General features: G+C 63.3%; 176 protein-coding genes, 4 tRNA genes and 1 riboswitch (1 of these 181 only partly in view). Of the genes, 92 read left to right on the top strand and 88 right to left on the bottom strand.

Features of this window, described 5'->3' with window-relative positions; translation table 11 throughout:
* Together ACTIFP_RS06015 and ACTIFP_RS06010 are read left to right on the top strand one after the other, a co-directional pair.
* The coding region (locus tag ACTIFP_RS06015) for an ATP-binding cassette domain-containing protein (RefSeq protein ID WP_439567797.1) at window positions 1-816 on the top strand (816 nt) is incomplete at its 5' end.
* Window positions 817-821: 5 nt separating this feature from the next.
* Complete coding sequence (locus tag ACTIFP_RS06010) at window positions 822-1,268, top strand: PaaI family thioesterase (RefSeq protein WP_439567796.1); 447 nt, start codon at window positions 822-824, stop codon at window positions 1,266-1,268.
* Here ACTIFP_RS06010 and ACTIFP_RS06005 read toward each other — a convergent pair.
* On the bottom strand, window positions 1,265-1,969 hold the full coding sequence (locus tag ACTIFP_RS06005) for a DUF899 family protein (protein ID WP_439567795.1): 705 nt from the start codon (window positions 1,967-1,969) through the stop codon (window positions 1,265-1,267). The two genes, ACTIFP_RS06010 and ACTIFP_RS06005, sit on opposite strands and share 4 nt — an antisense overlap.
* A 199-nt stretch (window positions 1,970-2,168) precedes the next feature.
* Between ACTIFP_RS06005 and ACTIFP_RS06000 the strand changes: the two genes are divergently transcribed.
* Window positions 2,169-2,753 carry a DUF1579 domain-containing protein gene (locus tag ACTIFP_RS06000; protein ID WP_439567794.1) on the top strand — a complete coding sequence of 195 codons (585 nt, stop codon included), beginning with the start codon at window positions 2,169-2,171 and terminating at the stop codon, window positions 2,751-2,753.
* A 9-nt stretch (window positions 2,754-2,762) separates the two neighbouring features.
* On the opposite strand, the gene ACTIFP_RS05995 is transcribed toward ACTIFP_RS06000, so the two are convergent.
* Complete coding sequence (locus tag ACTIFP_RS05995) at window positions 2,763-3,341, bottom strand: hypothetical protein (RefSeq protein ID WP_439567793.1); 579 nt, start codon at window positions 3,339-3,341, stop codon at window positions 2,763-2,765.
* A gap of 14 nt (window positions 3,342-3,355) precedes the next feature.
* Complete coding sequence (locus ACTIFP_RS05990; RefSeq protein ID WP_439567792.1) at window positions 3,356-3,997, bottom strand: carbonic anhydrase; 642 nt, start codon at window positions 3,995-3,997, stop codon at window positions 3,356-3,358.
* Between the two features lie 62 nt (window positions 3,998-4,059).
* On the opposite strand from ACTIFP_RS05990, the gene lipA reads away from it, so the two are divergent.
* Together lipA and ACTIFP_RS05980 are read left to right on the top strand one after the other, a co-directional pair.
* Window positions 4,060-4,992, top strand: a complete 933-nt coding sequence (gene lipA, locus ACTIFP_RS05985) for a lipoyl synthase (RefSeq protein WP_439567791.1) — start codon at window positions 4,060-4,062, stop codon at window positions 4,990-4,992.
* A 7-nt stretch (window positions 4,993-4,999) separates the two neighbouring features.
* Window positions 5,000-5,479, top strand: a complete 480-nt coding sequence (locus ACTIFP_RS05980) for a type II toxin-antitoxin system RatA family toxin (protein ID WP_439567790.1) — start codon at window positions 5,000-5,002, stop codon at window positions 5,477-5,479.
* Here ACTIFP_RS05980 and ACTIFP_RS05975 read toward each other — a convergent pair.
* Together ACTIFP_RS05975 and ACTIFP_RS05970 are read right to left on the bottom strand one after the other, a co-directional pair.
* Window positions 5,422-5,949, bottom strand: coding sequence for a CinA family protein (locus ACTIFP_RS05975; protein WP_439567789.1), 528 nt, complete (start codon window positions 5,947-5,949; stop codon window positions 5,422-5,424). The two genes, ACTIFP_RS05980 and ACTIFP_RS05975, sit on opposite strands and share 58 nt — an antisense overlap.
* A 34-nt stretch (window positions 5,950-5,983) precedes the next feature.
* On the bottom strand, window positions 5,984-7,162 hold the full coding sequence (locus tag ACTIFP_RS05970; protein WP_439567788.1) for a bifunctional 2-C-methyl-D-erythritol 4-phosphate cytidylyltransferase/2-C-methyl-D-erythritol 2,4-cyclodiphosphate synthase: 1,179 nt from the start codon (window positions 7,160-7,162) through the stop codon (window positions 5,984-5,986).
* A 95-nt stretch (window positions 7,163-7,257) separates the two neighbouring features.
* Here ACTIFP_RS05970 and dusB point away from each other — a divergent pair, with 95 nt between their 5' ends.
* From dusB to hflX, 7 genes are all read left to right on the top strand, one after another.
* Window positions 7,258-8,256, top strand: a complete 999-nt coding sequence (gene dusB / locus ACTIFP_RS05965) for a tRNA dihydrouridine synthase DusB (protein WP_439567787.1) — start codon at window positions 7,258-7,260, stop codon at window positions 8,254-8,256.
* Window positions 8,253-9,344 (top strand): two-component system sensor histidine kinase NtrB, encoded by a 1,092-nt coding sequence (locus ACTIFP_RS05960; RefSeq protein WP_439567786.1) that lies wholly within the window; start codon window positions 8,253-8,255, stop codon window positions 9,342-9,344. Before dusB ends, ACTIFP_RS05960 begins: the two co-directional genes overlap by 4 nt.
* On the top strand, window positions 9,341-10,750 hold the full coding sequence (locus ACTIFP_RS05955; protein WP_439567785.1) for a sigma 54-interacting transcriptional regulator: 1,410 nt from the start codon (window positions 9,341-9,343) through the stop codon (window positions 10,748-10,750). Before ACTIFP_RS05960 ends, ACTIFP_RS05955 begins: the two co-directional genes overlap by 4 nt.
* A 92-nt stretch (window positions 10,751-10,842) precedes the next feature.
* Complete coding sequence (locus ACTIFP_RS05950) at window positions 10,843-13,134, top strand: sensor histidine kinase (protein WP_439567784.1); 2,292 nt, start codon at window positions 10,843-10,845, stop codon at window positions 13,132-13,134.
* Window positions 13,124-14,503 (top strand): nitrogen assimilation response regulator NtrX, encoded by a 1,380-nt coding sequence (gene ntrX / locus ACTIFP_RS05945; protein ID WP_439567783.1) that lies wholly within the window; start codon window positions 13,124-13,126, stop codon window positions 14,501-14,503. Before ACTIFP_RS05950 ends, ntrX begins: the two co-directional genes overlap by 11 nt.
* Window positions 14,504-14,621: 118 nt before the next feature.
* Window positions 14,622-15,125 carry an RNA chaperone Hfq gene (gene hfq, locus ACTIFP_RS05940; protein WP_439567782.1) on the top strand — a complete coding sequence of 168 codons (504 nt, stop codon included), beginning with the start codon at window positions 14,622-14,624 and terminating at the stop codon, window positions 15,123-15,125.
* A 50-nt stretch (window positions 15,126-15,175) separates the two neighbouring features.
* Window positions 15,176-16,474, top strand: coding sequence for a GTPase HflX (gene hflX / locus ACTIFP_RS05935; RefSeq protein WP_439567816.1), 1,299 nt, complete (start codon window positions 15,176-15,178; stop codon window positions 16,472-16,474).
* Here the strand turns inward: hflX and mazG are convergent.
* The 10 genes from mazG to ACTIFP_RS05885 form a co-directional block, all read right to left on the bottom strand.
* On the bottom strand, window positions 16,449-17,225 hold the full coding sequence (mazG, locus tag ACTIFP_RS05930) for a nucleoside triphosphate pyrophosphohydrolase (protein WP_439567781.1): 777 nt from the start codon (window positions 17,223-17,225) through the stop codon (window positions 16,449-16,451). The genes hflX and mazG overlap by 26 nt on opposite strands.
* A gap of 115 nt (window positions 17,226-17,340) precedes the next feature.
* On the bottom strand, window positions 17,341-17,517 hold the full coding sequence (locus tag ACTIFP_RS05925; protein WP_439567780.1) for a hypothetical protein: 177 nt from the start codon (window positions 17,515-17,517) through the stop codon (window positions 17,341-17,343).
* A complete protein-coding gene (locus ACTIFP_RS05920) occupies window positions 17,514-18,278 on the bottom strand; it encodes an MBL fold metallo-hydrolase (RefSeq protein WP_439567779.1) in 765 nt (254 codons plus the stop codon). Before ACTIFP_RS05920 ends, ACTIFP_RS05925 begins: the two co-directional genes overlap by 4 nt.
* Window positions 18,279-18,291: 13 nt before the next feature.
* Complete coding sequence (locus tag ACTIFP_RS05915) at window positions 18,292-19,068, bottom strand: TatD family hydrolase (RefSeq protein ID WP_439567778.1); 777 nt, start codon at window positions 19,066-19,068, stop codon at window positions 18,292-18,294.
* Complete coding sequence (metG, locus tag ACTIFP_RS05910; RefSeq protein ID WP_439567777.1) at window positions 19,068-20,645, bottom strand: methionine--tRNA ligase; 1,578 nt, start codon at window positions 20,643-20,645, stop codon at window positions 19,068-19,070. The genes ACTIFP_RS05915 and metG overlap by 1 nt, the downstream gene beginning before the upstream one ends.
* A gap of 38 nt (window positions 20,646-20,683) precedes the next feature.
* Window positions 20,684-21,670 carry a DNA polymerase III subunit delta' gene (locus ACTIFP_RS05905; RefSeq protein WP_439567776.1) on the bottom strand — a complete coding sequence of 329 codons (987 nt, stop codon included), beginning with the start codon at window positions 21,668-21,670 and terminating at the stop codon, window positions 20,684-20,686.
* Window positions 21,661-22,281 carry a dTMP kinase gene (gene tmk / locus ACTIFP_RS05900; protein ID WP_439567775.1) on the bottom strand — a complete coding sequence of 207 codons (621 nt, stop codon included), beginning with the start codon at window positions 22,279-22,281 and terminating at the stop codon, window positions 21,661-21,663. The genes ACTIFP_RS05905 and tmk overlap by 10 nt, the downstream gene beginning before the upstream one ends.
* A 78-nt stretch (window positions 22,282-22,359) precedes the next feature.
* Window positions 22,360-23,325, bottom strand: a complete 966-nt coding sequence (locus ACTIFP_RS05895; protein ID WP_439567774.1) for a D-alanyl-D-alanine carboxypeptidase family protein — start codon at window positions 23,323-23,325, stop codon at window positions 22,360-22,362.
* Between the two features lie 11 nt (window positions 23,326-23,336).
* A complete protein-coding gene (locus tag ACTIFP_RS05890; RefSeq protein WP_439567773.1) occupies window positions 23,337-24,278 on the bottom strand; it encodes a septal ring lytic transglycosylase RlpA family protein in 942 nt (313 codons plus the stop codon).
* Window positions 24,279-24,291: 13 nt separating this feature from the next.
* Complete coding sequence (locus tag ACTIFP_RS05885; protein WP_439567772.1) at window positions 24,292-25,353, bottom strand: lytic murein transglycosylase; 1,062 nt, start codon at window positions 25,351-25,353, stop codon at window positions 24,292-24,294.
* Window positions 25,354-25,501: 148 nt separating this feature from the next.
* Here ACTIFP_RS05885 and ACTIFP_RS05880 point away from each other — a divergent pair.
* The 5 genes from ACTIFP_RS05880 (at window position 25,502) to ACTIFP_RS05860 (ending at window position 33,263) form a co-directional block, all read left to right on the top strand.
* A tRNA-Ser gene (locus tag ACTIFP_RS05880) sits at window positions 25,502-25,591 on the top strand.
* Window positions 25,592-25,885: 294 nt separating this feature from the next.
* Window positions 25,886-29,098: an autotransporter outer membrane beta-barrel domain-containing protein gene (locus ACTIFP_RS05875; RefSeq protein WP_439567771.1), complete on the top strand. Its 3,213-nt coding sequence runs from the start codon at window positions 25,886-25,888 to the stop codon at window positions 29,096-29,098.
* 235 nt (window positions 29,099-29,333) lie between these two features.
* On the top strand, window positions 29,334-29,855 hold the full coding sequence (locus ACTIFP_RS05870; RefSeq protein WP_439567770.1) for an RNA polymerase sigma factor: 522 nt from the start codon (window positions 29,334-29,336) through the stop codon (window positions 29,853-29,855).
* Window positions 29,845-30,777: a FecR family protein gene (locus ACTIFP_RS05865; RefSeq protein ID WP_439567769.1), complete on the top strand. Its 933-nt coding sequence runs from the start codon at window positions 29,845-29,847 to the stop codon at window positions 30,775-30,777. Before ACTIFP_RS05870 ends, ACTIFP_RS05865 begins: the two co-directional genes overlap by 11 nt.
* Before the next feature lie 2 nt (window positions 30,778-30,779).
* Window positions 30,780-33,263: a TonB-dependent receptor domain-containing protein gene (locus ACTIFP_RS05860; protein ID WP_439567768.1), complete on the top strand. Its 2,484-nt coding sequence runs from the start codon at window positions 30,780-30,782 to the stop codon at window positions 33,261-33,263.
* Window positions 33,264-33,303: 40 nt separating this feature from the next.
* Here the strand turns inward: ACTIFP_RS05860 and ACTIFP_RS05855 are convergent, their stop codons facing one another.
* From ACTIFP_RS05855 to ACTIFP_RS05825, 7 genes are all read right to left on the bottom strand, one after another.
* Window positions 33,304-34,443 carry an acyl-CoA dehydrogenase family protein gene (locus tag ACTIFP_RS05855; RefSeq protein ID WP_439567767.1) on the bottom strand — a complete coding sequence of 380 codons (1,140 nt, stop codon included), beginning with the start codon at window positions 34,441-34,443 and terminating at the stop codon, window positions 33,304-33,306.
* A gap of 112 nt (window positions 34,444-34,555) precedes the next feature.
* On the bottom strand, window positions 34,556-35,749 hold the full coding sequence (locus ACTIFP_RS05850) for an acyl-CoA dehydrogenase family protein (RefSeq protein ID WP_439567766.1): 1,194 nt from the start codon (window positions 35,747-35,749) through the stop codon (window positions 34,556-34,558).
* Window positions 35,750-35,893: 144 nt separating this feature from the next.
* Window positions 35,894-36,790 (bottom strand): PAS domain-containing protein, encoded by an 897-nt coding sequence (locus ACTIFP_RS05845; RefSeq protein ID WP_439567765.1) that lies wholly within the window; start codon window positions 36,788-36,790, stop codon window positions 35,894-35,896.
* 98 nt (window positions 36,791-36,888) lie between these two features.
* Window positions 36,889-38,517, bottom strand: a complete 1,629-nt coding sequence (locus tag ACTIFP_RS05840) for a TadG family pilus assembly protein (protein ID WP_439567764.1) — start codon at window positions 38,515-38,517, stop codon at window positions 36,889-36,891.
* Between the two features lie 2 nt (window positions 38,518-38,519).
* Complete coding sequence (locus tag ACTIFP_RS05835; RefSeq protein WP_439567763.1) at window positions 38,520-38,963, bottom strand: TadE/TadG family type IV pilus assembly protein; 444 nt, start codon at window positions 38,961-38,963, stop codon at window positions 38,520-38,522.
* 179 nt (window positions 38,964-39,142) lie between these two features.
* Window positions 39,143-40,018: a glutathione-dependent disulfide-bond oxidoreductase gene (yghU, locus tag ACTIFP_RS05830; RefSeq protein WP_439567762.1), complete on the bottom strand. Its 876-nt coding sequence runs from the start codon at window positions 40,016-40,018 to the stop codon at window positions 39,143-39,145.
* A 90-nt stretch (window positions 40,019-40,108) separates the two neighbouring features.
* Window positions 40,109-41,287, bottom strand: coding sequence for a CaiB/BaiF CoA transferase family protein (locus ACTIFP_RS05825; RefSeq protein WP_439567761.1), 1,179 nt, complete (start codon window positions 41,285-41,287; stop codon window positions 40,109-40,111).
* Between the two features lie 140 nt (window positions 41,288-41,427).
* Between ACTIFP_RS05825 and ACTIFP_RS05820 the strand changes: the two genes are divergently transcribed.
* The 5 genes from ACTIFP_RS05820 to ACTIFP_RS05800 all read left to right on the top strand — a co-directional run bounded on the left by ACTIFP_RS05820 (window position 41,428) and on the right by ACTIFP_RS05800 (window position 47,362).
* Complete coding sequence (locus tag ACTIFP_RS05820) at window positions 41,428-44,667, top strand: amidohydrolase family protein (RefSeq protein ID WP_439567760.1); 3,240 nt, start codon at window positions 41,428-41,430, stop codon at window positions 44,665-44,667.
* A gap of 81 nt (window positions 44,668-44,748) precedes the next feature.
* Window positions 44,749-44,838, top strand: a tRNA-Ser gene (locus ACTIFP_RS05815).
* A 145-nt stretch (window positions 44,839-44,983) separates the two neighbouring features.
* On the top strand, window positions 44,984-46,135 hold the full coding sequence (locus ACTIFP_RS05810) for a tyrosine-type recombinase/integrase (protein ID WP_439567759.1): 1,152 nt from the start codon (window positions 44,984-44,986) through the stop codon (window positions 46,133-46,135).
* Window positions 46,132-46,380: a sigma factor-like helix-turn-helix DNA-binding protein gene (locus tag ACTIFP_RS05805; RefSeq protein ID WP_439567758.1), complete on the top strand. Its 249-nt coding sequence runs from the start codon at window positions 46,132-46,134 to the stop codon at window positions 46,378-46,380. Before ACTIFP_RS05810 ends, ACTIFP_RS05805 begins: the two co-directional genes overlap by 4 nt.
* Window positions 46,381-46,432: 52 nt before the next feature.
* The gene (locus ACTIFP_RS05800; RefSeq protein ID WP_439567757.1) at window positions 46,433-47,362 is read left to right on the top strand and encodes a HEPN domain-containing protein; all 930 of its coding nucleotides are present in this window, start codon (window positions 46,433-46,435) and stop codon (window positions 47,360-47,362) included.
* A gap of 512 nt (window positions 47,363-47,874) precedes the next feature.
* On the opposite strand, the gene ACTIFP_RS05795 is transcribed toward ACTIFP_RS05800, so the two are convergent.
* Entirely contained in the window at window positions 47,875-48,963 is a 1,089-nt protein-coding gene (locus ACTIFP_RS05795; protein WP_439567756.1) for an IS110 family transposase, read from the bottom strand.
* 502 nt (window positions 48,964-49,465) lie between these two features.
* On the opposite strand from ACTIFP_RS05795, the gene ACTIFP_RS05790 reads away from it, so the two are divergent.
* Both ACTIFP_RS05790 and ACTIFP_RS05785 read left to right on the top strand, forming a co-directional pair.
* On the top strand, window positions 49,466-51,838 hold the full coding sequence (locus ACTIFP_RS05790; protein ID WP_439567755.1) for a hypothetical protein: 2,373 nt from the start codon (window positions 49,466-49,468) through the stop codon (window positions 51,836-51,838).
* 271 nt (window positions 51,839-52,109) lie between these two features.
* Window positions 52,110-52,421: a helix-turn-helix domain-containing protein gene (locus ACTIFP_RS05785; RefSeq protein WP_439567754.1), complete on the top strand. Its 312-nt coding sequence runs from the start codon at window positions 52,110-52,112 to the stop codon at window positions 52,419-52,421.
* 14 nt (window positions 52,422-52,435) lie between these two features.
* Here the strand turns inward: ACTIFP_RS05785 and tcmP are convergent, their stop codons facing one another.
* From tcmP to ACTIFP_RS05760, 5 genes are all read right to left on the bottom strand, one after another.
* Entirely contained in the window at window positions 52,436-53,938 is a 1,503-nt protein-coding gene (gene tcmP / locus ACTIFP_RS05780) for a three-Cys-motif partner protein TcmP (RefSeq protein WP_439567753.1), read from the bottom strand.
* On the bottom strand, window positions 53,905-54,726 hold the full coding sequence (locus ACTIFP_RS05775; protein WP_439567752.1) for a DUF5131 family protein: 822 nt from the start codon (window positions 54,724-54,726) through the stop codon (window positions 53,905-53,907). Before ACTIFP_RS05775 ends, tcmP begins: the two co-directional genes overlap by 34 nt.
* 529 nt (window positions 54,727-55,255) lie before the next feature.
* Window positions 55,256-55,714 carry a hypothetical protein gene (locus tag ACTIFP_RS05770; RefSeq protein WP_439567751.1) on the bottom strand — a complete coding sequence of 153 codons (459 nt, stop codon included), beginning with the start codon at window positions 55,712-55,714 and terminating at the stop codon, window positions 55,256-55,258.
* 295 nt (window positions 55,715-56,009) lie between these two features.
* The gene (locus ACTIFP_RS05765; protein WP_439567750.1) at window positions 56,010-56,450 is read right to left on the bottom strand and encodes a hypothetical protein; all 441 of its coding nucleotides are present in this window, start codon (window positions 56,448-56,450) and stop codon (window positions 56,010-56,012) included.
* 214 nt (window positions 56,451-56,664) lie between these two features.
* A complete protein-coding gene (locus ACTIFP_RS05760) occupies window positions 56,665-57,420 on the bottom strand; it encodes a hypothetical protein (RefSeq protein WP_439567749.1) in 756 nt (251 codons plus the stop codon).
* Window positions 57,421-57,606: 186 nt separating this feature from the next.
* On the opposite strand from ACTIFP_RS05760, the gene ACTIFP_RS05755 reads away from it, so the two are divergent.
* Window positions 57,607-57,804, top strand: a complete 198-nt coding sequence (locus tag ACTIFP_RS05755; RefSeq protein ID WP_439567748.1) for a hypothetical protein — start codon at window positions 57,607-57,609, stop codon at window positions 57,802-57,804.
* 84 nt (window positions 57,805-57,888) lie between these two features.
* On the opposite strand, the gene ACTIFP_RS05750 is transcribed toward ACTIFP_RS05755, so the two are convergent.
* Window positions 57,889-60,162, bottom strand: coding sequence for a bifunctional DNA primase/polymerase (locus ACTIFP_RS05750; protein ID WP_439567747.1), 2,274 nt, complete (start codon window positions 60,160-60,162; stop codon window positions 57,889-57,891).
* Here ACTIFP_RS05750 and ACTIFP_RS05745 point away from each other — a divergent pair.
* Window positions 60,155-60,304 carry a hypothetical protein gene (locus tag ACTIFP_RS05745; protein ID WP_439567746.1) on the top strand — a complete coding sequence of 50 codons (150 nt, stop codon included), beginning with the start codon at window positions 60,155-60,157 and terminating at the stop codon, window positions 60,302-60,304. The genes ACTIFP_RS05750 and ACTIFP_RS05745 overlap by 8 nt on opposite strands.
* Here ACTIFP_RS05745 and ACTIFP_RS05740 read toward each other — a convergent pair.
* Window positions 60,301-60,501, bottom strand: coding sequence for a helix-turn-helix transcriptional regulator (locus ACTIFP_RS05740; RefSeq protein WP_439567745.1), 201 nt, complete (start codon window positions 60,499-60,501; stop codon window positions 60,301-60,303). The genes ACTIFP_RS05745 and ACTIFP_RS05740 overlap by 4 nt on opposite strands.
* 411 nt (window positions 60,502-60,912) lie before the next feature.
* Between ACTIFP_RS05740 and ACTIFP_RS05735 the strand changes: the two genes are divergently transcribed.
* Window positions 60,913-61,287 carry a hypothetical protein gene (locus ACTIFP_RS05735; protein ID WP_439567744.1) on the top strand — a complete coding sequence of 125 codons (375 nt, stop codon included), beginning with the start codon at window positions 60,913-60,915 and terminating at the stop codon, window positions 61,285-61,287.
* 93 nt (window positions 61,288-61,380) lie between these two features.
* Here the strand turns inward: ACTIFP_RS05735 and ACTIFP_RS05730 are convergent, their stop codons facing one another.
* Window positions 61,381-62,199 carry a hypothetical protein gene (locus ACTIFP_RS05730; protein ID WP_439567743.1) on the bottom strand — a complete coding sequence of 273 codons (819 nt, stop codon included), beginning with the start codon at window positions 62,197-62,199 and terminating at the stop codon, window positions 61,381-61,383.
* Window positions 62,200-62,289: 90 nt separating this feature from the next.
* A complete protein-coding gene (locus ACTIFP_RS05725) occupies window positions 62,290-62,889 on the bottom strand; it encodes a hypothetical protein (RefSeq protein ID WP_439567742.1) in 600 nt (199 codons plus the stop codon).
* A gap of 108 nt (window positions 62,890-62,997) precedes the next feature.
* Between ACTIFP_RS05725 and ACTIFP_RS05720 the strand changes: the two genes are divergently transcribed.
* Window positions 62,998-63,297 carry a hypothetical protein gene (locus ACTIFP_RS05720; protein ID WP_439567741.1) on the top strand — a complete coding sequence of 100 codons (300 nt, stop codon included), beginning with the start codon at window positions 62,998-63,000 and terminating at the stop codon, window positions 63,295-63,297.
* A gap of 287 nt (window positions 63,298-63,584) precedes the next feature.
* On the opposite strand, the gene ACTIFP_RS05715 is transcribed toward ACTIFP_RS05720, so the two are convergent.
* The gene (locus tag ACTIFP_RS05715) at window positions 63,585-64,901 is read right to left on the bottom strand and encodes a tyrosine-type recombinase/integrase (RefSeq protein ID WP_439567740.1); all 1,317 of its coding nucleotides are present in this window, start codon (window positions 64,899-64,901) and stop codon (window positions 63,585-63,587) included.
* 285 nt (window positions 64,902-65,186) lie between these two features.
* On the opposite strand from ACTIFP_RS05715, the gene hspQ reads away from it, so the two are divergent.
* Window positions 65,187-65,561, top strand: coding sequence for a heat shock protein HspQ (gene hspQ, locus ACTIFP_RS05710; RefSeq protein ID WP_439567739.1), 375 nt, complete (start codon window positions 65,187-65,189; stop codon window positions 65,559-65,561).
* Window positions 65,562-65,567: 6 nt separating this feature from the next.
* Here hspQ and ACTIFP_RS05705 read toward each other — a convergent pair whose 3' ends face one another.
* Window positions 65,568-66,440, bottom strand: coding sequence for an ABC transporter permease (locus ACTIFP_RS05705; protein WP_439567738.1), 873 nt, complete (start codon window positions 66,438-66,440; stop codon window positions 65,568-65,570).
* Between ACTIFP_RS05705 and ACTIFP_RS05700 the strand changes: the two genes are divergently transcribed.
* From ACTIFP_RS05700 to ACTIFP_RS05690, 3 genes are read left to right on the top strand one after another with little or no spacing between them, the layout of a single operon-like run.
* Complete coding sequence (locus tag ACTIFP_RS05700) at window positions 66,423-66,554, top strand: hypothetical protein (RefSeq protein ID WP_439567737.1); 132 nt, start codon at window positions 66,423-66,425, stop codon at window positions 66,552-66,554. The two genes, ACTIFP_RS05705 and ACTIFP_RS05700, sit on opposite strands and share 18 nt — an antisense overlap.
* Before the next feature lie 3 nt (window positions 66,555-66,557).
* Window positions 66,558-67,250, top strand: a complete 693-nt coding sequence (locus tag ACTIFP_RS05695) for a GcrA family cell cycle regulator (RefSeq protein WP_439567736.1) — start codon at window positions 66,558-66,560, stop codon at window positions 67,248-67,250.
* Between the two features lie 10 nt (window positions 67,251-67,260).
* On the top strand, window positions 67,261-67,662 hold the full coding sequence (locus ACTIFP_RS05690; protein ID WP_439567735.1) for a PaaI family thioesterase: 402 nt from the start codon (window positions 67,261-67,263) through the stop codon (window positions 67,660-67,662).
* Window positions 67,663-67,716: 54 nt separating this feature from the next.
* Here the strand turns inward: ACTIFP_RS05690 and ACTIFP_RS05685 are convergent, their stop codons facing one another.
* The gene (locus tag ACTIFP_RS05685) at window positions 67,717-68,550 is read right to left on the bottom strand and encodes an outer membrane protein (protein ID WP_439567734.1); all 834 of its coding nucleotides are present in this window, start codon (window positions 68,548-68,550) and stop codon (window positions 67,717-67,719) included.
* 169 nt (window positions 68,551-68,719) lie between these two features.
* Here ACTIFP_RS05685 and parE point away from each other — a divergent pair, with 169 nt between their 5' ends.
* Entirely contained in the window at window positions 68,720-70,699 is a 1,980-nt protein-coding gene (gene parE / locus ACTIFP_RS05680) for a DNA topoisomerase IV subunit B (RefSeq protein ID WP_439567733.1), read from the top strand.
* A gap of 34 nt (window positions 70,700-70,733) precedes the next feature.
* Window positions 70,734-72,044, top strand: a complete 1,311-nt coding sequence (locus ACTIFP_RS05675) for a serine hydrolase (RefSeq protein ID WP_439567732.1) — start codon at window positions 70,734-70,736, stop codon at window positions 72,042-72,044.
* An 18-nt stretch (window positions 72,045-72,062) separates the two neighbouring features.
* On the opposite strand, the gene ACTIFP_RS05670 is transcribed toward ACTIFP_RS05675, so the two are convergent.
* The 8 genes from ACTIFP_RS05670 to uvrC are packed head-to-tail and all read right to left on the bottom strand — an operon-like array spanning window position 72,063 to window position 79,501.
* On the bottom strand, window positions 72,063-72,854 hold the full coding sequence (locus tag ACTIFP_RS05670) for a LysR family transcriptional regulator (RefSeq protein WP_439567731.1): 792 nt from the start codon (window positions 72,852-72,854) through the stop codon (window positions 72,063-72,065).
* Window positions 72,851-73,252 carry a Co2+/Mg2+ efflux protein ApaG gene (apaG, locus tag ACTIFP_RS05665; protein WP_137751776.1) on the bottom strand — a complete coding sequence of 134 codons (402 nt, stop codon included), beginning with the start codon at window positions 73,250-73,252 and terminating at the stop codon, window positions 72,851-72,853. The genes ACTIFP_RS05670 and apaG overlap by 4 nt, the downstream gene beginning before the upstream one ends.
* A gap of 17 nt (window positions 73,253-73,269) precedes the next feature.
* Entirely contained in the window at window positions 73,270-74,475 is a 1,206-nt protein-coding gene (locus tag ACTIFP_RS05660) for a trans-sulfuration enzyme family protein (protein ID WP_439567730.1), read from the bottom strand.
* Window positions 74,476-74,480: 5 nt separating this feature from the next.
* Complete coding sequence (leuB, locus tag ACTIFP_RS05655; protein WP_439567729.1) at window positions 74,481-75,527, bottom strand: 3-isopropylmalate dehydrogenase; 1,047 nt, start codon at window positions 75,525-75,527, stop codon at window positions 74,481-74,483.
* Between the two features lie 48 nt (window positions 75,528-75,575).
* The gene (gene recO, locus ACTIFP_RS05650; protein ID WP_439567728.1) at window positions 75,576-76,313 is read right to left on the bottom strand and encodes a DNA repair protein RecO; all 738 of its coding nucleotides are present in this window, start codon (window positions 76,311-76,313) and stop codon (window positions 75,576-75,578) included.
* Window positions 76,313-77,098 (bottom strand): putative phage abortive infection protein, encoded by a 786-nt coding sequence (locus ACTIFP_RS05645; protein ID WP_439567727.1) that lies wholly within the window; start codon window positions 77,096-77,098, stop codon window positions 76,313-76,315. Before ACTIFP_RS05645 ends, recO begins: the two co-directional genes overlap by 1 nt.
* A 21-nt stretch (window positions 77,099-77,119) precedes the next feature.
* A complete protein-coding gene (locus tag ACTIFP_RS05640) occupies window positions 77,120-77,512 on the bottom strand; it encodes a PaaI family thioesterase (protein WP_439567726.1) in 393 nt (130 codons plus the stop codon).
* A gap of 51 nt (window positions 77,513-77,563) precedes the next feature.
* Window positions 77,564-79,501 (bottom strand): excinuclease ABC subunit UvrC, encoded by a 1,938-nt coding sequence (gene uvrC / locus ACTIFP_RS05635; protein ID WP_439567725.1) that lies wholly within the window; start codon window positions 79,499-79,501, stop codon window positions 77,564-77,566.
* A 68-nt stretch (window positions 79,502-79,569) separates the two neighbouring features.
* Between uvrC and ACTIFP_RS05630 the strand changes: the two genes are divergently transcribed.
* Entirely contained in the window at window positions 79,570-80,289 is a 720-nt protein-coding gene (locus tag ACTIFP_RS05630) for an SDR family oxidoreductase (RefSeq protein ID WP_439567724.1), read from the top strand.
* Window positions 80,290-80,626: 337 nt separating this feature from the next.
* On the opposite strand, the gene ACTIFP_RS05625 is transcribed toward ACTIFP_RS05630, so the two are convergent.
* The 8 genes from ACTIFP_RS05625 to ACTIFP_RS05590 form a co-directional block, all read right to left on the bottom strand.
* A complete protein-coding gene (locus ACTIFP_RS05625) occupies window positions 80,627-81,169 on the bottom strand; it encodes a F0F1 ATP synthase subunit B family protein (protein ID WP_439567723.1) in 543 nt (180 codons plus the stop codon).
* Window positions 81,162-81,662, bottom strand: coding sequence for a F0F1 ATP synthase subunit B family protein (locus ACTIFP_RS05620; protein WP_439567722.1), 501 nt, complete (start codon window positions 81,660-81,662; stop codon window positions 81,162-81,164). Before ACTIFP_RS05620 ends, ACTIFP_RS05625 begins: the two co-directional genes overlap by 8 nt.
* Before the next feature lie 80 nt (window positions 81,663-81,742).
* Window positions 81,743-81,970: a F0F1 ATP synthase subunit C gene (locus ACTIFP_RS05615; RefSeq protein ID WP_003044110.1), complete on the bottom strand. Its 228-nt coding sequence runs from the start codon at window positions 81,968-81,970 to the stop codon at window positions 81,743-81,745.
* Between the two features lie 42 nt (window positions 81,971-82,012).
* A complete protein-coding gene (locus tag ACTIFP_RS05610; RefSeq protein ID WP_439567721.1) occupies window positions 82,013-82,798 on the bottom strand; it encodes a F0F1 ATP synthase subunit A in 786 nt (261 codons plus the stop codon).
* 66 nt (window positions 82,799-82,864) lie between these two features.
* On the bottom strand, window positions 82,865-83,185 hold the full coding sequence (locus ACTIFP_RS05605; RefSeq protein ID WP_439567720.1) for an AtpZ/AtpI family protein: 321 nt from the start codon (window positions 83,183-83,185) through the stop codon (window positions 82,865-82,867).
* 234 nt (window positions 83,186-83,419) lie between these two features.
* Complete coding sequence (locus tag ACTIFP_RS05600; protein ID WP_439567815.1) at window positions 83,420-83,815, bottom strand: YdbL family protein; 396 nt, start codon at window positions 83,813-83,815, stop codon at window positions 83,420-83,422.
* Between the two features lie 37 nt (window positions 83,816-83,852).
* Entirely contained in the window at window positions 83,853-84,068 is a 216-nt protein-coding gene (locus tag ACTIFP_RS05595; RefSeq protein WP_439567719.1) for a YnbE family lipoprotein, read from the bottom strand.
* The gene (locus tag ACTIFP_RS05590; RefSeq protein ID WP_439567718.1) at window positions 84,065-87,232 is read right to left on the bottom strand and encodes an intermembrane phospholipid transport protein YdbH family protein; all 3,168 of its coding nucleotides are present in this window, start codon (window positions 87,230-87,232) and stop codon (window positions 84,065-84,067) included. Before ACTIFP_RS05590 ends, ACTIFP_RS05595 begins: the two co-directional genes overlap by 4 nt.
* Window positions 87,233-87,420: 188 nt before the next feature.
* Here ACTIFP_RS05590 and radC point away from each other — a divergent pair, with 188 nt between their 5' ends.
* Window positions 87,421-88,119, top strand: coding sequence for a RadC family protein (gene radC / locus ACTIFP_RS05585; RefSeq protein WP_439567717.1), 699 nt, complete (start codon window positions 87,421-87,423; stop codon window positions 88,117-88,119).
* Between the two features lie 61 nt (window positions 88,120-88,180).
* On the opposite strand, the gene ACTIFP_RS05580 is transcribed toward radC, so the two are convergent.
* Complete coding sequence (locus ACTIFP_RS05580; protein WP_439567716.1) at window positions 88,181-88,660, bottom strand: calcium-binding protein; 480 nt, start codon at window positions 88,658-88,660, stop codon at window positions 88,181-88,183.
* 30 nt (window positions 88,661-88,690) lie between these two features.
* Window positions 88,691-88,972, bottom strand: a complete 282-nt coding sequence (locus ACTIFP_RS05575) for a hypothetical protein (RefSeq protein WP_439567715.1) — start codon at window positions 88,970-88,972, stop codon at window positions 88,691-88,693.
* A gap of 199 nt (window positions 88,973-89,171) precedes the next feature.
* Here ACTIFP_RS05575 and purB point away from each other — a divergent pair, with 199 nt between their 5' ends.
* The 8 genes from purB (at window position 89,172) to ACTIFP_RS05535 (ending at window position 96,682) form a co-directional block, all read left to right on the top strand.
* Entirely contained in the window at window positions 89,172-90,488 is a 1,317-nt protein-coding gene (purB, locus tag ACTIFP_RS05570; protein WP_439567714.1) for an adenylosuccinate lyase, read from the top strand.
* Window positions 90,489-90,557: 69 nt separating this feature from the next.
* On the top strand, window positions 90,558-90,899 hold the full coding sequence (locus ACTIFP_RS05565; RefSeq protein ID WP_439567713.1) for a lipopolysaccharide assembly protein LapA domain-containing protein: 342 nt from the start codon (window positions 90,558-90,560) through the stop codon (window positions 90,897-90,899).
* Window positions 90,896-91,570: an orotidine-5'-phosphate decarboxylase gene (gene pyrF, locus ACTIFP_RS05560; RefSeq protein WP_439567712.1), complete on the top strand. Its 675-nt coding sequence runs from the start codon at window positions 90,896-90,898 to the stop codon at window positions 91,568-91,570. The genes ACTIFP_RS05565 and pyrF overlap by 4 nt, the downstream gene beginning before the upstream one ends.
* A gap of 105 nt (window positions 91,571-91,675) precedes the next feature.
* Window positions 91,676-92,308, top strand: a complete 633-nt coding sequence (locus ACTIFP_RS05555; protein WP_439567814.1) for a phosphoribosylanthranilate isomerase — start codon at window positions 91,676-91,678, stop codon at window positions 92,306-92,308.
* Window positions 92,309-92,407: 99 nt separating this feature from the next.
* Window positions 92,408-93,649, top strand: a complete 1,242-nt coding sequence (trpB, locus tag ACTIFP_RS05550) for a tryptophan synthase subunit beta (protein ID WP_439567711.1) — start codon at window positions 92,408-92,410, stop codon at window positions 93,647-93,649.
* Complete coding sequence (trpA, locus tag ACTIFP_RS05545) at window positions 93,646-94,437, top strand: tryptophan synthase subunit alpha (protein ID WP_439567710.1); 792 nt, start codon at window positions 93,646-93,648, stop codon at window positions 94,435-94,437. Before trpB ends, trpA begins: the two co-directional genes overlap by 4 nt.
* Window positions 94,434-95,285 (top strand): acetyl-CoA carboxylase, carboxyltransferase subunit beta, encoded by an 852-nt coding sequence (gene accD, locus ACTIFP_RS05540; protein WP_439567709.1) that lies wholly within the window; start codon window positions 94,434-94,436, stop codon window positions 95,283-95,285. The genes trpA and accD overlap by 4 nt, the downstream gene beginning before the upstream one ends.
* A 47-nt stretch (window positions 95,286-95,332) precedes the next feature.
* Window positions 95,333-96,682 carry a bifunctional folylpolyglutamate synthase/dihydrofolate synthase gene (locus ACTIFP_RS05535; RefSeq protein WP_439567708.1) on the top strand — a complete coding sequence of 450 codons (1,350 nt, stop codon included), beginning with the start codon at window positions 95,333-95,335 and terminating at the stop codon, window positions 96,680-96,682.
* A gap of 34 nt (window positions 96,683-96,716) precedes the next feature.
* Here the strand turns inward: ACTIFP_RS05535 and ACTIFP_RS05530 are convergent, their stop codons facing one another.
* The 3 genes from ACTIFP_RS05530 to ACTIFP_RS05520 form a co-directional block, all read right to left on the bottom strand.
* A complete protein-coding gene (locus ACTIFP_RS05530; protein WP_439567707.1) occupies window positions 96,717-97,460 on the bottom strand; it encodes a hypothetical protein in 744 nt (247 codons plus the stop codon).
* A 4-nt stretch (window positions 97,461-97,464) separates the two neighbouring features.
* A complete protein-coding gene (locus tag ACTIFP_RS05525) occupies window positions 97,465-99,021 on the bottom strand; it encodes an AmpG family muropeptide MFS transporter (RefSeq protein ID WP_439567706.1) in 1,557 nt (518 codons plus the stop codon).
* Between the two features lie 113 nt (window positions 99,022-99,134).
* Window positions 99,135-99,572, bottom strand: coding sequence for a response regulator (locus ACTIFP_RS05520; RefSeq protein WP_439567705.1), 438 nt, complete (start codon window positions 99,570-99,572; stop codon window positions 99,135-99,137).
* Between the two features lie 193 nt (window positions 99,573-99,765).
* Between ACTIFP_RS05520 and ACTIFP_RS05515 the strand changes: the two genes are divergently transcribed.
* The 3 genes from ACTIFP_RS05515 to ACTIFP_RS05505 are packed head-to-tail and all read left to right on the top strand — an operon-like array spanning window position 99,766 to window position 102,115.
* Window positions 99,766-100,587, top strand: a complete 822-nt coding sequence (locus ACTIFP_RS05515; protein ID WP_439567704.1) for a pseudouridine synthase — start codon at window positions 99,766-99,768, stop codon at window positions 100,585-100,587.
* Between the two features lie 5 nt (window positions 100,588-100,592).
* Complete coding sequence (gene rsmD / locus ACTIFP_RS05510) at window positions 100,593-101,144, top strand: 16S rRNA (guanine(966)-N(2))-methyltransferase RsmD (protein WP_439567703.1); 552 nt, start codon at window positions 100,593-100,595, stop codon at window positions 101,142-101,144.
* A 50-nt stretch (window positions 101,145-101,194) separates the two neighbouring features.
* The gene (locus tag ACTIFP_RS05505; RefSeq protein WP_439567702.1) at window positions 101,195-102,115 is read left to right on the top strand and encodes a DMT family transporter; all 921 of its coding nucleotides are present in this window, start codon (window positions 101,195-101,197) and stop codon (window positions 102,113-102,115) included.
* Here ACTIFP_RS05505 and ACTIFP_RS05500 read toward each other — a convergent pair.
* Window positions 102,112-103,371 (bottom strand): MFS transporter, encoded by a 1,260-nt coding sequence (locus tag ACTIFP_RS05500; protein ID WP_439567813.1) that lies wholly within the window; start codon window positions 103,369-103,371, stop codon window positions 102,112-102,114. The two genes, ACTIFP_RS05505 and ACTIFP_RS05500, sit on opposite strands and share 4 nt — an antisense overlap.
* Window positions 103,372-103,497: 126 nt before the next feature.
* Between ACTIFP_RS05500 and ACTIFP_RS05495 the strand changes: the two genes are divergently transcribed.
* Complete coding sequence (locus tag ACTIFP_RS05495) at window positions 103,498-105,810, top strand: ATP-dependent helicase (RefSeq protein ID WP_439567701.1); 2,313 nt, start codon at window positions 103,498-103,500, stop codon at window positions 105,808-105,810.
* Between the two features lie 74 nt (window positions 105,811-105,884).
* On the top strand, window positions 105,885-106,793 hold the full coding sequence (locus tag ACTIFP_RS05490; protein WP_439567700.1) for a DUF4349 domain-containing protein: 909 nt from the start codon (window positions 105,885-105,887) through the stop codon (window positions 106,791-106,793).
* Between the two features lie 159 nt (window positions 106,794-106,952).
* Here the strand turns inward: ACTIFP_RS05490 and ACTIFP_RS05485 are convergent.
* Window positions 106,953-107,028, bottom strand: a tRNA-Ala gene (locus ACTIFP_RS05485).
* 96 nt (window positions 107,029-107,124) lie between these two features.
* Here ACTIFP_RS05485 and ACTIFP_RS05480 point away from each other — a divergent pair.
* The 3 genes from ACTIFP_RS05480 to ACTIFP_RS05470 are packed head-to-tail and all read left to right on the top strand — an operon-like array spanning window position 107,125 to window position 109,655.
* The gene (locus ACTIFP_RS05480) at window positions 107,125-108,141 is read left to right on the top strand and encodes an NADP-dependent oxidoreductase (RefSeq protein ID WP_439567699.1); all 1,017 of its coding nucleotides are present in this window, start codon (window positions 107,125-107,127) and stop codon (window positions 108,139-108,141) included.
* A gap of 55 nt (window positions 108,142-108,196) precedes the next feature.
* A complete protein-coding gene (locus ACTIFP_RS05475; protein ID WP_439567698.1) occupies window positions 108,197-109,036 on the top strand; it encodes a helix-turn-helix domain-containing protein in 840 nt (279 codons plus the stop codon).
* Between the two features lie 52 nt (window positions 109,037-109,088).
* On the top strand, window positions 109,089-109,655 hold the full coding sequence (locus ACTIFP_RS05470; RefSeq protein WP_439567697.1) for a GNAT family N-acetyltransferase: 567 nt from the start codon (window positions 109,089-109,091) through the stop codon (window positions 109,653-109,655).
* Here the strand turns inward: ACTIFP_RS05470 and ACTIFP_RS05465 are convergent.
* Window positions 109,652-111,043: a DEAD/DEAH box helicase gene (locus ACTIFP_RS05465; protein ID WP_439567696.1), complete on the bottom strand. Its 1,392-nt coding sequence runs from the start codon at window positions 111,041-111,043 to the stop codon at window positions 109,652-109,654. The two genes, ACTIFP_RS05470 and ACTIFP_RS05465, sit on opposite strands and share 4 nt — an antisense overlap.
* 114 nt (window positions 111,044-111,157) lie before the next feature.
* Window positions 111,158-111,682 (bottom strand): hypothetical protein, encoded by a 525-nt coding sequence (locus ACTIFP_RS05460; protein WP_439567695.1) that lies wholly within the window; start codon window positions 111,680-111,682, stop codon window positions 111,158-111,160.
* Between the two features lie 189 nt (window positions 111,683-111,871).
* Here ACTIFP_RS05460 and ACTIFP_RS05455 point away from each other — a divergent pair, with 189 nt between their 5' ends.
* From ACTIFP_RS05455 to ACTIFP_RS05445, 3 genes are all read left to right on the top strand, one after another.
* Entirely contained in the window at window positions 111,872-113,296 is a 1,425-nt protein-coding gene (locus ACTIFP_RS05455; RefSeq protein ID WP_439567694.1) for an FAD-binding oxidoreductase, read from the top strand.
* Window positions 113,297-113,408: 112 nt separating this feature from the next.
* The gene (locus tag ACTIFP_RS05450) at window positions 113,409-114,188 is read left to right on the top strand and encodes a SapC family protein (RefSeq protein WP_439567693.1); all 780 of its coding nucleotides are present in this window, start codon (window positions 113,409-113,411) and stop codon (window positions 114,186-114,188) included.
* 14 nt (window positions 114,189-114,202) lie between these two features.
* Window positions 114,203-114,757: a cytochrome b gene (locus tag ACTIFP_RS05445; protein WP_439567692.1), complete on the top strand. Its 555-nt coding sequence runs from the start codon at window positions 114,203-114,205 to the stop codon at window positions 114,755-114,757.
* Between the two features lie 20 nt (window positions 114,758-114,777).
* Here the strand turns inward: ACTIFP_RS05445 and ACTIFP_RS05440 are convergent, their stop codons facing one another.
* Window positions 114,778-115,044 carry a DUF1674 domain-containing protein gene (locus ACTIFP_RS05440; protein WP_439567691.1) on the bottom strand — a complete coding sequence of 89 codons (267 nt, stop codon included), beginning with the start codon at window positions 115,042-115,044 and terminating at the stop codon, window positions 114,778-114,780.
* Here ACTIFP_RS05440 and ACTIFP_RS05435 point away from each other — a divergent pair.
* The gene (locus ACTIFP_RS05435; RefSeq protein ID WP_439567690.1) at window positions 115,043-116,344 is read left to right on the top strand and encodes an RsmB/NOP family class I SAM-dependent RNA methyltransferase; all 1,302 of its coding nucleotides are present in this window, start codon (window positions 115,043-115,045) and stop codon (window positions 116,342-116,344) included. The two genes, ACTIFP_RS05440 and ACTIFP_RS05435, sit on opposite strands and share 2 nt — an antisense overlap.
* A gap of 24 nt (window positions 116,345-116,368) precedes the next feature.
* On the opposite strand, the gene ACTIFP_RS05430 is transcribed toward ACTIFP_RS05435, so the two are convergent.
* Window positions 116,369-118,090 carry a DUF885 domain-containing protein gene (locus ACTIFP_RS05430; RefSeq protein WP_439567689.1) on the bottom strand — a complete coding sequence of 574 codons (1,722 nt, stop codon included), beginning with the start codon at window positions 118,088-118,090 and terminating at the stop codon, window positions 116,369-116,371.
* A gap of 129 nt (window positions 118,091-118,219) precedes the next feature.
* Between ACTIFP_RS05430 and ACTIFP_RS05425 the strand changes: the two genes are divergently transcribed.
* The 4 genes from ACTIFP_RS05425 (at window position 118,220) to ACTIFP_RS05410 (ending at window position 122,409) form a co-directional block, all read left to right on the top strand.
* Window positions 118,220-119,533: an MFS transporter gene (locus tag ACTIFP_RS05425; protein WP_439567688.1), complete on the top strand. Its 1,314-nt coding sequence runs from the start codon at window positions 118,220-118,222 to the stop codon at window positions 119,531-119,533.
* Window positions 119,534-119,659: 126 nt separating this feature from the next.
* Window positions 119,660-120,328: an RBBP9/YdeN family alpha/beta hydrolase gene (locus ACTIFP_RS05420; RefSeq protein WP_439567687.1), complete on the top strand. Its 669-nt coding sequence runs from the start codon at window positions 119,660-119,662 to the stop codon at window positions 120,326-120,328.
* A complete protein-coding gene (cysK, locus tag ACTIFP_RS05415) occupies window positions 120,325-121,245 on the top strand; it encodes a cysteine synthase A (RefSeq protein WP_439567686.1) in 921 nt (306 codons plus the stop codon). The genes ACTIFP_RS05420 and cysK overlap by 4 nt, the downstream gene beginning before the upstream one ends.
* Window positions 121,246-121,254: 9 nt before the next feature.
* Entirely contained in the window at window positions 121,255-122,409 is a 1,155-nt protein-coding gene (locus ACTIFP_RS05410) for a cell wall hydrolase (RefSeq protein ID WP_439567685.1), read from the top strand.
* A gap of 431 nt (window positions 122,410-122,840) precedes the next feature.
* On the opposite strand, the gene ACTIFP_RS05405 is transcribed toward ACTIFP_RS05410, so the two are convergent.
* From ACTIFP_RS05405 to ACTIFP_RS05385, 5 genes are all read right to left on the bottom strand, one after another.
* The gene (locus tag ACTIFP_RS05405; RefSeq protein WP_439567684.1) at window positions 122,841-123,977 is read right to left on the bottom strand and encodes a zinc-binding dehydrogenase; all 1,137 of its coding nucleotides are present in this window, start codon (window positions 123,975-123,977) and stop codon (window positions 122,841-122,843) included.
* Window positions 123,978-124,135: 158 nt separating this feature from the next.
* Window positions 124,136-124,879, bottom strand: coding sequence for a 3'(2'),5'-bisphosphate nucleotidase CysQ (locus ACTIFP_RS05400; RefSeq protein ID WP_439567683.1), 744 nt, complete (start codon window positions 124,877-124,879; stop codon window positions 124,136-124,138).
* A 1-nt stretch (window position 124,880) separates the two neighbouring features.
* Complete coding sequence (gene cysN, locus ACTIFP_RS05395) at window positions 124,881-126,797, bottom strand: sulfate adenylyltransferase subunit CysN (protein ID WP_439567682.1); 1,917 nt, start codon at window positions 126,795-126,797, stop codon at window positions 124,881-124,883.
* Window positions 126,797-127,723: a sulfate adenylyltransferase subunit CysD gene (cysD, locus tag ACTIFP_RS05390; RefSeq protein WP_439567812.1), complete on the bottom strand. Its 927-nt coding sequence runs from the start codon at window positions 127,721-127,723 to the stop codon at window positions 126,797-126,799. The genes cysN and cysD overlap by 1 nt, the downstream gene beginning before the upstream one ends.
* Before the next feature lie 169 nt (window positions 127,724-127,892).
* Entirely contained in the window at window positions 127,893-128,795 is a 903-nt protein-coding gene (locus ACTIFP_RS05385; RefSeq protein WP_439567681.1) for a LysR family transcriptional regulator, read from the bottom strand.
* A 102-nt stretch (window positions 128,796-128,897) separates the two neighbouring features.
* Between ACTIFP_RS05385 and ACTIFP_RS05380 the strand changes: the two genes are divergently transcribed.
* From ACTIFP_RS05380 to ACTIFP_RS05345, 8 genes are all read left to right on the top strand, one after another.
* Complete coding sequence (locus ACTIFP_RS05380) at window positions 128,898-130,067, top strand: isovaleryl-CoA dehydrogenase (RefSeq protein ID WP_439567680.1); 1,170 nt, start codon at window positions 128,898-128,900, stop codon at window positions 130,065-130,067.
* Window positions 130,064-130,414, top strand: coding sequence for a hypothetical protein (locus ACTIFP_RS05375; RefSeq protein WP_439567679.1), 351 nt, complete (start codon window positions 130,064-130,066; stop codon window positions 130,412-130,414). The genes ACTIFP_RS05380 and ACTIFP_RS05375 overlap by 4 nt, the downstream gene beginning before the upstream one ends.
* Window positions 130,411-130,704 carry a hypothetical protein gene (locus ACTIFP_RS05370; RefSeq protein ID WP_439567678.1) on the top strand — a complete coding sequence of 98 codons (294 nt, stop codon included), beginning with the start codon at window positions 130,411-130,413 and terminating at the stop codon, window positions 130,702-130,704. Before ACTIFP_RS05375 ends, ACTIFP_RS05370 begins: the two co-directional genes overlap by 4 nt.
* Window positions 130,701-132,299, top strand: coding sequence for a carboxyl transferase domain-containing protein (locus ACTIFP_RS05365; RefSeq protein ID WP_439567677.1), 1,599 nt, complete (start codon window positions 130,701-130,703; stop codon window positions 132,297-132,299). The genes ACTIFP_RS05370 and ACTIFP_RS05365 overlap by 4 nt, the downstream gene beginning before the upstream one ends.
* 7 nt (window positions 132,300-132,306) lie before the next feature.
* A complete protein-coding gene (locus ACTIFP_RS05360) occupies window positions 132,307-132,912 on the top strand; it encodes a hypothetical protein (protein WP_439567676.1) in 606 nt (201 codons plus the stop codon).
* Complete coding sequence (locus tag ACTIFP_RS05355; protein ID WP_439567675.1) at window positions 132,909-134,747, top strand: acetyl/propionyl/methylcrotonyl-CoA carboxylase subunit alpha; 1,839 nt, start codon at window positions 132,909-132,911, stop codon at window positions 134,745-134,747. Before ACTIFP_RS05360 ends, ACTIFP_RS05355 begins: the two co-directional genes overlap by 4 nt.
* Window positions 134,748-134,852: 105 nt before the next feature.
* On the top strand, window positions 134,853-135,302 hold the full coding sequence (locus ACTIFP_RS05350) for a MaoC family dehydratase (protein ID WP_439567674.1): 450 nt from the start codon (window positions 134,853-134,855) through the stop codon (window positions 135,300-135,302).
* Window positions 135,303-135,389: 87 nt separating this feature from the next.
* On the top strand, window positions 135,390-136,241 hold the full coding sequence (locus ACTIFP_RS05345; RefSeq protein ID WP_439567673.1) for an HpcH/HpaI aldolase/citrate lyase family protein: 852 nt from the start codon (window positions 135,390-135,392) through the stop codon (window positions 136,239-136,241).
* Between the two features lie 93 nt (window positions 136,242-136,334).
* Here the strand turns inward: ACTIFP_RS05345 and ACTIFP_RS05340 are convergent, their stop codons facing one another.
* The 5 genes from ACTIFP_RS05340 to hisI all read right to left on the bottom strand — a co-directional run bounded on the left by ACTIFP_RS05340 (window position 136,335) and on the right by hisI (window position 141,153).
* Complete coding sequence (locus ACTIFP_RS05340) at window positions 136,335-137,846, bottom strand: phospholipase D-like domain-containing protein (protein WP_439567672.1); 1,512 nt, start codon at window positions 137,844-137,846, stop codon at window positions 136,335-136,337.
* Between the two features lie 45 nt (window positions 137,847-137,891).
* On the bottom strand, window positions 137,892-139,694 hold the full coding sequence (locus ACTIFP_RS05335) for an acyl-CoA dehydrogenase C-terminal domain-containing protein (RefSeq protein ID WP_439567671.1): 1,803 nt from the start codon (window positions 139,692-139,694) through the stop codon (window positions 137,892-137,894).
* Window positions 139,695-139,748: 54 nt separating this feature from the next.
* Window positions 139,749-140,180, bottom strand: coding sequence for a MerR family transcriptional regulator (locus tag ACTIFP_RS05330; protein WP_088439096.1), 432 nt, complete (start codon window positions 140,178-140,180; stop codon window positions 139,749-139,751).
* Window positions 140,181-140,246: 66 nt separating this feature from the next.
* Entirely contained in the window at window positions 140,247-140,786 is a 540-nt protein-coding gene (locus tag ACTIFP_RS05325; RefSeq protein ID WP_439567670.1) for a hypothetical protein, read from the bottom strand.
* Complete coding sequence (gene hisI, locus ACTIFP_RS05320; RefSeq protein ID WP_439567669.1) at window positions 140,773-141,153, bottom strand: phosphoribosyl-AMP cyclohydrolase; 381 nt, start codon at window positions 141,151-141,153, stop codon at window positions 140,773-140,775. Before hisI ends, ACTIFP_RS05325 begins: the two co-directional genes overlap by 14 nt.
* 141 nt (window positions 141,154-141,294) lie before the next feature.
* Between hisI and purF the strand changes: the two genes are divergently transcribed.
* From purF to ACTIFP_RS05305, 3 genes are all read left to right on the top strand, one after another.
* Window positions 141,295-142,752 (top strand): amidophosphoribosyltransferase, encoded by a 1,458-nt coding sequence (purF, locus tag ACTIFP_RS05315; RefSeq protein WP_439567668.1) that lies wholly within the window; start codon window positions 141,295-141,297, stop codon window positions 142,750-142,752.
* 10 nt (window positions 142,753-142,762) lie between these two features.
* Window positions 142,763-143,491, top strand: a complete 729-nt coding sequence (locus tag ACTIFP_RS05310) for an SDR family NAD(P)-dependent oxidoreductase (protein ID WP_439567811.1) — start codon at window positions 142,763-142,765, stop codon at window positions 143,489-143,491.
* Between the two features lie 61 nt (window positions 143,492-143,552).
* On the top strand, window positions 143,553-143,939 hold the full coding sequence (locus ACTIFP_RS05305; protein WP_439567667.1) for a hypothetical protein: 387 nt from the start codon (window positions 143,553-143,555) through the stop codon (window positions 143,937-143,939).
* A gap of 33 nt (window positions 143,940-143,972) precedes the next feature.
* Here the strand turns inward: ACTIFP_RS05305 and ACTIFP_RS05300 are convergent, their stop codons facing one another.
* The 6 genes from ACTIFP_RS05300 to ACTIFP_RS05275 all read right to left on the bottom strand — a co-directional run bounded on the left by ACTIFP_RS05300 (window position 143,973) and on the right by ACTIFP_RS05275 (window position 151,810).
* Window positions 143,973-145,049: a serine hydrolase domain-containing protein gene (locus ACTIFP_RS05300; protein WP_439567810.1), complete on the bottom strand. Its 1,077-nt coding sequence runs from the start codon at window positions 145,047-145,049 to the stop codon at window positions 143,973-143,975.
* Between the two features lie 114 nt (window positions 145,050-145,163).
* Entirely contained in the window at window positions 145,164-146,444 is a 1,281-nt protein-coding gene (locus ACTIFP_RS05295; protein ID WP_439567666.1) for a class I SAM-dependent methyltransferase, read from the bottom strand.
* Between the two features lie 35 nt (window positions 146,445-146,479).
* Complete coding sequence (locus ACTIFP_RS05290) at window positions 146,480-147,868, bottom strand: cryptochrome/photolyase family protein (RefSeq protein ID WP_439567665.1); 1,389 nt, start codon at window positions 147,866-147,868, stop codon at window positions 146,480-146,482.
* Window positions 147,865-148,824 carry a metal-dependent hydrolase gene (locus ACTIFP_RS05285; RefSeq protein WP_439567664.1) on the bottom strand — a complete coding sequence of 320 codons (960 nt, stop codon included), beginning with the start codon at window positions 148,822-148,824 and terminating at the stop codon, window positions 147,865-147,867. Before ACTIFP_RS05285 ends, ACTIFP_RS05290 begins: the two co-directional genes overlap by 4 nt.
* An 89-nt stretch (window positions 148,825-148,913) precedes the next feature.
* Entirely contained in the window at window positions 148,914-149,951 is a 1,038-nt protein-coding gene (locus tag ACTIFP_RS05280; RefSeq protein ID WP_137751670.1) for a 2-oxoacid:ferredoxin oxidoreductase subunit beta, read from the bottom strand.
* Window positions 149,948-151,810 (bottom strand): 2-oxoacid:acceptor oxidoreductase subunit alpha, encoded by a 1,863-nt coding sequence (locus ACTIFP_RS05275; RefSeq protein WP_439567663.1) that lies wholly within the window; start codon window positions 151,808-151,810, stop codon window positions 149,948-149,950. The genes ACTIFP_RS05280 and ACTIFP_RS05275 overlap by 4 nt, the downstream gene beginning before the upstream one ends.
* A 197-nt stretch (window positions 151,811-152,007) precedes the next feature.
* Here ACTIFP_RS05275 and ACTIFP_RS05270 point away from each other — a divergent pair, with 197 nt between their 5' ends.
* Window positions 152,008-152,955, top strand: coding sequence for an alpha/beta hydrolase (locus ACTIFP_RS05270; protein WP_439567662.1), 948 nt, complete (start codon window positions 152,008-152,010; stop codon window positions 152,953-152,955).
* A complete protein-coding gene (locus ACTIFP_RS05265; protein WP_439567661.1) occupies window positions 152,952-153,428 on the top strand; it encodes an RNA pyrophosphohydrolase in 477 nt (158 codons plus the stop codon). The genes ACTIFP_RS05270 and ACTIFP_RS05265 overlap by 4 nt, the downstream gene beginning before the upstream one ends.
* On the opposite strand, the gene ACTIFP_RS05260 is transcribed toward ACTIFP_RS05265, so the two are convergent.
* Entirely contained in the window at window positions 153,389-154,078 is a 690-nt protein-coding gene (locus tag ACTIFP_RS05260; protein WP_439567660.1) for a uracil-DNA glycosylase, read from the bottom strand. The two genes, ACTIFP_RS05265 and ACTIFP_RS05260, sit on opposite strands and share 40 nt — an antisense overlap.
* Window positions 154,079-154,101: 23 nt before the next feature.
* Between ACTIFP_RS05260 and folK the strand changes: the two genes are divergently transcribed.
* The 3 genes from folK to ACTIFP_RS05245 all read left to right on the top strand — a co-directional run bounded on the left by folK (window position 154,102) and on the right by ACTIFP_RS05245 (window position 155,981).
* Complete coding sequence (gene folK / locus ACTIFP_RS05255; RefSeq protein ID WP_439567659.1) at window positions 154,102-154,638, top strand: 2-amino-4-hydroxy-6-hydroxymethyldihydropteridine diphosphokinase; 537 nt, start codon at window positions 154,102-154,104, stop codon at window positions 154,636-154,638.
* A 43-nt stretch (window positions 154,639-154,681) separates the two neighbouring features.
* Window positions 154,682-154,757: transfer RNA gene (locus ACTIFP_RS05250), tRNA-Lys, on the top strand.
* A gap of 204 nt (window positions 154,758-154,961) precedes the next feature.
* Window positions 154,962-155,981: an NAD-dependent epimerase/dehydratase family protein gene (locus ACTIFP_RS05245; protein ID WP_439567658.1), complete on the top strand. Its 1,020-nt coding sequence runs from the start codon at window positions 154,962-154,964 to the stop codon at window positions 155,979-155,981.
* 7 nt (window positions 155,982-155,988) lie between these two features.
* Here ACTIFP_RS05245 and ACTIFP_RS05240 read toward each other — a convergent pair whose 3' ends face one another.
* On the bottom strand, window positions 155,989-156,660 hold the full coding sequence (locus ACTIFP_RS05240; RefSeq protein ID WP_439567657.1) for a spermidine synthase: 672 nt from the start codon (window positions 156,658-156,660) through the stop codon (window positions 155,989-155,991).
* Window positions 156,661-156,841: 181 nt separating this feature from the next.
* Here ACTIFP_RS05240 and galE point away from each other — a divergent pair, with 181 nt between their 5' ends.
* Window positions 156,842-157,858 carry a UDP-glucose 4-epimerase GalE gene (gene galE / locus ACTIFP_RS05235; RefSeq protein WP_439567656.1) on the top strand — a complete coding sequence of 339 codons (1,017 nt, stop codon included), beginning with the start codon at window positions 156,842-156,844 and terminating at the stop codon, window positions 157,856-157,858.
* On the opposite strand, the gene ACTIFP_RS05230 is transcribed toward galE, so the two are convergent.
* From ACTIFP_RS05230 to ACTIFP_RS05195, 8 genes are all read right to left on the bottom strand, one after another.
* The gene (locus tag ACTIFP_RS05230) at window positions 157,855-158,427 is read right to left on the bottom strand and encodes a TMEM165/GDT1 family protein (protein WP_439567655.1); all 573 of its coding nucleotides are present in this window, start codon (window positions 158,425-158,427) and stop codon (window positions 157,855-157,857) included. The two genes, galE and ACTIFP_RS05230, sit on opposite strands and share 4 nt — an antisense overlap.
* 17 nt (window positions 158,428-158,444) lie before the next feature.
* Window positions 158,445-158,622: riboswitch (yybP-ykoY riboswitch) on the bottom strand.
* Window positions 158,601-158,888 (bottom strand): hypothetical protein, encoded by a 288-nt coding sequence (locus tag ACTIFP_RS05225; protein ID WP_439567654.1) that lies wholly within the window; start codon window positions 158,886-158,888, stop codon window positions 158,601-158,603. (Overlaps the previous riboswitch by 22 nt.)
* Window positions 158,888-163,117 carry a translocation/assembly module TamB domain-containing protein gene (locus ACTIFP_RS05220; RefSeq protein WP_439567653.1) on the bottom strand — a complete coding sequence of 1,410 codons (4,230 nt, stop codon included), beginning with the start codon at window positions 163,115-163,117 and terminating at the stop codon, window positions 158,888-158,890. Before ACTIFP_RS05220 ends, ACTIFP_RS05225 begins: the two co-directional genes overlap by 1 nt.
* Window positions 163,117-165,408 (bottom strand): autotransporter assembly complex protein TamA, encoded by a 2,292-nt coding sequence (locus tag ACTIFP_RS05215; protein ID WP_439567652.1) that lies wholly within the window; start codon window positions 165,406-165,408, stop codon window positions 163,117-163,119. The genes ACTIFP_RS05220 and ACTIFP_RS05215 overlap by 1 nt, the downstream gene beginning before the upstream one ends.
* A gap of 197 nt (window positions 165,409-165,605) precedes the next feature.
* Complete coding sequence (locus ACTIFP_RS05210; RefSeq protein ID WP_439567809.1) at window positions 165,606-166,775, bottom strand: nucleotide sugar dehydrogenase; 1,170 nt, start codon at window positions 166,773-166,775, stop codon at window positions 165,606-165,608.
* A 105-nt stretch (window positions 166,776-166,880) separates the two neighbouring features.
* Window positions 166,881-168,344: a protein adenylyltransferase SelO gene (locus ACTIFP_RS05205; protein WP_439567651.1), complete on the bottom strand. Its 1,464-nt coding sequence runs from the start codon at window positions 168,342-168,344 to the stop codon at window positions 166,881-166,883.
* Window positions 168,345-168,879: 535 nt separating this feature from the next.
* Window positions 168,880-170,829 (bottom strand): polysaccharide biosynthesis protein, encoded by a 1,950-nt coding sequence (locus ACTIFP_RS05200; protein WP_439567650.1) that lies wholly within the window; start codon window positions 170,827-170,829, stop codon window positions 168,880-168,882.
* Between the two features lie 60 nt (window positions 170,830-170,889).
* Complete coding sequence (locus ACTIFP_RS05195; RefSeq protein ID WP_439567649.1) at window positions 170,890-171,465, bottom strand: sugar transferase; 576 nt, start codon at window positions 171,463-171,465, stop codon at window positions 170,890-170,892.
* 85 nt (window positions 171,466-171,550) lie between these two features.
* On the opposite strand from ACTIFP_RS05195, the gene ACTIFP_RS05190 reads away from it, so the two are divergent.
* The 15 genes from ACTIFP_RS05190 to ACTIFP_RS05120 form a co-directional block, all read left to right on the top strand.
* On the top strand, window positions 171,551-172,435 hold the full coding sequence (locus tag ACTIFP_RS05190) for an NAD-dependent epimerase/dehydratase family protein (RefSeq protein WP_439567648.1): 885 nt from the start codon (window positions 171,551-171,553) through the stop codon (window positions 172,433-172,435).
* 93 nt (window positions 172,436-172,528) lie between these two features.
* The gene (gene rfbA / locus ACTIFP_RS05185; protein WP_439567647.1) at window positions 172,529-173,410 is read left to right on the top strand and encodes a glucose-1-phosphate thymidylyltransferase RfbA; all 882 of its coding nucleotides are present in this window, start codon (window positions 172,529-172,531) and stop codon (window positions 173,408-173,410) included.
* 5 nt (window positions 173,411-173,415) lie between these two features.
* Window positions 173,416-173,985, top strand: coding sequence for a dTDP-4-dehydrorhamnose 3,5-epimerase (gene rfbC / locus ACTIFP_RS05180; protein WP_439567646.1), 570 nt, complete (start codon window positions 173,416-173,418; stop codon window positions 173,983-173,985).
* Window positions 173,986-173,987: 2 nt separating this feature from the next.
* Window positions 173,988-175,046, top strand: a complete 1,059-nt coding sequence (rfbB, locus tag ACTIFP_RS05175; RefSeq protein WP_439567645.1) for a dTDP-glucose 4,6-dehydratase — start codon at window positions 173,988-173,990, stop codon at window positions 175,044-175,046.
* Window positions 175,047-175,048: 2 nt separating this feature from the next.
* On the top strand, window positions 175,049-175,957 hold the full coding sequence (rfbD, locus tag ACTIFP_RS05170) for a dTDP-4-dehydrorhamnose reductase (RefSeq protein ID WP_439567644.1): 909 nt from the start codon (window positions 175,049-175,051) through the stop codon (window positions 175,955-175,957).
* Window positions 175,958-176,059: 102 nt separating this feature from the next.
* Window positions 176,060-177,478, top strand: a complete 1,419-nt coding sequence (locus ACTIFP_RS05165) for an O-antigen ligase family protein (protein ID WP_439567643.1) — start codon at window positions 176,060-176,062, stop codon at window positions 177,476-177,478.
* A gap of 90 nt (window positions 177,479-177,568) precedes the next feature.
* Window positions 177,569-178,285, top strand: coding sequence for a polysaccharide biosynthesis/export family protein (locus ACTIFP_RS05160; protein WP_439567642.1), 717 nt, complete (start codon window positions 177,569-177,571; stop codon window positions 178,283-178,285).
* Window positions 178,286-178,367: 82 nt separating this feature from the next.
* Entirely contained in the window at window positions 178,368-180,512 is a 2,145-nt protein-coding gene (locus ACTIFP_RS05155) for a GumC family protein (protein WP_439567641.1), read from the top strand.
* A 12-nt stretch (window positions 180,513-180,524) separates the two neighbouring features.
* Window positions 180,525-181,742: a hypothetical protein gene (locus ACTIFP_RS05150; RefSeq protein WP_439567640.1), complete on the top strand. Its 1,218-nt coding sequence runs from the start codon at window positions 180,525-180,527 to the stop codon at window positions 181,740-181,742.
* Between the two features lie 302 nt (window positions 181,743-182,044).
* Window positions 182,045-183,478: a capsular polysaccharide export protein, LipB/KpsS family gene (locus ACTIFP_RS05145; protein WP_439567639.1), complete on the top strand. Its 1,434-nt coding sequence runs from the start codon at window positions 182,045-182,047 to the stop codon at window positions 183,476-183,478.
* A 147-nt stretch (window positions 183,479-183,625) separates the two neighbouring features.
* Entirely contained in the window at window positions 183,626-183,772 is a 147-nt protein-coding gene (locus tag ACTIFP_RS05140; protein WP_439567638.1) for a hypothetical protein, read from the top strand.
* Window positions 183,773-183,839: 67 nt separating this feature from the next.
* Window positions 183,840-185,054: a hypothetical protein gene (locus tag ACTIFP_RS05135; RefSeq protein WP_439567637.1), complete on the top strand. Its 1,215-nt coding sequence runs from the start codon at window positions 183,840-183,842 to the stop codon at window positions 185,052-185,054.
* A gap of 149 nt (window positions 185,055-185,203) precedes the next feature.
* Window positions 185,204-186,427 (top strand): hypothetical protein, encoded by a 1,224-nt coding sequence (locus tag ACTIFP_RS05130; RefSeq protein ID WP_439567636.1) that lies wholly within the window; start codon window positions 185,204-185,206, stop codon window positions 186,425-186,427.
* 32 nt (window positions 186,428-186,459) lie between these two features.
* Window positions 186,460-187,581: an NAD-dependent epimerase/dehydratase family protein gene (locus ACTIFP_RS05125; protein ID WP_439567635.1), complete on the top strand. Its 1,122-nt coding sequence runs from the start codon at window positions 186,460-186,462 to the stop codon at window positions 187,579-187,581.
* Window positions 187,582-187,598: 17 nt separating this feature from the next.
* On the top strand, window positions 187,599-188,119 hold the start of the coding sequence (locus tag ACTIFP_RS05120; protein WP_439567634.1) for a hypothetical protein. The gene runs 544 nt beyond the window's last position; the window shows 521 of its 1,065 coding nt (coding positions 1-521); the start codon lies at window positions 187,599-187,601; the stop codon falls past the right edge of the window.

Raw genomic sequence — 188,119 nt, 5'->3', positions numbered from 1 at the left:
GCCAAGTCGAAGGCGCGTATCAAGAGCTTCGACCAGCTGGTCGAAGCGCAGGAAAAGCGCATCCCCGGCAAGGCGCAGATCGTCATCCAGGTTCCCGAACGTCTGGGCGGCAAGGTGATCGAGGTCGAGGGCATTTCAAAGGCCTATGGCGACAAGCTGCTCTTTGAAGACCTGACCTTCTCGCTGCCCCCCGGCGGCATCGTCGGGGTGATCGGCCCCAACGGCGCGGGCAAATCGACCTTGTTCAAATTGATCACCGGTCAGGAAACCCCCGACAGCGGCAAGGTGACGATCGGCGACACCGTCCGCCTCGGCTTTGTCGACCAGAGCCGCGACGACCTCAAGCCCGACAACAATGTCTGGCAGGAAATTTCGGGCGGCCACGAGTTGATGAACATCGGCAAGCACGAGATGCAGACGCGGGCCTATGTCGGGGCGTTCAACTTCAAGGGCGTCGACCAGCAGAAAAAGGTCGGCCAGCTGTCGGGCGGTGAACGCAACCGCGTCCATATGGCCAAGATGCTGAAACAGGGCGGCAACGTCCTACTGCTCGACGAACCGACCAACGATCTCGACACCGAAACGCTCGCTGCGCTCGAAGAAGCGCTCGAAAACTTCGCCGGTTGTGCGGTCGTCATCAGCCACGACCGCTTCTTCCTCGATCGCCTCGCGACGCACATCCTGGCGTTCGAGGGCGACAGCCATGTCGAATGGTTCGAGGGCAATTTCGAATCCTATGAAGAGGACAAAATCCGCCGCCTCGGCGACGATGCGACGCGCCCGCATGCGACGTCGTACAAAAAACTGACGCGCTGACCGCGATGGGGGAGGGGCAACCGCCGATCTCGTCGGGCACGATCCGCATCGACGCGGAAGCGCTCAACGCGTTCATGGCCGACGCCTTTCCCCACTCGGCCCCGGGCTCGCGCGGTATCGTCGTGTCGACCGCGCCTAGGCATATCCAGGCGCGCTTGGACCCCAATGACAATGCGCTGCGCCCCGGCGGGCTGATCTCCGGCCCGACCCAGATGGGGTTCGCCGACATGGCGGCTTATGCGCTCGTCCTCGCGCATATCGGCCCCGTCGCGATGGCGGTGACGAGCGCGCTAAACTACCAGTTCCTGCGCCCGTGCCGCCCCGGCCCGCTATTCGCCGACGCGCATATGCTGCGCCTCGGCAAGCGGCTCGCGGTGATGGATGTACGAATCTGGACCGACGATCCCGACAAGCCGGTCGGGCAGGCGAATGTGACTTACGCGATTCCCTAATATTCCAGTGCCGGATACCAGTCGGTGCCGCGGCCGCCCGGGGTCAGGTCGAGGATGTTCCACAGGCTGGCGATGTCGGGCGCGCCGCGCGGGTCTTGGCCCGGGTCGGCCATTGCGGCGGTCATCTCGCTTTTCCAGAACAAACGGACGCCGTCGCGGCCGCGCTTATAGACCACCAGCGCCGGATCTTCGCTGCCGTCGGCGCGCAGCAGGCCCAGATCGCGCGCATAATCGTCGCCGACGGTCTGCACGAAATCGAGCGCCCGCCAGCCGCGTTCCTGCGCGAACGCCTGTTGGCGCTCGGCCGGACTGCGGCCGAAAATCTTCAGCGCGACGCGCTGTTTGATGTCGGCGGCGTTGCCGTTCACCGCCCCCAGCCAGTTGGTGCACATCGGGCAGGGGCGTTCGCGTTCGGGGCCATACATCCAGAAATAGCTGACCAGCGTGTCATGCGGCCCAAACAATTCGTCCAGCGACAGCTCGGCGCCATCAGCGTCTTGGAACCGGTAATCCCTTGCGATCAGCGGCCCGGGCGGCAGCGCACGCCGCTGTTCGGCAACGCGCGCGATCTTGCGGCGCAGGTCGATCTCTTCGGCAAGCAGCGATTTGCGCGCCTTGGTGTAGGATTCGTCTTCGCCGTGAAAAGCGCGCCGCCGCGACGCCAGCGCCGGGGCGGCGAGTAAAGATGGGCGAAGCGCCATATATGTCTCCCTGATTGCGACCGGGAATCGCTTTGCCCGCGACACCGAAAAGCGCAAAACAGCTGCTCGCGCCGACGGCTCGGTTAGGCCCGAACCTGCCCTGAATCAGCGACGAAATGCCGCAGTGCCGCTTCGTTAGGTCACCATTTCCCTGTCGGCAGTGCTGTGTTATGTCACCAATACAATTGGGAGGACCATCATGCGATTTGCCCTTGTCGCCGCCGCTATCACCGCCGCCTTGCTGTCCGCCGCGCCGTTCGCCGCCCAGGCGCAGATGCGCACCGACCCCGCCGTCATCGTCGAACAAAAGGCCGCGATTGCCAAGCTCGCAAAGCTGCACGGCGAATGGCGCGGCACCGCGACGATCACCTCGCCGGGCGGCACGATCAGGCTGGCGCAGACCGAACGCGCCGGGCCGATGCTCGACGGCACCGCGCTGGTGATCGAGGGGCGCGGGTATGACGAGGCGGGCAAGCTGGTCTTCAACGCCTTTGCGGTGATTTCCTACGACGCCGCTACCGATCAATATGCGATGAACAGCTGGACCGACGGCCGCACCGGCAAATTCCCCTTTGCGGTGACCGACACCGGCTTTGAATGGAGCATCCCGGTGCCGAACGGCGCGACGATCAAATATGTCGCGACGATCGCCGACGGCAAATGGAGCGAGGTCGGCAGCTATATCGGGGTCGGCATGCCGCCGGTTGAGTTCGCGAAGCTGGAGGTCGCACGTACCGGCGATACCAGCTGGCCGGCCGCGGGGTTCGTTCCCGCGAAGCCGTGATCGTCGCGGTCAGGCCGGCGACACCGCCCACAATATCAATTTGGTCGCATGGACATCCTCGCGCGCCTTGGCGGCGTCCAGCCGCTCCAGCTTGATGCTGCCCTTCAAGGCCCCCATTTCGATCATCGCGCCGATCACTACGACCCCGCCCGCGCCGACCTCGATCTCAAATTCGGCGGGATGCGCCAACTTGGCTTTCGCGGTGGTAACATGCAGGTGATGGGTGCCGGGATCGACGTCGGCCATCAGCATCTGGCCTGACTTGATCTGGCCCTGTCCCGTGCCGTCGAGCGTAACGTTCATGCCCTGCAGCGCTGCGACGAAGCCGCGGCGGGTGACATAGATCCGCGCTTTGCCCGTCGGCGCCTGCATCGCCCGCGCATCGGCAATCGCCGCGGTGTCGGCCTTGGCCCCGCTCTTGTTGCTCGACAGCGCCCAGAAACAGAAAATGACGATGCCGCCGATCAGCAGCACGGACAGGATGAGCAAGGTTTCGGGCGACACGACGCTGGCCAGCGACGGCCCCAGGAACGCGCCAATGATTGCTGCCGCAAAAATCAGGGTCAGCCACATTGCATTCTTGCTCATATCGCTCTCCTGTTTCAGGCGGCGGGCACAAACTCCCCCGTCGCTTCGTCCAAAAGATGCAGCACGCCGTCGCTGATCGCGAAAAAGGCGCCGCGCAGCCGCAGCGTGCCGCGCCGTTCCTTTTCCTGAATGCAGGGGAAGGTGCGCAGATTGTCGATGCTGACGCGCACTGCCGCCATTTCCATCGCGCGGCCGGCGTCGCGGTTGTCGATGTCGGCATGGTTGCGGCGGATTTCTTCGCTGGCATCGTCGAGCAGCGCGATCCAGTCGGCGATAAACCCGCCGCGGCCCGGCTCGGCGCCCGCCATCGACCGGTGCAACGCGGCGTGGCAGCCGCCGCACAGGCCATGGCCCATCACGACGATTTCTTCGACATGCAGGAACTGAACCGCAAATTCGAGCGCCGCCGACACGCCGTGGCGCCCGGGCGTCGTTTCGAATGGCGGCACCAGCGCCGCAACGTTGCGGACTACAAAGATTTCGCCGGGATTGGTATCGAAAATCTGCGACGGTTCGACGCGGCTGTCGGAACAGGCGATCACCATCACCTTGGGCGATTGTCCCTCGGCCAATTCGCCCCAGCGCTGCCGCTGTTGCTGCCAGCCGCCGTTACGGAAACGGCGATAGCCGTCGATCATGTCGGTAAAGTGAGTCATGGATGCGCCTTAGCATAGGTAGAGAGGTTGAGAAGAGGCGCGCGCGCGACTATGTGGGCGAAATGAACGCTCCTGCATCACCCGCCGCTACCCCCAGCCAGCGCACCCGCAAGCCCGACTGGATTCGCGTCAAGGCGCCGACCAGCCCCGGCTATGCCGAAACGCGCAAGCTGATGCGCGAGCTCAACCTCAACACGGTGTGCGAGGAAGCGGCGTGCCCGAATATCGGCGAATGCTGGACCAAGAAGCATGCGACCGTCATGATCCTGGGCGACACCTGCACCCGCGCCTGTGCGTTCTGTAACGTCAAGACCGGGATGCCGCGCGCGGTCGATCCGCTCGAACCCGAGCATACCGCGATTGCCGCGGCAAAGATGGGGCTCAGCCATATCGTCATCACTTCGGTCGACCGCGACGATTTGCCCGACGGCGGCGCCAGCCAGTTTGTGAAGGTGATCCAGGCGCTGCGCCGCGAAACCCCGCAGACGACGATCGAGATCCTGACCCCCGATTTCCGCAACAAGCCCGAAAGCGCGATCGCGGCGATCGTCGACGCGCGGCCCGACGTGTATAACCACAATCTTGAAACCGTGCCGCGGCTCTATCCGACGATCCGCCCCGGCGCGCGCTATTATGCCTCGCTGCGTCTGCTCGAAAGCGTTAAGCGCCGCGACCCGTCGATCTTCACCAAATCGGGCATCATGCTCGGCCTCGGCGAACAGCGGATGGAGGTGCACCAGGTGATGGACGACATGCGCAGCGCCGACATCGATTTCATGACGATGGGGCAATATCTGCAGCCGACCCCGAAGCATGCGAAGGTCATCGACTTCGTGACGCCGCAGGCGTTCGACGCCTATGCCCAGATCGCCCGCGCCAAGGGCTTTCTGCAGGTCGCGTCGTCGCCGCTGACGCGATCGAGCTATCACGCTGGCGATGATTTCGAACGGATGCGCGCGGCGCGCGAGGCGCAGCTGGCGCGCGCCGCCGGCTGATACCCACTTGCCCAGGCACCACGAAACCCGCGCCCTGCCGTATAGCGACGAGCAGATGTTCGCGCTCGTCACCGACATCGAGCGCTACCCCGAATTCCTGCCCTGGGTGATCGCGCTGCGCATCCGTAGCGATAGCGAGCATGAAGCGGTCGCCGACATGATCGTCGGCTTCAAGGGGCTGCGCGAAAGCTTCTCGTGCCGCGTCCACAAGGAGCGGCCGCGCGAGGTGACCGTCAGCTATATCGACGGCCCGATGCGCCATCTGAACAACGAATGGCATTTCACCCCGGTCGAGGGCGGCGGATGCCGCGTCGATTTCATGGTCGACTTCGCATTCCGCAGCCGCGTGTTCGAAGCGCTTGCCGGCCAGATGTTCGACAAGGCGCTGCGCAAGATGATCGCCGCGTTCGAAACGCGCGCCGACGATCTTTACGGGGCGGGGAGGGCGATGTCTTCCGAAGGACGCAGCGCGTCCCTTTCGGGTTGAAGCAGGTCGAGCGCGAACAGCGTCGCATGGTGGCGGATCGCCGCGCGATCGGTCGATTCGAACTGCACCCGTTGGGTGAAATAATCGTCGGGATCCTGGCCACGAAGCGCGCGTGCGAAGACGACCATGCCGACCGGCTTTTTCTCCGATCCGCCGCCTGGACCGGCGATGCCGGTGATCGCCACCGCAATATCGGCATCGCTGTTGGCGAGCGCGCCGGTCGCCATCGCCCATGCGGTCGCGAGCGAGACTTCGCCAAAGGTTTCGAGGATTTCGCTGCTCACATCGAGCTGGCTTTGCTTGGCGTGACCCGAATAGGTGATGAAACCGGCGGAGAAGACGTCCGAACTGCCCGCGATGTCGGTCAGCGCGGCGCTGACCATGCCGCCGGTGCAGCTTTCGGCGACCGCGACCTTGCGCCCCGCGGCTCGGTTGTTGGCGAGCACGCTCGTCGCAAGCTCGTCGCGCACCAAGAGGCGCGATTCATCGTCAGGCAGCACGGCGTCAATTCTCCGGAAGTCGCAGGGTCGCGACGGCTTGGGCAGCTATCCCCTCGCGGCGGCCGGTGAACCCCAGCCGCTCTGTCGTTGTCGCCTTCACACTAACCCGTTCGAGCGGAATCGCAAGAATTTCGGCAATCCGCGCGCGCATCGCGGCGCGGTGCGGGCCGATCTTCGGCGCCTCGGCAATGATGGTGAGGTCGACATGATCGATCTGTCCACCGCGCGTTGTGACGCGGTTTGCGGCAAACTGCAGGAAGCGATGCGAAGCTGCGCCGCGCCATTGCGGGTCGCTCGGCGGGAAATGATCGCCGATGTCGCCATCGCCGAGCGCACCCAGGATGGCGTCGGTCAGCGCGTGAAGCCCGACGTCGGCATCGCTATGGCCTTCAAGTCCATGACTATGCGCGATTTCTATGCCGCCGATCCACAGCGGCTTGTCGGCGACAAGGCGGTGGACGTCATAGCCCATGCCGACCGCGGTTCGTGTCATCGCCTCAATCCCCAACAGCCCCGACAGGATCGCCATATCCTCGGCATAAGTCAGTTTGTGGAGCCGCGCTTCGCCTGCTACCGCCGCCACCGCGAGGCCGAGCCGCCGCACCAGCTGCGCATCGTCGGTCGCTGCCGCCTCGACCGCGGCGGCGTGGGCGCGGCGCAATGCCCCAAGGCGGAACGCCTGCGGGGTCTGGACCCGCGCCAGCGCGCTCCGGTCGACGACCTCGCCCGCGACGCCCGCGGCCTGTTCGACCAGCGTATCGGGAACGGGGAGGCTGGGGATCACCGCTTCAGCCATGCCCAGTGCGGCAAGTAGGCGGTCGATGACCGCGGCGGTCACCCCGGGCCGCGCGGCATCGTGCACCAGCAGCGGAGTCTCGTCCTCACGGTCAGCCAGCGCGGCCAGCGCATTGGCCACCGACTGTTGCCGTTCTTCCCCGGGATTGGCAGAAATCCAGCCATCCGGTAACGTGCCGAGCGCCGCCATGACGTCATCATTGGCCACCAGCACGCCGCCGCCAATCGCCGAATGGGCACAAAAGGCATCGAGGCTCCAGCGCAACACCGGCTTACCGCCGAGCGTCGCTAGCTGCTTGGGTACGGCGAAACCGGCCCGGCTGCCCTGACCGCCAGCAAGCAAGATGACCATCGCGCGCGGCGTGGTGAAGGGAGCGGACTCGGTCATTATGCGCGCCGGTTAGCGCAGCCGCGGCTTGCGGGAAAGCGGCTTAGCGTGTACGGGCTGCTCAAATTTTAGGCAATCAGACGAAAGTTCCCGCCATGGCGCCGCTGCGGCCCATCCAGATCGGCAACATCACCATCGCGGATCCCGTGATTCTCGCGCCGATGACGGGCGTCACCGATATGCCGTTCCGCACCCTGGTGCGCCGCTATGGTTCGGGGCTCAACGTCACCGAGATGATCGCCAGCCAGGCGGCGATCCGCGAGACGCGCCAGTCGATCCAGAAAGCGGCGTGGCACCCGGTCGAGGAGCCGGTGTCGATGCAGCTCGTCGGCTGCACGCCCTATGAAATGGGTGAGGCCGCTAGACTAAACGAAGATCGCGGCGCCGCAATCATCGACATCAATATGGGCTGCCCGGTGCGCAAGGTGACGAGCGGCGACGCGGGCTCGGCGCTGATGCGCGACCTGAAGCTTGCCGCGGCGTTGATCGAGGCCTGTGTCAAGGCGGTGTCGGTGCCGGTGACGGTCAAGATGCGGATGGGCTGGTGCCACGACAGTCTGAACGCCCCCGAACTCGCCCATATCGCCGAGGATCTGGGCGCCAAGCTCGTCACCGTCCACGGTCGCACCCGCAACCAGATGTACCGCGGCGAGGCCGACTGGAGCTTCATCCGCAGCGTCAAGGACGCGGTATCGATCCCGGTGATCGCCAATGGTGACATTTGCTCCGCCGACGACGCGCGCACCGCGCTGGCGCAGAGCGGCGCCGACGGAGTGATGATCGGCCGCGGTGCCTATGGCCGCCCCTGGCTGCTCGGCCAGGTCATGGCGGCACTGCGCGGCGAGAATGAGCGCCCGGACCCCGGCATTGACGAACAATATGACGTCATTACATCGCATTACCGCGCGATGATCGACCATTATGGCGAGATCACCGGGGTCAATATGGCGCGCAAGCACCTCGGCTGGTACGTCAAGGGGCTGCATGGATCGGCCGAGTTCCGCAACAAGGTCAACCAGATCCCTGACAGCAAGGGCGTGCTGGACGCGCTCGAAGCCTTCTATGGCCCGCATCTGACCAGAGCGGCCGCGTGAGCGCGCTCACGTCGAGCATCCCGACCTTCGACCACGACGAGTTGATCCACTCGCACCCCGTCCCGACGCTGTTGATCGACAAGGGCGCCGTGGTGCTGTTCGTCAATGCCGCCGCTGAACAGATGTGCAATATGAGCCGGTCGGCGATGATCGGGCGCGTCGTCTATGACGTGATCGCCATGGATCGGAGCTATCGCCAGCGGATGAGCGACGCCGCGACGTCGGCGCTGTTCGCGCATCGCGCCGAGATTTCGGTCGGCGGCCGCAAGGCGATTTTTGTCGATATGCAGATGGTCCCCTATGGCCAGAGCGGTCATCGTATCCTGGCGCTAGTTCCGGCGCAGAGCGACGCCGAACTGATGGGCGGCGCGATCGGGCGATCAGGGCGCGCCGCGGGCGGCGCCGCGTCGATGCTGGCGCACGAAATCAAGAACCCGCTCGCCGGGATCAAGGGCGCGGCGCAATTGCTGGCGCGCAAGACCGACGCCAGCGGCGAACGCTTCACGACGCTGATCTGCGCCGAGGTCGACCGGATCGCGACGCTGATCGACCAGATGGAGCATTTCTCGCGCGGCCAACCGATCGCGTGCGCGCCGATCAACCTGTATCAGCCGATCCACCAGGCGATGGAAACCGCGCGGGCGCGCCAGTTTCCGGGCGTTCGCTTTGCCGAGGATTTCGACCCGTCGCTGCCGCTGGTGCACGGCAACCATGACGCCATGGTGCAGATATTGCTCAACCTGGTCACCAATGGCTGCGAGGTGCTGGGTGGCCGCGACGATGGCGTGGTGCGGATCGCAACCGCCTATCGCCACGGCCTGTCGATCGACAATGGCGACGGGCGCGGGCGGATCGCGCTGCCGATCGAGGTCAGCGTCAGCGATAACGGCCCCGGCGTTCCCGCCGACATTCGCGGCGACCTGTTCGACCCGTTCGTGACGACGAAGCGCGAGGGGCGGGGACTCGGCCTCGCCCTCGTCGCCAAGCTGGCGCGCGACATGGGCGGCACCGTCCAGCATATGCGCGACGGCGAATGGACCCGCTTTCGCGTCCATCTGCCGGTGGCGCAAAAGGGACGCGCCGCATGAGCGATCGCAAGACGATCCTGTTGGTCGAGGATGACCCCGCGATCGCGATGATCATCCGCGAGACGCTGGTCGGCGAATGCGGCCATTTCGCGTCAGTCAGTAGCATCGCCGAACGGAACGCCTGGCTGGCCGACAACCGCCCCGACCTGGTCATCACCGACGTCGTCCTGCCCGACGGCGACGGCATCGATTCTTTGCGGGTGGATGCAGGTACGCCGGTGATCGTGCTGTCAGCGCAGAACACGCTCGACACCGCCGTCCGTGCGACGGGGATCGGCAGTTATGACTATCTGCCCAAGCCCTTCGACCTCGACGAACTGACCGCGAGCGTCCGCGCCGCGCTGGAGCGCCGCGCCGAGCCGACGGCGGGCGCCGACCCGGCCCAAGCCGACAGCCACGGGCTGGTCGGCCGCGCGCCGGCAATGCAGGCGGTGTATCGCACCATCGCCCGCCTCGCGTCGAACGATCTGGCGGTGCTGATCCTGGGCGAATCGGGGACCGGCAAGGAGGTCGTCGCGCGCGCGATCCATGCCACCGGGCTGCGCCGCGCGGGGCCGTTCGTTGCGATCAACATGGCGGCGATTCCGCGCGAATTGATCGAGGCCGAGCTGTTCGGGCACGAAAAGGGCGCGTTCACCGGCGCGCACAGCCGCAATGCCGGACGGTTCGAGCAGGCGGCGGGCGGGACATTATTCCTGGACGAGATCGGCGACATGCCGCTTGAGGCGCAGACACGGCTGCTCCGCGTCCTGCAAAGCAACGAATATTCGACCGTCGGCGGCAATCAGGCGCTGCGCGCCGACGTCCGCGTTATCGCCGCGACCCATCGCGATATGCGGACGCTGGTCGCCGATGGCCGGTTCCGCGAGGATTTGTTCTACCGCCTCAACGTCATCCCGGTAACGCTGCCGCCGCTGCGCGATCGGCGCAGCGACATTGCGGCGCTGGTCCGCCATTTTGTCGAGGCCGGGCGCGGTTCAGGCCTGCCCGACCGCCAGTTCGCGCCCGCCGCGATGCAGTGGCTCGAACGCTATGACTGGCCCGGCAATGTTCGCGAGCTGGGCAATGTCGTCCAGCGGCTGGCGGTGCTGTCGCGCGATACCATTGTCACCGTGCGCGATGTCGAAACGGTGCTGCACGAAAACGGCGAGGGCGGCGGTGCGGCGGCGCCCGCCGACCTGATCGCCCGCGCCGTCGACGATTGGGCGCGCGAGCAGATGGCGAGCGGCGCCAGCGAAGGCGACCTGCATGGTCAGCTCGAAGCGATCGTCGAGGCCGCACTGTTCCGCCGCATCCTGCGCGACGTGCGCGGCAATCAGCTGGAAGCGGCGCGACGCCTCGGCATCAACCGCAACACGCTACGCAAGCGCTTGGGGCAACTCGACATCGATCCCAGCCACCTGTGAGTGACCAAACTAGCGCATAATAACGCCGTTCGAGCGCCGCGAGCGACGTTTGTGTGTTTTCTATGCAACAGGTTTGTCGTAGCATGGCAACAATGGCGCATGCGGCTCCCCTGACTCACGACATCGATTCCGCCGATCAGGACGCACGCTCGGGCTTCTGGCGCTTCGCTGCGCCCGAATATTATACGCTGGCGCTGATCGTCAGCATCGGCATCGCGACCTATGTCTTCGTCACCGGCGACGCGCAGAGCGAGCGGCTGCTCACCCCGGCGCTGGTCGCCGCGATCATGGTCGCCAACCTGGTGCCCGCCATGGCGCTGATCGTGCTGATCGGCAGCCGCGTGGCGCGCGCTCGCGCCGTGCGGTCCATGGAGGGCGGCAATGGGCGCCTCCACGTCCGGCTGGTGGCGCTGTTTTCGTTGATCGCCGCGACGCCCACCCTGCTTGTGGTGATTTTTGCGTCGCTGCTGTTCCAGTTTGGGGTCGATTTCTGGTATTCCGACCGCTCCCGGGGAATGTTCGAAAACGCTGCCACGTTGGCGCAATCGTTCTACGAGGAAAGTCAGAAGTCTGTGGCCATACAGACCTCCACAATGGCCGGAGACCTGAGCAAATATCTCGACACCCAAGCCATCGACAGCATCAGTTTTCAAGACGCCTACGGGTTTCAGGTTGTGGTTCGCGAACTCACTGAATCCGCGATCATCGAAGTTGGCCGCGATGGCGTTGCGCGGACTGCGGTGATGATCGACCCCGACAATCGGGCGGCCGAGGGTCGCGTTACGCCAGCGATCATCCAGCGGCTCAACGCTGGCGAAGATATCGTCGTTACGCGAAGCGCTAACCGCATCGAGGCTGTTACACGGCTTCCTGGCAGGCCCAATGCATTCCTCTATTCTTCGCGCGCCGTCTCGAGCCTAGGTCAGCAGCAATTTAATCTCGCCCGCACGGTCCTCGCTGACTATAATGCACTGTTTGAGCGCTCTCAGTTGTTGCAGCTGCAATTCAACGGCGCGCTCTACCTTGGGTCGCTGCTGCTCCTCGCGCTTGCCGTGATCGCCGCAATCGTGGTTGCCGACCGCATCGTCCGTCCGCTCGGCACGCTGATCGGCGCGACGCGCACCGCGGCGGGGGGCGACCTGTCGGTGCGGGTAACCCCGCCGGCGCGCGATGATGAGATTTCGGTGCTGACCCGCGCGTTCAACCGCATGACCGAACAATTGCAGGGACAGACCGGGGCGCTGGTCAGCGTCAACGAACAACTCGAAGCGCGCCGCAGCTTTATCGAGGCGGTGCTCAGCGGCGTTTCGTCGGCGGTGATCTCGGTCGATGCCGATCACCGGATCCTGCTTGCCAACGCCGCCGCGGAACGGCTGATCTGCCAGTCGACCAATTGCCTGACCGGACGGCCGCTGGTCGAGGTTGCCCCCGAACTGGCGCAACTGCTGACCGGCGACGAGCGCGAGGCGATCGTGCAACTGGCCCGGCCCGACGCCGAACCCGCGACGCTCGCCGCCAAGGCGGTCGCGCAGGGCGACGGTTTTGTCCTGAGTTTCGAGGATATTACCCAGCAGTTGCTCGATCAGCGCCGTGCCGCCTGGTCGGACGTCGCACGGCGGATCGCGCACGAGATCAAGAACCCGCTGACCCCGATCCAGCTCGCCGCCGAAAGGCTCCAGCGCCGCTTTGGCGACAAGATCGAAGGCGACAGTGCAACTTTCAAAAAGCTGACCGATACGGTGATCCGCCAGGTTCACGACATGCGGCGGATGGTCGACGAATTTTCCAGCTTTGCCCGCATGCCCAAGCCGACCTTCGGGGTCGAGGATGTCCGCGACATCCTGCGCCAGGCGGTGTTCCTGTTCGAGGTCGCCAAACCCGACATTGTCTTTGCGGTGAAAACCCCTGACGAGATCGAGCCGCTGGTCTGCGACCGCCGCCTGCTGTCGCAGGCAATGACCAACATCGTCAAAAACGCCGTGGAAGCCATTGAAGAAAAATCTAAAAATTCTGAAGCTGTACCCGTCGGCCATATCGATGCCGAACTGGCGATGGGGCCGCGGGGCGAGATGGTGATCCGCATCGCCGACGACGGCATCGGGCTGCCGCAGGCGCGCGAGGCGATTGCCGAGCCTTATATGACGACGCGGCAGGGTGGCACCGGCTTGGGGCTCGCGATCGTCAAAAAGATCGTCGAGCAGCATTATGGCGAACTGGAATTTTTGGACAATCCGGCGGGGCAGGGGACGTGCGTCACGCTGACGCTGCACCCCGACCGGCTGCGCGCGCTGGGCGGAAAGGGCGAAGAAACAAGCATGGGACAGGCAGAATCGGTTCCGGGGCGGATCCGCAACCGACAGGACAGAGAAGAACATGGCGCTTGATATTCTGATCGTCGACGACGAGCGCGACATTTGCGACCTCGTCGCCGGCGTCATGGAAGACGAAGGCTATGAGGCGCGCACCGCCTCCGACAGCGATTCGGCGCTCGAGGCGATCCGTCAGCGGCGCCCGTCGCTCGCGCTGATCGACGTCTGGCTTCAGGGATCGCGGCTCGACGGGCTGGGGCTGGTCGAGGCGATCAAGGCGTTCGATCCGACGCTGCCGATCATCGTCATTTCCGGCCACGGCGGGCTCGACACCGCGGTGGCGGCGATCCGCCGCGGCGCGTTCGACTTCATCGAAAAGCCGTTCGAAGCCTCGCGCCTGCTGCACCTGGTGGCGCGCGCGACCGAAAGCGAGCGGTTGAAGTTCGAATATGAGCAGCTGCGCGAAAAGGCCGGGCCGTCGGACGAGCTGACCGGGACCAGCGCGTCGATCAACAACGTCCGCGCCACGCTCAAACGCGTCGCCGGGACCGGCAGCCGGGTGCTGATCACCGGCGCGCCGGGGGTCGGCAAGGAAGTGGCGGCACGGGTGCTGCACGGATGGAGCGGGCGGCATAATGCGCCGTTCCGCGTCATTTCTTCGGCGCGCATGGACCCCGAAACGGTCGAAACCGAGTTGTTCGGATCCGAAGCCGACGACGGCGCGATCCGGGTCGGGCTGCTCGAACAGGCGCATGGCGGCACCTTGTTCCTCGACGAGGTTGCCGACATGCCGTTGACGACGCAGGGCAAGATCCTGCGCGTGCTGACCGACCAGAGCTTTACCCGGGTCGGCGGGCGCACGATGATCCGCGTCGATGTGCGGATCATTTCGGGGTCGGCGCGCGACCTGATGACCGAAATCGCCGAGAGCCGCTTTCGCGAGGATCTCTATTACCGGCTCAACGTCGTTCCGGTGCATATCCCGCCGCTGCGCGAACGGCGCGACGACATCGCCAGCTTGTGCGACCATTATATCCGCCGCTACGCCGCCGACCGCCGCGTGCCGCCGCCCGAAATCAGTTCGGAAGCGATGGCGGCGTTGCAGGCGCACGAATGGCCGGGCAATGTCCGCGAGCTGCGCAATGTGATCGAACGCGTGATGATCCTGGCGCCGAGCGACCGGCTGGCGCGGATCGACGCCGACATGCTGCCCGGCGAGTTGGTGCGCGGCGGCACCGATATCTTGCCCAATTCGGAATCGATTACCGCAATCCCGCTGAAAGAAGCGCGCGAGAATTTCGAACGCGAATATCTGCGGATCCAGATCAACCGCTTTTCGGGCAATATTTCGCGCACCGCGACCTTTATCGGCATGGAAAGATCGGCGCTGCACCGCAAACTGAAACTTTTGGGGCTCACCGAGAGTTCGGAGGGCGAGGGGTAAAGGCTTTGCGCTAGACCTTGTGCATGCTTTGCCGCATATTGTTTGTCAGAAGAAGGTCTTGAAAGCCGGAAAACCGGTGTTGTACCCGCGGTGATACCGCCAAAAACAGGAGGCAAATGTGTCCGATAAAAATCAGAATCTCCAGGATATTTTCCTAAACGCCCTGCGCCGCAGCAAGACCCCGGTGACCATGTTCCTGGTCAAGGGCGTCAAGCTTCAGGGCATCATTACCTGGTTCGACAATTTCTCTTTGCTGCTGCGCCGCGATGGCCAGTCGCAGCTGGTCTATAAGCACGCGATTTCGACCGTGATGCCGTCGCACGACTTCGACCTGTCGCTACTCGGCGACAATCTGCGCGACGCGCCGGCCAGCAAGGGCAAGGCGTTACAGGACGTGTTTCTGAATGCCGTGCGCAAATCCGATGAATCGGTGACGATGTTCCTAGTCAACGGGGTGATGTTGCAGGGCGACATCGTCGCGTTCGACCTGTTCTGCATGCTGCTCGAGCGCGAGCGGCAGGTACAGCTGGTCTATAAGCACGCGATTTCGACGGTGCAGCCGAACGGCCCGATCAACCTGACCGACAGCGGCGAGGCCGACGGCGAAACGGACGACGCCTGATCGCCTCGATAATCGACAGTCCGGACGAGGTAACCCGCGGCGCCGCCGCGCTGATCGTCGTGCCCGAATGGCACAGCCAGCGTCTGGCGCGCGATCTCGACGCGCGCGCCGAGGAGGCGCGCGGGCTGGCGCTGGCGATCGGGTTGGACGTCGTCGCAGTACATATGCTGCGGCTACGGCAGACGCGTGCCGCGACCTTGCTCGGCGTCGGCCAGATCGAGGCGATTACGCCCGATATTGCGGCGAAGAATGTGCAGCTGGTTGTCGTCGATGCGGCGCTCAGCCCGATCCAGCAGCGCAATCTGGAAACCGCATTCGGCACCAAGGTGATCGACCGCACCGGGCTGATTCTCGAAATCTTCGGCGAGCGCGCCGCGACCGCCGAGGGGCGGTTGCAGGTCGAACTGGCGCATCTCGATTATCAGGCGGGGCGGCTGGTGCGCAGCTGGACCCACCTCGAACGCCAGCGCGGCGGTTTTGGTTTCCTCGGCGGCCCCGGCGAAACGCAGATCGAGGCCGACCGCCGGATGATCCGCAATCGCATGGCGCGCATCCGCCGGTCGCTGGACGATGCGCGGCGCACGCGCCAACTCCAGCGCTCAAAGCGCCAGCGCGCGCCATGGCCGGTGGTCGCTTTGGTCGGCTATACCAACGCCGGTAAATCAACGTTTTTCAACCGCTTGACGGGAAGTGACGTCATGGCGGAAGACATGTTGTTCGCGACGCTCGACCCGACAATGCGCGAAATCCGGCTGCCGGGGATCGACAAGGCGATCCTGTCCGACACCGTGGGTTTCGTGTCCGACCTGCCCACCGAACTGGTCGCCGCCTTTCGCGCCACATTGGAAGAGGTCACGACCGCCGATCTGATCGTCCATGTCCGCGACATCGTCCATCCCGACAGCGATGCGCAATATGACGACGTCCGCGCCATCTTGCGGTCGCTCGGCGTCGATGGACCGCAAGACGATGGAGAGGGGGATGCGCCGCCCGCGATCCCGCAGATCGAAATCTGGAACAAGATCGACACCGCCGATGCCGAGCGCCGCGCGGCGATCGAAGAGATGGCGGCGCGCCGCTCTGACGTCGCGCTGATCTCGGCCGTGACGGGCGAGGGCGTCGAGGCGGCGCGCGTGCTCATGGCGTCGCAGCTGACCGCGCTCCACAAGGTGCAGCGTATCTATCTTGGCTATCATGAAGGTGAGGCGGCGGCGTGGCTGCATGCCCGCGGCGAGGTGCTGGCCGACGAGCCCGAGGGCGAGGGGCATGTCCTGACCGTCCGGCTCGATCCCGCCGACGCGGCGCGGTTCGAGCGGCTGTGGCCTACGAAAGACGCTCTGACGCCTTGACCGCCAGCCAATGGGCTTCCTGCGCGTCGAGCGACAGGCCCGCCAGGCTGCCGCCGGCGCGATCTTCCATTGCCACGAAGCGCCGCGCGAACTTGACGTTGGCATCGCGCAGTGCGGATTCGGCATCGACACCCAGGTGCCGCGCGTAATTGACGACCGCGAACAGCAGGTCGCCGATTTCTTCGTGGCGCGCCGCATCGTCGGTCGCGACCGCGACTTCGGCGAGTTCTTCGGCGATCTTGTCGCGCGGGCCGTTAACATCGGGCCAGTCAAAACCGACGCGTGCGGCACGCGACTGGAGTTTCTGCGCGCGCAAGAGCGCCGGCAAGGACAAGGCAACGCCCGACAACGCGCCCTTGGGGCCATCGGCGGCGCGCTCGTCGGCCTTGATCTGTTCCCATTGCTGGCGAACATCGTCCGTCTGGCTGCCGCCAAAAATATGTGGGTGGCGACGCTCCATCTTGTCGCTGATCGCCGTGGCAACGTCGTCGAAACCGAACAGGCCGTCATCCGCCGCGATCTGGCTGTGAAAGACGACCTGGAGCAACAGGTCGCCAAGCTCGTCGCAAATCGCCGCAGGATTACCGCCGGCGATCGCATCGGCGACCTCATAGGCTTCCTCGATCGTGTAGGGCGCGATGGTCGTGAAATCCTGCGCCAGATCCCATTCGCAGCCGCCGTCGGGGTCGCGCAGTTTGGCCATCACGGCGAGCAGGCGATCGATGGGGGACTGGAGCGTCGCGTCGGGCATCTGTTTATCCGATAATATATATTATGTTAAATTTATATATGACTGGAGAGGAAACGACCCCCCTGCCGTTGATATCATATGATTTTCCGCGCCGCGTCGATTTGGCGCCTTTGTGTCATGTGACCATCTGCCACGTGCGGATAACCAGAAACACCAGACCAAAGATTGCGGCCCATGCCAGCGCCATCTTGACCCAGTCGGCCGCGGGCAATCGCCTCGCGAGCAATGAACTGATCACCAGCGCCAGCGCGCCGAAGAACCAGATCAGTTGCACCCCGGTATCGCCGTTCATAGCTGCACCTCCAACCCGTCATAGCCCGGCTCGACACCCGGCGGCAATTCGGCCGCAAGGTCGTCATAATCCATCGTATTGTCCATATGGGTGATGATCGCCCGCGGATTGCCGCATTTTTCCAGCGCCGCGAGCGTCATCGCGAGATGCGGATGCGTCGGGTGCGGATAGCGACGCAGCGCGTCAATGATGAACAGATCGACGCCCTGGAAAAAATCGACCATCTCGTCAGTAAACTTAGAAAAGTCAGTAGCATAGGCTATCTTGTGCGAACCATCGCTAAAGATCAGTCCGCTCGCCTTGATCGGGCCATGCGGCATTTCGATCGCCGACACCTCAATCGGCCCGATCGATTGATGATCGAGCAGGTCGATCGGATCGACCGACGCCGGATAGCCTGCGTTGCCGGCAAAGGCGTAAGTGAAGCGCCATTTCAGGATGTCGAGGACATGGTCGCGCGCATAGGCAGGGACCGCCGAGCCGCGCAGGTGCATGATCTGGCGCAGATCATCGAGCCCGTGGCAATGGTCAGCATGCTCGTGGGTCCAGATGATGCCATCGACGGCGCCGACCTCGGCGTCGAGCAGTTGCAACCGCATGTCGGGGCTGGTGTCGACGAGCAAGCGAAAGCCACCGAGCGAGATCAGGATCGAGGCGCGGCTGCGCAGGTTGCGCGGATTGTCGGGGTCGCATTGCCCCCAGTCATTGCCGATCCGCGGCACCCCCGACGAGGTGCCGCAGCCGAGGATCCGGACCTTCATACGCGGTGTGACATTATGGCGCGGCCTTGTTGAAAAGCGCATAAAAATTGGCGCTGGTCGCCGCCGCCAGCGCTGCTTCGTCGTCGCCCCGCAGCGTTGACAGAAACGCCAGCGTGTCGGCAACGAAGGCCGGTTCGCCGGTCTTGCCGCGGTGGGGGACGGGGGCGAGGAAAGGGGAGTCGGTTTCGATCAGCAGCCGGTCCTGCGGCAACCATTTTGCCGTCGCCTGCAGATCGGCGGCATTCTTGAAGGTCACGATGCCCGAAATCGAAATGAACAGCCCCAGGTCGAGCGCCCGGCGCGCGAAATCGTCGCTGGCGGTGAAGCAATGGATGACGCCGGGAAAGGCCGCCCTGCCCATCTCCTCGCCAAGCAACGACAGTGTGTCGTCTTCAGCGTCGCGCGTATGGACGATGATCGGCAGCCCCGTCTGCTGCGCCGCATGGATATGGCGGCGGAAGCTGTCTTGCTGCCGGACGCGGTCGCTCTTGTCGTAATAATAATCGAGCCCGGTCTCGCCGATGCCGATCACGCGCGGATGCGCCGCGCGCTCGACCAGCTTGGCGGTGTCGACGTCGGGATGATCATCGGCGTCGTGCGGATGGATGCCGACGCTGGCCCACACATCGGGATTGGCCTCGGCGGCCGCCAGCACGTCGTCCCATTCGCTTTCGCGCGTCGCGATGTTGAGCATCGCGGTGACCCCGCGGGCGCGGGCGCGCTCCAGCACGTCGCCCTGCTGCTCGGCGAGCCCCTTGTAATTAAGGTGGCAGTGCGAATCGACGAGCATTACGCCTCCCCTTCCCCTGCCGGCAGTTCGAGACGCGGGAAGAGGGGGGTCGGCTGGCCCACCTTGAAGCCGGTCGCGGCGAGGTTCGCGAACCAGTCGGCGTCAGAAAGCGCCGCGAAATTGCGGGCGTCTTCGCCAATACCCATTTGCTCGAGCAACTGGTCCGCGGCAGTCGGCACCACCGGACGAATCGCGATCGCCAGGGTGCGGACGACCTGAAACAGGGTCATCAGCACCGCGCGCATCCGATCGGGGTCGGTTTTCCGCAGCGCCCATGGCGCCTGTGTATCGACATATTGATTGCACGCGAAAACGGCGCGCAGCCACTCTTCGATCCCGGTCGAGAAGGCAAGCTGTTCAAATTCGCGCGGTAGCAGATTGCCGCAGGCATCGTCGACGATCGAGAGCAACGCGCGATCATCCTCGTGCCACGCATAGTCGGTCGACAGAACACCATCCAAATTCTTGAAAATCATCGACAAGCTGCGCTGCGCTAGATTGCCGAAGCTGTTCGCCAGATCGGCATTGGCGGTGCGCACGATCGCTTCGGCCGAATAGGTGCCGTCCTGCCCGAAGCTGACCTCGCGCAGCAGATAATAACGCAGCGGATCGACCCCGAAGGTGTCGGCGAGTGCCATCGGATCGACGACATTGCCCAGCGATTTCGACATCTTCTCGCCGCGGTTGAGCAGGAAACCGTGGCCGAACACCTGCTGCGGCAGCGGCAGACCGGCACTCATCAGGAAGGCCGGCCAGTAAACCGTATGAAAACGCACAATATCCTTGCCGATCATATGGATATTCGCGGGCCAGAATTTGCCGAAATCGCCATCGAGCGCGGGATAGCCCAGCCCCGAGAGATAGGTGGTGAGCGCGTCGACCCACACATACATCACATGCCCGGGCGATCCGGGCACCGGCACGCCCCAGTCGAAACTGGTGCGCGAGACGCTGAGATCCTTAAGCCCGCCTTCGACGAAGCGCATCACTTCGTTGCGGCGGCTTTCGGGGCGGATGAAATCGGGCTGGTCGTGGTACAGCGCGAGCAGCCTGTCCTGATAGTTTGACAGTCGGAAGAACCAGCTCTCCTCGACCGTCCACTCGACCGGGGTGCCCTGCGGCGACAGGCGGGCATCGCCTTCCCCGTCGACGAGCTCGCTTTCGTCGTAAAAGGCTTCGTCGCGAACCGAATACCAACCTTCGTAACGATCGAGATAAAGATCGCCATTGGCCTCCATCGCGCGCCAGATCGCCTGCGACGCGGCGTGATGCGCGGCGTCCGACGTGCGCATGAAATTGTCATAACTTATGTTCAGTTTGGCGTACATATCACGGAAATAAGACGACATTTCATCGGCAAGATCGATGGTTTCGCGGCCCTGGTCACGCGCCGTCTGGAACATTTTCAGCCCATGTTCGTCGGTGCCGGTGATCAGCCGGACGTCGCGGCCGCGCGCGCGCTGGAAGCGTGCCATCACGTCGGTGGCGATTGCTTCATAGGCATGGCCGATGTGCGGGCGGCCATTGGGGTAGCTGATCGCGGTGGTGATGTAGAAAGGGGCGCTGTTTTCGGACATGGCCGCGCCTTAGCCGCTGGCGCGCGCGAGGGAAAGCGTCAGCGTGCCGCCTGTCCCGAACGCGGCGCCAGTCCGGCCAGGCAATTGCCGATTTCGAACCCCACCATCGTCCCGTCATAGGAACCGCGAATGGCATCGCGAACGGTTCGCTGGACGCGGTCCCATTGCGCGAGAATCGGGGCAATCTCCGCAACCGAACGCTCGCGCGCCAGCCGCGCGAGCAGCCCCGGCACGATGTCGATAACAAGTTCGAGCCGGGCGCGATTGCTGGTGCCGCCAACCTCGCGCGCCAGCGCCTCGCGCAACCGGTTTTCGGGGTCGCCGGTCGCGGCAATCGCCAGCAGCTTTTTCTCCATCGCCGCAACATCGCTGTCGATCAGCGCCAGCGCCTTGCCCGGCACACCGCCCGACGCCGCGACGATCGCGCGCGCTTCGGCAAGATCGAGCATCGGGCGCAGATCGTGCAGCCACGCTGTCATGACGTCACGATCAACTGGTTGAAAACGCAGCGTTCTGCATCGCGACCGGATCGTCGGTAACAAGCGTCCGGGCGAGTGGCTGACAAGCAGGAACAACGTTTTCGCCGGCGGTTCCTCGAGCGTCTTGAGCAAGGCGTTGGCGGCGTCGGTTTCCAGATCGTCGACCGCATCGACGATGATGACGCGCCAGTCGCCGAGCGACAGCGACAGGTGCAGGCGGCGGATCATCTGCCGCACCTGTTCGATCGTGATGTTGCGCGCGAGGTCTTTGCTCTTGTCCTTCGGCTGACGCGTCAGGTGCAGGATTTCGGGATGATTCCCCGCCTCAACCAGACGCCCCGCGGTGCCGTCACCGGGATCGTCGAGCGCGAGCGCCTGCCCGTCGCCGCCGCGGCCATGGGTGACGAGGAAGCGCGCCACACGTGCGGCAAACGCCCCCTTCCCCATCCCCTGCGGCCCGGCGAGCAGCCAGGCGTGGTGCAGCCGCCCGCCCTGCCAGCCTTCGAGAAAGGCGGCCTCGGCATCCTGATGGCCGATCACAGCCATTCGGAAAGCCCGTTCATGATCGCCGCGGTGACCTGCCCGGCGGGGGCGTCGGCGTCGATGATCCGCCATCGGTCGGGTTCGGCCGCGGCCATTTCGACGAAACGCGCGGCGAGCCGCGCCTGATAGTCGGCGGGTTTGCTGCCCATGCGGTCGCTGCCGCCGCGTGCGGTCAGGCGCCGCGCGGCTTCGGCGGGGCTGACGGTGAGCAGAAAGGTGCGGTCGGGCAGCAGCCCTTCGGACCCCACGCCATGCAGCGCCAATATGTCGGCATCGGTGATGCCGCCGCCGCCGCCCTGATAGGCGCGGCTCGAATCGACGAAGCGGTCGCACAAGACCCACGCGCCGCGCGCCAGCGCAGGGCGGATCGTGCGCGCGACATGGTCGGCGCGCGCCGCGGCGAACAACAACGCCTCGCTGCGCGCATCCCAGCGGTCCTCGCTGCCTTCCATCAACAGCGTCCGGATCGCTTCGGCGCCTGTGCTGCCGCCGGGTTCGCGCGTTGTGACGACTTCGATGCCGCCTGCCGCAAGCGCCGCGGCGAGCGCATGGATCTGCGTCGATTTGCCGACCCCTTCACCGCCCTCCAGCGTGATGAAGCGCCCACGCGTCATGCCGACCGCCTGTCGAGATCGAGAAGAAAGGAGCGCGCGTGCATCATGCGGCGGTAGCCGCCGCCACGCGCTTTGTCATCACGGCGCAGCGCGGCCGCCGCCACTGGCTGCCTTTTTGCCTATGCCGCCGTCGACCGACGCTATCGGCACCGAAAAACCCCAGGTCATCAGCCGTTCGGCTTCATCGCGGCGCGCCTTGTCGCTCGGCAGGCCCGCGACGACCATGATCAGGCGGCGCCCGTCGCGCTTCGCCGACCCCAGGAAGCAATAGCCCGCTTCGGATGTGTGCCCGGTTTTCAGGCCGTCGGCGCCAACAAAGCGGCCGAGGATCGGGTTGCGGTTGGACTGGACAATCGGCTTGCCTTCGGGCGAGGTGCCGTGCTGAAGCCTCGGCAGCGAGAAATAGCGGGCATAGCCGCCGGGATGGTCGCGGATCAGCCGATCGGCGAGTGTGATCAGGTCGGCGGCGCTGACTTTCGTCGCCCCGCCGTCGGGCCAGCCACTCGGCGTTCCGAAATAGCTCGATTTCATCTCTATGCCACCAGCTATTATGTTCATTCTTTTAGAGAAAACTTCTTCGCTGCCATCAATTCCAACCGCCAGCACCGCCGCGGCATCATTGCCCGACACGGTGATCAGGCCTTTCAGCAGATCGTCGACCGAAATTTTCTCGCCGGGGCGAAGGAACATCGTCGATCCGCCGCTGCTGCCGCTCCATTTCTTCCATGTCGCGTCGCTGACGGTAAATTGCTTGTCGCGCGACAATTCGCCCTTCTTGATCAGGTCGAGTACGACATAGGCGGTCATCACCTTGGCCATCGATGCTGGGGCAAAGCGTTTTTCGGCGCCGCGCGAATAAAGGATTTCGCCTGAGTCGAGATCCTTGAGCATCACGATCGGCGCCTGAGTGGTGTAAAGCGGACGGGCTGCGGCGGCGCTTTTCGGACGCGCATCGTTCGCCGCCGACGCGGGCGCGGCAAAGACCAGTGCAAGCCCTGCGAAAACCGCGGCGCTATTCTTTGTTATTCTTGCGATTTCTATCACCGATTGGCCCGTCAGCGATCGCGCTGGACCACCGCGTCGCGAAAGCCCTTGGCCTTGGCTTTGCCCAGCGCGCCGCGCGCGTCGGCATCGCTCGCGAAGGGGCCGATCCGCACCCGCCAGAGGTTGCCTGCCTTGGTGACCGTGCCATCCACCGAACTCGCCGCCGCATTGGCGCGGCTTTCGCTGCTGAATGCACCGACCTGCACGACATATTTGCCGGTGGCTGCCGGAGCGGGCTTGGCCGTCACTGCCGGTTTGGCCGCGGGCCTGGGCTTTTCAACAACCAGGCGGTCGTCGCCGGGCTTGGCTTTCGCCGAAGCGATCGGCGCAGCAGGCTGCGCCTCGACCGATGGTGCCGCGGCCAGCGCCTTGGGCACCGGCATGGCTTTCAGCTTGGTGCGCAGGATCGACAGCAGCGAATCGGGGGTCGCGATCCGTTCGGGGACCGCTCGACCGGCGCGCAGCTGTGCGCGTTCGGCGGCGGGCGGGTTCGTGCGCCGCACCCGCACCGCCGAAACGCCGTCGGTCAGGCCCAGCTGTTCGGCGGCGCCGCGCGACAGGTCGATCAACCGGTCGCCGACCATCGGCCCACGGTCGTTGACGCGAACCAGGATCGTGCGCCCGGTATCGAGCGCCGTCACCTCGACATAGCTGGGAAGCGGCAGTGTCTTGTGCGCGGCGCTGATCGCCGCGGGGTCAAATGTCTCGCCATTGGCGGTCGGCCGTCCGGCGAGTTCCTCGCCATACCAGCTTGCGTAGCCGACATCGTCATAATCGGCGATGTCCGATGGGGTGTAGGTCGTGCCGCCGATCGTATAGGGGTCGCCGATCTTGACCGGCGTATCGCTGACGCCGCCCGTCGATTGGGCCGGTGTCGGGCTGGCGGTCGGCCCGCCCTCGCGCTCACCGCCGAAACTGCCACAACCGGCGAGCAGCAGCAGCGCCCCGGCCATCAACCCCGTTTTCCTACCGATCGATTTCATCCGCCAGCAACCCCACAGACAGTGCGTAAAAGTTGGAACAATTATAGTCCAATATCGCACGATAGTTACCGGTCAGCAAATATGCGGTTCGTCCGGGGCCGTCGGGTTCGAGCAGCACCGCCTGAACCTGTCCGTCGGGCCAGCGCCCGCCGATCGGCTGGATACCGTCGGCGCGCCATTCGGCCATCGTGCGCCAGCGGCTGTGGCGCGCAAAAACGCGGGCGCAGCGGGTGGGCGCCAGGCGGCTGGCGACGCGGCTTCGGTCAAAGCCGCCCGGCACGGTGACGGCGACGCCCCATGGCTGCCCGGCGCGCCAGCCCGCACGGCGGAGATAGGCCCCAATCGATTCGATCGCGTCGGCCTCGCTCGACCAGATATTGGCGCGCCCGTCGCCGTCGCCGTCCTCGGCCACCGCCAGATAAACCGACGGCAGGAACTGCGGATAGCCGAACGCGCCGGCCCAGCTGCCCTTCAGCACCTCGCGCGGCACTCCGCGCTGGACCATTTCCAGCGTCGCAAGGAACTCGGGTTCGAACAGGCTGCGGCGGCGGCCTTCATAGGCCAATGTTGCCAGTGCTTCGGGCAGGTCAAAGCTGCCAGTAACCTGCCCATAGGCCGTCTCATGACCATAGATCGCGATCATGATGCTGGTCGGCACCCCCGTGCGCGCCTCGATCCGCGACAGCAAGGGCAGCAGGCGGTCGTGGACCCGGCGCCCGCCGCCGATCCGCGCCGCATCGACATGCTTCGCCTTGTAGGGCGCGAAATTCGGGATCGGGGTGTCGTTGGTCGGCGGGCTGCCCAGATTGTCGCGGTCGAGCGCGATCACCCGCGGGTTATAGCGCAGTCCCGCGGTCACACGGTCAAACACCTGCCGCGACACGCCGCGCGCCTGCGCCTTGGGCCACAGCGACTGGACATAGGCGTCGAAGCCGCTGTCGCCGCTCTGCGCGTGCAGCGGCGCCGATGCGGTGAGCAGCCAAGCCGACAGAATAGCGGCGGCGAGAGCGAAAAGGCGTCCGATTTTGAAACCGATAGCGTGCATGATGTACCCATCCATAAGGCGTGTCTCGCACAGATGCGAGCGGCTTGGCTAGGCAAGGGCGGGATGAGCCGAGTCATTCGCACGGCAGGCCGAGCCAGCAAGGTTTTTCTTGCCGCAAGGCCGCATCGCGCTATGGCGGCGACCGAGCGGACAGGTGGCCGAGTGGTTTAAGGCAGCGGTCTTGAAAACCGCCGTGGGTGCAAGCTCACCGTGGGTTCGAATCCCACCCTGTCCGCCAAGTGGCGCGCTGCCCCGGGAGTTCGCATTTTTACCGCGATGCCCGGTGCAGAGTGGACGCTGCCCCAAGCGAACGTCCGAAACGATCGCGGCGAAACGCCACGGCGACCTTATGTTTTTTGCCCCCCGTAGCGCGGCCCCCATATCAGGCGCACCGCGAATGGTAAATGGCATCGACACCAACGCGCGGGTCGCCGTCAGGCGTGCAATCTTTTCTCCAAGGCTGCGCCGACCCTGCTCCGTCTTGTGATTGTCGCCGGACCAATATTCCGGCCCCGATCACAAGAGGAACCCGATGCGCAAGACCCTGCTGGCCACCACCTGTCTGGCCGCCCTGCTTTCGACACCTGCCCAGGCGGAAACGACGATCACCACCGCGACCACCGCCCCGGTGCGGACATCGACGATCAAATCGGGTGCGCCCGATGACATCAAGATCACCTCGACCGGGTCGGTGAAGCCGACCGGCGGCACCGCGGTCACCATCGACAGCAATCACAAGGTGATCAACGAAGGCACGATCGAGATCAGCAACGTCAACGGCGCCCGCGGCATCGTTGCCAACGCCGGGACGGTCGGATCGATCACCAACGCCGCGACTGGCAAGATCATCATCGATGAACCCTATGCGCCGACCGACATCGACAATGATGGCGACATCGATGGCGCCTTTGCGCTGGGCAGCAACCGCGTCGGCATCGCGACCGGCGGCGCCTTTACCGGCAACATCGTCAACAACGGTTCGGTCGCCATCGAGGGTAATGATTCGGCGGGCATTCGGCTTGGCGGGCCGCTGACCGGCAATTTCATCAGCGACGGCACGGTCACCGTGCTCGGCGACCGCGCGCTCGGCGTCGGGTTACAGGATGTCACCGGCAACGTCCGCCTGGCCGGGACGATCACCGCCACCGGCGTCGATGCGATCGGCGCGCGACTGGCGGGCAATGTCACCGGCGCGCTGGTCGTCCAGGGCAATCTGACCGCCACCGGCTATCGCTTTATCACCCCCCCGGCAGACCCGTCGAAGCTTGATGCCGACGACCTGCTGATTGGCGGTCCGGCGCTGTCGGTCGAAGGCAATGTGACGGGCGGCATCGTGCTTGCAGTGCCGCCCAAGGACAACAGCACAACGGACAATGACGAGGACAAGGACGGCCTGCCCGACGACAAGGAAGGCAGCGCCGCGGTGCGTTCGTTCGGGTCGGCGGCGGCGGTGCGCATCGGGTCGACGGCGCAAAGTGTGACGATCGGCCCGGTCGCCGGGACCGGCACCTGGTTGGGCCTGATCATCGACGGCGCCGTGCTGGGTAATGGGCTTTATGCCGGCAAGGACGGCAACGGGATGCAGATCGGCGGCCTCGGCGGCGCGGTGACCATCGCGGGCGGCATCGGCATCGGCGCGACCGGCAGCGTGACGGCGCTGTCGAGGGACGTTGCGGCGACGGCGATCCGGATCGGCGGCGGCGCGACCACCCCCGAACTGCGCAACGCGGGCAAGGTCGAGGCGACCACCGCGGGCAATGTCGCGGGTTCGGTCGCGACCGCGGTCATCGTCGAGGCCGGCGGCGATGTCGCGCTGATCCGCAACAGCGGTACGATTGCGGCCAAGACCGGCGGGGACAACGGCACCGCGCGCGCGATCGTCGACCTGTCGGGCCGGGTCGCGACGGTCGAAAACAGCGGCACGATCAGCGCCACCGGCGCGCTCGCCTCGTCGGATCGCAATGTCGCGATCGACCTGTCGGCCAACACCAGCGGGGCGACGGTCAAGCAGACCGCGGTCGCGACCGGGGTGACCGCCCCCAGCATCGTCGGCGACATTCGCTTTGGCAGCGGTAACGACATTTTCGACATCGCCGACGGGTCGGTGAAGGGCAACAGCATCTTTGGCGCGGGCAACAACCGCCTTACGCTGTCGGGTGACGCGACTTACGCCGGCAATGCGCGCTTCGGCGCGGGCAACGACAGCATGGCGCTGTCCGGCACCTCGAAATACACCGGCGCGGTCGATTTCGGCGGCGGCACCGATACGCTGAGCATCGGCGGCACAGCGATGTTCTCGGGATCGCTCGCCAATGCACAGGGGCTGGCGGTCACGGTCGGCGGCGGCACCTTTGACGTCAGCGGCGCGGCGCGGATTGCGTCGCTCGCGGTCACCGACAAGGGAACGTTGGGCGTCCTGCTCGACACTGGCAGCACCGGCACCGCGGTGCAGGTCACCGGCAACGCCAGCTTTGGCGCCGAATCCAAACTGGCGCTGCGGCTGTCGAGCATCGAGCAGGCCGAGGGGCGGCACATCGTGCTGACCGCGGGAACGCTGACCGGCGCGAACAACCTGACCGCGTCGCAGACGCTGCTGCCCTTCCTTTACAAGGGCACGCTGACCTCGAACGCCACCCAGCTGATCGTCGATGTGTCGCGCAAGAGCACGGCCGAGCTCGGGCTCAACCGTTCGGAAGCCGGGGCGTTCGATGCGGTGCTCGACGCGGTGGTCGCCGACCAGAAGATCGAGGACGTCTTCCTGGGGATCACCAGCGGCGACCAGTTCCGTGCCCAGCTCGGCCAGATGCTGCCCGAGCATGAAGGCGGGGTGTTCGAAACCGTCACCTCGGGTTCGCGCGCGCTGTCGCGCCACCTGCAGGATCCCAATGCGCCGTTCCAGGACGAAGGTAAATGGGGCTATTGGGTCAACCAGGCCGTGTGGGGGACGTCGAAAAGCGTCGGAGACACCGCCAGCTATGACGTCAGCGGCTGGGGCATCGGGCTTGGCGCCGAAATCAAGAGCGACATCGGCAACTTCGGCGGCTCGATCGCCTTCCTCAGCGGCAAGGACGGCAATGGCAGCAACGCCAATGAAGTCGCCACCAGCCAGTTCGAAGGCGCGCTGCACTGGCGCCTGCGTTCGGACGGCTTCATGGCCAACGCGCGCGTGTCGGGCGCCCCGATCAGCCTGAAAGGCACCCGCATCTTCCGCGCCGAGGCGGGCGCCGAGGACATCGACAAGACGATGAAGGGCAAATGGGACGGCACCCTGTGGTCGGCGTCGGGCTCGCTCGCCTATGATGCCGAAGCGGGCGGCATCACGATCCGCCCGATGGTCGCGGTCGATTATTTCAAGCTGACCGAGAAGGGCTATCAGGAAACCGGGGGCGGCAACGCGCTCGACCTGAAGGTGCTGGGCCGCGACAGCGACGAGCTGGCGGTATCGGGCACCGTTGCCCTCGGCATGGATTTCGGCGGTCTCGACCAATATGACGGCTGGACGCGCTTCGAAATCGAAGGCGGCCGTCGCCAGATCGTCGGCGGCACGCTGGGTTCGACGACCGCGTCGTTCAAGGACGGTACGCCGTTCACCCTTACCCCCGATGATCGCACGAGCGGCTGGGTCGGCCGTCTCCGTGGTATCGCTGGCAATTCGGCCTTTCAGGTCGCCGGCGAAATGTCCGCGGAGGAACAGCAAAGCCATATCGGCTGGGCGTTCCGTGCGAGTCTGCGGGTCGGCCTCTAGCCCCCCGGCCGGCCCCGCGTGCAAGGGGGAAGCGTACTCCCTACCCTCGCTTCCCCCTTGCCTTTTTTGGAACTGAACGAAGACAGCGATGCTTGCACGATCGATCCCTTCCCTACCGGTGCCGGAGTTGCGCGGCGGAGCATGGGCGCTATATGACGGCGTCATCGGGGGGACGTATGGCACGCGCCGGGGTGGCGCGATCCGGCAAAAGATGGCGTTCCAGAGCAAGCAATCCATGACCATGTCGCACGACCGATCCGGCGCCGCTCAGGGCATCGAAGGCGTATTGCTCGCCAACCGGAGCCGGATCATCCGGTTTCTGGAGGTGCGCGGCGCGGGCGACGCGGCCGAGGATCTGTTCCAGGATTTGTGGATGCGGCTGACCGATCGCCCGATGGGGCCGGTCGCCGACCCGCTGCCCTATGTCATGCGCGCCGCGAACAATCTGATGCTCGACCGCTATCGTTCGGCGCGGCAAAGCGCGCTGCGCGACCAGGCGTGGGGTGAAGCCGCGGCGGGGCATGTCCCGTCGGCGGAGACCGCGCTGATCTCGCGCGAGCAGCTGGTGCTGGTCGAAGCCGCGATTGTGGCGACCGGCGAACGACCGGCCCGCATTTTTCGCCGGTTCCGGGTCGACGGCTTGCAGCAACGCGATATAGCCAGCGAAATGGGGGTCAGCCTGAGCACCGTCGAAGCCGATTTGCGCAAAGTCTATGCCGCCCTCGCCGCGCTACGGAGGCAGTTCGATGCAGCCTGATGCCAGCCCCGCCGAAGCACGCGCCATCGACTGGTTGATCCGTCAGCGCGATGCCGCGTTCGACGATTGGGACGGCTTTGCCGACTGGCTGGCCGAAAGCCCCGACCATGCCGCGATTTACGATGCCATCGCCAGCCTCGATCAGGATCTCGACGCGCTGCCGCCGCTGGCCAAGCCCGTGGTCGTCACCATGCCGATCGCGCCGCGCCGCCCATCGCGCCGCGCCTGGTTCGGTGGTGCAATGGCTGCCGCTTTGGTCGCAGTCATCGGTTTGTCGACGGTGAACCCGTTCGGCAACGCCGACCGGATCGAAACCGCGGCCGGCGAACATCGCACCATCAAGCTGGCGGACGGATCGCGGATCGAAATCAATGGTGGCTCGGTCGTCGAAATCGATCCCGATCGTCCGCGCTTTGCTCGGCTGGAAGCGGGCGAGGCGATGTTCCATGTCGTACACCGCGACAACGATCCCTTTGTGGTCGAGACGGGCGGCGACCGGATCGTCGACCTGGGCACCGCATTCAACGTCGTGCGGCGCGAACGCCAGACGTCGGTCGCGGTGTCGGAGGGCATCGTCCTCTACAACCCTGACCGCGACAAGGTCCGCCTGGTTGCCGGGAAAGCGATCGAAGCGCGCGACGGCGATCGTCGGCCGCCGATAGTTCAGGACGTCGACGTCGCCAGCGTCGGCGGCTGGCGCAGCGGGCTGCTCGTTTACAACGGTGCGCCGCTGGCCGTGGTGGCCGAAGATCTGAAACGAACCGCCGGTATGGAGGTACAGGTAACCCCTGCCGCCGCGGCCCTTTCGTTCCGCGGCGCGCTGATCATCGACGCCAACCGCGACCGCACCATATCCGATCTCGCCGCTTTGTCGGGAACAAGGGCGCGGCGGCAAGGCGATGGCTGGATCCTGACCCGCTGAACATGCACCCGCGCCTTGCCTTCGTCGCTGCGGCGATAACGCTGAGCTTGCCCGCGCAGGCCTTGGCGGCGGAGGAGCGCGCCTTCGACGTGCCCAAGGGAAGTCTGTCGACCGCCTTGCCGGTAATTAGCCGCCAGGCCGGCGTCAGCATCAGCGTCGTCGACGCCAAGCTGTGGCAGGCGCGGGTCAAACCGGTGCGCGGGCGGATGAGCGTCGAGGAAGCGATCAAGCGCCTGCTCAAGGACTCCGACGCCCGCGCCGTCCGGGTGAGCGCCACCAGCTGGCGCATCGAACGCCGCCCGCCCGCGCCGCGTCTCGCGCGTCGCCCTGCCCCCGCGCCGCAACAGGCGTCGCAGCCGCGCGCGCGCGAACCTTCGCAAGACATGGTCGCCGCGGCGCGGGACGAGATCATCGTCACCGCGTCAAAGACCGACCTGCCCTATTCGCATTTCGCCGGCGTCGTCACCCAATTGAGTGGCGGCGATTTGGCGTTTGGCGGCGAACGCGGGATGGAATCTATCCTGTCGCGCACCGCCACGGTGTCCTCGACCCATCTGGGTTCGGGACGCAACAAGCTGTTCATCCGCGGCATCGCCGATTCCAGCTTCACCGGTCCGACGCAATCGACCGTCGGGCAATATCTGGGCGACATCCGCCTCAGCTACAACGCGCCCGACCCCGACCTGCGCCTCTACGACGTCGACAATGTCGAAATCCTCGAAGGGCCGCAGGGCACGCTTTATGGCGCCGGGTCGCTCGGCGGGATCATTCGCGTCGTCCCCAAAGCCCCCGACCCGCGCGCCATGTCGGTGCAGGCGATTGCGGGCGTCTCGCTGACCCAGCATGGCGACCCCGGCGGCGACATCGCCGCGATCGCCAATCTGCCGGTTGGTGACAATGGCCATGCGCTGCGGCTGGTCGGCTACATGCTCACCGACGGCGGCTATATCGATAACCCGCTGCGCGGCCAAAATGATGGCAATCGCGTCCATGTGCGCGGCGGACGCGGCGCGTTTCGCTTTGACGCGGGCGACGACTGGACGGTCGATCTGGGCGGCGTTTTCCAGTCGATCAAGTCGAACGATGCGCAATATGCCGACAAGGCCGCGCCGCCGCTGACCCGCAACTCGATGGTCGAGCAGAATGCCTCGGCGCGCTATGGCCTTGGCACGATCGTCGTCATGAAGGATTGGGACGGCCTGCATTTCCAGTCGTCCAACGCCTTTATCGACCACCGCCTGTTCGAGCGCTTCGATGCCAGCCTGCCCGAAGCCCCGCCGGGGTCGGTCGTCACGGCTGGCGCGGTGGACGTCGAGCGACTGTTCGCGCCAGTTCAGGTGACGCCGCTCAGCGACGTGCCGCGTGTGCTCGACCAGCGCAATGCGACGCGGATGTTCGTCAGCGAAAACCGCCTTTCGCGTCCCTATCATGACGGCTTGGGCTGGGTCGTCGGCGCCAGCTTCATCGACAATCGCGCGCGGCAGGACCGCGAATATGGCTATGGCCCGCTCCGCACGGTGCGGCCCGGCGTCACCAATAAGATCACCGAAGTCACCGGCTATGCCGAGGCCACCGTTGAAGTGATGCCCGACCTCGTCGCCGCGGGCGGCGTCCGTTTGTCGCACGCGCGGCTCGGCGGCATGGCCGAAGGCGTGTCCTTCGCGCTTGCCCAGGCGGGCCGCGCGACGACGGCGTCACGCAACGAAACCGACTTGCTGCCGTCCTTCTCATTGCTCGCGACGCCGCTCCACCACCTGCGGCTTTATGCCCGCTATCAGGAAGGATTCCGTCCCGGCGGGCTGGCGGTCGACGGCAATTTCGTGCGGCGGTTCCTGAACGATCAGGTGCGGACGTGGGAGGCGGGCGTCCGCCTCGGCGACAAGGGGCAAAGCTTGTTCGACGCCAGCATCGCCGTGTCGCACAGCCGCTGGCGCAACATCCAGGCCGACTTCATCGACAGCACCGGCTTTCCGACCACCGCCAATATCGGCGACGGACGGATCACCAGCCTGTCGGGCGCGCTCGCGATGCGCCCGACCGAGGCGCTGACCTTTGAACTCGGCGCGGTCTATAACCGCAGCCGCGTCGACGACCTGGCGCTCGAAATTCTGCCCGTATTTGCTGCCGCACCAGCTCGGCTGGGGCGCATCCCCAATGTCGCGAGCCACGCGGTGCGGGGGTCGATCAACTATGCGACGGTAATCGGCGACGAGGATTTCCGGATCAACGGCTGGGCCAATTATATCGGGCCGTCGCGGCTCGGCATCGGTCCGGTGCTGGGTGAGAGCCAAGGCGACTATATCGATACCGGGTTGGCGATGCGCGTCGGCAACGACCGGCGCGGCCTATCGCTGACGCTCACGAACCTATTCGATTCACGCGGCAACCGGTTTTCGCTCGGTACGCCGTTTGTTGAAGGGAATGAGGGCTTTATGACGCCGCTGCGGCCAAGGACGCTGCGTATCGCGGTCGACGTCGCGTACTAAGGCCAATGCCCCTCCCCTGAAGGGGAGGGGCAAAAGCGCCTCAATCCGCCAGCACGATCCGTTCGTAGCGATCCATATGATAATCATGGCTGCCGAACTGGCCCTCGATCATCGTCGCGCGCTTGAAATAATGGCCGATCGCCAATTCCTGCGTGATGCCGATGCCGCCGTGGGTCTGGATCGCATTCTGGCCGACGAACTTGGCGCCGCGCGCGACCTTTGCTTTGGCCGCCGAGACCGCGGCCATGCGCTCGTTTGCGGGCAGGTCGAGCTTCAGCACCCCCATGATCGTCATCGAGCGCGCCTGTTCGACTTCCATGAACATATCGACCATGCGGTGCTGGAGCACCTGGAACTTGGCGATCGGCACCCCGAACTGCTTGCGCTGCTGGGTGTATTCCAGCGTGCCTTCGTGCAGCTTTTGCATCACCCCGGTCGCCTCGGCGCACACCGCGACGGTCGCTTCGTCGACGATCTGCTCGACCAGCGGCAGGCCGGTGCCCTCGCCGCCGAGCAGCGCATCGCCGGGGATCGCGACATTCTCGAAATAAATTTCCGACGCGCGGCTGCCATCGACGGTCGGATAATCGCGGCGGACGATGCCGGGCAGATTGGCGTCGATCAGGAACAGCGACACGCCCTCCCGGTCGCGCTGGCCACCGCCGGTGCGCGCGGTGACGAGTAGGTGCGTTGCCCACGGTGCGGCGTAAACGACGCCCTTGTGGCCGTTCAGCACATAGCCCGCGCCGTCCTTCTTCGCGGTGGTGCGCAAATTGGCGAGGTCGTAGCGGCCCTGCGGCTCGGCATAGGCAAAGGCGATAATCGCATTGCCGGCAATGATCTCGGGGATCATCGCGTCGGCCTGCGCCCCACCGACGGCCTTCAGCGCGCCGCCCGCGATGACGACGGTCGGCAGATAGGGTTCGATCCCGATGACCTTGCCCAATTCCTCCATCACGATCGCATTTTCCAATGCGCCGCCGCCCAGGCCGCCATGGTCTTCGGCAAAGGGCGCGCCCAGCATCCCCAGTTCCTGCGCCAGCGCGGTCCAGATCGCCGGATCGCGGCCGCTGTCCGAATTGATGAACTTCTGGCGCGTTTCGAAATCGTAGGTATCGCTCAGGAAGCGCGCGAGCGTGTCGCGGATCATGTCCTGCGTTTCGGTGTAGGTGAAATCCATTGTCGTCGTTCCTGATCTCTATAGTCATCCCGGCGAAGGCCGGGATCTCACCGTCGCGTCATGGCGAGAGGTCGAGATCCCGGCCTTCGCCGGGATGACGTCTATTATGTGCTTAAAGGCCGAGCACCATCTTCGCGATGATGTTGCGCTGGATCTCGTTCGACCCGCCATAGATCGTCGTCTTGCGGACGTTGAAATAGGTCGGCGCGGCGCGGTGGGCATAATCGGGGCCGATCGGATGCTCGTTGTCGCCCTCTCCGAAACCGCGGAAATAGGGCGCGCCGTAGTGGCCGACCGCCTCCAGGCTGAGCTCGGTCAACCGCTGCTGGATTTCCGACCCCTTGATCTTGAGCAGGCTCGATTCCGGCCCCGGGCCGCGTCCGGCGTTCGGACCGGCGAGGCTGCGCAATTCGGTAAACTCCAGCGCCGCCAGATCGACTTCCAGCTCGGCAACCTTGCGTTTGAAGAACGCATTGGCCAGCAGCGGCTTGTCGCCATCGAGTTCGGTGCGGGCAATCGCCTTGACCTTTTCGATCCCGCGCTTCGAAGCCGCCACACCGGCGATCCCAGTGCGTTCGTGCGCGAGCAGGAATTTGGCGCAGGTCCAGCCCTTGTTTTCCTCGTAAACGCGCTGCGACACGGGGACACGGACGTCTTCCAGCCACACTTCGTTGACTTCATGCTCGCCGCCCAGCGTGATGATCGGGCGCACGGTGATGCCGGGCGACTTCATGTCGATGAGCAGGAAGGAAATGCCTTCCTGCTGCTTGGCATCCTTGTCGGTGCGAACCAGGAAGAAACCCCAGTCGGCGTGCTGCGCCAGCGTCGTCCAGGTCTTCTGGCCGTTGACGATATAATCGTCGCCGTCGCGGATGGCCGTGGTGCGGAGCGAGGCAAGGTCACTGCCCGAACCGGGTTCCGAATAGCCCTGACACCACCAATCCTCGCCCGACAGGATGCGCGGCAGGAAATAGGCTTTCTGTTCGGGGGTGCCGAAGGTGTAGATCACCGGGCCGACCATCGCGAGACCGAAGGGCATCAGGCGGATACAGTCGGCGCGCGCCGTTTCCTCCGACCAGATGAAACGCTGCGTCGGGGTCCAGCCGGTGCCACCATATTCGACCGGCCAGGCGGGTGCGATCCAGCCCTTTTTGTGCAGAATCTTGTGCCAGGCGAGAAAATCCTCCTTGGACATCTCTTCGCCCTCGTCCTGCCGTTCACGCAGGTCGGCGGGGTAATTTTCGGCGATGAAGTCGCGCACTTCCTGTTGGAAGGCGAGATCTTCGGGGCTGAATTCCATGTCCATCACGAATCTCCCATCGGATAATGGCGCCCTTATACGGCGCGCTCACCTTTACGTAAACGGCAAGTTGCGACTTGCAACGTTTGTCGCGCCGATGATTGCGCCACGCGGCGCCGCTTGTCCAGCGCGCGGGCGCCCTCGACCGCCCTAGGGCGCGGACCGTGTCACCAGGACAACGGCGCCGTCGCTGGCGTAGGGGCCGCGCACCTCGGCGATGGCCAGGGTGACGGCGATCGCGGTTCCGTCGCGGGTGACGATCTGGGATGCCAGGCGCGCCGAGCAGCCCGATCGGAAGACCGATTCCAGTGCTTCGGCAAAGGCGCTGCGATGCCCGACCGCCAGCAGCGCCGAAAAGCGCACGCGCCGGATCGCTGCCGGATCGACCCCGAGCAGGCCGGTCAGCATGGCATTTGCCGCCTCGACGGTTTCGCGCACCGACAGGCGCGCATGACCGATGCCGCCGTCCGTTTCGACCGCATCGAGCAAAGCCTGCCGCGCGTCGGCCGCGGCAAAATCGTCGATGGCGCCGCTGACATCGCGCAGGATCAGCGCGCCGCCGATCGGCGCAGGGACCAGATCGACGCGCAGCCACTGGCGCGGCCGCAGGATGTCGGGCACCTCGCCCGAAAAACGCTCGCGATGGTCGATCAGGCGGATGATATGCTGCGCCAGCAAACTGCCGCCCAGCCGCGGTACCGCGGTCAGCAGCGGCGCGCCGATCAGGTCGGCGCACGACGTCTCCAGCATATCCGACGCCGCCGGATTGACCGCGACGATCCGCCATTGCCGGTCGATCAGGATCACCGCGTCGCGGATCGCTTCGACCAGCCCGGCGAGCGAGCGTTGCAGCTTGTCGGTGTTCGCCGCGACGTCATCCGCGTCACGATCCAGCCGCCGATAGTCGTCGAGCGAGATCAGCACATGCGCGTCCTTGCCATGATGCGTCACGACGACCGGCTCACGCGCCGATTGCAGCCGCCAATTGGCAAAGCCACGGATAAAATCTGCCGCCGAAACGCGCTGCGGCTCCTGCGCTGTGGTCACCCTCACCTCCCCGATTGCGGACGCTGTCCAATCATTTTGAGAGGTTTTGCCGGATGATGGCCGCGAAAAGCATCCGCCCCGGCGCCGTTATGGCGCGGTCAGACCAGCTTGGCCTTGCCGCAGCGCAGCGCGTTGACCCGCGCGTCGGCCTGCCCGACATGCACGCCGAGCAGCCCGGTGACGTCGGCCAGCACGGTGTCGAGCACTGGCGCCGCCAGCGCCACGGTATCGCCGACGACGGTTCGCAGCGCATTGAGGTTGAGTCCGAGCCCCAGCACATTGACGCGCAGGTCCATGCGATCGGACAGCGACTTTGCGGCGCCCGCGACCAACCCGCTGCTCGACACGGTCTTCACCCGTCCATCGTCGATGTCGCTGCGCGCAAAGGCGACCTGCTTTTCGGCAAGGTCCGACAGCACCAGCTCGGCCTCGGCATCGACGCTGGCGAGCGGCAGTTTCACCACCCGCGCCGGCCGCGGATCGAGCGGGCGCTGCATGTCCTGAAAATCGGCATCGTCGACGGTGCCGATCGCCAGCATCGCAGGCGAGGTGACCACCGCCAGCGACACCGCTGCGCCGCTGTTGGGCCGGCAATCAATGTCCGAAATCCGCGCCGACGCCGAGCCGAGTTCGGCCAGCACCGGGATATGAACGCTGGCAAGCGGGGTCGCGATCCGGGTGTCGAGCTTCAACCGCACCTGCGCGGTGCGCACGATCACCTGATTGGTATCGGTCACCGCGATCAGCGGCGAGTGCGCCGGCGGCTCGCCGATAAGCAGCGCAATGTTGATTCCCGACCCGCCGGGCAGGTTGCTCGCCAGCGACAGGTCGACCTGACGATTGGCGCTGCCGAGTAGCAGCATCGCGCGCAGCAGGCTGAGCGCATTGACCTTGACCGGATTGGCGGCATCGACGCGGATGCTCGAAGAGCGCGGCCCCAGATCGATCGCGCGCGACGGAAACAGGCTGCGCGGCAGGGCACGTGCGGCGATATGCTCCAACGCGCTCGCCGCCTGCCCGTCCGACGCACGCGCCAGCGCCGACGCGACCTGCGGCATCGTTACCTGACTGTCGAGCGTCTGGCCAAAGGTCAGCACATCGGCATCGATTTCGGTGCGCAGCGCGTCGGAAAATGCCAAGAGGTCGATGTCGGTGCTGGCCAGCGCTTCATAGTCCATCAGCGACAGGTTGATCTGGCTGCCGGTCAGTCCCGACAATAGCGCATTGGGCAGCCCGCCATTGACCGCGGCAACCCGCGAGCCAAGCGAAAAGGCAGCGTAGCCGCGGCGCGCGCCGGTCGCGGTGGCGCGGATCACGCTGCTCGGCTGACCGGTCAGGAAGCTGCCAAAATATAAGGGGCGGTCGCGCGTCAGCACGATCCGCACCGCATTCGCCGATGCGCCGCCGGGGGCAAAGCGCTGTTCGGCGGCGACCGCTCCGTCGGGCGTGTAGGTGCCAGGGGTCAGCGCCGCGATGCGGATGCCGCAATCGCAATTGGCCGCGATGATCCGCTCGGCGGCCGCCTGCTCCTCGCCCGGTCGGCTAGCCGCCGCCATCGCCGCAGCATCGGCAATCCCCTGCAACTTGCGGCGGTCGAGATAGAGCGAGCCGACATCGACCGCGAGCGCCGCGGCGCCGATCAGCATCGTCATCGCAAAGGCGGTGGCGATGCTGATCCCGGCGCGCCGGTCGCGGACAAGGACGCGAAGAGTGTGAAGCAGTGCCATCGTCAATCCACCGGCAATTCAAAGGTCGCGCGCGACCGGATGACGTTGGTCGGCGACGGGATCAGCGCCGAGCGCAGGAAGCTGTCGGGCGGCGCCGTAAAGGTGACCGCGACGGTGATCGCCTCGCTCGTTTCGGACACCGCGACGCTGTGCGCCCCGCTCACCGCCTGCAAGCTGCGCGCCACCGCCCGCGCCGCCACCGCCCGGCGATCGGCGGCATCGAGGCCAATAATGGCGGCGCGCGCGCCGTCGTTCGCCGCCTGCTGGACGCTGTGCGCCAGCATGAAATATTGGCCATAGACGAGCACCCCCATCAGCAGCGCGAGGAGCAGTGGCAGCACCAGCGCCATTTCGACGATGGCGGCGCCGCGCTCCTCGCGCGCCAGGGTAAGCCGGGTCGGGACGGGCTGGCCGGGATGCCCGGGATATGGACGGAAAGCTGTCATGCCCATCAGCATGGCGGACCAGAATGAAAGCGGCGTCGAGAGAACCCGACGCCGCTTTTATGTATTTTACATGGACCGGCCTTAGGCCCCGATCGGGCAAGTGACGCAATTCCGCCGAACCGCGCGAATGATAAGCAAAGCCCTAAACATCCTGCGCCGCCCGTTCGTGCAAATTGCGATTATTCGGCGGCCTCCAGCTTGTCCTGCGTCCGCAGGTCAAAGTCCGACGCGTCATGCCGTTCGTGCAGCTGGCTCGCCGGATCGCCCAGCACGCGATTGACCATCCGCCCGCGCTTGACCGCCGGGCGCGCCGCGATCTGGTCGGTCCAGCGCTGGACGTTCTTATAGTCCTGCACCTGCAGGAACTCGCCGGCTTCATAGACCAGCCCCTTGGCGAGCGCGCCGTACCAGGGCCAGATCGCCATATCGGCGATGCTGTAATCGGCGCCTGCGATATATTCGTTCTCCGCCAGCCGCCGGTCGAGCACGTCCATCTGGCGCTTCACCTCCATCGCATAGCGGTTGATCGGATATTCCTGCTTGAACGGCGCGTAAGCGTAGAAATGGCCGAAGCCGCCGCCGAGGAACGGTGCACTGCCCATCTGCCACATCAGCCACGACAGGGTTTCCGCACGCCTTGCGGGGTCGGTGGGCAGGAACTCGCCGAATTTTTCGGCGAGGTGGATCAGGATCGCTCCCGATTCGAACACCCGGATCGGTTCGGCGCCGCTGCGATCGACCAGCGCCGGAATCTTGCTGTTGGGGTTGGCGTCGACAAAACCGCTGGAAAACTGGTCGCCATCGCCGATCTTGATCAGCCACGCGTCATATTCAGCGGCGCTATGCCCCAGCTCGAGCAGTTCCTCGAGCATCACGGTGACCTTCACCCCGTTCGGCGTCGCGAGCGAATAAAGCTGGAGCGGATGCTGGCCGACCGGCAGATCCTTGTCATGCGTCGGCCCGGCGATCGGTCGGTTGATGTTGGCAAAGCGCCCGCCGCTCTCCTTGTCCCAGGTCCACACCTTTGGCGGCACATATTCGGCTTGATCGCTCATCTCGACACTCCTGGGCTGTTTTTAGGGAGGCTGAATTTCATACTGATCGGTATTTAAGGATCGAAGGCGCCGCCGTCCACCCCTCGCCGCTCAAATAATGTTTGCCGCCCGCAAAGCCGCAATCGCAGCGGCGTCGTAGCCGAGCTCGGTCAGAATCGCGTCGCTATGTTCGCCAACCTGCGGCGCGCGCGCCGATGCTACCTTCACGCTGTCCGACAGCGTGATCGGCGCCCGAATGACCGGCGCCTCGGTCGCGGCGCCCGGATAGGCGGCGGGTTCGACCAGCCCCATCGCGGCGACCTGGGGCTGTGCCAACGCCTCGCCCGCGCGCAGCACCGGCGCGGCGGGAACCCGCGCCGCGCCCAGTTCGGCGATCGCATCGGCGCTGCTGCGGTCGTCGCACCAGCGCTGCATGATGACGCTCAGCGCTTCCCCATTGTCGCCACGTAAAATGTCGCTGGCATACAGCGGATCGTCGATCAGTTCGGGGCGCCCGACCAGATTGGCCCAGCGGGCAAATATCCCACCCCCGACGATCTGGGTCACGATCCACCCGTCGCGGGTGCGAAAAATGTCGGTCGGCGCCGAGCTGTAGCTGCGATTGCCGATCGGCTGGCGTTCGATGCCGTTGAGCGCATGATCGATCGCCAGCGAGTTCGAAAATGCCAGCGCGGTCCCGAGGAGCGACCCCGAAACGCACTGCCCCTTCCCCGTCGTCTCGCGCTCGCGCAGCGCCAGCATGACGCCGAAAGCGGTGTGCAGCGCGGTGCCGAAATCGACATAATTGATTTGCGCGCGATACGGCTGATCGGGCGTCCCGGTCAGGTGCACCGCGCCCGACATCGCCTGCCCGACTGCGTCGAAACCGACGTTCTGCGCCAGCGGTCCCGCGCTGCCAAAGGCCGACGCGGTGGCCAGAATGACGCGCGGGTTGATCGCCGACAGGCTGGCATAATCCAGCCCCAGCTTGGTCAGTGCATCGTGCGGCAGGTTGGCGACGACGACATCGGCGGTTTCGACGAGTTGTCGCACGATAATGCGGCCCTCGGGGCTGCCGGGCTTTAACGTCAGGCAGCGCTTGCCGCGGTTCATCTGCATGAACATGGCGCCCGATCCGTCGTCGGCGACGGGGACCGTGTAGCGATCGTCATTGCCGCCCGGCGCCTCGATCCGGATAACATCGGCGCCATAGTCGGCGAGGAGCGCGGCGCAATAAGGGCCCGCAATATAGCGCCCGAAATCGAGGACTCTTATTCCTTTCAGCGGCACGCCTTGCTCTCCCAATGTTATCTTTGCTGCGGGCTAGCAGGCGCCTGTCGAGCGTGCCAGCGCCTTCGTCGAAACCTGTCGCTTGCATGTTCTCACCGGCGGCATATGGTCGGCACATAATTTCAAACGGGGATAATAACATGGCGCGCTTTGCTCTCGCCCTTGCGGCGACTTTGGCTTGTTCGACTTCGGTTTTTGCGCAGCAGGCGGCACCGGCGCCCGCCCCCGACGCCAAGCCCGAAAAATGGGACGTCAACGCCCCGCCCGGCATGGCGACGCGCAAGGTGCCGATCGCGGTCGATGAAGGCAGCTGGATGAACGTCGATGTGTCGCCCGACGGCCGCACCATCACCTTCGACCTGCTCGGCGACATCTACACGATGCCGATCGAGGGCGGCACCCCGACGCGCATCGCCGAGGGGCTGGCGTTCGAGCACCAGCCGCGTTTTTCGCCTGACGGAAAGCGCATCGCGTTCGTGTCCGACCGCGCGGGGGGCGACAATATCTGGCTGATGAACCGCGACGGCAGCGGCAAGGTGCAGCTGAGCAAGGAAGACTTCCGCCTGCTCAACCAGCCGAGCTGGAGCCCCGACGGCCAGTTCATCGTCGCCAAGAAACACTTCACGACGGGGCGCTCGCTCGGCACCGGCGAAGTGTGGATGTACCATGTGTCGGGCGGCGCGGGCGTGCCGCTGGTCAAAAAGCCCAATGAGCGGCACCAGAAGGAACTCGGCGAACCGATCTTCGCCGCCGACGGCAAGAGCGTGTTCTACACCCGCAACGTCACCCCCGGCCCGATCTTCGAATATGCGCAGGACAGCAACACCGACCTGTTCCACATCGAACGCTATGACCTGCAGGACGGCAAGGTCAGCACCGCGGCTTCGGGCGCTGGCGGCGCGGTGCGCCCCACCCCTTCGCCCGACGGCAAGCGGCTGGCGTTCGTGCGCCGCGAAGGCACGCAGTCGAAGCTATACGTTAAAGACCTGACCTCGGGCACCGAGCGCAAGCTGTACGACGCGCTCGACCAGGATGTGCAGGAAACCTGGGCGGTCACCGGCGTCTATCCGAATATGGCCTGGACTCCCGACAGCCGCGACATCCTCTTCTGGGCGGGCGGCAAGCTGCGCCGGGTCGGGAGCAACGGCGGCGACGCGCGCATCATCCCGTTCAGCATTGGTGACGACCGCGTCATCGTCGACGCCACCCATCCCACGGTCGATGTCGCGCCCGACAGCTTCACGACACAAATGCCGCGCTGGGCCGAGGTATCGCCCGATGGCCGCAACGTCGTGTTCGAAACGCTGGGCAAGCTTTATCTCAAGCCCGCGAGCGGCGGTACTGCGCGGCGGCTGACCGCGGCCAAGGACGACGCGGTCGAAGCCTGGCCAAGCTGGTCGCGCGACGGCAAGTCGCTGGTCTTCGTGCGCTGGACCGATACGGGCCTTGGCGAAATCCATGTCATCGGCGCGGGCGGCGGCACCTCGCGCAAGGTGACCGGCGTCCCCGGCCATTATGCCGAGCCGCGCTTCTCGCCCGACGGCAAGACGATCGCTTTCGAACGGCGCGGCAGCGGCGGGCTGACCTCGGCGCGCTGGAGCGAAGATCCCGGCGTCTATCGCATCGCCGCGGCGGGCGGCACCGCCGAGCGGGTCAGCAGCGACGGGGCCAAGCCGCAATTCGGTGCCGCCAGCGACCGCATCTTCATGGTGACCGCGGGCGACGGCAAGAGCCAGCTGGTCAGCACCGACCTCAGCGGTCAGGACAAGCGCACCCACGCCAATGGCGAACTGGTCAGCGACTATGAAATCTCGCCCGACGGCGGTACGCTGGCGTTCCGCCAGAATTACGATGCCTATGTCACCCCGCTGATGCCGGGCGGACAGGATGTCTCGCTCGGCACCAAGAGCGGCGCCCTGCCGGTCACCCGGGTCAGCGGCAGCGGGGCGGAATATATCCACTGGTCTGACGGCGGCCGCCGCCTCCACTGGAGCCGCGGCGCGACATTGCTCAGCGCCGATTTGGCCAGCCTGTTCACCAACGCTCCGGCGGACGAGAAAGCGCCGAAATTCACCCCGCCGACCGATGGCGTCTCGCTCGCGATGACGCAGGCGGCGGCGAAGCGCCGCGGCACCGTCGTCATCACCGGGGCGCGGATCGTCACCATGACAGGCGCGGACGGCGGCATCATCGACAATGGCGCGATCGTTATCGAGGGCGACCGGATCACTGCGGTCGGGCCGCTGGCGTCGATCAGCGTTCCGGCGGGCGCGGTCACCGTCAATGCGACCGGCAAGACGATCATCCCCGGCTTTGTCGATGCGCATGCGCACGGCAGCCACGGCGATGACGAGTTGGTGCCGCAGCAGAACTGGTCCGAAATCGTCAATTTGGCGATGGGGACGACGACCAGCCACAATCCGTCATCGCGCGCCTCGGAAATCTTCGTGTCATCCGAAATGCAGCGCGCCGGCCTGATCCTGGCGCCGCGCATCTTTTCGACCGGCGAGATCATCTATGGCGCGAAGGCGGCGGGGGTCTATGCCGAGATCAACAGCTATGACGACGCGCTGGCGCATGTCCGGCGGCTGAAGGCGCAGGGCGCGCACAGCGTCAAAAACTACAACCAGCCGCGCCGCGACCAGCGCCAGATGGTCGTGAAGGCGGCGCAGGCGGAAGGCATGCTCGTGGTGCCCGAGGGTGGCTCGCTCTACACGATGGACGTGTCGCTGATCCAGGACGGCAATTCGACCGTCGAGCACAACATCCCGCTCCACACCTTCTATCAGGATCTGGTGCAGCTGTGGGGGCAGACCAAGACCGATTATACGCCCACGCTCGTCGTGACCTATGGTGGCCCCGCGGGCGATCCCTATTGGCGCGCCCACACCAATGTGTGGGAACATCCGATCCTGACCAAACATATCCCGCCGACCGAGCTCGCGGCGAGCAACAAGCGACGCACGATCGCGCCCGAGGGCGATTATGTCGACGATGATTCGGCGCGCGAGGCGGGCAAGATCGCCGCGGCGGGGCGGATGGTGTCGATCGGCGCGCACGGCCAGCAATCGGGGCTCGGCGCGCATTGGGAAATCTGGTCGTTCGTGCGCGGCGGGTGGAGCAATATCGACGCGCTGCGCGCCGCGACGATCATGCCTGCCACCTCGCTGGGCTATGGCGAGGACGTCGGGTCGCTCGAGGCAGGCAAGCTTGCGGACCTGCTGATCCTCGACGCCGATCCGACGCAGGACATTCGCAACACCGAACGCATCCATCGCGTCATGCTGGGCGGGCGGCTGTATGATCCGCTGACGATGAACGAGGTGGCGACGGGGACGCGCAAGCGCGCCGCCTATTGGTGGGAAACCGAAAAGCCCTAATTCGCAGCGCGGTTCGTCGCTTTTGTGACTAGAGGGTTGCAAGCGCGACGGACCGCCGCTAGGGGCGTCACCTCTCAGCGAGGAGAGTTGGCTGAGTGGTCGAAAGCGTCGCACTCGAAATGCGAAGTGCCGGCAACGGTACCGAGGGTTCGAATCCCTCACTCTCCTCCATTTTCTTATTTCCACACATCCACGACCATCCGCCGAGAGCCTAGGAAAACCTAGGCTCTCCGGGGTGTTTCGTGTCCTCATGTATCCCATGCTGTCCAGACCCACACATTTGAATTTGTGGTAAGAAACGTGGGAAAAAATCAGCATGAAAAGGCTATCGGTCAGCGCCGTTAAGTCGGCTACCCGTCCCGGACGATTCTCCGACGGTGACGGCCTCTATCTCGTCGTGCAGCCGGGAGGCAGCAAGAGCTGGGTGTGCCGGGTCCAGAAGGCGGGCAACCGTCGGGACTTCGGCTTGGGCAGCGCATCCAAGATCAGCCTCGCCGACGCCCGCGAGCGAGCGCGAGAAATCCGCAGTCAGGTCGAGATCGGGCTGGACCCGCTTTTCGAGCGCCGGAAGGCGCAAGGCATTCCGACCTTCCGTGAAGCCACCGCCAAAGTTCTGGCGGCTCACCGAAAAACTTGGAAGAACGAGAAGCACGAAGCGCAGTGGCAACAAAGTCTGCGCGATTATGCCTTCCCGCATATCGGCAATGTCCGGGTCAATGAGATTACTGGCCCGATGATCCGCAACCTCCTGTCTGAGATTTGGCTATCAAAACCCGAAACTGCCCGCCGCGTTCGCCAGCGGGTCGGCGCCGTCCTCAATTGGGCATACTCGTCGGGCTACCGCGACAGCGAAGCGCCAATGCAGGCGATTACGAAAGGCCTGCCACGCCAACCGAAGCAGGACGGCCATTTCGCGGCGATGCCCTACGCGAAGGTCCCCGCTTTCATCCCTGCGCTGCGCGAGCGAGAGTCATTCAGCCGCCTTGCACTCGAATTTGCCATCCTCACCGCTTCCCGGTCGGGCGAGGTGCGCGGAGCCACTTGGGATGAGATCGACCTTGCCGATGGCCTGTGGACCATCCCCAAGGGCCGTATGAAGGCAAACCGGGAGCATGTGGTGCCCCTATGCTGTCGCGCCATCCGCATCGTCGAGCGGTGCGCGGAGCTCCGCCTTCCCGGTTGCCCCATTATCTTTCCCGGCGTCCGTGGCAAACAGCCGATGTCGGATATGACGATGAGCAAATTGCTCAAGGAAATGGGACAGCCGTTCACGGCGCACGGTTTCCGCTCGTCGTTCCGGGATTGGGTGAGCGAAGAAACCAATCATCCCAGCGACGTCGCCGAAGCCGCCCTCGCCCATATCGTCGCGAACAAAACGGAGGCCGCATATCGGCGCGGCAATCTCCTTGAGAAGCGCCGGGTGATGATGACCGAATGGGCAGATTATTGCGAAGGCAAAAAGTCGTGAGCCGCTACACCCGCGCGCGGCGCCATCTGCTCCGGCAGTATGAGCGCGCCGTGGATCGGATCGACGAGGCCGACCGCACCATCTTTCTCGGCCACCGGGTACGGGAGCTAAGCTACCGCGAGCTTGCCGAGCGCCATGGCGTCAGCGTTGCCGAGGTCGAGCAAGCGATGATCCGCAGTTTGCGGGTCATCTCCCAATCGCTGGACAGAAAGAACCGCAGGTGGTGGCAATTCTGGGGGCGATAAAGCCGCCTAGACCTTGCCAATCAGCCGCCGCGCCGACAGGGTGCCGCCAGCGATGAAAACCGACCTCGACCATCTTCCTCCCAACAAGCAGCGTGAGCTCGACCGCGTGAAGCAAATCGTCTTCGAAGAATTCGAAGATGCCATCGCGCTCGGCACGATGGGCTGGAAGAAAAAGGGCCGGATCGACAAAATCATCCTATACGGCAGCTATGCGCGCGGCGGCTGGGTGGACGAGCCACACACAGCGAAAGGCTATCGCTCCGACTTCGATCTCCTCATCATCGTCAACGACAAGCGCCTGACAGAGAAGGTCGATTTCTGGGGGAAGCTCGAAGACCGGCTCATTCGCGAGCTCGCGATCGACAAAACGCTCAAGACGCCGGTCAACTTCATCGTTCACACCTTGCAGGAGGTCAACGACGGGCTGGCGCACGGCCGCTATTTCTTCATGGACGTCGCGCGCGATGGGGTCGCGCTCTACGAATATGATGACAAACCGCTTCATACCCCCAAGCCCAAAACGCCCGAGCAGGCGCTGGCAATGGCGCGGGAGTATTTCGACGAGTGGTATCCGAGCGCGGGCCGCTTCAAAAGCGCCGCCGAATTCCTCGCGAAGGATGGCGGCTTGCGGGAAGCCGCATTCAACATGCATCAGGCGGCAGAACGTCTATACCACTGCGTCCTTCTGGTATGCACATTCTACACCCCGCATGTTCACAACCTGGCCTTCCTCCGCACTCAAGCTGAGCGGATCGACATGCGGTTGGTCGATGCATGGCCGCGTGAACTTCGCGAAGATCGTGCGCGCTTCGAGAAATTGAAAGAGGCGTATGTGAAAGCCCGCTATTCGAAGCACTATCGCATCACCGAAGAGGAGCTGATGTGGCTCGGCGGCTGCGTCGAAGACCTCGGCCGCGCGGTCCACGCGATCTGCTCGGAGCGGATTGCTGGACTCGAAGCAGACGCTTCAATTCGCCCCTAATTAGCCGAATGCCATACGAAACGCGCGCGGATGCGCGCCGTTTCGCGCGCCGGGTATGGCATTTTTGCGCCGTGCCATACGCTCAAAGCCGCAGAAAACCGACCATCGCGAGTGCCAAGCTGGCACGGCTTTTATCTTGCCCTCTTATTTGGCTCCGTGATTTTCGAAGTTTTCGCCATCTCCATCTCTCCTTCATAGCAAGTAATCGGCCCTTATTCGACGACAGCCGTTGAGCATCCGCGATGTGGTCGAGGTCTGATACGCCGTGCACTCTTCCGGGCTCATCGACGGGATGTTGGGACCGCAGCTTTGCGGTGCTGGCGCCGTCGCGGCACATGTCGCTATCGGATTTACGGGGCAGCATCACAGGCACTCCGGCGTGGTCCGCGCGGTGCGGCCACAGGCAAGATATCGTGCTTCCCGTTTTCCAGGTCTGTATCATTCCTCTGCCGCTTGCGCGGACCTCCTAAGCTCGTTGCGCCGTCAACCGGTAGTCAATGGGGCGGTGGTGTTCATGAGTTCGCGCGGCTGAGCCGCCGCAGTTTCGCTGCGTTCGATGCGTCGTTGTCGTGCGCAGACGCGTCCGGATCGCCGACATAAAAGGTGCCGTCGCGCCACATCGCGTGCATCACGATTGCAAGTTTGCGCGCCACCGCGACGCGGGCTTTCGCATGACATTTCGTCTTCGCGAGCTTCAACCCCCATGTCTTGATCATGTCGCGGCCCTTGAACCGGGTAAGCATTGCTGACGCCGCTTCGTAGAGCGCGCGGCGCACGTCGGGATCGCCCGCCTTGCTGATGCGTCCGTGCACATCGATCGACGTGCCCGACTGCCACCGCTTCGACGTCAGTCCGAAGTAGGCCGCAACATTGCGCGAACGACGGAACCGCTGCGGATCGTCGATCGCGCTGCTGAAGCTGAGCGCGGTGACCGGACCGACTCCGGGGATGGCCATGAACCGCCGACATAGCTCGTCGCGCATGGCGATCTGCACGACCAACTTGTGCAGCGTCAGATACTCAGCCCACAGGGCAGCGCGCGCCCGAAGCATGCAGTCCATCAGGCCAGCGGTCATCGCGTCGCCGGCAACAGACTCGCGCACGACCTTCTCCATGGCGCCGCGGCCGACTTTGCCGAGCCGGATTCCGAACACCTTCAGGGAGTGGCGGATGGCATTTTCAAGGTCGAGGAACTTGCGCTTCAGATTGCGGCGCTGAACGAGCAGCAGCCTGATCCGATAGCAGGCGTCCGTCTTGACGTGCGCTTGGCGGAACCAGCCAGTCCGCATGATATGGGCGATGCCGAGTGCATCGTTGGCGTCGGTCTTGTTGCGCTGCGCCGACAGCGCCGCGCGCACGTGACGCGTTTCCAGACAGACCGCTGGAACACCTTCCGCCAGCAGCTCGGTATGCAGCCACGGCGACAGCGATCCGGCCTCGTGGCCGACGCGGCGCATGCGGTCGGCATATGGCCTGAGCGCCTCCGCGATCGCAGCCGGATCGGTTTCGACGGCGGTTTCGAACGCTACTTTGCCGTCATCGCCAACGACACAGATTGCGGTTTCGTCGACCGAGACATCGAGGCCGGTAAAGTATTCCATCACACGACTCCTTCGCTTCCGTTTGACCGGAGCGAGGGTCGCGCCGCTGGCGGGAACGACGCAAGGTTTCTCATCGGGCGCAGCGGCCGTGCTGGTCGGGAGCAACGCCAAGTCCTCGCCAAATACGGCGGCACTCATATTTGGCTCCCTGATCTTCGAAGAGTCCGCCATCTGCATTTCGCCCTATCAGCCAGCAGACGCCTCTCTTGGCAGAAACAGCGGACGATATAACCCGGCCTATTATTGCCATTCTGAATCGTTCCCTGTTTCCCTGAACACCGCACCTTATTCATATCACCCGGCATGACATGATGGCGCGCCGAGCAGCCGGGTAGCTAAGCTCGAAGGCGACAAAAATGCTGCCGGTTGGCAATGTGCAATCAGATCGGCCATTAACGACCTGATTATAGATTCCGGCGCGATGCGGCTGTCGGTCAGAGATTGGTTGGCATGCTTCCTTCCTCGAAGGGGGGCGTCATTAGGGAAACAAAGGAAAGACGGCATGGCGTTATACGACGACCTACAACGGGCCAGAAGCGAAGAGGACGTCAAGGATGCGTATATTAAGGCACTAGGCCTGAAGGGGTATTCTAAAAATCTGATCGACATCCAGACCAAAGAAGTTTGGTTCGAAGCGAAGGCGAATGGTGCTTGGACGTTCTATGAGATGTTCACCCAATTGATCCATTACGTGCAGGTCGCGCTCAATAAGGGAGAACACGTGCCCCCACTGTTGTGCGTGATGGACACGGAAAAGGCTGCCATCATGCAGAGCAGCCACGTTCTCCCGTTTCTGGCGAAGAAGACAATCAAATGGGGCAAATCTGCATCGGCGGTGCCAAAGGAAGCGGTCGATGCGATCTCCATTCACATTGGCACCCATTTTGTAGCCTTCAACATCGAGTACGATGCCACCGAATTTGTTTCGACTGTAAAAGATGCCATCGCTTCCGGCGCCATCATCCGAACTCAGATCACCCCGGACAATCTCAAGCAGGTGTTCGACAAGTGGGTCGAGATGATTGGGCAAGAGATCGAGGACGTAGAAGAGGACAGCTATAATCTACTGTTCTTCGCCGACATCATGAACGACGGCACAGTCTCGACCCATAAAGACTTACCCGCCAAGCTCCTATTCAAAGATGGTGATCCGATTTTTGAGCTGCGTGGGAAGCTTCACGCGCTTCGCAACTTAGAAGGATATCGCCGCTTTTGGATGATCTACCACCGACCGCCGAAAGAGGGATACCGCAACGAGATATTAGAGCGCAGAGATAGTCTCATCCCCATCAATGAGAGGGTTTTCAAGGGAGCCTTCTACACGCCTCTGCATGTGGTCGATAAGGCATATGATCACCTGACGTTTGTTCTCGGTAAAAACTGGCAAAAGAAGTATAAGGTTTGGGACATGTGCTGCGGGGTGGGCAACCTCGAGGTGAAGCACTCCAACCACCGCAACCTCTTCATGTCGACGCTCGACCAGTCGGACGTCGATGTTATGAAGGCGACCAAGACCTGTGTCGCGGCGCACCGTTTTCAGTACGATTACCTGAATGATGATGTCACCGAAGAAGGTAACATCGACTACAATTTGACAAACAAGCTACCGCGCGAGCTTCGTGACGCCATTGCTGCCGAGGACAAAATTCTCGTTCTAATCAACCCGCCATACGCCGAAGCAATGAACGCCGGAGCGGGGGTGGCGACTACAGCGGTAGGAAGAGCGCTCGGTGGCGACGTCGGCTTTGCGAGGAGAGAGCTCTTCATTCAGTTCTTGCTCCGCATACAAGCTGAGCTACCGAACGCCGTGGTTGCAATGTTTTCAAAGCTTAAATACGTCAACGCGCCGAACTTTGACGATTTTCGAGACAGTTGGAATGCCAGGTATCTTGGTGGCTTCGTCGTACCGAGCCGCGCCTTCGACGGCCTGAAAGGCGAATTCCCGATCGGCTTTCTAATCTGGGACAGCGCCAAGAAGCGCAAAGAACCGTTTGAGATCGAAACGGAGGTTATCGATAGGGAGGCCAAGGCAATCGGCGCCAAACGCTTCTACGACGTCCCGAAGCATCAGTTGCTCAACGCTTGGATAAAACGTGCCAAGCCGAACTCAACGCCTGCCCTACCGTTAACGAATGCGCTAGAGCCGACAACCCGGACCGGAGACGTCCGTGGAACTCGCTGGGCCGATGGCGCGCTGGGGGGAATGATCAGCAAGGGATCAGATCTGCAGAACGCCGATGTGACCGTGCTCTTTTCTTCCGGGTATGCAAGCGCGGGCGGCTTCCTCGTCACCGAGGAAAACCTCTCTCAATCCGCGGTGGTGTTCACGGCAAGGCGTATCATTCGCCAGACTTGGCTCAACGACCGTGACCAATTCTTAATTCCCTCGGAGGCGATACCAGAAGAGATGATGAACGATTGTTTGATCTGGATGCTCTTCAACAATCGCAATCTGTCAGCTGGTGCCGACGGTTTGATCTGGCAAGGGAAGTCTTGGTCACTGGTCAATCATTTTATACCGTTCACGGAGGCTGATGTCGGAGCGACAAGCCGGTTCGAATCGAACTTTATGTCCGACCATCTGGCCACCTTGAAGCTATCGAAAGAAGCCAAGAAAGTTCTGACGGAGGGGCGCAAGATTTGGTCGGCGTATTTCGACGCTGTAGACAAGAAGCAAATATCGAGGGGCGTCCGTGATCAGTTCAAACTGAATCGGGCAGACGTAGGTTGGTATCAGATCCGCAACACGCTGGAGGCCTTGTTCAGCCAAGGTGTGGCGGTGACCGCCCGTCCCAGCGATATCGCGCCATCCTATCGGACATTGTCGGAGAAGCTTGAACCAGAGATATACGCGAAGGGCATACTTAAGGCTTGATGTGACGTAGCCAAACCCGTGACCAGCGCACAATACTGCTAGCCATTGCTCTCAGGACGGGCACGAAGGGTGCGCGACACGACAGTGCCCGCAGCGGTCCGGTGCTGACCCACGCATCCGGGGACCATCATTGTGCGGGGCTGCAGAGTAGAAAAAGAAGCGTTGGAGCAGGAACGTCGTGTGGCAAAAACTGGCGTAATCGCTGATAATTGAGCACGAGGGCTTTGGCCGTCGGCTTCCCCGTTACGCCCGAAATAGATTTGGTGTTAGCATGCGCTTTGAACGCCCTTCATCACAGTCATCATCGCCACTTGCAATCGAACCGATCAGCATGCGCATTCCCGACGCCTGTCGTTTTACGGGGATCAGTCGCAGCACCCTCTACCTCCTAATAGCTAGAGGCGACATCGAGATCGTAAAACTGGGTGCCGCAACCTTGGTTTTGACCGACAGTCTCCGCAACCTGATCGAGCGCCAGCGCGGAACCGTTGTGAGCCGAACGGCGGTAGCGATCAACGGTCAGCGCGATGAGAACAGGCCGATGCAAGGCCCGGCAACAGCACCGCTGACGTCGAACAGATGACTAGGCGTATGATATCAGATTAGCCCGAGAATTGCGGTCAGCCATCTGAAGGCAGCAAGCAGTGTATCACTTAAGGGCATCGCAAGGGCGGCACAGGCAATACCCACCCCAGTTCCTGCTGCCACACCTGCGCTGCCACCTAGTTTTTTGGCGAATTCATCCGCTGCCAAGTCAACTCTCGGCTTCAGCCACCCCTTCAGACTCTGAAGACGGGAGGCCGCTTGCGCGATCTTGAGCGCATCGGGTGTTTGCTTCCCGGCTTCCGCGATGATTGTCTTTGTGGCCTTATGAACCTCGTTTGTGAACTCCGTCGGCAGCATTTCGCCGTTATCATCTAGTGGCGGCCCATTGTGGCCCATCTCGCCGTGAGCAGGCCGACAATCATCTAATGCTAAAGATAGACGAAGAGCCGCGTCCTTAAGGGATCGACGCAAGTCGAGTTCGCTGTCGAGCTCCCCACGACTAGTGTCGCCAGAAGTCAGGCGCGTCACAATGTCAGCAAAATCGATCGTGGCTTCAGGATCATTTGCGATTGCTGGCATATCAGTCGGCAAGTTTAGGCCGGTTGCCGCTGGGCTGAGGACTTCGGCCACGCCATCTTTGTCGAGATACCGAGCAAGAAGAGCCTCCAGGTCTTGCTGGGCGTCACCGTCATCAAGTGATCGGCCTGCAATTTTGCGGTAGGCGCGCTGCATAAGGGGTGAAGCTGCGGGATGATCAGTCGCATGAATCATGTGATACATGATCCGCCCACCCCGCCGCGCGCTGTGGATCGGATAGGGGTAGGCGTAAGTATAGCCTAACTCCGTTTTAAATCGCTCGGCCAACTGAACCCCGCGTACAGCTGACGACGTTTTTCGCAGATCTCGCCAATCGTCGCGTCCCCACCATTTCGTTAGGCGATCCGCGGTTTCCGGACGGCTCACGGCCGCAATTGAACGATCCAGCCACCCTGTTGCCAAGAAATAGAATATCTCGATTTTGTGGGTCTGCTTGTGTCGAGCAATCGCTTGGACCGTCGCCCAGTCACATTCAAATGTGCGTTGATCGAGGAGAGCAAAGGTCGCTGTGGTAGGCTTAATCGTGCCAGCGCCAAGAATGTCGTGAATTCGAAGATTAATGTCGCCCGACATTACCTCTATGCGACGCTTCGGCAACGTCTGCTCGTTCTTAATCTCTTCTAGCAGGGCGACGCCCGCAGGATCGAGATCGCAGAGCCAAAATTCGCGCATCCAAGGCGGCCTTGCCTGAAGCACCAGGTTTGCAGAACATAGCTCCTTAAGATGCCGTTGCTGCGGCGCGGCGAAGCCGTCAATGTAAGTGCCGTGCTTGGTCACGAAAGTGAACAGGCGAATGTATTCCTGAATCAGTTTCGCTTTATTTTCCGTCCACAATGGATGAGCCAGTGACCTGAAGTCCTTCTCTTCCGGTTTCTCCCGAGGAGGAATTTCCTCCGCAGTGAAAAGCAAGGGAAGGTTTGGGTCTAGGCCATTTTTGCGACGGGGAGCTCGTCCCATGTTTCTCCGTCCAGTTCGCGACCTGCATGTTTTTTGCCGACCCGAATCATGGTCGTGCCATCAGCCACCGTCTCCATGCGAGCTTTGGCGAGCGGGATGCCTTGCCCCGGAGCCCAGTCCCCCCATTGTTTGAAGTGGAAGGCAACGTCATGGGCCATGCAGGTATTCAAAAGGTCACGGAACCACGACGGACTAGACGGTCGCGCTTTAGGCCCGCTCTCGCCGCCGGTGATCACCCAATCTAACTCTGAGGCCCACGGAGCGATGTCGATCGGCCCGAGCAGCGGCTCAGCAGAGATGAAGCGGACCGCTGCAGGTATCGCCGTTAAATGAGGTAGTCGCTCGCATGCATATTCCTGTGTTTCAACGGTCGTGCCGAGCCAAACATTTGCCGGCCAATCCGCATGCCATGGCGAGAGCTGGGTAACAATTTCGGGGCGTTTGGTCAGAAGTAGCCAATCGAGATTGGGCGTTGCTTCGATGAGCTCCCATAGGCGGGCACGGTGAATGTCGAGATCGCGCCGATCCTCAAAAACGTCAGCCATGGAGGCACAAAACACCCGAGCCCGCTCGCCAGATTTAGCGGCTAGCGTGTCCCATTTCAGAGGCTCTGCCCAGTGCTTGTCACCGAAAAACCGGCGTTCGGCCTTTATGCCCCAAACGTTGCTACCAACCCGCTTTGCCCAACTCTCAGCGTAGCAATGCTTGCAGGCGGGCGAGACCTTCACGCATCCCCACCAAGGATTAAAAGTGTGAGTGGTCCATTCGATGCGAGAGTTCTTAGCCATTCCAGTCTCTTGACCCAAAGCAACGAACGCACCGTCCTTGCGGCGTTTCGCTAACCGTTTTGTCGTTACATGCATGAAACCATGCGGAGAGCAACGCTTACACACCTAGATTGAATACATAGATTTGCAACGGTGTGTAGAAGGTCATTCCGATATCGCGCCTAACGCCATGGCACCAAGGTTCGACGGTGTGCCGAGGACGTTCGGACCTACCTGTGCCGGGTGTGGCAACCGTCGCACCGTGGCGCGTTATCGAAAGTGATCGACAAGAATCGGCGATTCTGGCATAGGTCGATAGCGGTCTGAAACGCGCATTTGGAGTGCGTGAGGTAAGATGTGTGGTAAAGAATTCCAGAGAGCGAGTTACCTAAATCATTACAAATGTTTAGGTTTTTTCTAAAATTCCTCACTCTCCTCCAGTCAACCCATTTGAAATCATTGTATTTCAAAGGGTTGGCTAACTACCATCGACCAGCCACTCACCAAATCACTCACCACTGCCCTGACGGGCCGTGGCGGGTCATGACACCTAGTGACGGCTCAACCGCGAATCCCTTGCAGCGGACAGGTGATAGCGGGCTTTGAAATCATCCTGATCAATCCACGGCCCTGACGAATCGATCATCATCATGGCGACCCGGAAATACGGATCAGGATCGACACCATCGAACAGTTCACGGCATTTCGCAGCGGCGATCGATGGTCGCGAGTATTCGATAGAAAAGCGCAGACCAATCGCCGTGACGGCAACCGGGTCCAGTTTCAGAACCACGCCGCCGAGTTCATCTATCGAAATTCCCGGCTTGTCGTAAGTCGGACGAATGCGCGCGACGGATCGCTGACCGGAAATGTAGCCTGTCCTGCGTAGTAGATGGATCGCCAGCGGTCGCCCGTCGCATAGTTCGAAATAGAGCATCTTTCCTTTGATCAGTTTTCCGGTGCAAACCAGTTCGGGTCCGATGCCAGTTGCGATGTTCAGCGTAGTCATCTCTTGCACGCCTCCGCCCATGCGTTGGGGAAATCTTCCGGTCGGATGGTTGCGGGTGGCGGGCCAAACAAAACGAACCTTACATCGCTTCGCAGCGACGGGCCGCACTCGCCCGTTTCGATAAATCGTTCGTAGGCGTCCCGGCGTTCGGCATAATAGATGCTACATGCTAGCCGATGTGCATCCCACGCTTCCCGCTGGTTCGGCGTCAGCATCAACACGCGCTCGGCAAGTGTTCCTGCCAATGATGTCTCAACCCGCCGCATCTTTCGACGGACTCGGTTTGCAGTAGCGGTCATGTTGACGACAATGCCGATTCAATGGCTTCAAGCCGTTTGGTCAACGCTTCCAAATCGGAGACTTCGCGAACGCTCTTTAGTGCCGACGCGACTTGCGCCGCTTCGGTGGGCGTGATCGCGCCATCGGCAAGAGCGGACTCGATTGCTTCCGGCGAAACATCACCATCGAAATCAACCGTGCGGCCGCGCGCCGGTAGGCAGGCATCCAACACCATTTTCGCTGCCCCGATGTCGCCCGCGTCGAGGCGCTCGGTAAGGACTTCAATGGCACGCGGGAACAATTCCTGCACTGCCGCGAGACGTTCGCGTCGGACACGGTTCTTACTGCCGGGAGTGCGACCCGGATTGCCGGGGCCGAACCGTCCGCCAGCATCGCGGGGGTAAAGCGGGATCGGTGGCGCAACCGGTAAATGTGCGGCTATTTTCGGTTCAGTCATTATCAGGCCCATTGAACGAAGCAGCCCCGCGCCGCGCACCATGCCGCGACAGGGGCTGTAGGGGTTGCACGGCCCGATCCGGGCGGGAAGCCGTGCTGCCTTCGCCATTTCCAAAGGCTTTGCCGCGTGACGCCGAATGCTCGGACTAGATCAGCGGTCGCGACCATTGGTGCGGTTGGCAGCACGATGCTTTCAGCAAGGCGTGGCCCATCTGTCACGCGGCAACGCCGATCAACAGCTTGTGAGCGTCGGAGACCGTGAGCGACGCTGCCACCGCCACCGCAGCAATGGTCCTGCGCAACGTCTCTTCGGCTTGTCCGATTTCGGCCATTTCCGACCGCGCCTGTTGAAGCGCCGCAAGCGTCGCGCTTTCGGCAGCTTCCTGATCAGGGCCGACAGGGGCGGGATCGTCGGGCGTAGGTTGGCGGGCGAAATTTGCCAACGCCCCCGTTCGTTCCAAATGGGCGAGTGTAGCATGGCGCTCGGTCGCGACGTTCCACAGTTCGTCAGGAATGTCCGACCAACGAGAGCGACCAGCGGACAGAATAGCGGCAAGCTGCGCACGATCCGCGCCCACCAGCCATGCCGCTCGCTGACCGGCATTTAGCGTGCGGAACAACGCTCGATCTTCGGCGGCGAATGGATCATCGGAACGGACCGAATTGAGGACGGCAAAGCGCTCGGTATCGGCACGCTTTCCAGCCTGAACGGCGGACATCATTGCGCGATAGGGCGGCGCAACCGTCTTATCGATTGCCGGTCGCATCGCCTCGAACAGTGCAGCGGGTTGCAGCCGCTCCGCCATCGGTGCGGTTTCGTCCGCCAATGCGGCGAACCCAGCGTGCAGATCGGCCTTTTCTTTCGCGAACCGTCCGCCTTTGCGGTTCGCAACGGTGGCATTCCCATTCGGCGTATTGATCGTGGTTACGTCCACATCGCCATCGGCGCGGGTAGAAATCTGGATCGTCATATGTAAACCCTTCCAAGCTGTGGTTTACGCGAAGAAACCACTATACGTTGAATCGGTCAATCCAAATAAGGACTCATATAATACCCCCCTATCCCCCGGTATATATCGACCGCTCCCGGTCTGATTCGAAAGCAAGACGGGTTTTTTTCTTCAAGAATTTTGACTTACAACTGTGTAAGAATTTCGATGATTGAATCTTTCTACATTCTCGCTGTGACGCTTTGTTTCTGCTTGGATTATCCAGCAGATCGCAGCGGCAATTTTTGGCAGTTTTCCGGTGCCTTGAAGGCTATTCGCTTTGATCGCTTTAAATTTTGGAAGATTGAGAAAGAGAGAGAATGTCGGATAAACCTATCCGATCAGCCGAGCCGGGGCGCGGTTTGAAGAAGATCAAAGCGATCAAAGATCAAAGCGGATTATCATATAATACGCTGATTTTAGGTCGTTTTCTTGCCGATGTGATCGCGCCTATTCATAGCCCTGCGCCTGTCCATAGCTAGCGGCGGCGATGTTCGGATTTACGTGCCACAATATTCCGCGACGATTGGGGTTGATCGGGTCATCTTGGAAATAGCCCCGGCCTAGCTGACCGATGCGTTGATAACCGAGCGCGCCGAGTGCCTGTCCGATTGATCGGGCGGCAGCTTCCTTCCGGCGTTCGCGCAACAACGTCCCAACAGCGGCAGTGCTAATCCAGCCGCACCGAAAACCATTCCGCTGATCGTCCACGGCTTCCGCGATCATTTGTTCCAGCCATCCCCGGCTTTCAATGATCGCATCGCCCATGCTGCTCGTGTTCGGCGCGCGCATCGGAATTGCCCCGCGTTCGATGGGGTGGTTCAACAAATAGTTTGCCGTCACCTTCAATCCGAATTTGTGCGAAGATGCGCCGAGCCAATCGTCATAGAGCCAACGGAAATATGCATCGTCCATGCCCCTGATCAACGCATCCTCTTTCGTCTGGATCGCGCTGTAAAAGATCGCAAAGCGGCGGCTGTTTTGGTTGACCGGAATGGCGTCTTTATAGTTGCTGAAAAATAGCCAATTGGCGACGTTATCTGCTTTGCGCTGCGCCAACCCCTTTGCCTGCATTTCAAGCGTCCGTTCCGAAATCATCGGTTTCAGAACCTCGATCATATCGCGCCGGTCATCGGTTCTGATTTCGTCCGCGATCAGGAATAGTTTGCGATGCATCCAATCGTTGAATTTCCCGCCCCCGGCAGTCAGTTCCTTTGAGTTGGCGGGATACGTGTAATTGTCGCCAATAACATGCGTCATGACATACTTGATCAGATTCTTTCCCGCCCCTTCCGTTGACTGGATTAGCGGTGCCCACGGAATTTTGTGGCCGGGATATTTGGCGTTGTGCGCCATGAATTCGATCAAGATTCGTTGGTCGTTCGGATCGGGCAGCAACGCGGCGACGTGGTTCAGGAACGGAGTTACATCACCGTCCATGCGTTCGATGCGAGCCGGGATATAGGTGTTGACGTAGGATCGCCCGAGTTCGTCAATCGCGATGTGTCCGGTCGGCACGTCCGTCCGAAACGTGGTCCCATCGACCTTTGGGATGGTGAATTGTGTTCCGCGCGTTGCGGCCTTCCACGGCTCGTCCGTCAGTTTGCCGGTAGCGTCGATAATGAATTTCTTGCCACCGAATGTCGCGTTGAACGCGCCCGGATCATACACCTGACCCTTGCCATCCATGATGCGATTTTCCGGCCCGATCAACGCGCAGCCAGCAAACCAAACTTGCTGTTCTACCGGCGTCAGGATTTCGCCGAGCGAGACGCTCGCGGGAGATTGGACCACCGGTCCGGGTTGGTGGATCGCAATGGCTGTCACGCCGAGTAATTCAGCCTGCACGTTCGCGCTCGCCGCACGTAGCAGGAAAGGCCATCCAACATCGGTGCCGTTGTCGGCGGATCGCCATTGCGTGTCGTTCTCCGCGCGGTCATCGCGATCATATTGCGCGCACCATGCGAGCCACCATTGTTGCACAAGATAGTCGGGTGCTATTCCGGTGGCGGACTGCCGATATGCAAATGACGTGCGTATCCAGCCGTCGCGATCCAGTTCGTTCGGATCAATGCTGTAAAGCGCCTTCAATGCCGCATCGAACGAAGGCGCGGGAATTGAACCTAGCGGTTGCCTCGTGCCGCTATTCCCGAAACTGCCGGTCAGCATCCAATCGGGGGGCGTCGTCATGATAGGATCGAGCGAACAACCGAATGCAGCGCCGCACCAGCGAACGTATCCACCATCGCCGCGACGATCTACGCCTTCGGCAACTATGCCAGCGTCGCTCACGAAACGGCGCAACCCGTCGCGCGGGATGGCGAAGAAATAGTGCCGTCCGCCGCTTCGCGTGTCCGTCCAGAATGTGTTCGGCAATGCCAACCCCTTCGCGATCAGGGCTGCGAATCCATCGCGTCCGGCTTTCCGATCAACGTCCAACACATACAGGCCGGATCGCTGCCCGGTGGCGACGCCGATATGAGCGTCAGGCCATCTCGACCACATGGCATGGATTGCGGCTCCGTGGGCGCTAGCGAGGTGAACGCCGCCGCTGCCTTTTGGCGGTTCAGGGATACCGAGCGCCGCAGCTACGTCAGTGTTGGCGTAGGGCGTGCCTGTCGCCGGATTAAGCGGGAACACGGACCAGTTGGAGTCAGCGAGCCGCAACGCTTCGCTCACTCCTGCCGGGAGATTGCCGCCAAGGGCGGCTTGTTGTATGATCATTATCGTCCAACCGGTAGCCCGGCCCGCTTCGGCGGTGCCGGGTTATTTTTCAGGCATGATCGGAAAACGGACGGAGTCTCCGCCATTTTCGCTGATTTCATTGGCTAATTTGGCGCAACTCACCAATTCCGCTGACCATTAGGTAGCGAAAGCCTGTTCACGCTGGCGTTGCAGATAGGTTTCGATGTCGGATCGAAGGTATCCGACCCGCCGCACTGACAATTTGATCTTGCGGGGGAAGTTTGGATCGTCGGCGGCGCGACGACGCATGGTCGGTTCGGACAAGCCGATTTCTTTGCACGCCTCTTCGACGGAAAGCACAATAGGTTCGTTGGTCATGGTGGACAGCCTCGTGATCGGAATTTCGGGATCGCGGGTGTCTCCCCGCCGCACCGGGTCTTTCTCCCGGCATTCCGTCGTCCAACGGTTGCGCCACGTCTTTACCGTGGCATGGGCTGTCCCGCCCTTGCTCTATCGGTCACAACGGATCGATAATAGGCGCGAATCTGCACGATGCGTCACGCTCCGTCAAGCGGGGCAGTTGCGAGCGATCAACATCTATGCCAAACATGCCGCGCCGTCCGGGTCTGAACAGCCTTGGCGGCGCACAGCATGTGCTGAGCGCGGATCGCCTATGTCGGGCGGCCCGCTAAATAAAATACCCGCAAGGGGAATAGGCGGGGCGTGCTCGCTCCGCGCTCGCACGTGTTCAACCACCCGGCACCAGCCGGGGGAGAGCGTGGAGATGTCATGATTCTATCTTTGATGTTGGCGGCAGCGTCGCCGCAACCAACCGTTTGCGGAAAGCTGTCGGGGGATTACGAAAATGCTAGCAAAAGGCTCGCGATGATTTTCGCGGAAGGCGTGAATGATAATAGTGCTGTTCGAGCGACAATGCGCGAGAGCCAGGAATCGAACATTCGGACTGATGCTCGGGAAACGCTCGAATTGATGAAGCTGCACAAGTGTAAGCTGCCGACCTCAACGCCAAACGCGGGACCATATGTCACGCAGGCGATGCGTTGTCGGCTTGATCGACTAAAACAGGAGTTGAATCCGACCGGGACGATTCCCGAAAGCTGCGATAGTTCAAAATGGAAGGACGAACACGCAGCAGAACTCTAAGCGGACCCCGGCGGGTGAGAATACGCCTCCGGGAATGTGGCGGTTGGGGAGGCAACGCAGCGTCCGCTTGCCCTTCCCGGCGCGCCTTAGGCATCATGCAATAGTTTTCAGAATCTTGTCCGTGCCGTCGATCAGGTCCGTAACCTGTTCGATGGTCGGCTCCTTCTGCTTGTTGTGATCGCAAAGATTCCGATAGTCGCCCATTAGCGTGACGTGCCTCCACTGCGGAATGTCGATAACCGATGCGTTCTTCAACGCATCGTTCAAATCCGCAATTCCGGGATTCTTTTTCGTGACCGGGACGCTGTGATCGTTGCAGACTTGGCGCAGGTGCTTTTCCAAAACCACGCCTGCAATTGCGCCAGCGGCGCGCAGGAATTTGTTTTTCAACAGTTCGCGTGCAGCCCCGATTTCACTGTCAAACAGATCGGCCTGCACAAGCTGCCGTATCTCGAATAGCGAGCTTTCAAACCGCGTTTTCGCCGCCATCAGAATCGCAAGCTGGACCCGAAACTTGGGAATCCCCGCCGACCCGTCCACGACAATTTCGCCAGCCCTCGTCGTTTTGAGTCCGATCATAAAATCAGACATAACGTAGTTGACGAATGAAATGCTGTCGTCCTTACGCCCGCGCGGTTTTTCATACTGCGATTTGAAATCATCAAGGCGATCCGGGAGAACCTGCTTGATCAGAGCCAAGGATTCTGAATACCAAGCCTGATAGTCGGATGAAAGGTTTTCGATAAGGCTTTTTGCCTTGTCGATATAAGCATCGGACTTACCCATATTCCGGTAAGTTTCTTCAACCTTTTCCCATCCCATTACCTTGCCGACGATAGATATTTCGAGATTGTGACCCGCGCTTGTCAGCCGCTCCAAATCTTTCTTGAACCGATCAATATTCGCGGCCATCGTATTTCATCTCCAAACTTGTATCGGGGCAGAAAACACCCCCCTCTCCCCCCAGTCGCGAACACCACGCCCGGTCAGCGGAAAAAGCGATCAGATTTTTTTCAGGTCGATTTTCTGACCCGGACTCTCCGAACCGGGGAACTGATAGCCAAGCGCCGTAACAGAATCCAAAATGTCGCAGATCATGTCCCGTAACGCTTTCCGGGTTTGCTTGAAGAATCCGATATCAACCCTCGTTTCGAAAACCATCAGCTTTTTATTGACGAATTTCGGTAGCGACCGTCCATCGGCATCAGGGCGATCCCATGATCCGTGACAAAGCGCGTTCCGAATATCCTTCGCATCCTTCAACTGCGCAATGAGGGCAGAAAAGTCGTGATCCTTCGTCAGATCATTGTCTGCCAATGCTTTTTCATATGCGACGATCAAACCCCCGAGTTGGTCCGTCAGCGCGCGTTCGAGAGTTTTGATCCATTTGTCGAAAGCGTCAGGGTCTTTCTCGGGATCGAATTCTTTCGTCCCGGTCAGCGCAAAAATAGCTTTCCCAAGCATCTCTTCCATGAATCCGAACATAGCAACTGTGCGCCCCAATTCAGTCCAGAATTCCGGGGCGTGCATGTTCGTAGGATAGTCCGCGTCAAGTTTGTCGCGATCAATTACATGCCCCTTGGGCTTTTCCGGCTCTGCCATATCTTACCCCGTTTTGGATCAGTCCAATAATGCCACTGAAACTTGTGTTGCGCTTCGAATATACCGATTGCTATCGGATGATCTGTGAATGCAATTGGGGAGGGACATTTGGATAATCAACCGCAGCATATCGTGATCACTCAATCTGCCCCACCGTCAAACGGATTGGGGACAACGGCGATGATATTGGGAATCATCTCGCTCGTGTTCGCGTTCATCCCGTTGATCGGCTTCATTGCGTGGATCACGTCACCGCTTGCGCTGATATTCGGCCTGATTGGCGTAACGAAAGCGCCAAGGGGCGGCGCTATCGCAGGAATCGTTTTGGGCGGCATCGCGTTCGCGATCTGCTTGCTTTGGGCTACGATCTTTGGTGCCGCAATGGCCGCAGGAAGCGGGGCGTCCTAATCTAACCACTGGACACATTTATGGAGAGCGAGATGGCCGGACATATGATTTTGGTATCTTTTCCGCGCCCCGGCGGTGAACCGCTACGCGCCACATATGCTGTCGCGGGAGGGGACATGCAGTCGGCTCAAGACATCTTGGTTCACGCACTCCGAACGGATGGTTTGGACGTCACCTACGGGCGCGCAATGACAGACGCGGAAATTGAAATGCTCGGTTTGACGAAGGGGCAGTTTCGATCATTCTGGCCTACCGTCGAATTGCGCTAACCGCCCGCTCGTAGTCGGTCACGCGATAAATTTGGACCATTTGGCGGCATAGGATTCACCCCCGATCAACAGATAGTCCGACCACTGCTGCATCACGTCCCGGCGACGATCGAATGCGTCACCGCGTCGGTATGCCCGCTCAACCTGATTATCGATGGTGTGCGCCAACGCCTGCTCGGCAATGCTGTCCGGGTGCAGCGTCGTTTCCGTGATCCAGTCACGAAACGCCGAACGGAATCCATGCACGGTGAACCGATCATCGGGACGCATCCCGCGTAACATTTCGAGCATCGCCATGTTACTCAATGGCTGTCCCTTACGAGTTCCGGGAAACACGAACGGATTGCGTTCGAGCCGATGCACGCCGCGTAGCAGCGTCACCGCCGCCTCAGACAGCGGAATGCGATGCTCCTTTCCGGCTTTCATGCGCTCGGCAGGGATCGTCCACACAGCGCCGTCCAGATCGATTTCAGACCATGTGGCGTTGAACGTTTCGTTGGACCGGGTGGCGCAAAGGATGGTCAATGCCAGCGCCTTCGCGGAATAGTCCGGCTTTCTCAAAAGCTGCTTAGCGAACAGCGGAACATCGTTCCAATCCATCGCCTTGAAATGCGATTTGACCTGTTTGCCGTTTAGTCCGGCATAGCGCAGGATCGCGAGTTGGGCCGGGTTATGATGGTTGTTCCAAAGCGCCTGCCGTTCCGGATTGCTGTTGTCAGCCAACGACCTCGCCTTCGTCGCATTGATGACGATTTCCATTCGGCTGCGGACTCGCGATGCAGTTTCCCGCGCGACCTTCCACAACGAACCGCCCCGCCGATGGTGCTGCAACAGGACGCCTTTGACATCTTCGATGTTGATTTCGCGAACCAGCTTGTCGCCGATAATCGGGTAGGCGTAAGTTTTTAGGCTGTTCTCCCATTGCGTCCGATGCTTTTCGTTTTTCCAACCATCCCTGTTTTCCGCAATGAAATCGAGCGCCGCCGACTTGAACGTCTCGGCTAATGGCGTGACCGGGCGCGCGGCTGGCGAAGCGAGTAGCGTTCGCTCTGCGAGTGGATCGCGTCCCTTTAGGATCGCTGCACGATGTTCCGCCGCTTCGGCTTCAAGCGCCGCGAGCGCGGCAGCGTTGACCGGTTCATATTCGGCTAGCTTCATCAACCGGCGCTTTCCGTCCCGCGTGCTGTAGCGGAGCGACCATGACGCTGCGCCGCTCGGCGCGATGACCAATTGTAGCCCGTGGCGTGCTGCCCACATTCCGGGGCGACCGGCACGAACAAGCGTGGCAGCGGTGCGAGGATCGAGAACCTTTTTGCTCTTGGCGTTAGCGGTCATAACATGGCGTCCAATGCTGGTGAGTGATCGGTTTTCCACTCACCATTTTGTCTCGCCAAGCACTTTCAACCCTGACTAGCCATGACGCCTCATGACGTATCATTTTGGCGGAATATCAAGTGGTTGTTTCGAATCTTGACGAGCCATGACGGCTCGTGGTGATTCGAATTTACGGACTCACTCTCCTCCATTTTTTCCCTGATCGACCACATGCCGCCCCGCATATGCGGCACGCGCGCCGCAACTCGCCCTTGAACGGTCGTCGAATCGTCATAGATTGACACAATGATGACCGAATCCCCTTCCGAGCTTCCCGCGACCGTCACCGCACCGCTGATCGGCGCCGCAAGTTTTGCGCCCGGCGACATCGTGCGCCACCGTATGTTCGATTTTCGCGGCGTCGTGTTCGACATCGACCCGGTCTTCGCCAACAGCGAAGAATGGTATGAGGCTATTCCGGAGGAAATCCGTCCGGCGAAAGAGCAGCCCTATTATCACCTGCTCGCCGAAAACGGCGATTCATCCTATATCGCCTATGTCAGCCAGCAGAATCTGGTGCCCGACGCCGAAGGCGGGCCGATCGATCATCCGCAGATCGAGGCGATGTTCGAAGGGCTGGACGACGGCCGCTACCGCGTCCGCGCCATCCACCGCCATTGAGCGGGCTCAGGCCTTCAGCTTCCAGCCCGACGCCAACAGACGATAGGTCAGCAGCCCCAGCACGATATTGACCGCGACGAGCACCAGGATTGCGGTCAGCACCGGATTGGGAATCGTCGAATCCACCGTGCCGATGAAGCCGTAGCGAAAGCCCATGATCGCGTAATAGACGGGATTGCCGTGCGCGACGGTCTGGAACCACGGTGCCAGCCGGTCGACCGAGTAGAATGTTCCCGAAAGCAGCGCGAGCGGGGTGACAACAAAGTTGGTCACCGCCGCCGCATGGTCGAACTTCTCCGCCCAGACCGAGGTGATGAGGCCGAGAAAGCCGAGCATCGATGCGCCCAGCACGCCGAACACCGCGACCGCCCACAGATGGTCGGGGCCGACGTGCACGCCGGGCCACAGGAGCATCGCCAGCCACAGGGCGAAACCGACGAGGATCGCGCGGGTGATCGCGGCGCCGACCAGCGCGATGATCAGTTCGCCGACCGCGAGCGGCGGCATCAGATAATCGACAATCGTCCCCTGAATCTTGCCGACGAGCAGCGAAAAACTGGCATTGGCAAAGCTGTTCTGCAGCATTGCCATCATGATCAGCCCCGGCGCGATGAAATCGGCGAAGGGAACGCCGATGACTTCACGCCCCGCGCCGCCCAGCGCGACGGTGAAAATGACGAGGAACAGGAGGGTGGTGATCGCCGGTGCCCAGATTGTTTGCAGCTGGACCTTGAAAAACCGCCGCACCTCCTTGACATATAGCGCCTGCATCCCGGGCACGTTGAGCGTCCGGATATGCGGCACCCCCGGTTCCGCAAAGGGCGGGGTTGCCGCGAATTTGGTCGAGTCGGGTCGCGAAATTTGGGGCTGGTCGTTCATGGCGTTCTCGCCTATCGCCTCCCCGATCTCACCGCAAGCTGGGCAGTGGCGCCGGTCCGCAAGGATCGCATCAATGACCGCGACATGCCCGCGGCGTGGAATGATAAGGAATAGAATATGTCATGGACCGATGAGCGCATCGAAAGCCTGCGCACCATGTGGGAAAAAGGGCTGACCGCCAGCCAGATCGCCGACGAACTCGGCGGCGTCAGCCGCAATGCGGTGATCGGTAAGGCGCATCGCCTGGGCCTGAAATCGCGCCCTTCGCCCGTCAAGGCGACCGACAAGGTCAAACCCGTCAAGGCGGCGACCCCGGCGCCCAAGCCGGTTACCCCTGCTGCCGCGCCGCGCGCCGCTGCCCCGGTCGCGCCCCGCCCGGTGAACACCGCACCGCCGAAGGCCGAGGCGCGCCCGACGGTCGATACGCCAACCGCCGACGGTTCGGTGGGCGAGCAAACCCCGAAGGCCGATCAGCCGCGCATCGTGTCGATCGGCCCCGGCGGCTTTATCCGCCAGGGTCCGGGCGACCAGCAGGCGCCGATCCCGCCCGCACCGCCGCGCCGCCTGGTGCCCGCCAAGCCGAGCCCGGAGATCGCCGACAAGACGACCTTGCTCGACCTCAACGACCGCATCTGCCGCTGGCCGATGGGGCATCCGGGTGAACCCGACTTCCATTTCTGTGGTCAGGCGGTCAATCCCGGCTTCCCTTATTGTGTGGAACATTGCGGCCGCGCCTATCAGGCCCAGCTGCCGCGCGGTACGCGCCGTCCGCCGCCGCCGCCGCCGTTTGGGGGGCCCCGAGTTCGTTAAGGCGCGTTGGGTGAAGCCGTTCGCGCAGGAGTTTGAATTCGCGCGTGCGCTCGGCCTGCAAATGGTCGAGCGCGGCGATGGACGCTGCACCATGGCGATCGACGTCGAGCGTCACCGACATTTCAGCCCGCAGGGCGCGGCGCATGGCGGCGTCGCTTATTCGCTCGCCGACACCGCGATGGGCGGCGCGCTGACCAGCCTGCTGGGCGCCGATCAATGGTGCGCGACGCTGGAAATCAAGTTCAACTATCATATCCGCGTCGGCGAAGGCCGACTGACCTGCGAAGCCGCGGTACTGCACCGCGGCAAGCGCGTCGCCAATATCGACGCGAAGCTTTACCAAGATGGCCGCATGGTCAGCAGCGCGAACGGCAATTTCGCCATTTTCGCGGCGCCCACCGCCGAAAAATAGAAAGGCGCCGGATCGATCGACCCGACGCCTTCCAATTACCGCTTTCGCTGAGATTTAGAAACGGAAGCTCAGCGTCCCGCGGACGCTGTGGGTGCGGAAATTGTCGCTGCTGCGCTTCATGTCGGTCCCGCCACCGTTCAGCAGGAACGGATTGGTCGGCGGTGCGGTTCCCGGGCCGACATTGACGACAAAATCATCGTCCTTGATGTCGGTGTAGAGATATTCGAGGCCGACCGCGATGTTGTTGGTCACCATCACTTCGGCACCACCACCGGCGGCGTAGCCCCAGCCGTTGGTCTTGCCATTATCGGCAAAGCTGTTGGCACCGTTGCTGGTCGAAAAACGGTTGTCGAGCCGGGCGTAGGCACCGCCGCCCGTAACATAGAACAACGCCCCGCCGCCCGGCGTGTAACCGGCGCGCAGGCGGGCGCTGGCCTGGTAATCGGCTTCGCGGCTAAAGGTGTAACTGGCGGGCGTCGTCGAAAAGGCGCTGACGCTGTCGCGGGCGACGCTGCGGCCACCCTCGACGACCGCGCCGAGCACAAAGTTGCCCATGCGTTTGTCAAAGCCCAGTCGGCCGAAAAATTCCGGGCCGTCCTTGTCGTTGCGGCAGTCGCGGTTCGCGCTGCTGGTCGCCGCACCGTTACAGAAACCGGTCGAGAAGGCGTTGGCACCACCGACAGTCGTTACCTGATCGCCATAAGTGCCATCGCGGTTGGTATCGAACAAGACGGTTTCGCCACGATCGCTGCCTTGCAACGTACCGCCGCCGCCAATGCTGATATAGGGACCGTTAAAATCCTGCGAGGTGTCGCGGCCGTCCTGGGCCATGGCCGGTACGGCCAGCATCGAAGCCGCCGAAGCGACGAGGAGAGAGGCGAGTTTCATATTGGTTACTCCGCTTTTTTTGTGACTTTGCGTCAGCGGCTAAACGTCAGCGGCTTCGCTAATGTTCCGTATCCGCTGATAAATTCGACGAAACGAGTTTGCGAACGGTTGGGCCGTCACCCAAAAACCGCGCTTGCCAGCGCGCTTTGCCGCCCCCTATAGCCATGACATGAGTCACGATTTGTTCGACGCCGCGACCCCGGCCACCGACAGCTATAATGCTTCGCAGATCGAGGTGCTGGAGGGGCTGGAACCCGTCCGGCGGCGGCCCGGCATGTACATCGGTGGCACTGACGAGCGCGCGCTGCACCACCTTGCCGCCGAGGTGATCGACAACAGCATGGACGAGGCGGTTGCCGGCCATGCCAACCGCATCGAAGTCACGCTCGACGTCGGCAACCGGCTGACCGTCACCGACAATGGCCGCGGCATCCCGATCGATCCGCACCCCAAATTTCCCGGCAAATCGGCGCTGGAGGTGATCCTCACAACGCTCCATTCGGGCGGTAAGTTCGAGGGTAAGGCCTATGCCACATCGGGCGGCCTGCACGGCGTCGGGGTTAGCGTCGTCAACGCGCTGTCGATCGACACCGAGATCGAGGTCGCACGCGGCAAACAATTATATCGCCAGCGCTTTGCGCGCGGCACCCCGGTCGGCGGGCTCGAAGAACTTGGCCCCACCCCCAACCGCCGCGGCACCAGCGTGTCCTTCGTCCCCGATCCCGAAATCTTTGGCGATCACGGGCGGTTCAAGCCGCAGCGCCTCTATCGCATGGCGCGGTCCAAGGCCTATTTGTTCGCGGGCGTCGAAATCCGCTGGAAATGCGCGCCCGAGCTGATCGGCGACGATACCCCCGCCGAAGCAAGCTTCCAGTTCCCCGGCGGCCTCGCCGACCATCTGAAGGAACAGATCGGCACCCGCGAATGCGCGACCGCCGAACCGTTTATCGGCCGCCAGGATTTTCCGGGCGATCAGGGACGTGCCGAATGGGCGATCGCCTGGCCTTTGTGGTCGGACGGCAGTTACAGCTGGTATTGCAACACCATTCCGACCCCCGCCGGCGGCACGCATGAGGCCGGGCTGCGATCGGCGCTGACCAAGGGCCTGCGCGGTTTCGGCGAGCTGATCGGGCAGAAGAAGGCAGCACAGATCACCGCCGAGGATGTGTTCAACGGCGGCGAAATGATGCTGTCGGTGTTCATCCGCGACCCGCAGTTCCAGAGCCAGACCAAGGACCGTCTGTCGAGCCCCGAAGCCACCCGCTTCGTCGAGAATGCGGTACGCGACCATTTCGACCATTTCCTGTCGGACAATATGGACCGCGGCCGCGCGCTGCTCGGGCTTGTGCTCGACCGGATGGACGAGCGGCTGAAGCGCAAGGCCGAGCGCGAGGTCAAGCGCAAGACAGCGACCAGCGGCCGCAAGCTGCGCCTGCCCGGAAAACTTACAGATTGTGCGAATGACGGCCCCGAAGGTACGGAATTGTTTATCGTTGAAGGCGACAGCGCTGGCGGCAGCGCCAAGCAGGCGCGCGACCGAAAGACCCAAGCGATCCTGCCGATCCGCGGCAAGATTTTGAACGTCGCGAGCGCGAGCGCCGACAAGATCCGCGCCAATCAGGAAATCGCCGACCTCGCGCTCGCCTTGGGCTGCGGGATGCGCAAGGATTGCGACGCCGACCGGCTGCGCTACGAAAAGATCGTCATCATGACCGATGCCGACGTCGACGGGGCGCATATTGCGACCCTGCTGATGACCTTCTTCTTTCAGGAAATGCCCGACATCGTCCGCCGCGGTCACGTCTATCTGGCGCAGCCGCCGCTCTATCGCCTGACCGCGGGCAGCGTTTCAGCCTATGCGCGCGACGATGCCCACCGTGCCGAGCTCGAAGCGACGCAGTTCAAGGGTAAGAAGGTCGAGGTCGGGCGTTTCAAAGGGCTGGGCGAGATGAACCCGAACCAGCTCAAGGAAACGACGATGGACCCGGCGACGCGATCCATGCTGCGCGTCACGCTGCCGCAGGAATATGAGGAGCGGCATCTGGTCAAGGATCTGGTCGACCGGCTGATGGGCAAACATCCCGAACACCGGTTCCAGTTCATCCAGGCCAATGCCGCGACACTCGACGAGGCAGCAATCGACGCTTAGCCCGCGCGGGTTCGCCCGATCGAAAGGGGTTTCGATGTTCCGTAAAACCGCCGTCGCCGCGCTTTTGATCGCCCTGTCGCTGCCAACGGCAACCGCCGCGGCTCAGTCGCCCGAAACGGCGGCCACGACGACGACGGCGTTCGAGCGACGGGCGGTGGAACTGGTTGCCATGCTGGATGGCAAGATCGCCTTTGCCGACTATTTCGACCCCACATTCCAAGCCGCGCTGCCCGAAACGCAGTTCAGGGCGATGACCGCCAGCCTGATCGCGCAATATGGCAATCCGATTGCGGTCGAAAAGCCGGTTTCGCCCGATGGCCGTTCGGGGTCGCTGTCGCTGCGGTTCGAAAAGGGGGTCGCCGCGGTGTTACTCGACGTCGGCGCAGGCGCCGATGGCCGGGTGATCGGCCTGCGCCTGACCGGGTTCGAGGCGGCGGACGACAGTTTCGCCAAGGTGGCCGCCGAAATCGCCGCCCTGCCCGGCGCCACCGGATTTCTGGTCGCGGAACTCGAGGGCGCCGCGATCCGCCCGCTCGCTGCGGCGAACCCCGATCGCCAGTTCGCGGTCGGTTCGACCTTCAAACTCTACATCCTCGACGAACTCGCGGCGCAGGTGGCGGCGAAGAAGCGCCACTGGTCCGATGTCGTGCCGCTCTCGCACCTCAGTTTTTCGTCGATGGGCACGGCGAACTGGCCGAAAGATACGCCGGTGACGCTGCAAAGCCTGGCGAACTGGATGATCTCGGTCAGCGACAACAGCGCGACCGACACACTGATCCACCTGCTCGGCCGCGAGGCGATCGAGGCGCGGATGCGTGCGGCGGGACACAGCGACCCGTCGCGCAATATCCCCTTCCTGACCACGGTTGAAGCCTTTGCGCTCAAGGGCAATAATTTCGAAAGCGAGCGCGCCGCCTTTGTCGCAGGCAGCGACGCGGCGCAGCGCGCCCTGCTCGACACCCATCGCGACCGGCTGGTCCTCGCCAATGTTGACGGGGTGAGCTTCGCCGGTGGACCTCGCTTTATCGACAGCCTCGAATGGTTTTCGAGCCCGAACGACGTCGCGCGGTTGATGATCGACCTGCGCAAGCGGCAATCGCAGATCGCGATGTCGGCGATGGCGATCAATCCGGGCGTGAACCCCGGCGCGACGCGCGATTGGGCGTGGCTCGGCTATAAGGGCGGGTCCGAACTCGGGGTGATTTCGATGAGCCTGCTCGGCCAGCGCAAGGCCGACGGCAAGTGGTTCATGGTCACCGCCAGCTGGAACAACCCGGACGCACCGGTCACTACGGACACGATGGTCGGGCTGGTCACCCGACTGCTGGCGCTGGCAGCGAAATAGCCGACTGTCAGATGATGTTTACGCCGTCAACGCGGCGACGAGCGCCTTGACCTTGGCCTGCCGCCATTGCGGCGTCGGCGCGACCAGCCAGTACCCGCGCTTCACCGCGACAAGCTCGCCGATCTGGCGCACGCGACCCGACGCTATATCGGACTCGGCCAGCATCGCGGGGACATTCGCCTGGCCGAGCCCATTGGCCGCGGCGTCGATCGCGAGGCCTGCATCGCCCAGCCGCAGCGCCGGTTCGCCGTCGGCGACCGGGCAACCGGGCCAGGCAATCCGCGTGTCGCTGTTGCTGCCCGGGCCAGCGACGGTGACCATCAACGCATCGGCGAGCGCGACGCCCTCATGCTCGCCCGCACCATCGGTCCAGAAAATCGCGAGATCCAGATTGGCCTCGGTGAAATCGATCCCGCCGTCGGCCGACACCAAAGTGAAGCGCACATCGGGCGCCTGCTGGCTGTAGCGCGCCAGCCGCGGGGCGAGCCATTTGGCGGTCAGGTCGCGCGGCGCCGCGATCGTCAGCGACTGCGACGATTGCCCCGCCTGCATCGCGCGCACCGATTCTTCGAATTGCAGGAAGCCCTGGCGCAAGGCATCGAGCCCGGCCTCGGCTTCACCGGTGAGCTCCAGCCCCTTCGGTGTACGGCGGAACAACACCACGCCGAGCATATCCTCGAGCGCACGGATTTGTTGCCCGACCGCGGCAGGAGTCACCGCCAGCTCGTCGGCGGCGCGCGTGAAGCTGAGGTGCCGGGCCGCGGCATCGAACACGCGCAGCGCGTTCAGCGGCAGGTGGGTGCGCTTCATGCCGCGGTCGCAGGCGCCACGAGCGGGAAATGCGGGATCGCGATCAGCATCTGCGATCCATCGCCGACTTCCATCGTGTAGCTGCCGACCATCGACCCTTCGGGGGTCGGCAGCGGGCAGCCCGATACATAGTCATAGGCGCCGCCGGGCGCGATCAGCGGCTGCTCGCCAACAACGCCCTCGCCCTCGACTTCGCTGATCTGGCCGCGCCCGTCACTGATCCGCCAGTGACGGCTGATCAGCTGGACCGCGACGTCGCCATGATTCTCGATCCGGACATGATAGGCCCAGAACCAGCGCCCGAGCGCCGGGTGCGACTGTTCGGGCAGATAGCTGACCGACACGCGCACGGTGACGGGTCCGGTGGTCGCCGCAAAGGGAAAGAAGGAGTCGATCATCGCCGCGCCAGATTCCACTAAAGCCCGACCCTGGTCAATGCCTGGTCCAGATCGGCGATCAGGTCGCGCGGATCTTCCAGGCCGATGTTGATCCGCAACATGCCGTCAACCACCCCCATGTCGGCCCGCGCTTCGGCGCTGACGCTGTAATGCGTGGTCGATGCCGGATGACAGCACAGGCTGCGCGAATCGCCGATATTGTTCGAAATATCGACGAGTTCGAGCGCGTTGAGCAGCGCCATCGCCTGCTTGCGGTCCTCGAGGATGAACGAAAAGATCGGCCCGCATGCCTCCATCTGGCTCATCGCCAGACTATGCTGCGGATGGCTGGCGAGGCCGGGATGCAGCATCTTGGGCACCCGCTTTTCGACGAACTTGCCGACCGCCAGCGCGTTCTCCGACTGGCGCCGCGCGCGCAGGTCGAGCGTTTCGAGCCCCTTGAGCACCACCCAGGCGTTGAAGGGCGACAGGTTGGGGCCGGTGTTGCGCTGAAACGGCAGCAGCACGTCGTTGATGAATTTTTCGGTCCCGCACACCGCACCCGCGAGCACACGCCCCTGCCCCTCCATCAGCTTGGTCGCCGAATAGGCGACGACGTCGGCGCCGAAGTCCATCGGGCGTTGAAGCACGCTCGTGGCAAAGGCATTGTCGACCACCGTCGTGATGCCGTGCGCTTGCGCGACGCTGCAGACATGTTTCATGTCGACGATGTCCATCGTCGGATTGGCGGGCGTTTCGAAGAAAAAGACCTTGGTGTTTGACTTGATGGCCTTTTCCCAAGCATCATTGTCGCGCCCGTCGACCACCGTCGTTTCGATCCCGAAACGCGGGCACAGCTGGTCGACAAGCCAGCGGCACGAGCCGAACGCCGCTTTCGCCGCAACGATATGGTCGCCCGCCGACAGCTGGCACAGCAGCGCGGTGGTCATCGCCGCCATGCCGGTCGCCTGCGTCCGGCACGCCTCGGCGCCCTCCATCAGCGCGATGCGCTCCTCCAGCATCGCCACGGTCGGGTTTTGCAGCCGCGAATAGGTCATTCCCGCCTCTTCGCCCGCGAAACGCGCCGCGACCGTTTCGGCATCGTCATAGGTATAGCCCGACGTCAGGAACAGCGCCTCCGACGTCTCGCCATGCTCGCTGCGCCAGGTACCGCCGCGTACCGCCTGCGTCGCGGGGTGCCAGTGGCGGGTGGTGCTGCGATCGAAACCTGTGGTCTTTTTCATGCCATCTATCCGTTCAAAGCCGCCACGACCGCATCGCCCAGCGCCGCCGTGGCCATAGTCCCGCCCAGGTCGGCGCCGCGGCACCCATCGGCCAACACCTTGGCCACCGCCGCCTCGATTCGCGCCGCGCTCGCCTCATCGCCGCCCGAATGGCGCAGCAGCATGGCGAGCGACAGGATCATCGCCAGCGGGTTGGCAATGCCCTCGCCCGCAATATCAGGCGCGCTGCCGTGGATCGGCTCGTACAGCCCCTGCGTGCCTTCGCTGAGCGATGCCGAGGCGAGCAGGCCTATCGACCCGACGCACATCGACGCCTGATCGGACAGGATGTCGCCGAACAGATTGCCGGTGACGACGACGTCGAACTGGCCCGGGTTGCGCACCAGCTGCATCGCGGCGTTGTCGACATACATATGGCTTAACGCCACATCGGGATAATCGGCCGCCACTTCGATCACCACATCGCGCCACAGCTGCGATGTTTCCAGCACATTCGCCTTGTCGACCGAGCAGAGCCGCCCACGCCGTCCCTGCGCCGCGCGGAACGCGACATGCGCGATGCGCCGCACTTCGCTCTCGCTATAGGACATGATGTCATAGCCTTCGCGCTGTCCATCAGCGGTCGTGCGCGCACCTTTTTCGCCGAAATAGACGTCGCCATTGAGCTCGCGAACGATCAGCAGGTCGATCGCCGATGCCACTTCAGGGCGCAGCGCCGAGCTGTCCTCCAGCCCGGCAAACATCTTTGCGGGACGCAGATTGGCGAACAAGCCGAGTTCGGCGCGCAGCCCCAATATCGCCTGCTCGGGGCGCAAATGACGTTCGACATTATCGAAGCGCGGATCGCCGACCGCACCGAACAGGATCGCGTCAGCCGCCTTCGCTTTCGCCAGCGTCTCGGGCGGCAGCGGATGGCCGGTCGCCGCATAGGCCGCGCCGCCGACCAGCGCGCGGTCGAGCGTCACCGGAACGGCGAGCGCGGCCAGCACCTTCTCGGCCTCCACCATGATCTCCGGACCGATACCGTCACCAGCCAGCAGCAGGATTTTCAACTCGTCGCCCTTTCGTGTCTCGCCCGCCGCTTAGACAGCGGCGGCGCGTCACGCAACCGCCCTGCCCAGCCGATCGATCAATCTTTCCCTTACGGACAGCAAGTCGCGGTTGCGCCCGTCGAGCAGGTCGCGATCGAGAAAGTGGCCGGTGATCGCCAGTCCGTCGATCACATCGGGCAAGGACGGGTTCGCATCCGCACCATGCAGGAACGGCGGCAGGCGCATCAGCCGCGCTTCATAGCCTGCCGCGGCGGCGGCGCTCACCGCACCCCCCGATTTCGGGCTGACAAACCCCAGCTCTTGGGTGGAGCCTGTCACGACGCATTCGTCGAGGTTCATTCCGAACCCCAGTTCGGCAAGCAGCAATTGCTCGTACCGGGCCAGCGCGCCCGCCCATTGCCGCGCCGACGACGCGACGCCGATCGCATCGAGCAACCCCGACAGCGCTGCATAGAGCGCCGGATAGGGTTGGCTTTCGGGCAGGATCGACGCGGTGACGCTGGTCACCCAGTCGATCGCCGACGCCGCCAGCGGTTCGGCGAGCAGCGGCGCGCGGCTCGCCAGCAGCTCAGCCGTCGCGCTCGCCAATTGCTCGTCGGTGCGCGCGCGCAGTTCGAGCGCGACCAAATTGCCGGCCATCAAGATCGGGCGCAGCCGCGTCGATCGACCGCCGCGCACATAACCCGCGACCAGCCCCGCCTCCTCGGTCAGCGCGCGCAGGATCGCGCCATGCTCGCCATGCGCGCGCACCGCGCAGACGATGGCGGGGGCGGTCAGGCTGGCCATCAGTCCTTGTTGAGCAGGCCGTCGGACCCGCTAGCGATTTCTTTAGCAATGTCGCGATTACCGAACGCATCTACGTTGAAAGCGTCGAGAAGTCCATAAAAGCTGGCGTCGGATGCAGATATGTTATGTAAAAGGGCGTATTTTTCTATGAGAGGCTTGAACTTTTCTTTCCCTCCACCGACCGCCGCATTCACGCCGATCAGCACGATCTCCGAATTACTCAATGACGCCCGGAAAATCCGTGCATAGACGCCATTTTCGACTAAGTTGGATTGATCTATATATTTAACAACATGATAACAGGTCCGCAAATAGGAAGACAGCACATTTCGGTAGATATAATACGACGCTTTATACGTACTACCCAGCATGTCGGGATCATCTTGGGAATCGCGAACTCCGTTCATGATTGCGTCGACTGCATTCGCGCCCGTGGTGCCTGCGTCGGCAGAACCCACTGTTACCGCGTTGAGCGCACTTTTTTTCATTTCTAATAAGTGAAAGAACATGTTTTCGAAATCGCGTTTCTCTGCACGATCCTTCTCTTCGTCATAAGCCAACTTTACTCTGGTCAGTTCGTTCCGCTGCTCGGAGTAGGCCAGAAAAGCACTGATCGCTGCTATGCAGGCGAATATCGAGCTTAGAGGTCCAAAGGAATCGCCGAACTGGCCAGAATTGTTGAATTTCCATTCAATTCCAGTGGGATTGATCCCCATCCCACTTGCCAAGACTGCGAGAGCGTAAACGACGAATATCAGAGCGACCGCTAATATCCATTTGCTCATTGTCCCTTTTCCTTTCGCCATTCAGGCTGGCCAAAGCACCAGCTGCGTCTGCGTCACCAGCGCGACGTCGGCGCCGTCTTCGGTCGCGATGCGCGTCTGCCACACCGACACACGCTTGCCGATCTTCACCGGGGTCGCTTCGCCGACCAGCAGCGATCCGACCGGCCCGGCGCCCAGGAAATTGGTCTTGCTCTCGATCGTCGTGGTGCCGCTCGCGCCCTCGGGCAGGGTCAGAAACGCCCCGACCGCGCCCAGGCAGTCGGCAAAAGCCATGATCGCGCCGCCATGGACGATACCCCCCGCGGTGCAGATGTCGGCCCGCACGGGCAGCTTGCCCGCGACGCGGTCCTTGCCGCCTTCGTGGATCGTCACCCCAAGCGTGGCGGCCAGGGGCATCATCGCAGCGAAATCCATCGTCTTTCCTTTCCCTCTTCGAACCCCTCCCCTTCAGGGGAGGGGCTAAAACTATCCACGCCCCGCATGATAGAAATCATGCACCGCCTGCGCCACCGCCGCGCTCACCCCTGGGGCTTTCTGCAGATCCTCCAGACTCGCGCCGCGCACCGCGCGGGCGGTGCCGAAGTGCATCAGCAGCGCCTTTTTGCGCGACGGGCCGATGCCTGGCACCTCGTCAAGCGGCGAACTGCCCATCGCCTTTGCGCGCTTCGCGCGATGCGCGCCGATTGCAAAGCGGTGCGCCTCGTCGCGCAGGCGCTGGATATAGAACAGCGCGGCATTGTTCGGCGGCAGCGTGAATTCGCGCCCGTCGGGCCAGTAAAAAGTCTCGCGCCCGGCGTTGCGGTCGGGGCCCTTGGCAACCCCGACGAAGGGCAGATCGTCGATCCCCAGCTCGGCGAACACCGCCGCGACCGCCGACACCTGTCCCTTGCCGCCGTCGATCAGTACCAGGTCGGGCCATTCGCCCTTGCTGCGTTCGGGATCTTCCTCAATCGCGCGCGCAAAGCGGCGCTGGAACACCTCGCGCATCATCGCGAAATCGTCGCCGGGCATCGTCTCGGCACGCTTGATGTTGAATTTGCGATAGGCGCCCTTGATCCACCCCTCTGGCCCCGCGACGACCATTGCGCCCAGCGCGTTGGTCCCCTGAATATGGCTGTTGTCGTAAATCTCGATCCGCTGCGGCGGGTTTTCCAGATCGAACAGCTCGGCCAGGTCGCGGCCCAGCTTGGCTTGCGAGCTGCTCTCGGCGAGCCGCCGGTCGAGTTCCTCGCCCGCATTGCGCACCGCCTGTTCGAGCAGGCGGCGGCGGTTGCCGCGCTGCGGCACGCTGATCTCGACCTTACGGCTGCCGCTTTCGCCCAGTGCCTCGGCGAGCAGCGCACACTCCTCGGGCTCGCGATCGACGAGGATCAGCTTCGGCGGCGGCACGCCCTCGTAAAATTGCATGAGGAAGCTCGCCATCACCTCGGCCTCGGGAACCCCCGCCACATGCGCCGGGAAAAAGCTGCGATGCCCCCAATTCTGGCCGCCGCGGATGAAGAAGCCCGCGACGCACAGCTGGCCGCCCTTCGCCGCCAGCGCGAACACATCGGCGTCACCCAGACCGTCGGCGTGGACCGACTGGCTGCCTTGAATGAAGGTCAGCGATTTCAGCCGGTCGCGCAGTACCGCCGCCTGCTCGAAATCCATCGCCTCGGCCGATTTGGTCATCGCATCGCCGAGGCGTTTCTGCACCGCGGTCGAGCGGCCTTCGAGGAAATCCTGCGCATCGCCGACCAGCCCGGCATAATCTTCCTTCGAAATGCGGTCGACGCACGGGGCACTGCACCGCTTGATCTGGTACAGCAGGCACGGCCGCGAGCGGTTGGTGAAAAAGCTGTCGGTGCAGCTGCGCAGCAAGAACGTCTTTTGCAGCGCGTTCAGCGTCTTGGCGACCGATCCGGCGCTCGCGAACGGCCCATAATAACGCCCCTTGGCGCGCCGCGCGCCGCGATGTTTCTGCACCCGCGGGAAATCATGGTCCATGCGCAGCAGGATGAAGGGAAAGCTTTTGTCGTCGCGCAGCAGCACATTGTACGGCGGGCGATAGCGTTTGATCAGCTGCGCCTCGAGCAACAGCGCCTCGGCCTCGCTCGTCGTCGTGACGATCTCCATCGCGCGCGTCTGCGACACCATGCGCTGCAACCGCTGCGGCAGCCGCGCGACCTGGGTGTAATTGGTCACCCGGTTCTTGAGCGCCCTGGCCTTGCCGACATACAGCACGTCGCCGCGCGCATCGAGCATGCGATAGACGCCGGGGCGGGTTGGCAATTTGCGAACAACATTGCGGATCGCTTCGGCGCCACGCTCCAGGTCGGGTTTGTCGTCCGCCTCGTCGCTGCCGCGGATAACGTAAGTGGCTTTCTCTTCATTGAATCGGTCGGGAGCGTTCGGGCGAGCCATGATTTTGCATGTAGGCGATGGCGCGGCGACCCGCCATAGTGTCCGAGGTAAAACATGGGAGGGGTCTTATGGAACTTCGCGGCAAGCTCGCCTTAGTCACCGGCGGCAGTGACGGCATCGGGCGCGAAATCGCGCTGCAATTGCAGGGCGCGGGTGCCGAGGTGGTCGTCACCGGGCGCTCGGCCGAAAAATTGCAGGCGATGGCAGCGCTGGGGTTCGGGACGATCGCGGGCGATTTGTCGACCGCGGCGGGTGTCGATGCCGTCGTGCATGGCGTGGCCGGCAAGCCGGTCGCGGTGCTGGTCAACAACGCGGGGGTTGGCAGCAATTACGAACTGGACGACGTCGCGACGCTGGACAGCGCGGCGCTGTGCATCCGCACCAATCTCGACGCGCCGATCGCGCTTTGCACGCGCCTGCTCCCGACGCTGCGTACCCAGCCGGAGGCGGCGATCGTCAACGTCACGTCGGGCCTTGCCATCGCGCCGCGGGCCGGCGGCTCGATCTATTGCGCCACCAAAGCAGGGCTCCGCAGCTATACGCAGGCGATCCGCCATCTGCTCAAGGACAGCAACGTCCGGGTGATCGAAGCGCTGCCCCCCGTCGTCGAAACCAACATGACCGCGGGCCGCGGCGGCAAAAAGATGAGCGCGCACGACTGCGCCGCCGAAATCGTCCGCGGTATCCGCACCGGCAAAAGCGAGGTCAATGCCGGCATGGTCAAGATGCTGCAGTTCGTCCACAGCCTCTCACCGGCACTGGCCCGGCGGATCATGATCAAATTTTGAAGCGCAGTGGCGTTTGAAGGAATGGCGCGGCTGGCGCACCGAATGTCTGCTTTGGGGCTGGGAGCGGTCGCCAAATCCTCTCCCTTGAGGGAGAGGATAGCGCAGCTTGCTCCGCAGGAGCTAGCGAAGCTTGGAGAGGGGTGAGCCGCCAGCTGGCGTAAACCCCCTCTCAACTGCGGCTAGGCAGCAAGTTGCCAAGCCTTCGTATCTCTCCCACAAGGAGAGAGAGTAAGAACATCCTACGTCCGCAACCGTCCGCAACCGGTGCGCCCGTTACCCCACAGCAAAACGCCCGCGGAAATCCGCGGGCGCTCTGTGTTCGGCAATGTCAGAGCGATCAGCCCTTGGCGACACCGGCGATCGCCTGATCGACCAGCGCCTTGTCGGCAGCGGCGTCGTGCTTTTCGGCAATCAGCGCCGCAGCAGCAGCGGTCGCAGCCTTCGCGGTCGCGGCGCGGACTTCGCTCAGCGCGGTCGCTTCGGCCGCCGCGATGCGGTCTTCGGCCATCTGCTTGCGGCGGCCGATCAGCGCGGTGGCGTCGGCTTTCGCCTTGGCGACCAGCGTGTCGGCTTCGCTTGCAGCGCGGGCGCGCATGTCGTCGGCTTCCTTCGCCGCGGCGGCGAGCTTTACCTCATATTCGGCCTTCAGCGATTCGGCGTCGAGCCGCAGCTGTTCGGCTTCGTTCAGCTGCTTCGAAATCTCGGCGATCCGCTTGTCGAGCATCGCGGCAATCGCTCCCGGCACGCCTTTCCAGACGAGGATACCGAGGAATACGAGCATCGCGATCGATACCCAGACCGTCGCGTCCATGCCGAACGCGGTCGGCGCGGCGTGCGCTTCGCCTGCCGCTTCCGACAGGATGAGACCGAAATTAGCCATGGAGCACCGCCTTTACCGCCGCCTTGGCGTCCGCCGCGCCGACTTTCACGCCCGACAGCTTGGCAACCAGGTCGCCCGCTGCTTCGGCCGCGACCGATTCGATCTCGGCCATCGCCGACTTGCGCGCCGCCGCGATGTCGGCTTCGGCTGCTGCCAGCTTGTCCCCCACCTCGGCATCGACCTTGGCCAGACGCTTTTCGGCGTCCTTGGCGGCCTTGTCCTTGGCGTCGGCGACCGCCTTCTGCGCCGCGACGCGGCTCGCGTCGCTCTGCTGGCGGTAGCTTTCTTCCAGATTGTCCGCTGCCGCATGCGCGGCCTTGGCGGCCGCCAGATCGTCGGCCACCTTGCGGTCGCGCGCATCGACGGTCGCTTCGATCTTCGGCAACATGCCGCGACCGATCACCAGGTAAATTCCGGCAAAAACGATCAGCAGCCAAAAGAGCTGCGAGGCAAGATACCAATTGTCAGCGGTGAGCTGGGCTATTTGAGGCATGGAAGGCGAGCCTTAACTTACTGAAAAACCTGCAAGGAAACGCCGATCCCGCCGGGATCGGCATCACCCGATAGTCGCAATCAGACGACGAACAGCAGGATCATCGCAACGACGAACGCCAGCAGGCCGAGAAGTTCGGCAGCGGCGAAGCCGATGAACAGGCGACCCTGCTGGCCGTCGGCGGCTGCCGGGTTGCGCAGCGCGCTTTCGAGGAAGCTGCCGAACACGTTGCCCACGCCGATGGCGGCCATGCCGGCACCGATGGCTGCCAGACCGGCACCGATCAGCTTTGCTGCTTCTGCGTCCATTATAACTACTCCTTGGTATAATCGTTTGAAAGTAAACGTAACTTAGTGAAGATTGACCGCGTCGTTGATGTACAGCGAGGTCAACAGGGCGAAAACATAAGCCTGGATGCCGGCAACCAGCAGCTCAAGCGCGCTGATCCCGATCATCAGGATGAAGCTGAGCACCGACACGATCGAACCGAGCCAAAGCGTTTCGGCATTGAAGCCGTTGATCACAAAGCCCGACAGCACCTTCAGCAGAACGTGACCCGCGGTCATCGCGACGAACAGACGCAGGCCGAGGCTGAACGGGCGGACCATGAACGACACGAACTCGATCGGCGCGATGATCGGGATCATCGGCAGCGGCGTGCCGTGCGGCACGAACAGCGAGAAGAAGTGCAGGCCGTGGCGCCAGAAGCCGACGACCAGGACGATCGCAAAGCTGATCAGCGCCAATACGCCGGTGATCGCGATATGGCTGGTGACGGTGAAGGGGTGCAGCCCCAGCACGCCCAGCGGCAACATGCCGAGCAGGTTGCAGAACAGGATGAACATGAACAGCGAGAAGACATAAGGCGTATATTTGCGTCCTTCGCTGCCGATATTCGCCATCATCATGCTCGAAATGAAGCCGGTGAAGCCTTCGACCGCGGCCTGCCAGCGGCCCGGAACGAGCTGGCGGCGCATGCCGCCCCACATGAACAGGCCGAGCGCGATCGCCGCGATCACCATCCACAGCGCGCTGTTGGTGAACAGGACTTCATGCCCGCCGAGGTTGAAACCACCGCCAAGCGGGGTCACCTCGAACTGGTGCATCGGGTCGATCTTGCCGGATTCCGCCGCCACTCTTCACTCCACGCGTCTGGCGAGGCGGCTGGTCGCCGTCTCGCTGAAAATATCTTTTGCGCCCCGCTATTTGCGCGGCGTCTTGGATAGCCGAATGATGTTCCGGAAGGCCACGATTATGCCCATGAACAACATCACCAACAAACCCCAGGGCGACGTATCCGCGAACCGGTCGATCAGCCAGCCGAACAGCCCGCCACCGATCAATCCGCCCAGCAGTTCGGCCAGGACGCGGTTGCCGAGCCGGTAATTGGCATCGGATTCCGGTCCGGCGTTCACCGCGGTCCGCTTTGCTTCTGCGGCTTCGGCCCGGTCCAATCGCTCTTCGAGCGAGACCAGGCGCGAATCCTCCGAGCCAAGTTCCGGATCGCTGCCGTTCCCCGTCATCTTGCGCCATCCTCCTGAAACAGAACCGGAAAAGCCCGATTCTGCCTGCGAAAAAAGGCCCGAAAAATCGGGAGACCCCTAAGGCGCGGTTCGTTTAGGAACGACGCCCGATGAAGTCAATGCTTGTGCGCAAGTGCACAAAACCAGCGGTGCGCAGGCGCACAAAAAATGCCGCCGCGTTTAGGGACGCGGCGGCATGTGGCGCCCGCAGGCGCCCTTGGATGATCGTTCGCGTTACGGACAGCTGGCGTTGCGCACCGGCGGGCTGTCGTCGCGGGTCAGCCAGCGGCCGTCGGGTGCCTGATATTTCTCGCCCGGCTTGGTGCTCGCGATCAGGTTGCACCCGCTGGTAAAGGCGAATTGTTCGACCGTGCTGCCGGTGGCCTGCGCGCTTTCTGTATATTTCGCCTTGCGCTTGATATTGATGTCCTGGACCAGCGCGCGGATCGCGGGGGTCGGCGGCGTCGCAAAGCCCAGATAGCCGTCGGGCTGCTCGCCGACCTGCCCGGCGGCGCGCGCCGCGGCATAGGCGGGGTCGCGCTGTGCCATCGCCGACGGCACCGCGAACGCAACGGCAGCGGTCACCGCGATTGCGGCAAGCGCCAGTCCGGTCGGTTTCCACAGTTTCATACGCATGTTTTCAATCCCTGTGTTCTGCATATCGCGCTCAGAATATCTCGCTATTCTGCTCGATGAGCTTCTTGGCATCGCCATCCAGCCTGTACACCACTTCCTGACGAATGTTGATGTTCAGGTTGATTTCGATCGGCTTGTCGGGCGTTTCGATCTGCACGCAGCCGGAAAGGGCCACCACGCCGATCAGGACCGCCAGACAATGACCTGTTTTGGCCCGCCTCCTTGCTCCAGTCTTCACTCTCTTCATCGCATGGGCTCGCTTTCTGGACGCTGAACGGGGGCGGATGGGGCTTTTGCCGCGGCTTCGGCTTCTTCCTGCGCGCGGATCAGCGCGGGCAGATTCTGTTCGATCAGCAACGTCGGGTCATAAAAACCCTTCGCCGAGGTCAAGAGCTGGCGGAACGGCGCCTTGATCTTCACGTTAAAGACCAGCGGGATCTTGGCGATCTCGTTGGTCAGGAAATTGCGCGATGCGCCCTCGCCCTGCCCCACGCCGCCAAAGCGGATGTCGGTCACCATTTCGCCGTCCAGATCCCCGTTCAAGATGATCGTCAGATCATCATATTTGAGGCTGCGCAGCGCGCCAAAGGCAAAATTGGCGATCGCGCCCAGATTGCGGTTCGACAATTCGCCGACATAGGCAAGCGTCCCACCGCCGGCGCGCGAATCGATGCGCCCGCCTACGATGCGCCCGCCCAGCCCGCTGAACTCGACCGGCAATGTTCCGTCGAACTTGCCCGTCGCGTTGATATTCTCGAACCCAAAGCTCTGCAGGAACACTGCGGCATCGACCCCGACGATGTCGAACGACAGCCGCCGCGTCTGCTCGGCATTAAAATCGAGCGTCGTGGGGTGGAGCAGCAATTGCCCCCCGCCGAATGGCCAACTGCCGCCCTCGACCCGCACGCGGTTGCCGCCCAGCAGCTGATATTCGATTTCGCCGTCGAGCACCGGGATGCCAGGGTTGATCTCATTGATCCTGGCGATCTGGCCGGGCGCCGAGTGCAGACCGATCAGGTCGTCGAAGGTCAGCGTGGTGGTCAGCCTGGTCACCGGGCCAAAGGCGGCGGCCAGATTGGCATCGGCGGTCGCAAAGGTGCCGCGGCTCGTCACCCCCGCCGCGGTCCATTCGATGCGCCCGTCGCCGACGACCGACCCCTGGACATTGGCGACGACGCCGAGTGCGAGGCTGGTTAGCTGGTCCGGCTGGAACCGTTCGTCGAAGCGGAGCTCACGGACCATCAGGTCGGCCGAGCCGCTGCCGTCGGCCAGCCTGTGCCGGATGATCGTATCGAGGATCTTGGTTCCGGTCGTTCGCTCGTTGAACCCCGCTTTGGCGTTGATCACCCCATCGGCGAAACGCAGGCTGGCATCGTTGCTGATCAGCGGGGCAAAGCGCGCCTCGGGCGCGGCGTCGGTTAACAGCAATCCGCCATCGAGCGTCAACGCGTCGCCCGTCCAGCGCCATCCGCCAGCAATCTCGCTCATATTCAGTGGCACCGCGCCGATCTTGCCGCTGGCACCGCTGAGTTCGCCCGCCAAGCCCTGCGCGGTGGTGCGTCCCGTGACGGACGCGGCGCTGAAACGCGTGACGCTCTCGCCCTCACCCAGCCGGAAATCGGCGCGCGCCAGCGACCAGCGCATCGCGGCGAGGTCGATGTTCGCCGGGCCGCTGGTCACCGCGAACGACGAGCGGCCGCTGGTACCGCGCAGATTGACGTCGGGAATGCGGATCTGCCCGCGGAGCCCGCCCGGCCCCGCGCTCAGCAAGGGCGCGCCGGAGCGGCTGCACAGGTCGATCGCGCTTCGGCCAATTTGGAAACCCGATATGGTGACACGATCCGCGCTCACCCGGCTGCATCCACCGTCCAGCGCCAGCGCGCCGGTGGGCGCAAGAAAGCCATTGATCGGCACGCTAAGCCGTTCCACCCGCCCGCTGGCCAATGGTCCCGACAGGTCGGCGCGCGTCGCAAAGCGCAGCAGCCCGTTGCGGTCGCCCGAAAAACGTACCGGCGTCAACGCCAGCCTGGCACCGCCCGCCTGATAGGGATCGAGGGTCGCCAGCCCGCTGATCGACCCGTCGCCGCGGCGATCGAGGCCAATTGACCCCGTCGGCAGGTCGCCGCCGCCGAACGTCCAGCGCCCCGACGCCAGCACCGCGGGCTGCACAGCGCCGTAGAGATAACCGATACGGCTGTCGGCGCTGCCGGTGAAGCGCGCGCCGCTTGCGCTCACCAGTTGCGGCGCGATCAGGTCGATCCGCGCCGACGGCCCTTCGCCAACCAGCGCAAAATCGGCGCTGCCACCGACGTCGGCCAACATGCGGCTGAGCGCGGCGCTGGCCTTGGTCGCCAGCGGCCCGATCGGGGTGCCGGCCAAGCCGCCGACGCTGTCTGCCAACGTCCGCCTTATCGCCGCGCTGCCGCTGGCGCGCGCAAAGCTGATCCGGCCATCAAGCTTCGGCGCGGCGCTGCCGACGACACCCTGGGCATCGAGACTGACCGTCTCGGCAGCGAAGTCGGCCCCGCGAACGCGTGCCATATCGGCGTCGACGTCGAGCTTCGTCGCCGCCGCGGTGCCTTCGAACTTGGCCAGCATGCCCAGGCGATCGGCGCGAACCGGGCCCGCGACCAGCGTCGCGACACTCGCATCGGCTTCGCCTTTCCAGCTTTGCAGGTCTTCAGATAGTGACAGGTCGAGCGCGATCTGCGGTGACGCGGCGGTAACACTACCCCCGGCGCACGACAGACTCCTTCCGCGGAGCGGGCCGACCAGTTGCGGGCGGACATCGCGGACCAGCAACGTGCCGTAAAAACTGGCATCGCGGCCGCTGCATCCGGCGGCCGCGATGCTGGGCGCAACCAGTGCGAGCTTGCCGGTGAAATCGCGGCGGAGATTGCCGCCGCCATTCAGTGCCGCGCCGACATTCCCCCACGGCGTTTCGACCCGCGCCCGGGCGTCGCGCAACACGACCGCCAGATCGGGCAAGGCAAAGGGGTCGGTGCTGGTCGGGTCGCGAAACTTGTCGAGCGCCCCGAAAGACAGCCGGTCGTCGACGAAACGGCCATAGAGCCGCACGCCCTCGGCGCGGATTTCGGTGACATAGGGCCCCGACCAACCATAGCCGAGCAGCACCTCGACCTTTTTCGCGGTCAGGTCTGGGTTGGCGGGATCGCCGATAACGACATTCGACAATCGTTCGCTGCGAAAACCGATCGCGTCGATCTGATACCGCGCCGGGACGCCGCGGCTGCCCAGCTGGTCGCTGATGAAGCGGTCGGCGATCGGCTCGCGCGCGATCCACACCCCGGCTACGACCACCACCACCGCCGCGGCGGTCAGCCAGCGTTTCTTGAACAGCAGCGTCCGGTGCCGCCACCTTGGCTTTGGGGCATCCGCGACCTCGGTCATGGCATCGACGCCCTGCCCCCGAGGCTGTCAGCGGATGACGTCATGGCGCCCACTCGTCCTCCGTTCGGTACCGCTATCATCGGGAACAACGCCGGAAATCCTGTTTCGCTGCAACAAATTGGTCCGGATCGCATCATCTGTTTCCTATGCCCGTTGAGTGCGGCTCACAAGGCGGTTATTCGTGCGCTATGGCCGATGCCGATACGCCCGCTCCTTCCCCAGACCATGCGGGCCACCGCGCGCGGCTGCGCGGGCGATTGCTCGGCGGCGACGCCGACGGAATGGCCGATTACGAATTGGTCGAATATCTGCTCGCCCTCGCCATCCCGCGCCGCGACACCAAACCGCTGGCGAAAGCATTGCTGCGCGAATTCGGCTCGCTGGCCCAACTGGTCAGCGCCGATCCCGAATCGCTGCGCCGCATCGATGGATTGGGCGACACCGGCATCGCGGCGCTGAAGATCGTTCGGGCCGCCAGCCTGCGGCTGCTCAAGGGCGAATTTCGCGACAAGCCTTTGCTGTCCAGCTGGGACGCGCTGCTCGACTGGCTGCGCGCCGACATGGGGCCGATCGATGTCGAGCGCGTCCGCATTCTCTATCTCAACTCGCGCAACATGCTGATCCGCGACGAACTGGTCAGCGAGGGATCGATCGACCAGTCGGCAATCTATGTCCGCGAAGTGATCAAGCGTGCGCTCGAACTGGGCGCGTCGGCGATCATCCTGGTCCACAATCATCCCAGCGGCAGCCCGGAGCCGAGCCGCCAGGATATCGCGATCACCCGTGACATCGCCGATGCCGCGAGCAGGTTGGGGATCGCGCTCCACGACCACATCGTCATCGGCGGGTCGGAATTTCGCAGCTTTCGCGCGATGGGACTTTTGTAAGGCAGAAACGGATGCAGCCGCCGGATCGCTCCGACGGCTGCACCACCCCGCGGGAAGCCGTTTAGGCGCCGCGCGAAAGGAACCCGGTCAGTTCGGTCTTGTTGACCGCACCCGACTTGTCGCCATCGGCGGCGGCAAAGGCCTGGCCGATCCAGGTCTTCACGTCGGCCGACTCGGGATCGACGCTCGGATCGGTTGCGGTCCGCAGCTTTTTCATCCAGGCGGCGAATTCCGCATTGTTCAGATCGCCATTGGCGTCAGCGTCATAGGTCGGGAACTCCTTGTCGACGATCTGGGCGATCTGGGTCGGCGTTGCTGCCGTCCCGGCGGCCGGCGCAGCTTCAGTTGCGGCTGGCGGCGCCGAAGCGTCCGGGGCGGGCGCAGGCGTGGTGGCGGGATCGGTCGGCGGCGCCGTGTCCGACATCGGCGCCGGTTCGGCGGCGGTCGTGGGGGCCGCGGGATCGGCGGCGGGGGGCGTCGTCTGCGCCAGCGCCGGGAAACTCACGGCGGCGGCGCCGATCAAAAGCATCTGTTTCAGCATTGTCATTCTCCTAAATCGTTTTTCGGGGCGTTACTGCGGGTCCGGTTCGGCTTTCGGCTCGGGCGCCGCGGCAGGTTGGTCGGCGGACGGGTTGGGTTCGGCTGCCGGAGGGGTGTCGGTCGGCGCAGCATCCGTGTCGTCCGACGGTTTGGCATCGTCGGCGGGCTTCTCGTCCGGCGCCGGTGCCGTGGTGTCGGTGGGTGCAGGCGACTGACTCGTGGGCGCCGGTTCCTCACCCGCAGGCCCGGTGGTCTGGGCCAGCGCGGGGAAGCTCACGGCCGCCGCGCCGATCAAAAGCATTTGTTTCAACATGGAAATTCTCCTTTCGTGGCGACTTATCGAGGGCTTGCGACCCGTCGCCTTATTGATGGGGCATCAAAGCAACCCGCCATGTTTCGCCATGGTTGCGGCGCCGCGGCATTTGGCGAAACGCCCCGTCCCTGCTACGGGGCGCCCCGGCGCGGTTCCGCAGGGATTCCGCGATGGAGCGCCCTAAAAGGAAGGAAATTCAATGGTTCCGCGTTACGCCAGGCCGGAAATGACCGCGATCTGGTCGGCCGAGAATCGCTTTCGCATCTGGTTCGAGATCGAAGCGCACGCCACCGACGCCCTCGCCGAGCTCGGGACCGTCCCCAAGTCCGCAGCCAAAGCCTTGTGGGATTGGTGGGCGACCAAGCCCGTCATCGACGTGGCAGCGATCGATGCGATCGAGGCGGTCACCAAGCATGATGTCATCGCCTTCCTGACCTGGGTGTCGGAAAATGTCGGCGAAGAAGCGCGCTTCATGCACCAAGGCATGACCAGCTCGGACGTGCTCGACACCTGCCTTGCCGTTCAGCTGGCGCAGGCCGCGGACCTGTTGATCGCCGACGTCGATGCGCTGCTCACCGCGATCAAGCGCCGCGCCTTTGAACATAAGCTGACCCCGACGATCGGCCGCAGCCACGGCATCCATGCCGAGCCTGTCACCTTCGGGCTCAAACTGGCGCAGGCTTATGCCGAGTTCGATCGCTGCAAGGCGCGCCTGATCGCCGCCCGCGCCGAAGTGGCCACCTGCGCCATATCCGGCGCAGTCGGCACCTTCGCCAACATCGACCCGCGCGTCGAAGCGCATGTCGCCGCGAAACTCGGCCTGTCGATCGAACCCGTTTCGACGCAGGTCATCCCGCGCGACCGTCACGCGATGTTCTTTGCCACCCTCGGCGTCGTCGCCGGATCGATCGAACGCCTTGCGACCGAAGTCCGCCATTTGCAGCGCACCGAGGTGCTGGAGGCCGAGGAATATTTCTCGCCTGGCCAAAAGGGTTCGTCGGCGATGCCCCACAAACGCAACCCGGTGCTGACCGAGAACCTCACCGGCCTGGCGCGCATGGTGCGCAGCGCGGTGGTCCCGGCGCTGGAGAATGTGGCGCTGTGGCACGAACGCGACATCAGCCATTCATCGGTCGAACGTTTCATCGGCCCCGACGCGACGATCACCCTCGACTTCGCGCTCGGCCGCCTGACCGGAGTGGTCGACAAGCTGCTGGTCTATCCCGAACGGATGCAGAAGAACCTCGACCGCATGGGCGGCCTCGTCCATTCGCAGCGCGTGCTGCTGGCGTTGACACAGGCTGGCGCGAGCCGCGAGGACAGCTACCATCTGGTCCAGCGCAACGCGATGCAGGTGTGGGAAAGCGACGGCCAATTGTCGCTGCTCGAACTGCTCAAGGCAGATGGCGATGTAACCGCACGGCTATCGGCCGAACAGCTGACGGAACTTTTCGACCTCGGCTATCATATGAAGCATGTCGACACGATCTTCGACCGGGTGTTCGGTTCCGCATAACGCGGGCTGGAAACCCACGCAAAACTCGCATAGGGTCGATCAGCCTGACCGACTGAGGAGCAAGACATAGTGGGAATCCTGCGGACGATCATCTGGGTTCTGCTGACCGCGGTGCTGGTCATTTTCGCGATGGCGAACTGGCTGCCGGTGACCGTCACGATCTGGCCGGGGCAAGTGCTCGACACCAAATTGCCGGTGCTGATCCTCGCCGCCTTCCTGATCGGCAGCGTGCCGATGTGGATCGCGCTGCGGACGACGCGCTGGTCGCTGAAGCGCCGCCTCGATACCAGCGAGCGTCAACTCGCCGACATGCGCGCGCTCGCCAATCGTCCGGTGGACCCCACACCGGTGCCGCCCCCCGCGCCTGCGCCCGGAACCGCTTCACCCACCCTGCCACTGGATATTCCATGAGCTCGCCGCTTTATCTCGCCATCGACCACCCCCACCTCGATGCCGCGGTCACGCTGGCGCAAAAGGTGCGGCACCATGTTGGCGGGCTAAAGCTCGGCCTCGAATTCTTCTGCGCCAACGGCCATCATGGCGTCCACGAAATGGCCAAGATCGGACTACCGATCTTCCTCGACCTCAAGCTCCACGACATCCCGAACACCGTGGCCAAGGCGATCCAGGCGCTGCGCCCGCTCGAACCCGCAATTCTGACCGTGCATGCCGCGGGCGGCCGCGCGATGCTGGAGGAAGCGAAAGCGGTGGCGGGGCTGAATACCAAGGTTGTCGCCGTCACCGTGCTGACCAGTCTCGATGCCCCCGACCTCGACGACATCGGCGTCGGTGGCACCCCGCATGATCAGGTTGTCCGCCTTGCGGCGCTGGCGCGCGAGGCCGGGCTCGACGGGATCGTCTGCTCGGGGCAGGAGGTGAAAGCGGCGCGCAAGGCGTGGCCGGGCGGCTTTTTCGTCGTCCCCGGGGTGCGTCCGTCAAACGGCAGCGCGGGCGACCAGAAGCGCGTCGTCACCCCGGCACAAGCGATGGCCGACGGCGCCTCGATCCTGGTGGTCGGTCGCCCGATCAGCCAGTCGCCCGATCCCGACCTTGCGGCGCGCGAAATCGAAGCGACGCTGTAATCAACACATCCGTCATCCCGGCGAAGGCCGGGATCTCGCCGTGGCCACATGCTGCACCGTGGAGATCCCGGCCTTCGCCGGGATGACGACAGGATAAAGATGACCATGCCCCCCTTCGTCAAAATCTGCGGTCTTTCCACCCCCGAGGCGGTCGATGCCGCCATCGAACATGGCGCCACGCACATCGGCCTCGTCCATTACGAGCCCAGCCCGCGCCACGTCGACCTCAAGACCGCCGCGGACCTGCGCAAACAGGCCGGGCGCCACGTCCAGGTCGCGCTGCTGCTCGTCAACGCGCCGCAGCAGCTCACCGCCGATGCGCTCGCCGCGGTGCGCCCCGACATCATCCAGTTCCACGGCAACGAAAGCCCCGAATGGCTGGGCGTCGTCAAGCGGCTGACCCCCGCGACGGTCTGGAAAGCCGTCGGCCTGAAAGATGCCGGAACGCTTGAGCGCATGCAGCAATATCGCGGCGTCGCCGACCGCATCCTGTTCGACGCCCCGGCGGCGGCGCTGCCCGGCGGCACCGGCACGCGCTTCGACTGGTCGCTGCTCAAAAACCACCGCCACACAATGGCCTGGGGCGTCGCGGGCGGGCTGAACCCCGCGAACGTCGCCGAAGCGATCGCCGCGACCGGCGCGCCGCTGGTCGATGTATCGTCGGGGGTCGAGAGCGCCCCGGGCGTGAAGGATGTGGACAAGATCGCCGCTTTCCTTAAAGCGGTCGCCGCATGTTAACGGCAAACCTTTCCACCGTGCGCATCGGAAAACGATGGCGCTGATCGCTTCAAAACCCTGTTTGAGCGAGCGCCCACCCCATTGCCGATGGAAACGACCATGACCGATACCACGACCCTGCCCAACAGCCTTCGCACCGGCCCCGACGCGCGCGGCCATTTCGGCCAGTTCGGCGGCCGCTATGTCGCCGAAACGCTGATGCCGCTGATCCTCGACCTCGAACGCCACTACCGCGCCGCGCAGGCCGACCCCGCGTTCAAGGCCGAGTTCGACTATCTGCTGAAGCACTATGTCGGTCGCCCCAGCCCGCTGTGGTTCGCCGAGCGGCTGACCGAGCATCTGCGTGCTGGCGCCGACGGAGGCTTCGGCGCGAAGATTTACCTCAAGCGCGAGGATCTCAATCACACCGGCGCGCACAAGATCAACAATTGCATCGGCCAGATCCTGCTTGCGAAACGCATGGGCAAGACCAAGATCATCGCAGAAACCGGTGCCGGCCAGCATGGCGTCGCGACCGCGACCGTCGCCGCGTTGTTCGGCCTGCCCTGCACCATCTTCATGGGCGCGGTCGACGTCGCGCGGCAGCAGCCGAATGTGTTCCGCATGAAACTGCTCGGCGCCGAAGTCGTCGCGGTCGAGAGCGGCGCCAAGACGCTGAAGGATGCGATGAACGAGGCGCTGCGCCATTGGGTCGCGAACGTCCACGACACTTTCTATATCATCGGCACCGTCGCCGGCCCGCACCCTTATCCCGAACTCGTCCGCGATTTCCAGTCGGTGATCGGCGACGAAGCCAAAGCGCAAATCCTCGAGGCCGAGGGCCGCCTCCCCGACATGCTGATCGCCCCCGTCGGCGGCGGATCGAACGCCATCGGCCTGTTCCACCCCTTCCTCGACGATGCCGAGGTCGAGATCGTCGGCGTCGAAGCCGCGGGCGAAGGTTTGGACGGCAAGCACGCCGCCAGCCTCGCGGGCGGCCGCCCCGGCATCCTGCATGGCAACAAGACCTATTTGCTGCAGGACGACGACGGTCAGATCACCGAGGCGCATAGTATCTCGGCGGGGCTCGATTATCCGGGTATCGGTCCCGAACATAGCTGGCTGCATGACATCGGCCGCGTCCGTTACGAGCCCGTCACCGATGACGAAGCGCTCGCAAGCTTTCAGAAGCTCACCAAACTCGAAGGCATCATCCCCGCGCTCGAAAGCGCGCATGCCATCGCCGCCGCCGAACGTATCGCGCCGACGCTTGGTCAGAACAAGATCATCATCGTCAACTGCTCGGGTCGCGGCGACAAGGACATCTTCACGGTGGCCGATGCGCTGGGAGTGGAGTTGTGAGTCGCTTCGCCGCCGCCTTCGCCAAACCGCGCCCCGCGCTCGTCGCCTTCATCACCGCGGGCGACGGCGACACCGCCGCGAACCTCGACGCGCTCGTCGCGGGGGGCGCCGATGTCATCGAACTGGGCATGCCCTTCACCGATCCGATGGCCGACGGCCCGACGATCCAGCAGGCGAACCTGCGCAGCCTGGCAAAGGGTACGACGACCGCCGACATCTTCGCGATCGCGTCGGCTTTCCGTGCACGCCACCCCGACACGCCGCTCGTCCTGATGGGCTATGCCAATCCGATGACGATCCGCGGCTCCGAGTGGTTCGCGGCAGAATGCGCGAAGGCGGGCATCGACGGCATCATCTGCGTCGACATCCCTTCGGAGGAAGATGATGAACTCGGCCCCGCGCTCCGCGCTGCCGGGGTCGACCTGATCCGCCTCGCCACCCCGACCACCGATACCGCGCGCCTGCCCGCGGTGCTTAGCGGTGCCGGCGGTTTCCTCTATTATGTTTCGGTCGCTGGCATCACCGGTCAGCAGCAAGCCGCGCAGGCGAGCATCGACCAGGCCGTCGCGCGCCTGAAAGCCGCCACCGATCTCCCCGTCGCAGTCGGTTTCGGCGTCCGCACCCCTGCGCAGGCGGCCGAGATCGCCAAGGTCGCCGACGGCGTCGTCGTCGGGTCGGCCTTTATCGACATCATTGCCGAGCATGGCGACGCCGCCGCGCCTTATGTCGAAGCATTCACCCGTTCGCTCGCCGATGCTATCCACGGCGCAAAGGAGATCGCCGCATGAGCTGGCTCGACCGCGTTCGCAACGCCCTGCCCTTCACCGCCAAGCGCGATACCGCCGACAATCTCTGGCACAAATGCCGCCAGTGCCAGCAGATGGTGTTCGTCAAGGAATGGGAAGACAATCTCAACGTCTGCCCGCGCTGCGACCACCACGACCGCATCGGCGCGGCCGAGCGTTTCGCGCAGCTGTTTGACGGCGGTTCGCACGAGATTTTGCCCGCCCCGGCGGCGCCCGAAGACCCGCTGAAGTTCCGCGACACCAAGAAATATGTCGACCGCATCAAGGCGGCGCGCGCGCAAACCGGCGACCGCGACGCCTATCAGAATGCCTTTGGCCGTATCGCGGGCCAGCCCGCCGTCGTCGGCGTCCAGGATTTCGCCTTCATGGGCGGATCGATGGGCGTCGCGGTCGGCGAAGCTTTTGTCGCCGGGGTCGAACAGGCGATCAAGCGCGGCTGCCCCTATATCGCGATCACCGCCGCGGGCGGTGCACGCATGCAGGAAGGTACGTTGTCGCTGATGCAGATGCCGCGCGCGACGGTCGCGCTCGCCCGCCTGCGCCGCGCCGGCCTTCCTTATGTGGTGCTGCTCACTGACCCGACCACCGGCGGCGTCACCGCCAGCTATGCGATGCTCGGCGATATTCAGATCAGCGAGCCCAAGGCGCTGATCGGCTTCGCTGGCCAGCGCGTCATCGAAAACACGATCCGCGAAAAGCTGCCCGAAGGGTTTCAGCGTGCCGAATATCTGCTCGACCACGGGATGATCGACATGGTCGTGCACCGCAAGGATTTGCCCGAAACGCTGGGGCGGCTGATTGGGTATCTGGCACCCGAGAAGGCGGCTTAATCCATCACCCCTCCCCTTCAGGGGAGGGGCTTAGCAAAGCCCCGCCGATGCCCGACCACGCCCACTCCTCCGACCCCGCGGTCCAGATCCAGCTCGACCGTCTCGCTGCACTCTCGCCGGGCCGCGACATCCTCGGCCTTGAGCGCATCGCCGAGCTTTGCGCGCGTCTCGGTAACCCGCAAAACCAGCTCCCCCGCACCTTCCACGTCGCGGGCACCAACGGCAAGGGGTCGACCTGCGCCTATCTGCGCGCGATCCTCGAAGCGCAGGGGCGCCGCGTCCACAGCTACACCAGCCCGCATCTTGTCCGCTTCAACGAACGTATCCGCCTCGCCGGAACGCTGATCGACGACGCGCTGCTCGCGGCGCTGCTCGAAGAAGTGCTCGACGTCGCGCACGACCTGCGGGCCAGCTTCTTCGAAGTCACTACCGCCGCCGCCTTCCTCGCCTTTGCCCGCATCCCCGCCGACGATTGCATCATCGAAGTGGGGCTGGGCGGGCGCCTCGACGCCACCAACATCATCCCCGCCCCCGCGGTCTGCGGCATCGCGTCGCTCGGCATCGACCATGAAGCGTTCCTGCTCGCTCCCGAAGCCGGCACCCCGGCAGACCCTGCTGTCCGCATCGCGTGGGAGAAAGCGGGCATCTTCAAACCCGGCACGGCGCTTGCGACGCTCGCCTATCCTGCCTCCCTTCTGCAGGTAATCGGCGAGCGTGCCGCGGCGGTAGGCGGGACGCTGTTTTCCGAAGGCGATGGATGGGCCGTACAAAGCGACGGCGATGCCTTTCATTGGCGTTCCAAATTCGGTTCGATCGAAGCGCCACTGCAAACACGCATGCCCGGTGCGCATCAGCACCGCAACGCAGGCCTTGCAATCGCGATGCTCAACATCGCCCCGCACCCGCGCCCCAGCGAGTCCGAGGTCGTCCGCGGCATCGCCAGCGCCTTCTGGCCGGGAAGGATGCAGCGACTCGCGGACGGACCACTCACGGCACGCCTGCCCGCCGACCGCAATCTCTGGATCGACGGCGGGCACAACCTCGACGCCGCGCGTGAGCTGGCAAAACTGCTGGCGGGATCGCTGGCGCGCGAGCAAAAGATCGACCTCATCCTCGGCATGCTCGCCAATAAGGACGCCGCGGGGTTCCTTACCCTGCTTGCCCCGCATGTCGCGCGCGTCGCGACGGTGCCGATAGCCGGGCACGAGCATCACGGCCCGGGAGAGCTTGCCGAAATCGCCCGCCAAGCCGGTATCGCCGACGCGATGGTCGCGGGCAGCATCGCCGGCGCAATCGACCTTATGGCAGCCGACACCCCGGCGCCCCACATCCTGATCGGCGGCTCGCTCTACCTGGTTGGCCAGGCGCTCGATCTCAATGAGCAGCTTCCGGTTTAGTGGATGAACTTCGGGCGGGAGGCCGACCCCGCCTCTACCCCAGCTCCGCCAGCATCCGCTTGGCCCAGTCGTACATCTCGGCATTGGCTTTCAGCATTGCCGGCGGCGTGCGCTTCTTGCGCATCTCGACCTCGTTCAGCACCGTCCGGGCACCGGTCTTGTCGCCATCGGCGATCAGGATTGCCGCAATCCGGCATCGCACTTCGTCGCCCGGCGCGCGTTCGACGATGCGGCGATACAGCGCCAGCGCGTCGCCCCGACGCCCATCGAGCTCGGCCACCTTTGCGCGCAACAGGTCGCGCCGATCGTGTTCGGACTGCGATGTCGTTTCGGGTAGCCGGTCCAGCGCCGCCAGAGCGTCGCCGACCAGACCCGCCTCATAAGCCGCCTCGGCGATCAGCATGCCGATCGTCCGGTCGGCATGCGGCGATTTGCGTTCGGCGATCCGATATTGCTCAAGCGCCTGATCGTACCGATCGCGCGCCAGCAACGCATCGCCATATTCCATCCGGTTCGCGATCGTGTCGCTGAATTCGACCGCATCGCGCCCTTCGCGCACCCGCCGTTCGGGATCGATGCTGTCGGCAATGTTCGCCTTCACCTGCCGCAACCGCCGGTCGCGCGACAGGTTGGGCATGATCTCCACGATGAAATAGGCGGCCACGCCGATCATCGGCAGAAAGGCGATCGCCATCACCCACGCGGTGTTGCGCCCGTAACGAAAAACATGGACGATGCACGCGACCTGCAGCGTAATAGTGACCGCAATCCAGAGCATCGCTTCAGGCCGCCTTCGGTGCCGGCCCCTTCCACGCCAGCAGCGCACCGGCGAGGAGGGCGGCGAACGACGCGTACATGATGTGCGACGCCAGCTCGAGCTGATTGGCCAGCAACACCCCGACGACGCCCGCAACAATCGACGCAAAGCCAACAACGCGCGCGGCGCCGACGGGTTTGCGCAGCTTGCCTTCGTCGACCGCGCCGCTCTGGCGGATGGATTGCACGACATAGCCTTTGCGCCACATCATCCACAGCAAGATCATCCCCGGTATCGCGGCGAGCACCGTCAGCCCCCAAAAGCCCGTCCACCCCAGCTTTTCCGCGGCATAGCCGGCGGGGCCGGCCATGAAGGTCCGCCCGATCACCGCAACCGACGACAGCAGCGCAAACTGGGTCGCCGTATAGGCGATATTCGACAATCCGGAGAGATAGACGGCGACGACGGTGAGGCCGATACCGCTGGTGATATTTTCGGTCACGATCGCCGCAACCAGCATCCAGTAATTGTTACCCGCGATTGAAAGCGCCATGAACATGAGGTTCGAGAACATCATCAACAGCACCGAAACAAGCAGCGCCCTGCCCATACCGAGCCACAGCACGAATGGCGCACCCAAAGCGGACCCGATAATGAGCGCGGCAAAGCCCCAGATCTTGTTTGCCGTGATGTAATCGAGATCGGCAAAATTCAGATCGACGATCATCGGGCCGAGCATGGCCTGCCCCATGGCATCGCCGACTTTATAAACCAGGATGAACAGCAATATCATCAGCGCGCCATCGCGGGTCAGGAACTCGCGAAACGGATTGACCACGGTTTCGACGAGCCATTGGCCGGGCTTCATGCCCGATGCATTGCTGAACCGGTCGATAAATTTGCCTTCACCGGCCCAGAAGGCACCGATAACTGCGGGCAGAACGCAGAGAGTTGTGAGCCCGTAAGCCATGGCCCAGCCAAGCCCCAACCCTTCCTGCGAGGCGAAATAAATGGTCCCGGCGCCCGCGATCAGATTGCCGGTGCGATAGCCGAACTGGTTCGTCGCGGTCCCGTGCGCAAATTCGTCCTCTTCCAAGATTTCGATGCGATAGGCGTCGATGACTATGTCCTGCGTCGCCGAAAAGAACGCCGTGACGACCGCCCAGAACAGGAACCAGCGATAATCGTCGGGCTGCGGATTGCTCGCGCCCATCTGCCAGATGGCGATTACAAGGAAGAACTGCACGAAAAACAGCCAGCTTCGCCGCTGGCCCAGCGCCTTGGTCAAAACCGGCAGCGGGATCTTGTCCACGAGGGGCGCCCACAGGAATTTGATAGTGTAGGGAATGCCGACCATCACCGCAAAGCCGATGGTCGTCGGCGTGAAACCGACCTTGGCCAGCCAGAAGGTCATGGTGGCGGCAATCAAGGTGAAGGGGAAGCCGCTCGAAATGCCGAGGAGGAAAGCGACCGCCGGATTCTTGCGCAGATACGGACGGAACGCGGGGACTGCGAGCGCGACGACGACCAGCCCGGCGAGGACGCCGGCGAAAATAAGAAAACGAATAAAGTCGACGGACATTCTGAGCTCCCCGCGGACCGCTGGCGAGCGGTTCTGTGCTTGGCGCCAAGGCCTAATGCCTTGGGGTCAAATTGGAAGCGGGTATTTGCCGCGGTCGCGGCCAACCGTGCGACTTACGCCGCTTCGGGCCGCCAATAGGTCAACAGCCCGCTGACCTTGCGCGGTTGCTGGTTCTTGCACGTCATCGTTTCGACCGCGCGGAGCGCGCTGACCAGCGCCGACGCGCTGTGCGGTTTGCCGAGACAGGCGACGGCGATGTCGGCGGCGTCTTCGGGGCATTGTCCGGTCACCAGCAGCACCGCGATGCCGCGATCACGCGCCAATCGCGCCACTTCGCGGCCGGTCATATGCCCCGCCAGCCCCAGGTCGAGCACCAGCGCATCGATCTGTTCGGCGGCGATGATCGGGACCGCCGCTTCGCCCGAATCGACCGTCGCGACGATGTCGTACCCGCTGTGTTTCAGCGTCCGCTCGTTGTCGAACGCCACCAGCGGATCATCTTCGATGATCAGCAGGCGCTTGATGCAGGACGGGCGGGACGCAAACAGCATGGATACTCCCTTTTACGGCGCCATGACGCGCCCGGCGCCGTCGTGCAAGATTGCTTCTGCTTGCCATCGACGAAGCGACACTTTTCCGGCTATGAGCGTGATCACAAGGCAACACTATTCCCCGCATAACGACAAGAAAGCCGCATCCGTTCCGATGACGACCCGCCGACCTCCCCGCTCCGCCCCGCGGACCGTGCCCAAAGCCGCTGGCGACCGCGACGCTCCAAAAGGCCGCCGCGCCGCGCGCGGTGCCGCCTCGGCGCTCAAGGCCAAACCCGCCGATCCCGAACGCGAGGACGGGCCGCAGCGAATTGCCAAGCTGCTCGCGCGCGCCGGGGTCGGCTCGCGCCGCGATGTCGAGCGGATGGTCGAGGAAGGGCGCATCGCGCTGAACGGCGTTGTCGTCGTTCAGCCCGCGCCGCTCTTGACCTCGCTCGACGGGCTGACGGTCGATGGCAACCCCGTCGCCAAGCCCGTCTCGACGCGGCTCTATCGCTTTCATAAGCCCGCCGGGTGCATCACCGCGGCGCGCGATCCCAAGGGCCGCAAGACGATATACGACCTGCTGCCCAAGGATCTGCCGCGGCTGATGCCGGTCGGCCGCCTCGATTATAATACCGAGGGATTGCTGCTGCTCACCAATGACGGCGAATTCAAGCGCCAGCTCGAGCTTCCCGCCAGCGGGGTCGAGCGCACCTATCGCGCGCGCGCCTTTGGCGACATCAGCCAGGCGCAGCTTGAAGAACTCGCGATGGGGATCGAGATCGATGGCGTGCGCTATGGCAAGATCGACGCCAATCTGGAACGCCGCACCGGGCGCAACCAGTGGGTCGAAATGACGCTGACCGAAGGCAAGAACCGCGAAGTGCGCAAGGTGCTCGAACATTTCGGGCTGCAGGTCAGCCGCCTGATCCGCACCCGCTATGGCGCGTTCGAGCTGGGCGGCATGCCGCTCGGCGCCGTCGATGTCGTGCCGCGCGACGAATTGTTCAAATTCCGCCGGCATATGGGTTAGCGACCATGCGCGTGATTTCCGGAGAATGGCGCGGCCGCAAGCTGCTGGCGCCCAAGGGCGACGCGACGCGTCCGACCGCCGATCGCACCCGCGAAACCTTGTTCTCGATGCTGACCAGCCGCCTGGGCAGTTTCGAGGGGCTGATCGTCGCCGACCTGTTCGCCGGGTCGGGCGCGCTCGGCATCGAGGCGTTGTCGCGCGGCGCCGCAACTTGCCTGTTCGCCGAACAGGACCGCGACGCGATCGATGTGCTGCGCGGCAATCTGGCCAGTTTGGGCGCAGCCGCGCGCGCCGACGTCCGCGCCGGGTCGGTGCTCGGTCTGGGTCTGGCGCCGCGCGCCTATGACCTGCTGATGCTCGACCCACCCTATGGCACCGGCGCCGCCAGCGTCGCGCTCGACAAATTGAACCGCCTCGGTTGGATCGGCCCCGACAGCTGGGTATCGGTCGAAACCGCGCATAGCGAGATTGTCGATGTCGCGGGCTTCGTCATCGATACCGATCGCAAGGTGGGCAAGGCAAAGCTGACTTTGTTGACTCCGGTGGCCGCACTTTGACCGCAAGAAGCGGGAAGCTCTGCTGGCTCCTTCGCCGCTAGGCCCGCGCCATGACCTCACCAATCAACCTGCGCATGGGCGCCGCCGAATGGGCAATGCTCGTCGTGCTGTCAATTCTGTGGGGCGGCTCCTTCTTCTTTCTCGAGATCGCGCTGGACGAGGTACCGCCTTTCACGCTCGTCTTCGCGCGCCTTGGCCTGTCAGCGTTGCTCATGCTCGCCTTCATGGCGTTTGCTCGCCGCGCAATGCCGCGGCGCCCCGGCCTTTGGCCCGCGCTCTTCCTTCTCGCCTTCCTTAATACCGCGCTACCCTTCTCGCTCTTCGCCTACGCGCAGACTGAAATCACGAGCGGCCATGCCTCGATCCTCAACGCCACCACCCCGCTTTGGGGTGTGATCGTCGCGCATCTGTTCACGCCTGATGAAAAGGCGACACCGGGCAAGCTCGCGGGCGTTGCAGCGGGAATAGCCGGGGTCTCGGTGATGATCGGCGGCGGAGCGATCTCCGGGCTTGGTGCCAGCCTTCCGGCGCAGCTCGCCTGTCTCGGTGCGACCTTCTGCTACGCGCTTGCCGGGGTCTATGGCCGCCGCTTCCGTGCTTGGGGCGCAGGGCCGTTCGAGGTAGCAACCGGACAACTTATCGCGGGCGCCACGTTGATCCTGCCCGTCGCGCTGCTGATCGACAGGCCTTGGCAACTTGCGCTGCCGGGCACAACCACGCTTCTCGCGATCGGCGGGCTCGCGCTGTTTTCAACGACGGTCGCCTATTTCCTCTATTTCAGCCTGATCGCGCGCGCCGGTGCGACGAACGCGCTGCTCGTCACGCTACTCATTCCGGTCACTGCGATCCTGCTCGGCACGCTGCTGCTCGGCGAGGTGCTGCTGCCGCGGCACTGGGTCGGTATGGCGCTGATTGCCGCCGGGTTCGTAGCGATCGACGGGCGGCTGGTCGACCGACTGCGCGATACCTAGACGCGCGCGGGGCGTACCAACGCCAGACCAAGCCAACTGACGATCCCCGCGATCGCCAGATACAGCCCGACGACCGCGGTGCCACCGCGCTCGGCCAGCGCCTGCGCGACGATCGGCGCCATCGCACCGCCCAATATGCCGCCGGCGTTGAACGCCACCGATGCGCCGGTATAGCGCACGCGCACCGGGAACAGGCCGGTCAGCCACCCGCCGAGCGGGCCGTACACCAGCCCCATCACGAACAGCGCCGTCGCCAGCCCCAGCCCGACGACCGGCCATGATCCCGATGCCAGCGCCGGACCGAACAGGAAACCGACCAGCACCGTCGCGCCGCATCCCCAGCTCAGCACCCGGTGCGCGCTCGACGCGTCGCTGGCGTATCCGGCAAAGATGATCCCGACCGCCATGAACAGGATCGCGCCAAGCTGGATCAGCAGGAACTGCTCCTTCGGATACCCCAGCGTCGTGGTGCCGTGCGCGAGCGCAAACGAGGTCGCGAGATAGAAGATCGCGAAGCAGGCAACGACAGCGAAGGTTCCGGCCAGCGTCACCACCAGATGGTGGCGAAACAACTCGCCCAGCGGCACTGCCACCGGCGCCTCCTTGGCCAGCGCATCGGCAAAGGCGGGTGTCTCGCCGATCTTGAGGCGCACCCACAGGCCGAGCCCGACCAGCACCGCCGACAACAGGAACGGAATCCGCCAGCCCCATGCGGCAAAATCGCTATCGCTAAGGCCCAGGCCGAGCAGCAGGAACAGGCCGTTCGCCGCGATAAAGCCGACCGGCGCGCCGAGCTGTGGGAACATCCCGAACCGCGACCGCCACCCGGGCGGGGCATTTTCGACCGCCAGCAACGCCGCCCCGCCCCACTCGCCGCCCAGTCCGAACCCCTGCCCGAAGCGCAGCAGACAGAGCAACAGCGGCGCGACCCAGCCAACCATCGCATAGGTCGGCAGGAACGCGATCAACAGCGTCGACACCCCCATCAGCATCAGCGACGCGACCAGCGTCGACTTGCGCCCAATCCGGTCGCCATAATGACCAAACACGATCGCTCCGACGGGCCTGGCAAAAAACGCCAGGCCAAAGCTCATGAAGCTGAGCATGAGCTGCGCCGATGGCGATTCCGACGGAAAGAATAGCGGCCCGAACACCAGCGCCGCAGCGGTGCCGTAGATATAGAAATCGTAAAATTCGACCGCGGTCCCGACGAGGCTCGCCGTCAGGATGCGCCGATGTTTGCGATAGGGTGCCAGATCCACGGCCTACGCCCCTCCCCTTCTTGATACAGCCGCCTTGGACGCGACGAGGCGATCGGCGCAAGGCGAAAATGCGCCTCCCCACGCTGGACAGCCCGCCCTGCGTTCCCTAATCGTTCGCGCGTGACTCTGCCCCCTGCATCCTTGCCCGACCTGCCCCCGCCCGATCCGTCGGACCCGCCCTATCTGCAAGGATTGAACGGGCCGCAGCGCCAGGCGGTGCTCACTACCGAAGGCCCGGTGCTGATGCTCGCGGGCGCCGGCACCGGCAAGACCGCGGCGCTGACGGCGCGCCTCGCGCATATCATGGCGACGCGCCGCGCCTGGCCGTCCGAAATCCTCGCGGTCACCTTCACCAACAAGGCGGCGCGCGAGATGCGCGAACGCATCGGGCGGATGATCGGTGACGCAGTCGAGGGCATGCCGTGGCTCGGCACCTTTCACAGCATCGCCGCCAAGATGCTCCGCCGCCACGCCGAACTGGTGGGCCTGCAAAGCAATTTCACCATCCTCGACACCGACGATCAGCTCCGCGTCCTCAAACAGTTGATCCAAGCCGAGGGGCTCGATGAAAAGCGCTGGCCCGCGCGCCAGCTCGCGGGCCTGATCGACAAATGGAAGAACCGCGGGCTGACCCCCGCCGACCTCGACGCAGCGGACAAGGAAGCCTATGCCGACGGCAAGGGGCAGCATTTCTATGCGCTCTATCAGGCGCGGCTGAAGACGCTCAACGCCTGCGACTTCGGCGACCTGCTGCTCCACATGCTGGTGATCCTCAAGAACCATCGCGACGTGCTCGAACAATATCAGGAGCGCTTCAAATATATCCTCGTCGACGAGTATCAGGACACCAACGCCAGCCAGTATCTCTGGCTCCGCCTGCTCGCGCAGCAGCGCAAGAATATCTGCTGCGTCGGCGACGATGATCAGTCGATCTATTCGTGGCGTGGCGCCGAGGTCGCGAACATCCTGCGCTTCGAAAAGGATTTTCCCGGCGCGACTGTCATTCGCCTCGAACAAAATTATCGCTCGACGCCGCAGATACTCGCCGCCGCGTCGGCGCTGATCGCGCAGAACAGTGGGCGGCTGGGCAAGACGCTGTGGACCGATCTCGACCCCGGCGACAAACTCCGCGTCGTCGGTGTGTGGGACGGGCCAGAGGAGGCGCGGCGGATCGGCGAGGAGCTCGAAACGCTTCAGCATCGCCAGGTCAGCCTCGACCGCGCCGCCATCCTCGTCCGCGCGCAGTTCCAGACCCGCGAATTCGAAGACCGCTTCATCGCGATCGGCATGCCGTATCGCATCGTCGGCGGCTTCCGCTTCTACGAGCGCGCCGAAATCCGTGATGCGCTTGCGTATCTGCGCCTCGTCCAGTCACCCGCCGACGACCTGGCGTTCGAACGCATCGTCAACATGCCGAAGCGCGGGCTTGGCGACAAGGCGCTCGCGCGTATCCACCAATATGCCCGCGCCGAACGCCTGCCGCTGCTGGGTGCCGCGGCGCGGATCACCGAAACCGACGAGCTGACCCCGCAGGCGCGCCGCCAGCTCGCCAATTTCGTCGCGCAGATGCGCGGCTGGCAAGGCAAGGCGAACGAGCTGTCGCACCCCGAACTGACGCAGCTGATCCTCGACGAATCGGGCTACACCGCGATGTTGCAGGCCGACCGCAGCGTCGAAGCCGCTGGCCGCCTCGAAAACCTGTCCGAACTCGTCCGCGCGATGGAGGAATATGATTCGCTCGAAGCTTTCCTCGAGCATGTCAGCCTGGTGATGGACCGCGACCAGAACGACGACAGCGAAACCGTCACCATCATGACGATCCACGCCGCCAAAGGCCTTGAATTCGATCATGTCTTCCTCGCGGGGTGGGAGGATGGCGTGTTCCCGTCGCAGCGTTCGATGGACGAAGGCGGAACTGCGAGTCTCGAGGAAGAACGCCGCCTCGCCTATGTCGCGATCACCCGCGCCCGCCAGCGCGCGAGCATTTATCACGCCGCCAACCGCCGCATTTACGGCCAGTGGATGAGCAGCATCCCCAGCCGCTTCATCGCCGAAATCCCACCCGAGCATGTCGACAGCGAAAACAGCTTCGGCGGCGGGCAAAGCCTGTGGCGCGCCAACTGGTCGGCGCAGGGCGACCCCTTCGCGCATGTGGCGGAACGGCAGCCGTCGCGGATCATGACACGCGGCCCGGCGTGGCAGCGCGCGACCGCGCAATCGTCGACGATCACCCGCGCCCCTGCCCCCAGCGAAAAAGGTCCGGCGGCATCGGTTGGCGCCAAGCCGCGCGCTGATCTGGCCATCGGCATGCGCGTGTTCCACGAAAAATTCGGCTATGGCGAAATCGCCGACATCGACGGCAACAAGCTGGAGGTCACCTTCGAACAGGCCGGCAGCAAGCGGGTTTTGGACAGCTTCGTTCAGCTCGCTTGAGTCTATTGTCAACTAGAACAGTTATGATATGTCATCCCACGCGGCCATCGAGTCGCGTTTTGGGAGAATCTTCAATGAAAATGAAGCTCTTAGCGGGCGTGATGGTGCTCGCCCTAGTCGGCTGTTCGGAACAAACATCCGAAGACGCAAGGGTGTCTGCCCCCGCCGACACCGAAGCCCCTGCGGTAGCGGAAGAAAATGCTGATGCCGCCGCAGCCCCGCGCATCGGCATCGAAGCCGCCCCCGGCGTCGCCTTCGACTATGCGTACACCTTCCGCCTCGTCGATAAACATATCGCCCGGGTGCAGGAGGAGCATGCCGCCGCCTGCGAAACATTGGGCGTCCAGCGTTGCCGCATCGTCGATGTCCGCTATCAGCTGAGCGACGAAAAGCTGGTCGAGGCGCAGACCCAGTTCAAGCTCGACCCCGGCATCGCGCGCAGGTTCGGCGCCAATGCGATCGCCAGCGTCGAAAAGGCCGAAGGCGTGCTCGCCGACGCCAGCGTTGCCGGTGAAGACGTCGGCACCGAAATCCTCGCCTCGCAGCAGCGCAGCGCCGGGTCGGAAGCCGAGATCGCCCGGCTGGAGGCGCGGCTGAAATCGGGCGGACTCGACAAGCGCGAGCGCGCCGAACTGCTCGCGCAGATCGGCCAGTTGCGCGGACAAGTTGGGGAAGAACGTCAAAGCCGCCGCGCTGGCGAGGCGCGAATCGCGTGGACCAGCGTCGCGTTTAACTATGTCAGCGACGGCGGCCTGCCCGGCATCGGCCACGAAAATCCCTTCGCCAACGCGGGCGAGACGCTGATGCGCAGCGGCAGCACCGCGCTGACCTTTGTCCTGACGCTTGGCGCCGCGATCCTGCCATGGGGTATCCTGCTCGCGCTGGTCATCGCCTTCTGGCGCAGCCGGTTCGTCGGGGCCGTCCGCCAGCAGTTGCGAACCACTCAGAAAGAACCGGATCCGGCGATCCCACCCGCGGGCTGACAATGGTAAGGGCGTCGCTGCCAGAGGTTCGCGGCGCCCAATACCGCTATCGCAACCACCGCATTTACCGAATCCATAAAGCAACGACGCAGATCAAGTGGTTAGCGATTGCCGAGACAGTCCGTCGCGATCGGTGGGATGATAGTTCGGGAAGGTCGCTGGTGGAGCCGAGGGGAATCGAACCCCTGACCTCTGCAGTGCGATTGCAGCGCTCTCCCATCTGAGCTACGGCCCCGCGACGGCGGCGTATTAACGGCACAGCCGAACAGTGGCAACGGCTTTTCTGACCATGGCCGTCACCGCCACGTAAAATCAAGGAATGGGGGTTCCGATGAGCAAAGCCTGGCATTTGACCAGCCGCCCGCAAGGGCTTCCGACGATGGCCAATTTCGCGCTCCGCGATTTGCCCGACGGTTCGCTTGAAGCCGACCAGTTGCGGGTCCGCAACCTGTGGCTGTCGGTCGATCCCTATATGCGCGGGCGGATGAACGACGCCAAAAGCTATGCCGCGAGTTTCCAGATCGACCAGCCGATGACCGGCGGGGCGATCGGTGAGGTGACCGAGAGCCGGATGGAGGGCTTTGCGCCCGGCGACCTGATCCTGCACATGGGCGGATGGCGCGACGGCGGCGTCGTCGGCCTCGACATGATGCCCAACAAGCTGCCTGCCGAAGCGCTGGCGGCGGGGCTGACCCCCCAGACCTTCCTCCACAATATGGGGCTGACCGGCGGCACCGCGTGGATCGGCCTGCTGCGCGTCGCCGCGGCAAAGCCGGGCGACACGATATTCGTCTCGGCCGCGGCGGGCGCCGTGGGATCGGCGGTGGTGCAGATCGCCAAGGCGCGCGAGATGACCGTCATCGGATCGGCAGGCGGCGCTGACAAATGCGCGTGGGTTAAGCAACTGGGCGCCGATGCGGTCGTCGATTACAAAGCGGGGCCGGTGCTGGCGGGACTGACGCAGGCGCTCGCCGAGCTCGGCAAGCCCGGCATCGACGTCTATTTCGACAATGTCGGCGGCGAACATCTCGACGCCGCCTTTGCGACCGCCAATGATTTCGCGCGCTTTGCGATCTGCGGGATGATCGACGTCTATAACGACGGCAAGGCGCAGGAGATGAAATATCTCATCCGCTCGATCCCGGCGCGGATCCGCATGGAAGGTTTTATCTACACCGACCAGTTCTTCGATTGCATGGAGGAATTCTACGCCGACATGGGCGCCCTGATCGCCAGCGGCGCGGTGACGATGCGCGAAACGGTGCACGAGGGGCTGGCGTCGGCTCCCGACGCCTTTCTGGGGCTGTTCGCGGGCGCCAATATGGGGAAGATGTTGGTTCGCCTGTAGCAGACGCCGCCGACGATCGATTGCGCGGCGCGATTTTCTCGGCAAGATGCACGGCATGGCGCGCGGCACCTTTCTCGTCCGATCTGTGCATGGCGGCGACATCACCGCCGTCGACGCGCATTCGGACCGTAGCTTTGCGCGGCACGCCCATGACGAGTTCGGCGTGGGCCTGATGACCGGCGGCGCCCAATATTCGTGGAGTGGCCGCGGCGCAGTCGAGGCCGCCCGGGGCCAGTTGATCACCGTCAACCCGGGCGAGGTCCACGATGGCAAGCCCATCGGGCAAGCGCGGGCCTGGTCCATGCTGTACATCCCGGCGCGGCTGGTCGGCGACATCGTTGCCGACGCAACCGAAGGCCAGATCGCGGTACGCGAGCTGCATCAGCCGGTGGTGACCAACCGGGCGTTGGCCGACCTGTTCGTTCAGGCCCGGGCTGCAGTGCTAAACGCCGACCCGGCGCGCGACTTGGGTGAAGACCTGATTGCCCTTTTCGCCGGCCTGATCGGCACCCGCCCCTTGGCGATCGGCAGGACCGACCGCCGAATATCGAGGCTGCGCGAGGCAATCGACGACGATCCGGCGGCGGCCCACGGCCTGCCCGCGATGGCCGCACAGGCGGGGTTCAGTCGCTTCCAGACGCTGCGGGCCTTTGCCCGTCTTACCGGCCTGACCCCGAACGCCTATATGGTGCAGAAGCGGCTCGACCTGGCGCGGCGGCGGATACGACGCGCGATGCCCCTGGCCGAAACCGCGATCGAAGCGGGCTTCGCCGATCAGAGCCACATGCACCGCGCCTTTGTCGCGCGCTATGGCTACACGCCGGGGCAGTATGCGCGCGCGCATCGCGTCCACGTTGCAAATTTGTGCAAGAACGATCCGATTACTGCGCACTAGACGGGCCACTCCCCTATCGGAGATCGGACAGATGACAGCGCACCCCACCAAAGTGAACGACATCGAACTGCGGGACATCGTCGCCGACGACTTCGACCGCATGCTTCACATCATCAATTGCGCGGCGGAAGCCTATCGCGGCGTTATCCCGCCCGATCGTTGGCATGAACCCTATATGCCCGCTGAGGCGCTGGCTTCGGAAATGGCCGACGGCGTCCTGTTCAGCGGTTGTTTCGCCGACGGCCAACTGGTCGGTGTGATGGGGGTGCAGGATCGCGGCACCGTCGACCTCATCCGCCATGCCTATGTCATGCCCGATCGTCAGGGAAGCGGCATCGGCGGGCAGCTGCTCCAACATATCTGCCGAGCCCGCAAGAAACCGATCTTGATCGGCACATGGCAGGCGGCCGACTGGGCAATCCGATTTTACGAGCGTCACGGTTTCGCGCGCGTGGCGAGCGACGATGCGGCGGCGCTATTGCGGACGTTCTGGAATATACCCGAGCGTCAGATCGAGACATCGGTCGTTCTGGCCTCGGAAATTCTTTCGCACCGCACCGTGCAGCGCTTATCCGCGGCGCGTGACGGCCAACTTGAAGCGCCGATCCGTGGTTGCTAGCTGCCGAAACCGACCGACAGGAACCCTGGGGTCGGGCCGTTCCAGCCGTCGTCGGGACCGTCCTGATCGTCGCGACGCGGCGCGGGTGCCGGTTTGCGGTCGTCGCGCGATCGGGGCGCTTTTGCCGGAGCTGCTTTGGCTTCGGCGGCCGGACGCGCCGGCGCTTTCTCCGCTTTCGCACCACCTCGACCCCGTCCGCTACGCTCCGACCGCGCGCGCCGGGGCTTGTCTTCGGCGTCGCTGGGTGCTGACGGCGCGGCATCGGCCACCGCAGCTCCGCCGCCATGGACGGGGATCTTATAGCCGGTCAGTTTCTGAATGCTGTCGATCGCCTCGTCATCCGACGGGCTGACCAGCGTGAAAGCGCGGCCCTTTGCACCGGCGCGGCCCGTCCGACCGATGCGGTGGACATAATCGTCGGGATGCCAGGGGGCGTCGAAGTTGAACACATGGCTGACGCCCTTGACGTCGAGACCGCGCGCCGCGACGTCGGATGCGACCAATATGTTGATCGTGCCATTCTTGAACCGTTCGAGTTCGGCGGTGCGGCTCGACTGGTCCATGTCGCCCTGAATCTCGCCGGCGTTATACCCCGAACGTTGCAGCACCTTTGCGAGTTCGCGTACCGTCGTCTTGCGATTGCAAAAGATGATCGCGGTGTTCACCTGCTCGGCCTCGATCAGCGCGCGCAGCGCGTCGCGCTTGCCGCGTTCGGACGTCTTGACCAGAAATTGTTCGATATTCTCGTTGCGGCTGGCCGGGCGCGCGACTTCGACCGTTTTCGGGTTCGACAGGAACTTGTCCGCCAGCCGCTTGATCGGTGCCGGCATGGTCGCCGAAAATAGCAAAGTCTGGCGATTCGCAGGCAGCTTGGTACAGATATTCTCGATGTCGGGGATGAACCCCATGTCGAGCATGCGGTCAGCCTCGTCGATCACCAGCAGGTTGCAGCCAGTGAGCAAAATCTTGCCGCGTTCGAACAAATCCATCAAGCGGCCCGGCGTCGCGATCAGCACGTCGACGCCCTTTTCCAGCGCCTTCACCTGATCGCCCATCTGCACACCGCCGATCAGCAGCGCCATCGACAGCTTGTGATATTTGCCATATTTCTCAAAATTCTCAGCGACCTGCGCCGCGAGCTCCCGCGTCGGCGCGAGGATCAGCGAGCGCGGCATCAGCGCGCGGGCGCGGCCGTGGGCGAGGATGTCGATCATCGGCAGGACGAACGACGCGGTCTTGCCGGTCCCCGTCTGGGCGATGCCGATAATGTCGCGCATCATCAGCACCGAGGGAATGACGCCGGCCTGGATCGGCGTCGCTTCGTCATAGCCCGACTCGTCGATGGCGCGTAAAAGTTCGTCGGAAAGGCCGATCTCGGCAAATTTCATAGGATTATCATGTCCGGAAATAGAGGTGACGCTCAGCCTTCCACGCAGGCGGCGCTGCGTCGGCCCTTGAGCAAATAGCGATGAAAAGTCAAGGAAAGGCGACGAAAGACGCGATCAATCGTCTTCGCGAACCGGAACCATCAACCGGAACTTGTCGATCTCGCACTTGGCGCCGGTGCGCGCGTGGATCTCGTCACGATCTTCGCAGAGCTGGCCGTCCTTGCTGCCCTGCATGTAAAAGCCCGCGTAAAAGTCGAGCGCCCGGCAGCCGCGATTGAGCTGCGCGCGCAACCGCTGCTTCTGCCGCGTGATGATGTCGATGCTGTCGCGCTGGACCGCCTGCATCCCCATGATGTTGCGCATCGCCACGCATTTGGGCGCTTTTTTCTCTTTCCAGACGATCGGAATTTCTGTCGCGCGCCGCGATTGCGTCGGCCCGGCAGCGAAATTGTTGAGCTGCGACCGCTGCGCGGGGACGCGAATGATCAGCTGCTGTTCGATCACCACCTGCCAGAACGAAGTGATCTGTTCGGGCGTCGGGGCGGCGATCGCGACCAGCGGTTCGGGCGCTGCGACCGGCGGCGACGCATCGGCAGCGGGCGCAGCCGCGGCAAACCACAGGAACGCCGCGGTCAGCACAGCCGCGCTGCCGCTCCTTCGGCGTCCTGACAAAAATCGCTACTCACCCGTCGCTCCCGCGTTCAAACCCGCTGGACGAAGCCATGCTATTCATCCAACGCTCGCTTTAACAGCCATGATTGAACATCAAATGAACTATTGCCACCCCCGCCGCGCACCTGCGCCGCCAAAAACAACGACCGAAGCGGCGTGACGCGTGCGCCGTCGCCTTCGCTGCTCGCCGCGCTGGCCCAGCTTCTGGGACCGAAGGGCTACACTACCGACACCGACGCGATGGCGCCGTGGCTGACCGACTGGCGCGGCAAATATAGCGGACGCAGCGCGGCGATGCTGTCGCCCGCCTCGACCGCCGAGGTCGCAGCCGCCGTTCGCCTGTGCGCCGACGCCGAAGTGGCGCTGGTCCCGCAGGGCGGCAACAGCGGCATGGTCGGCGGCGCCACCCCCGACGCAGGCGGCGACCAGTTGCTGCTCAGCCTGCGCCGGATGAACCGCGTGCGGTCGGTCGACACCGCGGCGCAGATCGCGGTGGCCGAGGCCGGGGTCATCCTCGAAACCTTCCATCACGAAGCCCTGGCGCACGGCCTGCGCTTCCCGTTGACCCTGGGCGGCAAGGGATCAGCGACGATCGGCGGCCTGGTATCGACCAACGCCGGCGGAACCCAGGTGCTGCGCCACGGCACGATGCGCGCGCTGGTTGCAGGGATCGAAGCGGTGCTCCCCGACGGCAGCATCTTCGATGGTCTCGCACCGCTCAAAAAGGACAATCGCGGTTACGACCTGCGCCACCTGCTATGCGGCGCCGAGGGGACGCTGGGCATCGTCACCGCCGCCAGCCTGCACCTAGTCCCCGCGGCGGCGGCGCGGCGCACCGCCTGGATCGCGATCGATTCGCCCGCGCGCGCGCTCCTGCTGCTTCGCCGGCTCGACGCCAGCATCGGGCGCGAGCTCGAAGGGTTCGAGATCGTCCCGCATGCGTGCCTCGATGCTGTGCTGCGCCATATTCCGCAAACCCGCGCCCCGATCGCCGCGGCGCATCCCTGGTATGTGCTGGCCGAACTGGCGGGTAAGAGTGATCAGGCGCTTGGCGGTGCATTGGAACGCGAACTTGCGGCCGCGCTCGACACCGGGTTGATCCGCGATGTCGTGATCGCCAAGAACGACCGCGAGAGCGAGGACTTCTGGCGTCTGCGCGACTCCATTTCGGAAGCCGAACGCGCCGAGGGCCCGGCGTTGCAGCACGACGTCAGCGTCCCCGTTGACCTGATGCCGACCTTCATCGCCGAAAACCCCGCCCGGCTGAAACAGGCCTTCCCCGGCGCGCGGGCGCTGTCATTCGGGCATCTGGGCGACGGCAATGTCCATCACCATGTCCAGCCCCCGGTGGGCGCCGACGGCGCCGCGTGGCTCGCGGCGCATGGTGCGGCGGTCAGCCGGCTGGTCTATGCGCATGTCATCGAACTCGGCGGATCGCTGTCGGCCGAACATGGCATCGGCCAGATGAAACGCGCCATCATGGCCGAGCTCGACAGCCCGGCGCGCCTCGCGGCGCTGCGCGCGATCAAGGCGGGGCTCGACCCCGCCGGCATCTTCAACCCCGGCAAGCTGATCGACTGACGCTTTGCTCGTCGCGCGCCATCGCCCCCTTGCGCCGCGGGGCGCGGGTCAATAAGGCGCGCTGTTATCTTTTTCGTCCCGGCTGGTCGGGACACCCTACCGGAGTTTTATCATGGCCACTGCGCCCGCCCCTGCCAACCTGCCGCTGTTCTACAAAGACCTCGTTCCGCTTTCGAGCGTCGAGCATGCCGATTTCCACGCGCGTCCGATGGACAAGGCCGATTTCCTGATCAACCAGCACGCCGTCCCGTTGACGTCGGATGAATTCGTTTCGGCATGTCGCTTTTTCCCGATCGTGTTTTCGGCCGGCGACAACCCGGTCCCGCTCGCGCTGATGGGCCTCAACGAAGGTGTGAACACCTTCGTTGATGACGAAGGCAAGCTGCTCAACCCGGTCTATGTCCCGGCCTACGTCCGCCGCTATCCGTTCCTGCTCGCCCGGCTGCAGCAGGGGTCGGAAGAATTGTCGCTGTGCTTCGATCCCACCTCGAACGCGATCGGCAAGTTCGACGAAGGCGACGCGCTGTTCGAAAACGGCCAGCCGACCGCCCCGGTTCAGGCCATTCTGGAATTCTGCAAGAATTTCGAAGAAGCCGGTCAGCGCACCGGATTTTTCGTCGAAGAACTCAAGAAAGCCGATTTGCTGATCGAAGGCGAAGTCAGCATCCAGCAGGAAGGCAGCGACAAGCCCTATATCTATCGCGGCTTCCAGATGGTTGACGAGAACAAACTGCGCGAGCTGCGCGGTGACGTGCTGCGCAAGCTGATGCAGAACGGCATTCTCAGCCTGATCTTCGCGCATCTTTTCTCGCTGCAGCTGATGCGCGAAGTGTTTGCCGAGCAGGTAAAGGCTGGCAAAGTGCCGGAAATTCAGGAAATTCCGACGATCTGAGGAGCATGATGCCGATGGCCACCCTGGCAGACCCCGCCGGCGCCGCCGGTTCGCGTTATACCAAGGTGGCCATCTGGCTTCACTGGCTCATCGGCTTGGCGGTCATCGCCAATATCGGCCTTGCCATGTTGACCGAGGACATGCCGCGCGAAACGCATCGCGCCGCGATGGACGTGCACAAGGCGCTGGGCATCACGATCTTGGCGCTGACGATCCTCCGTATCCTGTGGCGGCTGGGCCACAGGCCGCCGCCGCTGCCCGCCGCGACACCTGCCTGGCAACGACCGCTCAGCCGGGTCGTACACTTTCTCTTCTACGCGCTGCTGATCCTGCTGCCGCTGTCGGGCTGGGTGTGGATGTCGGCCGCCGACCGGCCCATCGACTTTTTCGGGCTGACGACGATCCCGACGATCGTTGCACCGAACGAGGGTCTGGCCGATGCGATGCACGACCGGCACGAAATGCTCGGCCTCGCCATGCTGGCGCTCGCCGCGATCCATATCCTCGCGGCGCTGAAGCATCAGTTTGTCGATCGAACCGGACTGATCGGGCGGATGAACCCCTTTTGACGCAGGTCTTAGCCACGGCGTCAAAAATCGACGGCAATGCCCTTCAGTTCCCAGTCACCATAGCGCACTGGGTTGCGCCCGCCCGGCTGGTCCTCGGCCTTTTCCTCGCGGATCGGCGCCGGGGGTGGTACCGGGCTGCTGGTCCAGTCGGCAGGCGCCTTCACATGTGCGGGACGCTTCGCCGCACGCGGTGTCCCGCCGATGGTTTCCGTTTCGCTGCGTTCGGTCATAACGCAGCCTGTATAGGATTTTTCATGCGTCACGCCAACCGCGTCGAATATCATCATGGTTGATCGCCGCCGGCGCCCAAAGCAACGGGCCCAGAATGAGCCCGATCCCCCCGGCACCGCACCGCGCCGCGCCGCCTTGCGGCTGGTCGATGCGATCTTGCGCCGCGGCGACCCGCTCGACGTCGCGATGCACGCGGCGGCGCAGGGACTGACTGGCGCCGACCGCGCCTTTGCGGTGGCGATCGCGTCCGAAACCTTGCGCTGGATGGTCGACATCGACGCGCTGATCGACAGCGCGACGGCGCAGATTCTACCCGAAGACGTCAAGTCGCGTGCGGTGCTGCGAATCGCGCTGGCGCAGCTGCTCGTCCTCAAAAGCCCAGCGCATGCCGTCGTGGCGACCGCGCTGCCGCTCGTCGCGGGTGGCCCGCGGCGGCTGGTCCACGCGATCCTGTCGCGCGCGCAGCAGGACGAATGGCGGCTGCCCGACCGCGCTACCCTGCCCCTGCCCACCGCCGAACGATGGGCCGAGCAATGGGGTCTGGCGACGGTCGAAGCCGCCGAAGCCGCGTGGAGCGTGCCGCCGCCAATCGACCTCAGCTTCGCCGCCGAACCGGGCGCGGAGGAATGGCCCGATGCGATATCGCTCGCGCCGCATCATCGCCGCCTGCCGCGCGGTCAGGCGGTCGAGGCGATGCCGGGCTATAACGAAGGCGGCTGGTGGATTCAGGATCTGGCGGCGAGCCTTCCCGCGCGCCTGCTTGGGTCGGGCGATGGGCGCACCGTACTCGACCTGTGCGCGGCACCGGGCGGCAAGACGATGCAGCTGGCAGCCGCTGGCTGGCAGGTCGTCGCGGTCGATGCCAACGCCAAGCGCCTCGAACGATTGAGCGCCAATATGGCGCGCACCGGGCTGGCGGCCGAGATCGTGCAGGCCGACATCCGGTCATGGACGCCCGCCGCGCCCGCCGACGCGGTGCTGCTCGACGCGCCCTGTTCGGCGACCGGCATCTTCCGTCGTCATCCCGATGTGCTGCACCGGATCGAACCGCGCCAGATCGACGAGATGGCGGTGTTGCAAACCGAATTGCTGGCGCGCGCCGCGCGCTGGGTCAAGCCCGGCGGCACCCTGATCTATGCCACCTGCTCGCTCGAGCGCGCCGAGGGTGAGGATCAGGTCGCGACGTTCCTCACGAGCCATTCTTCGTGGCGCGTTGATCCGGTGCGCGCGGACGAACTGCCCGACGCCATCGCACCCGATACCAACGGTTTTGTCCGCACCCTGCCCGGCGTCCTGAGCTACGCTGGCGGGCTCGACGGCTTCTTCGTCGCGCGGCTGCGGGCGCCAGCGGGCTAGCGCACCCGCCAGCGCCCGCTAGCGTCAAAACACCGCCTTCGGCGCATCTTCCTTCATCATCGCTGCGCGCACCATCGGGATCGGCGGGCCGCCGTACGACAGGAACTCGTCGTGGAACGCCTTCCACTTCGTGCGGTCGCCTTTTGTCCAATCCTCGCGCAGCTTGCGGATCATCAGCTTGCCCAGGGTGTAGTTGAGGTAGAGCGGATCATAGGTGCCGCGCGCCGCCTGTTGCCGCGCATTGCCTTCGTCCTGATAGCATTGCTCCTTGAACAGCTTTTCCGAATCCGCGACGGTCATTCCCTTGGTGTGCAGCCCAATGGCGGAGAGATAGCGGCAGTTGCGCAGCAGCGCGTTCGACAGCTGGCCGATATGCGTCTCGGGATCGCCCGCGCCCAGCCCGGCATCCCACATCATTTCCTCGGTATAATGCGCCCAGCCCTCGGCAAAGGCATAGCCGACGAACAGCTTGCCAAAGATGCTCTCCGCCCGGTTCGCGTGAAGGAAGTTGAGGAAGTGACCCGGCCATACTTCGTGGACCGACGTAAACATCAGATCCTTGCGCCCTGGCACAAAATCGGCCTGTGTTTGCGCGTCCCAGCTCGGATCGGGCGGCGAGATATAATAGACCGACGGCAGGCCTTTTTCATACGGCCCCGGAATGTCGATATAGGCGCTGTTCTGCCGGTTGTACGGCGGCGATTCCTCGACCTGCGCCTGCTCGGTGCCCGGGATCGACACCAGATCCTTTTCGACCAGAAAGGCGCGCAGCGCCGGCAACTGGCGCCGTGCCTCGGCCACCGGGCCGTCGGCGGGCTTGTCGGCATTCATCTTTTTCATGCACTCGCCGATCGTCATCCCCGCGGCATAGGTCGCGCACGCGGCCTTCAGTGCATCCTGATTGCGCTTGAGGTCGGCCTGACCGATGCGTTCCAGCTCGTCGAGCGGGGTGTCGACCCCCTCATTGGTCAGGATCATCTTGGCAAATTTGTCGGCGCCCAGCGCATAGCCGTCGGCGGTTCCCGGCTGCGATCCGACATATTCCGCCAAATCGGTCATCGCCGCCCCGGCCTTCGCCGCGGCTTCGTCGAACTGCTTCTGCAGCGCCGCGTCCTTCACCTCCGCGAATGCCGCCTTGGCGTCGCCGGTGTAATAATCGGCGAAGCCACCGAAACCCGCGGTGCCATATTTGACGAAGGTCGCGGGCAGCGGTAGCTTCAGATTGGCCTTGATCTGCGCCGCTGCGGCAGGCACTTTTTCGGCATAGGCGATGAACGCTTTCATTCGCGTCGTCGCGTCGGCGTATGGCCGCGCGATATAGACATTGGGGTCGAGCGCACCGGTGTAATAGGACGGGTTTTTCGCCGCGAAATCGGTATCGCGCAGGAAGAACAGCTGGCCCTGCGCGACATGCACCAGATAATCGCGCTCGAACTTTTCGGCCGCCGTCATTTCGCCATCGAATGCCTTGGCATCGGTGATGGTTTTTTCGAGATAGGCCGCCTGCTTCTCGATCCCCTCGGGTGACCAGTCGGGCAATTGCCCGTCAAATTCATGCTTGCCCTGATAGACCGCAAAGGTCGGGTTAAGCGGGAAATAGCCGGCAAGAAACTTGTCGCGAAAATCGGTCCAGTTTTTCGCATCCGGCGCGGTCGCGGACTTGTTGTCCGACGCGTTGCAGGCGGTCAGTACCAGCAGCGCCCCGGCCATGGCGGCACCGCCAAAGCGGGCGAATTTGCGTGTCATTCGGCTATCTCCCTGGATTTGCATGGCGCCGTTTCTGCCACCCGTGCGGGCCAATGGCATCCGATAATCGACGAACGGCGCCAGCAACGCCACTGGACAGCGGCAAAAAGCCGTTTAGGGCAAAGGGCGATGGCGACGATCCCACCCGCAGACGGCGACGAACCGGTGATGCTGGCAGCAACGCCCAAAGCTCCCTCCCCGCTCAGCTTTCCCGACTATCGCTATTTCTGGCTGGCCCGTTTCACCGCAGTGATGGCGACGATGGCGATGGTCGTGGTCATCGGGTACCAGCTCTATGACACCGCACGCACCGATTATGGCATGTCGATCCGCGAGGCGTCGTTCCAGCTTGGCCTGCTCGGGCTGGTCCAGTTCATCCCGCTGGCGATCCTGACCCCCGTCGCGGGCTGGGTCGCTGACCGCGTCGAGCGGCGCAAGGTCGCGATCTTTGCCAATATGATCGACCTGGTCATCGCGGCTCTGCTCGGCTGGTTTACGTGGATCGACGCGCTCACCTTGCCGCTGCTTTTCGCTTTGGCCGCGCTGCACGGCGTTGCACGCGTTTTTGTCGGTCCGGCGATGAGCGCCATCGCCCCCAATATCGTCCCCCCCGCCGTTCTGCCGCGCGCCATCGCGATGAGCAGCATCGCGTGGCAGTCGGCGTCGGTCGTCGGCCCTGCCGCGGGCGGGCTGATCTATGCCGCGCACCCCGCGTCGGTCTATGTTTTCGCCGCAATCCTGCTCGCCTTCTCGGCGTTCACGATCAGCCGCGTGCGCCCGGTGCTGCCCCCGCCGACCGACGTGCGCCGTCATCCGCTGCGCGAGATGGCCGACGGCCTGCAATTCACCTGGCGCGAACGCTTCCTGCTCGGGACGATCACGCTCGACCTGTTTGCGGTGATCCTGTCGGGTGCGACCGCGCTGCTGCCGGTCTTTGCGCGCGACATCCTGCAAACCGGATCGGAAGGGCTCGGCTTCCTGCGTGCCGCCCCTGCGGTCGGGGCGGCGGTCGTCGCGCTTGGCCTTGCGTTCCGTCCGATCGAGCGCAACGTCGGGGTCAAGATGCTGTGGGCAGTCGCGGCCTTCGGCGCCGGGACGGTTGCGTTCGGCTTTTCAACCAATTTCTTCCTCTCGCTCGCCTTGCTCGTGCTGATGGGCGCCGCCGATATGTTCTCGGTGTTCGTGCGCGGCACGCTGATCCAGCTCAACACCCCCGATCATATGCGCGGTCGCGTCAGCGCGGTGTCGGGGCTGGCGATCTCGGCGTCGAACGAACTCGGGGAAATGCGCGCCGGGTCGATGGCGGCAGCCTTCGGCCCGATTCCAGCCGTCGTCTTCGGCGGTGTCGCGGCAATCGGCGTCACCGCGCTCTGGGCGTGGCTGTTTCCCGAATTGCGGCGCGCGCGGACGTTCGAGCCGCAATTCAAACAACCGGCTGGCTAGCCCAAACCATTCACCGCATTTGCCCGTCAACCTGTCTATTGCTTATTGTCAATTTAAATACTTGAGTTATCTCTTGGTCACCCGTCACCGCGGTTCCCCCTCTCTCCCTTCGATGGAGCGACCGCTATGCATGACCTGACTATCCAGCATAAGATCCTGACTATCCCCGGCCTGAACAACAGCGGCCCGGCCCATTGGCAAAGCCTGTGGGAACGCCGTTTCGCCAATTGCGAACGCGTCGACCTTGGCCAGTGGGACGACCCAGAAAAGGACGTATGGGTCGAGCGGATCGCCGCCGCGATCGACGCCGAGCACGACCCCGTCCTGATCGTCGCGCACAGCCTCGGCTGCCACGCCTTTGCACACTGGTTCGCCGGGGCGAGCAGTGTCGCGCGCGACCGGATCGTCGGTGCGCTGCTCGTCGCACCGCCCGACCTCACCCAGCTGCGCCGCAATCACCGCATCGCCAGCTTTACCGATTCGCCCGCACTGTCGTCGCAGACGCCGATGATCGTCGTCGCCAGCGATGACGATCCTTATGCGAAAACCGCGCATGTCTGGCGCCTGTCGCGGCATTGGGACGCGCGCTTCGTCAACGCGGGACCGTTCGGCCACATCAATGCCGACTCGCGGATCGGCGACTGGCCTTATGGACAGTATCTGCTCGCCTCGTTACAACCCGCGCCGACGCCGGCCCTGGCGGACGAGGCCCGCTGGCTCCGCGCCGGCGACTGGCCAAATCGCGTCCGCCGCGACCCGCGGTTCGAATCCAACGAAAGAGCGCACCGATCATGAAAGCCAATTCGATCCTCGATACCATCGGCAACACGCCGCACATCCGCATGGGCAAGCTGTTCCCGGGCGCCGAAGTCTGGGTGAAGTCGGAACGCAGCAATCCCGGCGGGTCGATCAAGGATCGCATCGGCCTCGCCATGATCGAGGCCGCCGAAGCCGACGGCAGCCTCAAGCCCGGCGGCACCATCGTCGAGCCGACGTCGGGTAACACCGGCATCGGCCTGGCGATGGCCGCCGCGGTCAAGGGATATAAGCTTGTCCTCGTCATGCCCGAAAGCATGTCGATCGAGCGCCGCCGGTTGATGCTTGCGTACGGCGCGACCTTTGACCTGACCCCGCGTGAAAAGGGCATGAAAGGTGCCATCGAGCGTGCGATCGAGCTGGTCGAGACGACGCCCGGCGCGTGGATGCCGCAACAGTTTGAAAATGAAGCCAATATCGACGTCCATGTCCGCACCACCGGTCCCGAAATCCTCGCCGATTTCAAGGATACCCCGATCGACGCGCTGATCACCGGGGTCGGCACCGGCGGTCACATCACCGGCACGGCGCAGTTCCTCAAAGCCCATTGGCCGAACCTGAAAGTGTTCGCGGTCGAGCCCGAAGCCTCGCCGGTCATTTCGGGCGGCCAGCCCGCGCCGCACCCGATCCAGGGCATCGGCGCGGGGTTCATCCCGCGCAACCTGCACACCGACCTGCTCGACGGGGTGATCAAGGTCGACGCCGCCGATGCGAAGGCTTACGCACGCCGCGCCGCGACCGAGGAAGGCATGCTGGTCGGCATCTCGTCGGGCGCGACGCTTGCCGCCATCGCGCAGAAACTGGCCGAGCTTCCCCCGGGCAGCCGGGTGCTCGGTTTCAACTACGACACCGGCGAGCGTTACCTGTCGGTTCCCGATTTTCTCCCGGAGATCTGAGGCCAGCGCATGCCCCTTAAGGGTGATTCATCGGCGTTGCCCGCGCGGCGCGACTGGACCGGCTGGCTGTTCGTGCTGCTCGCGGCCTTGGCAATCGGCGTCGTTCTCCATGCGAGCAATCTGCACGGCAGCGGCGCCCTAGCCGCGCGCCCGCACCCCGTCGCGCCGCCCGCCGACGTCGTCCCCGAAGTGCTGCCGATGGAATTCGCCCCGGTCGCGGAGGACGACGCCCGCGCCGCCAATGCGCGCATCGCGCTGGTCACCAATGGCTTCATCGCACCGCGCCCCTTCATCTACGCCGGAAACGGCGACGCGCGGCTGCGCGCCCGCGACTGCCTTGCCGCCGCGATGATCTATGAAGCGGGCGACGACGCAAAGGGTCAGCAGGCGGTCGGTCAGGTCATCATCAACCGCGCCCGACATCCCGCCTTCCCCAAATCGATTTGCGGTGTCGTGTTTCAGGGGTCCGACCGCGTCACCGGCTGCCAGTTCACCTTCACCTGCGACGGCGCGCTCGGTCGCCGCTATTCGGACGCGGCGTGGACGCGCGCGCAGGATATTGCCGACATGATGCTCTCGGGCGGCACCTACCCGCCCGTCGGCCTCGCGACCCACTATCACACCGACTGGGTCCGCCCCTATTGGAGCGACAGCCTCGAAAAGATTGCGATCGTCGATACCCATTTGTTCTTCCGCTGGCCCGGCTATTGGGGCACCCCGGGCGCCTTCCGCGGCGCCGTATCGGGCGGCGACGCGCCGGTCGCCAAGATGGCGGCGCTATCGCCCTTGCACGCCATCGCGCTGGGTCTGCCCACCGAAGTTGCCGCGGGCGTCGATGCCAATGCCGCGGTCGGCGAGGCGCGCGTCGTCGTCGGCGCGGGCGAAGCAGCAGGCCGCGACACCATCTACACTCAACTCGACCGCCGCGCCGCGCCCGAAAGCTTCGTGACGACCGCGCTGCGCCTGTGCGGCGACAAGCCCTATTGCAAATTCATGGGCTGGACCAACCCGGTACTGAAACCCGACAGCGACGCGATGAGCGACACGCAGCGCGCCGCGATGACCTTTTCCTACCTGCGCGACGACAAGGCGGGGTTCGAAAAGGCGCTGTGGAATTGCAGCGAGTACAAGCGCGACGATGTGCGCCAGTGCATGAAGCGGTAGGGCACGATCGCGTGCTTGGGGATGGTGAACCGCCCTTGCCTTCTTTCGTCACCCCGGGTTGGATCCGGGATCGGGCCGACGCAAGGGCCGCGCAATATTCCAAAGTTCAGGAAAGTTCAGCCCTATGCGCGGCTGATTTGGGCCTCGCGAGGCGCTGAACGCTCGCGCCGTGTGCCTGATCTGGCGCCAGCCGGGCCGTGACGCTTTATCCACCAAATGAAAGAGCCTGAGTGAATGCTGGCATAGTGGAAAATAGTAGGAAAGGCCTATTTTAGGGGGCGTCGGCTTTGGGGGTGGGAAGCGGACGTTCTCACCTAACTTCGTCATTCCCGCGAAGGCGGGAATCCCGCTTTTTCCTTCGCCGTCGCAAAGCGGGATCCCCGCCTTCGCGGGGATGACAGGAAATGGTCGTTAGCCGACGAAATCTTGCCCTAGCCGTGCGGCTTGATCAGGTATTTTTCGCCGGTGCGCTTCGCATTGTACGCCTGCGCCGTATTGACGTTGAGCGCCTCGGTCAGCGGGATTTCGTGGCTGTAGTGGCTCTTGAACGTCGTCGTCAGCTCGTCGACGACGCGCTTACGCAGCCGCAGATTGGTTTCTATCCCCGCCTTTTGCAGGAAGGGCGTCAGCAGAAAGCCCGACAGCGACCAGGTCAGGCCGAACGCGCGGTTGAGCACCGTCGGCCCCAAGTCGAGCGCGCCATAGATATAGACCTGCTTGAACGTGTCCGATCCATAGCGGCTGTACGTCGTCATCCGCTTGACCGCAGCGACTTCCATGGCAGACAGGATCTGGCCCGACAGCTTGCCGCCGCCGATCGCGTCGAATCCGATCGTGGCGCCGGTGGCGACGATTGCAGCGACCAGCTGATCGATGAAGTCATCGGCACTGCTGTTGACGATATGCGCCGCGCCAATGCCTTTCAGGATTTCGACCTGCGCATCGCTGCGCACGATGTTGACGAGCGGGATGCCATCCTTGGCGCAAATCTTGACCAGCATCTGGCCCAGGTTCGACGCCGCCGCGGTGTGGACGATCGCGCTATGCCCTTCGGTCTTCATCGTTTCGGTGAAGGCCAGGCTGGTCAGCGGATTGACGAAACAGGACGCGCCGTCCTTCGGGTCGGTGCCGTCGGGCAAAACCATGCACATCTGCGCCGGCAGGCAGCGATATTCAGCGTAGATTTCGCCGCCGATCAACGCGACGGTCTTGCCCAGCAACGCCTGTGCCTCGGGCGAATCGCCCGCCGCGACAACCGTGCCGCAGCCTTCGTTGCCGATCGCCAATGCTTCGCCGATCCGCCCGCCCATCGCGCGCATCCCCGCGGGTGGAATATCCGCGGTGATGACCGGCAGCCCGTCGCGGGTCGAGGCGCGCGCGGTCGACATGTCGGCGCCGCCGAACAACAAGCCCAGGTCCGACGGGTTGATCGGCGTGGCCAGAATCTTGACCAGCACTTCGTGCGATTTTGGGGTCGGCAGCGGCCGCCGTTCGAGCGACACCTCCAGCTCGCCCTCGGGCTTGGCCAGGGTCAGCATGGTCAGGTTGGTATCAGGCAGGTCGGTCATGGTGCGTCTCCCGTCGCTTTTCGGTTTCTCGATGCAACGGATTAGGGCGTGACGATGCGGCTGGCAACCTCTCCGTACCCGTCATCCCGGCGAAGGCCGGGATCTCACCGCCGCGAGCGAAATCGAGGGTGAGATCCCGGCCTTCGCCGGGATGACGATCAAGGGGCAGGTGAATATTCCGCCGCCAATCTGAGGATTTCATCCGCCAGTTCCTTCCGGCAGATCAGCAGGTCGGGCAGGTAGGTGTCGGGGTTGTTATAGCGGATCGCCGACCCATCGACGCGGCTCACATGCAGCCCCGCCGCCTGCGCCACCGCGACGGGCGCACAATTGTCCCATTCATACTGGCCGCCGGTGTGGAGATAGATGTCTGCCTCGCCGCGCACGACCGCCATCGCCTTGGCGCCCGCCGAACCCATCGCGAGCAACTCAGCGCCGATCCGTTCGGCGACGAAAACGGCTTCGGCAGCGGGGCGCGTGCGGCTGACGAGCATTCTTGGCGGCTCGTTCGCGGGCTGTAACGATACCGGCGCGCCCGAAGTCAGCGTGATCCCCAGACCCGGCAGCGCGACCGCTCCGACGCTCGCAACGCCGTCGATCGCCAGCGCGACATGCACCGCCCAATCGTCGCGTCCCTCGCCATATTCGCGCGTGCCGTCGAGCGGGTCGACGATCCACACCCGTGACTGACGGCAGCGCGCCACATTGTCCTTTTCCTCTTCGGACAGCAGGCCGTCGTCGGGACGCGCGGCGCGCAGTTCGCGGCACAGCATCGCGTTGGCGGCCGCGTCGCCCGCCTGCCCCAGTGCCTTGCCCTCCAGCCCGTCCGCGCGCAGCGCGAGCAGGATCGCACCTGCCGCCGTGGCGAGCCGTTCGGCCAGCTGCTCGTCGCTTTCGGCCATGTCAGCCGAGCAGCCGGTCGATGATCAGATCGGCGGCCTCCTCGGGCGACATTGCGGTCGTGTCGATGCGAATCTCGGGGGCCTCGGGCGCCTCATACGGGCTGTCGATGCCGGTGAAATTCTTGAGCTGTCCGGCGCGTGCCTTTTTATACAGGCCTTTGACGTCGCGGCGTTCGGCTTCGGCGAGCGGCGTGTCGATGAAAACCTCGATAAACTCGCCCTCGGGCAGCATCGAGCGTACCATGTCGCGTTCGACCCGGAACGGCGAGATGAAGGCGGTGATGACGATCAGCCCGGCGTCGGTCATCAGCTTCGCCACCTCGCCGACGCGGCGAATATTCTCGATCCGGTCGGCCTCGGTAAAGCCGAGGTCGCGGTTCAGCCCGTGGCGGACATTGTCGCCGTCGAGCAGAAAGCTGTGCCGGTTCATCCGGTGCAGCTTCTTTTCGACCAGATTGGCGATCGTCGATTTGCCCGACCCCGACAGGCCGGTGAACCACAGCAGCGCCGGGCGCTGGTTCTTCAGGTTCGCGCGCATGTCGCGGTCAACGTCGGTCGCCTGCCAATGGACATTCTGCGCGCGGCGCAGGCTGAAATGCAGCATGCCCGCTGCGACGGTCGCGTTGGTCAGCTTGTCGATCAGGATGAAACCGCCCATCACCTTATTTGGGCTTGTCCGGTTGTCCGAATAGGCCTCGAACACGATCGGCTTGTCGGTCGAAATTTCGACGACGCCGATGCCGTTCAGCTCCAGCGTCTTCGCCGCCAGATGGTCGAGCGTGTTGACGTTGATCTCATACTTGGGCGCCTGCACCGTCGCCGACACGCTCTGCGTCGCCAGCTTCAGCCAATAGGCGCGCCCCGCGATCATCGCCTCGTCCGCCATCCAGACGAGTGTTGCCTCGAACTGGTCGGCAGCCTCGGGCGGCGCATCGGCGGCGGCGATCACGTCGCCGCGCGAACAGTCGACCTCGTCGGCAAGCGTCAGCATGACCGACTGGCCCGCGACGGCCTCAGCGAGGTCGCCGTCCAGCGTGACAATGCGGTCAACCGTGGTCGTTTTGCCGCTCGGCAGGATGCGAACCGGGTCGCCGGGCCTGACCTTGCCGCTCGCAAGCTGGCCAGAGAAACCACGGAAATCGAGGTTTGGACGGTTGACCCATTGCACCGGCAGGCGGAAGGGTTTCGCTTCATCGGCGGCGGCGCCAATCTCGACATTTTCGAGATGTTCGATCAGCGTCGGCCCCTTGAACCAGGGCGTGTTCTCCGACAGCGCGGTGATATTGTCGCCCTTGAACCCCGAAATCGGGATCGCGGTAAAATGGGTGATCCCGATCTCGCTGGCGAACGCACGGTAGCTCAGCAAAATGCGCTCGAAGACCGTCTTGTCGTAACCGACAAGGTCCATCTTGTTCACCGCGAGCACGATATGCTTGATGCCGATCAGGTGCGCGAGGAAGCTGTGGCGGCGCGTCTGGGTGAGCACGCCCTTGCGCGCATCGATCAGGATCACCGCGAGGTCGGCGGTCGAGGCGCCGGTGACCATGTTGCGCGTATATTGCTCGTGCCCGGGGGTGTCGGCGACGATGAACTTGCGCTTCTCGGTGGTGAAGAAGCGGTAGGCAACGTCGATCGTGATCCCCTGCTCGCGCTCGGCCGCAAGGCCGTCGACGAGCAAAGCGAAGTCGATCTCCTGACCCTGCGTGCCAACGCGCTTGCTGTCCGCCTCGAGCGCGGCGAGCTGATCCTCGAAGATCATCTTCGAGTCATAGAGCAGGCGCCCGATCAGCGTCGACTTGCCGTCGTCGACCGATCCGCAGGTGATGAAGCGCAGCAGCGACTTCTGTTGATGCTGCGCAAGATAGGCGTCGATGTCTTCGGCGATCAGTGCGTCAGTGACGTAGATGGGGTCTGTCATCAGAAATACCCCTCCTGCTTCTTTTTCTCCATGCTGGCATCACCGCCATCCTTGTCGATGATGCGCCCCTGCCGTTCGCTCGTGGTGGTCAGCAGCATTTCCTGGATCACTTCGGACAGCGTGCTGGCCTCGCTCTCGACCGCACCGGTGAGCGGGTAGCAGCCAAGGGTGCGGAAGCGCACCGAACGTTCTACCGGCGTCTCGCCGGGCAGCAGCGGGAAGCGGTCGTCGTCGACCATCAGCAAGAGGCCATCGCGCTCCACAGTCGGCCGCGGCGCAGCGAAATAGAGCGGCACGATCGGAATATTCTCGCGCGCGATATACTGCCAGATGTCGAGCTCGGTCCAGTTCGAGATCGGGAAGACGCGGATGCTTTCGCCCTTGGCTTTACGGGCATTGTAGAGGTTCCAGAGCTCGGGGCGCTGTTTCTTCGGATCCCAACCGTGGCTCGCGGTGCGGAAAGAAAAGATGCGCTCCTTGGCGCGGCTCTTTTCTTCATCGCGGCGCGCACCGCCGAAGGCGACGTCGAAGCCGTGGAGGTCGAGCGCCTGCTTCAATCCTTCGGTCTTCCACATATCGGTATGCAGCGGGCCATGGTCGAACGGGTTGATCCCGCGCTCTTTGGCTTCGGGGTTCTGATAGACGAGCAATTCCATACCGCTCTCGTGCGCCATGCGGTCGCGCAGTTCGTACATCGCCTGGAATTTCCACGTCGTATCGACGTGGAGCAGCGGGAACGGCGGCGGCGAGGGATAGAAGGCTTTGCGCGCGAGATGCAGCATCACTGCGCTGTCCTTGCCGACGCTATAGAGCATGACAGGCTTGACCGCGTCGGCCATCACTTCGCGCATGATATGAATGCTTTCGGCCTCGAGCCGGTCGAGGTGGGTCAGCTCCGACGATCTTGTCTGCAAATCAGACGACAACAAACTCTGCCTCCTCATACGCCCGCCGCTGTGCAGCGGAATAGGACATTCAACATCGCGTCATACGTCCAAATGGACGGGAACCGGACGTCGCCGTAGCTTTGCCCCCCGCGCGCGGGCAAACGTTATGGCCTTTTGACGTTGCAAGCCAGACTTGTGGAGCGGAGAGTCACGCGACGGTATCAACCTTCGCCCGTCGCCATTCGGCAGCGATCGCAGCGATCGTTTCGAGCGCGTGGGTCAGGCGCAGCGCGACTTCGGGCAACACCCGCCAAGCCGGATCGAGGATCAGTCCCAGTTCGCGCCGAAAATCATAGCCCGCGACCTTGAGCGGGACGATTCCCTCGATCGCGAGCGACACCGGTGCAGTGGTGATGCCGATCCCCGCGGCGACCATGCGCAGGCAGCGCTCGTCGCTCTCGCTGCGCAAGGAAAAGCGCGGGCGGACGCCGTGGCGCGTGAAAAAGCGGCTCGTCGCGTCGAGGAATTCGCACGAGCGGCGCGCGATCATCGTTTCGGTGGCGAGCTCTTCGGGGCCGACCTCGATGCGCCCGGCGAGCGGGTGGTCCGACGCGATGAACATCGCAAGCGGTTCCTCATAGAGCGGCATCGCATGATCGCCGCGCTCGCCGGGGCGAAGCGCGACGAGCGCCATGTTGATCCGGCCGCTGCCGAGCGCGGCGCGCAGTTCGGATTCGGTGTTTTCGAGCAATTCGATGGCGAAGCTCGGCCGCAGCGCCGCGGCGATCGTCTGCAGCAATTCGGCGGGCGCCGACCGGATGATGCCGAGCTTGAGCTCGGCCGCCTGCCGGTCGCTATCGCGGCCGAAACTATCGGCGGCCCGAAACCCGCGTTCGAGATCGCGTGCGATGGGGAGAAAACGGCCGCCCGCTTCGGTCAACCTTATCTGGCGACGGTTGCGGATGAACAGCGGCGCGCCGACCAGCTTTTCAAGCTCGGCGATCCCGGTCGACAGCGCCGGCTGGGTGACGCGGATGCGCAGTGCCGCTTGTGTGAAGCTTCCGGCGTCGACCACGGCAAGGAACTGGCGGATATGGGCGCGCTTAATCATAAATTTTGCTTATGCGAAAACTGGTTTCATTTCAATTTCCATATGATTGAATTTTGAGGCAGTATCGCGCCCTGTCCTGCCCTCGATCGATAGGTTCCCCCCATGCGCGCCACCCCTGACTTCGATTTTGCGCTCGGCGAAACCGCCGACATGATCCGCGACACCACCGCCCGCTTCGCCGACGAACAGATCGCGCCGCTCGCCGCGCGGGCCGACGCCGAAGACTGGTTCCCGCGCGACGAGCTATGGACGCAGATGGGCGAGCTTGGCCTGCACGGCGTTACTGTCGAGGAAGAATGGGGCGGGCTTGGCCTCGGCTATCTCGAACATGTGATCGCGGTCGAAGAGGTATCGCGCGCCTCCGGGGCGATCGGCCTGTCCTATGGCGCGCATTCGAACCTTTGCGTCAACCAGATCCGCCGCTGGGGCAATGCCGCGCAGAAGGCGAAATATCTCCCCAAGCTGATCAGCGGCGAACATGTCGGCAGCTTGGCGATGTCGGAAGCGGGCGCGGGCAGCGATGTCGTGTCGATGAAGCTGAAGGCCGAGCGCAAGGGCGGCGGTTATGTCCTCAACGGCACCAAATTCTGGATCACCAATGCGACGCATGCCGACACGCTGGTGGTCTATGCCAAAACCAGTCCCGAGGCGGGGTCGCGCGGCATCACCGCATTCCTGATCGAGAAAGACATGCCGGGGTTCAGCATCGGCCAGAAGATCGACAAGGTCGGCATGCGCGGTTCGCCGACCGCCGAGCTGGTGTTCACCGACTGCGAAGTGTCCGAAGACCAGGTCATGGGGCCGGAGAATGGCGGCGTCGGCGTGCTGATGTCGGGACTCGACTATGAACGCGTCGTGCTTGCGGGGCTCCAGCTCGGGATCATGCAGGCGTGCCTCGACACGGTCATCCCCTATGTCCGCGAGCGCAAGCAGTTCGGCAAGCCGATCGGTTCGTTCCAGCTGATGCAGGCGAAGGTCGCCGACATGTATGTCGCGCTCCAGTCGGCGCGCTCCTACGTCTATAATGTCGCCAAGGCGTGCGACGCGGGGCAGACGACGCGCTTCGATGCCGCGGGCTGCATTTTGCTCGCCAGCGAGAGCGCGGTGAAAGTCGCGGGCGAAGCGATCCAGGCGCTCGGCGGCGCGGGCTATACCAAGGACTGGCCGGTCGAGCGGTACTGGCGCGATGCCAAGCTGCTCGACATCGGCGCGGGGACGAATGAGATTCGCCGCATGCTGATTGGCCGCGAACTGATCGGCGCCGGCGCGTGATCTGGCTCTGGCTGTCGGCGGCCTTCATGGCGACGACGGCTCTGGTGCATGGCGCGCTGGGCGAGAAGCGGTTGATCCAGCCGCTGCTCGCGCTCGACCAGGGAATCATGGCGGTCGATCTGGCGCGCCGCGTGTTTCGCTTTGCCTGGCACGCGATGTCGGTGCTGATGCTGGTGTCGGCAGCCTCGGTCGTCTGGCCGGGCACGCCGCGCGATCTGGTCCTGCTGATCGGCGCGGCATGGACCGCGGTCGGTCTGGTCGATGGCCTGTACACGCGCGGGCGGCACATCGGCTGGCCAATCCTGACCGCGTCGGGCGTGTTCGCGATGTTGGGCGCGATGGCGTGAACGATACCCTGCTCACCGCCCTGCAATATTATGGCGCCGGCGCCTCGACGCTCGCGGCGTTGATTGTGTCGCTCAACCTCGGCCGCCGCCGCACTGGCTGGGCCTTTGTCATCTTTGTCACCAGCAGCATCGCGCTGATCGCGTGGGGCTTTCTGCAACCCGATAGCGAGGGCATCGGGTGGCAGAATATCGCGCTGCTGATCATCAATGCGATCGGGGTCTATCGATACCTGATCGTGAAAGATAAACCGGATAGTCCGGACGGCAAACGGGGAGAGTCTGAACAGTGAGCGCACCGGTCCTTGGCACCCATGTCGATCCCGACAGCGACGAGTTTCGCATGCGCGCCGCGCATAATCGCGCGCTGAAGGACGAACTATGGACGCGCGTCGCCGAAGCCGCGCTGGGCGGCAACGAGAAATCGCGCGAGCGGCACACCAGCCGCGGCAAATTGTTGCCCCGAGAGCGCGTCGAACGGCTGCTCGATCCGGGTTCGCCCTTTCTCGAAATCGGCCAGCTCGCGGCAAATGACCTTTACGATGGTGAAGTGCCGGGCGCTGGCCTGATCTGCGGCATCGGGCGGGTGTCGGGGCGCCAGTGCATGATCCTGTGCAACGACGCGACGGTGAAAGGCGGCACTTATTATCCGCTGACCGTGAAAAAGCATCTGCGGGCGCAGGAGATTGCGCTCGAAAACCGCCTGCCCTGCATCTACCTGGTCGACAGCGGCGGCGCCAACCTCCCGCATCAGGATCAGGTCTTTCCCGACCGCGACCATTTCGGCCGCATCTTTTTCAACCAGGCCAATATGTCGGCGCGGCGCATCCCGCAGATCGCGTGCGTGATGGGCAGCTGCACCGCGGGCGGCGCCTATGTCCCCGCCATGTCCGACGAAACCGTCATCGTCCGCAATCAGGGGACGATCTTCCTCGCAGGGCCGCCGCTGGTAAAGGCGGCGACGGGCGAGGAAATCAGCGCCGAAGATCTGGGCGGCGGCGATCTGCACGCGAAGAAATCGGGCGTCGTCGACCATCTCGCCGAGAATGACGAGCATGCGCTGACGATCGTTCGCGATATCGTCAGCCACCTCGGTGCCGACGAGGGCTTCAAGGTCGAGATGAAGGACCCGCGCCCGCCCAAATATGATCCGGAGCAGCTCTACGGCGTCGTCCCCGACGACGTCCGCGCGCCCTACGACGTCCACGAAGCCATTGCGCGCATCGTCGACGCCAGCGAGTTTCATGAGTTCAAGGCCAATTACGGCAGCACATTGGTGTGCGGTTTCGCGCACATCTGGGGCATCCCCGTCGCGATCCTCGCCAACAATGGCGTGCTGTTCAGCGAAAGCGCCGTGAAGGGCGCGCACTTCATCGAGCTGGCGCAGCAACGCCGCATCCCCCTGCTCTTCCTCCAGAACATCAGCGGCTTCATGGTCGGCGGCAAATATGAGGCCGAGGGGATCGCCAAGCATGGCGCGAAGCTGGTGACCGCGGTGGCCACCGCGACGGTGCCGAAAATCACGGTGCTGATCGGCGGCAGCTTTGGCGCGGGCAATTACGGCATGTGCGGCCGCGCCTACTCGCCGCGTTTCCTGTTCACCTGGCCAAACAGCCGGATCAGCGTGATGGGCGGCGAACAGGCGGCAAGCGTGCTGGCAACGGTCCACCGTGACGCCGACAAATGGACCTCCGAAGAGGCCGAAGCCTTCAAGGCGCCGATCCGCCAGAAATATGAGGATGAGGGCAATCCGTATCATGCCACCGCACGATTGTGGGACGACGGGATTATCGATCCGGCGCAGACGCGTGATGTGCTGGGGCTGGCCTTTGCCGCGACGCTGAATGCCCCGGTCGAAGACCGCGGCTTCGGCGTGTTCAGGATGTGAAGCAAAGATGGCAAAGCGAGACCCTCTCCTTGGAGCATCCGGCGGATCGTCTCCAAACCAGCAGCCAAAATCGAGCTTTCCACTGCTCGTACTCGGCGCGATTGTATTGGCCTTAGGTGCTTCGACCATTTGGCTGTTGGCACGTGACCCACAGCCTGAAGAGGCTGTGATCGCGCAACCACCGCTCCCCAAAGACAGCGGCAATTCGGCTACTCCTCCTGTGGTTGAAGAAAAGGAGATTTTACCGCCGGCCTCAATTCCCCAGGCGACCGACATTTCGATGGACCGACTAACGGATGCCGACAGCAATGATCTCGAAATGGGGTGTATGGGGTCGTTCACTAACGGCAAAAACGACATTCTCTATGTTTCAGGTGGGACGTTGGTCTTCAGGCCGGACGGCAAGCGAGTCTTGGCGTCGGTATCCGATGCGGAGTTTCAGGCATTCGCTAGCGACGATGCCACGTTCAACGCCGAGGGCTATCGTATTAGATTAGCGCCGCGAGGTGCTACCGAACCGGGATATGACGGCCACAGCGTCAAAGCGGTTCTAACTGTTTCCAAAGGCACTCTCGCAACGTCATTTAATGGAACTTGGGGGTTCGGTTGTTGATAAATTCCCTCCTCATCGCCAATCGCGGCGAGATCGCCTGCCGCATCATCCGCACCGCGCGCGAGATGGGGATCCGCACCGTCGCCGTCTATTCGAACGCCGATGCCAAGGCGCTGCATGTGCGGCAGGCCGACGAGGCGGTGCATATCGGGCCGTCGCCCGCGCGCGAATCCTATCTGGTGGGTGAGAAGATCATCGCCGCCGCCAAGGCGACCGGGGCCGAGGCGATCCATCCGGGTTATGGCTTCCTGTCCGAAAATGAGGAGTTCGCGCAGGCGGTCGCCGATGCCGGACTGGTGTGGGTCGGCCCCAAACCCGCGAGCATCACCGCGATGGGGCTGAAGGATGCAGCCAAGAAGCTGATGGCCGAAGCCGGGGTGCCGGTCACACCAGGCTATATGGGCGAGAATCAAGACCCTGCGTTCCTCGCCGAGCAGGCCGCCCAGATCGGCTATCCGGTCCTGATCAAGGCGGTTGCGGGCGGCGGCGGCAAGGGGATGCGCAAGGTCGATGCAGCCGCGGATTTCATCGACGCGCTCGCCTCGTGCCAGCGCGAGGCCGCGGCCTCGTTTGGCAACGATCATGTGCTGATCGAAAAATATATCCTCACCCCGCGCCATATCGAAGTGCAGGTGTTCGGCGATACCCACGGCAATGTCGTCCACCTGTTCGAACGCGACTGCTCGCTGCAACGCCGTCACCAAAAGGTGATCGAGGAAGCCCCCGCCCCCGGCATGGACGAAGCGACGCGCGAAGCATTGTGCGCCGCCGCGGTGCGCGCCGCGCAGGCGGTCGATTATGTCGGCGCCGGAACGATCGAATTCATCGCCGACGCCAGCGAAGGCCTCCGCGCTGACCGCATCTGGTTCATGGAAATGAACACCAGGTTGCAGGTCGAGCATCCAGTGACCGAGGAGATCACCGGGGTTGATCTGGTTGAATGGCAATTGCGGGTGGCGAGCGGGGAGCCGTTACCGCTGCGGCAGGAGGAGCTGTCGATCAACGGCTGGGCGATGGAAGCGCGACTTTATGCCGAGGATCCCGCGAAGGGCTTTCTGCCCTCGATCGGCACGCTCGAACTCTTCCAGCTTCCCGAGCATATGGGCCGCGTCGACACCGGGGTATACGAAGGCGCCGAGGTTTCGCCCTTCTATGACCCGATGATCGCGAAGGTCATCGCGTGGGGCGAGGATCGCGAGGAAGCGCGCGAGCTTCTGTCCGAGATGCTCGAGGATGGCGCGATCTGGCCGGTAAGGACAAATTCGGCGTTTCTGATCAATGCGCTGGATCATCCCGATTTCGTGGCGGGCACCGTCGATACCGGGCTGATCGGCCGCGACGGCGATGCGATGACCGAAGAGCCGGTGCCGACCACGCAGGCCCTGACCAACGCCGCGATGGCGATGGTGCCGCGCTCGCTGCAGGCGGGCTTCCGCCTCAATGCGCCCGCTGTTCGGCGCGCGCCCTTCCTGCTCGACGGCAAGCGTATCGACGTCGAACTCCATGGTCCCGGGGCCGAAGAGTCCTCGCGGGCGATGCTTGTGGCCGAGGTCGGCTCGGTCTGGCAGCTCTCGCCCTGGCGCGCCGAAGGCAGCGCGGGCGGCGCGGCGGGTGACGGTGCGATCCTGTCGCCGATGCCCGGCAAGGTCATCGCGGTCGATGTAGCGGCGGGCGACCGTGTGACCAAAGGGCAGAAGCTGCTTACCCTTGAAGCGATGAAGATGGAGCATAGTCTGACCGCGCCGTTCGAAGGCGTGGTGGCCGAGCTTAATGCGACCGCGGGCGCGCAGGTGCAGGTCGAGGCATTGCTCGTGCGGATCGAGCAGGAAGAATGACGCCCTACCCGTTTGTGCTGAGCTTGTCGAAGCACCGTCCTTCCTTCTAACATCGCAAACAAGAACGGCCCTTCGACAAGCTCAGGGCGAGCGGAGTTTTGATTAATGGCAGGGCGCTTTTTCGACGAATGGCAAATCGGCGACACGCTGACCCACGACATTCGCCGCACCGTCACCGAGACCGACAATCTGCTGTTCACGGTGATGACGCACAATCCGCAGCCGCTGCACCTCGACATCGAGGCGGCGAAGGCGTCCGAATTCGGCCAAATCCTCGTCAACGGCACCTTCACCTTCAGCCTGATGGTCGGGCTGTCGGTCGGCGACACGACGCTGGGCACGCTCATTGCCAATCTCGGCTACGACAAGCTGGTGATGCCCAAACCGGTGTTCATCGGCGACACGCTGCGCGCGGAGAGCGAGGTGATCGGGCTGAAAGAATCGAAATCGCGGCCGAATGCCGGGATCGTCACTTTCCTCCACCGCTGCATCAACCAGCGCGATGAAATTGTCTGCCAGTGCGAGCGTTCTACATTGGTCCAGCGGAAGTCATAAATCCCCGTTCGGTTCGAGCGAAGTCGAGAACCCCTTGCCCCCTCACGTGTCTCGACTTCGCTCGACACGAACGGCATAGATAAGCGCATGCGACTACGTTCTCTCCTCTTCGTCCCCGGCGACCGGCCCGAGCGCTTTGCCAAGGCCGCGGCGTCGGGCGCCGATGCGATCATCCTCGACCTAGAGGATTCGGTATCGCTCAAGAACAAGGACGCCGCGCGCCATGCGATCGCCGATTATCTGGCGGGCGCGCGCGAGGTTGTCACGCTGGTGCGCGTCAATCCGCTCGACGGCCATCTGACCGCCGCCGATGTCGCCGCGATCATCGCCGCGCGCCCCGACGCGATCATGCTGCCCAAGGCCGAAGGGGCGTCAAGCATCGCGCAGCTCGACACGCTCATCCGCAGCGAAACCGCGGCCGACGCCTCGCTACCCCCGATCCTGCCGATCGCCACCGAAACTGCCGCGGCGATCTTCACCCTTGGCAGCTACCGCGAGGCAAAGGACCGCCTGCTCGGCCTGACCTGGGGCGCCGAAGATTTACCCGCCGCCATCGGCGCGACCACCAGCCGCGAGGCCGACGGCAGCTACACCGCGCCCTATGACGTCGCGCGCGCGCTGACCCTGTTCGCCGCGCACGCCGCGGGCGTTGCGGCGATCGACACGGTGTTCCCGGCGATCAAGGACGATGCGGGCCTTGCCGCTTACGCCGCGCGGGCGCGGCGCGACGGCTTTACCGGGATGATGGCGATCCATCCGTCGCAGGTCGCGCCAATCAATGCGGCCTTCACCCCCAGCACCGATGAGGTGTCGCGCGCGCAGGCGATCGTCGATGCCTTTGCCGCCAATCCAGGGGTCGGGGTCTTGCAGGTCAATGGCAAGATGGTCGATGCCCCGCACCTCAAACAGGCGAAGCATATTTTGTCGCTGGCGGATTGAGCTTTCCCCTCCCATTCGTGTCGAGCGAAGTCGAGACACGCGAAGGCATCCATCAACTCGACGTGTCTCGACTTCGCTCGACACGAACGGAATTCAGGTCGATTTACGCCCAAACGGCCGATGGCGCTTCATCCAGTTCCGACCGCGGTGCCAGCTCTTTTTCAGCCCGCGCTCGGTAAGGCTTTCGAACATCGCGTCGGGGCTCGTCGGGTCCAGCACTTCATTGTCGGCGATAAATTCGTCAAGCGGACCTGGCGGGATCAGGTCGAGCAGTTCTAGCGACCGCCCCTCCCCGCGCAGCACGTCGATCGTCTCGATCAACGATGCGGTGCGCTCGAATGTCGCCGCGACATCCTTGTCCGCTACCCCCAGATGTTCGGCCATCAAGGACTCGCGCAGGCGCGCAATCACCGGCTCGACGCCCTTGTTCGCCGACAACGCCGCATCGATCGTGACGTCGCACTCGCTGTCGAGCCCCATCGACCGGTTGTTGAGGTTCGACGAGCCGATCCGGATCAAGCGGTCATCGACGATCGCCGTCTTGGCGTGGACATAAATGGGGTCGCCGCCTTTGGTGTGCGGGACATAGACCTTCAGCCGGTCGCCATGCCGCGACTTGGCGATCGAGCGGACCAGTTGCACCCGCGCTGCATCCATCGCTATCTGCTCCAGCCATCCGTCGGCGGTCTTCGGCATCACCATCACAAATTCGGGCGGATCGTCTTCGTCGAGCCGCGCCGCAATCGCCGCGGCAATCGCGCCGCTGGTGAAATATTGATTCTCAAAATAGATGAAACGCCGCGCCCCGGCGATCATGTCGAGATAGAGCTGCTCATTCTCGCGCACTTCGGGGCGGCCATCATATTCGGCGCTGGTCCGCGAAATGGCGACATCGACGTCCTTGAAATCGGGTTCAACATCGTCGGGCCAGTTCTCGCCCGTGCCGCTCAGGTCGCGCAGCGGCTTCTTGGTCGCGCGTTGCCAACGCTCGTTCCCCAGATCGGCAAGCGCGGCGCCGATCGGACCCGACAGGATCATCGTCGAATCGTGCCACGGCATATAGGCTTTGCCATTGGGGTCGGTGCGCCGCGGATCATCGTCGACATGATCGCGCGTATCCCAGCGTGCCGAACTGACGTCGATGCCGCCGCACACCGCCAGATGATCGTCGAACACCGCCACTTTCTGATGGTGGCTACATCCCACGGGGTGGGCGCTATCGAGCCGGAAGCTGATCGACTTGGTCATTTTCCAGCGCAGAACCATCGCCACGATCGACGGCACGAACAGATGTTTCAGCCCGCCAAAATTCCAGCGCAAAATGTCGATGTCGCGCTTCGGTTTATCCTTCGCGAGACGCAGCAGGTAATGACCGAGCGATTCGCCTTTCCCCTGCGCGTCGGGGATCAACGGGATGCGCGGATCGAAGTCCCAGCCGATCAGCAGGATGCGTTCCTTCGCCCCCGCCATCAACCGTTCGAGCAGCGCATAATAGTCGGCGGCATCGACGATCATCCGCGCCTTGTTGGCGCGTTCGATGCGCCAGCAATTGCGGCCTTCAATGACGATTGGGACCAATGCCCCCTGGCTTGCCGGCGTGCTCATCGCCCACGCCACGCACGGCGCGGGCGATGGTTCCGGCGGGCCCGATCAGGCGGCGTAAAATTGCTCGGGAGTCAGCGCCATCATCGCTTCGCTGCCCGTCTCGATCTTGCGGCGCAGCGATCCGGCGTCGGGCAGGAACCGCTCGCCGAAATGACGCATGGTGACCAGCTTGGCTTCGAGAAACGGCTTGTTGCCGCGCCCTTCCGCGAGTGCTTTTTGCGCCGCTTCGGCCATCATCAGCCACATCGATCCCAGTGCGACGATCCCCATGATGTGCATATAATGGTGCGCGCCGGCGCCGATATTGTTCGGGTTCGCCATGCCATTCTGCATGAACCACATCGTCGCAGCCTTGAGTTCGCCATTGGCCTTTTCGAGCCGACCGGCAAAGTCGGCGAGCGCTTCATCATCTTTGGCGCGGCCGCATTCGGCATCGATGATCGCAAAAAACGCCTGGATCGCGCGCCCGCCATTCTGCGCCAGCTTGCGCCCGACCAGGTCCATCGCCTGAACCCCGTTCGCGCCTTCATAGATCATCGTGATGCGGGCATCGCGGACATATTGGCTCATGCCATGTTCCTCGATGTAGCCATGGCCGCCGAACACCTGCTGCGCGTTCGTCGCGACATCATAGCCCTTGTCGGTGCCATAGCCCTTGATCACCGGGGTGAGCAGGCTGACGAGGTCGTCGGCCTGTTGACGCTCTTCCTCGGTCTCGGCGACATGCGCCAGATCGACCTGCAACGCGCCCCACAGGCAAAGCGCGCGCAGCCCCTCGACGGTGGCCTTGGCGTCCATCAGCATGCGGCGGACGTCGGGATGGACGAACAGCGGGTCGGCCTTTTCCTGCGGATCGGCGGGGCCGGTGAGCGCGCGGCCCTGACGGCGGTCCTGCGCATAGGCGACGGCATTCTGGAACGCGATGTCCGCTTGCCCCAGCCCCTGGATGCCGACGCCGAGGCGCGCCGCGTTCATCATCACGAACATCGCGGCAAGGCCTTTATTCTCCTCACCGACCATCCAACCTTTCGCGCCGTCATAGTTCATCACGCAGGTCGAATTGGCGTGAATGCCCATCTTGTGCTCGATCGAGCCGCATTGCAGCGTGTTGCGGTCGCCCAGCGAGCCGTCGTCGTTGACCAGGAACTTGGGCACGATGAACAGCGAGATGCCCTTGACGCTGTCGGGTGCGTCGGGGGTCTTGGCGAGGACAAGGTGGATGATGTTGTCGGTCAGGTCATGCTCACCCGACGAAATGAAGATCTTGGTCCCGGTGACGTCATAGCTGCCGTCGCCGTTCGGCACCGCGCGGGTGCGGATCAGGCCAAGGTCGGTGCCGCAATGCGGTTCGGTCAGGTTCATCGTCCCGCCCCACTCGCCCGAAATCATCCGCGGCGCATAAAGCGCCTTCTGCTCGTCCGATCCTTTGACCAGGATCGCCGCGACCGCGGCTTGGGTCAGTCCCGGATACATCGCAAAGGCCTGGTTCGCCGCCATGCGATATTCTTCGACCGGAAAGCCGACGACATGTGGCAGTCCCTGACCGCCGAATTCTTCGGGCTGGGTCAGCAGCGTCCAGCCGGCGTCGCAATAGGCCTTATAGGCTTCTTGGAAGCCCTTGGGCGTGGTTACCGATCCATCGTCGTGGCGCGTGCAGCCCTCCAGATCGCCCGACTGGTTGATCGGGAACAGCACTTCCTCGCAAAATTTGCCGGCTTCGGTCAGCACCGCCTCGATCATATCGGGGGTCGCATTGGCGAAACCGGGCAGGTTCGCATAACGCTCGACCCCCAGCACGTCGTTAAGGAGGAAAAGGCTGTCTTGCACAGGCGCGCGATAGACGGGCATGGGATATCCTTCTGAAAATCAGGTTCGCAATGTCACACTTGCCTGGGGAGAGGCTCAACCGACCTTTTGGCCGGCGTCGACTTTCTTCACCATATCGATGAACCGCGACAATTCTTCGACAGCGCTGTCGATATCGTCCCGCTGCCGCTGCAACAAGCCGATGCGCTGTTCGCATTTCTCGATCGTCACCTGCCGTTGCAGCTTGCGACCATCGCCGACGTCGTACAGGTCGATCATCTCGCGGATGTCGGCCAGGCTGAAGCCCGTCCGCTTCGCGCGCAATATCCACGCCAGCCGGGCGCGGTCACGTTTCGAATAGATGCGCGACAATCCCTTGCGCGACGGGCTGATCAGCCCTTCATCCTCATAAAAACGCAGCGCACGCGCGGTCACGCCGAACTCGGTCGACAAGTCGGTGATGCTGAATTGTTCGCGCCCCAGGTGATCGGGCGTATCGATATGGGCGTGGCCATATGGTTCGGTCATGCCGATGAAACTAGTTTCCGTTGACGTGAACGTCAATACCGGCAAATCGGCCTATTTTGGGGCCGGTCAGAGCCCGCAGGGTCGGTGCATATTGCCCTGTCGATCACGGATCTGCAAGCCCCGCGCATCGTCGGCCGACCAGCTGGCGCGCGGCAGCCGTAAACCCGACAGCGAAGCGCGGGCGGGACACAGGGACGCGCATTGCGGCGGCATATCCCCGGGGAGGCGCAGCTCGTCCTCCTCCTCATGAACCAACGCCTCGCAGCCATCAGTGCCGGCGAAGCGCAGCCGCCAGCCGCCGCGATCGCGGGTCATGCTGCCAGTTGCGGTGCAGGACAGCGTGGTGCCGAAGGCTGCGGTGACCGCAAAGCGCCATTGTCCTGGCCCATCGGGCACGACACACATCGCGTCGCGGCCAAGATCGTGGGTGCGTTCGAACACGCCGACCGGCGATACGGCCTCGGCCCGGACGACGCCGCGTTCGCGCGCCGCCTGTTCGAGCGGGCTGTCGGCGTCGATCCCCTGCCCGCTGCCGTCCGAGGCCGCTCGCTCGCACCCGGCAAGCAACAGCACCGCACACGCCAACGCGGCGCTAGCCCTGCGCATCGTCGGTCAGGAAAGTCAGGCTGCCATCGGCTTCGACGCGGCGATAAAAACAGCTCCGCCGTCCGGTGTGGCAAGCCGGGCCGGCAGGCGTCACGCGCAGCAACAGCGCGTCCTGATCGCAATCGATGCGCATCTCGACCAGCGTCAATCCGTTGCCCGACGTCTCACCCTTGCGCCACAGCGCGGCGCGCGAGCGCGACCAGAAATGCGCCTGCCCAGTCGCCTGCGTCCGCTCGATCGCTTCGGCGTTCATATGCGCGACCATCAACAAAGTCCCGGTGTCCGCATCGGTGACGATCGCGGTCACCAGTCCGGCGGCATCGAAACGCGGGAGAAATCGGTCGGCGGTGTCGCGCTGTTCGTCCATGTCCCGCGCTTTAGAGCAGGATCAAAGCCCCTGTCACCCCGTCGATCGCGGTTCCGATGACAATATCGTGAATATGGGGGCGACATTTGCGATTGCCGTCCCTATATGCGCGCCAGTCACTGCCCTCGCTGCTGGACCATCATGCTCACCACACACCCTTTCGACGACGACAAGCTCCGCGAGGAGTGCGGCGTCTTTGGCATTCATGGCGCCGACAGCGCCGCCGCGGTCGTCGCGCTCGGCCTGCACGCCTTGCAGCACCGTGGACAGGAAGCTGCAGGCATCACCGCCTTTGACGGCCGCGAGTTCCATACCCACCGCGCCATGGGCCATGTCGCGGGCAATTTCGACCGTGACGACATCATGCGCCAGTTGCAGGGCGGATCGTCGGTCGGCCACGTCCGTTATTCGACAACGGGCGAAACCGCGCTGCGCAATGTCCAGCCGCTGTTCGCCGATCTCGCGACCGGCGGTTTTGCGGTGGCGCACAACGGCAATATCTCCAATGCCGCTGCGCTGCGTAAGCTATTGGTTCGCCGCGGTTCGATCTTTCAATCGACCAGCGATACGGAGGTCATCATTCACCTCGTCGCGACGTCGAGCTATCGCTCGCTGCTCGACCGGTTCATCGATGCGCTGAAGCAGGTCGAGGGCGCCTATTCGCTCATCTGCCTGACCGCCGAGGGGATGATCGGTTGCCGCGACCCGCTGGGCATCCGCCCGCTCGTCATCGGCAAGCTGGGCGACGCGCATATCCTGGCGTCGGAAACCGTCGCGCTCGACGTCGTCGGCGCCGAGTTCGTCCGCTCGGTCGAACCCGGCGAGCTGGTGATCATCCGCGACGGCCAGCTGAAATCGCATCGGCCTTTTTCGGAGCAATCGGCGCGGCCGTGCATCTTTGAATATGTCTATTTCTCGCGCCCCGACTCGATCGTCGACGGCACCAGCGTCTATTCGGTTCGCAAGGCGATCGGCGCCGAACTGGCGCGCGAAAATCCGGTCGATGCCGATCTGATCATCCCGGTTCCCGATTCGGGAACGCCCGCGGCGATCGGCTATGCGCAGGAATCGGGCATCCCGTTCGAACTCGGAATCATCCGCTCGCACTATGTGGGCCGCACCTTCATCCAGCCCGGCGACAAGGTCCGCCATCTGGGCGTGAAATTGAAGCACAACGCCAATCGCGCATTGATCGCCGGCAAACGCATCGTGCTGATCGACGATTCGATCGTGCGCGGCACGACGAGCCTCAAAATCGTTCAGATGATGCGCGATGCCGGCGCCGCCGAAGTCCATATGCGGATCGCCAGCCCGCCAACCCAGCACAGCTGCTTTTACGGGGTCGATACCCCCGAACGCGCCAAGCTGCTGGCGGCGCAGATGACGGTCGGGCAGATGGCGAACTTCATCAACGCCGACAGCCTGTCGTTCGTCACCATCGACGGCCTGTACCGCGCGCTGGGCGAAGCGAAGCGCAGCGACGGCGCGCCGCAATATTGCGATGCGTGCTTTACCGGCGATTATCCGACCACGCTGACCGATTTCGACGAGCATGGGCTGGAAGATCAATTTTCGCTGCTTGCCGAACGGGTTGTCTGACACCATGACGATGAAGACTGAAGAATTGGCGGGCCAGGTCGCGCTCGTCACCGGGGCAAGCCGTGGCATCGGCGAAGCGATCGCCGAAGCGCTGGCGGCGCGCGGCGCGCATGTCGTGATCACCGCGCGTACCGCGGGTGGCCTCGAAGCGCTCGAGGACCGCATCCACGAAGCCGGCGGCGCCGCGACGATCGCCCCGCTCGACCTGACCGACGGCGACAGCATCGCACGGTTGGCCAGCGCGATGGCCGAACGCTGGCAACAGCTCGACATGCTGGTGCTCAACGCCGCGATGCTCGGCACGCTGACTCCGGTTGCAGCGATCGACGGCAAGGAATTCAACAAGCTGCTGACGCTGAACCTGATCGCGCAGCAGGCGCTGATCGCCAATTTCGACCCGCTGCTGCGCCGTGCCGCGAACGGCCGCCTGCTCGCACTATCGAGCGGCGTCGCCCGGGCCCCGCGCGCCTATTGGGGCGCTTATGCCGCGTCGAAGGCGGCGTTCGAGACGCTGGTCACCAGCTACGGCGCCGAAATGCGGAACATTTCGACGGTGCGCACCGCGATCCTCGATCCCGGCGGCACGCGGACGCAGATGCGCGCGCGCGCCTATCCCGGCGAAGATGCGAACAGCATCAAGGAACCCGCCGCGGTCGGCGAATTCGTCGCGGGGCTGATGGCCGACGGCTTCGACAGCACCGCATTCCACGCGCTGCCCAAGGTCATGGAAAAGGCTTAACGCCATCTTCGTTTTCCGGCACTAAGGCAGCCGGATAACACGGGTTTGCAAGGGCGCAGCTATGACCAAGGATATTTTGCGATCGGCGATCGCCGCCGTGATCGGCGTCGTCGTCGCATTCGGGCTGATCTGGCTCGCGCAATATGCCGGCAGCGAAATTTCGCCATCGGAATATGATTCGGCGACGGGTGAAATATTGATCCCGATCGGCTCGACCATCGCGCTTATCATTGGCTGGTTTCTGGCCACATTCGCCGGGAGCTGGCTTGCCATGCGGATTTCCGGCGGAACCGGCACGGGATGGGTTGTCGCTGGCGCTGTTATCGGTGCGGCGCTCTACACCGCGGTCGACTTTTCCGACACCTGGTGGATCATGGCGCTGGGCGTTGCCGTTCCGCTGGTAGCCGCCTGGCTAGCGCAGCGGGCAACGGCCATGGTCGCCGACTAAAATACCGTCGCCCCCGCCTTCGGGGAGCGACGCTTACTTCGCTTCCCGATCCACCGCCGCCTGCACGCTCTTGTAAAACACCTCCCGCGCCGCACCGACACCCTCGGGATCGGTCGCGGTCGGCCAGTTGCCGTTCGACGCGATCACCAGCTTGCGTTTGGGATCGATGAAGATGCCTTGGCCGAAAATGCCCTGCGCCGCATAACTGCCGTCGTCGTTGGTCCACCATTGATAGCCATAGCCGCGCCCCGGCTGATCGATCGCCGCCTGTTTGGCCGTCGCCGCCGCCATCCAGTCGTCGGGGACGACCTTCTGCCCGCCTGCAACGCCGCCGTTCAACATGAATTGACCAAACCGCGCATAATCCTTGAGGCTCGCTGACATGCAGCAGCCGCTGATTTCATGCCCCGTGGCGCCCAGCATCCACACCGCATCCTGCTCCATCCCGAAAGGTTGCCAGACCTTTTCGGACAGATAGGCCGACAGCGTCTTGCCCGTGGCGCTCGACACCAATACGCCGATCAAATTTGTCTCGCCGGTCTTGTACACCCACTTCGACCCTGCCGGCGCTTCGCGCGGCAAGGTCTTCATATAGCTGACGGTTACATCCTCGTCTGCGACGGGCTTTTGCATGTTGAACAGCGCAACGTCGGATTTCGGATCGGTATAATCCTCGCTCCATTTGACGCCGGAGGTCATCGTCAGCAACTGCCGCACCGACACATCGTCATAGGCCGAACCCTTGAGCCCCGGGATATAGGCGGTGACCTTGTCGTCGAGGCTCTTGATATAGCCGTCCTTCACCGCTGCGCCGACCAGCGTCGAGGTGAAGCTCTTGGCCACCGAAAAACTGGTCCAGCGCCCCGCGGCGCCATAACCAAGCGCATATTTCTCCAATCGGATCTTGCCGTCCTGGACGATGATCAACCCGGCGTTGCGCTGTTTCGCCATATAGGCATCGACGTCGGAACCAAGGTCGAGCGGCTGCCCCTGCGGCAGCGGATAGACCACGTCGCCCGCCTCGACCGTGTTGACGACGACCTTGGGCACGGTCTCCATGGTGCGGAAAGCGGCGTCGCGTTGATCCTGGGTCCAGAACAGCACATTCATATCCTTTGGCAGCGTGTCGGCAGTCGGGGCGGAAGCGGGTGCATTGCACCCTGTCGTCGCGGCGCACAAAAGCGCCGCTGCCAGATATCGTCGCATAGCTCTCCCCCCTGATTTTCAGGCTGTTTTTTCCAGCGTGACTTGCGCGACATCGATGCCGCCGCCCCGAAAGCCGCCTTCGCAATATTGCAGATAATAGCGCCAGAGCCGCACGAAGCGGTCGTCGAAACCCGGCGGTAGTTGACCGGCGGCGACCACCGCGTCGAAGCGTTCGCGCCACTGGCGCAGCGTTTCGGCATAATCGTCGCCGAACCGTTGAACATCGCGCCAGGCCAAGCCCCGGGCCTCGGCGAGCGAGCGAAACCGGCTTTCGGAGATCAGGCAGCCGCCCGGGAAGATATACGCCTGGATGAAATCGCTGCTCACCGCGTAGCGCTCAAACAATGCGTCGTTGATCAGGATATACTGGATCGCCGCCTTGCCCCCCGGGCGCAGCAAGCGCGCGATCGCGTCGAGATAGGCCGGCCAATAGGCCTGCCCCACCGCCTCGACCATTTCGACGCTGGCGATCGCGTCATAGGGCCCCTGCGCGTCGCGATAGTCGCAGATTTCGATGCGCGAGCGGCCCGACAGATCGATCGCGGCGAGCCGCGCATCGGCGACTTCGGCCTGCGACGGCGACAGCGTGATCCCGGTGTAGAGCACATCGTGGCGCTCGACCGCGCGTTCGGCCAATGCGCCCCAGCCGCAACCGATTTCCAGCAGGCGGCTGCCCGACCGCAGATCCAGCCGGTCGAGGATCGCATCGACCTTGGCCGCCTGTGCCTCGTCCAGCGACTGCCCCGGATCGGTGAACAGCGCGCTCGAATAATTCATCGATTGGTCGAGCCACAAGCGATAGAAATCATTGCCCAAATCATAGTGAGCATGAATGTTTCGCCGGGCACCGCGACGATTATTCCGCCGCAGCCCATGGACCGCCTTGTTCACCCAACGCAGCGGCCCGCGCGCCCGCGCGACGTCGCCGAGGGTCTCACCATTGCGCATAAACAGGTCGAACAGCGGCACCGGATCGGGCGACGTCCACTCGCCCGCGTCCCAGCCGCGATACCAGCCGACCGAACCGGACAGCGCGAGGCGCACCAGCGCCGCCCAGCTCTGCAAATGAACGACCGCCACCGGCCCCTTGCCCCGACCGCCGAGCAGCCGCACACTCCCGTCGGGCAAATGCGCCTCGATCGTCCCGAGCGCGAGCCCCGCGTCGATCCGATCGAGCAGCCGGTGAAACATGTTCGCGGGTGCCAGCGCCAACAGCCGTGCCAACAGCCCGCCGGTGCGATAGGCGCGATCGGCGCGGAGCAGTTCCTTGCCACGGCGCGGGCTGACATGCGTGTTCATAGCATCTTTCTGCCCCAAAGTCCGGCGCCTGACAATCAGTTGCCGCGCGCCTTCATGACGTCATACGCCGCCAGCGCGCGTTCGCGCGCTTCGCGGTGACCGATGATCTTGGCGGGGTAGCTCGGCGGGCGTTGCCCGAAGCTGTCGGGGTCGTGGATCGCGGGCTCGGCGACTTTGGCCAGTTCGGGCACCCAGTGGCGGATATAGGCCGCTGCATCGAATTTTTCCGACTGCGTCAGCGGCGCCATGATGCGCGTGAACATGTTGCTGTCGACGCCGCTGCCCGCCACCCACTGCCAGTTCACCGCGTTTGATCCATAGTCCGCATCGACCAGCGTGTCCCAGAACCATTGCTCGCCCTGCCGCCAGTCGATCAGCAGATGCTTGATCAGGAAGCTGGCGGCGATCATCCGCACCCGGTTGTGCATCCACCCCGTCGCCCACAACTGGCGCATCCCGGCATCGACGATCGGATAGCCGGTGCGGCCCTGTTGCCAGGCCGACAGGTCGGCATCGGCCTTGCTGCCGCTGCGCCACGGCAAATCATCGTCAAAGGCCGGGCGCGCGCTGCGCCCGCCATAATCAGGGAATTGCAGGATGATATTCTGGGCATAGTCGCGCCAGCCGATCTCGCCCAGAAACACATCGACCGAGCCCCCAGCGGCGGCGGTGCGATGCCAGATGGCGGCGGGCGATACCTCGCCGAAATGCAGGTGAGGCGACAGGCGTGAGCTACCCTCTTGCGACGGCAGGTTGCGGCGGCGGTTATAATCGGATGCGGCGTCGATGAAATCGGCGACACGCGTGCGCGCACCCGCCTCGCCCGGCTGCCATTCGGCGGCGAAGCCGGTGGCCCAGTCCGGCTTGGTCGGAAGCAGAGTCCAATCGCCCAACCTGTCCGATGCCGGCCATGCGCTCGGCGCCGCGATGTCGCTGGGGCGTTCCAGCGGGTTCGCGGGCGGCATATGGTCCTTCAACGCGCGCCAGAAGGGGGTATAAATCTTGTAGGGTGTGCCGCCGCCGGTGGTCAGCGATCCGGGCGGCAGCAGGTAATTGCCGTCATGGCAAACCAGATCGAGCCGCTTCCCCACCGCCTTTTCGGCGTTGCGCCACCATGGCTCGTAGTGGCGCAGGCAATGCACCCGGATTGCCCCGGTTTCTTTGCCGATCTGAGCCAGTTGATCCTCGCACTTGCCGCGCCGTAGGATCAAGCGCGATCCTTTTTCGCGCAAGCTGGCATCGAGGCTGGCGAGACTGTGGTGCAGCCACCAGCGCGACGCCGCGCCCATGCGGCGATGCCTGGGCGTCTCATCGTCGAGGATGAAGATCGGGATCACCGGACCTTCGGCGGCCGCAGCGATCAGCGCCGCCTGATCCGACAGGCGCAGGTCACGGCGGAACCACAGGATATTCGGCACGGTCATTCGTCGTGGGTGGCGGTGTCGGGCGCCATCAGCCGCGCCTGAAACCGGTCCTGCGCCAGCGGGTGCATGAAACGCTGGTCGCGCAGCAGGATCGCGTCGCCAGCCGCCTGCGCCACCGGCATCCGCGCCCAGAACAAAAAGGCGCGGGCATCGGGATCGCCCATCAGCCATGTTTTCAGGCGCGGATCGTCCATCCCGGTCGGTTGCCCGCTGATGTCCAGTTTTCCGCCCACCCCGGGCGTAAAACTCCCGCTCCCATAACGCTCTGCGGTGCGCCAGAAGACATCGCGCTGCCAGAAGGCCAGCGGCGGCGGGCTGGCGACAACCAGCGCATCACGGTGTCCGCTCGCGAGCAAGGCCTGCGCCCCCATGCGTTCGGCCGCGTGGGTAATCAGGCCATTGGCGAAAATATAAGCGCAAACCGCGGTGAAGCCGATCCACGCAGGTCGCTGCCAGTTGCCCGCCCCGGCGCGCTCACGGCGCAGCGATAACCAGACCGACAGGCCCAGCGCGATCCATATCCACAGGTCGATGATGAAGATCGTGTCGCCAAAAAACCATTGCGACGAAAAGGGTTCGAGCAGGCGAATGCCGTAATTGTTGAGCCAGTCGAGCGCCGGGTGGCTGAGGCAGCCGATATAGGCGAGCGCGAGCAACCAGCCCTTGTCGATCGGCGGCCGTGCTGCGGGACGCTTGCCGCGCCTCGTCTGCCAGCGATCGAAGCCGAGCATCGCCGCCCACAGCAGGATCGGCAGCACGACCAGCGCGATCGGGCCATGGGTGATGCCGCGCCGAAAGCCCAGATGCTGAATCCCGTCGAGCCAGGCCAGGCACGCGGCGTCGATGTCGGGCAGGTTCGCCGCCAGAATCAGCGTCGGGATCGCCAACCCGGTTTTCTTTTTGAGCCCCATCTGGCCGAGAACCGCGCCGACAAGGCTGTGCGTAAGATTGTCCATCGCCGATTGGTGGCGTGGATCGGCCCGCTTTGCAATGCGCTATGCGGACCGGTTCACGCTCCGCATAGCCAAAGCCGGGTGCGCTGGCGTTACAGGTCGGGGCCGCCCTCGGTCACCGTCCACGTCTGCCCTTTTTTCAGCAAGCTCTGCAGATCGGCCGTCTTGCCTTCCGCCGCGGCCGCATTCTGGCGCCAGACATCGGCTTCGAAGGTCGGGCGCGGATCATCGTAAAGCACGCCGAGCGCCATCGGGAATTCACCGAAGCGCATTTCGACCAGCATATGCGCGACGCTGCGGTTGGTAACGTCGTGGACGATGACCCCGGCGGACTGCCAGTCGCCATCGACGACATCGACGGTCTTGAGGTGCAACGCCTCGGCGTCCAGCGCGATGCCCTTGGTGCCCTTGGCATAGAGCATCGGTTCGCCATTCTCGAGCCAGAGCTGACGATCTTCGGCGCCTTTCGGTGCCGCAAAATCCTCGAACACGTCTTTATTATAGACGATACAGTTCTGGAAAATCTCGATAAACGCCGCGCCCTTGTGGGCATGGGCCGCTTTCAACACCTCGGGCAGTTTCTTCGACACGTCAAAGCCGCGCGCCACGAAGCGCGATCCGGCACCGAGCGCGAAGGCGGCGGGCTGCGCCGGACGATCGACCGAGCCATAGGGGGTCGATGGGCTGGTCGTGCCAACGCGGCTGGTCGGCGAATATTGCCCCTTGGTCAGCCCATAAATCTCGTTGTTGAACAGCATGATCTGGCAATCGAGATTACGCCGGATCAGGTGCATCGTGTGGTTGCCGCCGATCGACAGCCCGTCGCCGTCGCCGGTGACGATCCACACATCGAGGTTCGGATTGGCAAGCTTCAGCCCGGTCGCGAACGCCGGCGCGCGGCCGTGGATCGTGTGGAAGCCATAGGTTTCCATATAATAGGGGAAGCGCGACGAGCAGCCGATGCCGCTGATAAACACAGTGTTTTCGGGCGTGGTGCCGATTTCTGGCATCGTGCGCTGCACCGCCTTCAGGATCGCGTAATCGCCGCAGCCGGGGCACCAGCGGACTTCCTGATCGGTTTCCCAATCCTTCAGCGTCGTGGTGCGGGCGATGGTCGTCATCTCGTTCACTTCAGTGCCTCCTCGATGGCGGCTTCGATTTCGGCGATGGTGAAAGGCTGACCCGACACCTTGTTCACCGGCTGGGCATCGACCAGATATTGGTCGCGCAGCACAGTCTTGAGCTGGCCGGTGTTCATTTCGGGCACGATGACCTTGTCATAGCTTTTGAGCAGCGCGCCAAGATTGGCGGGCAGCGGCCAGATGTGGCGGATATGAACGTGGCTGACGTCGAGCCCCTCGGCGCGCTTGCGGCGCACCGCCTGATGGATCGGGCCAAAGGTCGAGCCCCAGCCGACGATCGCGAGCTTGCCGCCCTCGGCACCGAGTTCGACGATCTGGTCGGGTACCTTGATCCCGTCGACCTTGTCCTTGCGGATGTCGGTCATCGCCTGATGGTTCGACGCTTCGTAATTGATATGGCCGGTATCGATTTCCTTTTCGATCCCGCCGATGCGGTGGAGCAGGCCCGGGGTACCCGGCTTGACCCACGGACGCTTGAGCTTTTCGTCGCGGCCATAGGGCTTGAACCCGCCTTCGGGCACTTCGGTCAGGAATTCGACCGGGAACGCTTCGTAGGTCGTGAGATCAGGCACCGCCCAGGGTTCAGCGGCATTGGCGATATAGCCGTCGGTTAGCAGCATCACCGGGGTCATATATTGCACCGCGATGCGCACCGCCTCGACCGCGCATTCGAACGCGTCGCCGGGCGAGCGCGCGGCGATGACGGGCATCGGGGCATCGCCGTTGCGGCCATAGACCGCCTGATACAGGTCCGACTGTTCGGTCTTGGTCGGCAGGCCGGTCGACGGGCCGCCGCGCTGCGAATTGACGATGACGAGCGGCAGCTCGGTCATGATCGCCAGGCCCATCGCCTCGCCCTTCAGCGCGATCCCTGGCCCCGACGAGCTGGTGACGCCGAGCGAGCCGGCATAGCTTGCGCCGATAGCCGAGCAGATGGCGGCAATTTCGTCCTCGGCCTGGAAGGTCGTGACGTCATATTCCTTGAGCCGCGACAGATGATGCAGGATCGCCGACGCTGGGGTGATCGGATAACCGCCGAAGAACATCGGCAGCTTCGCCAGCTGCGCCCCCGCGACGAGGCCAAGCGCAATGCCCTCGGCGCCGGTCAGCGTGCGGTAGAGGCCGGGCGCCACTGGCGCGGGGTCGACATGATGCTGCTTGAGCGGACCCGCCAGCTCGGCGGTCTCGCCATAAGCGTGGCCGGCGTTAAGCGCCGCGATATTCGCCGCCGCCAGATCGGGCGCTTTCGCGAACTTGCCGTTCAACCAGTCGACGAGCGGCGCGCGATCGCGGTCGAACATCCAGAGCGCGAGCCCCAGCGTCCACATATTCTTGCAGCGCAGCGCTTCCTTGTTGCCAAGGCCGAACGGCTTCACGGCGTCCATCGTCAGCTGGCTGATGTTGAGCTTGAGCAGCTGCCACTTCGCCAAGCTGCCGTCGTCGAGCGGGTTGGCGTCATATTTCGCCTTGGCGAGGTTGCGGTCGTTGAACTCGCCCTCGTCGGCGATGATCAGCCCGCCCTGCTTGAGCGAGGGCACATTGGTCTTGAGCGCCGCGGGGTTCATCGCGACCAGCACGTCGGGCGCGTCGCCCGCGGTGTCGATCGCCGACGACCCGAAATTGATCTGGAACGCCGACACCCCGAACAACGTGCCCTGCGGCGCGCGGATCTCCGCCGGAAAATCGGGGAAGGTCGCAAAGTCGTTGCCCGCCAGCGCCGAGGAGAGGGTGAACTGACCACCGGTCAGCTGCATCCCGTCGCCGCTATCTCCCGCAAATCTGACTACTACCGCATCCGAAAGGGGGGACTGCCGCTTGTCGGCTTCGTCCACTACCGCTGTCGCCATTTTATCTTCTGCCTTAAATCTTGCGAACCTGTGACATGGGCCTAGGCCTGTGGGCGCGATGCCGCAATTCAGAAAAAATTGTGCGCTGCAAACTTCAAACGTCCGATAGGTTGCCAATTGCCATTGAATTATCGGACGCGATGCCGAATAGCTGCGCCAACAACAGGCCGCGCAAGCGGAAAAAGGGGACCAGCAGGATGACCGACGGCACCACCCATTATACCCGCCCCGACGTGGCGGCGTTCCTGACATTCCTGAACGCGCAGGACGGTCCAAAGATGGAAGAGGTGCCGCCTGCGGCGGCGCGCGAGATGTTTCGGGTGATGGGCCAGTTGGCGGATGCACCGCGCGGTGAGATCGCGCATGTCGAGGACCGGATGATCCCGGGCCCCGCAGGCGACATTGCGATCCGCATCTATGACAATCGTCCCGGCCGCGGGCCGGGCCCGGTGATGGTCTTTTATCATGGCGGCGGCTGGGTGATCGGCGATCTCGACACCCATGATGCTTATTGCGCCGAAGCCGCGCGCCTGCTCGACATCCCGGTGATCGCGGTCGATTATCGTCTCGCCCCCGAACACCCCTTCCCCGCCGCTCCGATCGATTGCGAAGCGGCGACGCGCTGGGTCGCGGAGCATTTCCCGTGCACCGGGCTGGTTCTGTCGGGCGAAAGCGCCGGGGGCAATCTGACCATCGCGACCGCGCTGACCTTGCGCGATCGGCCGGCGTCCAAGCCGGTGATCGCGATGCACCCGATCTATCCCGCAGTCACGACGCACGACGATTGGCAAAGCTATCGCGATTTCGGCGAAGGCCATCTGCTGACGACCGGCAGCATGACGTGGTTCGGCAATCATTATGCCGCCGATCCTGCCGACTACCGGGCGTCGCCGCTCGACTTTCCTGCGGCAGGCCTGCCGCCGACGCTGCTCACCACCGCGGGACTCGACCCGTTGCGCGATCAGGGCCGCGCCTATGCCGCCAAACTGATCGAGGCCGGCGTGCCGACGACCTATCGCGAAGCGACGGGCACGATCCACGGCTATATCAACCTGGCGCAGGGCATCCCCAGCGCGAAAGATGACATCCGCGGCGCCCTGACGGTCTTGAAAGCGATCGTTGCCGAGGCTAGCGGGACCGCATGATCGATCACAACGCCCTGCCCTACCGCCCCTGCGCCGGTGTCATGCTCGCCAACCGCGACGGCCGGATCTTCGTCGGCCAGCGGCTCGATACCTCCAGCGAAGCGTGGCAGATGCCGCAAGGCGGGATCGACCCCGGCGAAGATGCCGAAATGGCAGCGATCCGCGAACTGGGCGAGGAAACGGGCGTCCATGGCGGGCTGGTCGAGATTATCGCGCGCAGCAAAGAGGAATATTTCTACGACCTGCCCGATCATCTGATCGGCAAGATGTGGGGCGGCAAATATCGCGGCCAGCGCCAGCACTGGTTCCTGATGCGCTTCATGGGCGAGGATGGCGACGTCAACATCCACACCAAGCATCAGGAATTTCGCGCTTGGAAATGGGCCGATCTGACCGAGATCGAAAAGCTGATCGTGCCGTTCAAACGCGTGCTCTACCGCGGGCTGGTCGAGGAATTCGGCCCGCTGGTCTGATTTTTCAGCGCCAGCGTGGTGCGAAACACGTCGGCGAACATCGCGGGCGTCAGCCGCCCCGTATTCATATTGTAGCGCGAACAATGATAGCTATCGACGAGATGCCGTTCCCCGGGCAGCCGATGCACCGCGCCATGCGCAAAGGGATGGGCGGCAAGCCGCAAGCCCATCGCCCGTAAAGCCGCATCATGGGCGATCCGCCCCAGCGCAATGATCACGCTTACCTTTGGCAGCGCGGCAAGCTGCGCCTCGAAAAAGGGACGGCAATTCATGATTTCCTGCGGCGTCGGCTTGTTCTGCGGCGGCAGGCATTTGACGCTATTGACGATAATCGCGCCGTCCAGCGTCAGCCCGTCATCGACGCGCGCGTCGTAGCGGCCTTTGCTCAACCCGAATTCGGCAAGCGTTGCGAACAACAGGTCGCCGGCATAATCGCCGGTGAACGGCCGTCCCGTCCGGTTCGCGCCATGCTTGCCCGGCGCCAACCCGGCAAATGCCAGCCACGCGTCGGGGTCGCCAAACGCATGGACGGGCGCATTCCACCAATCAGGATGCTCGGCGCGGCATTCGGCGCGCAAGGCAACCAGCCGCGGGCATCGGGCACAGTCGCGCGGCGGCTCGGTACCGGGCAATGGACTATCAATCTCCACTATTCTGCGATAGGCGCGCGGACATGGGCAACGCAACGCCGCCATCCAGGGAACCACTGGCACTTTACGCGATCGGCCTCGGCTCGAACCGGCGCCATGCGCGCTATGGCGACCCGCGCGCGGTGTTGCTCGCCGCGCTCGCGGCGCTGGAAAGCGACGACATCGAAGCCGTCGATGCCAGCCCGATCATCGCCAGCGACCCGCTCGGCCCGTCGCGGCGCCGGTACGCCAATGCCGTGGCGCTCGTCGCGTCGGCGCTGAGTCCCCCCGAATTGCTCGAACGATTGCAGGCGATCGAAATCGCGTTCGGCCGCCGTACCGGCCAGCGCTGGAGCGCGCGGACGCTCGACCTCGACATTCTGCTCTGGTCGGGCGGCATCTGGTCGGACGGCGCGCTGGTGGTGCCGCATCCGGCGATCGAACGGCGCGCCTTCGTCCTCGGCCCGCTGCGCGCGATCGTCCCCGAATGGCAGCATCCACTCCACCGCCGCAGCGTCCGCCAACTCGCCGCGCGCCTTGCACGTCCAAAGCCGGTTGACCGGGGCGCAGCGGCGCACTAGGGCGACGGCTCACTTTCGCACGCCGCCTTTGCAGCGCCGCGATGGGCCCTTAGCTCAGTCGGTAGAGCAACTGACTTTTAATCAGTAGGTCGCTGGTTCGAACCCAGCAGGGCTCACCACCATTGCATAGATTATGGACGGTCCCGGATGCGCGGGCGAGCCCCCGCGCTGCCGGTCTCGGATTTCGTCGATATTCCTGTTGCCGTTACCGGCGAATTTACCGATTGGCTGGATAAGGCGGCGACAGCGGCGCGCATCTTGCCGCCACGGCGCCAAATGTGCGCGAACGGCGCGGGAGCACGCGACCATAACGGGGACGGAATGTGACGATACTCATCACCGGCGCAGCGGGTTTTATCGGGATGCACGTCGCAGCCGCCCTGCTGGCACGCGGAGATTCCGTGATCGGGATCGACAATTTCACGCCCTATTATTCGCTCGACCTCAAACATGCGCGCATTGCGCATCTTGAGGCGCACCACGGTCATCTGTTTCGCTTTTTCGACGTCGATTTCGGCGACGCCAATGCACTCATGCAGGCGCTGGCCGACGAGACGATCGACCGGATCGTTCACCTTGGCGCGCAACCCGGCGTCCGCTATTCGCTGGAAAACCCTGCCGCTTATGTCCATTCGAACATCTCCGGCCACGTCAATATCCTCGAGCTGGCGCGCCATCGGGCGATTTCGCATCTCGTCTATGCCTCGTCGTCGTCGGTTTATGGCATGCGATCCGACACCCCCTTTCGGGTCACCGACCGCGCCGACACGCCGATCTCGCTCTATGCCGCAACGAAACGCGCCGACGAGCTGCTCAGCGAAACCTACGCCCATCTGTTCCGGATCCCGCAGACGGGCCTGCGCTTCTTCACTGTCTATGGACCGTGGGGACGGCCCGACATGGCGGTGTGGAAGTTCACCGAGGCGGTGCTGCAGGGAAGCCCGATCGATGTTTACAATCACGGCGACATGCTCCGCGATTTCACCTTCATCGACGATATTGTGAGCGGCGTCGTCCTGGCGCTCGACCGCCCGCCAGCGGATGACAAGCAGCCCAAGCCAGGTGGATTTACGACGCCGCACCGATTGTACAATATCGGCAACAACCGCCCCGAACAGCTGACCGACCTGATCCGGACGATCGAGGCGGCGTGCGACCGCAAGGCCGAAATCAACCTGCTGCCGATGCAGGACGGCGATGTCTATCAGACCTTCGCCGATATCGACGATATCAGCCGCGACCTCGGCTTTGCCCCGACCACGCCGATGGCCGTCGGAATCCCTGCATTCGTGCGCTGGTATCGTGAGGAATGGACCAAGCGCACAGGAACCGCGCAGGGTTAGCGACAGTTCAAGCTCGTTTGGCAAACCAGATGACGTGCCGCGCGCCCTTGCCGTTCGACCGCGCGCGCACGCTGACCGGTTCGACCGCGAAGCCCGCGGCGGTCAGGCGGCGCGTAAAGCCGGCATCGGGCGCGGCCGACCAGATCGCGAGGACGCCGCCCGGTCGGAGCGCCGCCTTCGCGCTCGCCAGCCCAGACGGCGAATAAATCCGATCATTGTCCGGTCGGGTCAAGCCGTCGGGACCATTATCGACGTCGAGCAAGATCGCATCATAAGCGGCTGTTTTCGCGCCAATCGTTCCGGCGACGTCGGCGATAACAATCTCGACGCGGGGATCGTCGAGGCAGCCCGCCGCAAGTGTCGCCATCGGGCCGCGCGCCCAGTCGATGATTTCGGGGACGATCTCGGCGACGGTGACGCTCGCCTGCGGCCCCAGAACGGCCAGCGCCGCGCGCAGGGTGAATCCCATGCCATAGCCGCCGATCAGCAGTTTCGCGGAGCCCGGATCGCGCAACCGGGCGCAGCTCATCGTCGCGAGCGCCTCTTCGGAACCGCTCATCCGGCTGCTCATCAACTCGTTACCGCCAAGCGCGATGATATATTCGTCGCCGCGCCGAAACAGGCGAAGCGCCTCGCCGCCGGGCACCGGCGCCGTATCGATCAGTTCGCGTGTCCTCAATTGCCGCCGCCCGTCATATTGGGTTCCCGTCCTATTCTTTGCACCCCCTTACCCGTTCGCGCCTCTTTGCCAATGACGTGCGCATCAGCAACTGGTGAATGGACAATGTCTTGGTAGGGCAATCGAGATAGAATAGGGCAACCGACGAACGTCGCAAATCCGCGTGGAGGCGAAATATCCGATGAAGATCCTATTGACCGGCGGCACCGGATATATCGGCAGCCATGTCGCAGCGGCGCTGGTGGCAGCGGGGCATCAGGTCGTCTGTTTTGACAATCTGGCGAACAGCGATGCCGCGGTAATCGAGCGGATCGAGGCGATCACCGGCACGTGGATCCCGCTCGTCGTCGGTGATATTCGCGACGTCGATGCGGTGCGTCAGGCGATTACCGACCATGGCATCGACGCAGTGATTCATTTCGCCGGGTTGAAGGCGGTCGGCGAATCGGTCGCCGAGCCGATCAAATATTATGACAACAATGTCTGCGGCACGCTGTCGCTGGTGCAGGCGATGGGCGATTGCGGCGTCAAGACGCTTGTCTTTTCGTCGAGCGCGACGGTCTATGGCCAGCCGCAATATTTGCCGCTCGACGAGAATCATCCGACGTCGGCGACCAATCCCTACGGCCGCACCAAGCTGATGATCGAAGAGATGCTGGCTGACATCGCTGTCGCCGCCCCCGAATGGCGCATCGCGACGCTGCGCTATTTCAACCCGGTCGGGGCGCATGACAGCGGGCTGATCGGCGAGAATCCGAACGGCATTCCCAACAATCTGATGCCCTTTATCAGCCGCGTTGCCGCCGGGCGGCTGGACGAGCTTTCGGTATTCGGCAATGACTATGACACCCCCGACGGCACCGGGGTGCGCGACTATATTCATGTCGTCGATCTGGCCGACGGTCATATCGCCGCGCTCGATACCATCGCCAGCGCCGCACCGGCGCTGTCGACATGGAATCTCGGCACCGGCCAGGGCTATTCGGTGCTCGACATGGTCGCGGCGTTCGAGCGGGTGAATGGCGTACGCATCCCCTACCGCATCGCGCCGCGCCGCGACGGCGACGTTGCCAGCTGTTTCGCCAGCCCCGAACGCGCCGCGCGCGAGCTTGGCTGGACCGCGCAACGCGACCTCGACGCGATGTGCGCGTCGAGCTGGAGCTTTGAGCGCACGCTGGCGATGCGCAATTCGGGCTAGCCGAGCCAGCCCGCGCTCTGCCCCAGCACCCATAGCCCGATTACGAGGAACATCGCGGCCGCCACGATGCGCACTTTCGCCAGATCGACGCGCTTCAGCAGTTTGTGCCCCAGGAAGATCGCGGGCACATTGGCGATCATCATGCCCAGCGTGGTTCCCGCGGTCACCGCGATGACGTCATGATATTGCGCGCCGAGCGCAATCGTCGCGATCTGGGTCTTGTCGCCCATTTCGACGAGGAAGAAGGCCACAAGCGTCGTCAGGAACGCCCCGAAGCGCGGCTTTGGCGCTTCGTCGTCGTCGAACTTGTCGGGAATCAACGTCCATGCCGCCATGGCGATGAACGACAGGCCCACGGCATAACGAAAGATAGGGCTGTCGAGGAACGCCGCCGCCTGCGCGCCGAGCAACGCCGCGAGCGCATGGTTGGCCAGCGTCGCAACCAATATGCCAAGGATGATCGGTAGCGGGCGGTTGAACCGCGTCGCGAGCAATATCGCTAGCAATTGCGTCTTGTCGCCGATTTCGGCGAGCGCAACGACCGCGGTCGAGGTGAACAAGGCTTCCATGAACATGCTCCGGGGCCGAGCGGCTTCGCGATTCCAACGGACATCGAACCCGCCGCCCGGCCCGGACGAAGGTCGATGCCATTGGTCTCGCCCAAGCGGTGTCCCGCTTCCACCGCACCACGACCTCTCGGCCGAGTATGTTGACACGGTGGCCCGTCCGGCTGGACGGCTGGCTACTCCCCAGATGACGGGGGCGGGTTAGTCGGGTTGAGGGTTTCTGGCAAGGGTTCGGGCGACACGCGCGGAATTTTCCCGCCCGGTTCGATTTTTGGTGTCGGCGCCGAACGCGGTTCGCCCGCGGCCGCCGCCGCGGCTTCGGATTCGGATTCGGCAATGTCGGCGTCCATCGCCTTGGCGCGCGCTTCGATTTCCTCGGCCGCCTTGTCGTAGCGCGCCTCGAAATCGGGCTCGTCCTTGCACCCGGCAACCAGCAACATCAGCAGGATGGCGGCGCGGCGCATCAATAATCCTTGCGGTAGCGGATGCTGAGGTTCGACTGCCCCGAACCGCCCGCCTGGCTGAGCAGCGACAGCGCCGGGGTCAAGCTGATCTCAAGCTGGGTCGCGGTATAGCCGCGCGCGTCGGTGATGACCTCCAGATAGATGTCCTTGGTGATATATTGCCCGGCGGCGAGCGCGGTCCCGCGCCCGACCGTGTCGTCGGGACCAAGGACGCGCAGCCGGTCGATCCCGGTCGCCGATTGTAATGCGCCGAGCGGGCTCAACCCGCCGCCACCGCTGCTCAGCGTGTTGAGCGATGAGGCGAGCTGCACCGCTTGGAGCGGCGACAAGGTTGTGATCGAATCGCCGAACAGGATGCGCGACACGATCTCGTCCTGCGGCAGGCCGGGGACGCTGGAAAAGGCGATCTGCGGATTGCTGGCGCGCCCCGACACGCTGACGTTCACCGTTACGGTTTCGATCGTGTCACTGGCGAGCAGGCGAACCGCGGGGTCGAACGCGTCGCCGGTCGGGAAGGTCACTCGTCCCTCCTGCAATTCGAACGAGCGCCCCGCAAAGCCGAGCGTGCCGCGCACCAGTTCGATCTCGCCGGTGACCCGCGGTGCCTGGGTCGTCCCGCGCAGCACGATGTCGGCCTGCCATTCGGATTCGAGTCCCATCCCGGTGACGTAAACTTCGTCGGGGGCCTTCAGCGCTATATCGAGGCGAATGAGGTCAAACAGGCTGCCGCCGACCGCCGCCAGCCCGTCGCCGCCGATCCGCCGCCGACCTGCGGGCGGCTTGCGCCTTACCCCGGTGAGTACCGGCACCTGTGCTGCACCCTCGCGGATGATGCGATAGCGCGTTTCGGGCAGGCGCAGGCTGCCCGACAACAGCGCCGTCTGGCCCGCGACCTTTTCCAGCGTCAGATTGCCGGTCGCGCGCGCCGCGATATTTTCGCTGCGCGCCAGCCGCGCATTGTCGAGCGTCATCGCGATGTTCATCGGATAACCGTCGGCCTGCGCCAGGCTGATATAGCCCTTCGCTTCGACTTTGCCATCGCCCGCGGTTGCGGTGAGCTGATCGATCTCGAGCCGGTTGCCGGTGAAGCGACCGTTCACGACCATATTGGTCAGCCGCGTGCCATAGGTCTGGTTTTCATAGACCATATCCTTGCCACGCACGACGCCCGACAGGCAGGGATCGGCAACGCTACAGCTGAAATCCGCGGCAACCGCAATCGGGCCCGTCACATGCTGGTCGGCCGGGCCAAAGAAGGAATAGAGCGTGTCGGCCGGGCCGTTGTAGCGAATGCCGCCCCCCAGCGGCGCCGCGCGCAGGCGCGTGGTCCAATCGCCAGCTCCGGGACCGAGCGGGCGCAGCGACGCCTGCATCCGCCCGATCACGCTGCCGCGCTTGCGCATCACCGCGCGCGCCTCGCCGCCGTCGCTCAGCAATTTGCCGGCGAAATTGACGTCGACCGGCTGGCTAACCGACGCCGCGGTCGTGCGGGTAAAGCCGGTGATGGTCAGGCGCGCGTCGGCGCGCGGGAAGCTGTCCGAACTTGCTTGTTCGAAATCGAGACTGCCGGTGGCGCGCCCGCCGAGGCCCATGTCGGGATAAACCGCATTGAGGATCGCCATGTTGACGCGTTCCAGCCGGCTTTGGATCATGATGCCGTCACCAAAGCGCCCGGCAACGCGCGCGCTGCTGCCGCGCCCCAGATTGATCATCGTCGGCAGCAGTTCATAACCGTCAGCGCCCGGAATGATGCGCGCGGGCGAGGTGGTGCGGAAATTGATGCCCGTCGCGCGGCCCTGCACCGATGCGCGCCAGAGCGCGGGGGTCAGGTCAGCGTTGGCGGCGATGCGGAACGGGACGCCGCTGGTGCCTTCGACCAGCGCCTGCGCCTTTCCACGTCCGTCGCGGTAATCGATCTTCACCCGCCCGACGGCAATGTCATATTCGCGGATACGCGTCTCCGCGATCTGGATGTCGGCGACGACATGCGGGGTGTCGTAGAGCGTGACGTCAGCATCGACGATCGCCGACCCGACCGCCAGCTTGGCGGGTCCGGGCAGCACGACGTCATTGGCGCGGACGTTGATCGCCGCCGCCTGATATGCACCCGCAGCGCTCAACCGGACCAGCCCGCCCAGCCCCTGTCCCGCCGCCTTCAGCTGGCCGACGAACGGCCCGGCGTCGCTCCGTACCAGGCGCCCGTTGAACCCGATCCCCGCCAAATCGCCGCGCTCGACATCGATCGTCAGCGGCCCCGCCGCGGTCAGCAGCACGACGTCGGCGGCCAGCGGCCCATAGTCGGTGTCGCCGGTTGCCGCGAGGCGATAACCATTCGGCGCGCCGTTGATCCGGGCGACCAGATTGGCGAGCCCGATGCCGAACCCGGGGCGTTCGGCGGTCACCACCGCGCGCGGATCGCTGATCGTGCCCGCCAGCTGGACGCCGAGCGGACCATAGTCCGCCGAATTGGCGCGCGCGGTCAGCCGTACCTGCCCGTTCGGCGCATAACTCCCCTGCCCGCTGACGACCCGCAGCAAAGGTGAGGTCATGCGCAGGTTGGCGAAACGAACGATGCCGTCGGTGCCATAACGCACATTGCTGGTCGCCACCGCGTTGCCGCCGAGCAGATCGCGCACGCCCGAATTGAACAATTGCGTCGAGCGCGCGCGAACGCGGCCGGCGATCGCAAAGCCGCCATTGGGCGCGGTTTCCAGATCGGCATCGGTATCGATGTCGAAAATGCCGACGCTTTCGATGCGATAATCGTTGATCCGCCCGTCGATCGCCCCGGTGTAAAAACCGCGGTGCAAATCGGCAATGACGATCGCCTTGGCGTCGATACGCGGCGAACGAAGGCGCAGATTGTCGCTGAGGATGCGGCCGTTGCTGTACGCCAGATCGCCGTCGAGGCGAACCGAAACCAAAGTGCCGCCCGCGACCGTGTCGAGCCCGCGAATGCGCGCAGCACGGCCCGCGACGGGAATGAAAATCTGGTCGGCATCGACCCGCGCCTTGCCCGCCAGGTTCAGCGTTTCGACGACGATGTCGTTGACCGCCAGCGACGCCGCATTCGCCTGATATTCCACCGTGGGCAAGGCGAACGCGCCATCGAGCCGCGCGGTCGCACGCACCCCACTGGCGCGCACCGATGGCGCGATCGCACTCGGGCGGAGCAGCACGAACGCCAATTGCAGCGCCTCATAACGGCTGGTGCCCAGATCGACCCCGCCGCTCACGCCGAGGCGGAAGGCGTCGGACGACAGGCGGCCATCCAGATCGGCTTTCCGCGCATCAAGCCGCGCGGTGAGATCGACGGCGGTTTGCGGGCCCAACAGTGCGGCGGTCGGCCCGGTAAACAAGCGCGCCGGCTGAGCCACGCCCTTGACCGCAAACATACCGTCGCGCGCCGACAGCGCCAGCCGCGCCAGCGGGCCGGTGCCCAGGTTGGCGACCAGATTGCCATTCCACGCCTTCCAGTCGCCGCGCCCGGTCAGCTTGGCGGTCAGCGGTTCCTTGAACCCGCCCATCGCCGCCAGCACCCCACCCTGCGGCGCCGTGACGTCGAGCGTCATCGCCAGCCGGTTCGCTTCGGGAACGGCGTCGAGCAACAACGCCACCGCGTCGCCTCCTGCTTCGGCGCCGATCGTCTCGGCGTTCGCCGTCACCTGGGCGCGGCGGTCGGCGATCGCGACCTCGCCCGCCAGCCGCGCCTCCTGCCGCTGCCCGGCGACCGCGGGTTCAAAGATCAAGCGATCAACGCGCAGCGCGCCGACGTCGATGTCGAGATCGGGGAGCAGCGGCTCGCCGGTGTCAGGCACAACCTTGAACGCGGGCAGTTTGCGCATCGTCATCGTCGCGGCGGTCGCCGAGCGGACGTCGACATGGTTCGCAAAATAGCGGATCGGTCGCCAATCGACCCGAACCTCGGGCGATTCCAAAAAAACGCCTTTCGGATCGGACAGCGTGAAATTCCGGATGACCATCTGGCCATAGAGCGACCCGTCGAGCCGACCGATGCCGATCTTCATGCCGTTTTCGAATTCATATTTCTCGATCTGGGTGACGACGAAACGCCGCCCGGCATCGCTGTTAAGCCCGACCAGGAACAGCGCGAACAGCAGGATCAATCCCAGCAGCGACAAGCCGATCCAGCGCAGGACCGTCATCGGCCAGTTGCGCGGCTTTGCGCTCATCGCGGCATCTGCCGCCACCGGCGCGTCGGCGGCCATCAGAAGGCCTGTCCGATCGATACATAGACGCTGACCAGCGCCTCGCCCGGCTTGCGGCCGATCGGGGTAGCGACGTCGAGCCGCATCGGGCCGAAATTGGTGTAATAGCGCGCGCCGACCCCGGCCCCGAAACGCAAGTCGGAAAATGTCGGCGCCGATCCGCGATAGACCTGCCCCGCATCAACAAAGCCGACGACGCCGAAATTGCCGAACCGATACCGCGCCTCGACCGCCGCCTCGTTGACGCTACGACCGCCGATCGGGTCGTTGTTTGGATCCTTTGGCCCCAGCTCCTGATAGCCAAAACCGCGCACCGAACCGCCGCCGCCGGCATAGAAGCGCCGCGACGGCGCCAGCCGTTCGCGCGCTGCGCCCAGGATCGATCCAAAACGGATACGGCCTGCCAGGACGATGCTGTCGGTCACCGGATAATAGCCGCTGATGTCGACCCGCGTGCGTGCATAGGGCGAGAAGCGCCCGGCAAGCGATCCTTCGGGCTGGATCAGCGACGTGATGCGGAACCCCTTGGTCGGATCGAGCAGGCTGTCGGTACGGTCCATGCCGACCTGGCCGGTCAGCCCGAAAATCGTGTAGAAATCGCGCTCACGCGCACCCCGCGTGAAGTTGTAATCGTCTTCGCTCGTCGCGATCAATTCGGCGCCATAGGCATAGGTGAACTTCTTTTGCCAGATCGGTGTCGAATCGTAGCTGACGCGCGCTGCGATGCGGCCGGTGATCGCTTCGAACGCGTTATAATCGCTGCGCGTCGCCTCGGCGACCAGTTCAAAGGTGCGGTCGCGGCGCCCGGCGTTCGAGCGGCGCAGCGTTGCGCCAATGCCTTGCTCCTGCGTCCCCAGCACCCCGCGAAAGATCAAAGCGCCTTCGGGCGGCAACAGGTTGCGGTGCGTCCAGCTGCCTTCGAGCCGGATACCTTCGCCAGTGCCATAGCCCGCGCTGGCGGCCAGGGTGCGCGGCGGGCCCGCTTGCTGGGTCACCAGCATCGTCACATATTCGGTGTCCTCGCCGGCGCTCTCTCCGGTCGGCTGCGGCTCTGCGGCGACGGTCGAAAACAGCCCGGTCGCGACAAGTGCCTGACGGAGATCGTCGACCTTGCGGCTGTCGTAAAGCTCGCCGCGCTTGAACCGCGCCAGCACCGCGACATGCTCGGCATCGAACGCCAGGTCGCCAGTCGTTTCGATCCCGCCGAACCGCGATCTTTTACCGATGTCGACGGGCAGCGTGTAAACCCCGTCGCCGGTCGCTCCGTCGAGCAGGATGTCGCGCTGCCCGACCTCGGCAAAGGGATAGCCCTCCTCTGGCAATTTCAGCGCGATCGCGGCTTCGGCGCCCTGGATGCGCTGCGCGACGATCGGTTCGCCGATGCTGAGCGGGAAATTGTCGGCAATCAGCGTCGGGGGCACCGTCGGCCCCGCGTTGATGATGATGTCGGCAAGCGTGTAACGCTGGCCGGGCTTCACATCGATGACCGCCGTGATCGGGCGGCGCTGTCGCGGTTGCCCCTCCTGGGCTTCCTCGCGCTCGCCGCGATCGATGCGCGTGTCGACCACCGCATCATAATAGCCTTCGGAAGCCAGAATCCGCTGCATCAATTCGCCGTCGGCAGTCAGGCGCGCGCGCACCATCGCCGCATTGTCGGCCTTGCCATCGCCATCGTACAGCGCCGACAGGTCGCCAAACAGGTCAGCCAGATCGACGTCGGTGCTGTCATCGGCCGGGGCCAGCCCGTTGACCTGCACCGCATAGGTCACGCTGACATTCTCGCGATCGGCCTCAGCTTCGGCGAATTCGACCGGTTCGACGTCAAAACTATCCAGCGGCGGCAGCGGCGCGGCTAGTTCGCTGTCGGTGATCGGCGCGTCGCCGATGGCTTCGACCAGATCGCCGTCGGCCAGCGCCGGGACCGGCACCCCGTCCAACGTCGGCGCTTGCGCCTCGGCAGTGCTGTCGCCCGCCTTCGTCGCTTCGGCGGCCTGCCGCTTCTCGAAATCAGCAATCGACTCCAGCGGCCGGTCGAGTTCGGGATCATCCTCCGCGGGGATCGCCGGAATCGCTTTTTCAAACTCCTCGTCGCCGATAATCGGCGCAACTTCGGGCAGTGACGCATCGGGCGGCGGCGCGGACGGCGCCGCAATCGGCGTTTGATCCGCTGCTGCGACCGTCGGCACCACCTGCGGCGGGTCGACCTGCTGCGCGGCCGCATTGCTCGCCCAGCCGAGCGCGCATACCGAAACCGAAACAATCCATGACGGCCGCCTCCGCGGCGACCGCATCAGGTGATAATCACGGGAAGTTTCAGGGTTTTGCATCTATCAGCCGTCGATACGGCATCTCTGACTGCCGCGCGGCGGCGGCGCAACCCGTTTCTATGCGGTCAAAGCCCCGATTCAGGCTCGTTTCGTCGCATATTCCGCCCCGGGGCCACGCGGCAGCACGCGATCGACGCATCGGCGGGTTCGGCGGTTGCGCGTCAGGAATCGCCGCCAAACAGATCGCGGCTGTACACCTTGTCGGCCACATCGGCCAATTCATCAGCGACCCGGTTCGCGATAATCACATCGGCCTCGGCCTTGAACGCCGCAAGATCGCGCACAATCCGCGAATTGAACAGCCGCTCCTCGGCGATCAGCGGTTCATAGACGATGACCTCGATCCCCTTCGCCTTGATCCGTTTCATCACGCCCAAAATGCTGCTGGCACGAAAATTGTCCGATCCCGACTTCATCGCCAGGCGGTGGATGCCGACGACCCGCGGACGGCGGCGGATCACTTCGAAGGCGACAAAATCCTTGCGTGTCGTGTTCGACGACACGATCGCCTGGATCAGATTCTGCGGCACCTCGCGGTAATTCGCCAGCATCTGCTTGGTGTCCTTGGGCAGGCAATAGCCGCCGTAACCGAAGGACGGGTTGTTGTAGAAGCTGCCAATCCGCGGGTCGAGACAGACGCCTTCGATGATCTGGCGCGAATCGGCATCGTGCATTGCGGCATAGGTGTCGAGTTCGTTGAAAAAGGCGACGCGCATCGCAAGATAGGTGTTGGCGAACAGCTTGATCGCCTCGGCCTCGGTGTTGCCCGTCTGCAAAACCGTCGTTTCGGGCTTCAGCGACGCGCCGAGCAACAGCTGCGCGAATTCGGCGGCGCGCGGGTGGGTGTTGCCGACGATGATCCGCGACGGATGCAGATTGTCGAACAGCGCGCGTCCCTCGCGCAGAAATTCGGGCGAAAAGACGATCGCATCGCTGCGATGCTCGGCGCGCATCCGTTCGGTGAAACCCACCGGGACGGTCGATTTGACGACGATCACCGCGCCCGGCGCCATCGTCAGCGCGTCCGCGATCACCGATTCGACCGACCCCGTGTTGAAATAGTTGCTGTCGGGATCGTAATCGGTTGGCGTCGCGACGATCACGAAATCGGCGCCGTCGTATGCCATCTGCTTGTCGGTGGTGGCGGTCAGGTCGAGCCTGTGGTTCGCCAGATAATCCTCGATCTCTGGATCGGCGATCGGCGACTGCTTCGCGTTGATCTGGTCGACCTTGCGGCTGTCGATGTCGAGCGCGACGACGTGGTTATGCTGTGCGAGCAGCACGGCGTTCGAAACCCCGACATATCCTGTGCCGACAACGGTGATTTTGATCGGAGTGTTCGGCACTGTCGCTGCTTCCCTGTGGTGGTGTGCCGGTCCCTAACAGGCGTGGCGGGATCGCTCAACCCGCGCGGCGGCAACCCCTGCGGCGCGCGCTCAGGTGCCGCAAAAGGTGGTGTAAGGCCCGGCATCGGCCGGCGCGGGCTGAGCATAGTCCTGCCATGCGGGACGAAGCACGTAGGGGTTCTGGACAACCTCCAGCAGCGCCGTCCAGGGCGCTAAATCGCCCGCCTCCGCCGCCTCCAGCGCCGCTTCGACCTGATGATTACGCGGAATATAGAGCGGGTTGACCGCGTCCATCGCATCGGCCCGTTCGAGCGGCGCGATCGCCTCGCGCTCAAGCTGCGCCCACCAATCGGCGATCCACGGCGCCATTGCCTCGGCGTCGGGGAGCAGCGCCTGCAACATCGCGCCATCGCCGCGGAGCAATTGCGCCAGTGCACGAAAAAAAGAGGTAAAATCGACCCCGTGCTGCTCCAGCTCGCCGAATAGCGCATCGATCAGCCGCCCGTCGGCCTCGTCGGCCTGGCCCAGCCCCAATTTCGCGCGCATCCGGTGGTGCCAGATGTCCCGAAAACGGTCGGGGATGGCATCGACGATCGCCTTCGCCCGGTCGACGTCGGCGGGATCAACCGCGTGGATCGCGGGCAGCAACGCCTCGGCAAAGCGCGCCATGTTCCAGTGCATGATCTGCGGCTGGCGGCCATAGGCATAGCGGCCGTTCGCGTCGATCGAACTGAACACCGTATTCACCGCAAAGCGGTCCATGAAGGCGCAGGGGCCGTAATCGAGCGTCTCGCCGCTGACCGCGACATTGTCGGTGTTCATGACACCATGGATGAACCCGATGCCGAGCCAATGGCCGACAAGCTCGCATTGCAACCCGACCACGCGGTCGAGCAACGCAAGGTGCGGATTGGTCGCCTCGACCAGCTCGGGAAAATGGCGGTGGATCGTATAATCGGACAGCTGCGTGACATGCTCGACGCCGAAATGCGCGGCAAAGAATTGAAAGGTGCCAACGCGAATATGACTGCTCGCAACCCGCGTCAGCACCGCGCCCGGGTGCGCCTGCTCGCGCTGCACAAGGTCGCCGGTCGCTACCGCGGCGAGGGACCGCGTCGTCGGCACGCCCATGGCGGCCATCGCCTCCGATACCAGATATTCGCGCAGCACTGGGCCGATGGCGGCCTTGCCATCGCCGTTACGCGAAAAGGCGGTAGGGCCCGACCCTTTGAGCTGAATGTCGAACCGCGCGCCATCCGGCGCGATGACCTCACCGAGGAGAAGAGCGCGACCGTCGCCGAGTTGCGAGGAAAAATGGCCAAACTGATGCCCGGCGTAGGCGAAGGCCAGCGGGTTGGCGCCTTGGGGCAGTTCCATACCCGAGAAGACACGCACGAGCTGGGCGTCCTTCGCCCTTCCGACCGCCAGTCCCAAGCGCTCGGCCAGCGCCTGATTAAACGCGAGTAGCGCCGGGACCGAAGGCCTTGCTGCCTCGGCGGGCGCATAAAAGCCCTCCATTGCGGCGTGGAAGCCGTTGTCGAACGCAAAATCCATCACGCCTATGTCGAGCGTCGATGCGATCAATGCAAGCGTGCTCAACCATAAAAATCTTGTCTTCCGCGACATAGACCACGAGCAAATGATCCGTGGCCGACGCCAAGGCCGAGCGCAAACCGGCCGCTCAGTTCCTTCGGCGCGACCACCCGCCGCCGATGGCAGCGTATATTTCACAGAGCGCCGAATGGGCACCCTATTGCAGATCCCCATCGGCGGCGGCGCTCACCACTCTGAGTGCCAGTTTGGCGGGACGGACCCCGGCGCGGCCCGCAATCGTCCGGCGGGTCGTGCTCTGGTCAATCGGCTCGGCGACGGGCGATGTGGGCGCTGCCGCCATCTCCGCGGCCCAGAAGCAGTTCCGAATCTCGCCGACGAGTACCGGGAGGGCGGCGGGCCACCGCCTTGCCCGCTTGCGGCCCGGCGGCGGAATTCGATCTGGCGCCGAGTTTATGAGACCTAGGCCGATATTGACGCGATAGCGCGCGATCCGAACGATGCGCGATTGATGTCGATCACGGCCTGCGCCCCCCAGCTAAGCCGTGCCGCGGCGCCGGTAGGTCCAGTCGACAAGAGGGCTGTTCGGCTGAAATTCCGGAACGATCCGGCGCAGAAGATCACGGGCAGTTTCCGCGTTGCCCTGCTCGACGGCTTTGGTCATTTCGACAAGGTGCGCCGACAGTTCTTGCCAAGACAGGCAGGCCTCGCGGGCGCGGAAGATTCGTGGATGCTCGGAGGGCTCGGGATTTTCCTCGATCAACAACTCTTCATAGAGCTTTTCACCCGGTCGAAGCCCTGTTACCCGAATCTCGATCTCACCGTCCGGACTATCGGCGTCGCGAACCTTCAGCCCTGACAGTTCGATAATATTGCGCGCAAGGTCGTAGATTCTGACGGGTTCTCCCATGTCGAGCAGGAAAACATCACCGCCGCGCGCCATAGCACCGGCCTGCAGCACCAGTTGCGCGGCTTCCGAAACCGTCATGAAATAGCGCGTAATCTCCTTGTGCGTAATCGTCACCGGGCCACCCTTCGCGATCTGTTCGCGAAACAACGGGATTACCGAACCGCTCGATCCAAGGACGTTACCAAACCGCACCATCGAAAAAGTAGTCCGAGTAGCAGCCGGATGAAGCGTCTCGTTCGTCTCCTCTTGGAGCGCTTGCAGGACGAGTTCGGCAAAACGCTTTGTCGCGCCCATGATGTTGGTAGGGCGGACAGCCTTGTCGGAGCTGATCAGAACAAAACTCTCGACGCCGTGCCTTTGCGCCAGGCGAGCAACGGTAAGCGTTCCCATTACATTATTCCGCACCCCTTCGACCGCATTTTGCTCGACGAGAGGAACGTGCTTGTACGCCGCTGCATGGATGACCGTGGATGGGCCCCAGGCTAAGAAAATCGACTCCATTCGCTGTTCATCGCAAACCGAAGCAAGCAGCGCCACCGGAGCCGGGAGCGCCGCGTCAGCATCAGCGGCTATACGCAGCAGTTCGGCGTGAATTGAATAGAGATTGAACTCGGCATGATCGACCAGCACCAGCATCGCGGGGTTGTTGCGCATAATCTGACGGCAAAGTTCGCTGCCGATCGATCCCCCGGCACCGGTGACCATTACTATCTTGCCCTCAATGTTCCGACGAAGCAGCGCCTCGTCCGGGGGTACGGGCATCCGTGAAAGCAGGTCTTCTATCTCTGGTTCGCGCAGATCCGATACCGAAACAGTCCCGCGCGCAAGCTCTAGGACACTTGGTAATGTGCGGACATGTACTTTTAGGTTTTGCAGTTCGTGGATAATCGCCGTGCGCCGTGCGCGCGATGCGGACGGGATCGCTAAAAGGATGTCGGAAATCTGCCGTCGCTCGATCTCTGCGGGCAGATCGGCGGGAGACAGAATGGGCAGCCCGCGTAGCACCACACCCCATAAACTTGGATCATCATCGACGAATGCTATTTGCCGCATTTCGCTCGACGAGGCGATCGCCGCCGAAAGTTCGCGGCCCGATTGACCGGCCCCATATACCAGCACGCGAGGGAGCCCGCCTTTGCGCCAAAGATCGGTGTAGTCCGACTGAAATACGAGCTGAGCGGCGATCCGCGAGGACGCAATCGCCATGAACAGGACGATCGGCTGGATCAAGCCCAAGGTACGCGGGACGCTTTCCACTCCGATAAACGTGTAGATGATAGCAAAAGGAACTGTGTAGAGCATCATAGCTCGCGCGATCTGTACAAAGGCCGCCTGCCCCCCATAGCGGAAGATGGCGCGGTAGAGACCCGAGACAATGAAGATCGGCAACGCGATCATGATTGAGGTGATGACCGCTTGGATCGGCCAGTTCCCCGCGGCCGGCCATTCTCCGACACGCAGATACATTGCGATCCAGACACTGGCTACGCACAGCAAAGCGTCAACCGAAAGCGCGAATCCGCGCTTGAACCAGCGCGGCCAGCGCAGAACGGAATTGACGATGGATGCCGGAATCATTCTATTTGCCCGTTGAACAAGGGAGACTGTGCTGCGCTGCTGCACCCCGCGAAATCATGGTCAGTGTCGAGCCGCGTCGCCGCGCCCGCCGCCGAAAAGCGTCTGGACGAGAAGCGACAGGTCACCGAAACCCCGATTCCGCTCGAAATATTCGGCTTCGACCTCGGCAAGCCGCGCAGGCTCGGACATATCGACGCCGGCCAGCTGTGCCGGGCCGGTAATACCGGGACGAAGCACGAAAAGGCCGCGGCGGTCGCGTTCGCCGACCAATATTTCCTGCGACGGAAGGCAAGGTCGTGGCCCGATGAGGCCCATGTCCCCGACGACCACGTTCCAAAGTTGCGGCAGCTCGTCGAGCTTGAGCTTGCGCAGCACTGCACCCAAACGCGTGATGCTTGCGGGTCCAACCTCGTGCGATGCGGCATGAACTGTTCCCTGCCGCATCGTGCGAAGCTTGAGCATCCGGAACGTCCGCCTGTTCCGACCGACGCGCTCCTGAATGAACAGTGGTGATCCGGACGATTCAAGGCGAATCGCTATTAAGAGCAGCGTGCAAATAGGCAGCGCGACCAGCAGGGCGGGCACCGAAACAGCAAGGTCGATCGGTCGTTGAAACGAAACGGGGCGAATAGCCATGCCCGGCTGTTAGTGTGAAGCGTCGGCCAGCACAAGCAATTGCAAACTTGTCAAAGCAAACCGTTTGCGCCAACGGCAAGCCTGCATGGATGATGACAATCAGCGAAATCCATTGATCATCGTGGGCGGGCGCAGTCGTTCGGGCCGCGCCGTTCGCACGCGCCTTGCCGACTGGCCAATGCTCGGCATTGTGCGGGAAGCGGCCAACCCCGGCGAATGCTCGATCGCCGACTACGCCGAGCCGCCGACCGACCTCGACCTTCGCGGCGCCAGGATCATAATCTGCGCCGGCGCCGTCAACGGGACGCACGACGAATTGTGGCACGCGAATGTCGACGTCCCGAAAGCATGGGCTCGGCGAGGCATTGAAGGCGGGGCCCGTCACCTTATTCAGATTTCCAGCTTTTCGATCTTCGGGAGAGCCGAGGCGATCGGCACAGACACTCCACCGGCCCCTGTGTCGCACTATGGCGAATCGAAGCTCGGTGCCGAGTTCGCCTTGACGGAATTGGCGCGAGAGGGCTTGCCTATAACGATGTTGCGAGTGCCCATTCTCGTCGGGAGCGGTAGCGACAAGCTCGCAAAATTTGTTCACGCTGCACGCCGGACCGGCTTGGTGTTGTCAGCGCCTTGGCCCACCCCGCGATCAATGCTGCCCTATGATGGGCTCGCATGTGCCGTCGAAGCAATTCTTCAACGTCCGGCGCCACGGGATTCGCAGATTTTGTTCGCCGCAGATCCCGAACCTTTTACCGCACGCATGATGAAAGAGACCGCCAAAGAATACGGCCGGACGCTTCGTACGATGCACGTACCCGCCTATTTTCTGAAGATGATAGAGAAAACCGCGCCAGGCCTTCACGCCAGCCTGTTCCGGCCTAACCTTCTCGATCCAGATGATAATATGCTCGCCGACGGCGAGGGCTTCGTAAGATTGCGTACCACGCTCCGAGCAATGTTGCGCGATTGATCGCTTAATAAAATCGGATCGGCGGCGGCGGTTGCCTCACCTTCCGCCTTTGGCTAGGGCCACGGTCCACTATTCAGATGGGGATTTTTCCGAATGAAGGGCATCATTCTTGCGGGGGGCAGCGGCACACGCCTCTATCCCGCAACGCTGGCTTTGTCCAAGCAACTCATGCCGGTGTACGACAAGCCCATGATCTATTACCCGCTGTCGGTCCTGATGCTCGCCGGCATTCGAGACATATTGATCATTTCGACGCCGCGTGATCTTCCCCTCTTCCAAGCGCTACTGGGCGATGGCAGCGATTTCGGGATTTCGTTGAGCTATGCCGAACAGCCGCAGCCCAATGGCTTGGCTGAAGCTTTTCTGATCGGCGCCGATTTTGTCAACGGCGGCCCAAGCGCGCTGATCCTGGGCGACAATATCTATCACGGCGACAAAATGGGCGAAAAGTGCCGCGATGCCGCGTCGGCGGCGTCGGCTGACGGCGCGACGGTCTTTGCCTATCATGTGGACGATCCGGAGCGTTATGGCGTCGTCGAATTCGATTCGAAAACCGGACGAGCCGTGAGCGTCGAAGAAAAGCCGGTCCAACCCAAATCAAACTGGGCGATCACCGGCCTGTATTTTTATGATCAGGACGTCGTCGAAATCGCTCGTTCGATCCGCCCCTCGGCCCGCGGCGAACTGGAGATCACCGACGTCAACCGTCGATATATGGAAACGGGGAAGCTCGCGGTATCCCGGCTTGGGCGCGGCTATGCCTGGCTTGACACCGGTACGCACGACAGCTTGCACGAAGCCGCATCCTTTGTCCGTACAATCGAGCACCGCACAGGCGTAAAGATCGCGTGCCTCGAAGAAATCGCGCTGGAGCAGGGCTGGACTGACGCCGAAGCCGTAATCGCGCGCGCAGCGGCCATGGGCAAAACGGGCTACGCCGACTATCTGCGCCGCTGCGCCCAGGGTCACGGCTAACGTCCATGTCAATCCAATTGACCCGGCACGCAATCCCGGAAATCCTGGAACTAACGCCGCCGCGCTTTGGCGACCACCGTGGCTTCTTTTCTGAAACATACAAACGCGATGCTTTTCATGCTTTGGGTATTCACAACGACTGGGTACAGGACAACCAGTCATTCTCAGCCGAAGTCGGCACAATACGCGGCTTGCATTTTCAGGTTCCACCCACGCCGCAGGCAAAGTTGGTTCGGGCACTACGCGGCGCGATTTTCGATGTGGCGGTCGACCTCCGTCGCGGCTCAGCCTCTTACGGCAGATGGGTTGGCGTTGTACTGTCGGCCGAAAAATGGAACCAGTTGCTGGTCCCAGCCGGATTTGCCCACGGGTTCATGACACTGCAACCCGACACCGAAGTCCTTTACAAAGTGGATGCCCCCTGGTCGCGCGATGACGAGAGGGCGATCCGCTGGGACGACCCCATGATCGGCATAGCATGGCCCGATGTCGGTCAATCGCCGACGCTGTCCGACAAGGACCGCATCGCGATGACGTTGGAAGAATTCGCCTCGCCTTTTAACGCAGGAGAATAGGAATGCGCTCTGTCTTGATCACGGGCGGTGCCGGTTTCATCGGCTCGGCCGTGGCACGCCGCTTGGTCGGAAAGGGCTATCGCGTCGTCAACGTCGACAAGCTCACCTATGCCGGCAATCTCGCATCGCTGCGCGACGTCGAGGACCGCGAGAATTATCGCTTCGTACAGGCGGACATTGCCGATCAAGGACGCATCCGTGCGTTGCTGGAAGAAGAGGCGATCGACGGCGTGATGCACCTCGCTGCCGAAAGCCATGTCGACCGTTCGATCGACGGCCCTGCCGCGTTTGTCGAAACAAATGTCGTCGGCACGGTGGCGCTGCTCTCGGCCACGCTGGACTATTGGCGGTCGCTCGGCGGCGAACGGAGGGAAGCCTTTCGCTTCCATCATGTCTCGACCGACGAAGTGTTCGGCGACCTCCCATTAGATTCAGGAATTTTCGTCGAGGACACGCCCTACGCACCCTCATCGCCCTATTCCGCCTCAAAGGCTGCCTCGGACCATTTCGTCCGTGCCTGGCATCACACCTACGGCCTGCCCGTCGTGCTTTCCAACTGCTCGAACAATTATGGCCCCTACCATTTTCCCGAAAAGCTGATCCCCCTCGTCACGCTCAATGCGTTGGAAGGAAAGGAGCTACCGGTTTACGGCAAGGGAGAAAATGTTCGCGACTGGCTGCTCGTCGACGATCATGCGGCCGCGTTGGAACTCGTGCTTACTCGCGGCGCCATTGGCGAGAGCTACAATGTTGGCGGGAGCCAGGAACGAACCAATCTGGTGGTGGTGGAAACGATCTGCGACATATTGGACGAACGTCGACCACTTGCATCCGGGCGGGGTCGTCGCGAGTTGATCCGTTTTGTCACCGACCGGCCTGGTCATGACCGTCGCTACGCCATCGATTCGAGCAAGATCGCACGCGAACTCGGCTGGAGGCACAGCGTGACGTTTGAAGAAGGGCTCGCGAAAACGATCGACTGGTATCTCGACAACCGCTGGTGGTGGGGCCCCATTCGCGACGGCAGTTATGCCGGCGAGCGGCTGGGCGCAGGCGCCTGACGATGCGGATATTGGTTACGGGGCGTCAGGGACAGGTTGCGCGAGCCATCGCCGCGTCTAGCCTCGCGGCGCACGAGCTGGTTTTTGCAAGCCGCCCCGAGTTCGATCTTGAGTCACCGGAATTGATCGAATCATTTGTTTCCAGGGTGCGCCCCGACCTGGTCATCAGTGCGGCGGCCTATACGTCCGTGGATCTGGCCGAGGACGACGCCGAACGCGCGGATAGGGTCAATGCCGAAGCACCGGCAATATTGGCGCACGCGGCTAGCGCCGCCGGGGCGCCCGTCATTCATTTGTCGACTGACTATGTCTTTGACGGAAGTGGCAGCCACCCCTGGCGCGAGGACAGCCCTATCGCGCCGCTGAGTATTTACGGCCGCACCAAAGCTCGCGGCGAGGAAGCCATTCGGGTCGAAGCACCGAAAACCCACGCGATCGTCCGAACCGCATGGGTGTATAGCCCGTGGGGAAGCAATTTTGTCCGCACCATGCTGCGGCTCGCGGAGAGTGGCCACCAGACCATCCGCGTCGTTGCCGACCAGAACGGAAATCCGACCAGCGCCCACTGCATTGCACAAGGGCTGGATGCCATTGTCCGCCATTGGCAAGTTGAAGGGCCGGAGAAGTCCTCGGGTACCTATCATCTTGCCGGCAAGGGCGATGCGAGTTGGGCCGACTTCGCAACCGCAATATTCGCCGCAAGCGCCTCGGCGGGAGGCCCATCGGCTGCGGTAGAACCCATTCCCGGCAGCGCCTATCCCACCAAGGCTGCGCGTCCGGCCAATTCCCGGCTCGATTGCACCAAATTCCAGGCAACCTTCGGCTTTGAAACTGCGCCATGGCGCCAAGCATTACAAAAGGTTGTCAGCGAATTGCGCAGTATATCAGGTCAGATGCCAGCTTCAGCGTAGAGCCCAATCTCAGCCGGCCTGTCTGCTTGACAGCCAGCCTATCTCTTTCTAGCTGCGCGGCCTATCGAGGGTGCCGCAAGAACCGCAATCCGGGAGTTAATTTTGTTTCGCGATAAGTTCGCTCTTTTCAAGCTCTCAAGGGACTATTGGATTCTCACGGCATTTCTTGCTCTGCTTGGATTGACCGCCGGCAGCGGTCGTGACGACATCCAATCGCTGATGATCATCCGTCCGATGGCGGTCCTGCTGTGCTGTTACGGCCTATGGGGACTGACGCGCGCAAAATGGGCAGAGCACCGCGCAAGCCTGATAGGGCTGGGTGCGATCGTTGTGCTGGTGCTCGCTTACCTGATCCCGCTTCCGCCTTCGCTCTGGCAGCTCTCGCCGGGGCACAAGCTGATTGCGGACATCGATCAAGCCGTTGGTTTTGGCGACATTTGGCGCTCTTACAGCATCGCTCCAAGCCGGACAATAAACGCGCTGTTCGCGCTCGCGATACCGGCCGCCGTTCTGTTGCTGATGATCCGGATCGACCGCGAGGAACGCTGGCTCCTACTGCTTCCGTTGATCTGGCTCGGAGTTGCGTCGGTAGCGCTGGCGCTACTCCAGGCAGCCGCTCCGTCTGCTAAAGCGTTATGGTTTTACCGCCTCACAAATGAGGCCATCCCGGTGGGTCTGTTTGCGAATCGCAATCATGCCGCGATATTTCACGCCAGCCTTCTGCCGATGCTCGCCGTGCTGGTGCAGATGCCAACCCGCAGCGAGATATGGGCCCGAACTCGCGTGGGCGTCGTCGTGATGATCGGCCTGGCCGCGCTCGCAGCCGTTTTTGCGAGCGCATCGCGGGCAGGCTTGGTTTGCGCCATTCTGGCGGTTGTCAGCCTCCCCCTGCTGTTGCGTGACATGCCTGTTACGACGCGCAATCGGAAAACCAAGGCGGAACCACAGCGATTTGCAAAATTCCTTAATCTTCGCAGTCGCTGGACTGTAGTTGGCACATCCCTGCTGCTGGCACTGACGATGGGCGCGCTAATTTTCAGCGGCGATACCCCGGGCGGTGCGGGCCAGCGCCTGACTGAAAAGAACGAAAGCGAACTGCGGTGGGGCATGTGGCAGCGCTCTCTAGACGTCGCAAAAGAATATGCGCCTTTTGGGTCCGGTCCTGGCACCTTCGTCGAGGCCTACAAGATAGGCGAGCCAATCGATACGTTGGGGCCCAACTATATCAATCATGCGCACAATGATTTGATCGAGACCGCCTTAACGACCGGTGTCGGCGGCCTTCTGTTCCTGGCGATCGCGCTACTCGTGATGACCCGTAGCGGATGGCGGGTTTGGAAGCAGCAAACCTCGCGCGCGACCTGGAAGCAAAATCAGGCGCGCATGGCCTGGATCATACTGGTTATATTTGGTCTGGCCAGCGCGGTCGATTATCCACTGCGCGTCCCATCGCTACTCGCCGTAGCCGTCGTTATGGCCTATTGGGCCAACACCCGACCCAACAAAAACCCTGCGCGCTGAAGCGTTTTCATCAGCCCGAAACCGCTCAATGAGCGCTGGCAATGACAACCATTATCCGTTAGCGAACGCCGTCCTCTGAGGAATATGATCATGCCCCTGCGAATTCTCGCAATTATTACACTGACGTTGCTTGGAGCCTGCAGTACTGGCCCGAAGCTGGGGGCACCCGGTTCAGCGGTTCAGGTCACGGACTACCAGCTGCTGCCTGCGCCCAATGCAACGGATATGGTGCGCCCGCAAAGCACTTACCTGGTTGGCCCGTTCGACAAGCTTTCCGTCAAGGTATATCCCGGCGACGAACTCAGTCGCGACGAAGCACAGGTCGATGGCGAGGGCAGGCTGTCGTTTCCGCTTGCTGGCGTGATCGACGTCGGCGGCAAGTCTCCGCGCGAGATTGAGGATCTGATCGCTGAACGGCTGCGTGGTAGATACATTCGCGATCCGCAGGTCACCGTCAACCTCAAGGAAACCCGTACCCAAGTCGTAACAATCGACGGCGAGGTGCAGCAACCAGGCCCCTACCCCGTCATGGGCGACATGTCCTTGATGCGCACGGTAGCGGCCGCAAAAGGCCTGACTGAGGACGCGAAACTCGAGGACGTGGTCATATTCCGCACGGTGAATGGCCAGAAGCTGGCAGCGCTGTACAATTTGCGCGCAATCCGCCGCGGCGTCGTCGCAGATCCGCAGATTTATGCCAATGATGTCGTTGTCGTCGGCGAATCTCGTGCCCGTCAGCTGTTCGAGCAGCTACTGGGGGTTGCCTCGACGATCAGCTATCCGCTGATCGCTATCGTGCAGAATTGAAGTCGTTTCAGCCGCAGTTCGGCCAGATCCAGGTAAAGTCCAGCCAATGTCAAAACCCCTTTTTTCGCCCAGCATTACGAGCATGAGTTCTTCGGCGAACCGAAGCGAAACACAATCGAGCGCGCCAGATCCGAGCGCTCCGCCCCTGATGCTGCAATATTGGCAGATCGCGCTGCGTTGGAAATTCGTCATCATCGGCATTCTGGCGTTCGCACTCGCGGCCGGCATTTTGGCGACATTTCTGGCGACGCCGCAATTTACTGCGCGAACCCAGATCGAAATCACCCGCGACCAGAAGAATCCGACCAATGTCGAAGGTATTGAATCTGCGCAAAGCTCACAAGAGCCGGAATTTTACCAGACCCAATATGAACTGCTTGAATCGCGTTCCCTTGCCGAACGCGTAGCGCGCCAGTTGAACTTGGGGAACAGCGCCGAATTCTATGCGGCGCATTCGATGGAATTCGCTCCTGGAAATGCCGATGCGGCCGCGCGTGTTCGCAGTGCAGCGGGGATATTGCTGGCCAATGTAGAAATTGCGCCGCTGACGAAATCGCGTCTCGTGGACGTTTACTACACGAGCGCCTCGCCCGCACTGTCGGCTAAAATTGCCAATGCCTGGACCGAAAATTTCGTGCAGGCCAGCATGGACCGGCGTTTCGCGGCCACACAGGACGCGCGCGCCTTCTTGGAAACGCGCCTGCGCGAATATGCGCAAAAACTGGAGGATGCGGAACGGCGTGCGGCAGCGTTCGCTGTTGAGCGGGGCATTGTGGTCATTTCTTCGACCCCTGAAGCCAATGGCCGCCCCGGCGCCCAAAAGACGCTCGTCTCGGGCGAACTCGAAGAGATGAGCAATGAGTTGGTGAAAGCGACGGCGGCACGCGTGGCAGCGCAAGCGGCCATCACGCGCGCAACCAGCGCCGCGTCGGTACAGAATCCGACCGTCGCAGCTTTGCGCCAGGAGCGCGCCAGGGCGATGGCGGAACAGTCGCAAATCCTGGCTCAGTTTGGACCCGAATATCCGCAAGCGCAGGCCACGAAGCAGCGCCTTGCCGCGATCGACGCGTCGATTGGCGCCGAAGAGCAGCGCATTACGCGATCGGTTCGCAACACCTATGAAGAGGCACTGCGACGTGAAAATGCGCTGCGGTCGAACGTCAACGAATTGAAGAGCCAAGTCCAAGGCGAAAACCGCGACGCTATCCAGCTCAACATATATCGCCGCGACGCCGACGCAACGCGCCAGCTTTATGACAGCCTGTTGCAACGCACCAAAGAGATGAGCGTAGCTAGCGTCGCTGCCAACAACATCGCCGTGGTTGACCGCGCCGAGGTGCCGGTTAGTCCGACCTCGCCAAGCCTGGTGACGAACGTGATGATCGCATTGTTGCTTGGTCTCGGCCTTGCTTTGATCGTCGTCATAGGCCTTGAGCAAATCGACGAAGGATTACGCGAACCGAACGATGTTCGCCGGCTGCTGGAACTGCCGCTGCTCGGTGCAGTACTCGACCAGGGTGATAGCGAGCCGCTGGAGCTGTTGGCTGATCCCAAATCGAATATATCCGAAGCCTATCTCAGCGTTAGGACGAACCTGGCCTTCTCGACCGACCACGGGGTTCCCAAGAGCTTGGTCGTTACGAGCACTTCGCCGGGAGAGGGCAAGAGTACATCGTCCTTCTCGCTCGCCCTCGTCCTGGCGCGGACCGGAAAGCGCACGTTGCTCATCGACGCCGATATGCGTTCGCCGTCGGTTCATGGCTTTGCCGGCATCGAAAACGGCGCTGGCCTGAGCAACCTCCTTAGCGGTGAAGACGATTGGCAGCATATGGTCAGGAAATCGACCATGGTCGAGCGTCTCGAATTCCTGCCGGCAGGCCGAACTCCGCCCAGCGCTGCCGAGCTGCTAAGTTCAGACCGGATGAAGACCCTCGTCCAAGAATTGAACCGACACTACGATCATATCGTCATCGACGCGCCGCCTCTGCTGGGCCTTGCCGACGTTCCCCTGCTGACGCGAGCGGTTGAAGGCTGTATTTTCACCGTCGCGTCGGGCCAAGTGCCTGTTCGAGGTCTGCGCACGTCGCTCGGCCGTCTCCAACAGGCGCACGCGCGTATCTTTGGGGTCATTCTCACCAAATTGTCGACGCGCAACTCGCTGTCCGGCTACGGCTACGGCTACGGCTATGGCTATGGTGCAGAGACAGAAACGCCCGCAAAAGCATAAGGGGCCAAAGCGGTGCCACGTCTGTTGATCACGACCATATCGATCCTGGCGGCGTTCAGCCTGGCCGTCATGAGCATGGTGCCTGCCGCAGGCAATGCGTTGCGCAATCGTGCACCCGTTGCCGCTGCATCGTTGCCTGGCGAAACTCGGGCCGACGTTGAAATAATGAATGCGCTGTTGCTCGCCGGAAAAAAGGTGCCCGCCGCGCAGGCGCGCGCAACGGCCAAGGCTGCATTAAAGGACGACCCGCTGAACAGTTCGGCTTTGCGCCTGCTGATGTCTGGAACCGAAGGGGCAAAACTATCGCCCGCAAAGCTTCGGCTTGCAAACCTTGCAGGGCGTGTCAGCCGCCGCGATGGCGTGATCCGCTTGCTCCTGTTCGAACAAGCCGCACGGACCAACCAGCCCACCGCGGCGCTGGACAATATCGACGCCATCTTGCGCGTGACGCCAGAAAGTCAGGCCAAGATGTTCCCGGTACTGAAAGCTTTGTTGGCGGATGCGGATTTCAGAAAGCATCTAAGTCCATATTTGGTCAAGCGTTCACTCTGGTCGCTCGAGTTTGTGCTATTTGCAGCGAATGACGAAATAGTCGTTGATCAAGTAGCCGATGTTGTGGTTCGCGCGGGCAAGGGAATGGCGCCATCGGATATTGCGCTAGTTGCGCCGCCGCTGATTACGCGAGCAATGGAAGCGCGCCAGTTCTCCCATGTCCCTGCCCTGCTATCCTTCCTAACAAAGGACGCCGACGCGGTCATGAACGGCGAACGATGGACGAACACCAGCGTCGACAGCAAATATGGTCTCGCAGCTTGGCAAACGGCAAGTAATGCAACGACTTCGGTCAGTTTTGTAGGTGATGGCGACGGGGACAGTCGCAAGCTTTCGCTCTACGCTGCCTCCGGTGCAGCAGGCTCCGTCGCAAGCAAATATCTTTTTCTAAAACCGGGCCCCTATCAGCTACGTCACGAGCTTGAGCTCAGCGATGGCGACCGCAAGGATCAAGCTTTGCAATGGCGCTTGGCCTGCCTGGCGGGGACCGAAGATCGCACGGTTTGGACGAGCGCAAACCTGTTAGCATCGGGTCCACGCGAACTGAAATTCGGATTTGAGGTGCCACCCGGATGCTCGTCACAGCGCCTTGAGCTGAGCGTTGCGGTCGATTTCCAAGCAACCGTGTTGGAAGCGACACTCGACAATTTCCGCCTAACTCGCATGTTGCCGAAATAGCTTCCCACGCCTTGTAGACGTCAGGCAGTACACGCACGGGCAAGATACTAGCGATGACAATTCCGCCCGGTCTTCGAAGCCAAAATCAAGGAAACGCTGCCGCCTTGTGGCGCAGAGCATATTTGTGCCACTGTCTAGGTGCCGCTTTTTCCATAAAATACGAGGCGAAGTAGCTGATTCTTCCTCCTCCTTACCGCAGCCAAGTCGGTTTGCGGTGTACAAGGAGGCGATTTTTCCTAACAGGCTGTAAAATGACGACGATCTTATGCTTTTCCAGATCATATTTGGCTCGTTTGTTACCGATGATTGGTACGCGCGATCCTGGCGCGACCTATCTTCACATCGCGCAGACTGAAACAGAAGCCGCGTTAATTCGCAGCCAAGGAGGAACGGTCGTGCTCGTTGTCGAGACTGCCGTTCGCGATGCATGGAAAACCGCGCCCGACGCATGGTCCGAACCTCAAGATTTCCGGCGAGCAACAGGTTTCGATTGGTCTCCCATGGCGCTCGATCGTTATATGAGCAGCTTCTCTCACGCCGATCGCCAGCGCATCGCGGCAATCCTGTTCGCAAAGATCAGCGAATTATTCCAGGCACACCGTATCGACTTCTTCCTGAACGAGCCGGTCGCTCACTTTCTCGGGCACGTCATATTTTACCTCTCGGGAAAGAACGAGGTGCAGCAACTGCTTTGGTGCAACACATATTTTCCTGGATATTTTTATTTTTCCGAAAATCTCGACATTTCAGAGGCTAACCGGCCCACGCCCATGTCGCCGATTGAAGAAGAGGCGCTGCGCGAGTCGGTCATATCCTACGCGCACGGCGTTGCGGCAGACCGCGCCGGGCCGATCTACCACCATACTTTTACGAAGGACCGATCCAAAAAACCGGGCCTCTTCAATGCGCGCAAAGGTTTTGCTCCCTATGTCGTGAAACCGGGAGCCGCCGCTATACTGTTCCAGGTCGTGCGTCTCGCGCGGTCCGTTGTCCGGCGTGCGTTGTTTCGGCAGCACGGCGACTATATTTCGGCAGGCTCGATACGCGAACATTTCTTTTATCTTCGCTGTCTTGTGGCTCGCCGCGCTGACTATGATGCGATTCCTGCAGAATTCTCCAACGACAATGTAGTTTACCCGCTACAATACGAGCCTGAGGCTTCGCTGTTGTATTTCGCGCCAGAGATCGTCGACCAATATTCCTTCGTCGAGACGATCTTGCGTGCCCTGCCGAGCAATAAACGCTTGTGGGTCAAGGAACATCCCAATCAATTCGGAGCGTTGCGGACCAAGCGCTGGCGCGATCTGAAGTCGCGCTACCACAATCTTCGTTTCGTCCATGGGCGCGAGAGCGGGCGAAGTCTAATCCGCGCATCACCGCTGGTTGTCACGATTTCGAGCACCATGGGACTGGATGGGCTGCTAATGGGTCGCAGGCTGCTAGTGGCAGGCCGGGTTTTCTTCAATCAGTTTACAGGCGCAAAGCGTATCCAATCCTACGCCGCTCTCGCGACAGAGCTTAACGACGCGAAGAACTATATCGTGGGAGATCAGATAGAAGACAATATCAAGGAAATGGTAGCCTTCGGCCGTCATTGCTATCCGGGCGATCCGCAACCCGCTGAGATCCTGTACAGCGAAGAAAATCTCAACCGGTTGGTCAACGCCATTGTGGCTCAGACAGGTCGATCCTCTAGCTTGTTCGGCGAAAAACAAAAAACCGACTTCAAGGGGTAATTGCTCCGCCGATGTGGCTCGCTTTGAGCGTGACCGGATCGGATCGGATCGATTCAGGCTGCCCCATTTCTTTATGCGGGCAGTCGATCTGCTGCACCGAGATGACCCCTCGATTGCGTCAGGGGACTCGCCTCGCCTGAGAATAATATGGACAGCCTGATGAGAAAACGCCTAACCCGCGATGTGACGCTTGATGCCGTCGTGAGTTTGGGGATTGATCGGTTAAATCTGGCTCCTCGCCAATTGTTCGATGTTGCGAAGACAGCAATCAGCGGCCGACTTGAGTATGCCTAAGATGCAAATCGAAGATTCTCCGACTCCCTCCTTTCGACCTGGAGTCGGCAGCGCGGTTTTTCTTGTCGTGATGATCGGGGCTGCGGCCCTCACGTCAGTGCGAATGATCGTCACTGCCTGGCATCTATCACTGACGGATTTTGCCACCTATGCGACGATTGTCGCAACAGGTGCATTTCTGTCGACAACGGTGAGCTTCGGCACGTTGGAATCAACTGTGAAGAATTTCCCGCGTCTCGTGGGCCTCGGGCGCGAGACCGATATTCTTCCGACATCCCACCTCATCATGCGCCGTTTGGTTTTTCGTGCCTTAGCGCTCGGTATTGTCACCCTGTCACTCGGCTTTGCGCTTGAGGCAGAATGGCTTCAAATGCTCGGTATCGCATTCTTCTTTTCGCTGAATACGATTTACACAGGGCTTTTGGCGTCAATGCAGCGGGCCTCCGGAACGCCATCCTCTCAAGCCTATGGCACCGTGCTGCGCGCTATGGGCGTCCTGCTGGCTGTCTCCTTCGCCGCACAGACAGGGGATTTGCTCAAAGTATTGATCGCCGAGACGCTTGCCACCCTGTTTACTTGCCGCCTTTCGGAATGGCTCTTTTTTCGGCGCAATGCAGAGCCCCCAACATCCCTTGCCAGAACCCCCATAACTCTTGCTCAAGTTGACTCCGGCGGAATTCGGCTTTTCCTTGCCTATTCTTGCGTGGCTATACCTTTTTATCTCGATCGCTTGTTCGTTACTTATGTCCTGGGCAAAGAGGAAGGCGGACGCTACGCAACGCTGGCTTTGCTGCTCACTGCCGCATCATTGCTCGTCGGCGCCTTGGCACAGCGCGCCGGACCTCAAGCCATTCGCCTCGTGCAGCTCAACGGCAATGCTGCCGCGGCGACCCGGCAAATTCTCCAGTGGAGCGCGATAGCAAGCGCGCTCTGGCTTTCTGTAATGGGCGCCGTGGCCATAGCGATAACAGCGCAGATCCTTCCCCCTGAGCTCGCGCGCTATTTCGACCGCCCGCTGCTGCTCGCGCCCGTCGCCGTTTCGGGAGTTCTGCTGACCACCGGCTTAATCGAGTTCCTTTTGATCGCGATGGACCGAGAACAGCAAATGTTGCGTTCTGCCGCGATTTTCGCATCGACGGTCGTGATCACCGCGCTTGCCGTGGCATTCCTCCGGTTGGACCTGGCCAGTTTCATGTGGATGCTAGTCACTTGCCGCATCATCTACCTGTTCCTGCTACTCTCGTCATTGCCAATACGGGGCTACCGGGGTAAGGGAGAATGAACATGAAAACTGTCTGGCCCGGGGTTGCGCTATCGCGCGACGCAAGTCAGCGTGAGATTGGAAGTACCGCAGCAAAGTAATGCCATAAGTTTTCCTTACTTACTTTGAATGAATTCATACATATGAAACTTATAGTATATTGCCTTGGCTTGACATTCTGCCTCTTCCCATACACGCAGATAATCAAACTTGACACCTACACTCAGCCATATGCGTTCTTATTCTGCTCGCTCGCTGCGGCAGTCGCATTTCCAACGCTGCGCAGCAATTTCCCGGGCAAGGATGCGGCTGCGCTTATTGGACTGGCATTCCTTGGCGTTATCGGGTTTTTGATCAGTTGCATGCCTGGGCCGACGCCGCAGGAACTGAAGTATCTCCTGATCTATATCTGCCCTATCTCCTTTGCCTTCGCCAGCTTTGGCATAGCGGTCGAATATCCGAAAGCCGCCGATCGTATCATCACCGCGGCCGCACTGGCGTGGATGGCGGTTGGCGTGATTCAAAGCGTCGTTGATCCCAGTTTTGCATCGCAGTTGGTAGGTAGCTATTCGGAGGTCGCCGAAGCTGTCGTCGATTCTGGACGCGGAACGCTCGGCCTGGCACCGGAACCGACCCATTTCGGATTCCATATGATCGTCCTGGCAACTGCGCTCGTGCTTGTCGGCGGGCGGAACTGGCTGTCGATTGCCTGCCTCATCACTGCGCTCATCATCGCGCGGTCGTCGAGCGCGGCGCTCGCATTGGCTCTGGGCGCGCTAATCTATCTGATAATTTACGGAAAAAAGGCACGTCTTTTACTGCTGCTCATTTTTCCCCTCTATTTCCTGCTGGGGATAGTCATCGAAAACCACATGTTACCGGATAATATCCGGTTGGTGAGGCTTTTGGGCGAGTTCTATCAGGATCCGCTGTATCTGCTTTCGAGCGACGCCAGCACGAACGCCCGCTTGGGGGGTATCTATGTCGGCGCAAAGCAGATCATCGCGCAGACCTTTTTTCCGGCCGGAATGACCGAAGATGCTTGGCTCGACGCGATGGGCCCCATCATGGCGCAAAATCCGTGGCTCTTGATGCTCAGCGGCGCGGGCATTCCTTCGGGGATTCTGATCGTCGTCTTCCAGTTCGGGTTCATCGCCTTGGTCCCCCTCATCTTCATTATCCAAAGCATGATGAAGGGCCTTCGCTCGCAATATGAAACCTTCCTGCTCTGTGCCGTACTTTTCGTGTTTTTCTCGCAATATATGATCTCGACGCCCGGCTTCGGCATGATCTATGGGTTCGTCATCGCCCGCAGGCTTTATGCGGCACATGCAACTTCACTGCCCCCCGTAACACCTCAAGCACCCGCCTCTGCCCGTCCCGCCTTGGCGTAACCTCCACCACTTCAATCTTTCGAGGATTCCCGATGCGTATAGCGATTACCGGCGGTTTGGGCTTTATTGGCTCGGCGCTCTCGCGCCGCTTGGTCGATGCCGGCCACGATGTGTTGCTGATTGATAATCTGTCGCCACAGATCCACGGCACTGTTCCAACCCTCGTCGCGCCGGAGGGGGCCGCCATTGAGCGGCTCGACGTCCGTGAAGCCCATGATTTTCCCGAAAAGCTTGAAGGGCTGGACATCGTCTATCACCTTGCAGCTGAAACCGGCACTGCCCAGTCGATGTATCAGGTTCGCGGCTATGTCGGCGTGAACGAGATGGGCACGGCCTCGCTCATCGAGGCGCTCGCCAAGGCGAGCAAACGCCCTACCCGCATAATCCTCGCATCCAGCCGCAGCGTGTATGGGGAAGGAGCTTATGTCGACCCGGCGGCGCCCGACCGGCTTATCCAGCCCCAGCCGCGCTTGCCAGAGCAACTCGCAGCCCACGAATGGGAATTGCGCAGTGACGACGGCACCGCGTTAAGAGCGGTTGCGACGCCCGAAACTCTATCCTTTGCTCCGGGCTCGGTCTATGCCGCGACAAAGGCATCGCAGGAACTGTTGCTGCGCGCCGCGGCGCCGGCGCTGGGGATCAAACCCGTCATCTTTCGGTTTCAAAACGTGTTCGGCGAAGGACAATCTCTGCGGAACCCTTATACGGGTATCATCTCCATCTTCTTCAATCGTGCGCGCCAAGGTCTGCCGATCCCAATCTATGAAGACGGCATGGAAACACGCGATTTCATTCACATCGACGACATCGTCGATGGGCTTATGGCCGCCATGACTGCCGATCTGCCCGATGGAGCGACAATGAACCTGGGCGCGGGCGTCGCCACGAGCGTAAGCGAACTGGTGCAGACTCTACTTGGCGCCGCAAAACTCGAGGTGCCGGTCGAGGTTACCGCACAATATCGGGTAGGCGACATCCGGCATTGCTTTGCCGATATTTCCGAAGCGCACCGCCTGATCGGATTCGTACCCCAAGTCGATTTGCGTGACGGATTGCAGCGGTTCTGCAATTGGGCCTGGTCGCAACCGGCATATGAAGATCGCCTCGATGCCGCGATGGCGGAACTGCGCGCCCGAAAACTGGCCGCGAGCTAGAGCACTGGCGAACCACGATGGACGATGGACAGGAGCGCTTGCCGCCGGTTGCCGATCTGGCGGGTAAGACAATCTTGCTGAGCGCGCCGAAGTTTTTCGGATACGAGACGGAGATAGCCGAGGAGTTAAGACGGCGGGGAGCCAGCGTCGACTTTCTTGCCGATCGCCCGTTTCGTTCACCGGCGATGCACCTCCTCGCCCGCGTCTGGCGAAGCCTCATCCTGCTTTTGACCGATCGATATTACCGTCGACAGCTAAAGAGCTTTGGTACAGTGCGATACGACTATGTTCTGATCGTGAATGGGCAAACCCTGTCCCACCGGTTACTCGATGAATTAAGAGCGGCGCATCGCTCGGCAACCTTCCTCTTCTATTTGTGGGATTCGCTCGAAAACAGGGCTTCTGCACTAGCGCTCTTGCGGCATTTCGATCGTGCGTCCTGCTTCGAGCCCGAAGCGGCCAAGCGCAGGGGCTTGCGGTTCCGCCCCCTATTCTATTGTCCCGCTTTTGATGGATCGGCATCCGAAGGTGAAAACGC

Origin of the sequence: Sphingopyxis sp., assembly GCF_051861155.1 — a bacterium.
GTDB lineage: Bacteria > Pseudomonadota > Alphaproteobacteria > Sphingomonadales > Sphingomonadaceae > Sphingopyxis.
The sequence above is the reverse complement of the archived record's forward strand: the minus strand, read 5'-3'. Positions and strand labels throughout refer to the sequence as shown.

Excerpts from the sequence above, each read along its gene's own strand:
- ACTIFP_RS05425 (WP_439567688.1), top strand. The coding sequence starts at position 118,220 with ATGGCGACGATCCCACCCGCAGACGGCGACGAACCGGTGATGCTGGCA.
- ACTIFP_RS05950 (WP_439567784.1), top strand. The coding sequence starts at position 10,843 with ATGGCGCATGCGGCTCCCCTGACTCACGACATCGATTCCGCCGATCAG.
- ACTIFP_RS05970 (WP_439567788.1), bottom strand. The coding sequence starts at position 7,162 with ATGACCGAGTCCGCTCCCTTCACCACGCCGCGCGCGATGGTCATCTTG.
- ACTIFP_RS05640 (WP_439567726.1), bottom strand. The coding sequence starts at position 77,512 with ATGGATTTCGCTGCGATGATGCCCCTGGCCGCCACGCTTGGGGTGACG.
- radC (WP_439567717.1), top strand. The coding sequence starts at position 87,421 with ATGGCCGATGCCGATACGCCCGCTCCTTCCCCAGACCATGCGGGCCAC.
- ACTIFP_RS05675 (WP_439567732.1), top strand. The coding sequence starts at position 70,734 with ATGTTCCGTAAAACCGCCGTCGCCGCGCTTTTGATCGCCCTGTCGCTG.
- ACTIFP_RS05505 (WP_439567702.1), top strand. The coding sequence starts at position 101,195 with ATGACCTCACCAATCAACCTGCGCATGGGCGCCGCCGAATGGGCAATG.
- ACTIFP_RS05420 (WP_439567687.1), top strand. The coding sequence starts at position 119,660 with ATGCATGACCTGACTATCCAGCATAAGATCCTGACTATCCCCGGCCTG.
- ACTIFP_RS05850 (WP_439567766.1), bottom strand. The coding sequence starts at position 35,749 with ATGGACATGGAATTCAGCCCCGAAGATCTCGCCTTCCAACAGGAAGTG.
- ACTIFP_RS05835 (WP_439567763.1), bottom strand. The coding sequence starts at position 38,963 with ATGACAGCTTTCCGTCCATATCCCGGGCATCCCGGCCAGCCCGTCCCG.
- ACTIFP_RS05230 (WP_439567655.1), bottom strand. The coding sequence starts at position 158,427 with ATGGAAGCCTTGTTCACCTCGACCGCGGTCGTTGCGCTCGCCGAAATC.
- ACTIFP_RS05715 (WP_439567740.1), bottom strand. The coding sequence starts at position 64,901 with ATGACCGCTAACGCCAAGAGCAAAAAGGTTCTCGATCCTCGCACCGCT.
- ACTIFP_RS05145 (WP_439567639.1), top strand. The coding sequence starts at position 182,045 with ATGATTGGTACGCGCGATCCTGGCGCGACCTATCTTCACATCGCGCAG.
- ACTIFP_RS05350 (WP_439567674.1), top strand. The coding sequence starts at position 134,853 with ATGGCAGGGCGCTTTTTCGACGAATGGCAAATCGGCGACACGCTGACC.
- ACTIFP_RS05525 (WP_439567706.1), bottom strand. The coding sequence starts at position 99,021 with ATGTCCGTCGACTTTATTCGTTTTCTTATTTTCGCCGGCGTCCTCGCC.
- ACTIFP_RS05885 (WP_439567772.1), bottom strand. The coding sequence starts at position 25,353 with ATGCACGCTATCGGTTTCAAAATCGGACGCCTTTTCGCTCTCGCCGCC.
- ACTIFP_RS05215 (WP_439567652.1), bottom strand. The coding sequence starts at position 165,408 with ATGCGGTCGCCGCGGAGGCGGCCGTCATGGATTGTTTCGGTTTCGGTA.
- apaG (WP_137751776.1), bottom strand. The coding sequence starts at position 73,252 with ATGATCGACTCCTTCTTTCCCTTTGCGGCGACCACCGGACCCGTCACC.
- ACTIFP_RS05840 (WP_439567764.1), bottom strand. The coding sequence starts at position 38,517 with ATGGCACTGCTTCACACTCTTCGCGTCCTTGTCCGCGACCGGCGCGCC.
- ACTIFP_RS06010 (WP_439567796.1), top strand. The coding sequence starts at position 822 with ATGGGGGAGGGGCAACCGCCGATCTCGTCGGGCACGATCCGCATCGAC.
- ACTIFP_RS05615 (WP_003044110.1), bottom strand. The coding sequence starts at position 81,970 with ATGGACGCAGAAGCAGCAAAGCTGATCGGTGCCGGTCTGGCAGCCATC.
- ACTIFP_RS05400 (WP_439567683.1), bottom strand. The coding sequence starts at position 124,879 with ATGGCCGAAAGCGACGAGCAGCTGGCCGAACGGCTCGCCACGGCGGCA.
- ACTIFP_RS05220 (WP_439567653.1), bottom strand. The coding sequence starts at position 163,117 with ATGGCCGCCGACGCGCCGGTGGCGGCAGATGCCGCGATGAGCGCAAAG.
- ACTIFP_RS05905 (WP_439567776.1), bottom strand. The coding sequence starts at position 21,670 with ATGGCTGTGATCGGCCATCAGGATGCCGAGGCCGCCTTTCTCGAAGGC.
- ACTIFP_RS05265 (WP_439567661.1), top strand. The coding sequence starts at position 152,952 with ATGATCGATCACAACGCCCTGCCCTACCGCCCCTGCGCCGGTGTCATG.
- ACTIFP_RS05435 (WP_439567690.1), top strand. The coding sequence starts at position 115,043 with ATGGTTGATCGCCGCCGGCGCCCAAAGCAACGGGCCCAGAATGAGCCC.
- ACTIFP_RS05445 (WP_439567692.1), top strand. The coding sequence starts at position 114,203 with ATGGCCACCCTGGCAGACCCCGCCGGCGCCGCCGGTTCGCGTTATACC.
- rfbD (WP_439567644.1), top strand. The coding sequence starts at position 175,049 with ATGCGGATATTGGTTACGGGGCGTCAGGGACAGGTTGCGCGAGCCATC.
- cysK (WP_439567686.1), top strand. The coding sequence starts at position 120,325 with ATGAAAGCCAATTCGATCCTCGATACCATCGGCAACACGCCGCACATC.
- ACTIFP_RS05685 (WP_439567734.1), bottom strand. The coding sequence starts at position 68,550 with ATGAAACTCGCCTCTCTCCTCGTCGCTTCGGCGGCTTCGATGCTGGCC.
- ACTIFP_RS05875 (WP_439567771.1), top strand. The coding sequence starts at position 25,886 with ATGCGCAAGACCCTGCTGGCCACCACCTGTCTGGCCGCCCTGCTTTCG.
- ACTIFP_RS05625 (WP_439567723.1), bottom strand. The coding sequence starts at position 81,169 with ATGGCTAATTTCGGTCTCATCCTGTCGGAAGCGGCAGGCGAAGCGCAC.
- ACTIFP_RS05795 (WP_439567756.1), bottom strand. The coding sequence starts at position 48,963 with ATGGAATACTTTACCGGCCTCGATGTCTCGGTCGACGAAACCGCAATC.
- uvrC (WP_439567725.1), bottom strand. The coding sequence starts at position 79,501 with ATGGCTCGCCCGAACGCTCCCGACCGATTCAATGAAGAGAAAGCCACT.
- ACTIFP_RS05765 (WP_439567750.1), bottom strand. The coding sequence starts at position 56,450 with ATGACTGAACCGAAAATAGCCGCACATTTACCGGTTGCGCCACCGATC.
- ACTIFP_RS05430 (WP_439567689.1), bottom strand. The coding sequence starts at position 118,090 with ATGACACGCAAATTCGCCCGCTTTGGCGGTGCCGCCATGGCCGGGGCG.
- ACTIFP_RS05740 (WP_439567745.1), bottom strand. The coding sequence starts at position 60,501 with ATGACCAACGAACCTATTGTGCTTTCCGTCGAAGAGGCGTGCAAAGAA.
- ACTIFP_RS05575 (WP_439567715.1), bottom strand. The coding sequence starts at position 88,972 with ATGTTGAAACAAATGCTTTTGATCGGCGCGGCGGCCGTGAGCTTCCCC.
- cysN (WP_439567682.1), bottom strand. The coding sequence starts at position 126,797 with ATGACAGACCCCATCTACGTCACTGACGCACTGATCGCCGAAGACATC.
- ACTIFP_RS05735 (WP_439567744.1), top strand. The coding sequence starts at position 60,913 with ATGATTCTATCTTTGATGTTGGCGGCAGCGTCGCCGCAACCAACCGTT.
- ACTIFP_RS05730 (WP_439567743.1), bottom strand. The coding sequence starts at position 62,199 with ATGGCCGCGAATATTGATCGGTTCAAGAAAGATTTGGAGCGGCTGACA.
- ACTIFP_RS06005 (WP_439567795.1), bottom strand. The coding sequence starts at position 1,969 with ATGGCGCTTCGCCCATCTTTACTCGCCGCCCCGGCGCTGGCGTCGCGG.
- ACTIFP_RS05300 (WP_439567810.1), bottom strand. The coding sequence starts at position 145,049 with ATGAATGTGCTGTTCTGGACCCAGGATCAACGCGACGCCGCTTTCCGC.
- ACTIFP_RS05270 (WP_439567662.1), top strand. The coding sequence starts at position 152,008 with ATGACCGACGGCACCACCCATTATACCCGCCCCGACGTGGCGGCGTTC.
- ACTIFP_RS05290 (WP_439567665.1), bottom strand. The coding sequence starts at position 147,868 with ATGACCGTGCCGAATATCCTGTGGTTCCGCCGTGACCTGCGCCTGTCG.
- ACTIFP_RS05990 (WP_439567792.1), bottom strand. The coding sequence starts at position 3,997 with ATGACTCACTTTACCGACATGATCGACGGCTATCGCCGTTTCCGTAAC.
- ACTIFP_RS05890 (WP_439567773.1), bottom strand. The coding sequence starts at position 24,278 with ATGGCCGGGGCGCTGCTGCTGCTCGCCGGTTGTGGCAGTTTCGGCGGT.
- ACTIFP_RS05995 (WP_439567793.1), bottom strand. The coding sequence starts at position 3,341 with ATGAGCAAGAATGCAATGTGGCTGACCCTGATTTTTGCGGCAGCAATC.
- rfbC (WP_439567646.1), top strand. The coding sequence starts at position 173,416 with ATGTCAATCCAATTGACCCGGCACGCAATCCCGGAAATCCTGGAACTA.
- ACTIFP_RS05340 (WP_439567672.1), bottom strand. The coding sequence starts at position 137,846 with ATGAGCACGCCGGCAAGCCAGGGGGCATTGGTCCCAATCGTCATTGAA.
- ACTIFP_RS05275 (WP_439567663.1), bottom strand. The coding sequence starts at position 151,810 with ATGGCGACAGCGGTAGTGGACGAAGCCGACAAGCGGCAGTCCCCCCTT.
- ACTIFP_RS05925 (WP_439567780.1), bottom strand. The coding sequence starts at position 17,517 with ATGAACGGCGATACCGGGGTGCAACTGATCTGGTTCTTCGGCGCGCTG.
- hspQ (WP_439567739.1), top strand. The coding sequence starts at position 65,187 with ATGATGACCGAATCCCCTTCCGAGCTTCCCGCGACCGTCACCGCACCG.
- ACTIFP_RS05745 (WP_439567746.1), top strand. The coding sequence starts at position 60,155 with ATGATCATTATCGTCCAACCGGTAGCCCGGCCCGCTTCGGCGGTGCCG.
- ACTIFP_RS05630 (WP_439567724.1), top strand. The coding sequence starts at position 79,570 with ATGGAACTTCGCGGCAAGCTCGCCTTAGTCACCGGCGGCAGTGACGGC.
- ACTIFP_RS05345 (WP_439567673.1), top strand. The coding sequence starts at position 135,390 with ATGCGACTACGTTCTCTCCTCTTCGTCCCCGGCGACCGGCCCGAGCGC.
- ACTIFP_RS05490 (WP_439567700.1), top strand. The coding sequence starts at position 105,885 with ATGAAAATGAAGCTCTTAGCGGGCGTGATGGTGCTCGCCCTAGTCGGC.
- ACTIFP_RS05695 (WP_439567736.1), top strand. The coding sequence starts at position 66,558 with ATGTCATGGACCGATGAGCGCATCGAAAGCCTGCGCACCATGTGGGAA.
- ACTIFP_RS05385 (WP_439567681.1), bottom strand. The coding sequence starts at position 128,795 with ATGATTAAGCGCGCCCATATCCGCCAGTTCCTTGCCGTGGTCGACGCC.
- ACTIFP_RS05200 (WP_439567650.1), bottom strand. The coding sequence starts at position 170,829 with ATGATTCCGGCATCCATCGTCAATTCCGTTCTGCGCTGGCCGCGCTGG.
- accD (WP_439567709.1), top strand. The coding sequence starts at position 94,434 with ATGAGCTGGCTCGACCGCGTTCGCAACGCCCTGCCCTTCACCGCCAAG.
- galE (WP_439567656.1), top strand. The coding sequence starts at position 156,842 with ATGAAGATCCTATTGACCGGCGGCACCGGATATATCGGCAGCCATGTC.
- ACTIFP_RS05915 (WP_439567778.1), bottom strand. The coding sequence starts at position 19,068 with ATGCTCGTCGATTCGCACTGCCACCTTAATTACAAGGGGCTCGCCGAG.
- ACTIFP_RS05125 (WP_439567635.1), top strand. The coding sequence starts at position 186,460 with ATGCGTATAGCGATTACCGGCGGTTTGGGCTTTATTGGCTCGGCGCTC.
- ACTIFP_RS05760 (WP_439567749.1), bottom strand. The coding sequence starts at position 57,420 with ATGACGATCCAGATTTCTACCCGCGCCGATGGCGATGTGGACGTAACC.
- ACTIFP_RS05870 (WP_439567770.1), top strand. The coding sequence starts at position 29,334 with ATGACCATGTCGCACGACCGATCCGGCGCCGCTCAGGGCATCGAAGGC.
- rfbB (WP_439567645.1), top strand. The coding sequence starts at position 173,988 with ATGCGCTCTGTCTTGATCACGGGCGGTGCCGGTTTCATCGGCTCGGCC.
- ACTIFP_RS05140 (WP_439567638.1), top strand. The coding sequence starts at position 183,626 with ATGGACAGCCTGATGAGAAAACGCCTAACCCGCGATGTGACGCTTGAT.
- ACTIFP_RS05305 (WP_439567667.1), top strand. The coding sequence starts at position 143,553 with ATGACCAAGGATATTTTGCGATCGGCGATCGCCGCCGTGATCGGCGTC.
- ACTIFP_RS05860 (WP_439567768.1), top strand. The coding sequence starts at position 30,780 with ATGCACCCGCGCCTTGCCTTCGTCGCTGCGGCGATAACGCTGAGCTTG.
- ACTIFP_RS05225 (WP_439567654.1), bottom strand. The coding sequence starts at position 158,888 with ATGCGCCGCGCCGCCATCCTGCTGATGTTGCTGGTTGCCGGGTGCAAG.
- ACTIFP_RS05645 (WP_439567727.1), bottom strand. The coding sequence starts at position 77,098 with ATGAGCAAATGGATATTAGCGGTCGCTCTGATATTCGTCGTTTACGCT.
- tmk (WP_439567775.1), bottom strand. The coding sequence starts at position 22,281 with ATGACGCGTGGGCGCTTCATCACGCTGGAGGGCGGTGAAGGGGTCGGC.
- ACTIFP_RS05520 (WP_439567705.1), bottom strand. The coding sequence starts at position 99,572 with ATGCTGTTTGCGTCCCGCCCGTCCTGCATCAAGCGCCTGCTGATCATC.
- ACTIFP_RS05440 (WP_439567691.1), bottom strand. The coding sequence starts at position 115,044 with ATGATGATATTCGACGCGGTTGGCGTGACGCATGAAAAATCCTATACA.
- mazG (WP_439567781.1), bottom strand. The coding sequence starts at position 17,225 with ATGCCCGACGCGACGCTCCAGTCCCCCATCGATCGCCTGCTCGCCGTG.
- ACTIFP_RS05465 (WP_439567696.1), bottom strand. The coding sequence starts at position 111,043 with ATGAAATTTGCCGAGATCGGCCTTTCCGACGAACTTTTACGCGCCATC.
- ACTIFP_RS05865 (WP_439567769.1), top strand. The coding sequence starts at position 29,845 with ATGCAGCCTGATGCCAGCCCCGCCGAAGCACGCGCCATCGACTGGTTG.
- parE (WP_439567733.1), top strand. The coding sequence starts at position 68,720 with ATGAGTCACGATTTGTTCGACGCCGCGACCCCGGCCACCGACAGCTAT.
- folK (WP_439567659.1), top strand. The coding sequence starts at position 154,102 with ATGGGCAACGCAACGCCGCCATCCAGGGAACCACTGGCACTTTACGCG.
- pyrF (WP_439567712.1), top strand. The coding sequence starts at position 90,896 with ATGAGCTCGCCGCTTTATCTCGCCATCGACCACCCCCACCTCGATGCC.
- ntrX (WP_439567783.1), top strand. The coding sequence starts at position 13,124 with ATGGCGCTTGATATTCTGATCGTCGACGACGAGCGCGACATTTGCGAC.
- ACTIFP_RS05285 (WP_439567664.1), bottom strand. The coding sequence starts at position 148,824 with ATGGACAATCTTACGCACAGCCTTGTCGGCGCGGTTCTCGGCCAGATG.
- ACTIFP_RS05155 (WP_439567641.1), top strand. The coding sequence starts at position 178,368 with ATGAGTTCTTCGGCGAACCGAAGCGAAACACAATCGAGCGCGCCAGAT.
- trpB (WP_439567711.1), top strand. The coding sequence starts at position 92,408 with ATGACCGATACCACGACCCTGCCCAACAGCCTTCGCACCGGCCCCGAC.
- purF (WP_439567668.1), top strand. The coding sequence starts at position 141,295 with ATGCTCACCACACACCCTTTCGACGACGACAAGCTCCGCGAGGAGTGC.
- purB (WP_439567714.1), top strand. The coding sequence starts at position 89,172 with ATGGTTCCGCGTTACGCCAGGCCGGAAATGACCGCGATCTGGTCGGCC.
- ACTIFP_RS05590 (WP_439567718.1), bottom strand. The coding sequence starts at position 87,232 with ATGACCGAGGTCGCGGATGCCCCAAAGCCAAGGTGGCGGCACCGGACG.
- lipA (WP_439567791.1), top strand. The coding sequence starts at position 4,060 with ATGAACGCTCCTGCATCACCCGCCGCTACCCCCAGCCAGCGCACCCGC.
- ACTIFP_RS05555 (WP_439567814.1), top strand. The coding sequence starts at position 91,676 with ATGCCCCCCTTCGTCAAAATCTGCGGTCTTTCCACCCCCGAGGCGGTC.
- ACTIFP_RS05360 (WP_439567676.1), top strand. The coding sequence starts at position 132,307 with ATGGCAAAGCGAGACCCTCTCCTTGGAGCATCCGGCGGATCGTCTCCA.
- dusB (WP_439567787.1), top strand. The coding sequence starts at position 7,258 with ATGGCGCCGCTGCGGCCCATCCAGATCGGCAACATCACCATCGCGGAT.
- ACTIFP_RS05790 (WP_439567755.1), top strand. The coding sequence starts at position 49,466 with ATGGCGTTATACGACGACCTACAACGGGCCAGAAGCGAAGAGGACGTC.
- ACTIFP_RS05205 (WP_439567651.1), bottom strand. The coding sequence starts at position 168,344 with ATGGATTTTGCGTTCGACAACGGCTTCCACGCCGCAATGGAGGGCTTT.
- ACTIFP_RS06000 (WP_439567794.1), top strand. The coding sequence starts at position 2,169 with ATGCGATTTGCCCTTGTCGCCGCCGCTATCACCGCCGCCTTGCTGTCC.
- ACTIFP_RS05330 (WP_088439096.1), bottom strand. The coding sequence starts at position 140,180 with ATGACCGAACCATATGGCCACGCCCATATCGATACGCCCGATCACCTG.
- tcmP (WP_439567753.1), bottom strand. The coding sequence starts at position 53,938 with ATGGGACGAGCTCCCCGTCGCAAAAATGGCCTAGACCCAAACCTTCCC.
- ACTIFP_RS05450 (WP_439567693.1), top strand. The coding sequence starts at position 113,409 with ATGGCCACTGCGCCCGCCCCTGCCAACCTGCCGCTGTTCTACAAAGAC.
- ACTIFP_RS05595 (WP_439567719.1), bottom strand. The coding sequence starts at position 84,068 with ATGAAGAGAGTGAAGACTGGAGCAAGGAGGCGGGCCAAAACAGGTCAT.
- rfbA (WP_439567647.1), top strand. The coding sequence starts at position 172,529 with ATGAAGGGCATCATTCTTGCGGGGGGCAGCGGCACACGCCTCTATCCC.
- ACTIFP_RS05530 (WP_439567707.1), bottom strand. The coding sequence starts at position 97,460 with ATGCTCTGGATTGCGGTCACTATTACGCTGCAGGTCGCGTGCATCGTC.
- ACTIFP_RS05855 (WP_439567767.1), bottom strand. The coding sequence starts at position 34,443 with ATGGATTTCACCTACACCGAAACGCAGGACATGATCCGCGACACGCTC.
- metG (WP_439567777.1), bottom strand. The coding sequence starts at position 20,645 with ATGTCCGAAAACAGCGCCCCTTTCTACATCACCACCGCGATCAGCTAC.
- ACTIFP_RS05190 (WP_439567648.1), top strand. The coding sequence starts at position 171,551 with ATGGATGATGACAATCAGCGAAATCCATTGATCATCGTGGGCGGGCGC.
- ACTIFP_RS05620 (WP_439567722.1), bottom strand. The coding sequence starts at position 81,662 with ATGCCTCAAATAGCCCAGCTCACCGCTGACAATTGGTATCTTGCCTCG.
- ACTIFP_RS05800 (WP_439567757.1), top strand. The coding sequence starts at position 46,433 with ATGAAAACCGACCTCGACCATCTTCCTCCCAACAAGCAGCGTGAGCTC.
- ACTIFP_RS05820 (WP_439567760.1), top strand. The coding sequence starts at position 41,428 with ATGGCGCGCTTTGCTCTCGCCCTTGCGGCGACTTTGGCTTGTTCGACT.
- ACTIFP_RS05600 (WP_439567815.1), bottom strand. The coding sequence starts at position 83,815 with ATGAAACTGTGGAAACCGACCGGACTGGCGCTTGCCGCAATCGCGGTG.
- ACTIFP_RS05770 (WP_439567751.1), bottom strand. The coding sequence starts at position 55,714 with ATGACTACGCTGAACATCGCAACTGGCATCGGACCCGAACTGGTTTGC.
- ACTIFP_RS05785 (WP_439567754.1), top strand. The coding sequence starts at position 52,110 with ATGCGCTTTGAACGCCCTTCATCACAGTCATCATCGCCACTTGCAATC.
- ACTIFP_RS05775 (WP_439567752.1), bottom strand. The coding sequence starts at position 54,726 with ATGGCTAAGAACTCTCGCATCGAATGGACCACTCACACTTTTAATCCT.
- ACTIFP_RS05660 (WP_439567730.1), bottom strand. The coding sequence starts at position 74,475 with ATGAAAAAGACCACAGGTTTCGATCGCAGCACCACCCGCCACTGGCAC.
- recO (WP_439567728.1), bottom strand. The coding sequence starts at position 76,313 with ATGGCCAGCCTGACCGCCCCCGCCATCGTCTGCGCGGTGCGCGCGCAT.
- ACTIFP_RS05480 (WP_439567699.1), top strand. The coding sequence starts at position 107,125 with ATGAGCAAAGCCTGGCATTTGACCAGCCGCCCGCAAGGGCTTCCGACG.
- ACTIFP_RS05535 (WP_439567708.1), top strand. The coding sequence starts at position 95,333 with ATGCCCGACCACGCCCACTCCTCCGACCCCGCGGTCCAGATCCAGCTC.
- ACTIFP_RS05755 (WP_439567748.1), top strand. The coding sequence starts at position 57,607 with ATGATTGAATCTTTCTACATTCTCGCTGTGACGCTTTGTTTCTGCTTG.
- ACTIFP_RS05160 (WP_439567642.1), top strand. The coding sequence starts at position 177,569 with ATGCCCCTGCGAATTCTCGCAATTATTACACTGACGTTGCTTGGAGCC.
- ACTIFP_RS05605 (WP_439567720.1), bottom strand. The coding sequence starts at position 83,185 with ATGACGGGGAACGGCAGCGATCCGGAACTTGGCTCGGAGGATTCGCGC.
- hisI (WP_439567669.1), bottom strand. The coding sequence starts at position 141,153 with ATGGACGAACAGCGCGACACCGCCGACCGATTTCTCCCGCGTTTCGAT.
- yghU (WP_439567762.1), bottom strand. The coding sequence starts at position 40,018 with ATGAGCGATCAAGCCGAATATGTGCCGCCAAAGGTGTGGACCTGGGAC.
- ACTIFP_RS05955 (WP_439567785.1), top strand. The coding sequence starts at position 9,341 with ATGAGCGATCGCAAGACGATCCTGTTGGTCGAGGATGACCCCGCGATC.
- ACTIFP_RS05335 (WP_439567671.1), bottom strand. The coding sequence starts at position 139,694 with ATGCCCGTCTATCGCGCGCCTGTGCAAGACAGCCTTTTCCTCCTTAAC.
- ACTIFP_RS05725 (WP_439567742.1), bottom strand. The coding sequence starts at position 62,889 with ATGGCAGAGCCGGAAAAGCCCAAGGGGCATGTAATTGATCGCGACAAA.
- ACTIFP_RS05580 (WP_439567716.1), bottom strand. The coding sequence starts at position 88,660 with ATGCTGAAACAGATGCTTTTGATCGGCGCCGCCGCCGTGAGTTTCCCG.
- rsmD (WP_439567703.1), top strand. The coding sequence starts at position 100,593 with ATGCGCGTGATTTCCGGAGAATGGCGCGGCCGCAAGCTGCTGGCGCCC.
- ACTIFP_RS05380 (WP_439567680.1), top strand. The coding sequence starts at position 128,898 with ATGCGCGCCACCCCTGACTTCGATTTTGCGCTCGGCGAAACCGCCGAC.
- ACTIFP_RS05810 (WP_439567759.1), top strand. The coding sequence starts at position 44,984 with ATGAAAAGGCTATCGGTCAGCGCCGTTAAGTCGGCTACCCGTCCCGGA.
- ACTIFP_RS05410 (WP_439567685.1), top strand. The coding sequence starts at position 121,255 with ATGCCCCTTAAGGGTGATTCATCGGCGTTGCCCGCGCGGCGCGACTGG.
- ACTIFP_RS05195 (WP_439567649.1), bottom strand. The coding sequence starts at position 171,465 with ATGGCTATTCGCCCCGTTTCGTTTCAACGACCGATCGACCTTGCTGTT.
- ACTIFP_RS05325 (WP_439567670.1), bottom strand. The coding sequence starts at position 140,786 with ATGCGCAGGGCTAGCGCCGCGTTGGCGTGTGCGGTGCTGTTGCTTGCC.
- ACTIFP_RS05920 (WP_439567779.1), bottom strand. The coding sequence starts at position 18,278 with ATGAAGGTCCGGATCCTCGGCTGCGGCACCTCGTCGGGGGTGCCGCGG.
- ACTIFP_RS05295 (WP_439567666.1), bottom strand. The coding sequence starts at position 146,444 with ATGAACACGCATGTCAGCCCGCGCCGTGGCAAGGAACTGCTCCGCGCC.
- ACTIFP_RS05670 (WP_439567731.1), bottom strand. The coding sequence starts at position 72,854 with ATGAAGCGCACCCACCTGCCGCTGAACGCGCTGCGCGTGTTCGATGCC.
- ACTIFP_RS05310 (WP_439567811.1), top strand. The coding sequence starts at position 142,763 with ATGAAGACTGAAGAATTGGCGGGCCAGGTCGCGCTCGTCACCGGGGCA.
- ACTIFP_RS05405 (WP_439567684.1), bottom strand. The coding sequence starts at position 123,977 with ATGACCGACCTGCCTGATACCAACCTGACCATGCTGACCCTGGCCAAG.
- ACTIFP_RS05475 (WP_439567698.1), top strand. The coding sequence starts at position 108,197 with ATGGCGCGCGGCACCTTTCTCGTCCGATCTGTGCATGGCGGCGACATC.
- ACTIFP_RS05705 (WP_439567738.1), bottom strand. The coding sequence starts at position 66,440 with ATGAACGACCAGCCCCAAATTTCGCGACCCGACTCGACCAAATTCGCG.
- ACTIFP_RS05750 (WP_439567747.1), bottom strand. The coding sequence starts at position 60,162 with ATGATCATACAACAAGCCGCCCTTGGCGGCAATCTCCCGGCAGGAGTG.